Annotated in this window: 184 protein-coding genes and 7 pseudogenes (2 of these 191 cut by a window edge); 94 read left to right on the plus strand and 97 right to left on the minus strand. The window is 64.6% G+C overall.

Annotated features, from left to right (window positions below):
- Positions 1-112: the start of an OXA-1206 family carbapenem-hydrolyzing class D beta-lactamase gene (blaOXA, locus tag K6G35_RS16985; protein ID WP_186426831.1), read on the minus strand. Its footprint begins 713 nt before the window's first position; 112 of the gene's 825 nt are visible here — the first part of the coding sequence; it begins with the start codon at positions 110-112; its stop codon lies off the left edge, out of view.
- A gap of 135 nt (positions 113-247) precedes the next feature.
- Between blaOXA and K6G35_RS16990 the strand changes: the two genes are divergently transcribed.
- The 3 genes from K6G35_RS16990 to K6G35_RS17000 all read left to right on the plus strand — a co-directional run bounded on the left by K6G35_RS16990 (position 248) and on the right by K6G35_RS17000 (position 4,840).
- Entirely contained in the window at positions 248-1,906 is a 1,659-nt protein-coding gene (locus tag K6G35_RS16990) for a hypothetical protein (protein WP_495676776.1), read from the plus strand.
- Positions 1,907-1,972: 66 nt separating this feature from the next.
- Positions 1,973-3,517 (plus strand): metallophosphoesterase family protein, encoded by a 1,545-nt coding sequence (locus tag K6G35_RS16995; protein WP_495676777.1) that lies wholly within the window; start codon positions 1,973-1,975, stop codon positions 3,515-3,517.
- Positions 3,518-3,538: 21 nt separating this feature from the next.
- Entirely contained in the window at positions 3,539-4,840 is a 1,302-nt protein-coding gene (locus K6G35_RS17000; protein ID WP_286882352.1) for a cytochrome-c peroxidase, read from the plus strand.
- Here the strand turns inward: K6G35_RS17000 and K6G35_RS17005 are convergent.
- Positions 4,810-6,438: a methyl-accepting chemotaxis protein gene (locus K6G35_RS17005; protein WP_495676778.1), complete on the minus strand. Its 1,629-nt coding sequence runs from the start codon at positions 6,436-6,438 to the stop codon at positions 4,810-4,812. The genes K6G35_RS17000 and K6G35_RS17005 overlap by 31 nt on opposite strands.
- 315 nt (positions 6,439-6,753) lie before the next feature.
- Between K6G35_RS17005 and K6G35_RS17010 the strand changes: the two genes are divergently transcribed.
- Entirely contained in the window at positions 6,754-7,959 is a 1,206-nt protein-coding gene (locus K6G35_RS17010) for an NnrS family protein (RefSeq protein WP_495676779.1), read from the plus strand.
- Positions 7,960-8,195: 236 nt separating this feature from the next.
- Here K6G35_RS17010 and K6G35_RS17015 read toward each other — a convergent pair whose 3' ends face one another.
- The 3 genes from K6G35_RS17015 to K6G35_RS17025 form a co-directional block, all read right to left on the minus strand.
- A complete protein-coding gene (locus K6G35_RS17015; protein WP_495676780.1) occupies positions 8,196-8,495 on the minus strand; it encodes a TFIIB-type zinc ribbon-containing protein in 300 nt (99 codons plus the stop codon).
- 160 nt (positions 8,496-8,655) lie between these two features.
- On the minus strand, positions 8,656-13,836 hold the full coding sequence (locus K6G35_RS17020; protein ID WP_495676781.1) for a trifunctional serine/threonine-protein kinase/ATP-binding protein/sensor histidine kinase: 5,181 nt from the start codon (positions 13,834-13,836) through the stop codon (positions 8,656-8,658).
- 84 nt (positions 13,837-13,920) lie between these two features.
- Positions 13,921-14,607: a response regulator transcription factor gene (locus K6G35_RS17025; RefSeq protein WP_035881050.1), complete on the minus strand. Its 687-nt coding sequence runs from the start codon at positions 14,605-14,607 to the stop codon at positions 13,921-13,923.
- Between the two features lie 316 nt (positions 14,608-14,923).
- Here K6G35_RS17025 and K6G35_RS17030 point away from each other — a divergent pair, with 316 nt between their 5' ends.
- The 7 genes from K6G35_RS17030 to K6G35_RS17060 all read left to right on the plus strand — a co-directional run bounded on the left by K6G35_RS17030 (position 14,924) and on the right by K6G35_RS17060 (position 21,317).
- Positions 14,924-15,610, plus strand: coding sequence for a hydrolase (locus K6G35_RS17030; protein WP_008651875.1), 687 nt, complete (start codon positions 14,924-14,926; stop codon positions 15,608-15,610).
- 65 nt (positions 15,611-15,675) lie between these two features.
- A complete protein-coding gene (locus K6G35_RS17035) occupies positions 15,676-16,497 on the plus strand; it encodes an alpha/beta fold hydrolase (RefSeq protein WP_008651873.1) in 822 nt (273 codons plus the stop codon).
- 86 nt (positions 16,498-16,583) lie between these two features.
- A complete protein-coding gene (locus K6G35_RS17040) occupies positions 16,584-18,449 on the plus strand; it encodes an amidohydrolase (protein WP_008651871.1) in 1,866 nt (621 codons plus the stop codon).
- A 30-nt stretch (positions 18,450-18,479) separates the two neighbouring features.
- Positions 18,480-18,902, plus strand: a complete 423-nt coding sequence (locus tag K6G35_RS17045) for a DoxX family protein (RefSeq protein ID WP_008651870.1) — start codon at positions 18,480-18,482, stop codon at positions 18,900-18,902.
- An 18-nt stretch (positions 18,903-18,920) separates the two neighbouring features.
- Positions 18,921-20,540 (plus strand): MFS transporter, encoded by a 1,620-nt coding sequence (locus tag K6G35_RS17050; RefSeq protein WP_035881047.1) that lies wholly within the window; start codon positions 18,921-18,923, stop codon positions 20,538-20,540.
- 78 nt (positions 20,541-20,618) lie between these two features.
- The gene (locus tag K6G35_RS17055) at positions 20,619-20,894 is read left to right on the plus strand and encodes a XapX domain-containing protein (RefSeq protein ID WP_008651867.1); all 276 of its coding nucleotides are present in this window, start codon (positions 20,619-20,621) and stop codon (positions 20,892-20,894) included.
- A gap of 33 nt (positions 20,895-20,927) precedes the next feature.
- Positions 20,928-21,317, plus strand: a complete 390-nt coding sequence (locus K6G35_RS17060; RefSeq protein ID WP_008651865.1) for a response regulator transcription factor — start codon at positions 20,928-20,930, stop codon at positions 21,315-21,317.
- An 8-nt stretch (positions 21,318-21,325) separates the two neighbouring features.
- Here K6G35_RS17060 and K6G35_RS17065 read toward each other — a convergent pair whose 3' ends face one another.
- The 3 genes from K6G35_RS17065 to K6G35_RS17075 all read right to left on the minus strand — a co-directional run bounded on the left by K6G35_RS17065 (position 21,326) and on the right by K6G35_RS17075 (position 26,548).
- A complete protein-coding gene (locus K6G35_RS17065; protein WP_008651864.1) occupies positions 21,326-21,982 on the minus strand; it encodes a response regulator transcription factor in 657 nt (218 codons plus the stop codon).
- A 162-nt stretch (positions 21,983-22,144) separates the two neighbouring features.
- On the minus strand, positions 22,145-25,282 hold the full coding sequence (locus K6G35_RS17070) for an efflux RND transporter permease subunit (RefSeq protein ID WP_035881044.1): 3,138 nt from the start codon (positions 25,280-25,282) through the stop codon (positions 22,145-22,147).
- 51 nt (positions 25,283-25,333) lie between these two features.
- Entirely contained in the window at positions 25,334-26,548 is a 1,215-nt protein-coding gene (locus K6G35_RS17075; protein WP_495676782.1) for an efflux RND transporter periplasmic adaptor subunit, read from the minus strand.
- Between the two features lie 169 nt (positions 26,549-26,717).
- On the opposite strand from K6G35_RS17075, the gene K6G35_RS17080 reads away from it, so the two are divergent.
- Entirely contained in the window at positions 26,718-28,274 is a 1,557-nt protein-coding gene (locus K6G35_RS17080) for an efflux transporter outer membrane subunit (RefSeq protein WP_008651858.1), read from the plus strand.
- On the opposite strand, the gene K6G35_RS17085 is transcribed toward K6G35_RS17080, so the two are convergent.
- Positions 28,264-29,895 carry a sensor histidine kinase gene (locus tag K6G35_RS17085; protein ID WP_495676783.1) on the minus strand — a complete coding sequence of 544 codons (1,632 nt, stop codon included), beginning with the start codon at positions 29,893-29,895 and terminating at the stop codon, positions 28,264-28,266. The two genes, K6G35_RS17080 and K6G35_RS17085, sit on opposite strands and share 11 nt — an antisense overlap.
- 73 nt (positions 29,896-29,968) lie before the next feature.
- On the opposite strand from K6G35_RS17085, the gene K6G35_RS17090 reads away from it, so the two are divergent.
- The gene (locus K6G35_RS17090; RefSeq protein ID WP_495676784.1) at positions 29,969-30,589 is read left to right on the plus strand and encodes a response regulator transcription factor; all 621 of its coding nucleotides are present in this window, start codon (positions 29,969-29,971) and stop codon (positions 30,587-30,589) included.
- A 7-nt stretch (positions 30,590-30,596) separates the two neighbouring features.
- Here the strand turns inward: K6G35_RS17090 and K6G35_RS17095 are convergent, their stop codons facing one another.
- On the minus strand, positions 30,597-30,908 hold the full coding sequence (locus K6G35_RS17095; RefSeq protein WP_008651852.1) for a hypothetical protein: 312 nt from the start codon (positions 30,906-30,908) through the stop codon (positions 30,597-30,599).
- Between the two features lie 304 nt (positions 30,909-31,212).
- On the opposite strand from K6G35_RS17095, the gene K6G35_RS17100 reads away from it, so the two are divergent.
- Genes K6G35_RS17100 through K6G35_RS17110 form a run of 3 tightly spaced genes read left to right on the plus strand, consistent with a single transcriptional unit; the run spans position 31,213 to position 34,109 of the window.
- Entirely contained in the window at positions 31,213-31,977 is a 765-nt protein-coding gene (locus K6G35_RS17100) for a COG4705 family protein (protein WP_035881038.1), read from the plus strand.
- A 48-nt stretch (positions 31,978-32,025) separates the two neighbouring features.
- Positions 32,026-32,691, plus strand: a complete 666-nt coding sequence (locus K6G35_RS17105; RefSeq protein WP_008651850.1) for a response regulator transcription factor — start codon at positions 32,026-32,028, stop codon at positions 32,689-32,691.
- Positions 32,667-34,109, plus strand: coding sequence for an ATP-binding protein (locus tag K6G35_RS17110; RefSeq protein WP_495676785.1), 1,443 nt, complete (start codon positions 32,667-32,669; stop codon positions 34,107-34,109). The genes K6G35_RS17105 and K6G35_RS17110 overlap by 25 nt, the downstream gene beginning before the upstream one ends.
- On the opposite strand, the gene K6G35_RS17115 is transcribed toward K6G35_RS17110, so the two are convergent.
- Genes K6G35_RS17115 through zneB form a run of 3 tightly spaced genes read right to left on the minus strand, consistent with a single transcriptional unit; the run spans position 34,094 to position 39,910 of the window.
- Positions 34,094-35,641: an efflux transporter outer membrane subunit gene (locus tag K6G35_RS17115; protein WP_186426821.1), complete on the minus strand. Its 1,548-nt coding sequence runs from the start codon at positions 35,639-35,641 to the stop codon at positions 34,094-34,096. The two genes, K6G35_RS17110 and K6G35_RS17115, sit on opposite strands and share 16 nt — an antisense overlap.
- The gene (locus K6G35_RS17120) at positions 35,641-38,760 is read right to left on the minus strand and encodes an efflux RND transporter permease subunit (protein WP_008651845.1); all 3,120 of its coding nucleotides are present in this window, start codon (positions 38,758-38,760) and stop codon (positions 35,641-35,643) included. The genes K6G35_RS17115 and K6G35_RS17120 overlap by 1 nt, the downstream gene beginning before the upstream one ends.
- The gene (gene zneB / locus K6G35_RS17125) at positions 38,753-39,910 is read right to left on the minus strand and encodes a zinc efflux RND transporter periplasmic adaptor subunit ZneB (RefSeq protein WP_286882367.1); all 1,158 of its coding nucleotides are present in this window, start codon (positions 39,908-39,910) and stop codon (positions 38,753-38,755) included. The genes K6G35_RS17120 and zneB overlap by 8 nt, the downstream gene beginning before the upstream one ends.
- Positions 39,911-40,087: 177 nt before the next feature.
- Between zneB and K6G35_RS17130 the strand changes: the two genes are divergently transcribed.
- The 4 genes from K6G35_RS17130 to K6G35_RS17145 all read left to right on the plus strand — a co-directional run bounded on the left by K6G35_RS17130 (position 40,088) and on the right by K6G35_RS17145 (position 43,499).
- Entirely contained in the window at positions 40,088-40,765 is a 678-nt protein-coding gene (locus K6G35_RS17130; RefSeq protein ID WP_186426820.1) for a response regulator transcription factor, read from the plus strand.
- A 1-nt stretch (position 40,766) separates the two neighbouring features.
- Positions 40,767-42,182 carry a sensor histidine kinase gene (locus tag K6G35_RS17135; protein ID WP_495676786.1) on the plus strand — a complete coding sequence of 472 codons (1,416 nt, stop codon included), beginning with the start codon at positions 40,767-40,769 and terminating at the stop codon, positions 42,180-42,182.
- A gap of 281 nt (positions 42,183-42,463) precedes the next feature.
- Entirely contained in the window at positions 42,464-42,664 is a 201-nt protein-coding gene (locus K6G35_RS17140; RefSeq protein WP_495676787.1) for a hypothetical protein, read from the plus strand.
- A gap of 118 nt (positions 42,665-42,782) precedes the next feature.
- Positions 42,783-43,499, plus strand: coding sequence for an MgtC/SapB family protein (locus K6G35_RS17145; protein ID WP_186426861.1), 717 nt, complete (start codon positions 42,783-42,785; stop codon positions 43,497-43,499).
- 39 nt (positions 43,500-43,538) lie between these two features.
- On the opposite strand, the gene K6G35_RS17150 is transcribed toward K6G35_RS17145, so the two are convergent.
- A complete protein-coding gene (locus tag K6G35_RS17150) occupies positions 43,539-44,588 on the minus strand; it encodes an MBL fold metallo-hydrolase (RefSeq protein ID WP_495676788.1) in 1,050 nt (349 codons plus the stop codon).
- A gap of 191 nt (positions 44,589-44,779) precedes the next feature.
- On the opposite strand from K6G35_RS17150, the gene K6G35_RS17155 reads away from it, so the two are divergent.
- On the plus strand, positions 44,780-45,265 hold the full coding sequence (locus K6G35_RS17155; protein WP_186426816.1) for an adenosine-specific kinase: 486 nt from the start codon (positions 44,780-44,782) through the stop codon (positions 45,263-45,265).
- Positions 45,266-45,393: 128 nt separating this feature from the next.
- Here K6G35_RS17155 and K6G35_RS17160 read toward each other — a convergent pair whose 3' ends face one another.
- The 13 genes and pseudogenes from K6G35_RS17160 to K6G35_RS17220 all read right to left on the minus strand — a co-directional run bounded on the left by K6G35_RS17160 (position 45,394) and on the right by K6G35_RS17220 (position 61,526).
- A complete protein-coding gene (locus K6G35_RS17160; protein ID WP_495676789.1) occupies positions 45,394-46,053 on the minus strand; it encodes a DUF799 domain-containing protein in 660 nt (219 codons plus the stop codon).
- A 119-nt stretch (positions 46,054-46,172) separates the two neighbouring features.
- Positions 46,173-46,514: pseudogene (locus K6G35_RS17165) on the minus strand (DUF4810 domain-containing protein); the annotation flags it as partial.
- A 39-nt stretch (positions 46,515-46,553) separates the two neighbouring features.
- Positions 46,554-47,228 (minus strand): CsgG/HfaB family protein, encoded by a 675-nt coding sequence (locus tag K6G35_RS17170; RefSeq protein WP_186426814.1) that lies wholly within the window; start codon positions 47,226-47,228, stop codon positions 46,554-46,556.
- 58 nt (positions 47,229-47,286) lie between these two features.
- On the minus strand, positions 47,287-49,053 hold the full coding sequence (locus K6G35_RS17175) for a ShlB/FhaC/HecB family hemolysin secretion/activation protein (RefSeq protein ID WP_495676790.1): 1,767 nt from the start codon (positions 49,051-49,053) through the stop codon (positions 47,287-47,289).
- A 3-nt stretch (positions 49,054-49,056) separates the two neighbouring features.
- Positions 49,057-49,248: a hypothetical protein gene (locus K6G35_RS17180; RefSeq protein ID WP_495676791.1), complete on the minus strand. Its 192-nt coding sequence runs from the start codon at positions 49,246-49,248 to the stop codon at positions 49,057-49,059.
- A 119-nt stretch (positions 49,249-49,367) separates the two neighbouring features.
- Positions 49,368-49,640, minus strand: a pseudogene (locus K6G35_RS17185) (hemagglutinin repeat-containing protein); the annotation flags it as partial.
- 21 nt (positions 49,641-49,661) lie between these two features.
- Positions 49,662-49,958: a MafI2 family immunity protein gene (locus K6G35_RS17190; protein ID WP_495676792.1), complete on the minus strand. Its 297-nt coding sequence runs from the start codon at positions 49,956-49,958 to the stop codon at positions 49,662-49,664.
- 2 nt (positions 49,959-49,960) lie between these two features.
- The gene (locus K6G35_RS17195; protein WP_495676793.1) at positions 49,961-50,206 is read right to left on the minus strand and encodes a polymorphic toxin type 50 domain-containing protein; all 246 of its coding nucleotides are present in this window, start codon (positions 50,204-50,206) and stop codon (positions 49,961-49,963) included.
- Complete coding sequence (locus K6G35_RS17200) at positions 50,203-50,577, minus strand: hypothetical protein (RefSeq protein ID WP_495676794.1); 375 nt, start codon at positions 50,575-50,577, stop codon at positions 50,203-50,205. The genes K6G35_RS17195 and K6G35_RS17200 overlap by 4 nt, the downstream gene beginning before the upstream one ends.
- A 575-nt stretch (positions 50,578-51,152) precedes the next feature.
- Positions 51,153-51,272: pseudogene (locus tag K6G35_RS17205) on the minus strand (IS30 family transposase); the annotation flags it as partial.
- Positions 51,256-51,594, minus strand: coding sequence for a hypothetical protein (locus tag K6G35_RS17210; RefSeq protein WP_495676795.1), 339 nt, complete (start codon positions 51,592-51,594; stop codon positions 51,256-51,258). The gene K6G35_RS17210 and the pseudogene K6G35_RS17205, both read right to left, overlap by 17 nt.
- Entirely contained in the window at positions 51,591-60,752 is a 9,162-nt protein-coding gene (locus K6G35_RS17215) for a hemagglutinin repeat-containing protein (protein ID WP_495676796.1), read from the minus strand. Before K6G35_RS17215 ends, K6G35_RS17210 begins: the two co-directional genes overlap by 4 nt.
- Before the next feature lie 426 nt (positions 60,753-61,178).
- Entirely contained in the window at positions 61,179-61,526 is a 348-nt protein-coding gene (locus tag K6G35_RS17220; RefSeq protein ID WP_008647634.1) for a winged helix DNA-binding protein, read from the minus strand.
- 95 nt (positions 61,527-61,621) lie between these two features.
- On the opposite strand from K6G35_RS17220, the gene K6G35_RS17225 reads away from it, so the two are divergent.
- The gene (locus K6G35_RS17225) at positions 61,622-62,215 is read left to right on the plus strand and encodes a hypothetical protein (protein WP_008647635.1); all 594 of its coding nucleotides are present in this window, start codon (positions 61,622-61,624) and stop codon (positions 62,213-62,215) included.
- Here the strand turns inward: K6G35_RS17225 and K6G35_RS17230 are convergent.
- Positions 62,145-62,894: a hypothetical protein gene (locus K6G35_RS17230; protein ID WP_008647636.1), complete on the minus strand. Its 750-nt coding sequence runs from the start codon at positions 62,892-62,894 to the stop codon at positions 62,145-62,147. The two genes, K6G35_RS17225 and K6G35_RS17230, sit on opposite strands and share 71 nt — an antisense overlap.
- 286 nt (positions 62,895-63,180) lie before the next feature.
- On the opposite strand from K6G35_RS17230, the gene K6G35_RS17235 reads away from it, so the two are divergent.
- Positions 63,181-64,092, plus strand: a complete 912-nt coding sequence (locus K6G35_RS17235; protein WP_286881089.1) for a bestrophin family protein — start codon at positions 63,181-63,183, stop codon at positions 64,090-64,092.
- A gap of 39 nt (positions 64,093-64,131) precedes the next feature.
- On the opposite strand, the gene K6G35_RS17240 is transcribed toward K6G35_RS17235, so the two are convergent.
- From K6G35_RS17240 to fisR, 3 genes are all read right to left on the minus strand, one after another.
- Positions 64,132-64,950, minus strand: a complete 819-nt coding sequence (locus tag K6G35_RS17240; protein ID WP_495676797.1) for a c-type cytochrome — start codon at positions 64,948-64,950, stop codon at positions 64,132-64,134.
- 48 nt (positions 64,951-64,998) lie between these two features.
- The gene (locus K6G35_RS17245; RefSeq protein WP_495676798.1) at positions 64,999-65,871 is read right to left on the minus strand and encodes a sulfite exporter TauE/SafE family protein; all 873 of its coding nucleotides are present in this window, start codon (positions 65,869-65,871) and stop codon (positions 64,999-65,001) included.
- Positions 65,872-66,094: 223 nt separating this feature from the next.
- Positions 66,095-67,420, minus strand: a complete 1,326-nt coding sequence (gene fisR, locus K6G35_RS17250) for a sigma 54-dependent transcription regulator FisR (protein WP_035881018.1) — start codon at positions 67,418-67,420, stop codon at positions 66,095-66,097.
- 226 nt (positions 67,421-67,646) lie between these two features.
- Between fisR and K6G35_RS17255 the strand changes: the two genes are divergently transcribed.
- The 7 genes from K6G35_RS17255 to K6G35_RS17285 all read left to right on the plus strand — a co-directional run bounded on the left by K6G35_RS17255 (position 67,647) and on the right by K6G35_RS17285 (position 75,059).
- Complete coding sequence (locus tag K6G35_RS17255; protein WP_035881016.1) at positions 67,647-68,525, plus strand: MBL fold metallo-hydrolase; 879 nt, start codon at positions 67,647-67,649, stop codon at positions 68,523-68,525.
- Positions 68,526-68,556: 31 nt separating this feature from the next.
- Entirely contained in the window at positions 68,557-69,849 is a 1,293-nt protein-coding gene (locus K6G35_RS17260) for an NAD(P)/FAD-dependent oxidoreductase (RefSeq protein ID WP_495676799.1), read from the plus strand.
- 69 nt (positions 69,850-69,918) lie between these two features.
- A complete protein-coding gene (locus K6G35_RS17265) occupies positions 69,919-71,133 on the plus strand; it encodes an MFS transporter (protein ID WP_495676800.1) in 1,215 nt (404 codons plus the stop codon).
- A 156-nt stretch (positions 71,134-71,289) separates the two neighbouring features.
- Complete coding sequence (locus tag K6G35_RS17270) at positions 71,290-71,583, plus strand: hypothetical protein (RefSeq protein WP_011519757.1); 294 nt, start codon at positions 71,290-71,292, stop codon at positions 71,581-71,583.
- A gap of 307 nt (positions 71,584-71,890) precedes the next feature.
- A complete protein-coding gene (locus K6G35_RS17275) occupies positions 71,891-72,544 on the plus strand; it encodes a HugZ family pyridoxamine 5'-phosphate oxidase (protein WP_495676801.1) in 654 nt (217 codons plus the stop codon).
- Positions 72,545-72,806: 262 nt separating this feature from the next.
- Positions 72,807-74,141 carry a DUF3300 domain-containing protein gene (locus tag K6G35_RS17280; protein ID WP_186426805.1) on the plus strand — a complete coding sequence of 445 codons (1,335 nt, stop codon included), beginning with the start codon at positions 72,807-72,809 and terminating at the stop codon, positions 74,139-74,141.
- A gap of 12 nt (positions 74,142-74,153) precedes the next feature.
- The gene (locus tag K6G35_RS17285; protein WP_186426804.1) at positions 74,154-75,059 is read left to right on the plus strand and encodes a DUF2950 domain-containing protein; all 906 of its coding nucleotides are present in this window, start codon (positions 74,154-74,156) and stop codon (positions 75,057-75,059) included.
- Positions 75,060-75,100: 41 nt separating this feature from the next.
- On the opposite strand, the gene K6G35_RS17290 is transcribed toward K6G35_RS17285, so the two are convergent.
- A complete protein-coding gene (locus K6G35_RS17290) occupies positions 75,101-76,066 on the minus strand; it encodes a Bug family tripartite tricarboxylate transporter substrate binding protein (RefSeq protein ID WP_008652104.1) in 966 nt (321 codons plus the stop codon).
- A 249-nt stretch (positions 76,067-76,315) separates the two neighbouring features.
- Here K6G35_RS17290 and K6G35_RS17295 point away from each other — a divergent pair, with 249 nt between their 5' ends.
- Genes K6G35_RS17295 through K6G35_RS17305 form a run of 3 tightly spaced genes read left to right on the plus strand, consistent with a single transcriptional unit; the run spans position 76,316 to position 79,472 of the window.
- On the plus strand, positions 76,316-77,467 hold the full coding sequence (locus K6G35_RS17295; RefSeq protein WP_035881007.1) for an acyl-CoA dehydrogenase family protein: 1,152 nt from the start codon (positions 76,316-76,318) through the stop codon (positions 77,465-77,467).
- The gene (locus K6G35_RS17300) at positions 77,464-78,504 is read left to right on the plus strand and encodes an acyl-CoA dehydrogenase family protein (RefSeq protein WP_495676802.1); all 1,041 of its coding nucleotides are present in this window, start codon (positions 77,464-77,466) and stop codon (positions 78,502-78,504) included. The genes K6G35_RS17295 and K6G35_RS17300 overlap by 4 nt, the downstream gene beginning before the upstream one ends.
- Positions 78,501-79,472 carry a Bug family tripartite tricarboxylate transporter substrate binding protein gene (locus K6G35_RS17305; RefSeq protein WP_035881006.1) on the plus strand — a complete coding sequence of 324 codons (972 nt, stop codon included), beginning with the start codon at positions 78,501-78,503 and terminating at the stop codon, positions 79,470-79,472. Before K6G35_RS17300 ends, K6G35_RS17305 begins: the two co-directional genes overlap by 4 nt.
- A gap of 54 nt (positions 79,473-79,526) precedes the next feature.
- Here K6G35_RS17305 and K6G35_RS17310 read toward each other — a convergent pair whose 3' ends face one another.
- Entirely contained in the window at positions 79,527-80,522 is a 996-nt protein-coding gene (locus K6G35_RS17310; protein WP_008652110.1) for a LysR family transcriptional regulator, read from the minus strand.
- Between the two features lie 103 nt (positions 80,523-80,625).
- Here K6G35_RS17310 and K6G35_RS17315 point away from each other — a divergent pair, with 103 nt between their 5' ends.
- Both K6G35_RS17315 and K6G35_RS17320 read left to right on the plus strand, forming a co-directional pair.
- Positions 80,626-81,447, plus strand: a complete 822-nt coding sequence (locus K6G35_RS17315; protein WP_495676803.1) for an enoyl-CoA hydratase/isomerase family protein — start codon at positions 80,626-80,628, stop codon at positions 81,445-81,447.
- Between the two features lie 6 nt (positions 81,448-81,453).
- On the plus strand, positions 81,454-82,665 hold the full coding sequence (locus K6G35_RS17320; RefSeq protein ID WP_008652112.1) for a CaiB/BaiF CoA transferase family protein: 1,212 nt from the start codon (positions 81,454-81,456) through the stop codon (positions 82,663-82,665).
- A gap of 106 nt (positions 82,666-82,771) precedes the next feature.
- Here K6G35_RS17320 and K6G35_RS17325 read toward each other — a convergent pair whose 3' ends face one another.
- Together K6G35_RS17325 and dkgB are read right to left on the minus strand one after the other, a co-directional pair.
- A complete protein-coding gene (locus K6G35_RS17325; protein ID WP_495676804.1) occupies positions 82,772-83,893 on the minus strand; it encodes an alkene reductase in 1,122 nt (373 codons plus the stop codon).
- A 7-nt stretch (positions 83,894-83,900) separates the two neighbouring features.
- Positions 83,901-84,704: a 2,5-didehydrogluconate reductase DkgB gene (gene dkgB / locus K6G35_RS17330; protein WP_186426801.1), complete on the minus strand. Its 804-nt coding sequence runs from the start codon at positions 84,702-84,704 to the stop codon at positions 83,901-83,903.
- 109 nt (positions 84,705-84,813) lie between these two features.
- Between dkgB and K6G35_RS17335 the strand changes: the two genes are divergently transcribed.
- The 3 genes from K6G35_RS17335 (at position 84,814) to K6G35_RS17345 (ending at position 87,208) form a co-directional block, all read left to right on the plus strand.
- Positions 84,814-85,716, plus strand: coding sequence for a LysR family transcriptional regulator (locus tag K6G35_RS17335; protein WP_008652132.1), 903 nt, complete (start codon positions 84,814-84,816; stop codon positions 85,714-85,716).
- Between the two features lie 134 nt (positions 85,717-85,850).
- Positions 85,851-86,045 (plus strand): hypothetical protein, encoded by a 195-nt coding sequence (locus K6G35_RS17340; protein WP_186426800.1) that lies wholly within the window; start codon positions 85,851-85,853, stop codon positions 86,043-86,045.
- On the plus strand, positions 86,042-87,208 hold the full coding sequence (locus K6G35_RS17345) for an MFS transporter (protein ID WP_495676805.1): 1,167 nt from the start codon (positions 86,042-86,044) through the stop codon (positions 87,206-87,208). The genes K6G35_RS17340 and K6G35_RS17345 overlap by 4 nt, the downstream gene beginning before the upstream one ends.
- A 50-nt stretch (positions 87,209-87,258) precedes the next feature.
- Here K6G35_RS17345 and K6G35_RS17350 read toward each other — a convergent pair whose 3' ends face one another.
- Positions 87,259-89,406, minus strand: a complete 2,148-nt coding sequence (locus tag K6G35_RS17350) for an acetate--CoA ligase family protein (protein WP_008652128.1) — start codon at positions 89,404-89,406, stop codon at positions 87,259-87,261.
- Between the two features lie 35 nt (positions 89,407-89,441).
- Positions 89,442-90,797, minus strand: a complete 1,356-nt coding sequence (locus K6G35_RS17355) for an MmgE/PrpD family protein (RefSeq protein WP_495676806.1) — start codon at positions 90,795-90,797, stop codon at positions 89,442-89,444.
- A gap of 174 nt (positions 90,798-90,971) precedes the next feature.
- On the opposite strand from K6G35_RS17355, the gene K6G35_RS17360 reads away from it, so the two are divergent.
- Complete coding sequence (locus tag K6G35_RS17360; protein WP_008652125.1) at positions 90,972-91,883, plus strand: LysR family transcriptional regulator; 912 nt, start codon at positions 90,972-90,974, stop codon at positions 91,881-91,883.
- Positions 91,884-92,057: 174 nt separating this feature from the next.
- On the plus strand, positions 92,058-93,026 hold the full coding sequence (locus tag K6G35_RS17365; protein ID WP_008652124.1) for a Bug family tripartite tricarboxylate transporter substrate binding protein: 969 nt from the start codon (positions 92,058-92,060) through the stop codon (positions 93,024-93,026).
- Positions 93,027-93,141: 115 nt separating this feature from the next.
- Here K6G35_RS17365 and katG read toward each other — a convergent pair whose 3' ends face one another.
- Entirely contained in the window at positions 93,142-95,322 is a 2,181-nt protein-coding gene (gene katG / locus K6G35_RS17370; protein WP_495676807.1) for a catalase/peroxidase HPI, read from the minus strand.
- Between the two features lie 271 nt (positions 95,323-95,593).
- Between katG and K6G35_RS17375 the strand changes: the two genes are divergently transcribed.
- From K6G35_RS17375 to K6G35_RS17405, 7 genes are all read left to right on the plus strand, one after another.
- Positions 95,594-96,031, plus strand: a complete 438-nt coding sequence (locus K6G35_RS17375; RefSeq protein WP_008652122.1) for an aminoacyl-tRNA deacylase — start codon at positions 95,594-95,596, stop codon at positions 96,029-96,031.
- A gap of 475 nt (positions 96,032-96,506) precedes the next feature.
- The gene (locus tag K6G35_RS17380) at positions 96,507-98,387 is read left to right on the plus strand and encodes a TonB-dependent receptor plug domain-containing protein (RefSeq protein ID WP_234819133.1); all 1,881 of its coding nucleotides are present in this window, start codon (positions 96,507-96,509) and stop codon (positions 98,385-98,387) included.
- A gap of 36 nt (positions 98,388-98,423) precedes the next feature.
- Positions 98,424-99,770 (plus strand): HmuY family protein, encoded by a 1,347-nt coding sequence (locus K6G35_RS17385; protein ID WP_035880988.1) that lies wholly within the window; start codon positions 98,424-98,426, stop codon positions 99,768-99,770.
- Positions 99,771-99,793: 23 nt separating this feature from the next.
- Positions 99,794-100,828: a hemin-degrading factor gene (locus tag K6G35_RS17390; RefSeq protein WP_495676808.1), complete on the plus strand. Its 1,035-nt coding sequence runs from the start codon at positions 99,794-99,796 to the stop codon at positions 100,826-100,828.
- An 18-nt stretch (positions 100,829-100,846) separates the two neighbouring features.
- Complete coding sequence (locus K6G35_RS17395) at positions 100,847-101,698, plus strand: heme/hemin ABC transporter substrate-binding protein (protein ID WP_008652117.1); 852 nt, start codon at positions 100,847-100,849, stop codon at positions 101,696-101,698.
- A 29-nt stretch (positions 101,699-101,727) separates the two neighbouring features.
- A complete protein-coding gene (locus K6G35_RS17400) occupies positions 101,728-102,696 on the plus strand; it encodes a FecCD family ABC transporter permease (protein ID WP_035880982.1) in 969 nt (322 codons plus the stop codon).
- A gap of 28 nt (positions 102,697-102,724) precedes the next feature.
- Positions 102,725-103,510, plus strand: coding sequence for a heme ABC transporter ATP-binding protein (locus K6G35_RS17405; RefSeq protein ID WP_008648320.1), 786 nt, complete (start codon positions 102,725-102,727; stop codon positions 103,508-103,510).
- 48 nt (positions 103,511-103,558) lie between these two features.
- Here the strand turns inward: K6G35_RS17405 and K6G35_RS17410 are convergent, their stop codons facing one another.
- The 4 genes from K6G35_RS17410 to K6G35_RS17425 are packed head-to-tail and all read right to left on the minus strand — an operon-like array spanning position 103,559 to position 107,712.
- On the minus strand, positions 103,559-104,368 hold the full coding sequence (locus K6G35_RS17410; protein WP_008648319.1) for an SDR family NAD(P)-dependent oxidoreductase: 810 nt from the start codon (positions 104,366-104,368) through the stop codon (positions 103,559-103,561).
- The gene (locus tag K6G35_RS17415) at positions 104,365-105,159 is read right to left on the minus strand and encodes a citryl-CoA lyase (RefSeq protein ID WP_495676809.1); all 795 of its coding nucleotides are present in this window, start codon (positions 105,157-105,159) and stop codon (positions 104,365-104,367) included. The genes K6G35_RS17410 and K6G35_RS17415 overlap by 4 nt, the downstream gene beginning before the upstream one ends.
- Positions 105,156-106,697 (minus strand): class I adenylate-forming enzyme family protein, encoded by a 1,542-nt coding sequence (locus K6G35_RS17420; RefSeq protein WP_495676810.1) that lies wholly within the window; start codon positions 106,695-106,697, stop codon positions 105,156-105,158. The genes K6G35_RS17415 and K6G35_RS17420 overlap by 4 nt, the downstream gene beginning before the upstream one ends.
- Positions 106,698-106,716: 19 nt before the next feature.
- Entirely contained in the window at positions 106,717-107,712 is a 996-nt protein-coding gene (locus tag K6G35_RS17425) for a Bug family tripartite tricarboxylate transporter substrate binding protein (protein WP_008648316.1), read from the minus strand.
- Positions 107,713-107,836: 124 nt separating this feature from the next.
- On the opposite strand from K6G35_RS17425, the gene K6G35_RS17430 reads away from it, so the two are divergent.
- The 3 genes from K6G35_RS17430 (at position 107,837) to K6G35_RS17440 (ending at position 109,619) form a co-directional block, all read left to right on the plus strand.
- Entirely contained in the window at positions 107,837-108,643 is an 807-nt protein-coding gene (locus K6G35_RS17430; protein WP_008648315.1) for an IclR family transcriptional regulator, read from the plus strand.
- A gap of 200 nt (positions 108,644-108,843) precedes the next feature.
- Entirely contained in the window at positions 108,844-109,044 is a 201-nt protein-coding gene (locus K6G35_RS17435; protein WP_008648313.1) for a DUF2905 domain-containing protein, read from the plus strand.
- A complete protein-coding gene (locus K6G35_RS17440; RefSeq protein ID WP_495676811.1) occupies positions 109,041-109,619 on the plus strand; it encodes an AAA family ATPase in 579 nt (192 codons plus the stop codon). Before K6G35_RS17435 ends, K6G35_RS17440 begins: the two co-directional genes overlap by 4 nt.
- 58 nt (positions 109,620-109,677) lie before the next feature.
- On the opposite strand, the gene K6G35_RS17445 is transcribed toward K6G35_RS17440, so the two are convergent.
- Positions 109,678-110,232, minus strand: coding sequence for a hypothetical protein (locus tag K6G35_RS17445; protein ID WP_035880967.1), 555 nt, complete (start codon positions 110,230-110,232; stop codon positions 109,678-109,680).
- Between the two features lie 193 nt (positions 110,233-110,425).
- Here K6G35_RS17445 and K6G35_RS17450 point away from each other — a divergent pair, with 193 nt between their 5' ends.
- Positions 110,426-111,757, plus strand: coding sequence for an HdeD family acid-resistance protein (locus K6G35_RS17450; RefSeq protein WP_186426789.1), 1,332 nt, complete (start codon positions 110,426-110,428; stop codon positions 111,755-111,757).
- Between the two features lie 7 nt (positions 111,758-111,764).
- Here K6G35_RS17450 and K6G35_RS17455 read toward each other — a convergent pair whose 3' ends face one another.
- From K6G35_RS17455 to K6G35_RS17470, 4 genes are all read right to left on the minus strand, one after another.
- Entirely contained in the window at positions 111,765-112,754 is a 990-nt protein-coding gene (locus K6G35_RS17455; protein ID WP_035880960.1) for an FAD:protein FMN transferase, read from the minus strand.
- A complete protein-coding gene (locus tag K6G35_RS17460) occupies positions 112,735-114,933 on the minus strand; it encodes a PepSY domain-containing protein (RefSeq protein WP_035880956.1) in 2,199 nt (732 codons plus the stop codon). The genes K6G35_RS17455 and K6G35_RS17460 overlap by 20 nt, the downstream gene beginning before the upstream one ends.
- 48 nt (positions 114,934-114,981) lie before the next feature.
- A complete protein-coding gene (locus tag K6G35_RS17465; protein ID WP_186426787.1) occupies positions 114,982-115,449 on the minus strand; it encodes a DUF2271 domain-containing protein in 468 nt (155 codons plus the stop codon).
- Positions 115,450-115,562: 113 nt separating this feature from the next.
- Complete coding sequence (locus tag K6G35_RS17470) at positions 115,563-115,988, minus strand: PepSY domain-containing protein (RefSeq protein WP_008644221.1); 426 nt, start codon at positions 115,986-115,988, stop codon at positions 115,563-115,565.
- 149 nt (positions 115,989-116,137) lie between these two features.
- Between K6G35_RS17470 and K6G35_RS17475 the strand changes: the two genes are divergently transcribed.
- The 3 genes from K6G35_RS17475 to K6G35_RS17485 all read left to right on the plus strand — a co-directional run bounded on the left by K6G35_RS17475 (position 116,138) and on the right by K6G35_RS17485 (position 118,954).
- On the plus strand, positions 116,138-116,797 hold the full coding sequence (locus K6G35_RS17475; protein WP_008644219.1) for a response regulator: 660 nt from the start codon (positions 116,138-116,140) through the stop codon (positions 116,795-116,797).
- A 2-nt stretch (positions 116,798-116,799) separates the two neighbouring features.
- Complete coding sequence (locus tag K6G35_RS17480) at positions 116,800-118,152, plus strand: sensor histidine kinase (RefSeq protein ID WP_008644217.1); 1,353 nt, start codon at positions 116,800-116,802, stop codon at positions 118,150-118,152.
- Between the two features lie 226 nt (positions 118,153-118,378).
- Entirely contained in the window at positions 118,379-118,954 is a 576-nt protein-coding gene (locus tag K6G35_RS17485; protein WP_495676812.1) for a DUF2478 domain-containing protein, read from the plus strand.
- A gap of 20 nt (positions 118,955-118,974) precedes the next feature.
- On the opposite strand, the gene K6G35_RS17490 is transcribed toward K6G35_RS17485, so the two are convergent.
- From K6G35_RS17490 to K6G35_RS17505, 4 genes are all read right to left on the minus strand, one after another.
- On the minus strand, positions 118,975-120,582 hold the full coding sequence (locus K6G35_RS17490) for an alpha/beta hydrolase (protein ID WP_035880947.1): 1,608 nt from the start codon (positions 120,580-120,582) through the stop codon (positions 118,975-118,977).
- A gap of 36 nt (positions 120,583-120,618) precedes the next feature.
- Entirely contained in the window at positions 120,619-123,381 is a 2,763-nt protein-coding gene (locus K6G35_RS17495; protein WP_286881128.1) for a cation-translocating P-type ATPase, read from the minus strand.
- 91 nt (positions 123,382-123,472) lie between these two features.
- On the minus strand, positions 123,473-124,387 hold the full coding sequence (locus K6G35_RS17500) for a polyphosphate kinase 2 family protein (RefSeq protein ID WP_008644210.1): 915 nt from the start codon (positions 124,385-124,387) through the stop codon (positions 123,473-123,475).
- 372 nt (positions 124,388-124,759) lie between these two features.
- On the minus strand, positions 124,760-124,960 hold the full coding sequence (locus K6G35_RS17505) for a hypothetical protein (protein WP_008644208.1): 201 nt from the start codon (positions 124,958-124,960) through the stop codon (positions 124,760-124,762).
- A 189-nt stretch (positions 124,961-125,149) separates the two neighbouring features.
- Here K6G35_RS17505 and K6G35_RS17510 point away from each other — a divergent pair, with 189 nt between their 5' ends.
- The 5 genes and pseudogenes from K6G35_RS17510 (at position 125,150) to K6G35_RS17530 (ending at position 130,972) form a co-directional block, all read left to right on the plus strand.
- Complete coding sequence (locus tag K6G35_RS17510) at positions 125,150-125,629, plus strand: DUF305 domain-containing protein (RefSeq protein ID WP_286881130.1); 480 nt, start codon at positions 125,150-125,152, stop codon at positions 125,627-125,629.
- A 14-nt stretch (positions 125,630-125,643) separates the two neighbouring features.
- Complete coding sequence (locus tag K6G35_RS17515) at positions 125,644-127,131, plus strand: YncE family protein (protein WP_411860094.1); 1,488 nt, start codon at positions 125,644-125,646, stop codon at positions 127,129-127,131.
- Positions 127,132-127,170: 39 nt separating this feature from the next.
- Positions 127,171-127,704 (plus strand): annotated as a pseudogene (locus K6G35_RS17520) (RNA polymerase sigma factor); the annotation flags it as partial.
- A complete protein-coding gene (locus K6G35_RS17525) occupies positions 127,701-128,516 on the plus strand; it encodes an anti-sigma factor family protein (protein WP_495676813.1) in 816 nt (271 codons plus the stop codon). The pseudogene K6G35_RS17520 and the gene K6G35_RS17525, both read left to right, overlap by 4 nt.
- A gap of 473 nt (positions 128,517-128,989) precedes the next feature.
- A complete protein-coding gene (locus K6G35_RS17530; RefSeq protein WP_035880940.1) occupies positions 128,990-130,972 on the plus strand; it encodes an alkyl/aryl-sulfatase in 1,983 nt (660 codons plus the stop codon).
- 71 nt (positions 130,973-131,043) lie between these two features.
- Here the strand turns inward: K6G35_RS17530 and K6G35_RS17535 are convergent, their stop codons facing one another.
- Entirely contained in the window at positions 131,044-132,456 is a 1,413-nt protein-coding gene (locus tag K6G35_RS17535) for a DUF2252 domain-containing protein (RefSeq protein WP_495676814.1), read from the minus strand.
- Between the two features lie 559 nt (positions 132,457-133,015).
- Here K6G35_RS17535 and K6G35_RS17540 point away from each other — a divergent pair.
- From K6G35_RS17540 to K6G35_RS17575, 8 genes are all read left to right on the plus strand, one after another.
- Positions 133,016-133,549 carry a hypothetical protein gene (locus tag K6G35_RS17540; RefSeq protein WP_495676815.1) on the plus strand — a complete coding sequence of 178 codons (534 nt, stop codon included), beginning with the start codon at positions 133,016-133,018 and terminating at the stop codon, positions 133,547-133,549.
- Between the two features lie 319 nt (positions 133,550-133,868).
- Positions 133,869-134,678 carry a DUF2092 domain-containing protein gene (locus K6G35_RS17545; RefSeq protein ID WP_008644191.1) on the plus strand — a complete coding sequence of 270 codons (810 nt, stop codon included), beginning with the start codon at positions 133,869-133,871 and terminating at the stop codon, positions 134,676-134,678.
- 11 nt (positions 134,679-134,689) lie between these two features.
- On the plus strand, positions 134,690-135,223 hold the full coding sequence (locus K6G35_RS17550) for a hypothetical protein (protein WP_040010956.1): 534 nt from the start codon (positions 134,690-134,692) through the stop codon (positions 135,221-135,223).
- Between the two features lie 722 nt (positions 135,224-135,945).
- On the plus strand, positions 135,946-146,994 hold the full coding sequence (locus K6G35_RS17555) for a cadherin-like domain-containing protein (protein WP_495676816.1): 11,049 nt from the start codon (positions 135,946-135,948) through the stop codon (positions 146,992-146,994).
- Positions 146,981-148,501, plus strand: coding sequence for a TolC family protein (locus K6G35_RS17560; RefSeq protein WP_035880927.1), 1,521 nt, complete (start codon positions 146,981-146,983; stop codon positions 148,499-148,501). Before K6G35_RS17555 ends, K6G35_RS17560 begins: the two co-directional genes overlap by 14 nt.
- Positions 148,498-149,301, plus strand: coding sequence for an efflux RND transporter periplasmic adaptor subunit (locus tag K6G35_RS17565; RefSeq protein WP_495676817.1), 804 nt, complete (start codon positions 148,498-148,500; stop codon positions 149,299-149,301). The genes K6G35_RS17560 and K6G35_RS17565 overlap by 4 nt, the downstream gene beginning before the upstream one ends.
- Positions 149,302-149,306: 5 nt before the next feature.
- Positions 149,307-150,656: an efflux RND transporter periplasmic adaptor subunit gene (locus tag K6G35_RS17570; RefSeq protein ID WP_495676818.1), complete on the plus strand. Its 1,350-nt coding sequence runs from the start codon at positions 149,307-149,309 to the stop codon at positions 150,654-150,656.
- A 1-nt stretch (position 150,657) separates the two neighbouring features.
- Positions 150,658-152,757, plus strand: coding sequence for a site-2 protease family protein (locus K6G35_RS17575; RefSeq protein ID WP_035880920.1), 2,100 nt, complete (start codon positions 150,658-150,660; stop codon positions 152,755-152,757).
- 62 nt (positions 152,758-152,819) lie between these two features.
- Here K6G35_RS17575 and K6G35_RS17580 read toward each other — a convergent pair whose 3' ends face one another.
- Positions 152,820-153,458 carry a TetR/AcrR family transcriptional regulator gene (locus K6G35_RS17580; RefSeq protein ID WP_495676819.1) on the minus strand — a complete coding sequence of 213 codons (639 nt, stop codon included), beginning with the start codon at positions 153,456-153,458 and terminating at the stop codon, positions 152,820-152,822.
- A gap of 159 nt (positions 153,459-153,617) precedes the next feature.
- On the opposite strand from K6G35_RS17580, the gene K6G35_RS17585 reads away from it, so the two are divergent.
- The 7 genes from K6G35_RS17585 to K6G35_RS17615 all read left to right on the plus strand — a co-directional run bounded on the left by K6G35_RS17585 (position 153,618) and on the right by K6G35_RS17615 (position 164,730).
- Positions 153,618-155,096, plus strand: coding sequence for a coniferyl aldehyde dehydrogenase (locus tag K6G35_RS17585; protein WP_495676820.1), 1,479 nt, complete (start codon positions 153,618-153,620; stop codon positions 155,094-155,096).
- Between the two features lie 25 nt (positions 155,097-155,121).
- Positions 155,122-156,726: a GMC family oxidoreductase gene (locus K6G35_RS17590; protein WP_495676821.1), complete on the plus strand. Its 1,605-nt coding sequence runs from the start codon at positions 155,122-155,124 to the stop codon at positions 156,724-156,726.
- A gap of 72 nt (positions 156,727-156,798) precedes the next feature.
- Positions 156,799-158,787, plus strand: coding sequence for an alkyl/aryl-sulfatase (locus K6G35_RS17595; RefSeq protein ID WP_035880911.1), 1,989 nt, complete (start codon positions 156,799-156,801; stop codon positions 158,785-158,787).
- 464 nt (positions 158,788-159,251) lie between these two features.
- Positions 159,252-160,976: an arylsulfatase gene (locus K6G35_RS17600; RefSeq protein ID WP_234706911.1), complete on the plus strand. Its 1,725-nt coding sequence runs from the start codon at positions 159,252-159,254 to the stop codon at positions 160,974-160,976.
- Positions 160,977-161,131: 155 nt separating this feature from the next.
- The gene (locus K6G35_RS17605; protein ID WP_008641330.1) at positions 161,132-162,040 is read left to right on the plus strand and encodes a LysR substrate-binding domain-containing protein; all 909 of its coding nucleotides are present in this window, start codon (positions 161,132-161,134) and stop codon (positions 162,038-162,040) included.
- A 153-nt stretch (positions 162,041-162,193) separates the two neighbouring features.
- The gene (locus tag K6G35_RS17610) at positions 162,194-163,498 is read left to right on the plus strand and encodes an MFS transporter (RefSeq protein ID WP_008641329.1); all 1,305 of its coding nucleotides are present in this window, start codon (positions 162,194-162,196) and stop codon (positions 163,496-163,498) included.
- A gap of 53 nt (positions 163,499-163,551) precedes the next feature.
- Entirely contained in the window at positions 163,552-164,730 is a 1,179-nt protein-coding gene (locus K6G35_RS17615) for a M20 aminoacylase family protein (RefSeq protein WP_051705282.1), read from the plus strand.
- Here the strand turns inward: K6G35_RS17615 and K6G35_RS17620 are convergent.
- Genes K6G35_RS17620 through K6G35_RS17635 form a run of 4 tightly spaced genes read right to left on the minus strand, consistent with a single transcriptional unit; the run spans position 164,723 to position 169,460 of the window.
- Positions 164,723-165,598 (minus strand): YkgJ family cysteine cluster protein, encoded by an 876-nt coding sequence (locus K6G35_RS17620; RefSeq protein WP_495676822.1) that lies wholly within the window; start codon positions 165,596-165,598, stop codon positions 164,723-164,725. The two genes, K6G35_RS17615 and K6G35_RS17620, sit on opposite strands and share 8 nt — an antisense overlap.
- Positions 165,592-166,407, minus strand: a complete 816-nt coding sequence (locus tag K6G35_RS17625) for a MetQ/NlpA family ABC transporter substrate-binding protein (RefSeq protein ID WP_035880902.1) — start codon at positions 166,405-166,407, stop codon at positions 165,592-165,594. Before K6G35_RS17625 ends, K6G35_RS17620 begins: the two co-directional genes overlap by 7 nt.
- Positions 166,400-167,458: a formylglycine-generating enzyme family protein gene (locus tag K6G35_RS17630; RefSeq protein WP_035880900.1), complete on the minus strand. Its 1,059-nt coding sequence runs from the start codon at positions 167,456-167,458 to the stop codon at positions 166,400-166,402. The genes K6G35_RS17625 and K6G35_RS17630 overlap by 8 nt, the downstream gene beginning before the upstream one ends.
- A 19-nt stretch (positions 167,459-167,477) precedes the next feature.
- A complete protein-coding gene (locus tag K6G35_RS17635) occupies positions 167,478-169,460 on the minus strand; it encodes an arylsulfatase (protein WP_495676823.1) in 1,983 nt (660 codons plus the stop codon).
- Positions 169,461-169,835: 375 nt separating this feature from the next.
- On the opposite strand from K6G35_RS17635, the gene K6G35_RS17640 reads away from it, so the two are divergent.
- The gene (locus K6G35_RS17640; RefSeq protein ID WP_008641323.1) at positions 169,836-170,747 is read left to right on the plus strand and encodes a LysR substrate-binding domain-containing protein; all 912 of its coding nucleotides are present in this window, start codon (positions 169,836-169,838) and stop codon (positions 170,745-170,747) included.
- Positions 170,748-170,793: 46 nt separating this feature from the next.
- Here K6G35_RS17640 and K6G35_RS17645 read toward each other — a convergent pair whose 3' ends face one another.
- The 12 genes from K6G35_RS17645 to K6G35_RS17700 form a co-directional block, all read right to left on the minus strand.
- The gene (locus K6G35_RS17645; RefSeq protein WP_080709615.1) at positions 170,794-171,669 is read right to left on the minus strand and encodes an NAD(P)-dependent oxidoreductase; all 876 of its coding nucleotides are present in this window, start codon (positions 171,667-171,669) and stop codon (positions 170,794-170,796) included.
- 11 nt (positions 171,670-171,680) lie between these two features.
- Entirely contained in the window at positions 171,681-173,111 is a 1,431-nt protein-coding gene (locus tag K6G35_RS17650) for an NAD-dependent succinate-semialdehyde dehydrogenase (protein ID WP_008641321.1), read from the minus strand.
- Position 173,112: 1 nt separating this feature from the next.
- Positions 173,113-174,102 carry a Bug family tripartite tricarboxylate transporter substrate binding protein gene (locus K6G35_RS17655; RefSeq protein WP_008641320.1) on the minus strand — a complete coding sequence of 330 codons (990 nt, stop codon included), beginning with the start codon at positions 174,100-174,102 and terminating at the stop codon, positions 173,113-173,115.
- A 30-nt stretch (positions 174,103-174,132) separates the two neighbouring features.
- On the minus strand, positions 174,133-174,924 hold the full coding sequence (locus K6G35_RS17660; protein WP_008641319.1) for an N-acyl homoserine lactonase family protein: 792 nt from the start codon (positions 174,922-174,924) through the stop codon (positions 174,133-174,135).
- Complete coding sequence (locus K6G35_RS17665; protein WP_234706910.1) at positions 174,921-175,865, minus strand: branched-chain amino acid ABC transporter permease; 945 nt, start codon at positions 175,863-175,865, stop codon at positions 174,921-174,923. The genes K6G35_RS17660 and K6G35_RS17665 overlap by 4 nt, the downstream gene beginning before the upstream one ends.
- 3 nt (positions 175,866-175,868) lie before the next feature.
- Positions 175,869-176,750, minus strand: coding sequence for a branched-chain amino acid ABC transporter permease (locus K6G35_RS17670; RefSeq protein WP_008641317.1), 882 nt, complete (start codon positions 176,748-176,750; stop codon positions 175,869-175,871).
- 2 nt (positions 176,751-176,752) lie between these two features.
- Entirely contained in the window at positions 176,753-177,508 is a 756-nt protein-coding gene (locus tag K6G35_RS17675) for an ABC transporter ATP-binding protein (protein ID WP_008641316.1), read from the minus strand.
- 1 nt (position 177,509) lies between these two features.
- Positions 177,510-178,268, minus strand: a complete 759-nt coding sequence (locus K6G35_RS17680; protein WP_008641315.1) for an ABC transporter ATP-binding protein — start codon at positions 178,266-178,268, stop codon at positions 177,510-177,512.
- Between the two features lie 38 nt (positions 178,269-178,306).
- A complete protein-coding gene (locus K6G35_RS17685) occupies positions 178,307-179,536 on the minus strand; it encodes an ABC transporter substrate-binding protein (RefSeq protein WP_008641314.1) in 1,230 nt (409 codons plus the stop codon).
- Positions 179,537-179,702: 166 nt separating this feature from the next.
- Entirely contained in the window at positions 179,703-180,593 is an 891-nt protein-coding gene (locus K6G35_RS17690; protein ID WP_008641313.1) for an NAD(P)-dependent oxidoreductase, read from the minus strand.
- A gap of 10 nt (positions 180,594-180,603) precedes the next feature.
- Positions 180,604-181,452, minus strand: a complete 849-nt coding sequence (locus K6G35_RS17695) for an alpha/beta fold hydrolase (protein WP_008641312.1) — start codon at positions 181,450-181,452, stop codon at positions 180,604-180,606.
- Complete coding sequence (locus tag K6G35_RS17700; RefSeq protein WP_495676824.1) at positions 181,442-181,810, minus strand: hypothetical protein; 369 nt, start codon at positions 181,808-181,810, stop codon at positions 181,442-181,444. Before K6G35_RS17700 ends, K6G35_RS17695 begins: the two co-directional genes overlap by 11 nt.
- Before the next feature lie 349 nt (positions 181,811-182,159).
- Here K6G35_RS17700 and K6G35_RS17705 point away from each other — a divergent pair, with 349 nt between their 5' ends.
- The 3 genes from K6G35_RS17705 to K6G35_RS17715 all read left to right on the plus strand — a co-directional run bounded on the left by K6G35_RS17705 (position 182,160) and on the right by K6G35_RS17715 (position 184,430).
- Positions 182,160-183,314, plus strand: coding sequence for an acyl-CoA dehydrogenase family protein (locus tag K6G35_RS17705; protein ID WP_008641310.1), 1,155 nt, complete (start codon positions 182,160-182,162; stop codon positions 183,312-183,314).
- Between the two features lie 506 nt (positions 183,315-183,820).
- Positions 183,821-184,072 (plus strand): hypothetical protein, encoded by a 252-nt coding sequence (locus K6G35_RS17710; RefSeq protein WP_035880870.1) that lies wholly within the window; start codon positions 183,821-183,823, stop codon positions 184,070-184,072.
- A 103-nt stretch (positions 184,073-184,175) separates the two neighbouring features.
- Positions 184,176-184,430 (plus strand): hypothetical protein, encoded by a 255-nt coding sequence (locus K6G35_RS17715; protein ID WP_008641308.1) that lies wholly within the window; start codon positions 184,176-184,178, stop codon positions 184,428-184,430.
- A gap of 63 nt (positions 184,431-184,493) precedes the next feature.
- On the opposite strand, the gene K6G35_RS17720 is transcribed toward K6G35_RS17715, so the two are convergent.
- Both K6G35_RS17720 and K6G35_RS17725 read right to left on the minus strand, forming a co-directional pair.
- A complete protein-coding gene (locus tag K6G35_RS17720; protein ID WP_008641307.1) occupies positions 184,494-184,868 on the minus strand; it encodes a hypothetical protein in 375 nt (124 codons plus the stop codon).
- 101 nt (positions 184,869-184,969) lie between these two features.
- Complete coding sequence (locus K6G35_RS17725; protein ID WP_008641306.1) at positions 184,970-185,257, minus strand: hypothetical protein; 288 nt, start codon at positions 185,255-185,257, stop codon at positions 184,970-184,972.
- A gap of 294 nt (positions 185,258-185,551) precedes the next feature.
- Between K6G35_RS17725 and K6G35_RS17730 the strand changes: the two genes are divergently transcribed.
- Positions 185,552-186,451, plus strand: coding sequence for a lysophospholipid acyltransferase family protein (locus K6G35_RS17730; protein WP_035880865.1), 900 nt, complete (start codon positions 185,552-185,554; stop codon positions 186,449-186,451).
- A 69-nt stretch (positions 186,452-186,520) separates the two neighbouring features.
- On the opposite strand, the gene K6G35_RS17735 is transcribed toward K6G35_RS17730, so the two are convergent.
- From K6G35_RS17735 to K6G35_RS17765, 7 genes are all read right to left on the minus strand, one after another.
- Positions 186,521-187,336: a crotonase/enoyl-CoA hydratase family protein gene (locus tag K6G35_RS17735; RefSeq protein ID WP_008641304.1), complete on the minus strand. Its 816-nt coding sequence runs from the start codon at positions 187,334-187,336 to the stop codon at positions 186,521-186,523.
- A 165-nt stretch (positions 187,337-187,501) separates the two neighbouring features.
- A complete protein-coding gene (locus K6G35_RS17740) occupies positions 187,502-188,680 on the minus strand; it encodes an acetyl-CoA C-acetyltransferase (protein ID WP_035880863.1) in 1,179 nt (392 codons plus the stop codon).
- Between the two features lie 76 nt (positions 188,681-188,756).
- Positions 188,757-189,539 (minus strand): SDR family NAD(P)-dependent oxidoreductase, encoded by a 783-nt coding sequence (locus K6G35_RS17745; RefSeq protein ID WP_008641302.1) that lies wholly within the window; start codon positions 189,537-189,539, stop codon positions 188,757-188,759.
- Between the two features lie 82 nt (positions 189,540-189,621).
- Complete coding sequence (locus K6G35_RS17750) at positions 189,622-190,593, minus strand: NAD(P)H-dependent flavin oxidoreductase (protein WP_008641294.1); 972 nt, start codon at positions 190,591-190,593, stop codon at positions 189,622-189,624.
- 77 nt (positions 190,594-190,670) lie between these two features.
- On the minus strand, positions 190,671-191,783 hold the full coding sequence (locus K6G35_RS17755; RefSeq protein ID WP_035880860.1) for a CaiB/BaiF CoA transferase family protein: 1,113 nt from the start codon (positions 191,781-191,783) through the stop codon (positions 190,671-190,673).
- Between the two features lie 146 nt (positions 191,784-191,929).
- Complete coding sequence (locus K6G35_RS17760) at positions 191,930-194,614, minus strand: winged helix-turn-helix domain-containing protein (protein ID WP_200876259.1); 2,685 nt, start codon at positions 194,612-194,614, stop codon at positions 191,930-191,932.
- A gap of 133 nt (positions 194,615-194,747) precedes the next feature.
- Positions 194,748-195,911, minus strand: a complete 1,164-nt coding sequence (locus K6G35_RS17765) for an acyl-CoA dehydrogenase family protein (protein ID WP_008641289.1) — start codon at positions 195,909-195,911, stop codon at positions 194,748-194,750.
- A gap of 197 nt (positions 195,912-196,108) precedes the next feature.
- Here K6G35_RS17765 and K6G35_RS17770 point away from each other — a divergent pair, with 197 nt between their 5' ends.
- Entirely contained in the window at positions 196,109-197,656 is a 1,548-nt protein-coding gene (locus K6G35_RS17770; RefSeq protein ID WP_286881155.1) for a long-chain-fatty-acid--CoA ligase, read from the plus strand.
- Between the two features lie 48 nt (positions 197,657-197,704).
- Here the strand turns inward: K6G35_RS17770 and K6G35_RS17775 are convergent, their stop codons facing one another.
- The 8 genes from K6G35_RS17775 to K6G35_RS17810 all read right to left on the minus strand — a co-directional run bounded on the left by K6G35_RS17775 (position 197,705) and on the right by K6G35_RS17810 (position 207,436).
- Positions 197,705-199,342 (minus strand): 3-(methylthio)propionyl-CoA ligase, encoded by a 1,638-nt coding sequence (locus K6G35_RS17775; RefSeq protein ID WP_008641287.1) that lies wholly within the window; start codon positions 199,340-199,342, stop codon positions 197,705-197,707.
- A gap of 206 nt (positions 199,343-199,548) precedes the next feature.
- Positions 199,549-200,046 (minus strand): thioesterase family protein, encoded by a 498-nt coding sequence (locus K6G35_RS17780; RefSeq protein ID WP_008641286.1) that lies wholly within the window; start codon positions 200,044-200,046, stop codon positions 199,549-199,551.
- 251 nt (positions 200,047-200,297) lie between these two features.
- Positions 200,298-200,606, minus strand: coding sequence for a putative quinol monooxygenase (locus tag K6G35_RS17785; RefSeq protein ID WP_008641285.1), 309 nt, complete (start codon positions 200,604-200,606; stop codon positions 200,298-200,300).
- Between the two features lie 4 nt (positions 200,607-200,610).
- Complete coding sequence (locus K6G35_RS17790) at positions 200,611-201,201, minus strand: glycerol-3-phosphate responsive antiterminator (protein WP_008641260.1); 591 nt, start codon at positions 201,199-201,201, stop codon at positions 200,611-200,613.
- Between the two features lie 3 nt (positions 201,202-201,204).
- On the minus strand, positions 201,205-202,758 hold the full coding sequence (locus K6G35_RS17795) for an FAD-binding oxidoreductase (RefSeq protein WP_008641257.1): 1,554 nt from the start codon (positions 202,756-202,758) through the stop codon (positions 201,205-201,207).
- The gene (locus K6G35_RS17800; protein ID WP_035880852.1) at positions 202,755-204,434 is read right to left on the minus strand and encodes a glycerol-3-phosphate dehydrogenase/oxidase; all 1,680 of its coding nucleotides are present in this window, start codon (positions 204,432-204,434) and stop codon (positions 202,755-202,757) included. The genes K6G35_RS17795 and K6G35_RS17800 overlap by 4 nt, the downstream gene beginning before the upstream one ends.
- A gap of 22 nt (positions 204,435-204,456) precedes the next feature.
- Positions 204,457-205,977 carry an FGGY family carbohydrate kinase gene (locus K6G35_RS17805; protein ID WP_495676825.1) on the minus strand — a complete coding sequence of 507 codons (1,521 nt, stop codon included), beginning with the start codon at positions 205,975-205,977 and terminating at the stop codon, positions 204,457-204,459.
- 4 nt (positions 205,978-205,981) lie between these two features.
- A complete protein-coding gene (locus K6G35_RS17810; protein WP_008641247.1) occupies positions 205,982-207,436 on the minus strand; it encodes an MFS transporter in 1,455 nt (484 codons plus the stop codon).
- A gap of 375 nt (positions 207,437-207,811) precedes the next feature.
- Here K6G35_RS17810 and K6G35_RS17815 point away from each other — a divergent pair, with 375 nt between their 5' ends.
- Positions 207,812-209,305 carry a DUF1254 domain-containing protein gene (locus K6G35_RS17815; RefSeq protein ID WP_008641246.1) on the plus strand — a complete coding sequence of 498 codons (1,494 nt, stop codon included), beginning with the start codon at positions 207,812-207,814 and terminating at the stop codon, positions 209,303-209,305.
- Positions 209,306-209,395: 90 nt separating this feature from the next.
- Here K6G35_RS17815 and K6G35_RS17820 read toward each other — a convergent pair whose 3' ends face one another.
- From K6G35_RS17820 to K6G35_RS17845, 6 genes and pseudogenes are all read right to left on the minus strand, one after another.
- Entirely contained in the window at positions 209,396-210,826 is a 1,431-nt protein-coding gene (locus tag K6G35_RS17820; RefSeq protein ID WP_495676826.1) for a DUF1254 domain-containing protein, read from the minus strand.
- A 315-nt stretch (positions 210,827-211,141) separates the two neighbouring features.
- Positions 211,142-212,292: pseudogene (locus tag K6G35_RS17825) on the minus strand (porin).
- 139 nt (positions 212,293-212,431) lie between these two features.
- Positions 212,432-213,739: an MFS transporter gene (locus K6G35_RS17830; RefSeq protein WP_008641243.1), complete on the minus strand. Its 1,308-nt coding sequence runs from the start codon at positions 213,737-213,739 to the stop codon at positions 212,432-212,434.
- A 119-nt stretch (positions 213,740-213,858) separates the two neighbouring features.
- Positions 213,859-215,505 carry a GMC family oxidoreductase gene (locus tag K6G35_RS17835; protein WP_431797521.1) on the minus strand — a complete coding sequence of 549 codons (1,647 nt, stop codon included), beginning with the start codon at positions 215,503-215,505 and terminating at the stop codon, positions 213,859-213,861.
- The gene (locus tag K6G35_RS17840; protein ID WP_008641241.1) at positions 215,502-216,095 is read right to left on the minus strand and encodes a thiamine pyrophosphate-dependent enzyme; all 594 of its coding nucleotides are present in this window, start codon (positions 216,093-216,095) and stop codon (positions 215,502-215,504) included. The genes K6G35_RS17835 and K6G35_RS17840 overlap by 4 nt, the downstream gene beginning before the upstream one ends.
- Positions 216,096-216,105: 10 nt before the next feature.
- Entirely contained in the window at positions 216,106-216,633 is a 528-nt protein-coding gene (locus K6G35_RS17845; RefSeq protein WP_035880839.1) for a thiamine pyrophosphate-binding protein, read from the minus strand.
- Between the two features lie 71 nt (positions 216,634-216,704).
- Between K6G35_RS17845 and K6G35_RS17850 the strand changes: the two genes are divergently transcribed.
- Positions 216,705-217,421, plus strand: coding sequence for a Crp/Fnr family transcriptional regulator (locus K6G35_RS17850; protein ID WP_008641239.1), 717 nt, complete (start codon positions 216,705-216,707; stop codon positions 217,419-217,421).
- Between the two features lie 303 nt (positions 217,422-217,724).
- On the opposite strand, the gene K6G35_RS17855 is transcribed toward K6G35_RS17850, so the two are convergent.
- Complete coding sequence (locus K6G35_RS17855; RefSeq protein WP_035880837.1) at positions 217,725-218,015, minus strand: hypothetical protein; 291 nt, start codon at positions 218,013-218,015, stop codon at positions 217,725-217,727.
- 375 nt (positions 218,016-218,390) lie between these two features.
- On the opposite strand from K6G35_RS17855, the gene K6G35_RS17860 reads away from it, so the two are divergent.
- From K6G35_RS17860 to K6G35_RS17910, 11 genes and pseudogenes are all read left to right on the plus strand, one after another.
- Positions 218,391-218,858, plus strand: a complete 468-nt coding sequence (locus K6G35_RS17860) for an ester cyclase (RefSeq protein ID WP_035880835.1) — start codon at positions 218,391-218,393, stop codon at positions 218,856-218,858.
- Positions 218,859-219,143: 285 nt separating this feature from the next.
- Positions 219,144-219,398, plus strand: coding sequence for a hypothetical protein (locus K6G35_RS17865; RefSeq protein WP_008641236.1), 255 nt, complete (start codon positions 219,144-219,146; stop codon positions 219,396-219,398).
- Positions 219,395-220,087 (plus strand): 2OG-Fe(II) oxygenase, encoded by a 693-nt coding sequence (locus tag K6G35_RS17870; protein ID WP_035880830.1) that lies wholly within the window; start codon positions 219,395-219,397, stop codon positions 220,085-220,087. Before K6G35_RS17865 ends, K6G35_RS17870 begins: the two co-directional genes overlap by 4 nt.
- A gap of 167 nt (positions 220,088-220,254) precedes the next feature.
- Positions 220,255-220,446, plus strand: a complete 192-nt coding sequence (locus K6G35_RS17875) for a hypothetical protein (RefSeq protein ID WP_008641234.1) — start codon at positions 220,255-220,257, stop codon at positions 220,444-220,446.
- A gap of 42 nt (positions 220,447-220,488) precedes the next feature.
- Positions 220,489-221,046, plus strand: a complete 558-nt coding sequence (locus tag K6G35_RS17880; RefSeq protein WP_008641229.1) for a methylated-DNA--[protein]-cysteine S-methyltransferase — start codon at positions 220,489-220,491, stop codon at positions 221,044-221,046.
- A 2-nt stretch (positions 221,047-221,048) separates the two neighbouring features.
- On the plus strand, positions 221,049-221,702 hold the full coding sequence (locus K6G35_RS17885) for a DNA-3-methyladenine glycosylase family protein (RefSeq protein WP_035880823.1): 654 nt from the start codon (positions 221,049-221,051) through the stop codon (positions 221,700-221,702).
- Between the two features lie 83 nt (positions 221,703-221,785).
- Positions 221,786-222,850, plus strand: coding sequence for a bifunctional DNA-binding transcriptional regulator/O6-methylguanine-DNA methyltransferase Ada (gene ada, locus K6G35_RS17890; protein WP_008641227.1), 1,065 nt, complete (start codon positions 221,786-221,788; stop codon positions 222,848-222,850).
- Positions 222,851-222,864: 14 nt separating this feature from the next.
- On the plus strand, positions 222,865-223,569 hold the full coding sequence (locus tag K6G35_RS17895; protein WP_035880821.1) for a 2OG-Fe(II) oxygenase: 705 nt from the start codon (positions 222,865-222,867) through the stop codon (positions 223,567-223,569).
- 19 nt (positions 223,570-223,588) lie between these two features.
- A complete protein-coding gene (locus K6G35_RS17900) occupies positions 223,589-223,897 on the plus strand; it encodes an Ada metal-binding domain-containing protein (RefSeq protein ID WP_035880819.1) in 309 nt (102 codons plus the stop codon).
- Positions 223,898-224,542: 645 nt separating this feature from the next.
- Positions 224,543-224,881, plus strand: a complete 339-nt coding sequence (locus K6G35_RS17905) for a hypothetical protein (protein WP_008641224.1) — start codon at positions 224,543-224,545, stop codon at positions 224,879-224,881.
- A 40-nt stretch (positions 224,882-224,921) separates the two neighbouring features.
- A pseudogene (locus K6G35_RS17910) lies at positions 224,922-225,182 on the plus strand (IS6 family transposase); the annotation flags it as partial.
- A gap of 263 nt (positions 225,183-225,445) precedes the next feature.
- On the opposite strand, the gene K6G35_RS17915 reads toward K6G35_RS17910, so the two are convergent.
- The 4 genes and pseudogenes from K6G35_RS17915 to K6G35_RS17930 form a co-directional block, all read right to left on the minus strand.
- Complete coding sequence (locus K6G35_RS17915; protein ID WP_495676827.1) at positions 225,446-226,540, minus strand: HNH endonuclease; 1,095 nt, start codon at positions 226,538-226,540, stop codon at positions 225,446-225,448.
- A 25-nt stretch (positions 226,541-226,565) separates the two neighbouring features.
- On the minus strand, positions 226,566-227,555 hold the full coding sequence (locus tag K6G35_RS17920; protein WP_035880813.1) for an SIR2 family protein: 990 nt from the start codon (positions 227,553-227,555) through the stop codon (positions 226,566-226,568).
- Between the two features lie 251 nt (positions 227,556-227,806).
- Positions 227,807-228,805, minus strand: a pseudogene (glsA, locus tag K6G35_RS17925) (glutaminase A).
- Positions 228,806-228,895: 90 nt separating this feature from the next.
- Positions 228,896-229,348: a PH domain-containing protein gene (locus K6G35_RS17930; RefSeq protein ID WP_035880809.1), complete on the minus strand. Its 453-nt coding sequence runs from the start codon at positions 229,346-229,348 to the stop codon at positions 228,896-228,898.
- 405 nt (positions 229,349-229,753) lie between these two features.
- Between K6G35_RS17930 and K6G35_RS17935 the strand changes: the two genes are divergently transcribed.
- On the plus strand, positions 229,754-230,686 hold the beginning of the coding sequence (locus K6G35_RS17935; protein ID WP_035880803.1) for a LuxR C-terminal-related transcriptional regulator. Its footprint extends 1,833 nt past the window's final position; the window shows 933 of its 2,766 coding nt (coding positions 1-933); its start codon is at positions 229,754-229,756; its stop codon lies beyond the right edge, outside the window.

Genomic DNA, 230,686 nt, shown 5'->3' on the forward strand with positions numbered 1-230,686 from the left:
CCGCGGCATCAAACAATGATCGGGCGTTGATTGTCGATCCGGTGATGGCATGGGCGGCCAGCGGCAACAGCAGGCAGAGCGCCAGGGTCAGGCGCGCAAGTTTGTCTCGCATATCGACTCGTTATGTGAAGTGATGAGGATTGGTGTTTCGTCATGTCGACGGTTGGCAATCCAGGCCCGGATCGTGTTGCGGAGCATAGTTCGCGATGCATCAGGCGCCAACCGCGCCCGCTGTAACACGCGTAACATGGCGGCCATGCCCGCCCCCGTCATCCGCATCGACCTGTCTCCGCCCTATCGCGTCGCGGGACAATCCGCCCGCCACCAGTCGGTCTGGCTACTGGCGCGCATCTGGCTGGCCGCCACACGAGACCAGGATGACCTGCGCTCGGCCGAGGTACGGGCGCGCTTCGCCGACGCCACTGACGTACGCATGATCGTGTCACGTGCGTTCGCGGATTTCGCGCGCTGGCAGGTGCCCGTGGGCTGGGGTGCGGACAAAGATGTCGATGTCTCCGGCCTGCGCACGGGAGGCCGCAGCAAGGGTCCGTTCTGGATGCCAACGTCAACCGCGCAGCGGCTGCGTTTCATCGTCAACGGCAAGGCACTCGGCGTTGCGGGCGTCGCGCGCTGGCTCGGCAAGTCCGTTTCCGGCGATGCCGCGGCATCGACAACAACGGCGGGCGACGACGACGGATTGCGCTACGTGATGCGCGACATGGACTTCTGGCGCCACCTGACCCAGGCGATGCGAGGCGCGCAGGATGGTTTCGCGGGCACGCTGGAGGCTGGCGTCGCAGAATCGTTTCGCGCGGCGCAGCGTAGTGCGGCCGACGACTTCCAGCACGCGCTGTCGCTGCTCAAGGAAAGCCTCGCATGGCGCCGCAGCGATCGGCTGGACCGCAGTCGCGCGGCATTGCAACGGTTCCAGCGTCTGGTTGCGCGCGGCGGCGTCAACGCCGCGCTGCCGACCTTCGCGGCGATGGTGCACGTGGTGCGCGCCTGGGAACACTACGCGCGCGCCGACCTGTCGTCGGCACTGGCGGAACTCACACGGCTCACCGCGGATGCGGAACTGCGACCCGTGGTGCGCTACAACCCGCGAGTCCGCTTCGAGACGCTGAATCTTGACGCGCTGGTACACAAGAGTCTCGCCCTGCGGCCCGATGCGACCCACACAACCGATAAGCCAACTCGACGGGCCGCCGCCTGTCGTGCGCTCGAGTCCTTTTCCAGCGCGTTGCAGGCCGCGTATGAAGCTGACTCCGTCGATGCCGTACAGCACGCGGCGGCAAACATCGGCTGGTCGCTCTGGCTGTTCTGGCGCCAGGGTCTCGTCGATGAGGCTCGCACGCTGTCGGCTAGCGACGTGCAGCGGCAGGCCATGCGCTGGCTTGGACTATCCGAATGGATCTGTGATCGCTTCGGCGTGGGCGGTGGATCGGCCTGGAACACGGTGTTCCTTTTGCGTATCGCGCGTGGCGACATCGCCGACGAGCCGCCCACTTCATTGCGCGCCTTCCGTGCCCGCCGCCCCCTCAGCGTGGCCGAGGCGATCGACGCGCTGCGGCCCTTTCACGCCCCGTTCGCGCCCGCCAAGGGGTTCGTGCGCTGGTCGTCGGTGGCGGCGTTCGCGCTCGAGGAACACGATGCCGGACACGTCCGCTACAACGCGCTGCAGCTCGCCAATCTGCTGCTGGAGTCCGTCTGGTACCTGGCCCATGAACAGGGCGACTCGATGCAGGCGTACTCGACAATGGAACGGCTGGTTGCCCAGATCGCCGTGCTGGGGCCCGGCGAGCGCGGCTTCTTTCACGCCGAAATCCGCGCGTTCCCGCCCGAATTGCGAACCGCCGCCAGCCACGCCGGGCCCCGGCGCCAGCGGGCGGGCATCACGCCTGCGTGAGCACAGGCCGTCATATTTATTACACACTCGGCCTGTACGGTTGCGCCCCTAACAGGGGAGAAAACCATGCGCACAAAAAAAGCCCTCGGCTGGACAGCCGGGATGGTAGCGCTCGTCGCCGTGGCGGGATTGCACGGTTGCGGGAGCGACGACACCAACACCACCACCAATAGCAGCACCGGCGGCACCACGCCACCTGCGACGACACCGCCCACCACGCCACCTACGGTCGCGCCGGCCGACGCGGCCACCGCGAGCGCCAACATCCAGGCCGCGTGGGTCGAGATCGGCGACGGCAACCAGGCCATCGCACGCGCCGTCACCAGCTATGTCGCGTCAGCCGACGCCGGTACCAATGGTGTCTGCCCGATGCTGACAGTCGATGGCAAGGCAACGCGCATGACGCTGCGCGTGGGCCCCGCCACCGTGCCGCTGCGGACCACCGCGAGCGCGCCGGCCGATTCGAAGCCGTCCGAGTTCCCGGTATCGGTGTGCGAAGCCACCGTGGCTTCCACCGCCACCAGCGCGGCCATCGGCACGCAGACACTGCCGCTGCCCAAGGCATTGCCGCAGCGCATCGTGGTGCTGGCCGACACGGGCTGCCGCCTGAAGAAGGCCGACAACGCATGGCAGGCATGCAGCGACACCGACGCCTGGCCGCTCTCCACGGTGGCCACCACGGCAGCGGGCTTCAATCCCGACCTCGTGCTGCACATCGGCGACTACCACTATCGCGAGAACGCCTGCCCGCCGGACATCGCCGGTTGCCAGGGCAGCCCGTGGGGCTATGGCTGGGATACGTGGCAGGCTGACCTGTTCAAGCCCGCCGCGCCGCTGCTGGCCAAGGCGCCGTGGGTGGTGGTGCGCGGCAACCACGAGGAATGCGCGCGTGCCGGCCAGGGCTGGTCACGCTTCCTCGATCCGCGCCCGTTCGACACCACGCGCTCGTGCGACGATCCCGTCAACGACAGCACCGGCAACTACGCCGACCCTTACGCGGTGTCGCTGGGCGGCGGTTCACAGGTGATCGTGTTCGACTCGGCCAAGGCCGGCAAGGCTGCGTTGCCGACCACCGATCCGCAGTTCATCGCCTACCAGAAGCAGTTCCAGACCGTGGCCACGCTGGCTGCCAAGCCGGGCATGACCACCACGATCTTCACGAACCACCATCCGATCCTCGGGTTCGCGCCGATAGCAGGCGCGAACCCGGCGCCGGGCAACCTGGCGCTGCAGTCGGTGATGTCGAACCTGAATCCGCAGGCGTACTACCCGACTGGCGTTCACGTGGCGCTGCACGGCCACGTGCATGACTTCCAGGCAATCAACTTCGCGTCGGCGCATCCGGCGACGATCGTGACCGGCAACGGCGGCGACAACCTCGACGTCGCGCTGCCCGATCCGTTGCCTGCCGGCAGCGTGCCGGCCCCGGGCACGACGATCGACCGGATCACGCACCATGCCAGCTTCGGCTTCCTGGTGATGGACCGCAAGGCCTCGCCGGCCACCGGGTGGACCTTCAAGGCCTACGCGAAGGACGGCAAGCTGATGGCCACCTGCAACCAGACTGGCAACACGGTGACGTGCGACAAGACCGGCTTTATCGCACCTTGAACGCACCTTGATCGCATCTTGATGACATCAGCAAGACCTGCCGTCGCCGCCCTTGCGCTCTGGGCGGTGACGGGCCACACCGGTGCGGCGGGCACCGTGCTGCTGCCCGGCGCACCGCCCGCGCAAGTGGTGGCGACCATCGGCAATGGCACGCCCAAGGTGACCGCGAAGGTCGATGCCACTACCGGCGTCTTCCGGCCAGATCCGTCGCTGGTGGCGCTCGGCAAGCGCGCGTTCTTCGACCCGCGCCTGTCGATGCCGCGCGGGCAGTCGTGCGCAAGCTGCCATGACCCGGCGCGCGCGTTCTCGCCCACGCTGCCAGACGGTGGAAAGCGCGGGCCCGGCGTGCCGCAAGGCAGTCGCCCGGGACACTTCAGCCTGCGTAATCCACCTTCGTTGCTATACGTGCGCTACGTGCCGCGCCGGCATTTCTATCAGGACGACGATGCCCCTGCGGCATCCCCATTCGGTGGCCTGTTCGCCGACGGCCGCGCCGACACGCTTGCCGAGCAGATACGCGGCCCGCTGCTCGATCCGAACGAGATGAACAACGGCAGCCCGGCCCGGCTGCTGCGCAACGTCAACGACACCGATCTGGCGCCGGCAATGGCCGCGCAATTCGGCCCGGCGGTACGCAAGGACCCACAGGCGATGCTCCGCGCCCTGGGCGCAGCGCTGCAGGCGTACATGCAAAGCGACGAGATGGCGCCGTTCACGTCACGCTTCGACGACTACCTGCGCCGCCGCACACCGCTGGCGCCGCAGGAAATGCGCGGACTGGCACTATTCAAGAACCCTGACAAGGGCAACTGCATGAGTTGCCATACGCTGTCTGATACCGCGAGCCGGCCGGAGCGGTCGCTGTTCACGGACTTCGGCTACGACGCGATCGCCGTGCCGCGCAACCGCGCCCTGCCCGCCAACCGCGATCCCAGGCACTTCGACAACGGGCTCTGCGCCACCGCGCGCACGTTGCGCTGGCCCGATCCCGACCAGTGGTGCGGCTACGTGCGCACCCCCGGCCTGCGCAACGTGGCCGTTCGCCAGCGCTTCATGCACAACGGGGTGTTCACGACGCTGCGCGATGCCGTGGCGTTCTACAACACGCGATCGATCGATCCGGGCAAGTGGTATGCCGGCGGCAAGACGTTCGACGATGTGCCCGTTGCCTATCGCGACAACATCAACGTCAACTCGCCGCCGATGAACCGGCGGCCAGACATGCCGGCCGCGCTGACGGAAGGCGAGATCGACGACATCGTCGCCTTCCTGCGCACGCTTACGGACGCGGCTTACGTGAACGCGATGCCTGCCGTCCGCTGACCCACTACCGGGCGGTGCGCGTCGTGAATGCGCCCGCCGCCCGATGGCAGCTTGAAGAACGCCACAGCATCGTCCAGCGACCGGCTCTGCTCCTCAAGCGCCTTCGACGCTTCCGCGGCCTCGTGCACCAGCGAGGCATTCTGCTGCGTGACCTGATCGATCTGCACGATCGCCTGATTCACTTGCTCAATGCCACGGTTCTGCTCGGCGGACGCGGTGGCAATCTCGTCGACGATATTGGTGACGCGAGCCACGGCCTGCGTGACGTCGGTCATGGTCTTGCCCGCTTCGCTGGCCAACGACGAGCCAGCCTGCACCTGGGCAACCGATGCGTCGATCAACTCCTTGATTTCCTTGGCCGCACTCGACGACCGCTGTGCGAGCCCACGCACCTCGCTGGCCACCACGGCAAACCCGCGCCCCTGCTCGCCGGCACGCGCAGCTTCCACCGCGGCGTTGAGCGCCAGGATATTGGTCTGGAATGCAATGCCTTCGATAATGCCGGTGATCTCCGCGATCTTGGTCGAGCTTGCGCTGATGCCTTCCATCGTATCGACCACGCGGCCCACGGTGCTGCTGCCCTGTTGGGCCACCTCGGTGGCGTTGCGGGCCAGTTCGCTGGCTTGTCGGGCATTCTCGGTGTTGTGGCGGACCGTCGCCGCCAGTTCCTCAATGCTCGCCGCGGTCTCCTCCAGCGACGCCGCCTGCTGCTCGGTACGGCTCGACAGGTCCATGTTGCCCTCGGCGATCTGGCCTGTGGCCACCGCGATGCTCGAACTGCCCTCGCGCACGCGCGCCACTGTTTCGCTCAAGCGCTCGTTCATGTCACGCAATGCGCCGAGCAGCCGGCCGGTCTCGTCGGTGGAATTCACCTCGATGCGCATGCCAAGCTCGCCACGCGCGACGGTGCTGGCCACGCCCACGGCGCGCTCGATCGGCCCGGTGATCGCGCGGGTCAGCAACATGCCGCCGGTCATGGCAAAGGCCACCGCGGCCAGCGACACGATGATCAGCAGATTGCGCTGCGCGACATAGTCGTCCTGCAGCTTCCGGATCATTTCGTCCTGGCGCTCCTTGGTGAAGCTGGCATAGGTGTTGGTCGCCTTGATCAGCTCGGCCAGCAGTGGGCGGCATTCGTTGTTCATTTTCTCGATGGCGGCGTCACGCTTGCCCTCGAGCGCCAGGGCGACGATGGCCGTGGCCACGGGACCGTAACGCGCCTCGATGCGGTCGACCTCGGCCACCAGATTGCGGGCGGTCTCGCTTACGCCCTCGGCCTTGATCATCTCGTTAAGCTTGCCCAGCCGCGCCTTTACGTCGTCGTGCGCCTTGAGCACCGCTTCCTTTTCCAGACTGATGTCTGCCGGCGTGGTGACCAGCACGAGATTGCGCGCGGCGATGGCGCGACGATCGACTGACGTGCGCACCTCGGACGCCATCGCGCCACGGGCGTTGAGCCCGTTGATGTAGGCACTGAACCCATCGGTCGCCTGACTCAGCGCACGCAAGGACAGCCCCGAAACCACCAGCACGATGAGTGCCAGCGCGCCAAACCCCGCAAGGAGCCTGGTCTTGATCGACAGATCGCGGATTTTCACAGCTACCCCCAGTTGCCGATTCCTCGGCGATATGGATGTTGTTGCATCACGGTGTGATGCATTAAGCACTGAAAATCCCCGTATCACGCGTTACAGGTGTCGTCCGCGCCATCACGCCAACGCCCTGTATGTATTGTTTGCTGGCTAACGGCTGTCGGCCCCTCGATTTCGCCCTACTCCGGTAGGGGGTAGCGGTGAAAGCGCCTAGGGATTTGCACTCATGCAACCCGATGCATCGCATCCGAAGTTTTAAATTGCATTTCAGATGCATGTTTCATAGAATCGATTGCGTCACGCGCACCTTCCCCTCCGATCATGTCAGTCCTGCTGCAAATTTCCCCACCTTCCCGCTCCCAGGCCGGCTATCGCGGATTGCCCGTGCTAGCGCTGGGTTTTCGCCCGTTTTATCTGCTGGCGGCCGCATTCGGCGCCCTGGCCGTGGTGGCCTGGGTCGCCATGTACCTTGGCTGGTGGACGCCGGCCAGCCAGCCGTGGGCCGGCACCATGGTCTGGCACGCGCATGAGATGGTGTTTGGTTTCTCGGCCGCGGTAGTGGTCGGCTTCCTGTTCACAGCCGGCAAGAACTGGACCGGACTGCAAACGCCGCAGGGGGCCTGGCTCGGCGCATTGGTCGGCGTGTGGCTGCTGGCCCGTGTGCTGATGTGGAGCGGCCCAGCATGGGCGGCCATCACGGTCGATGTGCTGTTCCTGCCACTGTGCAGCCTGAGCTTCTATCGCATCCTCCGGCGCGCCAAGAGCCAGCGCAACTATGGCCTGGCGATCGCGCTCGGCGTGATGGGGGCCTTCAACATCGGCTTCCACGCCGCCGTCCTGAGCGGCCGGATCGACTGGGCACTGCACGCGTCGGAAGCTGCGATCGGGCTCGTCGCCATCTTCGTCACGGTAATCGGTGGCCGCGTGATTCCAATGTTCACCGCCAATGCGATTCCCGGTATCCGCATTCGCCGCTGGGCGTGGGTCGAACGCTGCGTGATCCCGCTGACGCTGCTGGCGGCGCTGGGCAGCGCAGTGGTGGTACCTGCGATCATCCTGGCGCCGCTGGCGCTCGCCGCTGCCATCGCGCAGGGCGTCCGCCTGGCCGGATGGGATTCGCTACGCACGATACGCAAGCCGATCGTCAGTATCCTGCACGCCGCCTATGCATTCCTGCCGATAGGTTTCCTCTTGATCGCCGCAGCGTCGCTGGGCTGGGTGGACCGTTCCACCGCGCTCCATGCGCTAACCGTCGGCGTGATCGGGGGCGCCATCATCGCGATGGTGACACGCACGGCGCTGGGCCATTCCGGCCGCCGCCTGGAAACGGGCCGCATGGAACACCTGGCTTACCTGTGCATGGCGCTGGCCGCCATTGTGCGAGTGGCCGGTCCGATCGCCCTGCCGGCGCTCAAGCCCGAGGCCGTCGCCGCGTCGGGCATCCTTTGGGCGCTGTCCCTAGTGCTCTACCTTGTCAAATACACGCCTTACCTGACGCGCGCGCGCATCGACGGCAAGGAGGGTTGAGCGGAGGGCTGGGCGTTATCGGGCACCAAGACGCCGTTTCAACATGAAGCTAAGCAGTTCGGGCCAGACGCGGGGCCGCAGACAGTACAAGTAGTACGGCAAGGCCCCGCAACGACGCCGGAATCGTTCTGAAACGGCTTCTACAGTCAAAGGGGGCGATCGACAGTGCTCGATCGCCCCCTTTCTTCCTTCAGCTTCCTGCCGTCGTATCAACTGCTTCGACCACCTTGGTCATCTTAGTCAAAAAGCTCGTTCAGCCACGACTTCCTGCGCTTATTGCTGTGATGGCCATTTCGGCTGCCGTAACCGTCATGACCGCCGCGCCCGTGGTCATCACCGTGGTAGGCAGGCGATGCCGGCCGTTCGCGCGGCGCCGAGGCCTGTGAAACTGGCGCGGCCATTGCGGAGCGCTCCAGGATCTTGTCCAGCTCGCCACGGTCCAGCCATACGCCCCGGCATTGCGGGCAGTAGTCGATCTCCACACCTTGTCGATCCGCCATGACCAGTACCGAGTCGGGGCAGGTTGGGCATTTCATTTGGAGCTCCTTGCAGTGGGGTGCGCGAATGGCGCGTTGCGGCCCATTCTATGGCGCGCCCCTGCCACCAAGCGCTGCATGACAGCAATGTCATCTCGGTGTCATCCGCCGTTTATGCACGGGTGCCTCGCACGGCACCGGCTTCCTCCCTCCGCGCGGATCAAGGGCGCGTCGCGCTCCCCAGAACTGGCAGCCGGAACGTGAACACCGTGCCACCGCCATCGCGCGGTGCCGCATCGAGCTCACCGCCGTGGGCCTCGACGATCGACTTGCAGATGGCAAGCCCCATACCCATGCCGCTCTGCTTGCTGGTGATGAACGGGTCGAACAGCCGCTGGCGCATGGCATCGGGAATGCCGTGGCCGGCGTCCTCGACCCGGATCACGACCTCGGCATTCTCGAGCGCCGAAGCAATCACCAGATCGCGCGCATCCGGCGTCGTCGTCGCCATCGCGTCGATGGCATTGGTGATCAGGTTCAGCATCACCTGCTGCAACTGCACGCGATCTGCCGCCACCAGCGCGCCGCCCGTGGCCAGGTTCGTCGAGACACGCACGCCGTGTCCGGCGATTTCCATGCGCACCATATCGAGCACTTCGCTCAGCACCTCGTCGGGCTGCAGCGGTGTCATCACCGATGGGGTCTGCCTGGCCAGCGCGCGCAAGGCACGAATAATCTCGGCCGCGCGCAGGCCATTCTTGCGGATATGCGCGAGCCCGTCCTGTACCTCGCCGAGATTTGGCGTGGCGCGGTTAAGCCAGCGCAGGCTGGCATCGACCGACGCCACAATTGCCGTCAGCGGCTGGTTCACCTCATGGGCGATGGAGGCCGCCAACGTGCCCATCACCGTCAGATGGGAGGTCCGCGCAAGCTCGGCACGGGCCGAACGCAGGCCCATCTCGGCTGCCAGGCGGCGATCGTTCTCGTCGATCAATTGCTCGTAGAGCCGCGCGGTCTCCAACGCAATCGCCACCTGCGGCGCCAGCACCTCCAGTTCGGCAATCCGCCCGGCACCGAACACGCCCGGCGCCAGGTTATTTTCGAGGTAGTACGCGCCGATCAACGTGCCGCCGCGCACCAGCGGCAGGCACACCAGCGAGCGCAACCGCCGCCCGGACGCGCCGCGCATCCGGATCGACGGCGCATCGGCAGAGGCGTCGGCCAGCGCGAAGGTCTGACGCGTGCGCAGGACGCTGTTGAGGACGGTAAGCGGCAACAGGTCGTCGTTCGGCTCCACGGTACCGAGCGTGGTGGAAACGGCGCCGTCGACGACGCGCGCGGACGCCTCGATCATCGGGCGATCGCCACGCATCAGCAGCAGCAATCCGTACTGCGCACCGGCATGGACCACCACATCGGCCATCAGCGACTCGATCAGCCGATCCATGACGCGCTCGCTGCTCATGGCCTGGGCGGCCCTCATGCCGAGCTCCCAGCCTGCTGCCACCCGCGCCGGCTCGGCTGGCACCTGCTCAGGGCCACCCGCGCCGGCATCACCAAGCTCGGGATACTGGCGGCAGAGCTGGTCCGCCTTGTGGTGGGCGCCCCAGCGGCGATACGCGTCGCGTGCCGAATGCAGATGGTGCAGCCCCGAGTCCGGCAGCCCGTTGGCCAGACACAGCGCACCCGCCAGTTCGCAAGCGAGCGCCTGCTCGTGCACGAACCCCGATGCCGCCGCTACCCGCGCCGATTGCTCGTAACTCGCCAGCGCCCGCATGGCATCGCCTTGCAGACGCAGCATTTCCGCGTCGATCAACAGCAGCTTGTTCCGGAACGTCAGCGGATTCAGCGCGGTCCAGCGCGCAAATCGGTCCCGGTGACCGGCCAGCGCGGCGAGGACTCCGGCACGATCGAGACCCTCGACACTATCGACACCATCGACATCAGCCGGCGCGGCATGTGCCAGCGCCAATGCCAGGTACAAGCGGCAATCGGCCACGCTGATATGCGCCGGCGCCGACCACGCCAGCGCTTCCGCCTGCCGCAGGCTGCCGAGCGCGCGTGCCCATTGGCCACGGTATGCCCACGCCATGCCGTCATGAAGCCAGACCCAGAAGCGCGTCGAAAAGGAGGTCGCGTCATCGGCCCGCTGCGCGACTGTCGATGCCGGGCCGTCGCCACCGTAGCGCAGGCCGCGCAGAAAGAGCCGCTGCGCAGCCAGAATCCGCTCGATATCGGCATAGCGAACCAGCCGTGTCAGCCCCACGCCACGTTCGACCTCTTCATCAACGAGTGCAAGCGGCTCGCCCATCGCCAGCAGATCCGAGACGATGTGATTGCAGGCATAGCAGGCCATGCCGATATCGCCCGACTCCCGCCCCAATGCCACGGCCTCCTGGGCGAGTCCGAGCGCGAACGCCAGCGGGCGGCTCCAGACGCTGACCTGGTCCACCGCCACCAGCGTGGCGATCTGCTCGGCCTGAAACCCATGCCGCTCCACCAGCGCCATCGCCGCCAACCCAAAGGCAAGGCCGTCTTCGTACGCGTCATAAAGGCTGGCGATGAAGACGCCGAACCAGGAAAGGCCATAGGGCGTCTCGGGCGTCGCGCCATGCGCGAGCGATAGCTCTACCATCGTCGCCACATGCAGGAAACTGATCCCATCGCGCACGAACTGCGACGAGATCAGCGTCGAGAGCAGCCCCATGACCGTGTGCATCCGCACGTCGGCCGTGACAGGAAGTTCGCCAAGACTGTCGATGGACCTTTCGCCAAGCAACGCCATGACCGATTCGTAGGCCTCCCGCATTCGCGCGGGCGACGGGTGTCGTTCAAGATGCACGTCCACCAGCGCCAGGCCGGAAAGCGCGGCATTGATCGCCCCTTCGTAGTCCGACCGCACGGTCTGTAGCGTGGCCAGCAGGCGATACACGGCGGCCTTGTCGACCGCCGGCATCTCGCGTTGCAGCAAGATGTTGATCTCCCGCGCGGCGCGGTCGAGATCGGCCTGCGCCAGCAGGCACTCGCAGCGCAACAGATGCGCGTCGCGCGCCAGCGGGTAGTGGGTGTCCCACCAGGTTGCATCCATCAACGTGAACGCCAGATCCACATGGCTGGCCGCGCGTGTCAGCACGGCCGCACGCTTGGCCCGTCTCGCCGAGTCATTGAGCGCCCGCACGAACATCACCCGCTCCGGCTTGGATAGCGCCTGCCCCGCAGTCCGCTCGATCTGGCTCCCGATCTCGAACGCGTGGTCCGCCGCCTGCTCGCCCCAGTGCTCGATCATGACGCGTGCCACGCGTGCGTGCGCGGCCGGGCGCGCTTCCGGTTCCACCAACGAATAGGCGGCTTCCAGCACCCGGTCATGCTGGAACGCAAAGCCCTCCGGCACCTCGACGATCATCCCGGCATCGATGAACGGACGCAGCCCGTGCGCCAGTTCATCAGGCTCGACACCTGCCACGCGGGCCTGCAACGCCGCCTCACCGCGAATGCCCACGCATGCCAGATGCTGTAGCAGCGCCGTGCCCGACTTCGGCAGCCGCGCGAAGCGCCGGAGCATCAGTTCGATCACATTGTCCGAGTAGCGCCGGTGCGCCAGCGCGGCATCGTCCCAGGCCCAGCCGGCTTCGCCACGCGCAAGCACGCCGTCGTCGATCAGCGCCCGCAGCAGTTGCACGCAGAAGAGTGGATTGCCACCGGTTCTGGCGTGGATCGCGCGGGCCAGTGGCGCCACCTGAGCCACCGGCGCATCGAGCGCGGTGGCCACCAGATCGGCCACGGCCCGTCCGGGCAGCGACTGGACCGCGATGCTCGACACTGGCAATCCACCGCTACGACTGCCCTGCTGCAACCACGCCAGGCGCTGCGCCATCTCGTGGCCGGGCTCGCGATAGGCTGCGATCAGCAGGATATTGGGAGGGCGATGCGCCGCGAATGCCTCGAGCAGGCCAAGCGTTGAGGCGTCGGCCCATTGCAGGTCATCGAGGAACAGCACCAGCGGCTCGCTGGGCGCGGCGAACGCAGCAAACGTGCGCAGTACCGCGCTTTCGATCCGCGCCTGAGCCTGCCGGGCCGGCACTTCCGAAAGCGGCACGGTAGCGCCCAGCACGTATTCGACGACGGGCGCCAGTTCGGCGACCGCGCGCCCCTGCCCGGTCAGCCGATCGAGCCAGCGCAGGCGCACCTGCTGCAGCGACGCATCGTCCTGGCCGAGCAACGTCATGGTCAGCGATGTGATGGCCTGCACCACCGGCGCATAGGGAATATCGCGCTGCAACTGATCGCTCTTGCCCGCCGCGAAGCGGGCCCCGGTCTGGTCCGCGTGCCCGCACAGCCATTCGGCCAATGCCGACTTTCCCACACCGGCCGCTCCCGCGAGCAATACCAGCTCCGATACCCCGGTCGCACGGACGCGTGCCAACGCGCCATGCAGCACCTCCATCTCCCTGGCGCGGCCGGACAGCCGCCCCTGAAAGCCCGACCCCGGCAACGGCAGCGTGCCCGGCATATCGAGGCAGAACGGTTCGATACGCCCGCGCTGCAGCCACTCGGCACGGACGCGCAGCAGGTCCGCCAGCAGCGCCGCCGCCGAGGTATAGCGACTGCCGGCATCCTTGGCCATCAGCTTGATGACGATCTGGCCCAGCACGGCCGGCAAATCGGGCCGACGCGATTGCGGCGGGGGCGGCTCGATGGCCATATGCGCGTGCTGCCATCCGGACGGCGAGTCCGCAACGAACGGCAGTTCGCCGGTCAGTAGCTTGTATAGCGTGACGCCGAGCGCGTAGAGATCGGCGCCGACACTCGGACGCGCCCCATCCTGCCGCATCAGTTCCGGTGCCAGATATGGCAAGACGGAATCGGCCGGATGCCGCAGCGCGGCGCAGGGTTCCTCAACAGCCACGGCATATCCGAACCCCGTGAGCCGCATGCGCCCAGCGTCGTCGAGCAGGAAGCTCTCTGGCCGGATCACGCCTTGCAGCAGGCCGCGCCCGTGCATGGCCGCCACGGCCCTGACCGCGCCGATTGCCAGTTCCAGGCGGGCCGCGATCGGGACGTCTTCACGCGCGCTGGCGTTCACCATGCCGAATTGGGTGGAGGCCTCGGCATCGCTGATCAGCACAAGCCGGTCAGGCGTCCAGATCGTGGCCGCTGGAATCGCCGCCCACGATGGCTCCATGCGCGTGGCAAGCCGCGCCGCGTTCCGCAAGCGCTCGCATACGGCCGTGGCCGTCAGCGGCGCGCTTTGGGCAAACCAGTGGGTCCGCGAGATCGGGTCAAACAGTCGGCAGGACTGGACGTGATCTCCCGTCAGCAGCACGGTCGATTCGACCCGCGCAAGCCAGACGGCGTCGAAGGCCGGCACGGGAGCATGTTCGATGCGGGGGAGGGAGGTCATGCTGGTGGCGATGGGCTGGCTCGTGGGGCGCGAGTGCGTCGTCACGCATTCTAGCCGTGCCCTGCAATACGTGTATTGCGCGTGCTATGCGGCGGCGAACTGGCGTGCCCGCCGCGCGGCATCCCTGTAAAGGCCGAGTTCCTGACCCATCAGCACCAGATCCGCAAAGGAGCGTGCGTTCATCTTGCGCATGGCCTGGCCCCGATGAATCTTGACCGTCACTTCGCTGATGCCGATCTCGCCCGCGATCTGCTTGTTCAGCAGGCCGGACACCGCCATGCCCATGACTTCCGCCTCGCGCGGTGTCAGCGTGGCGAAGCCGCGACGAATCGCGTCGGTCCTGCGCATCCCACGCCGGCGCGACCGGTCCCTATCGAGGGCGGCGGACACGGCTGCAATCAGCGACGTCTCCAGAATCGGCTTGGTCAGGAAATCCACCGCACCCGCCTTCATCGCTGCCGCCGTCATCGCCACATCGCCATACCCCGTCATGAAGATGATCGGCATCCCCATGCCGGACTGGCCGAGCCGCGACTGCAGGTCGAGCCCGCTGGCGCCGCCCAGCCTGACGTCGAGCAGCAGGCAGCAAGGCGTATCGGGAAGCGGATAGGCCATCAGCTCGCCTTCCGATGCGAACAGCGCCACATCCATGTCCAGCGAGCGAAAGAGGCCGCCGAGCGCGTCGAGCACCATGGTGTCGTCGTCCAGCACGAGTACCGTGCCAGGCTCTTGCTCGGCACTTGCGGCGGGTTCCAGGCAGGTAGCAGTCACGGCAAGGTCACAGAAAGTTCATGATTCACGGTCCATGCGCCGGCGCGCCAATGCGGTGCATTTCAGCATAGCGCCCGGATCCGTGCCACCCATACCAATGTCGTAGTTGCCAGCCCGCCGCTGCCTCGCCAACCGATGCCGCCCACCTATACGAAAGGTGTATGGCGTAGGCTCCCCGCGGCACCTACGCTGCGCACTGCCTCTTGCGGATGGGGCGGGTGGAGCTGATGGGCGGAACGGCCGATGCGACGGCACGCGGCCAGCACATCCTCCGCCCGCGCCCCTTCGCCAACCCCGCTACCCAAGGAGCGACCTCATGTCCAACCCCAAGCTCGAAGTCCTGACCCCGCAGAACAGCCAGCTCATCATCATCGACCATCAACCGCAGATGGCCTTCGGCGTGCAGTCGATGGATCGCCAGGCGATGAAGAACAACGTGGTGGGTCTGGCCAAGGCGGCAAAGATCTTCAACATCCCGACCACCATCACCACGGTAGAGAGCGAGTCGTTCTCGGGCTTCACCTATCCGGAAGTGCTGGACGTTTTCCCCAACGCGAAGACGCTCGAGCGCACCTCGATGAACTCGTGGGACGACCAGAAGGTACGTGACGCGCTAAAGGCCAACGGCCGCAACAAGGTCGTGGTGGCCGGCCTCTGGACCGAGGTGTGCAACACCACGTTTGCGTTGTGCGCGATGCTCGAAGGCAACTACGAGATCTACATGGTGGGCGATGCGTCGGGCGGCACCAGCAAGGAAGCGCATGACTACGCGATGCAACGCATGGTGCAGGCCGGCGCGGTGCCCGTGACCTGGCAGCAGGTGTTGCTCGAATGGCAGCGCGACTGGGCCCACCGCGACACGTATGACGCCGTGATGAAGCTGGTCAAGGAACACTCGGGCGCGTACGGGATGGGCGTTGACTACGCCTACACGATGGTCCACAAGGCGGCGCAGCGCACCGCCACGACGCACGAGTCCCTGGCGCCGGTCCCGGCCCGCTGATCCGCGCCGCAGAGGGACATCCAGGCTTTCAGGCATTCACCTACCCTTCTCTCCAGGAACAGACCATGAGCTACATCACCGCTGAAGACGGCACACAGATCTTCTACAAGGACTGGGGCTCCGGCCAGCCGGTCGTGTTCTCGCACGGCTGGCCGCTCAATGCCGACGCATGGGATGCCCAGATGCTGTTCCTGGTGCAGAAGGGCTTTCGTGTGATCGCGCATGACCGCCGTGGTCACGGCCGCTCGGACCAGCCCGCGCAGGGCAACGACATGGACACGTATGCCGACGATCTGGCTGCGCTGCTCGTGGCGCTGGACATCAAGGGCGCCACGCTGGTCGGCCACTCCACTGGCGGCGGCGAAGTGGCGCACTACATTGGCCGGCACGGCACGCAGCGCGTGGCCAAGGCCGTGCTGATCGGCGCGGTGCCGCCGATCATGGCCAAGACCGCGTCCAACCCCAACGGATTGCCGATCGACGTGTTCGACGGTATCCGCAAGGGCGTGGCCGACAATCGTTCGCAGTTCTACAAGGACCTGGCCGTGCCGTTCTTCGGCTTCAACCGTCCCGGCGCCAAGGTCTCGCAAGGCACCATCGACACGTTCTGGGCGCAGGGCATGGCAGGCGGCATCGTCGGCCAGTACGCCTGCATCCGCGAGTTCTCGGAAGTGGACTACACCGAGGACCTGAAGAAGATCGACGTGCCCACGCTGGTCCTGCACGGTGACGACGACCAGATCGTGCCGATCGACAACGCGGGCCGCCTCTCCGCCAAGCTGGTGAAGAACGCCACGCTCAAGGTGTACCCTGGCGCGTCGCACGGCATGTGCGTGGTCAATGCCGACGCGGTCAATGCGGATCTGCTGGCCTTCCTGAATACTTAGGCCAACGCCACCCAACCCGCTACCCGCGGGCAACTCATCGCCCCGACCGCCGCCATCGTGCGGCGGCCTCTTTGGAGCTATTCACCATGTCATCGACCCCCGACCTCATCCTCGTCAACGGCAAGTTCACCACGCTCGACAAGTCCAACCCGCAAGCTGACGCGGTAGCCATCCAGGACGGGCGCTTCACCAGCGTGGGGACGCGCGACGACATCATGAAACTCGCGGGCGCGCAGACGACGGTGATCGACCTGAACGGCCGGCGAGCCATCCCCGGGCTGATCGACAGCCACATGCACATCATTCGTGGCGGCCTGAACTACAACATGGAACTGCGCTGGGATGGCGTGCGCTCCCTGGCCGATGCGATGCGGATGCTCAAGGACCAGGTGGACCGCACCCCCGCGCCGCAATGGGTGCGCGTGGTAGGCGGCTTCACCGAGCACCAGTTCGCCGAGAAACGGCTGCCGACCATCGACGAACTGAACGCCGTGGCGCCGGACACCCCTGTGTTTATCCTGCACCTGTACGACCGCGCGATCCTGAACGGCGCGGCGCTGCGCACGGTTGGTTATACGAAGGACACCCCCAATCCGCCGGGCGGCGAGATCGTGCGCGATGCCAGCGGCAACCCCACCGGCCTGCTGCTGGCCAAACCCAACGCCACCATCCTCTACGCCACGCTGGCCAAGGGGCCGAAGCTGCCGCTCGAGTACCAGAAAAACTCGACGCGCCATTTCATGCGCGAGGTGAACCGGCTGGGCGTGACGGGCGTGATCGATGCCGGCGGCGGCTTCCAGAATTACCCCGAGGACTACAGCGTCATCGAGGATCTGCACAAGGAAGGCAACCTGACGGTGCGCCTGGCCTACAACCTGTTCACGCAGAAGCCGAAGGCCGAGCTGAACGACTTCACCACATGGACGTCCACCGTCAAGCCGGGCCAGGGCGATGACCTGTATCGGCACAACGGCGCTGGCGAGATGCTCGTCTACACCGCCGCCGACTTCGAGGACTTTCGCGTCGAGCGGCCCGACATGCCGCCGTCGATGGAGGCCGATCTGGAACCGGTGATCCGTCTGCTGGCCGAGAAGCGCTGGCCGTGGCGCCTGCACGCCACCTACGACGAGACGATCACGCGCGCCCTCGATGTCTACGAGAAGGTGGCACGCGATATTCCGTTTACCGGCCTGAACTGGTTCTTCGATCACGCCGAGACGATCTCCGATCGCAATATCGACCGCATCGCCGCGCTCGGAGGCGGCATCGCAGTGCAGCACCGCATGGCCTACCAGGGCGAGTACTTCGTCGAACGTTATGGCGCGAAAGCCGCCGAGGCCACGCCGCCGATCCGCAAGATGCTCGACAAGGGTGTCAAGGTGGGCGCAGGCACCGATGCGACGCGCGTGGCGTCCTACAACCCGTGGGTGTCGCTGTACTGGCTGACCACGGGCAAGACCGTGGGCGGCATGTCGATGTATCCCCAAGCCAATCTGCTCGATCGCGAAACCGCATTGCGCCTGTGGACCGAGGCCAATACCTGGTTCTCGTCCGAGGAAGGCAAGAAAGGGCAGATCAAGGCCGGCCAGCTCGCCGACCTCGCGGTGCTCTCTGCCGACTATTTCTCGGTGCCCGGCGACGACATCCAGGACATCACGTCCGTGATGACCGTGCTCGGCGGCAAGGTGGTCTACGGCGACAGCGAGTTCGGCAAACATTCGCCGGAGATTCCGCCCGCGATGCCCGACTGGTCGCCAGCCCGCTACGGCAGCCAGTACCAGCCGCGACCAACCGCCAAGGCGAAGACGCTGGCGATGAACACCGCGTGCGGCTGCGCGTCGTCATGCGGCGTGCACGGCCATGCGCACGCGAAGGCCTGGACATCGAACATGCCGACGTCCGACGAGAGCGGATTCTGGGGTGCGCTCGGCTGTTCGTGCTGGGCGTTCTGAGTCACGTGCCAATCTGAACGGAGACCGGTCATGCCTTCCTCGATGCCTTCGCTGTCATCCGCAGGCGATAGCCCTCACCGGCTGCCGCGCTGGCTGCACTGGGTCGCGTTGTTGCTGCTGTGCGCGGCCTACCTGCAGGGCGGACTGGTCAAGCTGTTCGACTTTCCCAGCGCGATGGCCGAGATGCAGCACTTCGGCCTGTCGCCGGCCGGCCCGCTGGCGGCTGGAACCATCGCGCTGGAACTGGGCGCATCGGCCATGATCCTGAGCGGACGCGGCCGTTGGCTCGGCGCGCTGGCGCTGGCCGCCTTCACGCTGGCGGCGACATTCCTGGCCAATAGCTTCTGGAACGCCCCGCCGGATGCCCGTTTTGGCATGGCCAATGCGTTCTTCGAGCACCTGGGTCTGGTCGGCGGCTTCGTGCTGGTGGCCTGGCATGACCTGCGAGCGTAGAGACGATAGACAGTCCACATGACGCAATCCGCCTCGACGGCAAACGCTCCCGCATCCACAGGTACCTTCGCGCCGCTTGCGCAATCGACCTTCGCGGTCCTGTGGGTGGCGACGATCCTCGGCAACGTCGGCAGCTTCATGCGCGACGTGGCCAGCGCATGGCTGGCCACCGACCTGTCGACCTCGCCGGCTGCGGTGGCCACCATCCAGGCCGCGTCGACGCTGCCGGTGTTCCTGCTTGCGATTCCCGCCGGCGTGCTGTCCGACATCCTTGACCGCCGCCGCTTCCTGATCGTGATCCAGCTCTGCCTGGCCCTGGTCAGTGGCTCGCTGATGCTGCTGGCATGGCGGCAATCGCTGACGATCGAACTCCTGATCGCGCTGGCGTTCGCCGGCGGCATCGGATCGGCGATGATGGGGCCGACCTGGCAGTCGATCGTGCCGGAACTGGTTCCAGCCAACACGCTGCGGCAGGCCGTGGCGCTCAACTCCCTTGGCGTGAACATCGCGCGCGCCATCGGGCCGGCCACCGGCGGCCTGCTGCTGGCTGCGTTCGGCGCGGCCGCGACCTATGGCGCGGACCTGCTCAGCTACGTGTTCGTGATCGCCGCATTGATCTGGTGGCATCGGCCCCAGCGACCGGTCGATCCGCTACGCGAGCACTTCTTCAGCGCGGCCCGCGCCGGCCTGCGTTTCACGCGGGCGCACAGCAAGCTCCATGTCGTGCTGGCCCGTACCGCCGTGCATTTCGCGTTCGGCAGCAGTGTGTGGGCACTGTTGCCGCTGGTAGCGCGCAAGCTGCTCCATGGCAGCGCGGGGCTCTACGGCGTGATGCTCGGGGCGGTCGGGGTGGGCGCAATTCTTGGCGCGCTGCTCATGCCGCGTCTGCAGAAGCGGCTCGACGCCGACGGGATGGTGCTGCTGTCCGCCATCGTCACGGCCGTCGTGATGGCCGCGCTCTCCGTCGCTCCACCCGTCTGGCTGGCGCTGGTGTTGTTGTTGCTGCTGGGCGCGGCATGGATCATGGCGCTGACCACGTTTGGCGGCGTGGCGCAGGCCATCCTGCCCAACTGGGTGCGTGGCCGCGCGCTGGCGGTCTACCAGATGGTCTTCAACGGCGCGCTGGCCGGTGGCAGCCTGCTCTGGGGCTTCGTGGCGCAGGCGCTTGGCACGCCCCCCGCGCTGCTGATCGCCGGCACGGGCCTGGTCGTCGCCGCGCTGGCGCTGCACCGGCTGCGTCTGCCGCACGGCGAAGACGACCTTGGCCCGGCCGGCCACTGGCCCGAGCCCGAAATGGCCGACGAGATCGCGCACGATCGCGGGCCGGTGATGATCCTGATCGAGTACCTGATTGCCCCGGCCAACCGGGACGGCTTCCTGCACGCCGTGCACCGGCTCTCCGAAGAGCGGCTGCGCGATGGCGCATTCAGTTGGGGCGTGATGGAAGACCCCACCAATCCCGAATTGATGACCGAGTGGTTTCTGGTCGAGTCATGGGCCGAGCACCTGCGGCAACACCGCCGCGTGCCGAACGCCGATGCCGACCTGCAGCGAGAAGTGACCGCGTTCCATGGTGGCACGACGCCACCGCGTGTGCGGCATCTGCTGGGCGTGGGACTGCCACCTAACAAGCGATGACGCGCCTGCCGTCCCCCCTGTTTCCTATGACCTGTTTCTTTTGACCCGTTTCGTATTGCGACATATCGCGAGGCTCGCATGAAGCTCTATCTGATCTCATTGGGCGCCGGCATCCTGGTCGGCATCATTTACGCACTGATGCAGGTCCGCTCTCCCGCCCCGCCAGCGGTGGCCCTGATCGGCCTGCTCGGCATGCTTATCGGCGAGCAGGTCGTACCGCCAATCAAGCGCATGATCGCGGGAGAGCCCGTCACCGTGGCGTGGTTCCACCAGGAATGCATGCCGAAGATCACGGGCACGCCTGGCCCGACACTGGCCGCGGCCGACACCAAGGAGAGCAAGCCGGAGCAATGAGGCCGCCATTGGGGCCGATGTCCGGAGCACCGTGTGACTGCCCTTCCCGTAATCGCGATCGTTGACGATGACGCCTCCGTCAGGGACGCCATGGGGCAACTGGTGCGTTCGTTCGACCTGGCCGTGGAACTCTACGCCAGCGGGCAGGCACTGCTGCAGTCCGCGTCGATCGGGCATATCCGGTGCGTGGTCAGCGACGTGCGAATGCCGGGCATCGACGGCTTCGCGCTCTGCACGGCGCTGCGCGCGCTCGGGCTCGATGTGCCGGTCATCCTCATGACCGCCTATGCCCAGGACGGTGACGAACAGCGCGCCCTTGACGTGGGCGCCACCGGGTTCCTCGGCAAGCCGTTTCAGGAGAGAGAATTGCTCCGGTGCCTGGCGCGTGCGCTGGCCAGCGGCCAGAGTGGGTCGGGGATCTGACGCGCGGGCTATCCGGCATCGTCCTGCACCAGCCCGAGAGACTGGGCCATGATGACCAGTTCGGCGAACGTGCGGGCCTGCATCTTGCGCATGGCGTGACCGCGATAGATCTTGACCGTGGCTTCGCTGATGCCGAGGTCGTCGGCGATCTGCTTGTTCATCAGGCCACGCGCCGCCAGTTGCATGACTTCCTGCTCCCGGCCGGTCAGGCGGTCGAAAAGATCGCGAAGCTGCCGGCTCTGCGCCTCGGCGTCGCGCTGCGCCCGGTCGCGCTGCAAGGCCTCGTCGACGGCGTCGAGCAGGTCCTGGTCGCGGAATGGCTTGGCGATGAAGTTGACGGCACCGGCCTTCATGGCCGCCACCGTCATCGGGACGTCACCACGGCCGGAGATGAATACGATCGACGCATGGCGGCCCGCCCGGTTGAGCGTGGCCTGCAGGTCGAGGCCGCTCGCGCCATGCAGATGCACGTCGAGCACGATGCAGGTGGGCCGATCCGGAATGCCGTGTGCGAGCAATTCCTCCGCCGAGGCGAACGACTCCGCCGCGAGTCCCGCCGAGCGGAACAGGCTGGATAGCGCCACGCGCACATCCTGATCGTCATCGACGACCAGCACCGCGCTCTCTTCACTTTCATCACCCTCTTCGATCCTGTCACGCGTCATGGCGATCCTGGGGGCATTCGTTCCGGGAAGTGGGATTATCGGCGCTTTGCCCTGAAATGCAAGCGGCCACGCGATCCGCCCCGGGCGTTCTGCCCCGGGACGCATCGACGTGGCCGTTGCGTGTCACCAGCTACCGGCACGAAGCCGGTCTGACGTCTACGGTCAGGTCTCCTTCTTGCCGATGAACACCATGCGTAGCGCCGGCACGATCACCAGCAGCATGATCGGTCCGATCAACATGCCGCCCACCACCACGGTGGCCAGCGGACGCTGCACCTGGCTGCCGATTCCGGTGGAGATGGCCGCCGGCAGCAAGCCGATACAGGCCGAAAGCGCCGTCATCAGCATCGGACGCATCCGCTGCTGGGCCGCCTGCGACATCGCCGCCTCGGACTTCAGCCCCTGTTCACGCAACTGGTTGTAGTAGGTGATCATCAGGATGCCGTCCATGACCGATACCCCGAACAGCGAGACAAAGCCGATGGCCGCCGAGATACTGAAATCCAGACCGGTCACGAACAGCGCGATCACACCCCCGGCGATGGCGAACGGAATGCCCGCGAGCGTCATGACGCTGTCCCGCAGCGAATTGAACAGACCGTACAGCAGCACCATGATCATCACGATGCTGATCGGCACGATCAGCGCCAGTCGCTTCTTTGCCAGCTCCAGTTGCTCGAACTCGCCCGCCCACTGGATGCGGTAGCCCTCGGGCAGCTTGATCTTGCTGGCGATACGCGCCTGCGCTTCCGCCACCGTGCTACCCAGGTCGCGGTCACGCACGCTGAACTTGATCGGGATGTATCGCTGGTTGCGCTCGTGATAGATGTACGACGCCCCGGTATCCAGCGATATGTCCGCCAGCGCGCTCAACGGAATATAGGCATTCGCGCCATCCGCTGTCTGGTACGCCACCTTGATGTTGCGGATCGCGTCGATACTGCCGCGATACTCGGGCGCCATACGCACCGTCAGCGAGAACTGCCGGTCGCCTTCGAGCACGGTCGTCGCCTGCGTGCCACCGAGCGCGGCCTCCACCACCGAGTTGACATCGCCGGTGTTGAGCCCGTAACGCGCCGCCGCCTCGCGGTTGATCTTGATGTTCAGGTTGGGCTGACCCAGCACGCGGAACACGCCAAGGTCCGACACGCCCCGGATCTCCTTCATCTCGTGCAGCACCTGATCGGCCAGCTTCTCCAGCGTGGGCAGGTCGCGGCCGACGATCTTCACCGAGTTCGCGCCCTTCACGCCGGAAAGGCCTTCCTGGACGTTGTCCTGGATGTACTGCGAGAAATTCAGCGAGATCCCTGTGAACTCGTTGGCAAATTCCTTCTGCACCTCCGCGACCAGCTTGTCCTTGGTCATGCCCGCCGGCCATTGATCCATCGGCTTGAGCGGCACGAAGAACTCCGCGTTGAAGAAGCCCGCCGCATCGCTGCCATCGTCCGGACGGCCATGCTGGGACACCACCGTCGCCACTTCAGGATGCGACAGCAGGATCTTGCGCATTCGCGCCACTGACGGCACGCCGGCCTCCAGCGAAACGGTTGGTGGCATGGTGGCGCGGATCCAGAGGTTGCCCTCTTCCAGCGCCGGCAGGAACTCGGTGCCCAGCAGCGGCATCAACGCCCCCGTCACCGCCAGCACGCCGGCGCCAATCGCCACCGACAGCTTCTTGTTGCCGAGCGACCATTTGAGCGCAGGCTCATAGATACGATGCAGCCAGCGCACCAGGATGGTTTCCTTCTCCTCGATGTGCTTGGGCAGCAGATAGGTGCACAGCACCGGCGTCACCGTGAACGTGGCGATCAGCGCGCCCAGCAGTGCATAGCCATAGGTACGCGCCATCGGCCCGAAGATCTGCCCTTCCACACCCTGCATCGTGAACAGCGGGACGAACGCCGCCACCGTGATGGCCGCCGAGAAGAACACCGCCTTGTCCACCTGCAGCGCGCTCACGAAGATCATACGGATGCGGTCCGTGATACCTGCGCCCCTGCCGATCGCCCGCGCGTCCCGACTCATCAGCAGCCGCTGCTGATCCGCCAGCGGCATCTGGAAGTTCCGGAATATGTTCTCCACCAGAATCACCGAGGAGTCCACGATGATCCCGAAGTCGACCGCCCCCACCGACAAGAGGTTCGCGGACTCTCCCAGCATCACCAGGATCATGATGCTGAAGAAGAGCGCGAACGGTATGTTGACGCTGACGATCACCGCGCTGCGCAGATCGCCCAGGAATACCCACTGGATGAAGAACACCAGCAGACAGCCGAACAGCAGGCTGTGCAGCACCGTGTGCGTGGTGACGGAGACCAGCGTCGAGCGGTCGTAGTACGGCTCCATCTTCACGCCGGCAGGCAGCGTGCCGTCGCTGTTGATCTTGTCGATCTCGGCCTTGACGCGCGCCACCACCTCATTGGTCTGCAGCGTCCGGTTCATCACGACGATGGCGGTGACCACGTCGTCCTGGTTGTCGCGCCCGGAGCGTCCCAGGCGTGGCGTGAAGCCGATCTTGACCTTGGCGACGTCCTTGACCTGCACGGGCACGCCATTGTGCTGTGTCAGCACCACCTGCTCGATGTCCTTGGTGTCCTCGATCAGGCCCACGCCACGTATGTTGACCGACTGCTGCCCAAGGTTGATGGTCCGGCCGCCAACGTTGATGTTGGCGTTACCCAGCGCGGAGATCATCTGCTGCAGCGTGATGTTGTACGCGTCGAGCTTGTGCAGGTCGGCCTCGACGTCGTACTCCTTGGTCGTGCCACCCCAGCTCACCACCTGCGCCACGCCCGGCACCGTCTTCAGGCGCCGTTCGAGCACCCAGTCCTGCAGCGTGCGCAGGTTCGTCAGCCCGAAGTGCGCCGGTCCCCTGAGCTGGTAGCGGTAGATTTCACCGACCAGACTCGACGCCTGGATCTGCGGCTGCACGTTGTTCGGCAGGTTGACGTTCTGCTGCAGGTTGAGCGCGGCTTGCGTATAGGCGAAGTAGTAGTCGACGCCGTACTTGAACGTCACCCGCACGAACGACAGGCCGTAGAACGAGGTCGAGCGGATGCTCTCCACGCCCGGCGTGGCGGCCAGCCCCACTTCCATGGGCACCGTGTAGTAGCGCTCCATCTCCTCGGCGGACAGGCCCGGGGCCTGCGCGGTGATCTCGAGAATCACCGGCGCGGGGTTCGGATAGGCTTCGATGTTCAGCTTCGAGTAGGCGAACAAGCCGGCCCCGGCAAATACCAGGAGGAAAAGCAGAATGAGCGGCCGTCGCGTCAGCGACAACCGGAGTACGTTCCTGAGCACGGAGGCCTCGTCTTCGAATTCTTCGGAATGACTGGGAAGCGGTGGATACGCTTACTGGGCGGCCAGTGCCGCGGCGTTGCTCAGGAACAATGCCCCTTCGCTCGCCACAAGCTCGCCCGGCGCGAGGCCGCTGAGAATCTGCACCAGACCGTCCTGGGTCTGTCCGACCGTGACCACGCGGCGCTCAAAGCGGCGCTGATCCTTGGTCGTCCATACGGTCATCGTGCCGTCGCCTTCGCGCACCAGACCATCGGCGGCGACCGCCGCGGAACGATCGGGCTCACCGGTGCGGATCGAGAAGGACGTGATCATCCCCGGCCGCAGTTCGTGCTTCGGGTCCTTGACCTCGGAACGGACCATCAGGCGGTGCGTGGCGGCGTCGATGGACGCGCCCGTTGTCGTGATGGTTCCGGCGAACTCCCGTCCCGGAAAGGCCATCGCATGGACCTTGACCGCCTGCCCCACCTTCAGCAGCGGGCTGTCTGCTTCGGTCACGAATGCCTGCATCCAGACCGTGGAGATATCGGAAACCGTGATCGGTGCCGGGCTGTTGCCGGGCTGGACCAGCAGGCCCGGCTGCGCATTGCGCGCCGTCACGCGGCCCGCGATCGGGCTGACCACGGTCAGGACCGGGTCGGTGCGACGTTGTTCGATGATGCGATCCATTTCGGACGCGCTCTTGCCGAAGATGGCCACGGCGTCGCGCGCTGCCTTGTAGGCGGCTTCCGCGGCCTGCTGATCGGAGATGGCCTGGTCGAGATCCTTCTGCGCGATACCCTGAATCTCAAAGAGCTGATGCGCGCGCTCCAGCGCCTTGGCATTGAGCTTGCGCGCGCCGGCCGCGGAGATCAGCGTCGATTCGGCCTGGACCAGATCCGGGCTCTCGATATCGAACAACGGCGCTCCCTTGGCCACGTCTTCGCCAACCTTCACGAACACGTTGCGAACCTTGCCCTGGTAGGCCGTGAACACCTGGACCGAGCGGTCCTGATTGAAGTCGATATTGCCGACGGCTTCGCGCTGGTTTGCGAACGCATAGTCTTGCACCGACACGACCTTGACTGTACCCATCTGGGTCTGGGTCAACGTGACGGACGAGCCGCGCGGCGCCACCTTAGGCTCCGACGGACCTCCCTGACCGAAGCCTTTTTCCGGGCCGTAGAGCGGGCTGGGCTGCGTCCACGCGTTGAATGCGAACATCAACCCCACCAGGACCACAGCGGTGGCGCCCCCGCCCAGGATGGCGGACTTGGCATCGAAACGCATGGACTAACCCTCTGGATTCTGAAAACTTGGGCAAATGATGAGAGTTCGCCGCGTCACGGTCTACTGTGATTAATGACAGTGGCCTCCCCGGCGCATCGCTCATAGAATCCGCCCAGCGCTACCAATAGCTCTACCAACAGCACCAGCCATCGCTTTGAGGTCACGGCCCATGCTGCCAGATCACCGCAGCCCTTCCATTCGCTCCAGAATCCCATTCGCCGGCACGGCTTGCGCCCTGGCCGTTTGCGGCGTTCTGACGGCCTGCGCCGTCGGCCCCAATTTCCAGACGCCGAAGGCGCCCGACGCCACCGCGTACACGCCCAAGCCGCTGCCCACCGAGACAGCATCCGCACCGGTGCAAGGCGGCGAAGCCCAGCGCTTTGTCGAAGGCATGCAGATCCCCGAACAGTGGTGGAGCATGTTGCACTCGGAGAAGCTCGACCGCTTTATCGCGGCAGCGATGAAGGCCAATCCGACAGTGACGGCCGCGCAAGCCGCGTTGCGGCAGGCTCAGGCGCAAGTGCGCGCGCAGCAGGGCTTCTTCTTCCCGACCGTCTCGGGTTCCTATTCGCCATCGCGGCAGCGCAATGCGGTAGGAACGATCTCGCCGACGCTGACGTCTGGCGATCCGCTCTACAACCTGCACACGGCGGAACTGTCGATCAGCTATGCGCCCGATGTCTTCGGCCTGAACCGCCGGCGGGTGGAGTCGCTGCAGGCGCTCGAGGATGCGCAGCGCTTCGAGGTGGAGGCTACCTACCTGACACTGGCATCGAACATCAGCCTGGCCGCTATCGAGGAAGCCTCGTTGCGCGCTCAGATCGACGCGCAGCAACGTATCGTCGCCATCGAGACCAAGCTGTACAACCTGCTGCAGAAGCAATTCACGCTCGGGTTCGTCAGCGGTCTCGAAGTGGCCGCGGCCCGGGCCCAGCTTGCGCAGGCCGAACAGGCACTGCCAGGGCTGCGCAAGCAACTGGCCCTGCAGCGCGACCTGCTGGCTGCCCTGGCCGGCAAGCTGCCGGCCGATCCGCTCGACGCCGAGTTCACGTTCGACGATTTCAAGTTGCCGGCGGAACTGCCGGTGTCGTTGCCATCTGAACTGGTGCGACAGCGCCCGGACGTGCGCGCGGCCGAAGCGCAGTTGCATTCGGCCACGGCCGAAGTCGGCGTGGCCATCGCCAACATGCTGCCGCAACTCACCATCACTGGCTCGTACGGCGGCACGGCCACCGTGTTCAACCAGATGTTCAGCGCCGGCAACGTCTTCTGGAGCCTGGCCGGCAACGTCGCGCAAACGTTCTTCGCCGGCGGCACGATGCTGGCGCTCAAGCACGGCGCCGATGCCGCGCTCGTGCAGGCCGAGGCCCAGTACCGCAGCACCGTCATCAACGCGTTCCAGAACGTGGCCGATACGCTGCACGCGATCGACGCCGATGCGGAAACGCTGCGTGCGGCCATCACCTCTGAGCAGGCCGCGCGCACGACGCTGGAGATCACCGAGAAGCAACTGTCGAGCGGCTACGTCAATGTGCTGGCAGTGCTCAACGCCGAACAGACGATGCGCACGGCCACACAGGCTACGGCACAGGCGCAGGCTGCGCGCTTCACGGATACCGTGGCGCTCTACCAGTCACTGGGTGGCGGCTGGTGGAACCGCCAGGCCGAAGGCACGCAGGTGGGTGACGCGGGCAAGCCGGCCCGCGCCGAAGTCGCTACGCGCTGAGCGGCGCTGGCGCTGGCGCTGGCGCTTCTGGCAGCCTGAGCAAGAAGCGCGAGCCCGTGCCTTCCGCGCTCCGCACCGACACCGTGCCGCCGTGCAGTTCGGCGGCCAGCCGGACGATATAGAGTCCCACGCCCGCGCCGGCGGTGCCGGTCACGTTGGCGCCGCGCACGTATCGCTCGAACACGTGGCCGAGATCCTTCTCCGGAATGCCGATGCCCTGGTCCGCGACGCAAATCAGGATCGCGCCCGATTCCATTGATACATCCACGCTGACCGGCGTCTTCGGCGGCGAATACTTGACGGCGTTCCCGATCAGGTTGCTCACGGCCTGGAACAGCAAGCGCGCATCGCCATGGAAAATCTCGGGTACGTCTTCGCGCCACTGCTCCACGATCTGCGCATCCGGTGAACTTTCGCGATGCATCTCGCAGACCTCGTGCACCAGCAGGCGTAGCGAGAACTCCGTGCGTTGAAACGCCCCCGGCGTTGCCAGGTCGAGCACCTGCGAAGCCCCGAGCATATCCTCGATCAACGCGGTCATCCGCCGCACCGCCGCGCGGATCTTGCTCGAGCGATCCAGCACCGGCTCGAGCGACAGCGGCGGCTTCATATGGCTCAGGCGCTGCGCGTAGCCGTCGATCACGGTCAGCGGGGTGCGGAATTCGTGCGACACCATCGACACGAAGTTGCGCTGCAATTCCGCCATGCGCCGCTCGTTGGCCAGCGTGATTTCCAGCGTGCGGGCCTGCTCGGCCAGCGTGGCGCGGCTTTGCGCCAGCGCCACCGTGTTGTCGCGGAACCGGACCACGGCGCGAGCGATCTCTCCCACTTCGTCGGGACGCTCGGTCGATGGGATGTCAATCGCGGTTTCGTTGTCGGAGATCCGGTGCATCCGGTCGACCAGTACCGCGATTGGATTGGTCACAGCCGTGACGAAGTAAAGCACGCCGGCAATCATCAGCAACGCCGCCACGATGATCGCGTTCACGATCAGGTCCCTGGCATGCCGGTAGGCTACGGCCTCCGCCTGGGTCGCCTCGTTCGCGCCGGTGACGTTGCGCTCGGTCAGCGTGGCCAGCGTGGCATTGGCCACACTGAAGGCGCGTCGGGACTCCTGATAGTAAAGCGCGATGGCATCGGTCTTGTCATCGCGCTGGGAGAGCACCAGCACCCGGTTGGCCAATTCGCGATAGGCCCGCCACTGCTCGCTGAACTGCTGGTAGAGGTCCAGCTCGATGGGGTCATGCTCGATCGTTTCATAGCGCCGCTTGGCATCCGCAATCTCTTCGTCGAGTACCGCGAGCGAACCTTCCGCGCGCCCCCGATCCTTGCCGCGACGCGCGGTCAGCAGTTCGCCCTCGGTGGCGCGAAAGTCCGAAATGCTGTTATTGAGATCGCCCGCGATGCGGTTGCTCAGCAGCCAGCGGCCACTGATCTCGGCCGCGACGTTGTGAAAGGCGCTGAGCCTGTTGATGCTGAACGCGCCCAGCCCGATCACAAGCAGCAGGAACAAGACGAATACCAGCGGCAGACGCACACGCAATCGATGAAGCTGTGCCAGCGGAGCCGCGGAAAGCCTGCCCACCGCTACCTTTCCCTCTGCGCTAGACAAGTGGCGCATACATTACCCTGAAGTTGCAAGATGCCGTTCGATTGACGGGTTGCGGCCCGCTCCCCTACAGTAGTGCCCCTACATGGTCACATCTGCAGACAATACTCCCCGCCAGATTCTATGCATCGAAGACGATGCAGAGACGGCAACGCTCATCGCGGAAGAACTGACCGAGCGAGGCTTTGTCGTGACCGTCGCCCATGACGGCCAGGAGGGCTTTGCCGCCATTCTGCGCATGCCACCCGATCTTGTCGTGTGCGATGTGGGCATGCCTGTCATGGACGGCTTCGAGGTGCTCGCCAAACTGCGCGCGCTGGCCCCGCGCTTTGCCGGAGTCCCGTTCGTTTTCCTTACTGCGCTGGCCCAGCGCGATGCCGAACTCAAGGGACGCCGCCTGGGTGCGGACGACTACGTCACCAAACCCGTGGATTTTGACATCCTTGAGAGCATTATCGAAGCGCGGCTGTCGCGCGCTGTCAAACCGCAACAACGCACCCCGCAGAACGTCACGCTGAGCGAGCGCGAGATCGAGGCGCTTTCATGGTCCGCGCGCGGCAAGACGTCGGGCGAGATCGCGACGATCCTGGGGCTGTCGAAGCGGACGGTCGATTTCCATATCGACCGCGCGAGGGAAAAACTGGGCGTGGCCACGCGAGTCGAAGCCGTGGTGCGCGCGGCCACCGAGGGGTTCATCAAACCGTAGGCACCGATCAGTCGTCGTCGTGCCAGCGGTGCCATTCACGACGGCGGTACTCGTGCTCGCGCCATTCGTGCTCGCGCCACTCCCGGCCGCGCCAGCCATCGTAGTAGCCCGGCGCCACCACGACCGGCCGCGGTGCCACGTAGACCGGAGGCGGCGGCGCGACATACACCGGAGCCGGTTGGTAATAGACCGGCGCCGCCGGTGCCACGACGACACCGGGGATGCCGATGCCAATTCCTACGTCCACGCGAGCCAGCGCGCTGCCCGATGCCAGTGCCGCCACGCCGGCCACGATGCCGGCAATCATGATTCGTTTCATATGCAGTACCTCCTGCGTGCAAGTCTATGAGCGCCCGGGTTCGTCTTGTCTTTGCGAACTGTTAGCGCGGTTATGACGTGTAACGGAGATATCCATCGAACGTTGACGAATCAGACACATTCTTGGCCGGAAGCTTTGTAAGGGATTGTTGCCGCGCCGCGCACTATGGCTACGCTAAGTTTTGTACGAAAGAATGGCCTCTCGCTTTCGCGGCGTCGCTCCTTAATGAAGACTTAATGCAGCCGCTGTACAACCTCCGCGCACGCGCCGCGGCTTAATCCAGCCTTAAGACAACGAACATGCGATGAACACTTCCACCACACATCACGCACTCAGCAAGGTGCCCGAGATCACGCTGGGCTTCTGGCTCATCAAGATCGCCGCCACCACGCTTGGGGAAACCGGCGGCGATACCTTGTCGATGTCGCTGAATCTCGGCTACCTCGTCAGCACCGCGATATTCGCGGTGGTCTTCCTTGCCGCCGTGTCCGCGCAGATCCGCGCGCGCGCTTTCCGGCCCGCGCTGTACTGGGTGACCATCGTCGCCACGACCACTGTCGGCACCACGCTCGCGGACTTCGCGGACCGCTCGCTCGGCATCGGCTATGCCGGAGGCAGCGCACTGCTGCTGGCGCTGCTCCTGCTGTCGCTGGCCACGTGGTATCGCTCGATGGGAACGGTGTCGGTGGACACGGTCAACTCGCCGAAGGCCGAGCTGTTCTACTGGGTGACGATCATGTTCTCGCAGACACTCGGCACGGCGCTGGGCGACTGGACCGCCGACACCATCGGCCTGGGCTATCTGGGCGGAATGCTCGTCTTCGTCGCACTGCTCGCAGCAATTGCCGCGGCCTACTACTGGACCAGCATCTCGCGCACCCTGCTGTTCTGGGCCGCCTTTATCCTGACCCGTCCGCTCGGTGCCGTGGTCGGCGACTTTCTTGACAAGCCGCTGCAATCGGGTGGGCTGGCGCTGAGCCGCTTCTCGGCGTCGGCCGCGCTGGTCTCGTTCATGGTGATCTGCATCCTGCTGCTGCCCCAGCGGGCGGCGGCCCGCGCAAGCCATTGAGCGGCGCTATGATGCGTGATGTCGGACACCGTTGGCATGGAGAACGCGATGCGGGTGCTGCTGGTCGAGGATGACCGCATGATCGGACAGGTGGTGCAGGACGCCCTGAAGGACGCCTCCTGCGCCGCCGACTGGGTCGAGGATGGACAGGCCGCGCTGGATGCACTGGATCGCCAGCACTATGATGTGGTCTTGCTGGATCTGGGCCTGCCGCGCAAGAGCGGCCATGCGGTGCTGACGTCGCTGCGCGCGCGTGGCAGCGCCGTGCCGGTGCTGATCCTCACGGCGCGGGACGCACTCGAAGACCGCATCGGCGGGCTCGATGCAGGCGCCGACGACTATCTGGTCAAGCCATTCGAGATGGATGAGCTGCTCGCGCGAATGCGGGCTGTGTGGCGCCGGAGAAGTGGCCTGGCGTCATCGGTACTTGGCAACGGCCGCGTCTCGCTGGACCTGTCGACCCGGCAGGCCACCCTGGCGGGCGGCGCGCCCCAACAACTCACGAATCGCGAGTTCGCGCTGCTGCAGGCGTTGCTGGCACGCCCGGGCGCGATCCTGTCGCGTGCCGAGCTTGAAGAGCGCATCTATGGCTGGGGCGATGAAGTGGAAAGCAATGCGGTCGAGTTCCTGATCCATGGCCTGCGCAGGAAGCTCGGCAGCACCATCATCAGAAACGTCAGGGGGGTGGGATGGCAGGTGCCGAAGGAAGGCTGAAATACGCCGGGCCAAAGCATTCGGTCCAGCAACGGCTATCCCTCTGGGTATCGCTGGCGATCCTCGCGGTGGCACTCATCGGCGGCATCTTCTCGTTCGCCTCGGCGTTCCGCGAAGCCAACATCATGCAGGATGACCTGCTGCGGCAGGTGTCGATGCTGTTCGACGCGCAGCATCTGCCCGCGCCCCATCTGGCGGACGCTGGCAGACTGCCGCACAGCGACGAGGAAGCCCGAGTGATCGTGCAGACCCTGTCACCGGGCGGTGACGGCAGCAGGCAGATGCTGGCGTTGCCCGCCAGCGCACCCGATGGTCTCGGCACCTTCGAGGTCGACCACGAGTCCTACCGCGTGCTGATCCGGACGCTGCCGACCGGCCAGCGCATTGCCGTCGCCCAGGAAACCGGCATGCGCGACGAAATCGCGCGCAACAGCGCGCAGGTCACGGTGTTGCCGTTTCTGGTGCTCGTGCCGGTGCTGCTGCTGATCGTGGCCTATCTGGTCCACCAGATGTTCCGCCCCATCTCCACCCTTTCCACGGACATCGACCGGCGCGGCGAGCACGAACTGTATCCATTGCCGGAAGACGAGCTTCCCGCCGAAGTCCGTCCTTTCGTAGTGGCAATCAACCGGCTGCTGGCCCGTATCGCGCAGGCCATGGAGATGCAGCGCCGCTTCGTCGCCGACGCAGCGCACGAACTGCGCTCGCCGATGACCGCGCTATCGCTGCAGGCCGAACGGCTCGAACGCACCGAGATGCCCGAGGCCGCGCGCACCCGGCTGGCCACCCTGCGGCGCGGCATCGAACGCAGCCGCGCCCTGCTGGAACAGTTGCTGAGTCTCGCACGTGCCCAATCGGCAACCGCCGCGCCAGCGCCAGCGGAGAGCATCTCCGTGCGGCACGCCTTCCGGCGCGTGCTGGAAGACCTGATGCCCCTGGCCGATTCGCGTCACATCGACATCGGCGCGGTTGGCGACACCGATGCGCAGGTGCCAATTCAGGAGGTGGAGCTGATCACGCTGCTCAAGAACCTCGTGGACAACGCCATCCGCTATACGCCCGAACACGGTCGTGTCGACCTGTCGGTGGAGACGTCCCCCAATGCGGTGGCAATGATCGTGACCGATTCCGGACCCGGCATCAGCACGGAGGAACGAAGCAGGATCTTCGATCCGTTTTACCGGATTCCGGGCAACGACGCGCCCGGCTCCGGCCTTGGCCTCTCCATCGTCCGGGTCATTGCCGAGCGGGTGGGCGCCACGGTCGAGATCGACTACGCCGACGCGGCCGCGCACCACGGCACGCGCGTGACGGTGCGCGTGCCCTGTGGTGACAACTATGTCGGCAACTACGGCGGCAACGAGAGCGGCGTCCGTCGGCAGCACGCGACTGCCGCCACGGATCAGCCGTTACCCTGAGCCTTGGCGGCGGCCTCCGGCGCTGCGGCCGGCTTGCTGTCCGACTGGTTCTCCGGCGGGTTCTCCAACGTCTTGCCCGGCTCATCCTCCCAACTGCCGCCCAGCGCCTGCATCAGGCCCACGGTATCGGAGTACCGGCTCGCGCGCGCCTGTACCAGCGTGATCGCCGACTGCCGGTACGTCTGCTCGGCCAGCATCACGGCCGGGTAGCCGATCTGTCCGGCCTTCCACTGTGCCTGGGCGATGTTGAAGCTCCGGTACGCGGCACGCTCGGCATCCGACGCCGTGCGCAGTCCCCGCGCATCGGCCTCGATTGCATGCAGCGCGTCTGCCACCCCCTGATAGGCGGTCAGCACCGTGCTGCGGTACTGCGCGGATGCCTGCTTGTAGGCCGCCTCGGCCGCGCGCTGCTGGTGCAGCAGCATCCCGCCCTTGAAGATCGGCTGCATCAGGCCCGCGGAGATTCCCCAGAAGCCGGTGCCGGCCGTGAAGAGATCGCCAATCGCCTGCGACGAGCTACCGAGCGCGGCAGTCAGCGTGATATTGGGCAGGCGGGCCGCCGTGGCCACGCCTATCTGGGCGCTAGCCGCGTGCATCTGCGCTTCCGCCGCGCGAATGTCGGGACGCTGGCCAACCAGCCTCGACGGCAGGCTCAGTGGCAATGTTCCGGGCAGCGTCAGCGATTCGAACTCGAACTGCTGCGGCACGGCATCGCTCGGCAACCGGCCCGTCAATGCCGCCAGCAGGTTGCGCTGCTGGGCGAGTTGCCGGTCCAGCGGCGGCAATGCCGCTTCCGCCTGCGCCAGCGTGGCTTCCTGTGCTGCGACTTCGGCGGCGCCGACCTGTCCCAGGCGCTGCTGCTTGCGCACGGCCTCGAGCTGGCGCGTGGATAGCGCGATGACGTCTTGCGTCGCGCGGATCTGGGCGCGCAGCGAGGCTTCCTGGATCGCCGCATTGACAACGTTCGACGTCAGCGTCAGGTACGCGGCCTGCCACTGGAACCGGGCAACGTCGGCCTGCGCCACGCCTGACTCCACCTGCCGGCGCGTGCCGCCGAAGACGTCGGGCACGTACGAGACACTCAACTGCGCCGTGTGCAGCGTGAACAGATCGCTGTTGTCGGACAGCGGGCTCGCGATGATCTGGGCGATCTTCTGGCGCGACGGCGTGTACGACGCGTCGACGCTCGGGAAGAACGCGCCACGCTGCGCCGCCACGTTCTCCTGGGCCACGCGCAGCGCGGCCTCCATCGCCTGCAGGTCCGGGTTGGCGCGCAATGCGGCATCCACCAGCGCGTTGAGTTCGCTGGAGCCGAACATCGTCCACCACTGCGCCGGCACATCCTGCCCCGGCGCGAAGCGCTGCGCCTGCCCATCCGGCGTGGATGCCGATGCGGTCTCCGCGGGCAATGTCGTCGCCGTGTAGCGATCGGTCTCGGGCGCGGCCGGGCGCTGGAAGTCCGGGCCCACCGCGCAACCCGCGGTGGCCAGCGCCAGCAGCGCCGCCACGCTGATCGAAGTGATTTTAGCCATTACAAGTCCCCTTCACTGGTGGGGCCGAACTGGACCGGAGGCTCCTCGCGCACCTGCTTCGCCGCGCGTGTCTCGATCAGGTAATACAACGCGGGCAACAGCACCAGCGTCAGCGCGGTTGCCGTGATCAGCCCGCCCACCACCACCGTGGCCAGCGGACGCTGCACGTCGCTGCCCAGCCCGTGCGCAAGCGCCGCCGGAATCAGGCCCAGCGCTGCCACGGTCGCGGTCATCAGCACCGGCCGCATCCGCTCGCCCGCGCCACGCACCACCGCTTCCTTCAGGCTCACGCCAGCGGTATCGCGCCACCGGTTCAGGTTGGCGATCATGATGATCGCGTTCAATACCGCCACGCCGAACAGCGCGATGAAGCCAACCGCCGACGACACGTTCAGCGTCATCCCGCGCAGATGCAGCGCCACCAATCCGCCCAGCGTTGCCAGCGGCACCGCCATCAGGATCAGCGCGGGCTGCCGCAGGTTTTTGAACTCGCCGAACAGCAGCACGAACATCAGCGCCAGCACCATCGGCAGGATCACCGCCAGACGTGCCTGGGCGCGCTGCTGGTTCTCGAACTGACCGCCCCATGCCACCTGGATATGGGTACGGTCGTACGGCACTTCCTTGTCGATGCGCGTCCGCGCCTCTTCAAGGAACGACGACAGATCACGGCCGCGCAGATTCAGGCGCACCGTCAGGTGCCGCTTGTTCATCTCGCGCGTGATCGTGGTCTCGCCTTCTGCCAGACGAATATGCGCCACCTGGGCCAGGGCCACATGCGCGCCATTGGCGGCCGTGAGCGTCAGGTTGCCGATTGCCTCGGGGTCGTTGCGCGAGCTGCCAATGAAGCGCGCCACCACGTTGTAGCTGCGGTCCTCGACGAACACCTGCGTGACGGGGCTGCCACCGATGCCAGTCTGGATCAGCGCCATCACGTCGGCCACATTGATGCCCAGCCGCGCGGCAGCGGCACGATCGACGTCGATACGCACCTGCGGCAACGGCGGCTCCTGGTCGATGATCACGTCCTGCGCGCCCGGCACCGTCTTCAGCAGCCGCGTGATCGCCGTGGCCACCTGCCGTGTCTCGGCGAAGTCGTTGCCGTACACCTTGACCACCAGGTCGCTGTGCGCGCCCGCCAGCTTGTCGAGCACACCGTCGATCATCGGCTGGGAGAAGCCCACCTGAGTACCCGGCAGATCGCGGAAGCGCGTGGCCATGGCCTCGATCAGTTGCTGCTTGTCGCGGCCGGTGGTCCAGGTGCTATAGGGGTGCAGCGTCACCGCGGTCTCGATATGTGACGGCGAGAACGGATCGGTACCTTCGTCGTTGCGGCCCACCTGCGTCACCACGTGCTCCACCTCCGGGAACTCCATCGTCGCGGCACGCAGGTTGTCGGCCATCTGGCCAGCCTTTTCGAGCGAGATGCCCGGCGGGAGCGTCACCTGCAGCCATATCGAGCCTTCGTCCAGATACGGCAGGAAGTCCCGCCCGATCGTCGCGCCCAGGATCATCACGCCGACCAGCGTAGCCACCGCGATGCCGATTGCCGTGCGCGTGCTGCCCACCAGCCGGTTCAGCACCGATTCATAGCGCGGCGCAAGCCAGACCAGCGCCGGGTTGTGAAACACCTTGCGCGGCTTGCGATAGGCCCAGTACGCCAGCCCCGGAATCAGCAGCAGCGCCACCAGCAACGCCCCGAACAGCGCGAAACCCACGGCGAAGGCCATTGGCGAGAACAGCTTGTACTCGATGCGCTGGAACGCGAACAACGGCAGGTAGGCCGTGATGATCACGATCATGCCGAAGAAGATCGGGCGCGCCACCTGCAGCACCGACTGCATGATGTCCCGGCCATGCAGTTCTTTCTCCGCGTCCTCCTCGCGCCGGCGCAGGATGTTCTCCATCACCACGATGGCGCCGTCCACGATGATGCCGAAGTCGATCGCGCCGAGCGAAAGCAGGTTCGCCGGGATCTTGAAATGATGCATCAGGATGAACGCCATTAGCAGCGACAGCGGGATCGTGACGGCCACGATGATCGCCGCGCGCGGGCTGCCCAGGAACAGCAGCAACACCAGCGACACCAGGAACATGCCTTCCATCAGCGTCTTGCCCACGGTATGCACCGTGGCATCGACGAGATTGCTCCGGTCGATATACGGCACCACCTTGACGTCCTTGGGCAGGATGTTGTCGTTCAGGTCACGCACGGCGGCATGAACGCCCTCCATCACGACCGACGGGTTCTCGTTCTTGAGCAGCAGCGTGATGCCCTGGATCGTGTCCGGGTTGTGGTCCATGCCCAGGATGCCGTGGCGCTGCGGGTTGCCGAGCACCACGCGGCCAAGATCCTTCACCAGCACCGGCACGCCATTCTTCTGGGTGACGACGATGTTGCCCAGATCGTCCAGATTACGGATCAGGCCCACGCCGCGCACCACGAGCCCCTGCTCGCCACGATTCAGGATGCTGCCGCCGGCGTTGGCATTGTTCTCGGAGATCGCCTGCGTGATCTGGTTCAGCGAGATGTTGTACTTCGACAGCATCACCGGATCGAACTCGAGCATGAACTGCGTGGTCAGGCCGCCGAAGTTGGCCACGTCCACCACGCCCGCCACCTGCTTCAGGCGCGGAATCACCTTCCAGAACTGGAGTTCCGACAACTCGCGCAGATCACGTGTCTTCGACACCAGCGTGTAGCGGTAGATTTCACCGATCGGCGACGTCAGCGGGTCAAGCGACGGCTGCGCACCGTACGGCAGCGAAACGCCGTTGATGCGCTCCTGCAGGCGCTGGCGCGACCAGTAGTCCTCCGCGCCGTCCTTGAACACCACGGTGATCAGGGACAGGCCGAACGTGCTCTTGGAGCGCATCACGTGCATGCCGGGCACGCCCATGATCTCGCGCTCGAGCGGGATCGTGATCTGCTGCTCGACTTCCTCTGCGGCCAGTCCGTTGACCTGCGTGACCACCTGCGAGGTGGTGTCGGCAATGTCCGGATACGCTTCCAGGGGCAGTTGCTTCCACGCGTACCAGCCGTACAGCGCGACCATCGCGAACACCAGCGCGACGATGCCGCGCCGGTTGAAGCACAGGGTTACAAGGCGCTCAATCATTCAGCAGCACCCCTTCCTTCACCACCACGCGGTCTCCCGCGGACAGGCCTGACTTCACTTCCATACGGTCGCCAATCTGCGCGCCGAGCTTGATCACACGGGGTTCGAACTGCCACGGCGCCACTTCGACGAACGCGCGGGTGTAGAAGCCGCTCTGCACGATGGCCGACATCGGCACGACGATGCCTTCATGCGGCTGAGACAGGAAGGTAGCCTGCGCGAACATGCCGGGACGGAGCCGTCCGTCAGGGTTGTCGAACACCATGCGCACCTTGGTCGTGCGGGTGTCCGCATCAAGGATCTGGCCGACATAGCGCACCTTGCCCGGTTGCGGATCGTCATAGGCGTCGAACTTGACGGTGGCCGACTGGCCGACGTACACGTGACCCAGATCCTTTTCCTGCGCGTTGGCCGTGACAAACACGTGCGAGAGATCGGCAACGGTCATCAGGGAGGCCGTGGTGTCGTTCCAGTACGCGCCGGTCGCGGCATTGAGATCGACCACGCGCCCGTTGATCGGTGATCGCACGGTCAGAATGTGGCCGCCGCCCGCCTGCAACGTGCCGCCACCCTTGGCGCCAAGCTGCGCCAGACGCGCATCGGCGCGCTGGGATTCGCTGGCAGCCTGGTCATAGTCGCTCTGGGCCTGCTCGAAGTCGCGCTTTGCGGCGATCTCTGACTTGTCCAGTTCCCGCTGACGATCCAGGTTGCGGCGTGCCATCGTCATGGCCGCGCGGGCCTTGGCGGCGTCGCTGGTGGCCTGCGCGAGATCGGCCGAATCGATCGTGAACAGCACGTCGCCAGCCTTGACCTCGTCGCCAAGCTGCTTGTTCAGGCTGACGATGCGGCCAGCCAGCGGCGGCAGCACTTTCACGAGCTTGGCCGGATCGGCTTCCACCATGGCCGGCAGATTGAACGGCGCGGCCACGGTTTCGCGCGTGGCAGGCGCGACGGCCAAGGTACGGCGCAATGGCGACTCGGCCGGGACTACCAGGCGCTCGCCTTCATGACGCAGGGCGACGGGCGGGTCCGCGCGCTTCTGGTCGGCCTTGGCGCGCATCGTCCAGACACCAGCACCGCCGAGACCCAGTATGACCGCCGCGGCAAGCCAGTAGACAACGCGCCCGGGAAAGGCTGGCTTGTTTTTCATCATTCACTCCGATGCTGATGTTTCAAAAGATATGGAATCGCCACATGCGGGAATTTGCCGCCAATGGTACGCACGCAAGCCCTCGCGCACTCTGAATTCTTCTTCAGGCAGGGCCGTATGCATAACATGCGGAAAAGTCGGCTGATAGAATCAGACCCGACCCGGAAAGGCGAACCCATGAGGATCCTATTGGTAGATGACGACCAGAAGGCAGCGCGACTGCTGGCCCGTGGTCTGCAAGAAGAAGGTTATGACGTGGAGACCGCCCATTCGGTTGACGTGGCAGCGGCTCACAATTGTTACGCGTTCAGTCTGCTGATCCTCGACTGGATGCTTCCAGGCAAAAGTGGCGTCGAGTTCTGCCGGGAATTGCGTGAGCAGGGCGTGCGCACGCCGATCCTGATGCTGACGGCGCGCGATGCGATCAACGACCGCATCACCGGGCTGGACACCGGCGCCGACGACTACCTGACCAAACCCTTCGTCTTCGAGGAACTGCTCGCGCACGTGCGGGCCCTGCTGCGGCGTGTGGAGCTGGCTCAACCCGCCCCGCTCACGCTGGATGACCTCGTCATCGACCCGCAGACCCGCAGCGTCACGCGGGCCGGCGCGCGGCTCGATCTCACGCCGAAGGAGTACGCGATTCTCATCCTGCTGGTGACGCACGCTGGGGAGATCGTCAGCCGGGCACAGCTTGCGGAACACATCTGGCACGCGGACCTGATCGCCATCGACAACCTGATCGACGTGCATATGAAGAACCTGCGCCGCAAACTCGACCCACCGGGCATGACGGCGCTGATCCAGACCGTGCGGGGCCAGGGCTTCCGCATCTCGCCATCGGGGGCCCTCTGACGTGCTGAACTTCCGGCAGCGGCTGGTCCTGACCCACTGGACCGTCATCGTGGTGATCGTGGCCTGCTCGGCGTTGGCCGGGTGGTGGCAGCTATCGCGCCTGGTGCATGGCCAGCTCGATGCGGCGCTGCTGACGCTGGCCGATACCGAGGCCGGCATGCAGGTGGAGAGCCACGGGCAACCGGTCCGCGTGCACGAGCGCCCGCCCGGGTCGGCCCCGCCATCGCTGGTGCGCCTGGACCGGCTGGTGCAGATCGTCAATGCCAAGGGCGAAATCCTGGCCCGCAGCTCAAACCTGGGTGACGCCATGCTGCCCGCCCCGCCCACGCTGCTCGACGAACTCGCGTCCGGCGGGGAGGCGGTCTTTCAGACGCTGCCGAGCTTTGGCGAAGAGCCGCTGCGCATGGTGTCCCTGCCCGCCGTGGCGAACGGCAAGCCCGTGGTAATTCAGGTGGCGGGCTCGCTGGACGACGTGCACAACGTGCTGGAGTCGGCCACGATCCTGTTCGGCATCATGGCCGCCGCACTGCTGGCCGCCGTGGGCGCCGCCGGCAGCGTGCTGACGCGGCGCGCCTTCCGTGGCATCAACGACGTGGTGAAGCAGGCCCGGCTCATCGGCGACGCCAACCTTGGCGAACGCCTGCCGCACCCCGGCACAACGGACGAAATCGGCCAGCTCGTCGATACGCTGAACGCGATGCTGGACCGGCTCGAGCAGGCTTTCGACCAGCAACGGCGCTTCACGGCCGACGCCTCGCACGAACTGCGTTCGCCGCTTTCCCGCTTGCGCACCGAGATCGAAGTGACGTTGCGGCGGCCGCGCGAGAGCCAGGAGTACGTGGACACGTTGCGCTCCTGCCTGGATGAAGTGGGCCGCCTGACCCGGCTGATCGAGGAACTGCTGATGCTGGCCCGCTTCGACGCGGGGCAGGATCGCCAGGCTGGCGAGCCACAGGCACTGGATGCGCTGATCGCGGAAACGCTGTTGCGCGCCAGCCCTGCCGCCCGCGAACGGCACGTCGAACTGGTGGCACGCAGCGAAGCGGCGGGCGGCGCCAAGGTGTCGCACGGATCGGTAGGGCTGGTGCTGGCCAATCTGGTGGACAACGCGCTCAAGTTCTCGCCACGGGGCAGCAAGATCGTGGTGGACTGCGCCGCCGACGCACACCACGCCACATTGCGCGTCACCGACGAAGGCCCCGGCATCCCCCCGGACGAGTTGCCCTTCCTGTTCGACCGCTTCTTCCGTGGCGCGGGCGCGCGCGCGTCCGAGAACGAGGGAGTGGGTCTTGGGCTGGCCCTGTCGCAATCGATCATCCATGCTCAGGGCGGGCATATCGAGGCCGCCAACGGGCCCGACGGCGGCGCGGTGTTCACGGTCAGGATTCCGCTGGCACTGCGCGAAGCCGGTTCCTGAAGAAGAATTCAGTGTACGGAGCAGCACCCCGTCGATACACTCCGTCCCATCAAAGCTCGCCTGGGGAGGACCCTCAAATGGACTGTTGTTCTAGTCGATATCCAACACAAGGTTAAGCAGGCCACCCACATCCATTTTGTCGCTGGCTTGCATCGATCCATCGCAAGTCACGCAGCGGCAATCACGGGCACCCCAGCCCGCCGCGCGCCACTCGCACGCGCCTGCCCCGGCAGGCACCATGCTGTTCCGCCATGGTCGGCAGGACAGCGAAGGAGTCGGAAATGCGCAAGTTCCTCGCATCCACCACCCGGACCTCCGCGCTCACAGAGCGTCTGGTCTCCCCGTTCCTGCGCGCCCAGACGCAGTCGAACGCCTCGACCACGAACTCGAAATCACTTGGCCAGGCCGACCGCACGGACGCCCCGAGATCCAATCGGGAATACGCCGACGCGGCCATCCGGTTCTGCCGCACGCTCTGGTAAGACGCGTCCGCGATCCATACGCCAGTTGTACGCCACGGCACGCACGTGCCGTGTCCTGCCACATGCCAGCCACGGCTGCCATGTGGCATCATGATTTCCACGTCCGTCGAGCATGTCCATCGAAGCCATCCAGAACATCAACCTAGAGTCGCTCCTCGACACCGGCATCAGCCTGGTTACCGCCTTCGTGCTTGGCGGGGTCATCGGCTATGAACGCCAGTACCGCCAGCGCACCGCCGGCCTGCGCACCAACGTGCTGGTTGCCGTGGGCGCGGCCATTTTCGTCGACATGGCCAACCGGCTCGCCGGCCACGACGGCGCGGTGCGCGTGGTGGCCTACGTGGTATCCGGCATCGGCTTTCTTGGTGCGGGCGTGATCATGCGCGAGGAAGGCAATGTGCGCGGCCTGAACACCGCTGCCACGCTGTGGGGCTCCGCTGCGGTCGGCGCCAGCGCGGGGGCGGACCTGATCATCGAGGCCGGCATGGGCTGCATGTTCGTACTGGCCGCCAACACGCTGCTGCGTCCCGTGGTCAATCGCATCAACCAGCAGCCGATCGACACGCCTGCGGTCGAGGTGACCAACACGGTCTACGTGATCGCGCCACGCCATCGCCAGAAAGAGGCATTGCGCCTGCTGTCTGACATGCTGGAAGCGAGCAACCATCCCACGCGCGATCTGGTAGTTCATGCATTCGGCGCGAACGATATCGAGATCGAAGCCGTGCTCATGGCCACTTCGGTCGACGGCGACGAGCTGGATGCCGTGGTGGCGAGGCTTTCGGCATGTGAAGCGGTAACCCAGGCGTTCTGGAGTCCGAGCACCACGGAATAGCGGCGCCCGAAGGCGCCGCCAGAGTGAACCCCGCCCCGTTCAGCGATCGTTGCGGATCGGCCCGTACTCGACGGGCACCCATGTATAGCCGACCTGCTCGCGCCGCACATGTCCGATGCCCGGGAACGGCAGGTGCGCGCCGCCTACCCAGAACTTGTCGCGGGCGGCGTCGGCCAGCACGCGATTACGCGTAATCACGGCCTGATGGCTGTCGGTATCGAACTCGATCGCCACCTGCGGGCTGCGGAACTGCACCGCGTGGCTATGGATGACATCGCCCCACAGCAGCAGTTTTTCCTTGCCGGACGTGAACAGATAGCCGACATGCCCCGGCGTGTGGCCAAATTCGGGCACCGCGCGCACGCCACGCACGAGTTCGTCACCTGCGCCGGCACTGGCACTGAAGGTGCGGAATCGGCCGGCTGCCCGGTACGGCGCCACCGCGTCGCGTGCCATGGCAAACAGACCTTGCGCATCCTTGGGTGCTGCCGCGGCCTTCGACTCGTCGAGCCAGTAGTCCGCGTCGGCCTTGTCGGCATAGACAGTGGCGGCGGGAAACACCGCCGTGCCATTGGCCAGCAGACCACAGGCGTGATCGGCGTGCAGGTGGGTCAGCAGAATGGTGTCCACCTGTTCCGGCTCGTAGCCGGCCGCGTGCAGGTTCTCTCGGATCCGTCCCAGCGTTGGGCCGAAACATGCCGATGCGCCAGTATCGACCAGAATCAGATGGCTGCCGGTATTGACCAGATAGGCATTGACCGCTGTCTGCATGCCGGGTGTCGATTCGACGAACATGCGCGCGAGCAGCCGTTGCACCTCGCGCGCGCTGGTGTACTTGAACAGCTTCGGATCGAGATCGATATAGCCGTCGTACAGCGCGGTGACTTCGAACTGGCCGACCATCATGCGGTAGTAGCCGGGCACCTGCGTCTTCTTTTGCGCGTGCACAGGCGCTTGCGCACACGCATCGGTCGGCATCGCGGGCAGGACCAGTGCCGCGGCCGCGAGCAGCGTGGCGGAAACCAGCGTCTGGAACACGCGCTTGCCGGACCCCATTCCGGCACGAAGCGGAGTTGAATGCAGCTTCATGAGAGATTCCTTCTGAATGTGGATGTCGATGGAAACTGACGATGTCGCTGAACACATGCCGGCGTGCTGCATCTGCGGCGACGCCGGCGCGGCGTAACGGCTATCTTAATCCACCCGGGATGCATCGGCTTGCATTCGAAGACACGCGGCCTACCATTGACTGGATAGGCACCCATGCAGGAGAGCAAGTCATGGAACTCAGCGCGGTGCCGGTATCCAAGCCGGCAGACACCAACTTCATCTTCGGACAGTCACATTTCATCAAGACCGTCGAGGATCTGCACGAGGCACTCGTCGGCACGGTACCCGGCATCCGCTTCGGCGTCGCCTTCTGCGAGGCATCGGGCAAACGGCTCGTGCGCTGGTCTGGCACCGACGAGGCGATGATCGACCTGGCCTGCCAGAACGCCACCGCGATCGCGGCTGGGCATACCTTCCTGATCTTTCTTGGGGATGGGTTTTTTCCCGTCAACGTGCTCGGCGCCGTGCGCGCCGTGCCCGAGGTATGCCGCATTTACTGTGCCACCGCGAACCCGACGGAGGTCATCGTCGCGCAGACGGATCTTGGCCGGGCCGTGCTCGGCGTCGTCGATGGAGAACCGCCGCTGGGCATCGAGACCGCCGCCGATATCGCCGACCGGAAGCAACTGCTGCGGCAGATTGGCTACAAGCTCTGAGTGGGAGGGAGCGATGGCCAGTATCGCGCGTGTCGCGCGTTTCGCTTGTATTGCCCGTATCGTCCATGAGGCACCGCCACAACCCCGGATCACCGAGGTCGTGGCCTGACGATGTCCTCCGACTACCGTTAGTCCGACTGATACTTCGGCGAACGCGGCCCGTACAGAATACCGGTGGGCTGACCCGCCGACAGCAACCGGTCGCTCGCGGCTCCAGCCACGCCGTAGCTGCGATCCACCGTGTGGTTGATCACCTGGGCAACGGCCGCGGCAATCAGCGCGCCCACCAGTCCGCCACCGGCGTTACCGGAGTCGTCGGTGGCCGCTGCGGCCGCACCGCTCCACAGCGCGTCGCCGGTCTTCAGATCCACCAGCTTCGCGCTCGCGGCCACGCGCGTTACGCTGCTGAGCACCTGATACTTCGAACCGTACTCGCTCACGGTCACATATAGCGCGGCGTCGGCGCCGAAGATCTCGCGCAGCTTGGCCACGGGAACGGCGTGGATGTCACCCGGCACGGTCAACCCGTTCTGGCGGAACGTCTCGTCAACCAGCGCCACGGGCAGCACGTAGTAGCCCGACTCGGCCAGCGGCGCGGTGGACTGCGCCAGCATCGCGTAGGTCGCATTGATATCCGGCGACTCGTTCAACGGCGGCAGCACCACGATCGAACGCGGCCGGCTGGCCTTGTACGCCGAATAGTCAATCTGCTTGGTCGGCACGGCACAGCCCGCGAACAGCACCACGGCGCCCAGGCCCGCGATATAGGTCAGGATTCGACGCATCACTTGGCGCTCCCGGTGGTGGCGTCGGACTTCGCTTCCGCCGTGTCAGCCTTGGCCTTGGCCGAGGCGTTGGTTGCGGCATCGGCTGCGGCCCCTGCGCTCACATCCTTGCGCGCATCGGTCTTCACATTACGCATCAGGAAATCCATATAGGGCGTGGCCTCCGGGAACAGCGTCTTCTCGGTCTGGAACTCCTTCACCATCTGGTCGCCCTTGCCCAGATTCAGATACAACATGCCAAGCTGGGCGTGATACCCCGGCGGCGCCGAGCCACCTTTCGCCTTCATCTTGTCCAGCCCGCTTTCCAGCGCCAGCACCTGTTCCTCCTTCGCGCCGTCCTTGAGGTACTGATAGACCTGGGTCTGATACCCCTCCCATTGATAGAGGGGCTTCGGCCCACTCGCACAACCCGCCAGCACGAGGCCGGCCGCCGACAAAAACGCTGCCTTGCGCAGCGTGACCATGCTCTTCATTTTTTCTTCCCGTCGTACAAAGAACAGCGATTACTGCTGCGGCTTCCACGCGCCGGATTCGATGGCGCCCACAAGGTTGTTCACCGCCTCGCGCATGGCCAGATCCATCACCTTGCCATTGAGCGTGGAGTCATAGCTCGCCGTGCCGCCAAAGCCGATCACCTCCCGGTTCGACAACTTGTACTCGCCCGCGCCCTGCGTCGAGTAAACGACCTCGGAGGTGCTGATGTTCACGATGTTCAGATTGACCTTGGCATAGGCCACCTGCTCCTTGCCGCGGCCCAGAATGCCGAACAGCTGCACGTCGCCGACTTCCTTGCGGCCAAATTCGGTGATGTCGCCGGTCACGACATAATCGGCGCCCTTGAGCTTCTGGGCCTGGTTCTTGATCGTCGCCTCGCGCTTCATCTCGTCCAGATTCTCGCGCTCCAGCACATTGAATCGATTGGTCTGCTGGAGGTGGGTCACCAGACTTGTCTTCGCCTGGCCGCTCAGCCGATCGATGCCGTCCGAGAACACACCGCGCATATAGTTCGAGCGGTTATCGAACTTGCCCACGGCGATCGGCGTGCGCACGCCGTTGTAGGGGCGGCTGGCACTTTCCACCTTCTGCACGGGCACCGCCGTGGACGTCTCGGTCGCGCAGCCTGCCAACCCCAGCGCCGCCACGACACCCACCGCGGCATAGGTCTTGAATCGAATCACGTAATTTCTCCTGTTTGACTACGTTGCTGAAAGCGGCGACAGCCGCCGGTATGAAAACTCAGTACTGATACGCCACCTGCATCCCGCCGGTGACGCCAGACGTATGAAAGGCGGCTGGCTTGTACACGGGCAGGCCGACAAAGAAGTCATAGGACAGCCGCCCGAACTTCGAACCAAGGCCACCGCGCAGGCCCAGCACCGCGCCGATCAGTTGCGTGCCAACCAGCCCGACCGTCGACGGCCCGAACACACGTCCGTAGTCCAGCCCCGCATACAGCGCCTGCCCGGTGTTGGCGACGGGTGCCTGCAGTCCGTTGCGCCAGTAGAAGCCACTATCGCCGGCCAACAGCATCTCACCGTCGAAGCCGCGCACCGTATAGCGGCTGCCGATGGTCATCATGTCCAGCGCATACAGGCGATCACCGGTGTACTGGCCACGGAAGGTCGTCACGTAACGCAGCATCTGTTCGCCAAGCCGGAAGGGCGCCGACAGATTGGCATCGGCCACGACCATGCTGTAGCGCCATGTCGGCCCGCCGTTCACAGCCAGCGTATCGGCCTGCGAACCGAATCCGCCGATGCCCTGGCGATACACGAGGCTGCCATCGAACTGCGCCGCGCCGAAGTAATGGCGATCGGTGAAGCCGGCCTCCACAAACGTGTTGTTGCGCCGCTGCTGGGGGATTGCCGTGTCCTCGATGAAGCTCTCGCCAAAGCGGCGCGAGAGCCGAAACTGCAGACCCAGCACGTCGTTCTGGCTGCGGCGAAGCACGCGTTGCAGCTTCATGTCCACCGTCTGCGAATTCCCGCTTGAGACAAAGGTCTGGTTGACGCCCGCAATCTGCTGGTAGTACGTGTTCGAGTACGCGGACAGCGTGCCCGTCCAGTAACCCCACGGCACCGAGTAGAAGCCGTTCCAGCCATGCGTGCCGTGCTTCCGGTTGCCAAGCTCAACGTCCTGCATATAGCCGACGTTGAACAGATCGTTGAGACCCAGTGGGTTATCGATGCCCAGACTCAGATTGCCGAGCCATTTGCCCGTTGCCTCCGTGCCCGAGTTGTCGATCGACGCCACCACGGTCCACGCCTTCGCCCGCTTGACCGCGATGACTACATCGCTCACGCCCGGCACGGCAGTCGGCACGATCTGCATCTCCGCATCCTGACTGGCCACGCGCTTCATCTGCTCCAGCCCCTGCTCCAGATCGCGCAGATTCAGCAGATCGCCCGAACGTGCCGGAAACGCGGACTTCCACGTGCCGCGCGTATCCGGTTCCGCAAAACGCAACTCGCCGATCACGCCGGGGATCAGCGCCAACCGCAATGTGCCGGTGCTGAGATCCTGCTGCGGCAGTAACACTCGCGTGGTGACATAGCCTCGGCTCAGAATGGTCTGAGACACACCCTTGGTCAGCATATCCAGGCCCTGCCTGCCGACACACGCACCCTTATAGTGATCGAGCCATGCACGGGCAAAAGCAAACGGGTCCATCGGCAGCGTAGAGGCACCGTGTACCTGGACGCTATCGGGCAGATCGGCAGGGACGTCGAGCACGAAGCGGTCGATGCGGAAACATGGCGTCTCGGTCGGCAGCGTCGGATAGGCGAGCGGCGTCACATCCTGCGCGCGCACGCCGGGCGCTTCAATGGCCTGGGCGCGCTCGCGGGCTTCCTGTTGCTGGCGGGTGAGTTGTTGTTGATCGGCGGCGGTGGTGGCCGGGCTCCGGCCCGGGCCAGTCGGCTGCGCCTCCGCGCATGTGGAAAGGCCGAGCAGAAGCAGGCTCGCATGAAGTGGGCGAGTCATCGCCATCGACTTGATTCTCATGGGTTAATGCTTCAATTTGACGCCAGTCATCATGCCGCCCGTAGGCATGGCGGCGAGACACGATGCGTCAAGTGGTGCCATGAGATTGCTTGCGGCACCAGTGGCGCCGGTGGTCGTGCCACTGTCGGTACCGCCACCACAGGCCGCAATGGCGGCAGCCATTGCGGGCAGAGAAAATGCGAGCGTCTTCTTCATGCAGTTATCCCCCTCAGTGGAGAGTTGGTTGGGGGGCGTTTGTCGGTCTGGTGCCGCTTTGGTTGGAGTAATTGATGACTACTGGCTCTGAGAACTGGCCGGAATATGGATCAGTGTTGGAGAAGTTTTTTGTCCGGGCTGGCCGTGCTCGTGATCACCGCCCCCTTCAGGTCCGTGTTGCCTTTCACGTCGAGATCGCAGCCGCCCTCTCCTGCTCGGATCGCTGTTTGCTCGTTCACGTTGGCGTACTTGCCGTCGCCCTTGCCCATCGACGCGGTGAACGAGCCCGAGAGGCCAGCGCCCTGGCTCCACCCGATACCGCCGCCCACGCTCTGCTGACGGGCCTCGCTGTCCTCGGTGTCCTGACGGCTCGCCACGTTCAGGTTACCGCCGAAGCATGTCTGCGACTCCGGCTACTCCCGGCGCCAGTAAACATACCAATCCAGTACTCCGTCCCGGAATTGTTGTGGGACATCAACTCTCACACATTCCATTTCGACACTTGCTTCATCGAAGTGGGATGCCACCTCCGAACCAACCTCATCCATCATTTCTCGATCCACATCAGGAATGGCACCATCAAAGATAACCTTCGCCCTTATGTTCCCATCGACAAACCCACAGCTTATAGCTCGCACGTTAGGGCCAACCCTTCCAAGAAGGGCATTTTGCATAGCTAAAAGCAAGCGCACACGCAATGTGCTATTCATCGTTATGGCCTCGCTGGGACAATGTGAACACCATCCTTTCCATAGTGGATGATGCCATTTGTAGTTGGGGTCTTCTCGCCGGTCACGGGATCAATATAGTTGCCAATCGCCGTACCAAAGTTCATGCACTCCCTATACTTGACCAGGTGAGGCCTTCTTTGTCGGCCCGTAAAAGCTAGCGCAAGCCTATCCTGCAAGGATAGTGGTTTGACCGGCGAAAAATTTCCAGACCAACAGAGCAAACTCAAAGCGAGAATGTCACACAGGAATTCTTCGCTGCAGCATCAACAAGAAAGTTGCGAAACGTCATTAGCTCTGACAGCAATAATTCTCTCGGTATGCTTGTGGTCACGGGCTTGTGTTCAAATGTCCAGCGATACACGAATTCAACATCTCGCTCGACCGACTCACCTATGACACACATCCTTTCATTCAGAGATTCAACGACAGCAATGACTACTGCCACATCAGCCACATTTTCTTCATACTGATCGAACATCGTGCCATGTTTCGCATTGATGTTTGACCAGAATCTCGACGAGAACAACCATTCGGACAGTGGGCCCGACAAACGCAGTTGGTTCGCCCCGTCATCAGCCATCACCAGCGATTCTTGCATCCGCATCCTATCGCCCCTTATTTAACTGGATCAGTATTGTTGAAGTGAGTCAGACCATTTCTCACACCTGACGGGACCCCCGTCTGAGTCGTCTTATTCGAACCAACCAGCGGAACGTTGTTGGGAATCACATTGCCTGTCTGATCAAGATACTGGCCAGCCGCGCTCTGCACCCGATAGTAATTCCCGGCATTGTCGTGCACCACGGACATGCCCGTGGTCGGGTTCGTATAGACCTACTTAAACCATTGGCCAAATCGTTTAGGTGAATCACTTAACATTCCTGCTTTACGCAATGGAGTCGACAGAGATCGAATCAAGTAAGCCGCAACGATAATTGCTGACGGCGCGAAAACGAACAACATGCTTCGCCGCTCATCTAATCCGAATAGTTTCTGTGCTAACGCAGCAAATATCATCCCCCAAAATATTGCACCAACAATCACGGCCCCACCAATTACGGCGAAAATTTGCAGAGTTGCCAAGAATCTTCGCCAATTCAATTATTCCATCCTGTCTCTTTGATGCCATTTATGAATGGGTGATTTCAAGTGCAAAGAGCAACACCCCACGAGTTATTGAACGGGAATCCGATCCGAAGGCTTGCCCAGGACCTGAGCGATGACTTGCAATGGGCTATGCCAGTTGAGTGCATTGCGTGTCCGGCCGTTGAGGCCGTCAGCGATAACGCTCATAGCAGCCCGCTAACAACACATATCCAAATCCTATTATTAAACCGATAAATGCTGCCTTCTTTACGCGAGCAATCTCGTCGATAGCGTTGATATGCATCCAAACAGCGCCAGACATGACATGCTCAACGAAAGAGGGCTGACTTCGACTTGCGCAATGTGAAAATATTCCACACCAATTTCGCACTGCTGGCTCCTCCATCAATGTCACAAGTAATGGAGAGGTTACAAAATCGATCAACACCACCAGAACAATCGTCATGATGATGAACATCAGAATGATTGCAAATATTCCATGCAATCTGGCTTCTTTAGGCAGCCTCATTTTTGTATTCCTTGGACAGCATCTTTTATGCGATTTCCAGTTGGCTCTTGAGAAACACTAGACCCCACACCACCAAGCATTCCTGGAAGCGCACTTGGAGCATTCCACTTAGAAACGCCATAACCCAAATTGGTCCAGTCCGGAGTCCACCAGCCTCGTGGATCAATGATCTTCGCTGCAGGAATTTCAAAAGCCTTGCCCACTCCATAGCCCGCTACAGTACCGACGGCAGCTCCGCCAATCCCGCCATTTGGGTTCTCCCCCTTGATCCCAGAGCCAAACAACGAACCTCCAACATTGGTTGCAATTGAAGATCCAAGGCCAGAACCTGTCGTAAGGAAACCGGTCGCAGCCGCAATACTGACATCCAACCAATCTGTTGGCCCCGACTGGAACGCGTAATTCGCTGCAGCGCCAACCCCAGCACCTAGTATTTTTACTCCAATAGCAGTTCCCGCGCCTCCTGTAAGGTGGCCGAGTCCAATCATCCCCGCTCCTGCAAGGGTCGCTCCAACTGGATCCTTCTTGATATTCGAAGTCACGTGCTCATTGTAGGTCTGGCCATTGCCCAATTGCGCCTGCCCTCGGTTGTATGCGCCCTGATTGGCAGCAATGTACTGACTGTTGAAGTTGAAATCGGCAAAGTGCGTATCGGTCGTAGCGCCGTTACAATTTAGGTTCTGACAACCTAGGACGCTGCGGATCTCATAGTCGTGCTTGCCACCGGTGGCATCAGCTGTCCGCTTGTCTGAGTTGCTGAGAATCTCGGCTACGATTCGGCCTTCCGCAACCTCCTCGGAAATGTGGAGTTTGTCGGCGACCGCCCTTGCATATTTTTTCGCCAGCGCATATTCATCCGGATGCAACTGCCGATTAAACCGATCCACATTCGCCGCCGTCGCTGCCCCCGATCCGCCTCCCACCGCCAACCCAATCCCGCCCGCTGCGACGTTCGACACCAGATTGCCAATCGCATCGTTCAGATCGGCGTTGCCGCTTCCCACGCTGCTGGCAATCGTCTGGCTCAGCTCGTTCAGCGTCTTGCCCGCCAGCGAAGCCGCCCCCGCACCTGCGGCACCCGCGACCGCATTGCCGCCGCCCAGCCCCACGATCAGCGCGCCGCCCGCGGCATGGAGTGCCGCGCGATTCGCTCCACCCTCCTCCCATAGCGCCGCCTCATCCCGATACTGCTGCGCCAACTCCTTATTGCCCGCGTCGCTGGCTTCCTTGGCCTTCGCAAGCGCGGCCCGCTCCTTGCTCCCCGCAATATCCCCTACCGTCTTCGCCACCGCCTCCCCAGCCGCCTGCGCCGCCGCCATGATGTCGGCCTGCTTGCCCAGCACGTTGGCCAGATCCGGGTTCTTGCCCACCGTCGTGTTCGTGTTCGACGTCTCGCGGTTCAGCGTCGCCACGTCCTGCTTCTGGTTCGCCTCATCGTTAATGACGATCGTGCCTGCCGCGACACCCGATTGCGCCACGCCTCGCTGGCTGCCGCTCTCGTGCTGCGGAATCATCGGGCTCACGCCGCCGGTGTTCCTGCCCGACGTCGGACCCGAGTTCTTGTCCTCCACCTTCGGCCCGAAGGTGAAGCCACCACTCACACCCAACGACGTGGCGCTGTAGTCCGACTGGTTCTCCATGTCGCTCCAGGACAGCGTGCCCGTGGACAGCCGGTTCTTGTCCGGGCTGGCCGTGCTCGCGATCACCGCCCCCTTCAGGTCCGTGTTGCCCTTCACATCGAGATCGAAGCCGCCTTCGCCCGCCCGGATCCCCGTTTGCTCGCTCACGTTGGCGTACTTGCCGTCACCCTTGCCCATCGACGCGGTGAACGATCCCGAAAGGCCAGCACCCTGGCTCCACCCGATACCGCCACCCACGCTCTGCTGACGGGCCTCGCTGTCCTCGGTGTCCTGACGGCTCGCGAGGTTCAGGTTGCCGCCGACATCGGCTGATACCTTGCCGCCGCTAACGACACCACCCAGAAGGTTGGTGTCCTTGCCCGATACGATCGACACGGACTCGCTGCCGCTCACGTGGCTGTTGACCTGCGTCGTGCCCGTGCCATCGGCATGGCCCTTGCTGGTCGAGGCCGATGCCGAGACCCCGAAGCCCGCCGCGCTGACCGACACCCCGATGCTCCCGCTGCTCGACTTGTTCGTGCTGCGGCTCTCGTACGTGTCAGTGGCCGACACGATGTTCACATCGCCCCTGGCGTCGAGCCCGACCTTGTTGGCCCCGATGTCCGAGCCAACGATGTCCAGATTGCCAGCCGTCTTGTTTCCCGCAGCATCCACGCCCGTGGCGATGAACGTGGCCGTGCCGCCTGCCTGTATGTTCGATCCTGTGTGCGTGGTGCTGTCCTGCGTCAGCGTCTGCTTGCTCTGGCTGGTGCCGAACGACAGCGTCAGCGCCGTGCCCGCTGGCCCCTTCCCATCGGCCAGGCTCTTGACGGCATCCCCCGCGCCCATCGCCGCGTCGTAGGCATCCCGCCCTGCCGCGATCCCCCAGAGCGCCGACGCGCGGCCGTCCTGGCTCTTCGTCGCGGCTCCCACCTTCTGCCCCGCGTTAATGGCCGAACCGATCGCGCCGCCGCCCACGCCCAGCGTGAAGCCGGTCTGCTTCACTTCGTGGGTTTCGTCGTGGTGTGCCATGCCCCTGGCCGCTTCGATCACGACATCGGCACCCACCCCGCTCAGATCCTTCGCAGCGATCACCTGACTACCCGTCACGCGCAGCGTATTGCCGGCCTGCAGGCTGACATTGCCTTCTGTGCTGCCGACCAGGCTGCCGGTGTGCGTCACGGCGTTGTCGTTGACAGTGTCCTTGGTTTCGCGCTTGCCGTAGGAGATGCCTGCGCCGGCAGCGCCGAAGCCCGTGGATGTCGTGCGCTCGAAGCTGTGGCTTGAACTCGTGCTTTCCGCCGTCGTAATCGTGAGATCGCGACCGGCGTCAAGGGTCAGGTCTTTCGTGGCAGCCACGGTAGAGCCACTGACAGTCAGGTCTCGCCCCGCGCTGCCCGCCACGCTGTCAGCCGAGACCACTGACCCCACCGCTACCGCCTGCTGCTGACTCGATTGCGTCGTGGTCTGCGTCTTCGACAGGAACCCCGAGCGGCGGCTTTCCATCCAGAACTGGCCGTCGTGCGCTTCCGTGACCGTTCCCACCGTGACGTCGCCCGTGGCGATCAATTGGGCCGCGCCACCCCCGCTGGTTCCGCCGGTTCCGCTAGTCCCATTGCCCGTCGAAACCCCCGACCCCAGCACCGCCAGGTTTCCCTTGCCGCCTGCGCCATCCGCCGCCGGCTCGATACCCCGCAACTGCAGCAGCGCGCTCGCGGCGCTGCTCTGACCCGCCGCGAGCGTGACGTTCTCCCCGGCCTGTACCTGGCTGCCACGCGCGGTTTCGTCGTAGGACGACTGCCGGTACTCCGTCAGGCTGCCGCCCATCGACCCCTCGCGATGACTATGGGTGTCGATCGCCGCCGTCACCGTCACATCCCGGCCCGCGACGACCGTCGCATTGCCACCTGTCTGCAGGGTCGAGCCCGTGAGCGTCGCATCGCGCCCCGCCACGGCCATGGCGTTCTCGCCCACCTGGATCAGGCTGCCAGCGTGCGTGGTGGTCCTGTCGTGGCTGTAGCTCTGCCCGCCACGCGACTCGGCATCCTGCGTCGTGCCCAGCGCCACCGTGCCAACGTTCAGGTCACGCCCGGCGGCCAGCAACGCGCGCTTGCCCGCCTCGATCGCGCCCCCGTCCAGGCTGATGTCACGTCCGGCAAGCACCGCCACGTCTGCCTTGCCGGAGATGCTCGCCACGGCGCCGATGCCCGTCGCCCCGGCGCGATAACCATTCTCCAGCGTCGTGGCATTCGAGATGGTCTGCGTCTGGTTGATCACGTCGCGCCCGGCCGATACGAACGTGTCGGTGCCGGTAATCTGGCCACCCAGATTCCTGACGTCCTGCACGGCCTGCACCACCGTCGTACCCGTGCCGCCCACCACGCCCCGATTGACGATGTTCGCGCCAATCACCTGTGTCGCCAGATTGCCCACGATCCTGCCGCTGTTGGACAGGCCGCCCGTGGCGTTCATGCTCACCGTGTTGCCGCTGACCAGCGCGCCAGTGTCCTGCAGGTTCACCGTGCTTGCCTGCGCGAGATAGACCTTGGGCACCAGCACTGTCTGGCGCGTGCCATCGGGCAGCGTCACATCCTGGCTGACCAGCCACACCATGTCGGTCGTAAGCTGCGCCATTTGCACGTCGGACAGGCCAATGCCAGGTGTCAGGCTGAAGGATTTGGCGTACTGAACGCCGTTGTCCATCAGCATCTGGTACTCGTCGAGGTTATTGCTGAAGCCAGCCAGATATGTACGGCCCGTCAGTTGCGTGACCTGGTCCCGGATCAGCTTCTCTTCATAGAGGCCATCACCGAGACGCTTTTGCGTCATCAGCGGATCCAGCCCGAGTTGACCGAGCATGTAGTCGCTGGAGATAAACCTGGCGTACTGCGTGAAGCGCGGATCGGTGGCAATCAGGTAGGTGGATCCTGGAGCGGGCTGGTATCGGTAGAGGCCGTTGGTCGGCAGCGTGAGGTTCGGGATACCGCCCTGCGCGGTGCCCAGGGTCTGCGTCGGCTTGCCCTGGTTACCCGACGCGCCACCGGCCTGCGTGCCCGTTGCGCCGCCACCCGTTATGCCGCTGCCCGTGACGGTCTCGCCAAGGCGGTTCACGGTGGCAACATCGATGGTTTGCGCAGTGGTCTGTACGGCCTTGTTTGCCGAAGTAATGGCCGGCAGCGCCTCGACCGTCGTCGGGGCCTGCGGGGTGACGGGATACGGCACCACCTGGATATCGCTCGTGTATGCCGTCTTCTGGTGCCAGAGGAACGTCGAGGTCTCCTGGGTGTCCACCTTCTGCTGCAGCACCGTGCCCGTGTCCAGAATGGCGCCGCCCACTGCGCTGCGTGTCAGGTCACCGCCAGCCGCTATCGTCGAGGACTGGTTCAGGATGCTGCCGCCGTCGCTGTTGATGCGGACGTTCTTCTCCGCCTGGATCAGCGCGGCAGGCGTGGCGCTCACCAGTTTGTCGGTCGCCGTCGTGGTGACCGTCGTACGGGAGATCTCGTTGTAGTCGTGCGAGTCTGTACCGAGGTCATAACGAATGCGCACCTGATCGGGACGGAGATGGACCGCCGGATCAAAGTCCGGCCAGAACGTGATCCGGTAGGACGTGGCGGTCTCTTCCAGCCCTTCGTAGTGCTGGACCGGATTGCGCACGATCTGCCGGTCGGCCACCGCGTAGTCGCAAACATCGTTTGCCGTGCAGGTCCATGCGCCCCTGGTCTGATCGACCGGCGCCTTGACGAACGAAAGCGTCTTCGTGGCGCTGTTCACATCCTTGACGTCGGCCTTGGGCACCTCCACGGTGATCGGCTGGCGCAGCGCATTGACCATGTCCGCACTGATCGCCGCATGGTCGCCATTCCAGCGCCACTGCGGGAACCGGGTGCTCGCGTAGTTCTTCTGGCCTTCCGGGAATCCAGCCATCCACAGCACCAGCGTCTGCCTGGCCGACTCCACTGGCATCCCCTTCTCTGTCTCGATGCGCGTACGCTTGTTCACCACCTGTCTGGCCGCGATGTCGATGTCGTCCTCGGCCTGGATCGTCGCCGAGCTGTTGATCAGCGTGTCCACCTGATTGACCAGCATGCCCGAGACCGGATCGCGCGTGCCGTCCCGCGCGATCTGCAGGTTGCCCGCGCTGTACAGGTTCGCGCCATCGAGGTTGCGCACCGAGTTCGTCGCGTAGAGGTTCAGTTGCCCGACCGCCGCCATCAGCGCCGATGCGCCTTCGTTCACGATGTCCTGGCCTTGCACCGTCACGGTGCTGCCGATGATGGTGCCGGTGTTGGTTGTCGTCGTGGCGTCGGTGTTGACCGTGTTGCCCTCGATGCGGCCGGCGTTGGTGAGCGTATTGGCGGCCTCCACGCGCGTGGTCGCGCTGTTCATGCCCGCGCCGGCGGCATTGACGACGTCGGCGCCCTTGATCGTTAGCCCGCCTGCGGCTGCCAGCTTGCCGGTATTGGTGAGCGTGCCCGTCGCCGAGACAAGCATGTCGCCATCGGCACGCAGGTTGTTGGCGGCATCATTGGTGTAGTCGCCGGTCACCTTGACCGACAGGTTGCGCCCGGCCTGCACCGTGCCGCTGCCAGAGAGGGCGCCGGCCACGGCGATGTCCTGGTTGGCCTTGACCGCGCCACCTGCGTTGGTCATGGACGCCATCGTCAGCATGACGTCCGTGCCGCCGAGCACCTGCCCGCCGTCGTTGTTCAGGGTCGCGCCAGCCTGATCGAGCGTCAGGCCCTTGTTGCCGGACAAGGTGCCGCCGCGATTGTCGACCTGACCCGACACCTTCAGATCGAGCGCGCCGCCTGCCGCTGTGGCTGCCCCCACAGCATCGTCGCCATCGTCGGCATTGTTCGCGAATGTCGCCGCGCGCAAGCTCACGTCGCCGTTGCCGCCGAGCTTGCCCGCCGTGTTGATCAGCGATGTCGTGGCCGTGATGGCCGTCACGCCATCGCCTGCGTTGACCATCTTGCCGCGCGTGTTGTCCACGCTGGCCGCCGCTATCGTGGCTTTCTCATGGGCGCCGTTAGCCGCCACCGTGCCGCCCGTATTGGTCAGCGCCCCGGTGGCGGTGATCAACAGATCGCCAGCGGTTTGCGCCGAGCCCGCGGTGTTGTCCAGATGGCCGCCGCTGGTCAGCGTCAAGCCTGTCTGGCCATAGATGCTGCCCTGGCGGTTGACGAGATCGCCCGTGCTCGCAAGAGTCGTGGCACGTTGTGCCGAGAGCATGCCTTGCGTGTTATCCAGCGACGCCGCCTGCACGCGCAGGTCGCCGTTGGTCTGGATCGCACCCTTGGCATTGCGAAGTGCGTCATCCAGACCAACAGCGGCCTGCACCGTCAGAAGGCCCGCGCCAGCGTGCGAGATCTTGCCGTTGTCATTGATGAGCGTCCCGCCCTGAACGGTCAGGTTCTGGCCATTGGCTGCGATCGAACCGCCGGTGTTGTCCAGCTTGCCACCCGCGGCGATCGTCGTATCAGTCTGCCCGAACTGATTGATTTTGCCGCCAAGGTTGAGCAGATTCGCGCTCGTCCGCATCGCGAGCTGGTTGCCTTCAATCAGGCCCGCGCTATTGTCCAGCGACTGGGCGGCAAGGCTCGTTTGCGCGCCGGAGATCGTTCCCTGTCGGTTGTTCAGGCTGCCTGCGATAGTTGCGTCGAGCGCGCCGCCCGCCGTGAGGCTGCCACTGCTGTTGTCGAGCGCGGCGGCCTGAATCGATGCATCCCCTTGCGCGCTGATCTGGCCATGATTGACGAGGTCGCCGGCAACGACGCGCACGTTGCCATTCCCGCCGATCACGCCACCCTGCGCGCCGTTGGCGGTCGTGCCTGCCACGTTGGTCAGCGTCCCGGTGACGCCAACCGACAGGCCATCAGCGTTCAGCGATGCGATACGCCCGCCCGTATTGTCGAGCGATGCCGCCGAGGCGTTGAGTGCCCCATCTGCCTGCACCGTGCCCTGGTCATTGTTGACTGCCCCCGCCGACTGAAGCGTCATCGCCCCCTGCGAAACGAGCTGGCCGCCTGCATTCGATACGCTGCCCGCCGTCAGGGTGGTCGCACCCCGACTCGACATCTGACCACGGTCGTTCACGACGGCGCCCGACGCATTAGCCGTCAATCCGGCGCCCGCCGTAGTCGTAGCGCCCGTCAGGTCGAGATCGCCCGTTGAGGCCGTCAGATCCAGGTTGCCGCCCGCAGACGTCTGACTGCCGGCCAAGGTCACGCTCCCCCCTCGAAGCGTGGCATTGCCGCTGGCCTGATTGCGCCCCGTGGCGGTCAACGTGCCGGTGGCCGACACCACCAGGTCCGCCGGCGCGGCCACCGTGCCATCCTGATTCACGCCTGCCGCCAGCGTGCCCGTCGAGTTCACACTGCCGCCCTTGACATCGAGCTGCTGCTGCGCCGCGAGCGTGCCGGTGTGACTCAACACACCATCGGTATCGAGCGAGACGGCTTGCGTGGCGTAGGTGGTACCGGAATTGTCGATACCATCGCGCGCGTGGGCGGTGAGGTTGCCACTCGCGTTGGTCTGACCGGCCAGCACCAGTTTGCCTTGCGTCGTCAATGTCAGATCGCCCGCTTGCGCGGCGGCGATGCCGCGCAGCGACACGCCTACGCCCTGCTCCGTCGAGGCCAGCAGGATCTTGTTGGCGTACATCCCACCCAGTTGCGCCACGTCGATGCCCTGCGCTGGTGCGGGGCCCGCGCCAGCGATCGGATTGATACCCAGCGTGTCGTGGTCCACCTGGTTCGCACCGGCGATCACGTTGAGCCGGTTGGCATACAGCGAGGCATTGGCCTGCACGGCACGTGCGATCAGATCCACCTGATCGACATTGGCGGCGTTCATGCCCGCGCCCTGCACCAGGATCTGGCCGCCCGTCACCCTGAAGGCGTCGAGGCTGCCGCTGCCGCCGAATACCGGCGTGCCCGTCGTCAACGTCGCGCGGCTGGTATTGATGAAGCCGAGGCCATTGACCATCAAGCCATTCGGGTTGGCGATCACGACTTCCGATCTGGCGCCGGCAACCTCGACATAACCCTGCAATTGACTCGGCATCGTGCCGGTCACCTGGTTCACGATAATGCGTGCACCCTGACCCGGCAACAGATTCGGATTGCCGTTGATATAGCCGGCTTGTTGTGTCGCGACGATCGCCGGCGAATTGTTGAGAATGACGCCGGGCTTGTTGACGTCGAATTGCGAATAGTGATTAAGAGAGACCCCTGCCGCGGAGGGACGCGTGATATCGACCTGCGGCAAGCCATTGGCGGTCTGTCCGACCGTCGGACGATGGGCGCCCGCATTCGGATCGGCTACGATCTGCGCCACGGCCTTTACCGGCACCCCCATTGCCATCCACACGCCGAGCGTGATCGCCGGCAATGCAAAGCGCACGGTGGCAGCGCGCGCCGCCGGCATTCCACGGCCGGCGTGACGGCCCTTGCCTCGATTGGCCGCACTTTCCTGCACAGCCACTAGCATTCCTTGCGCCGCGTTGAACACGAGGCGGTACAGATTGGTATTCATAACCCTGCGATTCCCGACGAAACGACAAACGGGGACGTTTGATCCCCAAACCAGCCTCCGTGCTTTGCGGAGGCATGTAGTCGACAGGCATGCCAGCCAATGGCACAGCCAGACCTGCGCGGTTTGAAGGCCAGCATATGAGTCGCGTCTATCCGCCGAAGGTTAAATTCGACGGATATTTGCGTTCACGCAATTTGCGGCCGGAGGGGGCGGGGAAACCAGAACGTGGAGCGTAGCTCGTGCGCGACGATTTTTTAATAGTAAGAATTTGAAAAACGCGCAAAGCACGCATCACGCATTGATGCCGTAATGCTTCAGAGAAGTGGAAATACTACGAGGAAAGCAGGCGAAAGAAAGGGACTGGCAAATGGACCTGAACGCAAAGCACACTCAATGCACGGCGCAAGAATTTTCTTAAATCGATGCTCAGCGATTCTTTGTCGCTTTGACCAAGCATTCAGACAATTTATCGAAGTGACGCAGCGCCGCCTGTGTCAGGTCGACCTGCTTGCGACGCGCGTCTTCGGTGTCCGCGAGTTCGATCCAACCCTTCTCGCGCATCGACTTCAGCCGCGCGTGCAGCGTCGCGGGCGAGCCAAATTCGGCGTGGCCGATCATGTCGCGCACACACAGCGACTGGCCAGCCTGACCGGCGCGTGCCACGAACTCCAGAATGCGCTGCTCCAGCGGGTCCAGCGCCGGGAGCGTGGGCAGGCCACGCACGGCGTCGGCAAGTTGCAGGAAGCGCAGGTAGATATCAGCGGGTCTGGTCATACGAACAACCTCGGCCGGGGCGCGGAACATTGACGGAGAACGGATGCGTTATCATCCGCCGGTCCCCAATTTGGTACCGGCCGGATTCTACGTCAATGCCTCACCTCCGTCTGCAACTCGCCATGGTCCTGGCGACGATCGTCATGTTCGCGCTGACGCTGGCGGCCAACGGATGGCTGTTCCCGCAACTGGAACTGATTCCCGGCATCAACTGGATCTACCTGCCTGCGGGCGTGCGGCTGGTCGCGACACTGCTGTTCGGCGGAGCCGGCGCGGTGGGCCTGCTGATCGTTTCCTGGCTCGTCTGCTTTCTGTACCTGTTTCCGGATGACTTCAGCCGCGCGTTCATGGGCGGCATCCTGGCGACGGTCGCGCCCTATCTCGTGTACAAGCTGGCGCAGCACTGGTTTGGCCTGCGGGCGTCGCTGGCCAACCTGACGCCGAAACGCCTGCTGGCCTGCATCGTGGCGTACTCGGTGGCCAGCCCGCTGCTGCATCACATCTGGTTCTATCTGCACGGCGGTGCCGACCACGTCGTGCAGAGCTTCTTCGTCATGTTTATCGGTGACCTGTCTGGCACGCTGATCGTGATCTACACGATCAAGGGCTTGCTCGCGCTCATGCCGCGCCGGCCGACAACAGACGCCCGATGTACCTTCCCAGAGCAATCTGCAGGACATCGGAATTGATGCCGTCCGTACCGCCGAGCAGCGGCACGATCACCAGTTTCGTCCCGTCCTTCGTGAAGACGCGCAGCCGCTTGGGCAGATCGGCCGGCTGCAGGATCACTTCCTCTCCCACAACGCCAGCGAAACCGAACGCGCTTCGATAGTCATCGGCATGCTGATGGCCAAAGCAAACGATGATCTTCGGCGTCATGTGACGCGCAAGCCTCGTGACAAACTCGAATCGTCCGCGTTCCCGACATAGCGCCGCATAGCGCGGGAGCGTGCGTGGCACGCCGAACGTATCGTGCGGTGTGCGCCCGGATGCCGAATCTTCGGCGCGGGCGAATGCCGGATAGAGACTCAGCCAGAATTCGTTACCCGCCGGCCCGTACAGCCGCTCCTGGAAATACTCCTTCCAGTCCGGCACACCAGGCCCAGTGGCAGGCGTGTGCACCGCGGCCAGAATCCGTGCGATTTTCTGATGACTCTGCCATTTCGGCATCTCGTCCCGATTGCGCTGACGAAAATCCGCATTCCAGACGACGGGCATCGGCAACGGCTCTGGCGATGCGGCGATTGGCGAGCCCGCCAGACGTGAGGTTGCCTCGCACAGCCAGACTGGCGATTCAGGATTGCCCTGCATTCCGGCATATGAAGCCAGAAAAGCGTCCAGACCCGGCTTGCGATCGCAGGCGGACACACCCGCCCCATCCGTTTGCGCCGCCGGGGTTGCGCCTATGAACGCGGGATACCCGCCCCAACTCGAACAGCCTTCCACTGCATGACCCCCAGACTCTCTGCCGTACCCGTTTTAATCGTTATAAAAAGTATAACAATCAGATCTGCACGGCGTCTTATGAAGTTGGTACTTCATACAGAATGTCGGTCGCCTGCAACAGGTGGGCTGTCATCAAGGTGTATTCTCTCGGCCATGCCGGCGCCCGAAGAAAACAGAAGATCCTGACCCAGCCCCCGCACGAACACCCATGATCACACGGCCTCAACTGCACTGGTTCCGGATGCTGTTCGTCCTGCGCGGGTCCGTGCTGCCGGCAATCGCGCCGCAACTGCTCGGCGTCACGCTGTTCTCCGCGCTCATCACCGCGTTTCACGGGCGGATCTGGGACTGGAAGGTATCGCTGAATTTCGTCCCGTTCTCGCTGATCGGGCTAACACTGGCCATCTTTCTGGGCTTTCGCAACAGCACCAGCTATGCGCGCTACTGGGAAGGACGGACGCTCTGGGGCAGCGTGCTGATCGAGTCGCGGTCGCTTGTGCGGCAGGCGCTGACGCTGACGTCGGACCCCGATGCAGCCCGGCAACTCGCCCACCGGCTCTGCGTCTTCGTGCACACGTTGCGCCATCAACTGCGCGGCACGGATCCGGCGGCCGATATCGCGCCGTTCGTCGATACCGCCACCAGCCAGCGCATGCGCGACGCCCGGTTCAAACCCGCCATCGCCTTGCTGATCGCCGGCGAATGGCTGGGCGAGCAGCTACGCCTGGGAAAGCTGTCGCCGTCGCTGGCGTTGCCGATGGAAAACGCGCTGAGCCATCTGGGCAGCGCGCTGGGCGGATGCGAGCGCCTTGCCAGCACGCCGATTCCGTTCACCTACTCCGTCATCATCCACCGCTGCATCTATCTCTACTGCGTGCTGCTGCCGTTCGGGCTGCTCGACACGATCGGCCTGATGACGCCGGTGATCGTCTGCTTCATCGCCTATACGTTCTTCGCGCTGGAAGCGCTCAGCGCGGAGATCGAGGAGCCCTTCGGCGAAGAGCCCAACGACCTGGCGCTGGCCACCATGTCCTACATGATCGAATCGACCGTGCTGGAGATGGTGGGCGAGCAGCCGCTTAGCCCCCGGCCGGTCAGCGACGGCTATATCCAGACCTAGGCCGGGGAATCACCTCGTATCAACACGTCTCGCAGCACATCAGCGCGCGTCCTTCGGCTTGTCTCCCTTGGGCCAGTCGTTCGCACGCGCGGCGTAGTCCGGGCGCGGCTGCGCCGTGAAATATGCCGCCACGTCGAGCGCATCCTGCGCCGACAGCGTGCCACCCTGGCCTAGCGGCATGTTGTGCTTGACGAAGGCCGCGGCCGTGTACATCCGCGCCATGCCCGCGCCGATATTGAACGAGTCCTTGCCCCAGACCGGCGGGAACACGTAGCCGCCCTGAGGATTCTTCATGCCCTGGCCGTCGGCGCCGTGGCACGACGCGCACTGCGCCGCGTAGACGGCCTTGCCGTGCTCGCGGTTCGGCACGAGCGCGGTGTCGATCTTCTCGAAGCCACGGCCGGTAACGTTGGCGCCGACCGGTACGCCGGAGGAGAGCCACTTCATATAGGCCATGATCGCGTTCATCTCGGCGGAGTCGAACGCCAGGGGCTTGCCGTTCATCGAACGCTGGAAGCAGTCGTTGACGCGCTCCTGCAGCGAGATCAGTTTGCCGCTGCGCGAGCGGTATTCGGGGAACGCGCCCGACAGCCCCACCCAAGGCGAGGCATAGGCCGTCGTGCCGCCGTTCAGGTGGCAGTTCGTGCAGTTCAGCCCGTTGCCGACGTTCTTTGGCAACTGCTTATGGGTATCGGTGAGCAACTGCTTGCCACGGCGGACAGCATCGCCGACCGGCCCGGTTGGAATCGATGCCTCGTCGGGAACGACCAGGGGCACGGTCTTCTCCGCATGCGATACGAACGGCGCGCATGCCGCCATGGCGACAAACGCCAGAACACCCAGTTTTGTCCGGTTCACTTTGTTCTCCTCGGTTTATATGTGAACGATTTGTTGGCTTGCCTACCCTCAGACTGCAAGCACGACCTTGACCACCATGCCGATGGCGATCAGTCCTGCGACCACAGCGAAGCCCTGCTGCAGCCGCTGACCGCTCAGGCGGCTGGCGAAGAGCCTGCCGACGAGCATCCCGAGCATCGCGCCGGCCGCGAACGGCGCGGCGACATGCCAGTTCATATTGCCGGCCAGCGCGGTGGACACCACGCCCGAAGCCGACACCAGCGTGATCACGGCCAGCGATGTGGCCACGATCGTCTTGACCGGCGCGTTGGTCGCGCGGCGCAGCGCGGGAACGATCACGAAACCGCCACCTACGCCCAGCAGACCGGAGAGAAAGCCCGCGCCGATACCCGACGCCGCCAGCGCGCGCGTGCAGGATGCCGTCCAGACGAAGCGACCCGTCGCGTCATCGAGTTGGCAAGGTGGTAGCGGTCCCTGCGGCAGCATGGCGGTTGAGGCCGTTGAGGCCGTTGAGGCCGCTGAGGCCACTGAGGCCGCCGAGGCCACTGGTTGCGGCGCGCGGCTCTGCCTGAACATGCGCACGGCCACCCAGCCCAGCACGATCGCGAACAACACGGTCAGCGGGCCGTTCGGCACCCGGTGCGCGAGCCATAGCCCGACGGGCGAGGCCAGCACGCCGCTTGCCGCCATCATGGCGGCGGCCCGATAGCGCACGATACCCGCGCGGAGCCCGATCAACGCACCAACCGCAGCCGACACGCCAACCGCCAGCAGCGCGATCGGGCCGGCTTCAGCCATGCGCAGATGCAAACCGAATACCAGCAGTGGCACGGCAAGAATGGCGCCACCAGCGCCGGTCAGCGCCAGGATCAGGCCCACGATGGCGCCCAGAGAGGCGCCCACGGCATAGATCGATTCCATCAGGACAAACGCTGGGGGGGCGAGCGTAAGAATTTTTGTAAGGCGCCAATCATTACAAATTCCGTGCCACCTACGCGCGCGGCCGGGAACCCCCATGGAACAAGGGCTCGACGCGGAATGCGCGGATTGCGAAAGCGGCATCGGCGCTGCCAGCGCGCGGCAGTGCTGCCACGATGGCAGCACGTGGCAGCCGATTGGCAGTGGGGGGAACCCCGAACGACACCTATTCGATGCCCAGGGCCTTGAGCCGGCGATAGAGGGTGCGTTCGCTCATGCCGAGCGATTGGGCAAGCGCGCGGCGCGTGCCAGTGAAGTGGCTTGCGTGGAAACGCAGCGCCTCGTCGTCATCCTGCCGTGGCGCCTGCGTGCGATACGCGGACGGCGGCACGAAGCGGACCGAAGACACACGGGCCTCGCCCATTCCCGGCGGCAGATCCTTCACGCGGATCACACCGTCGTCAGCATAGAGACGGGCGCGCTCCAGCACGTTGCGCAGTTCGCGAATATTGCCCGGCCAGTGGTGGGCGCGCATGCGCGCGAGCGCCTCGGGACTCAGCCGCAGCGGGTCCTTGCTCCGATTGCCGCGCGCCAGAATCGACTCCGCCAGCAGCGCGATATCGTCCAGGCGCTCTCGCAGCGATGGCAGGTGGATCGGGAATGCCGCGATCCGGAAGTACAGATCCTGGCGAAACAGCCCCTGCGCCACCATCTGCTCGAGCGGCTTGTGCGTGGCGGCAACCAGCCGGAAGTTCGACTGCAGCGTCTCGACGCCACCCACGCGCCGGTAAGTACCCGACTCGATCAGGCGCAGCAGCTTGACCTGCATCGCCAGCGGCACATCGCCCATTTCATCGAGGAATAGCGTGCCGCCCTCGGCCGTCTCGACCAGCCCCGGCTTGCGCGCCTGCGCCCCGGTGAACGCGCCCTTCTCGTAGCCGAACAGTTCACTCTCGAACAGGGTCTCCGTCAGGCCCGAGCAATCGACCACGACGAACGGCCCGCTGGCGCGGTCGCTGGCCTCGTGTACGGCGCGCGCGAACATCTCCTTGCCAGTGCCCGATTCACCGAGCAGCAGCACCGGTAACGACGACGGCGCTACGCGCTGCACGGCCTCCAGTGCGTGATTGAAGGCCTCCGAGCGCCCCACCAGCCCTTCCGCGCTCGGCCGCGCCGATGCGCTTCGCACGGTGTTCAGGCGCTCGACGTAAGCCACCACCTGGTGGTTGTCGTCGAGGATCGGGCGCAGCTCCACGTTCACATGCTCGGGGCCACGCGGGGTGTGATGGATGTGAAGGACACGATCCGGCCCACGGGTCTCGAACGCCTTGCGCATCGGACAGTGTTCGCCTGCCTGATCGCAGGGCACGTCATAGCCGTGCGAGACGCGGTAGCAGGGTTGGCCCAGATAGGGGCGTTCCACCGCGCCAAACTGGCGGCGGTAGGCCGTATTGGCAGCGAGGATGCGGTAGTCGGTGTCCAGCACGATCGTCGGCTGGCTTTCCTGTTCCAGGTAGGACAACAGTCCCTGGAGTGTGGTGGGGCGATCCATAGGGGCGGGGGGCGGGGGCGGGGGCGGGGGCGGGTAAAACAAGGGCGCCATTCTGCCAAGTTCTGCCAACACTGCCAAGTTGGCAGTGACCCGAGGTGCCTGACAGTCCACGCTCCGCACGCGCAGGAAGCGAAATCCCTTGGAAATCATCGCCTTGTGACCCACAGGCAGCATGGCACGGCTTTTGAGTCATTGCCCCGATCAAAAAACGGAAACGCCAACACACATGACAACACAGATGGTCATCGAAGCCTTCTTCGACCCCGATACGTGGACACTGAGCTACCTCGTGCTCGACCGCGAGAGCCAGCAGTGCGCGCTGATCGACAGCGTGCTCGACTACGACCCGAAATCCGGCCGTACCCGAACCGCCAGCGCCGACCGCATGATCGACCGCGTGCAGACGCTCGGTGCCAGCGTGCAGTGGATTCTGGAAACCCACGTGCATGCCGACCATCTGTCCGCCGCGCCCTACCTCAAGGCCAGGCTCGGCGGCCAGATCGCCATCGGCAGCCATATCACCACGGTGCAGAAGGTGTTCGGCACGCTGTTCAACAGCGGTCCGGAATTCGCGCATGACGGCAGCCAGTTCGACCGTCTGCTGCAGGACGGCGACACGCTCTCGATCGGCAGTCTGCAGGTGCGCGCCATGCACACCCCCGGCCACACACCGGCCTGCATGACATACGTGATCAGCAACGGCAAGGACACCGCGGCATTCGTTGGCGACACGCTGTTCATGCCCGACTACGGCACCGCCCGCTGCGATTTCCCCGGTGGCGATGCGCGCACGCTCTACCGCTCCATCAACAAGGTGCTGAGCCTGCCCGCCGATACGCGCCTGTACATGTGCCACGACTACCAGCCCGGCGGACGCGAGCTGCTGTTCATGTCAACGGTCGCGGACGAGCGCGCCAGCAACATCCATGTGCGCGATGGCGTGAGCGAGGACGAGTTCGTCGCGATGCGCCAGGCCCGCGACGCCACGCTGTCCATGCCCACGCTGATCCTGCCGTCGGTGCAGGTCAACATGCGCGCCGGCGAAATGCCGCCGCCGGAAGCCAACGGCACGCGCTATCTGAAGATCCCGATCAACGCGCTTTGAGTCTTCGCCCCAGATTCGACAAGGAAAAAACATGCAATCGCGCCCCCTGCCCCTCGCCCCCAAAACACCCCTCGCGCAGGCCGATGCCAGCCACGCCGTCGTCATCATCGGCGGCGGCGCCGCGGGCATTGCCGTGGCATCCAGCCTGCTGGCACGCAAGCCCGGCCTCGACATCGCCATCATCGACCCGGCCGACATCCACTATTACCAGCCGGGCTGGACACTGGTTGGCGGCGGCGTGTTCGAACCCGCGCATACCGCGCGCACGATGGCTTCGGTCCTGCCGCGCGGTGTGTCGTGGATCAAGGCCACTGTCATGGGATTTGAACCGGAGGCCAACGCGGTGATGCTGGAAGGCAACCGCGTGGTCAAGTACGAGCATCTGGTGGTTTGCCCCGGCCTGAAACTGGACTGGGACGCTATCGAAGGCCTGCCGCAGGCGCTCGGCCGCAACGGCGTCACGTCCAACTATCGCTACGACCTGGCGCCATATACCTGGAAGCTCGTGCAGGAACTCGTGCGCAAGCAGGGCGGCAAGGCACTGTTCTCGCAACCCCCGATGCCGATCAAGTGCGCGGGCGCGCCGCAAAAGGCCATGTACCTCTCGGCCGATGCGTGGCGCCGTGCCGGCGTGCTCGATCGCGTGGACATCCAGTTCTGCAACGCGGGCAATGTGCTGTTCGGCGTGGCGGACTACGTGCCTGCGCTGATGGAGTACGTCGAACGCTATGCCATTGACCTGAACTTCGGCGAAACGCTGGTTGCCGTCGACGGCCCGGCACGTTGCGCCACATTCCGCCGCGCCAACGCCGATGGCACGACGGCACTGGTGACGCGCGAGTTCGACATGCTGCACGCCGTACCGCCGCAGAAGGCGCCCGACTTCATCCGTTCGAGCCCGCTGGCCGACGCCGCCGGCTGGATCGACGTGGACCCCGCCACGCTGCGTCATACGCGCTTCGCCAACATCTTCGGTCTCGGCGACGCCGGCAACACGACCAATGCGAAGACGGCTGCCGCCGCCCGCAAGCAGGCGCCGGTGGTGGCGCACAACCTGCTGGCCGAGCGCGGCGCGGCGCGGGGCGAAGCGCGCTATGACGGCTACGGCTCGTGTCCGCTCACTGTCGAACGCGGCAAGATCGTGCTGGCCGAGTTCACGTACGGCGGCAAGGTCGCGCCGACATTCCCGAGCTGGTTCATCGAAGGCAAACGGCCCTCGCGCATGGCATGGTGGCTCAAGGAGCGGATTCTGCCGCCGCTTTACTGGCGCGGGATGCTCAAGGGCCGCGAATGGCTCGCGAATCCCGAACTTCAGGGCCGCTAAGCCAGCCACGGCCATCCTGTAGTAAAAAGGCGGGATCGTGCGCGAACGCGCACGCCATCGACCAATGCCATGGCAACGCGCGCTCCCGCCAGCACCCTGCGACAGATCCCGTCCGGCATCTGGATGCTTGGATGCGTCAGCCTGCTGATGGATATCTCCTCGGAGATCATCCACAGCCTGCTGCCCGTCTTCATGGTCACCACGCTCGGCGCCAGTGCGCTGGCCGTGGGGCTGATCGAAGGCGCGGCCGAAGCCACCGCCCTGATCGTCAAGGTCTTCTCGGGCGTCCTCAGTGATTACCTCGGCAAGCGGAAGACGCTGGCCGTGCTCGGTTATGGGCTCGGCGCGCTGTCCAAGCCGCTCTTCGCGGTGGCGCCCGGCGTCGGCACGATACTGGCGGCACGCCTGTCCGACCGCATCGGCAAGGGCATTCGCGGCGCGCCGCGCGATGCGCTGGTGGCCGATATCGCGCCCCCTCATCTGCGCGGCGCGGCGTTCGGGCTGCGGCAGGCACTCGACACGGTTGGCGCATTCCTCGGCCCCTTGATCGCGATCGGGCTGATGATGCTCTGGGCGAACGACTTCCGCGCCATCTTCTGGGTGGCGGTGGTTCCCGGCGTGCTGTCCGTTGCCTTGCTCGCATTCGGCGTGAAGGAACCGCAAACCCAGACCGGGGACAAGCGTGTGAATCCGATCCGGCGCGCCAACCTCGCGCGGCTCGGCCCGGCCTACTGGGGCGTGGTTGCCGTGGGCACCGCCTTCGCGCTGGCCCGATTCAGCGAGGCATTCCTGATCCTGCGCGTCCAGCAGGAAGGGCTGCCGCTGTTCATGGCGCCGCTGGTGCTGGTAACGATGAACGCAGTCTTCGCGGTCACGGCCTATCCGTTCGGCAAGCTCGCGGACAACTGCAGCCATGACAAGCTCCTGGTGGCTGGCCTGGCCGTACTGATCGCCGCGGATACGGTGCTCGCACTCGGCTCGCACTGGAGCATCGCACTGGCCGGTGTCGCGCTGTGGGGCCTGCATATGGGCATGACCCAGGGATTGCTGGCCACGATGGTCGCCGATGCAGCACCTGCGGATCTGCGTGGCACTGCATTCGGCGTTTTCAATCTGGCCAGCGGGCTGGCGTTGCTGGTAGCCAGTGTCATGGCCGGCTGGCTGTGGGACCGGCACGGCGCCGCCGCCACGTTCCACGCCGGCGCGGGCTTCTGCGTGCTGACCATCGCACTGCTGATCCACCGGTTTCGCAACCGCCCCGCCTCCGGGGCGGCCACCCGCTGAGATTCAGCTGAGCGCCTTGCGAAGGCAACCTTCCTGTTCGTGTTGCACAACTTACGGATTGTCACGACTCCGGCGTCAACGGCGACCGCTCGCGTGCCGTTTTTTCCGGTAAGCACGACGCATTGTCGAGCTAACAATCTCCCAGGAGTTGACATCATGAAGAAGCTGTTCGCTGCTCTCGCATCCGTCGCTTTCGTCGGTACCGTTTTCGCGCAGACCGGCGCACCGGCTGCCGCCTCGGCCACCCCGTCGAAGTCGGAACCGGCGCAGGCTCAGGCCAGCGCCCACAAGGACAAGGCCGACGTTCATACCGGCGCGCACAAGTCCACCGCCAAGGGCACGCATCACAAGGCCAAGGCCACGACCGACATGGCGAAGTCCACTGACACCACCGGCGCGACGGCCGGCGCTGCCAAGACCGCTGCTCCGGACAACTCCAAGAAGCAGTAAGCCCCGGCGTCGAGTTATCGGGGGGTTCACCGCCACGGTCAAGGCGAATGCCGTGGCGGCGACGCTCGAACCACGGGCTCTTGCGGAGAGCGCAAGCGAGAGGAAGGTCTCCGCGCTTGCCTCTCCGCTTTGTCATCCGATCATCTGTGCGACCATGACGGCATGTCTCCACGACTTGGAAGCCATTTCAAAATGAAGCGAAGCGGTTCTGGCTAGACGCGGGGCCGCAGACAGTACAAGTAGTACGGCAAGGCCCCGCAACGACGCCAGAATCTTTTTGAAATGACTTCTTAGCCCCGGGATCAGCATGCTCACCGTACACGCCATCCATCTGCTGCACGAAGCCGCCTTCGGCACGCTTGCCACGCAATCGTCCGTCCTGGCCGGCTATCCCTACGCCACCGTGGTGCCCTACGTCACGGACCACGCGCATCAACCGGTCATCTGCATCAGCGCCCTGGCCGAACACACGAAGAATCTGCTCGCGGATACACGAATGAGCCTGTCGGTGCTGCAACCGGAAGTCACGGATGTGCAGGCCGCCAGCCGGCTGACGATCGTTGGAGACGCGGAACGCTTCGAGCCTGCCACTGCCCTGCGCGACCGCTACCTGCGCTATGAGCCCGGCGCCGAACGTCTGCTGGCGCTCGATTTCGCGTTCTTCCGGCTGAAGCCGCTCAAGGTACGGTTCATCGCCGGCGTCGGCAGGATGGGTTGGGTGGAACAAGCCGATCTGGACGCTGTGCCCACGCTCCCCGCGCAAGAAGAAGCCGATCTCGTGAGCAGAATGTCCCGCCTGGTTCCCGAAAGCGTGCGCGTGCTCGGCATCGATCCGCTCGGCGTCGACGTCGAGATCAATGGGCGCCGCCACCGACATCGTCTTGCCGGCACGGCGCCGATCGACGAAGCCATCCAGGCCGCCACTCACGCGATCACGGCGATCACGGCGGCGCGGCAATGATGGCTTGACCGGCCGGCACTGCCCGCGCAAACGTGCTGAAGCGCTGACGCGCGATATGCAGCAGCACGCACCCGCCGGTCGCTGGCTTGGACTTTTCGCGTGCGGTGCCCTATCACATACCAGTGATGGGGACCGAAGCGACCATCGTGCAGAGCAGCATTCCCCGCGCGGCGCACCCGACCTTACCCTTTGGGGAAATTGCAGGCATCCGGATCTCATCCCATAGTCGTACAGGTACGCTGACAACTACTGCGGCCAGACCATGATCCACCATTGGATGCAACGCTTGGCGCCCACCATCGGCGCCGCCCTGCTCGCCGGCATGGCCCTCGTGGCAACCAGCGTCATGGCCCAGGAAAAGCCCGCTCCTGCCCCCGCGCCGTTCAAGGCCGAGGAGATCGAGGCACTGGTCGCGCCGATCGCGCTCTATCCCGATACCGTGCTGTCGCAGGTGCTGATGGCGTCGACCTATCCGCTGGAGATCGTCTATGCCGCCCGCTGGGTGAAGTCGCACCCTGGCGAGAAAGGCGATGCCGCGGTCAAGGCCGTGCAGAACGAATCGTGGGACGTCAGCGTCAAGTCGCTGGTGGCATTCCCGCAGATCCTCGAACCGATGTACGACAAGCTCGACTGGACCCAGAAGCTCGGTGACGCATTCCTGGCCCAGGAGAAGGATGTGCTCGCAGCGGTACAGCGACTGCGCGCGCGTGCCCGCGATGCCGGCAATCTGCAATCGAACGAGCAGCAACGCGTGATCGTCGAGCCGGCGACCACGCCGGGCGCGGTGTCGCAGACTATCGTGCGGATCGAGCCGGCCAACCCGGAGGTGATCTACGTGCCCGCCTATGACCCGGCGGTGGTCTATGGCGGCTGGGCCTATCCCGCCTACCCCTATTACTACTGGCCACCCTACCCGGCGTACTACCCGGGCTACGCGTTCGGCAGCGGCCTGGCATTCGGGTTCGGTCTCGCCGCCGCGGCAGCCATCTTCGGTGACTGCAACTGGGGCGGGGGCGACGTCTACGTCGACCACCACAAGGCCACCAACATCGACCGCAATTTCGATCGCAATGGTGGGCAAGGTGGCCAGGGCAGCAGTCGATGGGAGCACAGCGTCGATCATCGCAAGGGCGTTGCCTATCGCGATAACGCCACGCGCGAACGCTTCGGCCGCGAGCAGGCTGGCGCCGCCGACCGGCGCGCCAACTACCGTGGCCGCGATCCGGGCGCCGGCAATCGCGCCGGGGTTTCCGACCGCATGGCCGGCGGCAACCCATCAGCCTCGGACCGCATGAACGGCGGCAACCGCGCGGGCACGTCCGACCGACCCGCGACGGCGGATCGCGCGGCGGCAGGCAACCGGGCCGGCACCGCCGACCGCGCACAAGCCGCCGACCGCTACAGCGCGGGATTCGGCGGGCGGGACAACGGCTTCCAGGGCGTCGGCAATGGCGCCGGCACGCAGAACAACACCAATCGCGGCAGTTCCAGCATGCAGTCCTCGGGCTTCAATCGCGGCGGCGGCGGATATTCGGGCGGCGCGCGCGGCGGTGGCGGCGGTTTCGGTGGCGGCCGCGGCGGCGGTGGACGTCGATAAGCGGAGGCAACCATGACACTGACGACGCCAATCCGCGCAACACTTCGCCGCACCCTGTGCACGCTGCTGCTGGGTGCAGCCGCGAGCCTGACACCCGCGGCGCACGCCAACGAGGTCTTTGCCACGCCCGAGGCCGCGATGACCACCTTCGGCAACGCCGTCATCAACGACGACGAGCCGACGCTGCAGAAACTGTTCGGCGGCAAGTTCCGCGACATCATTCCGCCGGTGGGCGCCGAGGTCCGCAGCCAGTTCCTGACAGCCTGGGGCAAGTCCCACGCCGTCGACCAGAAAGAGAGTCGCGCCTATATCGACGTGGGAGACGACGGCTGGACCTTCCCCATTCCGCTGGTGAAGGGCAGCAAGGGCTGGCAGTTCGACACGCTGGCCGGCGTGGAGGAAATGCGGGTGCGCAGGGTGGGCCGCAACGAACTGGCTGTCATCCAGACCATGCTGGCGATCACCGACGCACAGGCCGAATACGCGCTGACGCTGCACGACGGCAGCAAGACGCTGGTGTACGCATCGAAGCTGTCGAGCACGCCCGGCAAGCAGGACGGCCTCTACTGGGCCTCCGCGCCCGGCGAGCCACAGAGCCCGCTAGGCGCTGCGTTTCGCGGCGCGGGAACGAACCATGCCGGCAAGGATGGCTACTACGGATATCACTACAAGCTGCTGGACGCGCAAGGCCCCAACGCCCCGGGCGGGGCCTACAGCTATGTGGTCAATGGCAAGCTGTTCGGCGGTTTTGCCGTGCTGGCATGGCCGGCGCGCTATCAGGACACCGGCGTCATGAGCTTCATGGTCAGCCATGACGGTCAGGTCTACGAGCGGGACCTTGGCGCCGATAGCGCGGTCAAGGCCAAGGAGATCCGGACCTTCGATCCGGGGGCGGGATGGCGGAAGGTGGCCCCGTAGCAGGGTCGTAGGGTCGCACCGTCACCTTCCGCGTCTCCGAATCACTCCTTCGGAATACCCGCCATCTCCGCGGCCTTCGTCCAGCGCTCGATTTCATCGAGCTGGTATTTCCGCAGCGCCTCCGAACCACCCGCGATGATCTGGCCGCTGGTGCGGCCCACGAACTCCGCCGCTTCCTTGCTGCTGATGATCTCGACCGTGGCGTCGCTGAGTTTCTTGACGATCGCGGGCGGCGTCTTCGCCGGCGCGAACAGCGCCACCCAATTCACCATGTAGTAGTCCTTGTATCCAAGTTCCTGCAGCGTCGGCACATTGGGCTCCAGCGGCAGCCGCTTGTCGCCGCCCACGGCGATGATGCGCGTCTTGCCGGCCTGCGACAGCGCGGAAGCGGCAAGGTAGTCCGACATCGCAAAGTCCACCTGGCCACCGGCGAGATCCGCGACAGCCGGGGCAGCGCCCTTGTACGGAATCGCCACGGCAGTGATACCGGCCTGCTTCATGAACAGCTCGGTGGCGATCTGATACGACGCGGAACCCGAGCCATAGCTGAGCTTGCCTGGCTTCGCCTTGGCGGCGGCCACCAGATCTGCCACGGTCTTGTAGGGCGAATCGGCGCGTACCGACAGGATCATCGCCCCGTAGTAGAGCCGCGCCACGGGCGCGAAATCGCGTACCGGGTCATAGGGCAACGTCTTGAACTGGACCACGTTGGTCGCCATCGGCGAATTGCTCGCCACAAACAACGTGTAGCCATCCGGGTCCGCCTTCGCCACCGCCTGCGCGGCGATGAAGCTGTTGGCACCCGGGCGATTTTCCACCACGAAAGGCTGGCCGAAACGCGCCTCGAGTTTCTGGGCCAGGAACCGCGCGCTGCTGTCCGAGCCCGTGCCAGGCGGGAACGACACCACGATCTTGACGGGCTTTCTGGGGTAATTATTCGCGTTGGCGTGTGCCAGCCCGGAGACCCCGAGCGTGGCAATCAGACAGGCGAGAAGCAAACGCCGCATATCTACAGTCTCCTTCTTCGGGTGATACGTGCCACCCGCTTTCATCATGAAAGAAGAAGCGTAAGGGAAGCGTGCTGCATGTCGCAATGCACACGGAGGCATATTCGTTATGCGCACGTCGGCATGGCACACCGTTACGCTGCACTGCCGCATGCGCGGTGAATTTCCGTTATCTCACGGCTGCGATAGGCGCGTCTAGAAGGCCACTGCTAACCTCGGCTCACTCTCAAAAATCGCAAGGAGACAGAGTTGGAGATAGCCAGCAAGGTCGTGATACGGCCAGCCGATCCCGACGCCTCACTGACGCCGCTGCGCCAGGAAGTCCGCGCATTCCTGGCGGAGACCCTCGGCAACCGCCCCCCCCAACTGCGCGCCAAGAGCTGGTCTGGCTACGATCCCGAATTCAGCCGCGCGCTGGGTGCGCGTGGCTGGATCGGCATGACGTGGCCCAAGTCTTACGGTGGCGGTGAACGCTCGATGCTAGAGCGCTACGTGGTGCTCGAGGAACTGCTCGCGGCAGGCGCGCCCGTTGGCGGCCACTGGGTTGCCGAGCGCCAGAGCGGCCCGTTGCTGATGCGTTACGCGGACAAGAGCGTGGCGGCGGACATCGTGCCGCGCATCACGCGCGGCGAGGTGCGCTTCTGCATCGGCATGAGCGAGCCCGACTCCGGTTCCGACCTGGCGTCGATCCGCACACGTGGCGATCGCGTGGATGGCGGATGGGTCATCAATGGCACCAAGCTCTGGACCTCCAACGCGCATCACTCGCAATACATGATCGCGCTGGTGCGCACCGATCGTGGCGCGGACGACAAGCACAAGGGCCTGTCGCAGTTCCTGGTCGACATGAAGTCGAGCGGCCTGCAGGTGCGCCCGATCAAGAATCTCGCGGGTCACGAGGGCTTCAACGAGGTTGTGTTCGACAACGTCTTCGTGCCGGACCAGATGCTGATCGGCACCGAGGGCGATGGCTGGGCCCAGGTCACCGCGGAACTCACGTTCGAGCGCAGTGGCCCCGAACGCTATCTGAGCAGCTACGCGCTGCTGGCCGAGATGGTGGATGCGGCGGACGCGACCGACTCGCGCCAGGCGGTGGAAATCGGCTACCTCGTCGCGGAACTGAGCAATCTGCGCCAGATGTCTCGCGGCATCGCGGCCATGCTCAATCGTGGCGAGAATCCGCAACTGGCCGCTGCCAACGTCAAGGACATGGGCGCGCTGTTCGAACAGCGCATCCCTGAGGTGGCCCACGCGCTGTTCGGCAATGAACTGCGCCGCACCGGCTCCCCGTTCGTCGCGACGCAAGCCTACCTGACCCAGAGTGTGCCCTCGTTCTCCCTGCGGGGCGGCACGCGTGAAATTCTGCGGGGAATCATTGCGCGAGGGCTGGGAATCCGATGAACGAACTCGAACAAATGCTGACCGACAGCGCGGAGCGCCTGTTCGGCAACGAGGTCACGCTCGAACAGTCCGAAGCGATGGAGCGCGGCGAGTTTCCACAATCACTCTGGAATGCGGTGGACAAGAGCGGTCTGGTGCACGTGCTTGCCAGCGAGGAAGCCGGTGGCGCCAACGCGAGCTGGACGGAAGCGCTGCCGGTGATGCTGGCCGCCGGCCGCACGGTCACGCCGCTGCCGTTTGTCGATGCCGCCACCGCCACGTGGCTGCTGAGCCGTCTTGGCATCGAGGCGCCGCAGGGCCTGCTGGCCCTTGCCGATCTGTCCACGGCCCCGACCGCGAGCCAGGATGGCGATACCTGGCGGCTGAGCGCGGAAGTGGAAGTCCCCTGGGGCCGGCACGCGCAACACGTGCTGGTGCGCGCCGCCAACGCCTGGCTGTTGCTGTCGACCAAGCACGCTTCAGTACGCGAGGATGCCAACATCGCTGGCGAACCGCGTGACAGGCTCACGTTCGTCGACGCCGTGGCAACAGCCGCGTCGACGCAGCAGCCGCTGGAGGGATGCGACGATCCGGCGGCGCTCGGCGCATTGATGCGCGCCATCCAGATCACCGGCGTGCTCGAACGCGTGCTGAACCAGACCGTGCAATACGCCACCGAACGCATCCAGTTTGGCCGGCCCATCGGCAAGTTCCAGGCGATCCAGCAACAGCTTGCGGTACTGGCCAACGAAGTGGTCGCCTCGCGCATGGCCGTGGCCAGCGCCTGCGCGGCGTTGTCGGGCAAGGACTGGGCACAGCAGGCCATGATCGCCAAGATCATCTGTGGTCTGGCCGCCAGCCGCGCACCCGCGATCGCGCACCAGGTGCATGGCGCCATCGGCTTCACGCGCGAGCACTCGCTGCACTACGCCACGCGGCGCCTGTGGTCCTGGCGCGCCGAGTACGGCAGCGAGGCGCAATGGGCCGCAAAGCTCGGCAAGATGGCAATCGAACACGGCGGCGACACGCTGTGGGAAAGACTGACGGAGGCCGCATGAGTACGCGTCGAGTCCTTCTCGCGATGATTGGCCTGCTGACGCTGTCGGCATCGGTCCATGCGGAAACGGCCAAGGAATTCCCGACGCGGCCGATTCGCGTGATCGTGCCATTCACGTCTGGCAGCGGCTCCGATACGTCGGCACGCTACTACGGCGAGCAGATGGGTCGCACGCTGGGGCAGCCCGTGGTCGTCGAGAATCGGCCCGGCGCTAACGGCCTGATCGGCATCCAGGCGCTCAAGAACGCGCCAGCGGATGGCTACACGGTGCTGCTGGCCAGCAACTCGCCAATGTCGGTCAATCCGATCGTGATGAAGAACCTGCCCTATGACCCGCTGAAGGATCTCAAGCCGGTGTCGGGACTGAGCCGGAACATGAACGTGTTCCTGGTGCCGGAGAAGTCGCCGATCAAGACCGTGGCCGACCTGGTTGCCCACGCGAAAGACCGTGGCAAGCCGCTGGCAGTCGGCACGTACTCGGCGGGCTACCAGTTGGCGGCGGCGTGGTTCGCCAACCTTGCCGGCGTCCAGTTCGTCAACGTGCCGTACAAGGGGCAGGCCCAGATCATGACCGATGTCATCGGCGGGCAGCTCGACATGGCCGTGGTCGACCTGGGCGGCGCCATGACGCTACTCAAGGAAGGCAAGATCCGCGCGGTGGCGGTAACCGGCGAGACGCGGCATCGCGACTTCCCGAACGTGCCGACGATCAAGGAAAGCGGCTATCCGGACTACGCGCAGTACAGCTGGGTGTCGTTCTACGTCCGCGCGGGAACGCCCGACGACATCACCGACAAGCTGGCCACCGCCGTGCAGACAGCCCTCAAGTCACCGGAGTCCGACGCATTCCTGGCCACCAAGGGCGGCGATCCCATGCCTTACCCGCCGAAGGAAATGCGCCAGTTCCAGGAACGCGAGATGGCCCGGTTCCGCAAGGTTGCCGCGGCAGCCGGCATCAAGCCCGAGTAATGGGCCAGCGGATGCGTAAATGATGCGTGAGCGATGCGTGAACCCGACGACTGCCTAGGCGGCAACGTGACGCGCGGCGGATGCCAGCAGCGACCGCAGCACCGTGACGAACGGGTGCGAGTGGACGTTGTTGTGCCAGCACAGATGAATCGGCACGGCCATGCCCTCGTCCTCCATCGGCGAGAAGCGCATACCGGGATGCCGGCACAGCGGTCTGGCGAGGTAGTCCGGAATCATCGCGTAGATCTCGGTGTCGTGAATCGCGTCGGCCACGGCCAGGTAGCTGGTCAGTGTGCCGACGATCCGCCGATGCAGGCCATGCGACTGGAAGTAGCGGTCGAGCAACCGCGTGATCAGGCCGAACTGCGAGATGTCGAGGCAGTCGAGCGATGCCAGTTCACGCGCCGAGGTGATCTCGCCGATATGCGGGTTGGATCTGGCCGACAGGCAGCCGAAGCGCGTCGTCAGCAGCAGCTCGGAGCGCAGCGATTCCATATCCACCGGATAGAACGCCACCATCAGGTCGATCGCCCCGCTGGTCATCGCGGAAATGCCGCCCTGCTGTGGCACGGGCTGCATCCGGACCCGCGCGCGCGGCGCCACCTGGCGCAGGCTGGCCAGGAACGCCGGGGCAATCAACGCCTGCAGGGAATCGTTGATACCGATCACGTACGTGCCGGTCTCCATCGCCGGGTTGTAGTCGCTGCCCTGCTGGTAGACGCCTTCGATGGCACGCAACACGTCATCGAGCGCGCCGCGGATGTCCTGAGCGCGGCGCGTCGGCAGCATCTTGTGCGCGCTCTTGATCAGCAGCGGATCGCCGAGATCGTCGCGCAGCCGGTCGAGCATCCGGCTCATCGAGGGCTGGGTGCTGTCCAGCCGCCTGGCGGCCTCGCTGACGCTGTTGCTCTCGAGCATGGCGGCCAGCACCACCAGCAGGTTCAGGTCCTTCTTGCGCAGTTCGGCAAGTGCCGGTCGTCTGCTGTCGCGGCCTTCCGGCGTCTCCGCGCCGTCCGTGCCTGGGGTGTCGCTAAAACGAGATTCGTTCATCGCTATTGCGCTTCAAATCCATATTGAATAAGGCATAACGCAGTATGCAGCATTTCAACCCCGCCCGGCGGGGAAACCTATCCACAGAACCGAGCCCATCGACATGACGCCCCCTAACGCTTCGTCTACCGCTTCCTCTGCCGTCTCCTCTACCAGCGGCCAGGATTCCCTTCAGGTCACGCGCGACGGCCATGTCGTCCAGGTCCTGATTCGCAGGCCGCCCCATAACCACCTCGACCCGGCATTCGTCGGCCTGCTGGCGGACACGCTCGAACAACTCGATGGCGACGACGAATGCCGCGCCATCGTGCTGGCGGCCGAAGGCAAGTCCTTCTGCGCCGGCGCGGACTTCTCCGGCCAGCAAGCATCGTCATCGGTCAGCCGCGACCCGAGCCCGTTCTACAAGCAGGCCATGCGGCTCTTCCGCACGCGCAAGCCGATCGTCGCCGCGGTACACGGCGCGGCCGTGGGCGCCGGCGTAGGGTTGTCGCTCGTGGCGGACTTCCGCGTCACCTGCCCCGAAGCACGGTTCAGCGTCAACTTCAACCGGCTTGGTTTTCACCCCGGCTTCGGCCTGAGCCTGACCCTGCCCCGCCTGATCGGAGTCCAGCAGGCTTCGCTGCTGCTATACACGGGACGCCGCATTGATGGCGAGACCGCCACGCGCATCGGACTGGCCGACGAACTCGTGCCGGCCGACCAGGTTCTGGCCCGCGCCCATGCGCTGGCCACCGAGATCGCAATCTCGGCCCCGCTCGCCGTGGAAAGCACGCGCGCCGCGCTGCGCGAGGGGCTGGCAGATGCGATCTACGCCGCCAACCAGAAGGAGCTGGCCATCCAGCTCACCCAATTCCCGACCGAGGATTTTCGCGAAGGCGTGGCAGCCATGGCCGAACGCCGTCCGCCGAACTTCCGTCGTCGCTGATACTCAATGGAGCGAATCTACGTGACCGTTTCAACCAAAACAGATGCCGGACCACTGTCCGGCGTGCGCGTGCTCGATCTGTCCGCCGTGGTGCTGGGCCCGATGGGCACCCAGGTGCTGGCCGACATGGGTGCGGACGTCATCAAGATCGAATCGCCCGAAGGCGACCTGATGCGCGCCAACGGCGTGGTCGAGGTGCCGGGCATGAGCTCGATCTTCCTGGCGTTGAACCGCAACAAGCGTTCGGTCGTGCTGGACCTGAAGACCGAGGCCGGTCGCGCCGCATTGCGCCGCCTGATTCCAACCGTCGACGTGCTGGTGCATAACATGCGCGTCTCGGCGATCGAGCGGCTGGGTTTCGGCTATGACGCTGTGCGCGCACTGAATCCCGAGATCGTCTACTGCGCCGCCACCGGCTTCGGCCAGGATGGCCCGGATCGCGAGAAGCCCGCGTTCGACGACATCATCCAGGCCGCCTGCGGATTCGTCGGCGCCGCGTCGATCAACACCGACGAGCCCGACTATCTGCCGAGCCTGATCGCCGACAAGACCACAGGTCTGGCTGTGGCCAACGCGGTGCTGGGCGCGCTGTTCCATCGCGAGCGGCATGGCCGTGGCCAGTACGTCGAGGTGCCGATGCTGGAAACGATGGCCGCGTTCGTGCTCACCGAGCATATGGGTGGCCTGACCTATCCGGGCTCCAAGACCAAGGCCGGCTACGCGCGCCTGCTCGAAGGCGGCCGCAAGCCCGTGCGCACCAAGGATGGGTGGATGAGCCTGCTGCCATACACGGACAAGCACTGGAAGGCCTTCTTCCACGAGGTGGACCGCGACGATCTGGGCGAACGCTACAACATCGCCAGCCGCGCCGACCGCAATGCGCACATCAAGACGTTGTACAGCCACCTGCGGGAGTTGGCGCCACTTCGCACGACGGCGCAGTGGATGAAGCTCTGCGAGCAACTCGACATCCCCGCCACGCCGATCTACTCGCTCGAAGCGCTGCCCGAGCATCCGCACCTGAAGGCCGTCGGCCTGTTCCAGGAATCGAAGCATCCCGTCGTCGGCACCATCCGGGAAATCCGGCCGACAGCGCGCTTCGCGGGCACGCCGACCTCGATCCGCCGCCCCGCCCCGACGCTGGGGCGTGACACTGCCGAGGTACTGCGTGAAGCCGGGTTCGAGGAAAGCGAAATCAAGGCGCTTGGCGGAAGCTGAGCGGTGGGTGCCGCGCGTCGTCGACCTCCCTTCAGGTCAACGACGGCAGCATCGCGGCCAGCACGATCCTTGCCAGCGCCTTCATCTTCCATCTCCTGACCGACGCTCAGGCCGCCTTGGCAACAAGTGGCGGATAGTCGGTCAGGCCACGCGCGTCGCCGCCGAACAGCGTGTCGCGATCGTGGACGGTGAGGGTGGCGCCGGTGCGCAGGCGCTCCGGCAGATCGGGGTTGGCCACGAACGGGCGGCCAAACGCGATCAGGTCGGCCCATCCTTCGTTCAATGCGGTCTGGGCGCGCGCCGCGGTGTACTTGCCGGCGTAGATCAGCGTGCCCGGATAGACCTTGCGCAGTTGCTGCTTGAAGGCCGTCGGCATATGCGGGGCATCCTCCCAGTCGGCTTCCGCGATATGGATGTAGCCCACGCCGATCTCGCCGAGCAACCTGGCCGCAGCGGTATAGGTGGTCTCGGGATCGGCATCGACGCAACCATTCAGCGTGGTCAGCGGCGCCAGACGGATGCCGACGCGGTCTTTGCCACCCGTGCCTTCGATCAGCGCCTGTGCCACCTCGCCCAGGAAACGCAGCCGGTTTTCCAGCGAACCGCCGTATTCATCGGTGCGATCGTTGGCGCCGGAGTCGATGAACTGGTTGACCAGATAGCCATTGGCTGCGTGCAGCTCCACACCGTCGAAGCCCGCCGCCATGGCATTGCGCGCGGCCTGGCGAAAGTCGTCGACGATGGCGTGGATTTCCGCCACCGACAGCGCGCGTGGCTGCGACGCCTGGGCGAAGCCGGGCTTGCCATCGCTTTGCGCGACGAACACGTTCACGCCCTGCGCCTGGATGGCTGACGACGATACCGGCGCATGGCCATCGAGCAGGCTGATATGGCTCAGGCGGCCAACGTGCCAAAGCTGCGCGAAGATGCGCCCGCCGGCCTGATGGACGGCAGTGGTGACCTTGCGCCAGCCGGCCACCTGCTCCGGCGTGTGAATGCCGGGGGTCCACGCATACCCCTTGCCGAGCGGCGAGATCCACGTGCCTTCGCTGACGATCAAGCCGGCGCTGGCGCGTTGCGCGTAATACTCGGCCATCAGCGCATTGGGTACATCACCGGGCTGGCTGGCGCGCGAGCGCGTCATCGGTGGCATCACGATGCGGTTGGGCAGCGTGAGCGAGCCGAGCGAATACGGCTGGAACAGCGGATTGCTGGTGTGGGTCATCATGATCTCCTTAATCCCAAACCGGAGCCAGGCCCTCAGGGCTGACTTCACGGCCGTTGCGTTCCAGCGAGGCGATCAGGGCCATGTCGGCGGCGTCGAGCTTCAGGTCGCGCGCCAGCAGGTTGCTGGCCAGGTTCTCGCGCCTGGTCGACGACGGAATCACCGCGTAGCCGAGTTGCAGCGCCCATGCCAACGCCACCTGCGCCACGGTGGCGTGGTGCTTCGCGGCAATCTGCGCCAGCACCGGGTCCTTCAGCACCTTGCCGTAGGCCAGCGTCATGTACGACGTGACGGCGATACCCTGTTCCTTCAGGAACGCGGTGAGCTTGCGGCTCTGCAGATAGGGGCTCAGTTCGATCTGGTTGGTGGCGATCTCGCCCTTGCCAACGGCCTCGATCGCCTGGCGGGTCAGTTCGATATTGAAGTTGGACACACCGATCTGGCGCGTCAGCCCGAGCGCCTTGGCTTGGGCAAGCGCGGCCATGTACTCCGACAGCGCCACGCCGTTGCCCGGCGCCGGCCAGTGAATCAGCGTCAGGTCGACGTAGTCAGTGCGCAGCTTGTCCAGGCTTTCGCGCAGGCTCGGCACCAGCTTGTCGGCGGCGTAGTTCGCCGTCCAGATCTTGGTGGTCACGAACAGTTCATCGCGCTTCACACCGCTATCCGCAATGGCCTGGCCGACATCGGCCTCGTTGCCGTAGATCTGCGCGGTGTCGATGGCGCGGTAGCCAACGTCCAGCGCATTGCGCACCGAGTCCACAACGACCTGGCCAGTCAGGCGGAAGGTACCAACGCCAAACGAAGGAATGCTCATGGTGTAACTCCTGTGAAGGTTCATGCAATCTCGATGGACGAAGTTTGCCGCCCTTATCTTTGCGGATAAAGCCGTGTATAAATGAAATTCATTTGAATTTTGATCAACAATGAAAACCACCATCGACGAATTGCTGGCCTTTGCCGCGGTAGTGGACACCGGCTCGATCACGGCGGCGGCTGAACAACTGGGGCTGACGATCTCGGCCACCAGCCGGACCTTGAGCCGTCTGGAGGAGAAGCTGAAGACCACGCTGCTGCGACGAACCACGCGGCGGCTGGAACTGACCGAGGAAGGCGCCGCCTTCCTGGAGCACGCGCGCGCGATCCTGGCGATGGTCGACGAAGCGGAAGAACAGATGGCCGCACGGCAGATGCGACCCGTCGGGCGCTTGCGGGTGGACGCGGCCACGCCGTTCATGCTGCACGTGATCGTGCCGCTGGTGGCGGGATTCCGCGCCAGCTACCCCGAGGTGGAACTGGAACTGAACTCGAACGAAGGCTTCATCGACCTGATCGAGAAACGAACCGACGTGGCGTTCCGCATCGGCCAGTTGAAGGACTCGACGCTGCATGCGCGACCGATCGGTATCAGTCAGATCCGCGTGCTGGCCAGCCCGGAGTATCTGAAACGCCACGGCACGCCCACCAAGCCGGCGCAACTCGCGCAACATGCGCTGCTGGGCTTTACCCAGCCTGAATCACTGAACGACTGGCCGCTGCGCGACGACGCCGGTGGCGTCGTGCACATCAAGCCGACGATTGCATCGTCGAGCGGCGAAACGCTCAGGAGCCTGGCGCTGGCGGGCCAGGGAATCGTCTGCCTGTCGGACTTCATGACGCTCGAGGACCGGCAGAGCGGGCGGCTGGTGCAGCTGTTTGCGAAGCAAACCCTGGACGCGCGCCAGCCGATCAACGCGGTCTACTATCGCAACACCGCGCTGGCGTCACGGATCACCTGCTTTCTCGACCATGTGGTCAAAACACTGGGCAAGCAGCCGTTCGAACGGTAGGCGAATCCGTCCCGTGTGGGCACGCTCCATACTTGATGCAGAATCAAAAGTATTTGACCAATACCGGTCTTAATCTGCAAAGATAAACTGGGCAGACTGCGATCCATCGAAAATCCATCGTGGATCGCAGCCAAATGTCCCAACTGTCCAAGCCCTTCGCCATGGGCGAGCGCACGCTCTCCAGCCGCATCGCCGTGGCGCCGCTGACGCGCCCCCATGCCGAGCCGTTTGTCGCCAACCAAGATCTGGTAGCCCACCTGGCGCACAACTCGCCGCGCAGCGTTGCACCGCGCGCCTTCCACGACGTTCTGAGGGGCCTGCCGCGATGAAATCGAACACCGCACTGCTCGCCCTCGCCATCGGCGCATTCGGCATCGGCACCACCGAGTTCACGCCGATGGGCTTGCTCCCGGTCATTGCCGAAGGCGTCAACGTCAGCATTCCCACCGCGGGGATGCTGATCACCGCCTACGCCATTGGCGTGATGGTCGGCGCGCCCGTGATGACGCTGCTGTTCAGCCGATTCGGCAAGCGCACCGCGCTGATGGCGCTGATGGCGATATTCACCATCGGCAACCTGCTGTCGGCATTGGCACCGGGATACGGCACGCTGCTCGCGTCCCGCCTGGTGACCAGCCTCAACCACGGCGCATTCTTCGGCCTGGGCTCGGTCGTGGCCGCAAGCGTGGTGCCGAAGGAGAAGCAGGCCAGCGCCGTGGCAACGATGTTCATGGGCCTGACCATCGCCAATATCGGCGGTGTGCCGGCCGCCACGTGGATCGGTCAGCAGGTTGGCTGGCGCCTGGCGTTCGCGGGCACGGCCGCGCTCGGACTGGTTGCGATCGCCGCGCTCTGGCTCGCGCTACCCAAGGGCGAGCGCGGTACGCGGCCGAACGTGCGACGCGAACTGACCGTGCTCACCCACCCGACCGTGCTGCTGGCCATGGCGACGACCGTGCTCGGCGCGGGCGCGATGTTCACGCTCTACACCTATGTGGCGCCGATGCTCGCCAGGCTGACTGGCGCATCCGACAACTTCGTTGCATTGGGTCTGGTACTGATCGGCGTGGGCTTCACGATCGGCAATCACCTTGGCGGCAAGCTTGCCGACCGCTCGCTGGACGGCGCGACGACGACCTTCCTTGCCGCACTCGCCGTCATCATGCTGGTACTGCCGTTCGCGCTGCAAAGCCATGTCGGCGCGGCCATCGGTCTGCTGGTCTGGGGCGCGGCAGCCTTCGCCGTGGTGCCGCCGCTGCAGATGCGCGTGATGGAAGCCGCTGCGGAAGCGCCCGGACTCGCGTCGTCGATCAACGTCGGCGCCTTCAATCTCGGCAATGCGGTGGGCGCCGCGCTCGGCGGCGGTGTCATCAGCCTCGGACTCGGCTACGCCGTCGTACCGGTAGCAGGTGGCCTGCTGGCGGCATCGGGCGTGCTGCTCGTGTGGCTCGGCCGTGCCAGCAAGCGCGCCGCGCAGCCTGTGAAGGCATAACGCGCCGCTGGCACGAGCTTGGACAGCGCCACAGGCTACAGTTGTCCGCGCTATGCGCCTGCCGTGTCCGTGGCAGGCGCGAGCCGCAGCACGCAGTCGACGCCGACCACGCCATTGGCGCGCACGAACAACGGGTTGATTTCAGCCTCGGCAACCGTGACGCCCTGCACAGCGGCCAGACGCGAGAATCGGACGATCGCGTCAGCCAGCGCATCTACGTCGCCCCGGGGCAACCCACGGAAGCCGCGAATCAGGCGCGTCGTGCGGACCTCCTCGATCATCTGCATGGCCTCTGCCGGCGTCACCGGCGCGGGGCGCAGACTGACATCCCGGTGAAGTTCGGCAGTGATACCGCCGGCGCTGAGCATGACCATCGGCCCCACCAGCGGGTCGTCGCGGAAGCCCAGCATCAACTCCAGCAAACGATCTTCCATGCGCTGGACCAGAATGCCGTCGATGCGCGCGGCGGGCGCGCCGCGGCGCGCATTGTCCATCAGGCGTTCGGCGGCGGCGGCCAGTTCCGCGTTGTCGCGCACGCCAACTTGCACACCACCGATCTCGGTCTTGTGCAGGATGTCGCGCGAGCAGATCTTGGCCACTACCGGGTACGGCACGGCGTGCTGCAGCGCCCCTTCGGTCACCAGTTCCGCCGTCGCGATCGGCACGCCCAGCGCACCAAACACCGTCGCTGCCTCAAGCTCAGAGAGATCGCCCCGCGTCGGCAAGCCAGCCGGCCACTGCACGGGCAGACAGGATTCGGACGCGTCTTCGCCTACATGCGCGCCTCGGAACAGGCACGCCAGCGCATCGGCACAGCTCTCCGGCGTGCGGAATGCCGGCACCCCCGCCGCCTGCAGCAATTGCAGGGACTCCGGTGCTTCCGGAGCCAGGAACGACAGCAGCGGTTTGCTGCCGACGCCTGCAGCCTCGACGATCGGCTTGACCGCAAGCTGAGGATGAAACTGCGCTGACGAGCCCACCACGCACAGCACGGCGTCACACCAGTCACTCAGCCGCATCTGCTCGACCAGATCCCGGTACTGGGCGCTTGTAGCCGCCAGCGTCAGGTCAATGATCGGTGTCTGGCGAATCTTCACGCCGCGCTCGGCCATATGCGCGACGAACGATGCGGGCGGTGGCACCGCTTCCACGTCGGCCAGGCCCAGCCGGTCCACCACGGTAGCCGCGCCACCGCCCGTGGTGGTCACCACAGCCACGCGCGGCGCACGGGTCAGCGCCGGCACATGGCTTGCGTAGCGCAACGCCAGCGGTGCGGCTTCGAACAGCGTTTCAAGCAATTCCACGCGCATCGCGCCATGCTTGCGCAGGAAGGCATCGACCGCTGCATCGTTGCCAGCCAGTGCCCCCGTGTGCGATTGCGCAAGCGCCTCACCCTGCTCGGAGCGACCTAGCTTGTAGACCAGCACCGGCTTGCCGGCAGCACGCGCGCGGCGGAGTGCGGGGCCCAGCACCGCCGCATCGCGAATCGTTTCGAGGAACAGCAGGATGACTTCGGTAGCCGCGTCGTCGACGAGCAGGTCCACCAGCTCACCCACGCCGATGTCGCTTTCGTTGCCGACCGAAACCAGCTTGGCAAACCCGAGCCCACGCGCCGCGCCGCGCGACAACAGCGCGCCCAGCATGGAGCCGCTTTGGGAGATCACGCTGACAGGACCGCGATGGAGCGTGTCCATCTCCAGCACGGCGTTGACGGAAAGCACGGCGCCGCTGTGCACGTCGACCACGCCGATGCTGTTCGGCCCCAGCAGCCGCACGCCCAGTTCACGTGCCCGCGCCGCCAGCGCCTGCTGGGCGGCCATGCCAGCCTCGCCCACCTCGGCGAAGCCGTCCGAGAAGACCGTCACCACACGCGCGCCACGCGCGGCGGATTGTTCAAGTGCCTCGGCCACCTGCGCGCCCGGCACCATCACAAACGCGTGGTCGATCGCGGCTGGCAGCGCCGCGACGCTGGGATACGCCTGAAGGCCCATCACCTCGCTACGCCCGGCGTTGACGGGGAACACGCGCCCCTGGAAGCCGTGCTTGCGCATGAAGCGCAGTGGTCGCGCCGTATTCTTCTTTTCGTCGGCCGAGGCGCCTACGAGCGCGACAGCATCGGGGGTGAACAGTGCCCGGGCCAGTTGTTCGCGCGTGATCCGTTCGGTGGATCGCTTCGTGTCGTGATCGACGCTAGTCATGGTGTTTCGTGGAGAAGATTGGAATTCGGGGAAAGTCAGCCCACCTGGAGCTTGTCCAGGGCCAGCGAGCGCAAGGGCCGGTCGTCCAGGCGCCAGAGCGCGTCGAGCAAACGGGCGGCGTGCACGGAGCCGAGCGCGGGGGCGCTCAGTTCCATGAACTTGTCGCCAAGCGTCGCGTCGTCAAGCGGGGCTTCCGGGTCACCAAGGCGATATGGCGCGAAGTGCGCGTGACGGCTGCCATCGGTCATCTCGATTTCCACCCGCGCCGCGCGCTGCTTCGGGAAGGCGGCAGTCAGTTCGGGATCGGCCGTCAGCCGGATCTTGCTCATCAATGCGCGGATGGATGTGTCAGCCAGCCTGGCCGGTTCAAACGCGTCAAGCCGAACCGCGCCATGCAGAATGCCGTGCGCCACCACATAGGGCAGGCTGAAGCGGGCTTCGAACGGCGTTTTCGGGTCGAAGTTGCCCGTCACATCCAGTGCCACCTGATAGGTGCGCACGTTGACCGCCGCGATACGCGCTGGCGCCAGCACGTTGTCTCGCATGATGCGCATGGCGGCATCAATCGATGCGAACGTATGGCCGCAGCAGCCATGGTTCTTCTGCGTGATGCGTGTGATGTTGAAGTCGGTGCCCAGGCCGCTGGTGACGCCGCGCCAATCCGGGCTACCGCACATCGCTGCCCCGAAGCCGGCATCGCCTTCGAGAATGTCGTGCACGCCCGTCACGCCATGCGCGGCGCCCTGCGCCGCCTGAACGCCAACCTGTGCCGCATGTCCGGCATGCAACGCCTTGGTCATCGCGTCGGACCGGAATGCCTGTTGCAGGCCAGATGCGAATGTCGTGGCCGTGGCCATGGCATCGGCGGCGGCACGTGCATTGCCGGGCGCCGTCAGAACACTGCCAGCGGCCGCGGCGCCGATGCAGCCCACGGTGCCGGTCGTGTGGAAGTAGCGATAGTGCGCCGGCTGGATGGCCGCCCCGATGCGTGTGCTGACCTCGTAGCCGGCAATCACCGCACGCAGGAAGTCGGTGCCGCTCGCGTCCCGATGCTCCGCCAGCGCAAGCGCGGCGGCAATCGTCGGACACCCCGGGTGATAAATGGCATCGCGGAAGATGTCGTCGAATTCGGCCGCGTGCGAGGCGCTACCGTTGATCCACGCCGCCAACCCCGGAAACGCCGTGGTGGCGTGCCCGACCAGCGTGCTGAGCCCGACGCCGGTCTCCGTCTGGTGCGCCGCAACAAGCTGGCGGCCGGGCGCCATCGGCACGCCGGCCATCAGGGCGGCAAACCAGTCGATCACAGCGCGTCGCGCGTGGTGCATGACGTCGTCCGCCAGCGTCGCGCGGGCCTGGTCGCCGACGTACTCGGCAAAATCGTCGATCAGCATTCCATGTGTCTCCTGAGCAGGAATGCCTCCCATGGTACGAACGGCAGCCGCCCCAGCTTTGACGATTCGAGAAAGCTCCCGCGCCAGAACGTGTATGCGGCGCGCAAGCGGCTGGTGCATACTCCGGCTGGCACGACCATCGCGCCAGCTTTTCCAAATCGAGCACGCACACCCATGGACATCGCCTCGCTTGCCATCCTGATCGCCGCTATCGAGGAGAAGAGTCTTTCACGCGCGGCCGAGCGAGAGAATCTCGTCACCTCCGCGGCCAGCAAGCGGATTGCCGAACTGGAACGCCGCGCGGGCACGGCGCTGCTGCGTCGCCATGGACGGGGCGTGGAGCCGACACCGGCGGGCGCCATGCTGTATCAGCGTGCCAAGGCCATCGTGCGCAGCGTGCAACTGGCGCAGGACGCACTGGCCTCCTACTCGATGGACGGCATCGCCAAGATTCGCCTGGCATCGAACCGGTCGACGATCCTGCAATTCCTGCCGACCGATATCAGCGGCTTTCTCAAGCACGACCCCGATGCCCGCATCGACCTGATCGAGGCGTTCAGCTTCGACATTCCGCGCATGGTGGCCAACGGCGATGCGGACATCGGCATCTATCACGCGCGCAGCCCGAGCCCGGGCGTGTACTCCCTGCCCTACCGCAAGGACCGTGTCGGACTGGTCGTGCCGCGCGGCCACCCGCTGGAGGCGAAAGGGTCGCTGCGGCTCGAGGAAGCACTGGACTACGACTTCCTTGGCTACTTTCCGCGCCATACGTTCGACGCCTTCCTCACCCTAGTGTCAGGCACGATCTCGCGCCCGCTGACCGTGAAGACACAGGTCTCGAACTTCGAGGCCCGCTGCCGCATGGTGCGCGAAGGCCTGGGCCTTGCCGTGGTGCCGGAGGGCATCGCCAGGAACTACCTGCAGATGATGGGGCTGTCACTGCTGACTCTGCGCGACGCATGGGCCGAGCGAGAGTTCTACGTCTGCGTGCGCGACAAGGAAAGCCTGCCGTCCGGCGTGGCGCGGCTGCTCGAATACCTGAGCCGCTGCGAGGCGATGGAGCAGCATTTCCTGAAGCCGCGCTGAGACCGCACTGCCGCCACGAGTCCCCATGATGCCGCGATCGCGCATGACAGCCGCAATGAAGTCTGCGTTTCCATATCGTCAAAGCTCGGGTACGTCAGCTCTCTAAGATGAAAAACAGCCACCCACCCTGCCTTGAAAGGGGGGCGCTGATTACAAGATTCATCGGAGACAGCAATGAAGAATTTCCTGCGGCACGCCGCCGTCGGGCTGATGCTCGCCTGCGCCGCGACCGGCCACGCCCAGCAGCCGTATCCCTCCAAGCCGATCCGCGTCGTCGTGGCGTTCACCGCCGGCGGCACCACAGACATCCTCGCGCGTGAAGTCGCGCAGCAGATGAGCAAGGCGCTTGGACAGAGCGTGGTGGTGGAGAACCGTCCCGGCGCGGGCGGCAACATCGGCACGGACTTCGTCGGCCGCAGCGACGCGGACGGCTACACGCTGCTGGCCACGTCGGTGGGCCCTGTGGCCATCAACCCGACGCTGTATCGCAAGCTCAAGGTCAATCCGCAAACCGACCTGCAAGCGGTGGCCCCGATCGCCGATGTGCCGAACGTGCTGGTGGTGTACCCCGGCCTGCCGGTGAAGTCCGTGCAGGATCTCGTCGCCTATGCGAAGGCGCACCCGAACGGCCTCAACTTCGGCTCCACCGGCGTGGGCACCGCCGCGCATCTGTCGGGCGTGCTGTTCAACGAGCGTACCGGCGCCAAGACCACACACGTGCCATACAAGGGCGCCGATGCGCTGAACGACCTGCTGGCCGGACGTGTGCAGTTCATGTTCGCGACGATTCCGTCGGTGATTTCCCATATCCGTGGCGGTCAGCTTCGCGCCATCGCCGTCACCTCACGCAAGCGTTCGTCGGCGCTGCCCGATGTGCCCACCATGGCGGAAGCCGGTGTGCCGAACCTTGTCACAGGCGCATGGTTCGGGCTGTTCGCACCCAAGGGCACGCCGCCGGAAATCGTCGCCAGGTTGAACAAGATCGTGACCGATGCGCTGGGCCAACCCGACATGCGCGGCAAGTTCGCGCAACAGGGCGCGGAATCGATGAACATGACGGCCGATGCCTTCGGCAAGTTCGTGGCGGCCGAGTACCTGACGTGGAAGCCGGTGGTAATCAGTTCTGGCGCCCGCATCGACTGAGTCGACCGTTCGCGCGCGGCACCCTTCCTGCAAGAAAAAGGGCCGGTCTCATCGACCGGCCCTGCTGTTTCCGCAACCTTGCGGCTAGCCTGCTGCACCTACCCCACGGCGACTGTCACTTGAGATCGAAGCGGTCCAGGTTCATCACCTTGCTCCACGCCGCCACGAAGTCCTGCACGAATTTCTCCTGCGCGTCCGCGGCACCATAGACTTCGGCAATCGCCCGCAGCTCGGAGTTCGAGCCGAAGACCAGATCGACGCGCGTGCCGGTCCATCTTGGCGTGCCCGTCGCCCGGTCGCTGCCCTCAAACACCTCCCTTTCCTCCGACGTGGGCTTCCACTCCGTGCCCATGTCGAGCAGGTTCACGAAGAAGTCGTTGGTCAGCGTGCCAGGTCGTTTCGTGAAGACGCCGTGCTGCGAGTTGCCGTAGTTGGTGCCCAGCACCCGCAGTCCACCGACAAGCGCCGTCATCTCCGGCACGGTCAGCTTCAGCAGTTGCGCCTTGTCCACCAGCAAAGCCTCGGCCCGGACCGAGAACTTGCCCTGCAGGTAGTTGCGGAAGCCATCTGCGATGGGTTCCAGCACCACCATCGCATCCAGGTCCGTTTTCTCCTGCGTGGTGTCCATGCGTCCCGGCGAGAACGGCACTGTCACATCCTGCCCGGCGCTCTTTGCCGCCTGCTCGACGCCCGCGCATCCGGCCAGCACGATCAGGTCAGCCATCGAGACCTTCTTGCCACCGCTCTGCGATTTGTTGAATTCGCTCTGGATGCTCTCCAGCTTGGCCAGCACCTTCGCCAGTTCGGCAGGCTGATTGACGTCCCAGTCCTTCTGCGGGGCCAGGCGGATGCGCGCGCCGTTGGCGCCACCACGCTTGTCCGAGCCACGGAACGTCGAAGCCGACGCCCACGCCGTCGAAACCAGTTGCGGTACCGTCAGCCCCGAGGCCTGCACCTTGGCCTTGAGCGCGGCGACATCCTTTGCGTCGATCAGCGGATGATCGACCGGCGGGATGGGGTCTTGCCACAGGAGCTCCTCCTTCGGAACTTCCGGGCCAAGGTAGCGCGCGCGCGGCCCCATGTCGCGATGGGTCAGCTTGAACCACGCCCGTGCGAATGCGTCGGCCAGTTCATCGGGATGATCGTAGTACCGGCGCGAAATCTTGCCGTAGATCGGATCGAAGCGCAGCGACAGATCGGTCGTCAGCATTGAGGGCGAACGGCGCTTCGACGGGTCGGCAGGGTCGGGCACGGTGCCGGCGCCGGCATCGCCCTTGGGCTTCCATTGATGCGCGCCCGCGGGGCTCTTCGTCAGTTCCCATTCGTACTCGAACAGGTGCTTGAAGAAGTCGTTGCTCCACTTCGTCGGCGTAGTGGTCCAGATGACCTCCAGGCCGCTGCCGATGGCATCACCGCCCTTGCCGGTGCCAAAGCTGCTGCGCCAGCCAAGGCCCTGTTCCTCGAGGCCCGCGGCTTCGGGCTCTGGCCCCACGTGCGACGCCGGGCCGGCGCCATGGGTCTTGCCGAAGGCATGACCGCCCGCGATCAGTGCGACGGTTTCCTCGTCGTTCATGGCCATGCGGCGGAACGTCTCGCGGATGTCGATGGCTGCGGCAACCGGGTCCGGGTTGCCATTGGGGCCTTCCGGATTTACATAGATCAGGCCCATCTGCACCGCGGCCAGCGGATTCTCGAGGTTCCGCTTACCGCTGTAACGCTTGTCCGCCAGCCACTCGGCTTCATTGCCCCAGTAGACGGACTCGTCCGGCTCATAGACATCCTCGCGTCCGCCGCCGAATCCGAAGGTCTTGAACCCCATCGACTCCAAGGCCACATTGCCGGTCAGAACGATCAGGTCGGCCCACGAGATCTTGCGGCCGTACTTCTGCTTGATCGGCCAGATAAGCCTGCGTGCCTTGTCCAGACTGACGTTGTCCGGCCAGCTGTTGGTGGGCGCGAAACGCTGCTGGCCAGCGCCGGCACCGCCACGCCCATCGCCGATGCGGTAGGTACCTGCCGCGTGCCAGGCCATCCGGACGAACAACGGGCCGTAGTGCCCGAAATCCGCCGGCCACCAGGACTGCGAATCGGTCATCAGCGCTTCCAGATCCTTCTTGACCGCCGCGAGGTCGAGACTGTTGAACGCCTTCGCATAATCGAAGGCCTCTCCCATCGGATCGGACAACGGAGCGTTCTGGCGCAGGATATGCAGATTCAGGCGCTCGGGCCACCATTCCTGGAGCGCCCGGCCGGCGCCGGCGGGATGTAGAAATGGGCACTTTGCTTCAGTTGTCATGCGAGTCTCCTTTGATCGACCGTACTCAACGTAACACCATGCCTCAGCCACTCGCCCGCATCCGGAGCCCCCTGAAGGACCGCCACGGATACCGGGCTGTATCGGACATCACAGCTGCCCTACCATCCTAGAACGCGATGCCAGCGTACCGAAGAAATTAAAACAATCCAGGCGTACCGGCGGCGGGCGGATGTCCCTGCCTGGCAGCAGGACTTCTATAGTGGGGAGTACCAGAACAACAGTCGCGATAGGCGCGTCGGAGGATGCAATCATGGCCATGGCTAGCACGCTGGCTAGGTGCCTTCACAACCGGCAGAGCCGGTTCGACACCGTGGATCGCCCCTGTAGCACCGGGGATCGGCTGGCCAAGACGGTCCTGCTGGAAGATCAGCGCGGCTACGTCGCGGCAGTGATTCCCTCGACGCACCACCTGAAACTGTCGGAGATCCGCGCGCAGACCGGCCGCCAACTATCGCTTGCCCGCGATTGCGGCGTGCGCGAGGTGTTCAGGGACTGCAGCCGTGGCGCGATTCCGCCTGTCGCGATGGCCTATGGCACGCAGACCTGGCTGGACGACAGCCTGCTCTCGCATCCGGATGTCTACTTCGAAGCGGGCGACCACCGGGCATTGGTGCACATGAGTACCGACCAGTTCGTCGACCTCATGGCTGACGCGCAACGCGGGCACTTCTCGCACCGGGATATGTAGGGCAGGCCCGAAGCGCGGACGAATTGCCTGCAATCCCCCGGTGCCATCGGCATAAATTGCCGGTACCACCGGGTGGCGACCCTTTGCCCGCCTGCCTGCGAAACCCCACGCGCCTGAGGACCGGGCGCCGCAAATCCCCTGACGCTGGTGTGCCTGCTGGCGCATTCCCAGCCTTCACGATGCGACCTTCACGCATCCGTATCTCTCCCCAAATCGTCTGACCGCGAGCTATACGGAACGCATCAGTCACTTTTTGCTGCGTCCGTGTCTACCTGACACAACATGTAAGTAAATTTACAATTTAAATACGAATCGTTATCATTCGTACTTCTATTTGTATTTGATCTGGCAGTGAGCCGCCCCCTCCGATATGCGTTTGAAATGCCTCGCCGTCGTCGCCGGCACCCTGCTCTCGTCCACGCCCCACCTCCGGGCGCAAACGGTTGGCACAGCGGACCCACTGCCTACAGTCGTCGTGACAGGCACCCGTTCCGAGAAAACACTCGATGAAACGCCGATCCGCACGGAGGTCGTCGACCGTCAGGAGATCGAACGCACGCACGCACGCACGCTGAAGGACGCGCTGGAGAACGTGCCCGGCCTGCAGCTGCGCGAGATCCACGGCAAGTCCGGCTATGAGGTGACCCTGCAAGGGATGACCAGCGACCAGGTGCTGATCCTGATCGACGGCCTGCCGATCACGGCCAGCACCGGGTCGACCGTTGACGTTTCCCAGTACCTGCTGGCCGAAGTCGACCACGTCGAGGTGGTCAAGGGCGCCAGTTCCGCGCAGTACGGCAGCTCGGCCATGGGCGGGGTGATCAACGTCATCACGCGGCCCATCTCGCGCGGATTCTCGGCTGCCGCAACGGCCGATGCAGGCACCTATGGCAGCCAGAACGCCGACGGCTCGCCCGGTTCCCTGCATGGCAACATCCGGCTCGAAGGCGGCAACGAACAGTTCCGCGCACGCGTCACCGCCGACGCGCTCGACAACAAGGGCTATGCCGTGGAGCCCGACGGCTGGACACGGCACGGCGACAAGATTCGCCGCGAGCAGTATGCCGGCCGCCTCGAATGGCTGCCCAGCACCGCCGGCAGCTTCTGGTTCGATGCCAGCGCCTATCGCGAGACCGACGAACAACGCTACCAGTACTACGCGCCGCCCAACTACGTCCCGCAGCGCAAGACCGAGGACATCGATCGCAACCGCTACACATATGGCGGCCAATGGCGCTTCGACAATGGCGTGCGCGCCCGCCTGGCCGGGGTGCACGAGACCTACGACAGCACCTCGCGCGAGTATTCGAACGGCTTCCAGACCGCGACGCGCAATGCCGCGCAGCAGACCGACCATGTCTCCGCGCAGTTCGACATGCCAGCCTGGTATCGACAGCTCTGGCAGTTCGGCGGCGACTTCCATCGCGAAACGCTCGACCAGAACGTCAACGGCACGTCCGAACTGGCCGGCAAGGGCAGCGCCGAACGGCAGGCCGGCGAGCTCTACCTGCAGAACGACATCCTTTTCAACGAGACGTGGGAAATGGTTGTCGGCCTGCGCGGCCAGCATGACTCGGACTTCGGCGCGCACTTCGCGCCCAAGGTGGGCGTACGCGCGAACCTGCTGTCCAACGACACCTGGAAGGGCGTGCTGCGCGCCAACTACGGGCAGGGCTACCGCGTGCCGAACCTGAAGGAGCGGCACTACCTGTTCGATCACAGCTCGCTTGGCTACATCGTCCTGGGCAACCCGAACCTCAAGCCGGAATCGTCGAACAGCTTCCAGCTCGGTGGACAACTCACGTGGCGAGACCGCGTCACGCTCGATGCCAACCTGTTCTACAACCACGTGACGGACCTGATCCAGACCGACATGACCAACTTCACGATGGTCAACGGCATCGCGGTCTACACCTACCGCAACGTGGCGCGCGCCCGCACCCAGGGCGCTGAGACGGCGCTGCGCTGGCGCGCGACCAACCAGTTGAACCTGACAGCCGCCTACACCTACACGTCGACCGAGGATCTGAACACAGGCAGCGAACTGACCCGCCGGCCGCGGCATATGGGCCGCGTCGGCGCGGACTGGCGCGTACTGCCCGCCACCGAGCTATCCGCGCGGGCGCGCTTCCAGAGCAGCGAGCTGACCGACTCGGCCACCGGCGCGCGCTCGCCCGGCTGGGGCACGCTGGATCTGGTGCTGAACCAGAAGCTCGGCCGCAACGTGACCGCTTTCGTCGGCGTGAACAACCTGTTCAACCGCCAACGCGATTTCGCAAATGCCAGTGACTTCGGGCCCGTGGCGGGCCGCTTCATCTATCTGGGCGCACGCTTCAACGTGGACGTCGCCCGCTAATCAGAAACAAACCAGAGACAAACGGGGAAATCAACAATGAAAGCCAGACTCGCATCGCATCACACCACGCTGCGCCTGCTCGGCGCTGCCGCGCTGACGATGGCCCTGGCCGCCTGCGGCGGCGGTGGCGATGACAGCAGCACATCCACCGGCGGCTCCACGGGTGGATCGACAGGCGGCACTACCGGCGGCACCGGAGGCACGACCACGCCGCCGGCCACCACGTCAGCCTTCACCCAAACCGCGGAATGGACGTTCAAGCTGCCGGCCGCCAACGCATCGGTCTGCTACGACTTCAACGCCAAGGCACAAGTCGACTGCACGGGCACTGCGTGGGACCTGAAGGTCAAGAGCAGCACGAACGGCATGAGCGCCTCGCTCTGGACCAACAGCGGCACCAGCGGCACCGGCAACGGTGGCGCGTTCGGCGGCCCGTTCGACCATACCTGGACCGCGTTGTCCGCATGGAAGAACGCCACCACCGACCCTGTAAGCGGCGCGCTGCCTGCCACCGTCTTCCTGAAGGACTCCGCCAGCGGCGTGTTCTCCGGCACCAACGACATCGCCTCCGCGGTGTTCGAGTACGGCGTGACCGGCGCCGCAACCGACCACTCGCTCTACCCCACCTTCCGCACATTCCTGATCACAGCCAACAGCGCGTCGGCCGATACCACTGGCACGGTAGCGTCGCCGGTGTTCGCGCTGCAGGTCACGGGCTACTACGGCGGCGCCGGTGGCACGACCTCGGGCTATCCGTCGATCCGCTACATCGACCGCAGCGCCCCCGGCAACGTGCGGACGGCCACGATCAATGCGTCGGGCAATGACTGGGTCTACTACGACCTCGCGGCGAACGCAGTCAGCACCGCCAGTGGCACATGGCATATCGCCTTCAACCGCTACAGCATCAAGCTCAATGGCGGAGAGTCGGGCACCGGCACCGTGGCGGGCTTCCTGGCCAAGACGCCGGCCGGTTTCTATGACACGTCGAACAAGCCGGTGGCGTCGATGTTCACGAACACCGGCAACGCCGCCAGCACCCTGGCCGATCTGACGGCTGCCGACCTCGCGCTGCCGGCCTCGGCCAGCGCGTGGAAGAAGGACGCCACCGCATCGGTGCTGAACCCCGCCTATACCGGTAGCTATCCGAATCCGATGAGCTTCGGCTGGTACACGTACTACCCCACTGCCGCTGCTGCCGCCGCCAACGGCTTGCCTTCCGTCGCCCACCTGATCAGCGCCAACAGCGATGCCGGCGGCCTGATCCGTGGTGGCGAGGGCACCACGTACGCGCGCTTCCACCTGACGAAGATCGCCTACGCGGACCCGAACGTGAACAGCAGCACCCAGACCTGGACGATCAATTTCGACGTCCAGCCCTGATCAGCCCTTCCGAAGACACGAACATGGAACAGCAAAACATCGACAGCCTGCGCCAACGCCACGGCGCCCTGGTCGAAGAACATCCAAAGCTGCGGATCCGCGAACGCGCGCAGCGCCTCGGCGTGACCGAAGCAGAACTGGTGGCGGCAGGCTGTGGCGTCGCATCACGTCAACTGGGCGGAACCGCGCAGGCGCTGTTCCGCGATCTCGGCACGCTGGGGTCGGTCATGGCGCTCTCGCGCAACGACCATGCCGTGCACGAGCGTCACGGCCAATATCAGAGCATCGAGGCGAATGGCCCGGTCGGCATCGTGCTGGGGCCGGACATCGACCTGCGCATGTTCTTCGGTGGCTGGAAGCACTTCTACGCCGTAACCGAAAACGGCCGCGACAGCATCCAGTTCTTCGACAAGGCGGGCGAGGCGGTACACAAGATCTACCGCACCGACCAGACCGATGCCACCGCGTGGTCGGCCTACATCGACCGCCACGCCGCGCAGGAGACCGCGCCGGTGCGGGTCGAGGGCTTTGACCGGATCGACGAAGCGGACGCTCCCGCCGACGGCGAGGCCCTGCGCGCGCACTGGTGCGCGCTCAAGGACACGCACGACTTCTTTGCGATGCTTCGCCAGTTCAAGGTATCGCGGCTGGGCGCGCTGCGCGCGGTCGGCCCGGATCTGGCGCAACGGGTGGACAAGCACGCCGTGGAGACCATTCTGGAACATTCCGCCGCCACGGGCCTGTCGATCATGTGCTTCGTCGCCAATCGCGGCATCGTGCAGATCCACACCGGCGCCGTGAAGAAGCTGCTGCGGACGGGGCCATGGTTCAACGTGCTCGATAACACCTTCAACCTGCACCTGAACACCGAGGCAGTGGCGTCGAGCTGGGTGGTCAACAAACCCACGGTGGACGGCTGGGTGACGTCGCTCGAACTGTACGGTGAGGATGGCGGGATGATTGTCCAGTTCTTCGGCGAGCGCAAACCCGGGCAGCCTGAACTGCCGGAATGGCGCCATCTGCTCGAGTCGCTGTGCCCGCAGGCACTCGCGGCCTGATTGTCCAGGAGGCTTGGCATGAAAATCCTGCAGTCCGCACTCATTACTGCGCTGATGCCGCTGCTTTGCGCGGCCGGCATTGCCCACGCCGCGCCGCCAGCCCGCGTGATCGGGCTCGGCGGCCCGGCCACCGAGATCGTCTACGCGCTCGATGCCGGCAAGAGCATGGTCGGCGTCGATTCCTCAAGCATCTATCCACCCGCCGCGCTGAAGCTGCCGAAGGTTGGCTACTATCGCGCGTTCTCTGTGGAAGGCGTGGTCAGCCTGAAGCCGGATCTGGTGCTGGCGCTGGACCATGCCGGCCCACCGCAGGCGCTGGAGCAATTGCGCAAGCTGGGCAGCAAGGTAGTGGTGGTGCCGTCCGAGCCGACGCTGGCCGCGCTGGACCAGCGCATCCTCGGCGTGGCGGCGGCGCTCGATGTACCCAAGCAAGGTCAGGCGCTGGTCGACAAACTGCACACCGAACTCCGTGACATCAAGCCGTCTGCGGAAGGGCTGCGGGTGCTGATGGTCAGCAGCCACACTGGCCGGATGCAGGCCGTGGGTGAGAACACCGCCGGCGACGCCATGCTGAAGCTCCTGGGCGCGACCAACGTGCTGGCCGGCCAGCGTGGCTTCAAGCCGTTCTCGGCGGAGGCGGCGGCGGCGCTCAGGCCGGACGTTATCGTCACGACATCGATGTCGATCGACGCTGTCGGCAGCGTCGACGCGTTCCTGGCGCAGCCGGGCCTGAGTGCCACGCCAGCGGCCCGCGACAAGCGCATCGTCGTGATGGACGATCTGCTGATGCTCAGTATCGGTCCGCGCCTTCCCGAGGCGCTGCGCCTGCTGCGCAACGGTCTTGCCAGTCGGCAGGTGGCGGCACGATGATGCGTGGCCAATGTGGCCGAAGGCCGGGCATGTTGGCCGCCCTGTGCGTCATGCTCGTGATCACCGCGCTCTGGGCAGCCGCCAGCGGGGCATTGTCGATTCCGCACGGCAAGCTCGTGCCCTTGCTCTGGTCACCTGCCGCCGAAGGAGACGATGCCATCTGGCGCAATGTGCTGATCGAGGTGCGGCTGCCGCGCATCGTGCTGGCCATCACCGCCGGCGCGGCGCTGGCGCTGTCCGGCGCGGTGATGCAGGCGCTCTTCCGCAATCCGCTGGCCGAGCCAGGACTGATCGGGATCTCGCTGGGCGGTGCCGCGGGTGCCGTGGCCGCGATCGTGCTGGGCGCCGAAGGGCTCGGCAGCGTCGCGCCCGCCGCATTCGCAGGCAGCCTGATTGCCACCGCCTTCGCCTACGTGCTTGGCACACGGCGCCCGGGCGCGGCCAACCTGCTGCTCGCCGGCGTGGCCATCAATGCGATCTGCGCGGCCGTCGTTGGGTTCTTCACCTATCAGGCCAGCGACGTGCAACTGCGCAACCTGACGTTCTGGAACATGGGCAGCCTTGCTGGCGCGACGTGGTCAATCCTGGCGTGGCTGGTGCCGCTGGTAGCCGTGCTCTGCGCGCTGCTCATGCGTGACTGGCGCGCGATGAACGCGCTGCTGCTCGGCGAACGGGAAGCCCAGCACATCGGTTTCGACCTGAAGCAGCTCCGCCGCCGGCTGATCGTGCTTACCGCGCTGCTGGTAGGGCCCATCGTGGCCGTCACGGGGACGATTTCCTTCGTGGGACTGGTCGTGCCGCATCTGATCCGTCTGGCATTGGGCGCCGACCATCGCTGGCTGCTGCCGAACACACTGGCGGGCGGCGCCATCGCCTTGACGCTGGGTGACTGGATGGCACGCACGGTGGTGGTTCCGGCGGAACTGCCGATCGGCATCGTCACGAGCCTGGTGGGCGGGCCTTTCCTGCTCTGGATGCTGACACGCAAGAGAACCTGACGAGCTTAATGAACCTGACGAACCTGACATGCTGATTGCCCGCAATCTTTCATGCAGCCGCGGACGGCGGCAGATCCTGTCCGGTATCGACCTGAACCTGCCGGCCGGCGAGATGGTCGGCGTGCTCGGGGCCAACGGCGCCGGCAAGAGCACGCTGCTCGGCACGCTGGCAGGTGAACTGCCCGGCGACGACGCGGCGGTGTCGCTCGGCAACCGGGCATTGACGGACTGGCCCGTGGACGAACTGGCCCGTAGCCGTGCGGTGCTGCCGCAATCGCCCGGTCTGGGCTTCGACCTGGGCGTGACGGAGGTGGTGGCGATGGGCGGCTATCCGTTTCCAGAGATGGGCAAGCACGCGCTCGATACCCTGCTGGACCGCGCGCTGACGCTGGCCGATGTCGGGCATCTGGCCACGCGTTCGTACCAGAGCCTATCCGGCGGCGAACAGCAGCGCGTGCAGTTCGCCCGCGCGCTGGTGCAGGTGCTGGCCTGCCGCACGGCCGACAGCTACCGCGCGCTACTGCTCGATGAACCGATTTCGAGTCTCGACCCCCGGCACCAGTTGCTGCTGCTCGGCACGGCGCGCAACCTGTGCCGTACCGACGCCCTGGCGGTGCTGGTCGTGCTCCACGACGTCAATCTGGCCGCCCGCTGGTGCGACAGGCTCGTGCTGCTGGCCGACGGCCGTACCGTGGCCAGCGGCACCCCCGCCGACGTGCTGACCCCGCCGAACCTCGCCACGGTGTACGGCATTCCGGCCACCGTCATGGAATCGCCAGTTCACCGGGGCGTGCCGATGGTGGTGTTTGGCTGATTCGACTGATTCGGCTGAGCGGCTGAGCGGCGCCCATGGGGGAGGCACCTATGCGTACTTCCCGGTTATCCCTCCATCGACCACCAGCTCGGTGCCGGTAATGTAGGCCGCCGCATCCGATGCCAGGAACGCACAGGCGTGTGCCACGTCCCACGCGGTGCCCATCCGCTGCATCGGCACCTGTCTTGCACGCGCCGCGCGGGCGTCGTCGAGACTGTCCGCCGAGAACTGCTTCGCCACGGTATGGGCGATGCGCGGCGTGTCGATCAAACCCGGCACCACGCAATTCGCACGGATGCCGCTGCCCGCGTACTGCTGCGCGATCATCCGCGTGAACTGGATCAGCGCGGCCTTGCTGACGCTATACGACAGGTGCGGATAGCCGATATAGCGCAACCCCGCCACCGAGGAAACCGTGACGACGGCACCCCGGCCCCGCTCGACCATCGACGGCAGCACCTGCTGCGACGCCAGCAGCAGGCTTCGCACGTTCACGTTGTGGGCCGCATCGAAATCCCGCACATCGGTGTCCAGAACCCCGCCGGTCTTGCCGATGCCAACGTTGTGATGCAGCACATCGATGGGGCCGAAGTGTTCGCGCGCCTCCGCGAACAGGCGCGCGATCTCCGCCTCTTCCGCCACGTCGCCGACGAAAGTCTCCGCCGCGCCACCCTCGGCCCGAATCAGCGCCGTCGTCTCCGCGGCCGAGGCGGCGTCGCGGTCCACCACGCAGACGCGGGCGCCAAGCCGGGCATAGGTCACGCTGGCGGCGCGCCCGATGCTCCAGCCGGGGCCCGCCGATCCACCGCCCGCCACAAACACGGTGCAATCCGCCAGACTGAGCGGCAGCGCGTTCATGCGTGGTCTCCGTGCGGCGCGTTGCCGACATTGCCGACGTAGGGGATGGCCTCCTCGACCACGTCCCAGATATAGCGTCCCGACGGGCTCTGCTGCTCCTCGACGATATGGGCCACGAGCCCAGCCGCGCGAGAGATCACCGCGAACCCCCGCATCACCGCCGTCGGCACGCCAATCTCGCCGAGCAACGCGGCCACCGACCCCGTGGCATTGATCGTGATCGGGCGCCCCGCCACTTCATCAACCGCCGCCGACAGGCGTCTCAGGGCACCGATATGCGCGCCGGCCAGATCCGGCTCCGCATCGCCGAGTTCCAGCAGCTTGTACGCGCGCGGGTCCACCGGCTTGTGCAGGTGATGGCCGAAGCCCGGCACAGCCGCCCGCATTTCCTTGTAGTGGCGCGCGATGGCCAGTGCTTCGGCATCGGGGTCCTGTGCCGCCAGAATGCGGTCCAGCAACGTCGAGCAGTTCTCCATCGTGCCGACGAACGAACTGCCAACCGCCAGCAGGCCCGCCGACACGGCGCCTTGCAGGTTCTCCGGCGCGCTCATGTAGATCAGGCGCGTGGCGATGGCGCTTGGCGTCAGGCCGTGCTCCATCAGCACCACGAGCACCATGTCGGCGATACGCATGTCCACCGGGCGCGGGGTGCGGCCGAGGATCTGCATCAGCATGACTTCGGTGAAGGTCTTCTTGCCCAGCAGGTCGTCCACGAGATTGGCGTCGCGATAGTGCAGGCTGGTCAGCGTGTGGGTGCACAGCCGGGTCACCGGCTTGTCTTGTTGGCTCATGCTTGGTCTCCGGTTTGCAATGCCGTCAGCGCCTGGTCGCGCACGGTGTTCTTGAGTACCTTGCCGACGGTGGAGCGCGGCAGGCTGGTGTGGAAATGAATCTGCTTTGGCGTCTGCACCGGACCCAGCCGCTCGCGCACGAACGCGATCAGCTCGGTGGCCTGCACCGCGCATCCTTCGCGCAATTGCACGGCCGCATGGACCGCTTCGCCCCATTTGTCGTCGGGCACGCCGAACACCGCGCATTCATGCACGGCCGGGTGCTGGCCCAGCGCGTTCTCCACGTCGATCGGGTAGACGTTGAAGCCGCCGGTGATCACCACTTCGCGCAGGCGGTCCTTCAGGTACAGGAAACCCTGCGCGTCCAACATGCCGCGATCCCCGGTATGCAACCAGCCGTCGACAATGGTCGCGGCGGTCAGGTCCGGGCGGTTCCAGTAGCCGGTCATGACCAGATCGCCACGCGCCACCACTTCGCCCACCTCGCCACGGGGCAGCAGACGCCCGTCCGGGGACATGATCGCCACCTCGCTGAACCACGTGGCGCGCCCCACCGATGCCATGCGGCGCTCGTCAGCCAGATCGTCGGGGCCGATCACCGTCAGCAGTTGCGGCGCCTCGGTCTGGCCATATGTGGTGGCCACCACCGACCCGAAGAATTCGCGCGCCTGCTGGATCTTCTGCGGCGGCATCGGCGCGCCGCCGTAAATCAGGCGACGCAGTGCCGGGTAGTCGGCGCGCGATGTGCCGGGCAGCGCCATCAGCATGTAGATCAGCGTGGGCGGCATGAAGCAGACCGTGCCGGCGCGGTCACGGAACGTGGCGCGCACCGCTTCTGCCCCGCTGCCTTCCATGATCACGTGACAACCGCCCTGCGCCAGGATCGGCATGACGTAGGTGGACGTGCCGTGCGTGATCGGCGCGGCCATCACATAGCGATCCGCCTCGGTGAAACCCCAGGCGTGGATCTGGTTGACGATATTGGTCATCCAGGCGCGATACGGCTGCATGACGCCCTTGGGCGCGCCCGTGGTCCCGCCTGTGAACTTGATGGCCTGCGTGGCGTCCCGGTGCAGATCGAGCACCGGGCGAATGGCATCGGGATACCGGAGAACAACGGCGCTCAGCACGTCTGCGCCGCCTGACGCATGGTCCGCATAGTCCGCATAGTCCGTGTAGAGCCGCGTGCCCGGTGCGTCGCCCAGCAGCGCTTCGCAGGCGGCATCGAGTACCACGATGCTCGGCGTCGTGGCGTCGATGATGCGGCGCAACTCGGGCTGGGTGCTCTTCGGGTTCAGCGGTACCCAGATCTTGCCGCTGGCCAGCACCGCCAGCAGCACCACGATGTGCTCGGCCGAGTTGCCGGCGCAGATACCCACGCGACTCTGCGGCGCGGGATCGAGCGTCATGAAATGCGTGGCCAGCGCCGCCACCTGGCCGGCCAGTTCGCGATAGCGCAGGCTGCCGCCGGGGGCGTCAATGGCGACGTTGTCGGGCCAGCGGTCGGCGGCCCGCCAGAACAGTTCGATCGGAAGCATGGGGGGTCCTTGGGAATCCTCAGTTGACACGCGCGCCTGATTGCTTGACCACGTCGTGCCAGCGCTTGATCTCGGACATCGTGAAGGTACGGAGTTGCTCGGGGGTACCCGGCTCGGGCGTGGCTGCCAGGTCGCGCATACGCTCGCGTACCTCGGATGCGTTGAGCGCCTTGTTCAGTGCCGTGTTGAGCTTGTCGATCACCGGCTTGGGCGTCCCCGTCGGCGCGGCGATGGCGAACCAGGACTGCACATCGAAGCCCGGGAGTCCGGATTCCGCCACCGTGGGCACGTCAGGCAGTTGCGGCATGCGCTGGGCGCTGGTGACCGCGATGGCGCGCAACTTGCCGGACTTCACGTGCGGCAGCGCGGACGGCGCGTTGTCGAACATCGACTGCACCTGCCCGCCCAGCAGATCGGTAACGGCCGGCGCGCTCCCCTTGTAAGGCACGTGCAGCATGTTGGCGCCACTGCGGCTGCGGAACATCTCTCCGGACAGGTGAATGGACGATCCGCTGCCCGACGACGCGAACGTCATACCGTCGGGCGACTCCTTGGCCAACCGCACATAGTCGGCAACGGTCTTGACCGGCAACTTCGGGTTGACCACCAGCACGTTCGGGATCTTGGCAATCATGCCGACGGGCTCGAAGTCGCGTACGGGGTCGTAGCCGAGCTTGTCGTAGAGCGTGGCATTGATCGTGTTCGCGATCGTGAAGACGTAGAGCGTGTAGCCGTCCGGCGTCGCCTTGGCCACGACTTCGGCGCCCACGTTGCTATTGGCGCCGGCGCGGTTTTCCACCACGATCGGCTGGCCCAGCGCCTCGCCCATCTTCTGCGCTACCAGGCGGGCCAGCACGTCGGTGGCGCCTCCGGCGGCATAGCCCACCACGAGCCGCACGGGGCGCGTGGGAAAGCTGGAATCGGCCGCCTGGGCGGCGGGAACGCCGCACGCAAGCGCGGCACTGATCAGGGCGTGGCTCAACAGGCGCCTGCGCGCCGCGTTCCAGAAAGTCATGAGTGCTGTCTCCTTGTTGGATGGTCGTGCCCGGAACGCGCCCGTCTGCTCGATTTGCCCACCGCACCTTGCGGCGCGGCTGCGGCATACTGCGGACTGCTTTCCGGCCCGCAAATTCTTTCCCATGACATCTCGCACTGCGAATCGAAACGTCCGGCAGGCGGACGTTTCATCTTCGACCTCCGAGGAAGGCACCCGTGCCTTACGACGCGGCCTGACGCTGCTCGACGCCATCCTGGCAGCCGGCAAGGATGGTCTCCGGGTGATCGACATGTGCCGCGCGGCCGGCCTGGAGCGGCCCACGGTCTACCGCTTGCTGGCGACGCTGATCGACTGCGGATATGTGGTCCAGCACGGACGATTTCGCTATGTGCGCGGTCCGCGTCTGGCGGCAATGCCGCAGCGTGGGGAATCGACGGACCTTTCTGGAAAGCTGGGCCCGGTGCTCACGCGGGTGAGCCAGGCGTGCGGCGATGCCGCCTTCGGCGTGGTTCGCGATGGCGCGTTGTCGCGCTGCATCGCGCGGCACGTGGGCACCCATCCCGTGCAGGTGCTGGTCATCCAGGTGGGCACCCGGCAACCGCTGGGCGTTGGCGCCGCGGGGCTGGCGTTGCTGGCAGCGCTGCCCGATGCCACCGTCGACGAGGTGATCGCCGCCAATGCTGGTGTGCTGGACCAGTACGGCGGCATGACGCCCGACCGGATGCGCATCCTGATCCGCGCTACGCGCGAACGCGGCTACTCGGTGATCGGCAATCACGCCACGCGCGGCGCACTGGCCGTGGGCATGGCCGTGCACGATCGCGATGGCGAACCCGTGGCTGGCATCAGCGTGGCCACCACGCTAGCGCGAATGCCGCGCGAGCGGCAGCAGTTGCTGGCCCGGGTGATGCGCGAAGCGGTGGCGGCGTTGCTGCCGCGTGGCCTGTAGCCGGTCCGTAGCGACTCACCTGGCGGAACGCCAGGTCGACACTCCGTCGCTTTACGGGCATGATCATTGGCCTGCCCGTTCCATCCGGGAATCCTCTTCCACGCAGCCGGTCGAACCAGGGAAACGCCGCCCGCCGGCAATCCCGCCAGGCTGCATTCCCTCCCCCACCGCTTTCGGCCCCGCGCCCAATCGCTTCCGTCATGCAACGTCTGCTTCTGATTCTTGGCTGCCTGTTCCTCGTCGCGGCAATCGCGTGGCCCTGGCTGTCGCGGCTGCCGCTCGGGCGGCTGCCCGGTGACATCCGGATCGTCCGCGACGGTTTCAGTTTCTACTTCCCCATCACCACCTGCATCCTGATCTCGCTGCTGGTGTCGTTGGTGCTCTGGCTACTACGGCGATGACGGTGATGAGCCAGTGCGTCGTGATCTCAGGGTGTTCGGGGGGCGGGAAATCGTCGCTGCTGAGCGAACTCGGGGCGCGTGGCTATCCCGTGGTGGAAGAACCAGGGCGGCGCGTCGTCGTGGAAGAAACGGCCCGCCATGGCAATGCGCTGCCATGGGTCGACATGCCTGCCTTTCTGCGCCGCGTGATCGCCATGGCGCGCGCCGACCTGCTCGCGCTGGAACAGTCGGTAGGCCGGGTTGGGCTCAGTGAGCCGGGTGAGCCAGGGAAATGGATCTTCTTCGATCGGGGGCTGGTCGACGCGTTCGTCGCGCTTCAGCACGTCAGTGGCAAGCCACAACTCGCGCCGCTCGTGCATCAGATCCGGCCGTACCATCGGGTCGTATTCCTGACGCCACCCTGGCCGGAGATCTACGTTCAGGACGCCGAGCGCCGCCATGACCTCGACGCCGCCACCGCGGAGTACACGCGGCTGCTCGAAGCCTATCCAGCGCTTGGGTATGACGTTCGCATCATCCCCAGGGCCAGCATTGCCGAGCGCGCCGATTTCGTCCTGAATACCCTCCAGGGCTAGACGCCACCCTCCGCGCGAAGCGGAAGGGAGCGTGCCCCGGACGGCTTGCTTCGATGGCTTACTTGCCGGACAGCTTCGGGAACTGCGGGTTCGTCACGACTTGCTTGAGCAGTTCCTGCACGGCCGGGCCGAAAGCATCCGCCACGTTCTTGCACGCGCCCATGGCCGTGAAGCTCGTGTCGAACGGGTACTTGACCGAGACCTTGTAGCCCTTGTCCGCCGGCGATTGCACGGCCATCGTGATCTGCCAGTACGCCGGGGACACCGAGCTGAAGCTCAGTTCCTCGATACGGCCCTGAATCGGGGCACCCTTCACATCGTAGGCTTGCGCCATCAGGAGTTCTTCCTGGAAGGCGTCCTTGATGTACTGCGACAGCGTCTTGCCCGGCGCCACCTTGACCGGACCCATCAGACGGCACAGCGGGCTCTCGTCGACGCCCTGCGCCATGCCGACATCGCTGACGCTGACTTTATTCGACTGCAGGCTCTGCTGGATGGCGATAACGTTCGAGGCGGATGCCTTGTACGGGATCGAGTTCGTGGTCTCGCATCCGGTCAAAAGAACGCCCGCCGCGCAGATGGCGGCAACGAGGGCAAACTTGCTTTGCTTCATGATTCTCTTCCAGTGGGTTGTATGGGCTCTGCTGATATCCGTGCCCTCAACGGACTACGGAAGAATTCCGCAAGAACCAAATCCCACCTTGGGGGGGGTGACAGCGCCGGCCACCCTGCCGTCACGCTGGTTCGGGCATTGAAAGAGACGGTAGAATCCGCGAACAATTCGTACCACCGCGCCGGAGACGCCAATGGTTCGCCTGCTGATGCTGCTGTTGGGAGTGGATTACCTGCGTACACGCTGGAAAGCGCTGGCCTGGGCCGGCGCCCTCAGCATCGCGGTCGGTGCCGTGCTGTTCATCGATGCGCTCGACGGCAAGCTTGATTTCCCGATCCAGCCGTTCGCCTGGCTGCTGCTTCTCGAAGGGCTGGCCACGCTGGCCGTGGCCTCGACCGGCATTGGTGGCCAGCGTACGCTGCGCTACGCCAAGGGCATCGCCTTCAGCGTGGCTGCCATCCTCGTGCTGGCCGAGCGCCACCATGGCCACATGATCCTGTCGGTCATCTTCGGCGCGCTGTTTCTGGCCGATGGCCTGCTGCAGGTAGCCTCCGCGCATGTGGTGCGCTTTCGCACGTGGCGGCTGGCAATGGCGGGGGGTGTGATCGAGATCGCCCTGGCCATCTTCTTCATCCAGCCCTACCCGACGCACTATGTCGGCACCGTGCCGTACTGCGTGGCGCTCGGGTTGATCTTCGGCGGCTGGAACATGTTGCTGCTGGCATCGCGCGCGCGCCGGCTTGCCGGCAACCCCGGCCTGCGCAAGGATCCGGAGTCCGCCAGCGCCGAATCGAACAAGCGGCGCCTGACGACGTGGAGCGGACCGCCCGCGTCGGACGAACGCGCGTTGACCGTCCACGTCTGGACGCCCGTAGGTTCCGCGAAGTCCAAGGCACAGCATCAGCCGATCATCGACCGCTACATCGCCGCCGTCGACCGCGACGGCGTCATCTCGACGGGGCACGCCGCGCTGGAATCCCCCGAAGGCATCTACATCAGCCTCTACCCGGCCGTCGAGATCGACCGTTCGCCAGACGATTTCACGCGGCTGCTGCGGGCCACGCAGGAGAACAACGTACCTGGACGGTTCCAGCCTGACTACCCGACAGAATCCAAGGCATGGTGCCCGTCGACCGTTCAGGTTCGCATTCGCAACTACGATGCCGAGCGCCTGCGGAACTTCTGGCACGACTATCGGCAGAACACGACTTACAACCTGACGCACCGGAACTGTTCGAGCACGGTGGCACGCGCGCTCGATGCCGCGCTGGAGGGCGCCGCCACACGCGCCTGGACGCGGCTCGGCGGCTGGTGGCCACTGTTCCGGCTATTGCTGACACCGGAGCTGTGGGTAGCCGCCCATCTGCGCAAGCGTGCCGCCACCATGGCGTGGACGCCGGGCCTGACGCTCGACTACGCGCGTGCCATGAGCATGTTGGCCGACCCGCGCCCCTTTGCGTGGGCGACCGTGTGGAGCGGGCTGGCGGTGCGGCGCTCGGGGCGCTCGGGGCGCGAATCGCGCTAGTGCTGCGTCAGCTTGACGGCGCCTCGTCGGAAAAGCATCCAGTTCCGATCGGGCGCAGCGCCCCGCCATCGCGCACGATAAAGAGGGCGTCGAGGCCGCGCCGCCGCGCGTAGTCCGGCCCGGCCTGCGCGCCGAGCACCATCAGCGCCGTCGCATAGGCATCGGCATCCGCGCAGGTCTTCGCCACCACCGTGACCGATGCCATCCCACCCGCCAGCGGCGCACCGGTACGTGGGTCCATCGTGTGCGAAATGCGCGCGCCGTCGACATCGGCCCAGCGCCGGTAATCGCCGGACGTGGCAATGGCGGCATCTGCCAGTTCGATCACGCCCATCGCCGCGCGGCGCTCATAGTCCGGGGCCTCGAGGGCGATCGCCCACGGCGTGCCTTCTGGCTTGTTCCCACGCGCGCGCATCTCGCCGTCGATGCCGACCAGCCAGGATTCGATGCCGTGCTCGCTCAGCACACGCCCGAGTTCATCGACGCCAAACCCCTTGGCGATGCCACACAGATCGAGCGCGACCGGGCCGAGCTTGCGCACGCGGCACAGCCGCACATCCACCTCGAGCAGTTCTCCTGCTGGCTGGCGGGGACTTGCGCCGGCCGCCTCACCGAGATCCGGGTGCGAAGCGTGTGGCATCCCGGACGGTCCGAACCCCCAACGGTCGACCAGATCGCCGACGCCGATGTTGAACGCGTTGTGCGTATCACTGCCGATCTTCAGCGCCCGCGCAAGCAGGGTCGCGAGGTTCCTGGAGACCGGCACCCAACCGCCCCGCGCAGCACGGTTCAGTCGGGACAGATCCGAGTCTGCCTTCCAGTTCGACATCTGCGCATCCACGGCGCCAACCGCCACGGCGAGTCGTTCCGCCAGCACCGCTTCATCCATGCCCGGCGGCGCGTAGTATGCCGCCGTGTAGCGGGTGCCCATGGTCGCGCCGCTGACGCGACAGAGCTCGAGCGCCGTGTCTGACCGATTAGTAGACGTCCTCGACATAGCGTCCCTCCGCTTTGAGTTGCGCGACGGTCAAGCCGGTGTCCGTCAGGATTCGCTCCCACGCCTGTGCCACACCCTCGGCCATCTTGCGACCGCCGCACACCATGATCTGCGCACCGTGGGCCATCAGCCCGCGCAGGCTCTGCGCATCGGCGACCAGTCTTTCCTGCACATAGGTCCGGTTGCCCGAACGTGAGAACGCGGTCGTGAGCGCGTGCAGCCGCAGGTCGGCCACCAGGCCCTTCAGCTCGTCGCGATACAGGTAGCTGTCCTCGGCATTGCGCGCCCCGAAGTACAGGTGCATGGGCCGGCGTGCCGCGTTGTGCCGGATAAAGCCAATCAACGGGCCGATCCCGGTGCCGGCCCCGATCATGATCACGGGTGTATTCCCTGGTTCGGGCCGGAAGCGCGTGTGCGGCCGGATAAATGCGTCGATGGTGTCGCCGGGGCGCAGGTCCGTGAGGTACGTCGAACACACGCCTTCAGGCAGCCGCCGCACACAGATCTCCACCACACCATCCGCCGCGCCACTCGCAAGCGAGTAGTACCGGGGCGACGTAGCGCCGGGCGGCACGATGCCGAGCAGATCCCCGGTCTCGAACGTGGGCAGCCCTGGCCGGAACAGCGTGGCACGCTGCTCCGGGACGAAGCGCAGGACCGAGGTCATCGCCTCAGCGCCGACGCCGTAGTCCTCACGCGAGAGAAGCTTGAGCGGCACGCTGGGTGGCAGCATCGGCGTGTAGCGAATATCAAGCGACACCCCGAGCGTCGTGGCCAGGCAGTCGCACCATTGCCGGAATTCCGGCTCCGACTGCCGGTCCACCGTGCCCGGATCGGCAAGGGCCCGCAGTCCCTTGCCCAGCAGCGCATCGTGCACCGCGCTCGCATAGCCGCAGAACGCCGGGAACTGGCGATCACCGAATCCCAGCACCGCAAAGTCGGTATCGGCTGGGACCGTCAGGCGATTGAGCTTCGACAGGAAATGACTTGCGCTCGCGGGTGCATCGCCATCGCCATACGTGGCGGTCAGGACCAGCAGCCGCTTTTTCCCACGATAGCTGTCCGCCAGCTCATTCATCGGCGCGGTATGCACGCGCAGGCCTGCCTCGGTCAACGCGGCATGCAGCGCGGAAGCAAAGCCCCATGTGGTGTTGCCCTCGGAGCCCACCAGCAGCACCGTATCCGCGTCGCGTGCCGGCACATTGCCGGCCAAGGTCGGCACGGTTCCCCGGCGACGCAGCCAGAGCAGCAGGCCCGTCACTGCCAGCACCGGCACCGACAGCGACGACGCACCAAGCATCAACCCGAGCCACCACATCCCCTGGCCCGTATGCAACATGCGGACAGCCGCCTGCGCGCGCTGCCAGCCGTCGGTGGGCTGGAAGGCGAGCATCTTCCCCGTCACCGGATCGATATACCCGGCGCCGTCGGTCGTATCCAGTTCGATGACGTCGCCCTGGGCATCGGCATGGGCGAATGTCAGTTGGTGCAGGTCTGCGCTGTCGATACCCAGCGCGGGCATCCGCTCCAGCGGCATTGCCGGGGCCGCCGCCGCATGCACACTGAGCACAGGGTCCTGGCCGCCGCCTTCCGGTATCAGCCCGAATGTCGTCATCGACATGACAAGCCCGGTCACCGCCGACAGCGTCAGCCCTAGCAGCGCCACGCGCGCGGTCTCGTTGTGCACGCGCTGGAGTCCGTTGCCGCGGATCGGGCCGAGCAGGTGCTTCCACCCGCCCATGCGCCGCGCGAGCAACGCCAGCCCGGAAATCGTGACGAGGAGCATGAATGCGGCCGTCACGCCGACCGCAATCCGCCCTGCGTCGCCGAGAAACAGCTTGCGATGCAGGTTCTTCATCCATCGCCAAACCGGCGAGGTGACATAGTCTCCCGTCGCCTTGCCGCTGGCAGGGTCGATGATCGAGGCGCGCTGCTGACCGTCGACCTCGTGATACGCGATGAACGTCCCTGACGGCCGCCGCGCAAGCGCTTCGACGCCCGGGATTTCCGTCTGTACGCGGCTCGCGAGCGTGGCCACGCTAACCGAAGCCTGGCCCGCGCGAACGGCATCCACACGTTCAAACGCCGGATTCACCGACAACACCGCGCCCGATAGTGCGAGGATCGTCATCAGCAACGCGGCGACGAGTCCTGGAACCAGATGGAGCTTGCGTAGCATCGGTGGACCTCCTTTTTTCTTTATCGCGTGTTGTTGTGGCTGCCCTGCTTACAAGGCATAGCGGAACGACTTCACGTAGCCATTGCCGTTCACCGGCTTGTTCGCGCCGGATGTGGTCAGCGGCACGACGACCTCAGACGGGTACGCCTTCATATCCTCCACAGCGGTATCGATATGCACCTGATATCCGGCATCGATCAGCGTGTCCGCCAGATCCAGCGTCACGCGCAACGTCTTCCCGGCGCCAACACTGGCGCCGGAGATGCCATCCACTTTCGCGGCGCCCCCTGCGGCGCGATACCAGTCACGCAGGTTCTTGTGATACTTGGCCTTGGGCCCGGCCACCCACAACGTGCGCTGATAGCGTCCGGCGTTGTCGGTCAAATAGAGAGCGACGTAGGCACCGTCTCCGCCATAGTTGGACATCTGCGTCTCGAACGAGACCTGACGCCCGGAAGCGAGTGACGGCACGGCGAGCGCGCCCACAAGCATGGCGACAGGAAGTGCGGCTTTCATCTGAATGCTCCTGATTTGTGCAAAGCGGGGTCGTCGTTCCTGGCCAGTCGGCACACACGCTGCGTGAGCGGTGCCGCTGGCGAGGAGTACGCGGTGTGGATCCGCAGTTGGCTTCAGCGGATCTCGACCTGGGGCTTGGTAGCCGGCGTCGACGAACTGTCGGTGGCCGCATTCGCGGGCGCTGTATTCACCACTGCATTCGCCGGTGTCCTGCCCGCGCCGCGATCGCCGTGATCCCCTTCCCGCTTCATGCGCACGACGTCGAGCGTGACGGGATCAATCTTGGCCTTGAAGCGCTGACCGTCCTTATCGCGGCCCTTGATTTCATAGCAACCGTCGTCGATCTTGAGCTTGTCGACCTGCCAGCCTTTCTGTTGCGCCATGGCCCGGACCGCATCGCGCGGCTTCCAGTCGTTGATCGGCGCCTCGCAGTCATCGCGGTCGTGCGCCTGCACCGTGTGAATACCCACCGTGGCACCACCGAGCGCAAGCATCGCGAGCACGACGGTCTTTCCCATACCAATCCGAAGGCGTTTCATTGCGGCATCTCCTTGTTACGTGTGGCTTCCTTGGACGCCACAATGCGCCGCGAACCTGAAGCGAACCTTGCGATGGCAGAGAATTTTCTTCATGTTCGCGACAGGTTCGCGTGGCAATATCATGTGATACATGCTTCAGGGAAGCCGTAATGAGAGTTCTTCTCATCGAGGATGAACCGTGGCTTGGGCAGGCCGTCCGCGACCAGATCGAAAAGGACGGGCATCCGACCGACTTCGTGGCCAATCTCGCCGATGCGCGCCGACATCTTTCGGCCGCAACCTACGACCTGATCCTGCTAGACCTGCTGCTGCCCGATGGCCGCGGCCTTGATTTCCTGCGTGAACTGCGCGCGAGCGGATCGAACGTGCCCGTCATCATCCTGACCGCGCTCGATCAAGTGTCGAATCGCATTGCCGGTCTGAATGCCGGCGCGGATGACTACCTGGTCAAGCCCTTCGATCTGTCCGAACTGTCCGCGCGCGTCAGCGCGGTGGCGCGTCGGTACGCGGGTAATCCGAATCCATTGGTGAATCTTGGCGACCTGCGCATCGACACGGCCGGGCATAGCGTGATGCGCGGCGAAACCCGCGTCGACCTGACGGCCAGCGAATGGGCGCTGCTTGAGGCACTGATCCAGCATCCGGGCATGATCGTGTCGCGGGCAAGGCTCGAGGAACGGCTTTACTCCTTCAACGAGGAAGTCGGCAGCAACACCATCGAGGTCCATATGAGCCGGCTGCGCAAGAAACTTGGCGCGGATGTCATCGAGACCTTGCGCGGGCTCGGCTATCGACTCAGGCGGGACTGACGATGCTGCGCAGCCTGCAGGGCAGACTCTCGGCGGCGCTGGTGGCGGGGCTGGTCGTGCTGGCGTGCGCGGCGGCGGCAGCATCGATCCACGTGCTGCGCCAGGAAGTCGATCGTATGTCGGACAGCGCGTTGCAGGAAGCCGCGCAGCGCCTGCTGCCACTGGCGCTCACCGACATCATGCGTCGCGAGGCCGATGACGATGAGGACGACAGCAGCCGCGTCACCGCCGTGCGGCCCCACGACGAATTGCTGACCTACGTGGTCCGCGACGACAAGGGCAGTCTGCTGCTGCAGTCGCATGACGCCGATCTCAGTGTCTTTCCGGCCGGCCTGAAGCCGGGATTCTCGTCCACCCTTTCACATCGGATCTACACCGAACCCGGATTGCAGGGAACGGTTGCCCTGACGATCGCCGAACCACTTGCCGCCCGGCGGCAGGCAAAAGTCGCGGCCGCACTCTCGGTCGTCAGGGTTCTGATCCTGTTTCTTCCCGTCGGCCTGATCGGCATCTGGCTGATCGTCCGGACGGGACTTCAGCCCATCCGCCGGTTCTGCGGCAGCATCGCCGCGCGCGGCCAGAGCGATCTGACATCGCTTGAAAAGAGCGGACTGCCCACGGAGATCGCGCCGGTGGCTGATGCGGTCAACGGCCTGATGGCGCGCCTCGATCGCGCGCTGGCTGCCGAGCGCAGCTTCACCGCAAATAGCGCGCACGAACTGCGCACGCCGATTGCGGCGGCGCTCGCGCAGACGCAGCGTCTCAAGGCCGACATGCCGACCGACGACATGCGGGAGCGCGTGCAGAACGTCGAACAGTCATTGCGCACGCTGGCGCGGCTCAGCGAAAGCCTGATGCAGCTCGCGAAGGCCGAGAACGGGCGTGTGCTCGGTGACGCGCCGCAGGATTTGCGTCCGGTGATTGAACTCGTGATCGAGGACTTCCGGCGCATCGCGCATACGCCAAACCCGATCACGCTCGACCTGCCCGATCAGCCGGTCGAATCCTGGATCGATCCCGACGCCTTCGCGATCGTGGTGCGCAATCTGGTCGACAACGCGCAGAAGCACGGCGCACGTGGAGAACCCGTGCGGGTGTCGCTGTCGGAGGCGGGGGCATTCACCGTGGCAAATCGCGGGCCTGTGTTGGCCGAGAACGACCTGGCACGCCTGATGAAGCCATTCGAGCGTGGCGCGACAACAGCCAGGGGCAGCGGTCTCGGGCTGGCCATCGTCGAGGCAATTGCTCGCGGGGCTGGCGCCACGCTTACCGCGCGTTCACCGGCACCGGGGTGGCCGGATGGTTTATGGATCACGATCGACGGCTTGCCGCTTGCCTCGATGACGCCTCGGTGATCCCTCCAACCACGGGAATCCGTGGCGTCTGGCAGCAAATCCGCAGCCGGCGAATCTCATTCCGTTTAACCACTATCAACTGCTCGCCAGCTTCTGCATGATAGCGTCATATAGCTCACTATATTGCGATTGACAAAGCGCGTCCGTTGCGTGGCGGGATTCACTCCCCCGACCGGCCGCAACGACCATTTTCGCTATCCGTTCTGAACGCCATAGGAAACGACAAATGTCACAAGATTCCCATAGCGGATCCAAGCCAGGACACGCTGGCGATAGCGCGGCACACGTCTTGCCGATTGCTGCAATCGTTCATGCGGACCACGCCGGCACGGACCGCCTGCTCGCCAGATTCGTCGACGGCCTGCGCCATGCCGGACTGCGGATTCACGGGCTAGTGCAGGAACGCGCGGAGAATGCCGAGAAGACATCCACGATGCTTGTGGACCAGCACAGTGGCCAACGCTACCCCCTGTTCCAGAACCTCGGCTCGGGCTCGACATCGTGTTGCGTCGATGCAGGCAGCATTGCCGCGGCGAGCGTCGCCATGCGCCGCGCCGTCGAGGCGCGACCTGACCTTTGCGTGGCCAACCGGTTCGGTGGGCTCGAAGCCCAGGGCGGTGGACTCGCTGCCGAGATGCTGAATGTGGCCGCCGCCGGCATTCCGCTGCTGACCATCGTCTCGAACGACTATCTTCGGGCCTGGCGCGCCTTCACGGGCGATTCGGGCACGGAGCTGCAGCCGTCGATCGAGGCCATGTACCTGTGGTTCGCGGGCCTTCGCGCGCGCCATGCACGTTCATGAAGCAGGCGATCGGCCCGTCGCTACGGCATCACCACCGAATCGAGCTCCACGTCCTGCGCCTTGCGCAGCATCTCGTCAAACTCGGGGTCGGTATCCGGAAAACTCGCTTGCGCCGCAGGCCCCGCGCGGCGAGCACCAGCGGGCCGGGCACCCGACGCGCGGGCGGGTTCGGCGATCACCTCGTCGATGCGCGCAAGCAGGTACGGGAAGAACGGATTGGAAGAGATCCGGAACATCGAATCGAGGCTGACCATCAACGCGCCGCGCTCACCACGCGGTGCGATCGCGCCGAGCGAAACGCCGAAGCGCGGATTGCCTGCATCCATCGGTTGTATCCCGTATAGCTCGTCGTCCATCGGGAACGGGATCGCTACGTGCGACAGCGAAAATACCTGCGCCGGGTAAGTCATCGCGACCGGCCGCTTCGTCTCCTCCGTGGCGCCTGCGTCCACCACGCGCGCTGTCACGCCGTCCGCCCCCTCCGCTTCATTGCCGATCATCGTCAGCCTGTAGCTCACCGGCAGCGCGGGCAAGAGCCGGGCAAGCGCCTGCGTTGACGCCGGATCAATCAGAGGCCCAAGCTTGGCACGCCGGTTGACGTCGAACAGCACCAGTTCACTGCCGTTGTCCGGCAGGCTCGCGTAGAGCCGTCGGACGATTGCCGGGGTGCTCACTGTGAAGTCGATCACCGACTGAAAAGTCAGCACGGGAGGCAGGTCCTGCAGCCCGCGCTCGCGCGCGACGCGCGCAATCTGGTCTTGCAACGCGACGGTCAGCCGATGGGATTGCCGCGCCCCATTGACGGGAAACGAGTTGTACTTGAATGGATTGAACTCGGGCACGATTCCGAGCCACGCAGCCTTCTCGAAGGGCGGCAGCAATGCTGGCAGCGCGGCCAGCCCGGCGAACCGCGCATAGCGGGTCACGCCGATCATCGGCGAGATCAGGATAATCCGGGCCGGTCGCTCCAGCCTGGGGTCTTCAAGGCTATCGAGCGCGTACTTCATCGCCAGCGCGCCGCCATTGGAGAAGCCAACCAGATGGATCGGACGATCCGCACCGGCCTGAAGCCGCGCCTCGCGCACGGCAAGCCGCGTCGCCGCCATCCAGCGCTCCCATTCAACATCAGAGAGCCCGGCCGGTACCGTGCCATGGCCGGGAAGGCGAATGCCGATCGCAACGAAGCCGTCCTCCACATACCGTTGGGCGATATGCCGCAGGCTGTACGGCGAATCGGTCAGGCCATGCAGCAGGACGACCGCGCCCACGGGCTTTCCGGCCGGACGCATCTCGTACGAACGGTTCCAGTCGTGCTCGAAGCGCTCCGGGTAGATCGGGCTGCCCTCGAAATAGCGGTTCGAAGGGATTCGCGCCGCGGGCGGCAGACGGTCACTGACGTGCCGTCTGACCTGCTCGAACAGGGCGTCTTCCTGCCTCAGATAGCGGCTCCAGTCGGACCGGTCGATCTGCTCGGCACCGAGTTCGTCGGGCACATAGGTGTGCCAGAGCTGCAGCTCCGGCCCCCGTGTCGCGTCATAGGCGCGCAGCGCCAGTAGCGCCACGCCAAGCACGACCAGCACGATCGCGGCGATGCGCACCTTGCTGGTCAGACGGGATCGCGCTTTCATCTGTGGAACAGGGCCCATGCTGATTGCGACATGCGTTCAGGCCTTGCGCCTGGCCGCGCCGGCCCGCTGCGATGTCACCAATGCGGTGAGTGGCGGGGAGGATCGAATGACGAGCTTCTCGAACTCCACCACGAAGAACAGCACCACGCCTCCGGCGATCAGCCATAGCCAGTGCTCCACAGTCAGTGCCTGGGTATCGAAGATCAGCTGGAACGGGTACCAGTACGTGAACAACAACTGCAGCACCACAACGCCACCGATGCCATACCAGAGATACGGATTGCTCGAGTGGGCGCGCACGGATAGCGAGGATTCAAGCAGATGCCGGCTGTTGATCAGGTAGAAGATCTGGCCTAGCGAGATGGCGTTGACGGCCGCCGTTCGCGCCATTTCATCCGTCGCACCATGCGCCTTCATCACGAAGAACGCCGCGAGTGTGTAGATGACGAGCGCCACGCCAACGAAGCAAATTCGCCATACCCCGAAACCGGTAACGATCGACCGGTCGATCGAGCGTGGTGGCCGGCCCATGACGTCCGCTTCGTGGGGCTCGAACGACATGGCCAGGCCCAGCGCGACGGAGGAAACCGTGTTCACCCACAGGATCTGCGGCGCGGTGATTGGCAGCGTGAACCCGATCAGGATCGCGATGGCGATCACGGCGCCTTGCGCGATGTTCGTCGGCAGCATGAACAGCATCGCCTTCTCGATGTTGTTGTAGACCGTGCGACCTTCCTTCACGGCCGCCGAGATCGACGCGAAGTTGTCGTCGACGAGGATCATCCCTGCGGCCTCCTTCGTCACCTCTGTGCCCTTGATGCCCATCGCGACGCCGATATCGGCCTTCTTGAGCGCGGGTGCATCGTTGACGCCGTCGCCGGTCATTGCCACCACCTGCCGGTTGGCCTGCATCGCCTTCACGAGTCTGAGCTTGTGCTCGGGGCTGGCGCGGGCGAAGACATCGACCTCTCGCACGCATTCGCGCAGGGCCGCATCGTTCATCGCCTCGATCTCAGTACCCGCCACGGCCGTGCGGCCATCGCCGATCCCGAGCATTCCCGCCACGGCGGCCGCCGTGACCTTGTGGTCGCCGGTAATCATCGTCACCCGGATGCCACCTTCATGGCATTCCCGCACGGCGTCGATCGCCTCCTTGCGCGGCGGGTCCATCAGGCCGACGAGGCCGAGGAACACGAGCGTGTTCGGCAAGTCCTTCGGTTCGAGGCCGCCCTGGGGCAGGCCCGGATCTGGCAGCCAGGCAAGTCCCAGCACCCGCTCGCCCTGCGCAGCCATGCGATCTCCCTCCCTCGCGAAGTACGCGCGGTCGAGCGGCACCGCGCCATTCGCGGTTTGCTGGTGATCGCAATGTTCGAGAATCACCTCCGGCGCCCCCTTTACCAGCAGCATCTCGCCGTCGGCCGAGCGGTTCAGCGTCGCCATGAACTTGTGCTCGGACTCGAATGGAATGGCGTCGATCCGTGGCGCGGCCACCCCCTCGGCGGTGCGGTCCATGCCGAGCTTGGTGGCGAGCGGATAGAGCGCGCCTTCGGTGGGGTCGCCCTCCACTTTCCATCGACCGTCGTCCTCGAAGAGTTCGGCGTCGTTGCACAGCATCGACACGCGACCGATCAGCGCCAGCGGCAACGGCACGGCGTCCAGCGGCTTGCCCTCCGTGCTGAGCGCGCCTTCCGGTGCGTAGCCGTGGCCCGTCACTGCATACGATGCATCGGCCGTCACGACCGATGTCACCATCATCTCCATCATCGTCAGCGTGCCCGTCTTGTCCGAGCAGATGCGCGAGACGGAGCCCAGCGTCTCCACCGCCGGCAAACGACGGATGATGGCATTGCGTTGGGCCATCCGCTTCACGCCAATCGCGAGCGTGATGGTGATCAGCGCGGGCAGGCCTTCCGGGATGATCGACACCGCGATGCCGACGATCGCCTGGAACAGCTCCACGAAAGTCATCTTGCCGAGCCAGTGCCCCCAGGAAAACAGCACGACACTGAGAACACCGATGGCCGCCGTGATGACGTAACCGAACTTCGTGATCTGCCGCAGCAGCGGCGTCTCCAACGGATTGACCTGCCCAAGCATCTCGTTGATGCGGCCGAGTTCCGTCTGACTTCCCGTTGCCACAACCACGCCGGTGGCCCGGCCGGAGACCACCATCGTGCCGGAGAACGCCATGTTCTCGCGGTCTCCCACGGTGGACTTGGCGGGCATCGGTACCGTCGTCTTGTCGGCGGGCACGGACTCGCCGGTGAGCGCCGCTTCCTCTGTGCGCAGGTTCCTGGCTTCCACCAGGCGCAGATCGGCGGGGACCTTGTCACCCGACTCCAGCAGCACGACATCGCCCGGCACCAGTTCCTCGGCATCAAGCAGGCGCGCCGCGCCGCCGCGCAACACGCGTGCCTCGGTGGACAGCATGTTGCGGATCGAATCCAGCGCCTCTTCGGCCTTTCCCTCCTGCAGGAAGCCCAGCAACGAGTTGAGGATGACGACGGCGAAGATGATCGATGCGTCGAGCCACAGGCTCAGCATCAGCTTGGTGAAGGCCGACGCGATCAGCACATAGATCAGGATGTTGTTGAACTGGGAGACAAAGCGCGCGATGGCGCCGCGCTTCTTGCCCTGGGGCAGCCGGTTGGGTCCGTAGGTACCCAGCCGCGCGGCGGCATCGTCGGCCTCCAGGCCCTGCGAGGGATCGACACTGAAACGCCGCTCGACCTCATCGGCGGTCATGGCGTGCCAGGGTGTTTCCTCCACGCCTGATACCACGGTATCCGCTTCACTCATCTTGCATCCTCCAGGTTGCGGCGCCCGTCATGCGGCGCCATTCGCCGTCGCACTGCTTTACCTGATGTCCCGCCTGCTTTCGCTTCCTTGCCTACTTCGCCGCCTTCTTCTCCCCTTCGAGTTCCTCACGCGCCTTCGCCAGCGCCTTCGCCTGGTCAGACGATATCTCGGGGTACTGGAGGTTCAACTTCTCCACGGCCTCGACAACGGCCGCCGCGACGACAAGCCGCGTGAACCATTTTTTGTCGGCGGGCACGACATACCACGGGGCCGCCTCGGTGGAAGTCGCGCGGATCGCCGCCTCGTAGGCCTGCATGTACTCGTCCCAGTGCCGGCGCTCGCGCACGTCGGAGGGTGAGAACTTCCAACTCTTGTTAGGTTTATCAAGGCGCTTCAGGAATCGCCGTTTCTGTTCCTCGTACGACAGGTTCAGATAGAACTTGAGAATGATCACGCCCTGCCGCGTGAGGTAGTCCTCGAAGCGGGCGATGTCAGCGAGCCGTTCGTCCCAGATCTTGTCGGTAATGAGTGCCGGCGGGATCTTCTGCGCCTCCAGCAGGTGCCGGTGCACCCGCACCACGAGCACGTCCTCGTAGTAGGACCGATTGAAGATGCCGATGCGTCCGCGCTGGGGCACCTTCGCAAGGTATCGCCAGAGAAAATCGTGCGAGAGTTCTTCATGGGACGGCTGCTTGAACGAGAAGACATCGCACCCCTGCGGATTGATGCCAGACATGACGTGCTTGATCGTCCCGTCCTTGCCGGCCGCGTCCATGGCCTGGAACACCAGCAGCACCGACCAGGAGTCCTGCGCGTAGAGCACGTCCTGCTCTATCGCCAGCCATTCCGATCCGTGGCGAAGCAGGTCCGCCGCCTCGCCTTTCTTCATCTCGAAGCCCAGCGTATCGGCAGGATCGAAGTCCGCCAGACGGAACCCCTCGCCCTGCGTGATGCGGAACGGATTGATATAGCTCCCCAGGGTGCCCAGTATCTCTTTGCGAGGCATTGCCAACTCCTCCCCAGCTTCGGCCGTCGGCAACGCACTGCCAACGAACAAAAAAGCCCTGACGTGGCTCCAGGGCTCGATAGCCGCGACAAGCGAAGTGCTATGCGCTCGCTCCCGTCCCGACTCTAAATTGACTGTAGCAGGTCACACGGAAACCGGAAGCCCTATCTGTCACTTTTTGCCAGGGACGGCATTGTCAAGAGCAGCGGCTCGGTGCCAAGCAAGGCGCAGCACGATATCGCGCTGGAGACGATTTGCAGCGTGGATGGGGTTCGCTCGATTCACGACAGCTTGAAGGTGGCCTCACGCTGAGGATGGGCGAAAGCGAGCGGCGGTAAAACAGTCAGGCTCCGCAGACGAGCCTGCGTGCGGCTAGCACTGGCCCTTCTTGGCCTTGCCGGGCGGGCAGAAGGACTCGTTCCCGTACTGGTCGACACGACAATTGCCCTTCTTCGCCTGTCCCGGCGGGCAGCCCGGACCAGCGGCAGAATCATCATAGGGGTACGGGCCGACGGCGCACCCCGTCAGCAATGCGGCACATGAGACGATCGTCAGCAGCAGAGCCTTCATCATTCCTTCCCTCCTGAAAATCGAAAAAAGGATACTACGGCACTCCGCGCGGGGAAACGTGAAGCTGGTAATCGCGTGTAACGATGCCAGAGCCGCCGAAAAATAAATCCGCCCTAGGTGGAATAAGCACCCCCCTCCCCGCGTCTACCCAACAACGGCCCGCTCCGGGCCCATGGAACGACGCGAGGAATCATGGTCTCCTTCTATCGACTGCCCACACCTCCAGCCATTGGTGCGGTGCTGTTCCTGCTGACGGCGCTGACCGCTGCCGCACCCGCAACCGCTCTTGCCGCCACCGCCACTGGCTCGGACGCCGAGCGGTTCGCGGCGGAGAACGAAGTGGCGATGACAAGAATGATGGACGGCATGTCGGTCCACCCTAGTGGCAATGTCGACGAAGACTTCGCGGCGATGATGATCCCGCACCACCAAGGCGCCATCGACATGGCCATGGCGGAACTCCGCTACGGCAAGAACGAGCAGCTCAGGCGCATCGCGCAGGAAATCATCGTCGATCAGATGCAGGAGATCGCCGCGATGCGGCTGGCGCTTGGACAGCCGCTTCCGCCGTCCGCGCCAGCACCAACCCAGCTAGCACCAACCCAGCCGGTGGCCTCCACACCGTCGCCGTCGCAGCCCGCCAACCACGACCACTCCGCCCACGCGCACTGATGCAAGGCCCGATCATGAAACCCAGCCCCCTTGGACACGCCATTTCGCTTTCCCTCGCGTTGATGATCGGTGCCGCCGGCATCGCCAGCGTCGCCCTTGCCGGCCAGGCCCCTGGCCCATTGAATGCGCCGGACGTGCCCATCAGCCACCGGGACCGTGTCTACGCGGCCGAACAGTTCTCGAACACCGTCTCCGTCACCGATCCGGCCGACAACCGGTTGCTCGGTGTTATCCGGCTGGGCGACCCCGCGCCCGGCAATCTGAGTCCGTTGTACCGCGGCCAGCTGCTGGTTCACGGCATGGGCTTCTCGCCGGACCATCGCACGCTCGCGATCGTCTCCATCGGGTCGAACTCAGTGTCGTTCATCGATACGGCCACCAATGCGGTCAAGCATGTCACCTACGTGGGACGCTCGCCGCATGAGGCGTTCTACACGCCGAATGGCAAGGAAGTGTGGATCACCGTGCGCGGCGAAAACTACATCGCAGTTCTCGACGCCGCGACGTTCGCGGAGACCGCCCGCATCAAGGTTGCCGACGGCCCAGGCATGCAGATCTTCTCGCCAGACGGCAAGTACGGCTACATCTGCTCGTCGTTCAACCCCGAAACGGCGGTCGTGAGCGTGGCCGACCACAAGATCGTGGGCCGCGTGAAGCAGGAAAGTCCGTTCTGCCCGAACATCGCGGCCACACCGGATGGCAAACAGGTCTGGTTCACGCTGAAAGACGTCGGCAAGACGCAGGTGTTCGAGGCACAGCCTCCGTTCCGCCCGATCAGGACAATCGAGACGGGCCCGATCACCAATCACGTCAACTTCGCGCACACGGCGGCGGGCACGCTTGCCTATGTCACGATCGGCGGCCTGAACCAGGTCAAGGTATTCCGCACCGACGACTTCTCCCCGGTGGCCACCATTCCCGTGGGTAGCCTTCCTCACGGTGTCTGGCCGTCGGGCGACGGGAGCCGGATCTACGTCGGACTGGAGAATGCCGACAAGCTGGCCGTCATCGATACCGCCACGAACCAGGTCGTCGCCAACGTGCCGGTGGGTCAGGCGCCGCAGGCGATTGCCTACGTGCCGAATGCGGTACCCGATGGCGATGGCACACAAGGACTGCAGCCGCCAGGCCTGGCTGGCCAGAGCACGCAATTGAAGTTGCTGCGTGTCGAGAACGGCAAGCCGGTGGCCACGGACAACGCCCCCACCAGCGTGACGCTGTTCGACCAGGGCCTGCTTCAGGTTCTGCAGGCCTCGGCAACGGGGCTGCAACCGAAGCACGCGTACGTACTGGCGCTGGCCCGCCATGCGGACGGCACCGGATCGCTGGAGCCGCTCGCCTCGTTCATGACGAACCCCGCCGGCTCGGCTATTGTCAATGCAATCGGCCCCATCCGGCAGATCGTGCAGGACAACGCCACCGTGGAGGGACGACGCTTTCTCGTCATCGCCCCGTCGGAAAACGGCAAACCCGCCGCACCTGTTCAGGTGCAGGCGCTCTAGCCCAAGGACGATCATGCTGTCCCCCCTGAAGGAGACACCGCTGCCGTGAAGGACTTGCTGCAACAGGTCGAGCCGATGATTCCGGCGTTGCGCCGCTATGCCCGCGCGCTATTGCGCGAGCAGGCGGCCGCGGACGATCTCGTGCAGGACTGCCTGGAAAAGGTCATCACGTACTGGGACAGCCGCCGCAGCCGCGCGGACACCCGTAGCTGGGTATTCGCCATCCTGCATAACCTGGCGATGACGGCCCTGCGCCGCCATGCCAGCGCGCAAGGGCTGCACGTGGCTATCGACGACGTGGCGGAGTCCCTCATGACCGTGCCGCCGGCCCAGGAAGACGCACTGCGTTATCGGGACCTGCTGAGCGCAGTCGATACTCTTCCCGCCGAACAGCGGAGCGTGCTCCTGCTGGTCTCGGTGGAGGAGATGTCGTACGCCGAGACCGCACGCATTCTTGAGATTCCCGTCGGCACCGTGATGTCGCGCCTGTCTCGCGCGCGGGAAAAACTACTGAGGCAGATGGAACCCGGCCTGAAGGCGGCCCCGGCATCCGGACTGCGGAGGGTCAAATGAACGAGCATCGACCGATACAGGAAGAGGAACTGCTGGCCTATGTCGACCACGCGCTCGACCCCACGCGCCTGCGCGAGATCGAGGCATACCTGCAGCAGCATCCCGACGTCGCGACCCGCATCGAGGGCTACATGGCCCAGCGCGAGCAGCTGCGCGCCGCGCTCGCCCCAATCGCAGACGAACCGGTTCCGCCAGAACTGAACCTGCGGCACATGCTGACGGCACGACGCGCCCGCGCCAGCCATCCGTGGCGGCTGGCGGCTTCCGTCTTCGTCGCCATGTGCCTTGGTGGCATCGGCGGCTGGATGGGACGCGGCGCGACCGAGCCGCCCACCGGCGGCATCGCCGCACTGGCGCGCGAAGCCACGGCCAGCTTCCAGGTATTTGCCGCCGACCCGATACGTCCCGTGGAAATGGGCGCCGCCGACAGCAACGACCTGGTGAACTGGGTCTCCTCGCGGCTGCGTCGCCAGATTGCCGTGCCGGACCTCGGCAAGGCAGGCTATCGCTGCATCGGCGGGCGCCTCGTCGCCACCGAGCATGGACCCGCCGGCCTCTTCATGTACGAGGACGGTCACGGCACACGCCTGGCGATGCTGGTACGCCCGATGGCCATCGAAGGCGACACACCAATGAAGGCACACGTACAAGCCGGCGTGGCGGGGTACTCATGGGCCAATCAGGGCCTTGGATACAGCCTGGTGGCATCGGCGTCCACCAGCGGCCTCCATCCCCTTGCCGACGAGATGCGCCGGCAGATCAATGGACGGGATGGATCGGTAGGCCCCAGCAGCAAACATCCTTCGCTGTAGGGGCGGCCCGTCGGCTTCCGCTTGCACCCAAGGGCACTGCCTCTGCCCTTCACCTCAATGGCGTACCGTCGATGCGCCATCAGTACTGCTCACCTGTTCACCGTGGCACCGGGTTGCGAGGATCAAGAACTGCGAACGGATCCACGCAGTCCGGCAGCACCACCGGTTGCGAACGTCACGGACAAGACTCTGCCGAACGATCCGCTTGTCACGTAACACCCGAAATCTGCAACGACAGGAACGGCATTCTCAGATACGTATTCCATCGAAAACCGCAGGGCAAATCTAAAGCAAATATTTCATGTCGAGGCGCATCCTGCACCCAAAAAACTAACTTCTGACACTCAGGAAGTTCGCTCAGAATTCTGTGCAGTCAGGCTCGTACTTGTCGGGATACACGGGTCTGCACACCTGGCCAACGCCCCCAAAACCAGGCCGGCACAAATTCGATTGGGACAATCAAAGAGGAAAACATGAAGAACAGCCGATTTCGCGCGAGCGTCGTGACGCTCGTCTCCGCCGCGGTGCTCTCCCAGTTCGGCGCGGCCTATGCCCAGGACGCGCGGAAGGACGCCACCGGCGCGACCAAGGCCGCCAACCAGAAACTCCTCAGCGAATTGCCTTTCTCGGATCGCTCCGATTTCGATGACGCACACCGCGGCTTTGTCGCGCCACTGCCGAACGCGCTGATCAAGGGGCCGTCGGGCAACCCCATCTGGAACCCGAACCAGTACGCCTTTATCAAGGAAGGCTCCCAGGCGCCTGGCACGGTCAACCCGAGCCTCTGGCGTCAGGCTCAGCTGATCAACATCAGCGGCCTGTTCCAGGTGACCGATGGCATCTATCAGGTTCGGAATCAGGACCTGTCGAACATGACCATCATCGAGGGCAAGGAAGGCATCACGGTCGTTGACCCCCTCGTCTCGGAAGAAACGGCCAAGGTCGCCATCGATCTCTACTATGCCAATCGCGGCCGCAAGCCCGTGAAGGCGGTGATCTACACGCACAGCCACGTTGACCACTATGGCGGCGTACGTGGCGTGATCAGCCAGGACGACGTCTCCTCCGGTAAGGTCAAGATCTACGCGCCGGAGGGCTTCCTGGAAGCCGCGGTGGCGGAGAACGTCATGGCCGGCAACGCCATGAGCCGCCGCGCCAGCTACATGTACGGCAATCTGCTGCCCGCCGATGAAAAGGGCCAGGTCGGCGCCGGTCTCGGCACCACGACCTCGGCCGGCACCGTCACGCTGTTGTCTCCGACGGACACGATCACCAAGACCGGTGAAAAGCGCGTCATCGACGGCCTGACCTACGAGTTCCTGATGGCTCCTGGCTCGGAAGCTCCGGCCGAGATGCTGTGGTACATCGAGGAAAAGCGCGCGATCTCCGCAGCCGAGGATTGCACACACACGCTGCACAACACGTATTCGCTGCGTGGCGCCAAGATCCGCGAGCCGCTGCCCTGGTCGAAGTACCTGAACCAGGCCCTGACCATGTGGGGCGCCAAGGCGGATGTCATGTTCGCCCAGCACCACTGGCCGAGCTTCGGCCAGAAGAACGTGGTACACCTGCTGCGCCAGCAGCGCGACCTGTATCGCTACATCAACGACGAGACGCTGCGCCTGGCCAATCAGGGCGAGACGATGGTCGAGATCGCGGACAAGTTCAAGCTGCCGCCCGACCTCGCCAACATGTGGGCCAACCGTGGCTACTACGGCTCCGTCAGCCACGACGTGAAGGCGACCTACGTCCTTTACCTCGGCTGGTTCAATGGCAACCCCGCCACGCTGGACGAATTGACGCCGGTGGAAGCCAGCAAGCGCTACGTCGAGTTCATGGGCGGGGCCAGTGCCGTGCTGTCGAAGGCCAAGCAGGCGTACGACAAGGGTGAGTATCGCTGGGTGGCCCAGGTGGTCAACCACGTGGTGTTTGCCGATCCGTCGAACAAGGCCGCCAAGAACCTCCAGGCCGACGCGCTCGAGCAACTGGGCTATCAGGCCGAATCCGGCCCGTGGCGCAACTTCTACCTGACCGGTGCCAAGGAATTGCGCGAAGGCGTGAAGAAGCTGCCCACGCCGAACACCGCCAGCGGCGATACGGTGAAGGCCATGACGCCGGAGATGTTCTTCGACTATCTCAGCGTTCGCGTGAACCGCGCCAAGGCGGCCAATGCGAAGATCGCGCTGAACGTCGACTTCGGCAAGGAAGGCGGCAAGTATCTGCTGGAACTTGAGAACGGCGTGCTCAACCACACGGCAGGCGTCGAATCCGCCAACGCGGATGCCTCCGTGGCGATGTCGCGCGACACGCTGAACGGCATCATCCTGCAACAGACGAAGCTGGCCGACGCGATCAAGAATGGATCGGCGAAGGTCACTGGCAATCAGGCGAAGCTCGACGAACTGGTGAGCTACCTCGACCACTTCGAGTTCTGGTTCAACATCGTCACGCCGTAAGGTAAAAAAAGGCCCCGGCGCTTGCCTCAAGCACCGGGGCCTTTTGCCGCTCGTTAGTCTGAACGCGGTGGCTACATGCGGAAGTCCGCCGCCATGTCCTCGTCACTGCGGGCTTCGATCTTGCCCGTCCGACACGCGAGCTTGAACGCCTCGTAATCCTTCAGATTCTGAGTGGCGCAAGCGAACGAGTAATCGGTGATCGCATCGGCGAACCGCTCCCCGCTGCCCAGGTAGGCCGCGATCTCCACTGCCTTCCCGCTCGCCTTCGCGTGCGCGCGTGCCAACGCCCAACCGCAGAAGCGCGCATATCCCTGCAGTACCCCGTTGCTCATGCTTTCGACGTCGGCCGATACCTTCATATCGCGCAACTGACGGAAGTAGAACTGTCGATTTGCCGGGCCAGACGTCCAGCCAAGGAACGCATCGCTGGCCGCCTGCAGCAGGCGCTGACCCGAAACGACACGCTGACCCTGATGCGCCGGGCCTTCAGCGTCATAGTGAAGCGCGATTACCGAGTCCCTGGCTTCCTTAACCTGCAGGAACAGCGGTTGCTCGTGGCTGTCCACCATCAGCAGCACCAGACAGAAGGTACCCACACTGCCGACCCCTACCACTTTGAAGGCAACGTCCTGCAGGGAAAAGTGGTCGATCAGCGCGCGTCGCTCCGAGGGAAGCGTTTTCAGATACCCGTCGAAAGCGCGGGCCAGCTTGCCTCGCCACGCCTCGGTGTTGGACCATTGGTCGTGCTCGCCAAGCAGCGAAGTGGGGCCGCTGGGATGAAAGATCGCCGGCGGCGCGTCCTGAATCCACCATTGCCCGTCACGCTGCGCGGCCATCTTGTTCAACATGCTTTCGTTGGTCCGCCCTGCGGCCTTTTCCTTCGCCTTGAGAATCGTTCGGCGGCCCTCGTCGCTCGTCGCGGCTTCGAGCATGCGTTCGAACGAGACAATCTCGTTCCAGAGATCCAGCGCGCTGTACCCGGCGTACTCCTCCATGCGGTCGCGGTATTCGTGCACAGCCGTCGCCACGATGTCGCTGACCGTGTCCCGGGCGATACCCATATGCTCGCCGGCGATGGCCAGGCTTCCGGCAAGGCGCTTGACGTCCCACTCCCAGGGGCCCACGGCCACTTCGTCGAAATCGTTCAGATCGAAGACAAGCTGCCGCTCCGGTGTGGCAAAGCCCCCGAAATTCATCAGGTGTGCGTCGCCGCAGATTGGGAATGCGATGCCTGCATTTGCCGTGGCGGCAAGATCGTGCGCCTGGAGAATCGCGCTGCCACGAAAGAACGTGAATGGCGACACCGACATGCGCCCATAGCGCAGCGGCACCAGCGCCTCCACGCGCCCCGCGCTGTTCTGCTCCAGCAACGCCACCGGATCACGGTCGATGTTGCCGATCTCGGCATTTGACGATCGCTTTGCGCGGCTGCGTGCTTCACGTCCAATCGCCTGCCGTTCTGCCAGGGTGCGGATGTCTGCCATTTTCGGGCCTCCTGTAGGTGGGATGCGGTGACATGCGGAGCGCTGCCGCGTGAATGGATCGGCTGCCTGCCTTCCGAACGCAAGGTCGGGCATACGGAGGAAATCTAGTGTATGGCAACTGCCGTTCGTACTGTGTGCGCATCGCCACCCAATGTATCCCGCTTTCCACTTGCGAGACACCGGAAATCATGGCGTACCGGACACTGCCCCGAAGGGCAATTGATTACCCCGACTACCTATGGCTTCAGGCGCGGCCTGGGACCACCGAGGCAGCAGTGCTATCGCAGCTTCTGACACGTCCGTCATTGCCACGCCATCTGTCCCAACACGCTTGAAGCAACCCATGACCATCGACTGAATCCTTTTCATACGCGCAAGAGAAGATTCACTTCATAAGGAAACCGGCTTCAGCGATAGTTTGATGCCGGCTGCCGGCAACATCGCACTTCTCACGCATACGCCATCTGGCCTATAACGTTGAGGGCGCACTTGCGCCGCCAGCCGTGTTTCATTCGCCACTCAGCCAACGCTGCGGGCGCCACTGAATCAGGGGATTGAAATGAGCAAGCTGATCGGGACGATCAAGCACGAATTCATGGAGATGCTGCCGCCGACGATCTACTTCTTCGTCATCCTTCATATCGTCGCGATCATCCGGGCACTCATGGTCAGGGGAACTGGCATCGAGCTGGAGACCACCGCGTCGGTGGCATTGGCTGCCCTGATCCTCGGCAAGGCAGTGTTGCTGGCCGACATGCTCCCGTTCATCAACCGGTTCCCGGAAAAGCCGTTGATCTGGAATGTTGGATGGAAGACGGTGATGTACAGCCTGGTGGCCCTGTTCATTCATTATCTGGAGCGCCTTTACGATTTCTGGAAGGAGGCGCCCGGCTTTGCCGCAGCCAACAAGCTGCTGGTCTCCGAGATCAATTGGCCGCGGTTCTGGGCAATACAGATTCTGCTGCTGACGCTTGTGCTCATGTACTGCACCCTCGCCGAACTGGCGCGTGCGATTGGTCGCGAAAAATTCAAGCGGGCGTTCTTCGGGCCGCTCCCGGACAACATGGCCCGTCGGTCCGTCAACGAAGGCTGATCAACACGCTCACCGCGTTTCCGCGCTGATCCCACTTCGTCCCATACATCGCGATCGTGTTAGCTGCCGCCCCCGCCTCGCACGTGCACCGCAATCATCACGCGCCAACGCCGCAGCGTGGATTCGGCATGCCTGCGCAGTTGAACCGTTACGGGATTCCATGCGGCCGGCGACTTCGTCCGATCTGGTGGCCCGGACGATCCATGAATACTGCAGTCAGCCAAACCCGTTCTTCCACGGTCGCCAATGGCGGCCGTCTCAGCAGGCCATGCCCACCACCGGAATCCGGCGAAGGCATCCATATCCAAGGGGGTTCGCTATGAATCGTGCATTGTGTATTGCCGCGCTGGCCATTTCGCTGGGCGCGTGCAGCAGTCCGGCCCCGCAGGCCACCTCTTCACCCGCGCCAGACACCCAGACGGCTGCCACGGCGCCGCCGCCAGAAAGCAAGCCTGACGCCAACGCCGTGAACCCCGATGCCATCCAGGCCTTGAAGGACATGGGTGGATACCTGCAGACGCTGAAGCAGTTCTCCGTCAAGATCGACCTCGATGGCGAACGCGTACTCGAAGACGGACAGAAGCTGCAGCATTCGGCCAGCGCCCGCGTCGATGCCGATCGACCCGACAAGATGCGTGTGCAGATGCGAAGTGCACGGGCACAGCGTGACCTGTACTACGACGGGCATAAGGTTGCGCTCTATTACCCGGAAAGCAACTACTACAGCACGGTCGACTCGAGCGACAACCTGAGCAACCTCGTGGTCAAACTGCGGGAGCGCTTCGGCATCGAGGTACCGGTTGACGACCTGTTCCTGTGGGGCACGCCGAATGCACCAACGAACGGCATCACATCCGCCATGGTCGCGGGACAGGACTTGATCGACGGCCAGTTGTGCGACCAGTACGCATTCCGTCAGGGCATGATCGACTGGCAGATCTGGATCGCCTCCGGTAACCAGCCACTGCCGCGAAAGATCGTGGTCACAAACCGGAGCGATGAAGCACGGCCGCAATCCGTGACGTGGCTGACCTGGAACCTGAAGCCGAAGTTCACAGCTTCCACCTTCCATTTCACGCCGCCCAAGGGAGCGAAAGTCGCCGAGTTCGTCCCCCTCAAGAATCAATGAAGGAGCCACCAATGAAACACTCTCTCAATCAGGCGATCGTAGCGCTGCTGGGTGCAGTCATCGTGGTGGCAAGTGGATGGGCACCCGTTGCCGAAGCACGCGGCGGTGGCGGTGGTGGTGGATTTCACGGAGGCGGAGGCGGAGGTGGGGGCGGTGGTGGACGGGGTGGTGGTGGCGCGGCAGTGAACGCGCAGGCACACAGGCCGGCTGACGCACGCGCCAACAACGTCCGCAGCACCAGCGTGAACAGTGTCAACACCAATCGGAACGTCAACGTCAACACCAACCGGAACGTCAACGTCAACGTTGAAAACCACGGCGGTTGCTGCGGCGGCGGCTGGGACAATGACTATCACCCGGTGGCAACCGCGGCGGCGGTCACGGCGACCGTGGCGGTGACCTCTGCCGTCATCGGCTCCGTCGTACGGTCCGTTCCGCCAAGCTGTGCGCCAGTCAATTACGGCGGCATGGTCTACCAGCAGTGTGGCACCACGTGGTATCAACCGCAGGGATCACAGTACGTGGTGGTGAACGCGCCGTACTGATGGCAACCTGAGCGGTTGCTCCGCCGCATCGCATTCGCAGGCCGATGACGTTGCGGCGGGGGCTGCCAGCAAAGGCAGCCCCATTTCCCCGCAACCCAAATTGCGGCTCGGTCCAAAGCGGAAACTGACGTCCGCATGAGCCGGTGCATGGCGCGGATGCCGCGACATGCACCGCAGGAAGTTCATTCGAGGCGCTCGCCCCGGATGGTATGGATCTTCACGGTGACCCTGTGCAGTAACGGGTAGCCCTTCCGGGACCCGGTCCGGGAATCTGCCTTCCGGGATCGGCCCTTCTTTTCCCCACACCACACGCGAATGCACACGCGCCAGATCGCTGACAGCGTCAAAAATTGACGACTCGAATTGCCCCGCAATATCGAAGGTTCTAAAGCGGCGTTCTCAAAGAATTCAACCCGAACTGAGGACGCAACTCTTATATTGAATTACTCCCGTTCCACTTGCAGGCTGGGCAACGCATGACCGCTTCTGCCTGCGATGCATGAGAAAGCACGCCTCGCGATGAAACCGGAAGCCGCCCTCAAATTCCAGCCATCGAGCCGCACCCTGGCACTGGAGCCTCGCCTGCTGTACGACGCCGCCGCTGGTGCCGCTGTCGAGCAGCAGCACTCGCAACACTGGCCCAGCCAGACGCAGTCAGGACTGCCCCGACCGACGCACACGCCCCGGCGCCCGATGGTCATGCGGCAACCCAGCAGTTGCTGGTGATCGATGCCCGCATCAATGGCGCCAACGAACTCGCGCAAAGCGCCACGCCGGGAACGCGTGTCGTCGTGGTGGCTGCAGGCCAGGACGGCGTGGCGGCGATCCAGGCCGCGCTGGACCAGCTCGGACAAGTCAGTTCGATCCAGATCCTCGGCCATGGCAATCCCGGCGAGATCACGCTGGGCACCAGCCAGCTCACCGCCGCATCCGCTGACATCAACCGCGCCGCCGAATGGGCGAGCCACCTGAGCACGGGCGCCGACATTCTGCTTTACGGTTGCCGCAGTGGTGCGGGCGACAGCGGCGAAGCGCTGATTCAGCGCCTTGCCGCCGTAACGGGCGCTGACGTGGCCGCCTCGACCAATGACACAGGTTCGGCTGCCGCCGGCGGTGACTGGACGCTTGAAAAGAGCACCGGCCCGATCGAGAGCCACCTCGACATCAATGCCGACGAACTGGCCCACTACAACGGGCTGCTGGCCAATGCCAGCCCCACCACGACGCTCGGCAGCAGTGGCGAGACCATCTTGCTCGGAGGCACCGCCACTTTCGAGGTGACCTTTACCAACCCGTCCAGCCAGCCGGGCTATGCGCCCTATATCGACGTATTGTTGCCGGCCACGGGCTATGACGGCGATGACGGCGCGACGTTCGTCTCGGCCACCTACCAGGGCATCGCGCTCAACGCGCAGATCATCACGTTCGGGGCGGACGGTACCGCCGTTCATCCGATCGCCAAGGACGCCAGCGGCAACCCGCTGATTCTCCGCGCCGCCGATTACGGCTACCGCGCCGGCGACCAGCTCGTCGTCCTGGAGTTGCCGTACGCCAGCTTCGGCAACGGCCAGCCCTCCGCCACGGTCGACATCACGGTCAAGCTAAGCGAACTGGCCGATGCCAACCAGCCCCACGTGATCAGTGTGCGAGGCGGCTTCCAGTACGGCAACGACGCGCTCGACAATCCGACCCAGGACCCGACGCTGATCGAGGCGTCATGGGACAAGTACACCCTGGAATCGACACCGCTGGAGATCACCCAGACGGTGGACATGGTCGAAGGCGAGACCGTGACCGGGCAGAACTTCCCCCACTCGCTCACGGTCACCACCACGCCGGCTCCCGGTCAGACACTGCACAACGTCCAGGTCACGCAGGACCTGCCCGACACGATTCGCGTGGAGAGCATCACGCCGGGCGCGGGCGGACTCGTGTTATCGATCACGCTGGCGGACGGCACCGTCGTCACTGGCCAGACAGCAATTGCCAACGCCCTGGCGGGTGGCGCGTACCTGCGCTCGTACACGGTCGTCTACCCGACGCTGACGCAGGCAACAAACACGGTCGTGGGCTTCTACGTGGGCGATACGGACAGCACCGGCGCGCCGATCCTGGACCCGATCAGCGGCGCCAGCAAGACCATCACCGTGGGAGCGCCCCATGTATCGGCCGACTGGCAGCCGCTCGATCCGCGCGATGTGCCGCCCCAGCCGCCTCCCTTTCTGGTCGTGACTGACGACGGCGATCCCGTCACCTTCACGGCCAAGTCGATTACGTTGCACAAGTCGGCCGCATTGGCCAACGACACTGGCGTGGCCGGCGTCTCGCCCGGAGACACGCTGCAGTTTCGCTATGACATTGCCGTATCCGACTACTTTTCTTTCGGTCAGACCCTGCTGCACAACGGCCAGCTAACCGTCACCGACCAACTCGGCGACGGCATGACCTTCAGTGGCACGCCAACGATCACCTTCCGCCAGGACGGCGTCTCCTATACCGTGCCGCTGGTCTACACCATCGGCGCCAAGGGTCCCGCTGGAACGACCATCACCTTCGACCTTGCCACGTCGATCCGCAACGCGGGGTTTCCACTGGCCGTGCTGGCCGGGGATATCTCCAGCAATGGCACGCTGCAGTCAGGCACCATTGCCACGGTCACCTACAACGCGGTGGTCGACGAGGCCTACCAGACCACCTATCCGCAGAGCGAGATCAACGAGGGCGACAGCCTTGGCAACAACGCGCTGATCACCGGCACGGTGGTGATCGGGCCGTTCAACCTCGGCGGCACCGACACCGACGACTCGCAAACCACGGTCACCATTCCCACCAGCCAGGTCGACGTTGCCGTCACGCAGATCAACGGCACCACGCCGCCGGCCAGCTACGAGCTGCATCCGGGCGATACCGTGACGTTCCGGCTCAGCTATGACCTCGTGACTGGCGACTACGAGAACTTCAAGCTTTCGGCATTCCTGCCGCTGCCGCTGTTCGACGCCGCCATCGCCTGGAGCAACGGCACCGGCATCAATCAGTGGAGCTACGGCAGCGGCGACACCCACCCGGGTAGCGTGCTGAGCGTAAGCGGTGGCGCAGGCAATTCCGTCGTTTTCAACTTCGGCAACTTCATCCTGAGTGGCAGCGCGGCCGGGCAGAACCGCATCGAGCTGGTGTTCACCATGCGCGTGAGCGACCAGCCGTTTGCCGACCAGCGTTCGATCAGCGTGGTGGGGCAATCGAGCCAGACCACCACGATCAACCAGCAGGTGCTGGTCAGTACGGATGTCGAGGAAGTGCATTCGGTGGCCGAACCAGTACTCAGCATCAAGCACGGCGTCGTGTCGAGTACGCATGGCACCGTTACGGGCACCACCGGTACCTGGGCAGCCGCTGGCAGCGCTGGCGCGGCCTTCACACAACCCGTGACCGATATCAACGCAGTGGAAGGCACCGTCACCGGCATTGACGCCGGCGACGTGGTCCGTCTGGCCACGGCGATAGAGAACACTGGCGGTGGTGGCGCCTACGACGTCGTCACCACGCTGACGCTGCCGCCCAACCTGACATTCCTGAACGGCAGCCTCGCGGCAGCAAACCTGCGCATCAGCCGCGGCGACGGCACGCTGCTGCAGGCTGGCGTCGATTACTCGGTATCGGGCAACACCATCACCTTCCTCGATGCCGGCAACCAGGCCACGTTCCTGGCGGGCCGCCCCGGCAGCGCCAATGACGTCGCCGGCACGAACATGGTGATCATCACCTATGACACCGTGGTGGCCCAGTCGGTGCTGGCCGGACAAAATCTGCAGACGGTAGCCGCGTTGACCAACTACGCGAGCATCAATGGCGGGACCGATTTCACCCCTACCGATCTGACCGACACCGCGGACGAACTGGCCGCATTGCCGGTGGTTACGAAGGTTTTCGCTGGTGGCGGCAGCACACCGGCGGAAAGCGATTCCAGCGCCAGCCACACCACCGGCGCCAATCTGGTGATCGGCGAAAGCATGCTGTACGACATCGTGGTGACGCTGCCGGAGGGCTCGACGCAGAACCTGCGCCTGACCGATATCGTGCCCGACGGCCTGACGCTCGACACCAGTTTCGGCAACGGCGGCTATCAGCTCATCGTCACGCGGGCCGGCAGTGGCGCGCTCGCCGCCGACTTTGCCGGATCGGTCAACGTGGCGAGCATCAGCCCCGCAGGTGGGGCGGCCGGCGCGGACGGCACCGACATGCAACTGACGTTCAGCGCCAGCTCGGCCGATGGCGACAATAACACTGCCAACAACAGCTTCGTCATCCGCGTGCGGCTGGTGGCCAGCAACGTGATCAGCAACCAGGCCGGACGGCAGCTCGCCAATAACGCCGCCATCACGTTCACCGATCCGGACGGCGACGTGCCCAATGGCACCACTGGCGTGGATCGCGGAATCGCGCTCACCGGCACGCAGCCCACGGTAACGATTGTCGAGCCGACGCTGACTGTCAGGCAGGACGTCACTTCCACTGGCACGATCGCCGGTGTGGACCGCGGCGACCAGATGACCTACACCATCACGTTGAGGAACGGCACATCGTCCAGCGACGTCAACGCCTACGACGTGTGGTTCGTCGATAACCTGCCCGAAGAACTCATCAATGTGCAGATCACCGGGGTCACGCTGTCGGGCGGCGCGACGACCTCCGGGCCCGGCGACTTCGTGATCGTCAATGGCGTGCTGCAAAGCGCGCCAGGCACCAAGCTCGACATTCCGCGCGGCGGCGCCGTCGCCATCCAGTTCACCGGCACGCTGAGCATTCTCACGGGCCTGTCCGGTACGGTGGACAACCAGGTCAATGTCACGTGGACCAGCCTGGACGGCGCCAACACCGGCGAGCGCACCGGCACCGATGGCGTGCTCAACAGCGGCGTCCTCAACGACTATCAGATCAACAACGTCAATGCCACGCGCGTGGCAGCCGGCTCGTCCATCAGCCACGTCGGTGGCGACCCCGATACCCCGCTCGGCCCGACCGTGGTCGATCAGGAAGACGTGGCCGTGGGAGAGATCATTCACTACCGGGTGGCGTTCGTGGTACCGGAAGGCGTCGTGCTGGACGGCTCGGTACAGATCTACCTGCCCGAAGGGCTGACCTTTCTCAACGACGGTTCCGCCGCCATCAGCTTTATCTCCGACCCGAACAGCAGCGGCACGCCCGGCCTGACGACAACGCTGGGCAATCTGGCCGTCGGCGGCACCCTCTATCTCAATGGCGGCGTCACCAGCTCGGGCCAGACCTTGCTGCAGGCGGATCTCGGTGGCCAGCTACGGGCCCAGGGCATCGTCAACACGTCGCTGATCGACACCTCGAACGGGCGTGTAATCGTCCTGCCAGTGGGTTCGCTCGTGAACCTGAACCAGGACCCCGACTTCGAGGGCTTCTACTTCGAATTCAACGTACGCGTGGATAACACCGCGAACGTGACCGCCGGCGCGCTGCTTCCTGTGCACGCAGACTTCCTGAGTGAAGGCCAACTGCGCACCAGCACCGCCCAAGTGGTCGAGCGCGTGGTTGAGCCGCGTATCGTCGATCTGGACAAGTCCGTCGTGGCGTTCGATCCCGGCGTTGGCAGCGCATTCGGCCAGGCCACCTACAGCGTCAGTTTCAGCAACTCCGGCACGACTGCCGCGCACGACGTGGTACTGACCGACAGCCTGCCGCCCGGCGGCCAGACGCTCACGGTGCAGAGCGTCGTCGTGAATGGTGTGACATACAGTCCCGGCGGCCTGCCTCCAGGATTCACGCTGACCAACACCGGCACCCAGGTCACGCTGAACATCGACTACATGCCTCAGGGTGGCAAGGTTTCGCTGATCTACTCGGCGAGCCTGCCGAACAACACACTTCTGGCCGATACGGCGGCTACCGTCACCTATACCAGCCTGTCGAACGCCTTCACCACGTTCGGCGGCTCGAACGTCGGGCCGGCAGGCAGCGCCACCGGAGAGCGCACCGGCAGTCTGGTGGGCCCCAACAACTACCAGGACAGCGATGCAGCCGGCGTGAGCTATGTATCGGGCACGCTCTGGAACGATACGGATTCCGCCACGGGCAGCTCGGTGCCAGACGGCCCGTCCATTGCGGGGCAAACCGTCACGCTCACCTGGGGCGGCGCGGACAACAACCTCGACACCACGGCCGACAACCAGACCTGGACCACGACCACCGACGCCAACGGCTTCTACAGTTTCGGCGTGCTGGGGCGCGGTGTATTCCGGATCGACGCGCCACCGACCATCGTGCTGGCGACGCCCACCGGCACCGTGAATGCCCGCATCGACAGCGATCCCTCCAGCCCGCTCGCGCGCGTGCAGTTCTCGGGCGGCGACAGTGGCGCGGCGGTGGCCGGCAACGTCGGTTACGTGGAGCGCAACGACCCGCCGGTCAACATCCTGCCCACTTCGCCGTCGACCCTCGAAGATAACGCGCTGCCTATCGTGGGCCTTGCGGTCAGCGACCCCGACGCCGGCAACGGCATCATCCGGGTCACCCTGAGCGTGCTGCACGGCACACTGACGCTCACCCCCGGGGCCACAACGGTCGTCGCTGGCGCGCTGGGCACGGCCACGTTCACGCTGGAGGGCAGCCAGACCGATATCAGCGCGGCACTCGCCACGCTGCTCTACACGCCCTCGCTGAACTACAACGGCAACGAAACGCTGACCATCCGCACCGACGACCTTGGGCAGCGCGGCGATGCCAATGGAGACGGCATCCCGTTCGATCCGGTGCTGGACAACCTCACCGCCATCAATACCCTGACCATTACGGTCATTCCGGTGAATGACCCACCGGAGGCCAAGCCAGATGTCGCATTTGCCACCGAGGCCGGCGGCACCGCCAACGGCACGCCAGGCGTCAACCCGTCCGGCAACGTGCTCACCAACGACATCGACGTGGACATTGCCACGAATGGCGATGTGCTGAAGGTCGAGCGCATCGCCTTCGGCGCAAACAGTTCGGCGGTAACGAGTACGGCATCGACCGTGATTGCCGGTCTCTTCGGCACGCTGCGCATCGGCGCGAACGGCGCTTTCCAGTACGTGGTGGACAACAACAACGCCACGGTGCAGGCGCTGCGGCTGCCGACCGACACGCTGACCGAGGTCTTCACCTACACCATCAGCGACCTTGCCGGTGTCCAGAGCTCCACTACGCTGACCGTGACCATCCGTGGCGCCAATGATGCGCCGGTGGCCGGCGACGATACCGGCGACGCCACCGAGGCCGGTGGCGCGGCCAATGGCACGCCCGGTTCCGACGCCACGGGCAACGTGTTGATCAACGATGGCGATATCGATACCGGAGACAGCCTCACGGTCACCCGGGTGCGCACCGGCACCGAAGCGGCGGGCGGCCCGGCTTCCGTAGTTCCCCCGGGCACCACGTCCGCGAACGGCGGGCTGCCCATCGCCGGCCTGTACGGCACCCTGGTGATTGGCGCCGATGGCAGCTACGTCTATCGCATCGACAACAACAACGCCGCGGTGCAGGCGCTGAATGTGGGCGACACGCTGCAAGAAGTGTTCACATACGCGGTGACCGATGCGGGCGGCCTGAACGACACCGCCGCACTGACCATCACGATCCACGGCGCTAACGACAATCCCGTGGCGGTCGACAACGAGGCCCAGGGCTACACCGCGCGCCAGCCGACGGCCAGCAACCCGGCGGGCGGCACACCGATCAACCCGGCTGGCAATGTCATCACCGACGAGCACGACCCCGCATCCATTGGTCAGGTGGATAGCGACGTCGACGATCCCGTCTCCAGCCTGGTGGTAAGCCAGATCCGCCCGGCTGGCGGCAGCGACACCCCGGTGAGCGCCGGTGGCATAACACTGCTCGCCACTTACGGCACGCTGGTGATCCACGCCGACGGCAGCTACACGTACCTGATCGACAACACCAATCCCGCGCTGATCGCCCTCGGCCCCAACGACACGGTGACCGACAGCTTCGTCTACACACTGCTGGACCCGCACGGGGGAACGTCGACCGCCAACCTGAACATCACCATTCACGGTGTCAACGACGCGCCGGTGGCACAGGACGTCACGGCCACTGCGAAGGAAGCCGGTGGTGTCAACAACACCACGCCCGGCACCAAGGCAACCGGCGACGCCACGCTCAACGACATCGATCCGGATGGCGACGCGATCTCGGTAATCAAGATCGCATTCGGCAGCACTACGCTGGATATTCCCGTCGGTGGTTCGATCGACATCGCCGGCGCCTACGGCACGCTGAACATCAACGACCATGGCGTTTTCACCTACACGGTCAATGACAGCCTGACCGCTGTCCAGGCACTGCGGCGCAGCACCGATGTGCTGATCGACACGTTCACGTACACGGACAGCGACGGCACCCTGACCGCCCAGGCCCAGATCCGGATTCGCATCACCGGGCAGAACGACAATCCGATCGGCGTCGACGATACCGCGGTCGCACGCGAAGCGGGTGGTATCGACAACAACACACCCGGCGTCAATCCCTCCGACAACGTGCTGACCAACGACACCGACGTTGATCAGTATGGCGAAACCAAGACCGTGGCCGGCGCGCGCGCCGGTGACAAGAGCGCAGGTGCCGTGGCCGATAGCGGCACGAACTTCATGCTGGTGACAGGTCAGTACGGCACCCTGCTGATACGCGCCGACGGCACCTACGTCTACCTGGTGGATAACAGCAATCCAACCGTCGACGCATTGAACGCCGGCCAGTCGATCCAGGATGTCTTTACCTACAAGGTGCGGGATGCCGCTGGCGCGACCGATCTGGCGCAGCTCACCATCACCATCAACGGCGCCAACGACGCACCCGTTGCGGCCAGCCAGCGCGCCGATGCCATCGAGGCCGGTGGCACGCTGAACGGTACGCCGGGCGTGGACCCCGGCGGCAACCTGCTGCTGGGCCTGTACGATCCCGATACCGGCGACACCGCCGCAGTCACCGCGTTCCGCACTGGCGCCGTCAACGACAACGGCGGCACGGTGGGCACGCTCGGCACCTACCTGCAAGGGCGTTATGGCGTCTTGCTGGTGAATGCCGACGGCACCTACCAGTACGTGGTGGACAACAACAACCCGGTCGTGGAACGGCTGCGCACCAACTTCGATACGCTGACCGACGTCTTCACCTTCACGGTCACGGATGCCGGTGGTCTGAGCAACGCCGCCGAGTTGCACGTCACCATCCACGGGCGCGATGACGCGCCGGTCGCCAAGCCCGACACGGGTGAGGCGATCGAAGCAGGCGGCACGTTCAACGGCACGCCCGGCAAGCCAGCCACGGGCAACGTGCTGATCAACGACACCGATGTGGACGCGGGCGACACCAAGGCCGTCAGCGCCTTCCAGACTGCGGCAGGTGCCGGGGGTACCGTGGGCGCCAGCCTGACCGGGCTGTATGGCTCGCTCACGCTGTCGGCCAATGGCGACTATGTCTACAACATCAACGATGCGCTGACCGCCGTGCAGGCCCTGAAACCGGGCGACACGCTGACCGAAACGTTCACCTACACCGTACGCGATACCGCCGGGCTGACCAGTACCGCCACGCTGACGATCACCATCCTGGGGCGATACGACGCACCCGTTGCCGTTGACGATGCCGCGGACGCCACCCCTGCCACCTCCGATACCCCACCGGTGGACGCCACGGGCAACGTGGTGACCAACGACAAGGATGTGGACGCCAACGATACCCGGACCGTCACCGGCATCCGGTCAGGCGCCGAAAGCACCGGCGCGACGCTGCAGGACATGTCGGGCAAGGTGCGCATCAACGGTCTCTACGGCTGGCTCGACATTGATCCGACCGGGCAGTTCCAGTACCACGCCGACGAAACCAACACCATCGTGGCGGCACTGGCGCCGGGACAAACGCTGGTGGAGCGATTTACCTACCGCCTGGCGGACGGCGGCGGCCTGACCGACACCGCCGAACTGGCCATCACGATCCACGGCATCAATGACCGGCCGGTCGCCTCCGACGTGATCACGCTGGCGCGCGAGGCAGGCGGCGTGGCCAATGGCACGGTGGGACGCGACCCGAGCGGCGTCGCCACCTTCAACGACGTCGACCCGGAAGGCGGTCCCCTGACCATCGTCGCCCTGCGTACCGGGGCCGAGAACGGCACCGGGACCAGTGGCATCGTGGGCGTCCCGCTGCGCGGGCAGTACGGCACCCTGGTGATGGGTGCGGACGGCCGCTTTACCTATACCGTCGACAACAACCTGCCCGAAGTCCAGGCACTGCGCATGTTGCTCGACGGGCTGGTGGACACCTTCACCTATACGGTCAGCGACGACCACGGCGCCACGGATCAGGCCACGCTGCGTGTATTGATCCTTGGCCAGAACGACAACCCGGTGGCGCATGACGATGCCGGCAACGCCATCGAAGCCGGTGGCCGGCACAACGCCACCCCGGGCACGGATGCCACGGGCAATGTGCTCGACAACGACACCGATGTCGACCAGTATGGCGAGACCAAGGCCGTCACCGCCATCAATGGCCCGCTTGGCGCCGGCGCGGTGGCGGGTACTACGGCGGGCCGCTACGGCACGCTGACGGTACAGGCCGATGGCAGCTACCGGTACGTGATCGATAACGACAACGCCGCGGTGCAGGCGTTGCGCACATCGGACGAAACGCTGACGGAGACCTTCGTCTACGTGGTGGCCGACCGCGCGGGCGCCACGGCCACGGCAACGCTGACCATCACGATTCACGGCCAGAACGACGCGCCTGTGGCGCGCGACGACAGCAACAACGTCGACAATATCCACGGGCAGCCAATCACCAGTGGCAACGTGCTGCCGAACGATTCCGACGTCGACGCCGGCGACCAACTCACCGTGGTTGGCATCCGACCCGGCGCGAAGGACGCGGGCGGTGCATCGACGTCGCCCGGCACGCGCATTGCCGGCAGCTACGGCTACCTGCAGCTCAACGCCGACGGCAGTTATACCTACGAGATCGACCTGACCAATCCGGCCGTGCAGGCCGCGGCCGGGCGCGGCAGCATCCTCAAGGACATCTTCACCTACACGATCGCCGACCGCGCGGGCGCGATAGATTCTGCGCAACTGGTCATCTCGCTCAATATCGACGCGCCGTACGTGCCGCCGCCAGGCCCCGGCGACCACGAGTACTTCCTGCACGACGAATGGCACCGGGACCGTTTCGGCACCACCCTCGGCGTCGATCCAGTGGTGTACGTCACGCCCGAGGTGCAGAGCATCTTCCCCGTTCATCAGCGCAACGACAGCCTGCTGCGCGGCGAGAACCTGGACATGGTGACGCCGCCGCATATCCAGTCGCCCTCGCTGGCGGCAGGTCTCGGAATGACGTCGGGAGAGTTCCTGCGGCCCGCGTTGCTGCAACTCGAAGCCATTGTGCAGTTCGAAGCGGAACGCACCGCCGGGCGGCACGGCATCGTGTCGCTGTCCGCCGACGGGCTGCTGCGCGACCCGTCGGTCTTCGCGCTCAAGGGCATCGAGGCCCGCCCCGAGAAGGCGGCCCCGTCGGACGGCAAGCATGACAAGCGCGGCAAGTCCGCGAAGCCGCACCCGGGCCGCCATGCCTCGCCACACACGGAACCTGCGCGCCCCGCAGCCTCCTTCACCGATCAAATCCGCCAACTGGCGTCGCGGCCCAGCACGGTGGCCGCCCTGTCCCACGCCAACAACAGCACCAACGAAGATGCGAAAAAGTAGCCCGCCCCTAGCCATCGCACTTGCTGCCACGCTGCTGACCACCGCGTGCTCCACGGCGCCGAGCGTGCCTCAGCCCTACTCGAAAGAGGAAGTGCGCCAGCGCGTGGAGGAAGACCGGCGCGGTATGTACAGCGACCAGGAACCTGTCACCCGCCCGATCACCTTCTACGAGGCCGCCGCGCGCGCGCTCAAGTACAACCTCGACTACCGCCTCAAGCTGATGGAAAGCACGTTGTCGCGGCAGCTTGTGGACGTGACCAAGCACGACATGCTGCCCAAGCTGGTGGCATCCGCTGGCTACACGCATCGGTCGAACGACTCTGGCGGCGTCTCGGTGGGGATCCAGGATGGCCAGATCAGCCTGCGGCCTTCCACCTCAGAACAGCGCTACCACCGCCTGGCCGATCTCGACCTGACGTGGAGCACGCTGGATTTCCTGGTGGCCTACGAACGCACCCAGCAAAAGGCCGATCAGGTGCTGATGGCCGAGGAGCGCCGTCGCAAGGTCGTGCAGAACGTGCTGCAGGATGTCCGTAATGCCTACTGGCGCGCGCTTGGCGCGCAACGCCTGATCGGCCAGGTCGACGCATTGCTGAACAAGGTCCGCCAGGGTCTGAAGGCCGCGCAGGAAGCGGACGAAAAGGGCCTGCTGCCGCGCCAACAGGCCCTGGCCTATCAGCGCGCGCTGCTCGATGCCGTCAGCCTGCTGTCGGCACGGCGCCAGGACCTGGAACTGGCGCGTGCGGAACTGGCCGCGCTGATGTCGCTGCCGCCAGATCAGCCTTTCACGCTTGCCGACGAGGCCGAGCAGCGCATGCCGAACGATCGGTTCGACGTCGCCGGGTTGGAACAGATGGCGCTCGAAAGCCGGCCGGAGATCATGGAAGAGTGGTACCGCAAGCGCGTCACCGACAACGACATCAAGATCGCCAAGGCCGAACTTTGGCCCAGCCTGTCCGTCGACCTGGGCGGCCACTACGACTCCAACGCCTACCTCTACAACAACGCGTGGTCCGCTATCGGCCTGCGCCTGTCGTACAACATCTTCAACCTGCTCAAGATCCCCGTGCTTAACGAGGCGCAGGACAGCCAGAACAAGGTGGGCGACCTGCGCCGCATGTCGCTGTCCATGGCCGTGCTCACGCAGGTGCGCGTGGCGCTGCAACGCTATCACCTGGCACTCGAGCAGCTTGATTTCGCCGAAGAAAGCCTGCAGGTTGACAGCCGCCTGCGCAGATTCGCCGAGGCAAGCGCCCAGGTATCGGCCGACTCGAAACTCGAGTTCATCCGCGCCGATGCGCGCATGCTGCTGGCGCAGTACCAGCGCTACGCCGCCTACTCGGAGGCGCAGGCCGCCTGGGGACGTCTCTACAACTCGGTTGGCCTCGACGTCATGCCGGACGCGATTGCCAGCCATGACGTCCCGACCCTCGCATCGGAGATCGAACAGACCATGCAGGGCTGGCAACAGAAGCTCTATCCAAGCGCCGTCGACAGCAAATCATGAGCAACGCATCATCTCGCTTTTCGTTCCGTCTTTCCGGCCTTGCTGGTCTCGCCAGTCTCGCCGTTGTCTCGGCCGCCCTGTTGCCCGGCGTGGCAGTCGGCGCCAACGATCCATCACCGCCCAGCCGGGCCGTCGACCCCGGCGCCATTCGGGTGTTGCTCAGCGCGGACCCCGAAACGACGATGGCCGCCACGATGAGCGGCACGGTCCAGAGCCTGGGCGTCACGCTCGGTCAGACCATTGCCAAAGGACGGCCGCTGGTGCAGATGGACTGCGCCGAGCCGCGCGCGCGGCTGGGCATGGCCGATGCCGAACTGGCCGGCGCGCGCGAAACGCTCACGGCCAAGTCCGCGCTGCGCAAGCTCGACGCGGTGGGCGACATGGAGCTCAACCTCGCCAAGTCAGCCGCCGACCGGGCCACCGCCGCTGTAGCACTGGCGCGCACACAGGTGGCCTACTGCACGGTGGCCGCGCCGTTCTCGGGCCGGGTGGCCCGTGTCTATGTGCGTCCGCATGAAAGCGTCAATGCCGGCGCGCCGCTGCTCGACCTGGTCAGCGATGGACCGCTCAAGTTGCGCCTGAACGTGCCATCGCGGATGCTGCGCGACCTGCGCATTGGCAGCCAGTTCAACGTCAACGTCACCGAGACGGGCAAAAGCTACACGGCCAAGGTGTCGGCCATCAACGCCAGGGTGGATGCGGTGGCCCAGTCGATCGAGATTGAAGGTCGCCTGACGGCGCCAGCGTCGGAGCTGCTGCCTGGCATGAGCGGCGTGGCCCAGTTCCAGCAGACGAAGTAACGCCCATGCAGATGCCGACGCAAAGCGATGTCGTGCTGTTGCTGCAGCTTGCCGAGCTGGAAAGCCTGGCACGCCAGGCGGACAGCGTGCAACAGCTCAGCTTCCACATTGCCAACGACGCCCATCCGCTGCTGCGCTATCGCCAGGCGTTGGTATTCGATGCCAGGCCGCCTGCGTGGCACCTGCTCAATATCTCGGGGCTCGTGTCGATCGACGAGCAGTCCCCTTACGTGGTGTGGCTCGGGCATGCGCGCAAGTGGCTACGCGAGCGGCTGGAGGCCGGCGAGCCGCAGTGGATCACGCAGGCGGATGCCGTTCTGGCCAGCGATGTCGTACGTTGCGGCTGGGAGGAATGGTGGCCGAATGGCGCATGGGCGCTGCCACTGCGCAGCCGCGCGGGACAGGTGCAGGGCTGGGTGCTGTTCCTGCTCGACGAAGTTCCCGGCGCGGGCGCTGGCATCGCCATGTCGCGGCTCACGCAGGCCTGGGGCTATCACTGGGAGATGCTGGCTCGCCGCGAGCGCGATGTCTCCTGGCTGTGGGGCAGCCGGACGCGTCGTATTGCAATCGCGGCCGCGGTGCTGATTCTGCTGATGCCGGTGCGGCAAAGCGCGCTGGCACCAGCCGAAGTGACGTCGCTGGACCTGCAGATGGTGAGCGCGCCCATCGAAGGCGTGGTCAAGGAAGTGCATGTGCGGCCCAACCAGACGGTCAAGGCCGGCCAGCCGCTCTTTTCGCTCGACGACACCACGCTCAGCCATCGCCTGGAGGTGGCCTCGCAGGCCGTGGCGGTGGCCGACGCAGAACTGCTGGCAGCGCGTCAGAACGCTTTCCGCAGCGACGACAGCAAGGCGCAGCTGACCACCTTGCAAAGCCGTGCCGAAGAACGCCGGGCCGAGCTGGAATCGATCCGTTCGCAGTTGCAGCGCCAGACCGTCGTGGCGCCGCGCGACGGTGTCGCGGTGTTCGCCGATATCAACGACTGGCTCGGCAAGCCGGTGGTGACCGGCGAGCGCATCATGCAACTGGCCAATCCGGATCGGCCGGCCATGCTGATCCACCTGCCGGTGGCCGATGCGCTCACGCTCGACGTGGGCGCGCCGGTCAGCCTGTTCCTCACGGTGCGCCCGCTGCAACCGCTCTCCGGCAAGCTGATCGAAACCAGTTACCAGGCAGCGCTCACGCCCGACGGCGTGCCGAGCTATCGGCTGCGTGCCGATATCGAGAACGGCGATCCGCAACACGCCCGCATCGGCCTGAAGGGAACCGCGCGCATCAAGGGCGGTTGGTCGGTACTGGCTTACGAGATCCTGCGCCGGCCGCTGGCAACCTTGCGCGCGTGGACGGGCATCTGACATGCAGGCCAGCCCCGACGAACTGCCGCTGCCGCTGCTGCGTGAGGACTTGCGCCTGTTCCCCGGCGCCCCGCATACCGACGGCAGCCCGGCGTGGATTATCGAAGACCCCGTACGCAACCGCCATTTCCGGATCGGCTGGCTCGAGTTCGAATGTCTGCAGCGCTGGCACATGACGCCGCGCGTCATCGCGGAGCAGGTGCGCGCCAGCACGCCGCTCGAAGCGCAAAGCGAGCAGGTACTCGGCTTTGCCGCATTCCTCCAGGGCAATGCGCTGCTGCGGCCGTCGCCCGGACGCAGCCAGGAGATGGCCACCACCCGCCAGCCACGCGAATGGCTGCACTGGCGCTGGTGGCTGCACCACTACCTGTTTTTCCGCATCCCGCTGTTGCGGCCGACCTACCGCATCCAGTCGCTGTACCGGCATCTGCAGTGGCTGTTCCAGCCGGCCACGGCATGGATCGTACTGGGGCTCACATTGCTGGGGGTCGTGCTGACCTTGCGGCAATGGGACACCTTCCGGCATACGCTGTTCGAATCGATCTCGCTGGAAGGCGCGGTGGGCTTCGCGTGCGCCGTGGTCGTTGCCAAGACACTGCATGAACTCGGTCATGCGCTGGTCGCGACCCACTTCGGTGTCAGAGTGGGACACATGGGCGTGGCGTTTCTCGTGATGTGGCCCATGCTCTATACGGACACCAGCGAGTCCTGGCGGCTGACCAACGCGCGGCAGCGGCTGGCCATCGCCAGCGCTGGCATCGTCACCGAACTGATCATCGGCGGTCTGGCCACGCTGGGCTGGGCGCTGCTGGCGCCCGGTCCATTGCGCCAGGCGTGCTTCTACCTGGCCACCACCAGCTGGGTGCTGTCACTGGCACTCAATGCCAGCCCGTTCATGCGTTTCGATGGCTATTTCATCCTGTCCGATCTACTCGACCTGCCGAACCTGCACGAGCGGGCGGGCGCGCTGGCGCGCACGGCGCTGCGGCGTCTGCTGCTGGGCTGGCCAGACCCGTGGCCAGAGCCGCTGCCCGCGACGCTTCGCAACCGGCTGATCGCCTTTGCCTGGGTCACGTGGTGCTACCGGCTGACCGTATTCCTCGGCATCGCACTGGTGGTCTATCACCTCTTCTTCAAGGCGTTGGGCGTTGCACTCTTTCTGGTCGAAATCGTGTTCTTTATCGCGCTGCCGTGCTGGCGGGAGCTCCGCGTGTGGTTCCGGCGGCGGGCGGAGACCACGCGCCCGCGCCGCCGGCTGCTATGGGGCGCGCTGGCCGCGCTGCTGATCGTGCTGGCGATTCCCTGGCCGACCGGCGTGCGGGCGCCGGCGCTCGCGCACAGCACGCGCCAATGGACCGCATACGCACCGGCGCCAGCGCAGCTGGTATCCACGACGCCCCCGGGCCACGTGCGCGCCGGCAGTGCCTTGATCCAATTGCGCCAGCCGGAACTCGTGAGCGAGGCAATGGCGGCGCAGGCCAGCATCAATGGCAACGATGCGCGGCTGACGGGCCTGCTCGAATTGCGCCGCGGTATCGAGCAACAAGCCGCGACGCTCGAAGAACTGCAGCAGAGTCTGGCGCGCGCACGTGCCGTCCACGCGGAAGAACGCCGACTGCTGCTTGCGGCGCCGTTCGATGGCGCATGGGTGGATGTACCGGATGACATTCGCGCCGATACCTGGGTGGGCTCCAAGCAGGTACTTGGCCGACTGATCGACCCCGCGCACTGGATGGTGGATGCCTTCGTCGACGAAAGCGATGTGCAGTATCTGCGCACCGGGGCCCGCGCCTGCTTCTTCCCCGATGCGCGTCCGGCTCGCCACTGCGGCGTGATACGGGCCATCGCGCCGTCGCGCAGCGCGCAGATTCCGGCGGCGCAACTCACCACGCCCCACGGCGGGCCCATTGCCGCCGTCGACAAGCAAGGCGCGCTGATTCCGGATGCCGCCCTCTATCTCGTCCAGATCGACCTGGCCGCGCCGCCGCCATCACTGGTCGAGCTGCGCGGCAACGTCCATCTGGCCGGCGAGCCTCGCAGCCGACTGGCGGACTGGATGCGCAACATCTACAGCGTCGTAATTCGGGAGAGTGGGTTCTAGGCGCCGGGGACCGGGCCGATGTCGAGGGTCGCGAAGGTGGCGAGCACGACGCGACGTCCCGCTCAACGCGGCGACGGGTTCTCCGCCGAGATCCAGTTCAGGAACAGGTCGCGTGCCGGGTGCAGGTAGTCGCCAATCGGCTGCGTGCGACCGTTGGCGTACCAGTGACAGTACGCGCCGTGGAAGATGGCCACCAGCAGGCGGGCGATGTCGGGAGAAAGCGGGCGCTCCGGCGTGCCCAACGCCTCCACCAGCACGCGGACATGGCCGTTCCACCCTTCGCGGATATGTTCGCGCACGGACTGCGGGGTGTTGGCGGAGAACAGCAGCGCCATCACCACCCCCTTGGTTTCCGGATTGCGCGTGAAATAGTCGGCCACCCGGTCAAAGATCTCGTCCACGCGCTCGGCCAGCGGCCTTCCTTCCAGATCGTCGGGACGCAGCGCAAGCTCGATTTCCTGGAACAGACTGATCGCCGCCTCGGCAAGCAGCATTTCCTTGCTGCCGAAATGCCAAAGCAGGCTGCTCTTGGCCACGCCGACCTGGGCAGAGATCTGATCGAGCGTCACTTCGCTATAGCCATGCTCGGAAATCAATGACTTCGTGAGCGCAATGACGCGATTGCGGGTCTCGAGGCCCCGGCGGTACTTCGTTGTCCCATTCGGAATGGCGACAACGTCGCCCGTCTCGTTTGCACTCATCGACTTCACCCATTCAGCTTGCCGCAAATTGTAGCAGCGGCGTCATATCGGTCCTCCGGACTTGCCCTAGGTTTCCCCTTCCTGGCTTGACACCGATCTGCCCCAACTCCGACACTTTAAATTGTACTGACTGTTCAGTTTATTTTTAAGGGGTTTCTAGTGCCCGATACTCCACAAACAGCAAGAGAATTCGCGCGTGAAGGGATGGAGCGTCTGTTCCAGGCGCAGCGGTCAGCCTTTGCCGCCGCGCCCTACCCAGCGCTGGCCGACAGAAAGCAGGGCCTGCGGCGCTTGCGCGATGCAGTTCGCAAGCACGCCGGCAGCCTGGCGCACGCGGCGGACCGCGACTTCGGCGGACGCGCCCATGCCGAGACGATGATGGTCGACGTGCTGCCGTCCGTGCTGCACATCAACCACCTGCTCGGCGGGCTTGGCCGGTGGATGCGACCGTCGCGCAGGAGTGTCGAACTGCTGTTCCTCGGGAACAGCGCCAAGGTGGTGTATCAGCCGAAGGGCGTGGTTGGCATCGTGGTGCCCTGGAACTTCCCCGTCTATCTGGCGCTCGGGCCACTGGCCACCGCGCTGGCGGCAGGCAACCGATGCCTGATCAAGACCTCGGAGTTCGCGCCCCGGACCTCTGCCGCGCTACGCGCCTTGCTTGCCGAGGCATTCACCGAGGACGAAGTCGCCATCGTCGAGGGCGACGCCGACGTGGCACGCCAGTTCACCGGCCTGCCGTTCGATCATCTGGTGTTCACGGGCTCCCCCGAGGTCGGCCGCCACGTAATGCGTGCCGCCGCCGAACACCTGACGCCCGTCACGCTCGAACTCGGTGGCAAATCGCCTGCCATCGTGTCGTCCAGCGCGAACCTGGCAACCGCTGCACGGCGCATCGCCCACGGCAAGACGGTCAACGCCGGTCAGATCTGCGTGGCGCCGGACTACGCCCTGGTGCCAGAGGCGCTCGCCGGCCGTTTTGCCACGGAAGTGCTGAACGCATCCGCGGCGCTGTTCCCCACGGATCGCGACGACTACGCAAGCATCATTCATGACCGCGCCCGCCAGCGCATGAACGATCTGCTCGACGACGCGCGTGCCCACGGCGCGCAGGTCATGCGCGCGGCCATGCCCGAGGATGGACGCCGCCTGCCGCTTCACGTGGTACTCGGCGTAACGCCCCGGATGCGCATCGCACGCGAGGAAATCTTCGGCCCGATTCTGCCGGTCTTCACCTATCGCGAATTCGAGGACGTCGTGACGCACGTACGCGGCGGCACGCGACCGCTCGCCATGTACTACTTCGGCGACGACAAGGCCGAATCCACCACGCTGCTGCAACGCACGCACGCGGGCGGCGTCACGCTGAACGACTGGGGCTGGCACGTGCTGAATCACGATCTGCCGTTCGGTGGCACCGGCACGTCCGGCATGGGCAACTATCACGGCGCCGAGGGCTTCCGCGAGCTATCGCACGCCAAGGCCGTGTTCTCCGAGCGGAAGTGGTTCCCGATCGAATTGTTTCATCCGCCCTACGGCACGTTCATCCAGCGTCTGACGCTGCGGATGTTCCTGGGCCGGCCCTCTGCAGCGCCTCCCGTGCAAACCGAAGCCTCGCCAGTGACGGCATCCCAAGACTAATTCCCAAGCTCCCAAGAACAACATCATGGATTTCGACTACGTCATCATTGGCGCGGGTTCGGCTGGCTGCGTGCTGGCCAACCGTCTGAGCGCCGACCCTTCCGTGCGCGTCTGCCTGGTCGAAGCCGGCCCCGTCGATCGCTCTCCGCTGATCCATACGCCGGCTGGCATCATCGGCATCCTGCCGACCCGACACGTCAACTGGGCATTCGAGACAGTTCCGCAGCCAGGACTGAAGGGCCGTCTCGGCTACCAGCCGCGCGGCAAGACGCTTGGCGGCAGCAGCGCCATCAACGCGATGATCTACATCCGCGGCCACCGCACCGATTACGACGACTGGGCGGCGCTGGGCAATCCCGGCTGGTCCTACGACGATGTGCTGCCCTGGTTCCGGCGCTCCGAGGATTACTTCGGCGGCGCCGACACCTATCACGGCGCCGGCGGCGAGCTGACCGTGAGCGCGCTCGACGCCCATCCGGCCACGCACGCGTTCATCGAAGCCGGCCGCAAGAGTGGGCACGCCGTCAATGCGGATTTCAACGGCGCCGAGCAGGAAGGCGTTGGCCACTATCACGTGACCATTCGCAACGGCCGGCGCTGCAGCGCATCGGTGGCGTTCCTGCATCCCCTGCGCGACAAGCGCACGAATCTCACCGTGCTGACGGGCGGCCATGCCACCCGGCTGATCCTGCGCGGCAACACGGCGGAAGGCGTCACGGTCCGCGTGAAAGGCCGTGATGTGGAACTGCGCGCGCGCCGCGAGACCATCGTGGCGGCCGGCGCGTTCGGCACGCCCCAACTGCTCCAGCTTTCAGGCATCGGCGACGAAGCAGACCTGCGTCCCCACGGCATCGCCGTCCAGCACGCGCTGCCCGGCGTCGGCAAGGGGCTGATCGACCATCCTGACTACATCCTGCCCTTCAAGAGCCCCGACAAGTCGCTGATGGGCATGTCGCTGCACGGCGTGGCGGCCATGACGAAAGCGTTCTTCGAGTACCGCAAGTCGCACACGGGTCTGCTGGCCAGCAACTTCGGCGAGGCCGGCGCGTTCCTGCGCACCGATCCGACGCTGTCGCGGCCCGACGTGCAATTGCACTGGGTCACCGGCATCGTGGACAACCACAACCGCACACGCCACGCGGGCCACGGCATGAGCTGCCACGTCTGCGTGCTGCGTCCGAAGAGCCGCGGCACGGTCGGCCTGAACTCGGCCAATCCGCTGGAGCCGCCGCGTATTGACCCGAACTTCCTCAGCAACGACGACGACGTGACGACGCTGCTCAAGGGCTACAAGCTCTCGCGCGAGATCATGCATGCGCAGCCGCTGGCCCGCTACGCCGGGCGCGAGCTGTACGTGAAGGGGGTGAGCAGCGACGACCAGCTCGTCGACCTGCTGCGCCGCCGTACCGACACCATCTACCACCCAGTGGGCAGCTGCCGCATGGGTAGCGACGACATGGCCGTGGTCGACCAGCGCCTGCGCGTGCGCGGCATGGAACGACTGCGCGTGGTCGACGCCTCGATCATGCCGACGCTGATCGGCGGCAACACGAATGCCCCCTCGATCATGATCGGCGAGAAGGGTGCCGCGATGATCGCGGAAGACTGGCAGGGCCGCGCGGCCGCCTGACTGCGCTTCGCAACGCCGCATCACAAAGCCAAATAGCAAACCCGCAAAACAAGAGCCCGAGAAGGAGACTCCATGCAACGCAAGACCGCCGTGATTCATGCGGCCATTTCCCTGCTGGTGGGCAGCCTGTTCCCGATGACCGCCATGGCCGCGCCCATCGAGACCACGGCAACCAACGACGCAACGGCCGCCACGCGCGATGCCAATGCGGACGTACTGAAGCGCCTGCCTTTCGCCAACCGGCAGGACTTCGAGGATGCCCAACGCGGCTGGGTCGGATCGCTCGACAGTGGCGAGATCCGCAGTGCCGATGGTCGCGTGGTCTGGAACCTCGACGCCTATGCCTTCCTGCGTGACGACGCCTCGCCCGCCTCGGTCAATCCGAGCCTCTGGCGCCAGGCGCAGCTCAACCTGAAGCACGGCCTGTTCAAGGTCACCGACCGCATCTATCAGGTGCGTGGCTTCGACCTCTCGAACATGACCATCGTCGAGGGCGACAGCGGCCTTATCGTGATCGATCCGCTTCTGACCGCCGAAACCGCCCGCGCGGCAATCGACGTCTACTACAAGTACCGCCCGAAGAAGCCCATCGTCGCGGTGATCTACTCGCACAGCCACGTGGACCACTTCGGCGGCGTGAAGGGCGTGGTCAGCCAAGACGACGTCAAGGCGGGCAAGGTGAAGATCTACGCGCCCGAAGGCTTCATGGAAGAAGCCATCAGCGAGAACATCTTCGCCGGCAATGCCATGAGCCGCCGCGCGCAGTACATGTACGGCGCCCTGCTGCCGAAGGGCCCGCAGGGGCAGGTGGACGCCGGCCTCGGCAAGACCGTTTCGCTCGGCACGATCACGCTGATCCCGCCCACCGACCTGATCGGCAAGACCGGCGAAACCCGGACGATCGACGGCGTGCGGATCGAATTCCAAATGGCTCCCGGCTCCGAGGCGCCAGCCGAGATGCTGATGTACTTCCCGCAGTGGCGGGCACTGTGCGCAGCGGAGGACGCCACGCATAACCTGCACAACCTCTACACCATCCGCGGCGCGCAGGTGCGCGACGCCAACCAGTGGTGGCGCGCGCTTGACGAAACCATCGACCGCTACGGCAACCGCACCGACGTCATCTTCGCGCAGCACCACTGGCCAAAGTGGGGCCAGCAGAACATTACCGGCTTCCTCTCGCGGCAGCGCGACGCCTACAAGTTCATCCACGACCAGACACTGCGCCTGGCCAACCAGGGCTACACGATGACCGAGGTAGGCGAGCGCGTGAAGCTGCCGCCGTCTCTGGCCAGCCAGTGGGACCTGCGCGACTACTACGGCACGGTGAACCACAACGCCAAGGCCGTCTACCAGCGGTACCTCGGCTGGTACAGCGGTGACCCGGCCGACCTGCACCCGCTGCCACCGGAGGAATCCGCGCAACGCTACGTGCAGTACATGGGCGGCGCCGACAAGATCCTGGCGCAGGCCAGCAAGTCGTACGCCCAGGGCGATTACCGCTGGGTGGCGCAGGTGGTCAAGCATGTGGTCTACGCCGATCCGTCAAACCAGGCGGCCCGCAAGCTCGAGGCCGATGCGCTTGAACAGCTCGGCTACCAGACCGAGGCCGCAAGCTGGCGCAGTGCCTATCTGGTGGGCGCCTACGAGTTGCGCAATGGGGTGCCCAAGCTGCAGGGCACCCAGACTGCCAGCCCGGACATGATCGGGGCCATGACCGACACGATGTTCCTGGACTTCCTGGCCGTGCGTCTCAATGGCGAGCGTGCCGCCGGCCACGACCTGAAGTTCAACTGGGTGCAACCAGATACTGGCAAGCGCTATGCGCTGTCGGTGGAAAACGGTGTCTTCCTTTACAAGCCGGAACGCCAGTTCGACGACGCCGGTGCCACGTTGACGATGTCGCGCAGCGCGCTGATCGGCTCGCTGCTCGGCCAGACCACGCTGCCCGCGGAACTCTCGGCCGGGCGCGCCAAGGTGGACGGCGATCCGGCCGTGCTGAAGTCATGGATGGGAATGCTGGACAAGTTCGACCCGCAGTTCAATATCGTGACGCCTTGATGCCGTCTGGCACCGCCATCCACTGAACCGCTAAACCGGCACCCGGCCCTCTTCCAGGAGCCGGGTGGCGGCCCCCGCGCACGGCACCCGCGCAGGTCGATTGGCGCCTGCTGTCATCACGGCGCGTGCAGAACCGCCATCCAGTCAATTTGGCAAATTGCGCTATTTATCTTTGACTTAATCAAATACTGCATTGAAAGTGACTGGCGCGCGGACCGTTTGCGCTCTCGCGTTTTCCCACAGGCAGAACCCGTGCGACGGCTATCCCCGGGGGGAAATCGACCTGCCATACCGCCCGCTTCGGACATCCCTGTCTGCGAAATCAGTATCCGAGCGTTTCATAAACAATTCACTTCACACCTTCAATAAACTGAATTCCGTTGATCTCACTCAGCAGCGATACTTCACGAGACTTATGCGCCATTGCAATTTGCACCGGAGGCACTTTCATGAGGCGATCTGAAATGAGAAAGACAAGAATCGGGGGACTGGCAACGCTTGCCATTGCCGCTGCCGTACTAACATTGGCGGGTTGCGGCAAGCAGGAAGAGCCCAAGACACCGGCAGCGCAAGCACCGGCCGCGCAATCTTCCGCCGAAGCGCCCGCTGCGCCGCCGGCCGCCCGCGAGAATCCCCCTGTCGCCGCGAATGCGCCGGAGTCGGCAGCTTCCGCGCCGGCACTGCCGCCGGTGGCCAATTCCGGCAAGAAGCCGAACATCCTGGTGATCTTCGGTGACGACATTGGCCAGACCAACATCAGCGCCTACAGCCATGGCGTGGTTGGCTACCGCACCCCGAACATCGATCGCATCGCCCGCGAGGGCATGATGATGACCGACTACTACGGCGAGAACAGCTGTACCGCTGGCCGTTCTACCTTCATCACTGGTGAAGTCGGCTTGCGTACCGGCCTGCTGAAGGTTGGCATCCCCGGCGCGACCGTGGGCCTGCAGGCGCAGAACGCGACCATTGCCGAAGCGCTGAAGCCGCTTGGCTATGCCACCGGCCAGTTCGGCAAGAACCACCTCGGCGATCGCAACGAATACCTGCCGACCGCGCACGGCTTCGACGAGTTCTACGGCAACCTGTATCACCTGAACGCCGAAGAGGAACCGGAGCGTCCGTACTATCCGAAGAACGATGCGGCCTTCGTGAAGGCGAATTCCCCGCGTGGCGTGATCCACTCGTTCTCCGACGGCAAGGTGGAAGACACCGGCCCGCTGACGCGCAAGCGCATGGAGACCATCGACGACGAGACCACGGCAGCAGCCATCGGCTTCATGGAGAAGCAGGTCAAGGCGGACAAGCCGTTCTTCGTGTGGATGAACACCACCCGCATGCACTTGTTCACCCATGTACGCGAGTCGATGCGCGGCCAAAGTGGTATGCCGGGCAACGAGTACGCGGACGGCATGCTCGAACATGACGCCGACGTGGGCAAGCTGCTCAAGACGCTCGACGACCTGAAGATCGCCGACAACACCATCGTGGTCTACACGACGGACAACGGCCCGAACCAGTTCAGCTGGCCGGATGCGGCAACCACGCCGTTCCGCAGCGAGAAGGACACCAACTGGGAAGGCGCGTTCCGCGTGCCGGCGCTGGTGAAGTGGCCAGGCCGCATCAAACCGGGCACGGTCTCCACAACGATGATGTCCGGCCTTGACTGGTTCCCCACGCTGCTTGCGGCCGCGGGCGATACCGACATCAAGGAACGACTGCTCAAGGGCACCAGCCTTGGTGGCAAATCGTTCAAGGTGCACCTGGACGGCTATAACTTCCTGCCGTACCTGACCGGGCAGACCAATACCGGCCCGCGCCAGGACTTCTACTACTTCAACGATGACGGGCAACTGGTCGCCTATCGCTACAACGACTGGAAAATCGTCTTCTGTGAGCAGCGGCAGCCCGGCGGCTTCCAGGTGTGGTCCAACCCGTTCACCTGCTTGCGCGCGCCCAAGGCGTTCAACCTGCGCATGGACCCATACGAGCGCGCCGATACGGTATCCGATCAGTACTATGACTGGGCCACGAAGAACGCCTACCTGATGCAGTACGGCGTCTATCGCGTGATTCCGTTCCTTCAGACGTTCAAGGACTATCCGCCGAGCCAGCGTCCCGCGAGCTTCAGTATCGACCAGGCGGTCGAGCAACTGATGAAGACGCTGGACAAGACGCCAGCCAAGTAACACGGGATAGCGTCTGACACCACCGGCCGGCTTCCGCCTCGCGGAACGCCGGCCGGTGGCATTCTGGGCAGGCAGAAAACACGCAGGAAGTCTCGTCGCGCCTAGAATGGCGGCTTTCCGCAAGCGGATTGCGGGTCGTTCCGGGGAGACCCCTCATGAAGCTCCATCAATTGCGCGCGTTGGCCGCCGTCTCCGAGACGGGCAGCATGCAGGAGGCATCCCGCCTGCTCCACGTCACCCAGCCAGCGCTGAGCAAGGCCATCAAGGAACTGGAAGCCAGCGTGGGCGCCGCGCTGTTCGTGCGCACGAACAAGGGTGTGCAACTCACACCATACGGGCAACGACTGGTCGGCCATGCCCGCCTGATCAGCGAGAACGTCAGACGCGCGCGCCAGGATCTCGAGGACATGAAAGGCACGGTGGTCAGCGAGATCACCGTCGCCGTCACGCCGGTCACCGCCCTGCTGCGCCCGGCGGGCGCCTGCATCACGGCATTCCGGCGCGATTTCCCGAGCGCGCAGTTACGCGTGCAGGAAATGCGGCCGGCGCAAATGCTTGAGCACCTGCGCGAAGGCACCATCGACTTCGCGCTGACGTCCCAGTCCCTGGCCAACGCGCATGGCCTCGACTGCGCCCAGGCTTGCCACGTGCCGACGTTGATTGCCGGCCGCAAGGATCATCCGTTGCGCAACACGCGCTCGCTCGGCGCCTTGCTGGAGGCGGAGTGGCTCGTACTCGATCCGCTCTCAGATACCGGCACGCCGTTTCATCAGCTCTTTGCCATCAACGGCATGACGCTGCCGTCGCGCGTTGTCGAATGCACGTCGATGACCCTGGCGCTGGAGATGTGCCGGCAGAGCGACCTGCTGGTGCTGCTCTCCGAGGAATCCCGCCGCAGTCGCTATCTCGTCGAAACCATGGACTTCATCGACGTCGACGAGACCATGCCGGACCGCACCATCGCGCTGGTATCGCGTGACCGCCACACCCTCACCTGGGCGGCGGCGCGGCTGCACGATGCCCTGCTGGACGCCTTGCGCCAGGAGTTTCCCACGGCGGACTAACGCCACCCCGTGATTACCAACGCTCATACCCATGAAAAAAAGCTGCGTGCGCCATGGGTGCCAGGCCCCTAAGATCGTCCGGTCGAACAGAAACCCATAAGAACACGGGCAGCCATTCAGCGACTGCCCGGACGGACCACCACGAGGAGCCTCATGAACGAAGCCACCGTTTCGCTGGGCAGCGATGCCGCAGCCAGCGTTGTCGCGCCCGCTTCACGCACGCAGGGCCGCCGCGCCGTCATCGCGGCCGCCATCGGCAATGGCCTGGAGATCTACGACTTCACGGTCTACAGCTTCTTCGCCGCCACCATCGGCCGGCTGTTCTTTCCCGCCAGCAGTCCGCTCGCCTCGTTGCTGCTTTCCTTTGCGACGTTCGGTGCCGGCTTCGTGATGCGCCCACTCGGCGCCGTGCTCATCGGCAACATGGCCGACCGGCGGGGCCGCAAGGCCGCACTGACGCTGACGATCGGCCTGATGACCGCCGGCACGGCGCTGCTGGCCTTCACGCCGGCCTACGCCAGCATCGGCGTGACCGCCACTGCGCTGGTGGTGGTGGGCCGTCTGCTGCAGGGCCTGTCCGCCGGCGGCGAGGTTGGCGCCGCGTCGGCGCTGCTGATGGAGTCGACTGGCAAGCACCGGCGCTGCTTCGCGGTGAGCTGGCAAGGCGCGAGCCAGGGTGCTGCGGCATTGCTGGGCGCGCTGACCGGCGCTGCGGTCTCGGCGCTGCTGAGCCCCGAAGCGCTCCAGTCATGGGGCTGGCGCGTGCCCTTCATGCTCGGCCTGCTGATCGCCCCGGTCGGCATCTACATCCGCCGGCATCTGGAAGAGACCCAGACCGAGAACACCGCCCACGCCGGCCTCATGACGGTGGTGCGCGAGCATCGCCGCACGCTGATTCTCGGCGTGCTGCTGATGACGAGCAGCACGTCGTCGATGTACATCATGGTGTTCTACATGCCGACCTATCTGGTCAACACCGTGCACATGCCGCCCGTCACCGCGTTCCTGGGCGCCTGCGTGGCAGGTCTGACGATGCTGGTCATGTCACCGCTGTTCGGCTTGCTCGCGGACCGCTTGCCGCGCCGCAAGCCGCTGCTGATCGCCAACAGCATTGTCGCCATCAGCGTGATGGTGCCCAACTTCGCGCTGCTGTCTTCTGGCCCGGGGCTGCCGTTGACGCTGGCCTGCATCGCGTTGTCGGTCACGTTGAGTTCCGTAGGCGGCGGCGCGGGATCGGCGCTGATGATGGAATCGCTGCCACGCCATCACCGCGCCACCGGTATGTCGATCATGTACAGCGTGGGCGTGACCGTTTTTGGCGGCTTCGCGCCGCTGGTGGTCACGTGGCTGATTGCCACCACGGGTAGCCGCATGGCGCCGGTCGGATACATGCTGTGCGCGTCGCTGATCAGCTTTACTGCGCTTCTGCTGTTCCCCAGCCATCCGGGCCGCGATTGAGCACCGCCTCGAAGATGCCCACGATTGCCCCACAACGCTCAGCCCCATTCATCATGACGACCACACCCATTCCCGCCGCCATCTCGTCCGCAGCCAGCCGCTTTGCCGAGCTGCGCCATCGTATCCACGCGCACCCGGAGCTCGGGGCCGACGTGCCGCGCACCGCCGCCATGGTGGCCGGTCTGCTGCGCGAGTGGGGCTACGACGTTCATGCCGGGATTGGCGGCCACGGCATCGTGGCCCAGCTCAAGGTTGGCAACGGCCCGCGCCGCATCGGCATCCGGGCCGACATGGATGCGCTCCCGCTGCAGGAACGCACCGGCTTGCCCTATGCCAGCGAAGTACCCGGCCGTATGCACGCCTGCGGGCATGACGGGCACACGGCCACGCTGCTGGCCGCTGCCGAGTATCTCGCGGCCACGCGCAACTTCGATGGCACGCTGAACCTGATCTTCCAGCCGGACGAGGAAGGCATGACCGGCGCCCTGTCGATGATGGAGGATGGTCTCTTCGAGCGCTTTCCGTGCGACGCGATCTACGCATTCCACAATGCGCCGGGCCTGCCGGTCGGCATGGCCGTGGTCCAGCCTGGCGCGCAGGGCGGATCGTCGGACCGCGTGACCGTGACCTTCCGCGGCAAGGGCGGGCATGGCGCGATTCCGAATCGTGCTGCCGACCCCACGCTGGCGTTGGCGCACACCGTGGTGGCCCTGCAAGGCATCATCGCGCGCAACGTGGCGCCGGTGGATGCGGGCGTGATCAGCGTGGGCCAGATCGCGGCGGGCACGACCTACAACATCATCCCGGAGACCGCCACGCTCAAGCTAAGTGTGCGTGCCACGTTGCCCGAGGTCCGCAAGCTGCTGGAGGAACGCATCCGTGCCGTGGTCACGCATCAGGCCGCGTCGGCCGGCGTCGAAGCCGAGATCGACTACCAGCATCTGGTGCCGGCCATCCGGAACACGCCGGCAGAAGCGGCGATCGCGCGCGAAGCCGTGGCCAGCGTGCTCGGTAATGACAAGGTCATCCAGGTCCCGCCCTCGACGCAGATGGGCAGCGAGGACTTTGCCTGGATGCTCGAGAAGGTACCCGGCTGCTATTTTGTGCTTGGCAACGGCACGGGCGAGTGGGTAGGTTGCTCGGTGCACAACGACGGCTACGACTTCAACGATGCCCTAATTCCGCTAGGCGCCGCCTGCTGGGTGGCATTGGCAGAGGGCTATCTCAAGTAGCCATCGTCACGGCCTGCCCGTCTCGCAACCTGGCCGCGAGACTCAGCAACGCTGCCTCGAAGCCGCGCAACATCGCGGTGACGGTGCGGTCGGCAGGCTGTTTCCGTGCGATGGCTGCCGCGACGTGGCGGCGAATCAGCGCGGCCTGCGCGTCGATGAACGCCAGGCAGCGCAGACGATCCGGCTCGGAGCCCGCCGCGATCACGGCTAACACCGGTGCCAACGCCAGCGTGCGATATCCCTCCACGGGCAGGGCGGCGATGCCGCCGGGCGCGGCCAGCAGTTCCGGCAACAGGAGCCGGAACACTGCATTGCCCCACTCCGCCTTCTCCGCGGCTTCGGCGGCGCGCCGTTGCGCCAGCGCTGCCGCGTAGGCCGACGACGTGATGCGCCCATCCCGCACCAGTTCCTGATAGCCATCGCGCATGCCTTCCGATATACAGTCCGCGCCGATATAGGCCGCACCGTTTCTCCGGCTGGCCAGCACAGCCGACTGCAGCGCATCGGGTGTCCACGCATCGAGCGGCACCACGGCGCAAGTGGTTGGCCGCGTGGCGTGGATGGTGCAGAGATTGTCATTGCCAAGTGCCGGACAGGAGGCCAGCGATGGATAGTCGACACCCTGAATCGCCAGCATGAGACTGTCACCGCCGGGCAAGACATGCCCAAGCATGGCCGCCAGATCACGGGCGTCCGGGTGCGACGGGCGCACCCGCCGCAACGACAGGCAGCCGATAAAACGGTCCTGATGACGGAATAACTCGGCCATCGTCAAGAGCGGCGACGAGTTGCAGCATTTGCCGCACGCGCTGCAATGGAATGAAAACGTCCGTTCGTGCGTCACGGCGATATCGGCCAGCTTCACCACGGACGACGCACCGAATCGTTGAAGCGCGCCAGGATGAACGTCTTGACGGGCTCGGAATGCAGGCCGCGCACAGTCGGCGCCAACCACGGCGCATCGCGATCACGCGCGCGGATGGCGAGCACATTGGCAAAGGGCACACGCGCGTCCTCCATGCCGAGCGCGTCGCGCGCGGGCGCGAGACCGGCTGCCGATGCCGTGGCAAACGGAAGCGCCACAAGCGCGGCGTTGTCGAGCGCGGCGGCAAGCTTCGCCTCCGCAACGGCACGCCAGCGCAGCCCGCGCCGGTTCTCCACGATATCGGTAGTGCGCGGGCTCAGTCCCGCATCGGACGATATCCGGATCAGGCCGTAGCCTTGCAACAGAAGCAGGGCACGCCCCTGCGCGGACGGCTCGACAGGTAACGCGACAACGGATCGCGGCGGCAATCCGCGCAGATCGGATAGCGTGCGCGAGTACAGCCCCATCGGATAGGTGACGGTATGGGCCACGGGCAGCAGGCCGCTGCCGGCCCGAGCCAGCGACGGCCCATCCTGTGCGATGTTTGCTTCGATCCGGCCCGCGGTCACCGCCGCATTGGCCTGCGCCACACTGGCAAAACGCACGGTCTCCAGCCGCACGCCTTCGCGCAACGCCGCATCGCTGGCCGCGCCAACCAACTCGCTGTCTGGTTCCGCGACCACGCCGATACGCACCGTGTAGCACGGCTGGACAGAACCGGATGCCGCCGTGGCAGATCCTGGCGATGGCAATCCCATCGCCAGCAGAGCCGTCAGTACGCCGCGCCGGTGGATGTGAATCTTCTCAGCCATCGCGCAGCACCGTCCGGAAGCCGATATGCGACGTCGGCAGGTCGCTTTCGGCAGACTCCCGCGCCGAAGCACGGTAGCGCACGCAAAAGTCCGGCGCGCACAGGAACGATCCGCCCTTGATCACACTGGTCGCGGCCGGCTTGCGCGGCCGTGACGCTGCCGCCACCACTGCCGTATCGCCATTGGCGTGCGACTGGCGCGGGCCAGTGTAGGCGTCGCCAGTCCACTCCCAGGCGTTGGCGATCATGTCGAACAAGCCGAGCGCATTGGCCGTGTAGCACCCCACCGGCGCGAGCCCCGCAAACCCATCGCGCGAGGTATTGAGCACCGGAAACACGCCCTGCCAGTAGTTGGCGGTGGGCGTTCCATCGGCCGTTTGCGGTGCCGTCTCCAGTCCGGCATCGCTACGTCCCGCCTTGGCCGCGAACTCCCATTCGTCCTCCGTGGGCAGGTCATGGCCGAGCCAGTTCGCATAGGCCCTGGCGTCGGCCTGCGTGACGAGCGTCACCGGCTGGTTGTCACGTCGGTGATCGTAGCCATGCGGATTGGCAGCGTCCGGCCCTTCCGGATGCCGCCAGTTGGCGCCCGTCACCATCGTCCACCACGCGTAGGGCCGTTGACCCAGTTCTGCGTCGGTCGGCTTGTGGAAGACCACCGCCGCGCCCTGGCGCTCGGCATCGGTGACGTAGCCAGTGGCCTGCACGAACGCCGCGAACTGGGCCACCGTCACCTCGGTACGGTCGATCCAGAAACTGCCGACGCGCGCTTTTCCTGCTGGCCGCTCGTCCGGATAGCCAAGCGTGGTGCCGGGCACGAACTCACCACCCGTCACCCGGGCCATGCCAGCCGTCCGCGACTTGCCCCAGCCGGCTGGCAAACCCGAGTAGGCGGCGCATCGCTGCACCGTGCCGAGCGTGGCGCCGCCAAGTATGGCGCCCCCCGGCACCGCATGCACGCCCAGCGACGCGATAGCACCTACCGCGAATGCCAGCCCAGCTACCGCCAGCGGCGCTCGCCAGCGTCCCCTGTTTCGCAACACGTTCACGACCATGTCCACGGGTTCCGCGATGTCAGTAGATCATGCCCGGTACCTTGGGCAGCACCGCGCCCACGCGCGCGGCGTAGTCGTTCCACTTGGACTTCAGGTCGCCCAGCACATCCGGGCGCTGCGCTGCGAGGTTGTTCGTCTCGCCGCGATCGGCGCGAATGTCGTAGAGCGTCCATTCGCCGTCTGCCGGGCCGAACGGTGGCTCGATCCATACGGCCTTCCAGTTGTCGCTATAGACATAGGTGCGACCGTACAACTCCTCGGAAAACGTGGTGCGCGACGGGCCGGTTGCCTTGCCCTGCAGCGTCGGCAGCAACGACAGGCCGGTGATCGGATAGACATTGCGGCCGTCGTACACGACCTTGCCCGCATTGCGGTCGATCCCCTTGCTGTCGTAGAGCGGCGTGGCCGGATTGGTCGGCGCGCTGACACCGGCGAGGTCCAGGAACGTCGGCGCCAGGTCCACCACATGGGTGAAGCCCGTCACCCTGCTCTGCGGCTGCGCGGGTGCCTTGCCCGCCAGCTTGACGATGGTCGGCACGGAATGTCCGCCCTCTGACGGGAACGACTTCCACAGCTTGAATGGCGTGGCACTGACTTCCGCCCAGCGCTGGCCGTAGTCGATCGTGGCCGTGCCCTTGTAGGCCGGCGTGCCGAGCGTGGGGAACACGGCCGGGTCGGCGTTCTTCGTGTCGTAGTCCTGGTCGTACTTGCCGCTGAACTCGTAGTAGCTGGCTTCGGGGCCATTGTCGGACTGGAACACGATGACGGTGTTCTCGTACTCGCCGATGTCCTTGAGGTGCTGCACCAGCCGGCCAACGTTGTCGTCCAGGTTCTCGACCATGGCCGCGAAGATTTCCATGTAGCGGGCCTGCGCCTTCTTCTGGTCAGCGGTCAGGCTGTCCCACTTCTTGTTCGCGTTCATCACGCGGGTATCCACACCGCCTTGCGCAACGCTGCGCGTGGCGCTGACGTACGACGCCTGAGGCGTGCCCCAGTTCGCCGTGGCCGGCGTGACGGCGACTGTTTCATCACGACCCGGATTTGGCGTGAAGTCGGCCGGGATCAGGCCGAGCGCTTTTTGCCGGGTCAGCCGCGCGACGCGTATCGGCTCGTAGCCCGCGTCATAGACACCCTTGTAGCGGTCGATATAGCCTGCCGGCGCCTGCAGCGGCGAGTGTGGCGCCTGGTAGGTCAGGTAGGCGAAGAACGGTTTGCCATCGGCGTTCTTGCCCGTGCTCGAGTCGATGTACTTGATGATCGTCGAGGTATAGAAATCCGACGAGAAGAAATTGGTTGTGTTGGGCGTGACGTAGTGATCGTCCTCCACGTAGGCGGTCGCGCCGTTACGGCCGAAGTGATCCCCTCCGCCGCCGAGCAGCGCGTAGCTCTTTTCGAAACCCCACGAGACCGGCGTCTGCCCCGGTGCCGATGTGCCAACCGCCGCGCCCTGGTTCGTCGCGTTGGGCAAGCCACTGCCAAGGTGCCACTTGCCGGCCATGTAGGTGTGATAGCCACCGTCCTTCAACAGTTGCGCGATCGAGAGCGCGCGATCGTTCAGGTAGCCCTCGTAGCCGGGAATGGGTTTGCCGTTCTCGTCCACGTAATTGGGGTCGCTGTTCGCCATCGTGCCCTGCCCGACCAGATGATGGTCCGTGCCGGAGATGATCATCGAACGCGTCACGGCGCACACGGCGGCGGTATGGTGATTGGTCAGGATGCGGCCATCGCGCACCAGCGCGTCAATGTTGGGCGTGCGGATCTCGCTGCCGAACGCGCCCAGGTCCGAGTACCCGAGGTCATCGGCCATGATGAACAGAATATTGGGCTTCTTCGCCACGACCTGCGGTGGGGTGGTGACCGGCGTGCCACTGTCCACGGCCAGCGTGCCGCTATCGGTGCCATCGCTCCCGCAACCTGCCGCCAGCGCCACCGCGCCCAGGCAAAGGGTGGCCAGCGCGCGTCGCACCGGTTGTGGGAAGGCAGCCGCTTTCGTTCTTTTCATATGCGTCTCTCGCTTCAACGTCGGGGTTGAGAAAGAGAGCCATGCTATGAATCACACCGGCTTCACAGAACGAATGGTTTCGCATATGCATTGTCGAAGCGCGCCAATACACGGCCGGAAGCGGGCCCGACGGCCGTATCAGCGGGGCTTGATAGCGTTTATGCGTGATCGTGGATCCGGTGTGGCGAAGGGGTGGCCATCGTTGGCTGACGCGTCGATTCCCCGCTTGACCACCATGCTAAGATCTCCCCGTTCAGCCTCCACGGCTCGTCCCGCAGGACCGATCACAGCGCCCCTGAAACGTCCAGACGCACCTACAGCCGGACCATGCGTCGTCCGGCAAGCACACGAGAGACTGGGAAGACCAGCGACGTGATGAAGATTCCTCCGCTCAACCCATTGAAGGTCTTCGAGGTCGTGGCCAGGGCCAAGAACCTCACGACCGCCGCCAACGAACTCCGGGTCAGTCAATCGGCAGTGAGCCGTCAGATCGCTGTGCTGGAGGAATACCTGGGCGTCCAGCTCTTCACCCGCGAACGCATCGGCGTAAAGCTGACCGAGGTTGGTGAAGCCTACGCGCGGCGCATCGGCCCGGCGTTCGAGCAAATCTCGGAGGCCACCAAGTTCGTCACCCAGAAGTACTCCGACAACGTCATTCGCCTGCGCACCTACACCACGCTGACAGCGCGATGGCTGATTCCCAGGTTGCCGCATTTCAAGCTGCAGTACCCCGACGTCGAAGTGCTGATTACCAACAGCAACGCGCCGCTCGATTTCGGCACCGAGCAATGCGACCTGGCGATCGTTCTCGGTGATGGCAACTGGCCAGACGCCGAGGCAACGCTGCTGCTCGAGGATGTCATCGAACCCGTCTGCTCGCCCGCGTTCCTGGAATCCTTCCATGGCAACACGGAGCAGTTGCTGGAATCGCTGCAAAGCAAGCGTCTGCTGGTTTCCAAGTACCGCAAGGATGACTGGCCGACGTGGCTCGCGCACGTCGGCATGGGTCACGTGTTCGACAAGGCCGAGAAGATGGTCTTCAGCAGTTCCATCCTCACGTGGCAGGCGGCCACGGACAACCTTGGCATCGCGATCGGCCAGCAGCACATGCTGGACCCCGACCTCAAGGCTGGACGGCTGATCTGCCCGTTTGCAAAGCCGCTGCGTACCGGGCGGGGCCACTATATCGTGACACCGTCGGTGCAGCGCTACTCGGGCAAGATCGAGGCCTTCAAGGAATGGCTGGTGCATGAGGCCCGGGAAAACAGGCCCATGGCACCAGGCTGATGCTTTATGGCGCCAAGGCCGGCTGATTCGGCCCCTTGTCGGCCCCTTACCCGCGCCGAATCATTCGATACACGACCGGGTAGTAGTTCTGGGCATAGCCACTGGCGGTAGCCTGATCCAGCAACGCGGCAGTCGCTTCGGCCACAGCGGGCCGGATCTCCGATGCATGAGCGAGGCTGAGCGCTAGGCGCATGTCCTTCAGCGCATAGGCCGCCGGGAACATCTTCTCCGGAAACTCGTCACGGGCGAGGTATTTTTCGCCGGTCAGCCGCAACGCGAAAGAATCGGCCGAGCCAAGCTTCAGCACGTTGGCCAGCATGGTCTTGTCCACCTGTGCCGCTTCGGCGATGGCCATGGCTTCGGCCAGCGCATTAACCGTGGAGAGGAGGACCATGTTGTTCATGATCTTCACGACCTGCCCAGCGCCAATCTCGCCACACCGTATGACGTCCGAGCCCATGCATCGCAGCCAGGGCAAGACCGCATCGAACAGGTCATCGGGGCCACCAACGGTGATCAGCAGCGTGCCATTGTTGGCCGCTTCGCGGCTGCGTGCCACCGGTGCGTCGAGAAATCGCACGCCGTGGCCAGCCAGCCGCTCCGCAAGCGCCCGCGTGCGCGCGACGTCGCTGGTGCTCATGTCCACGACGGTACGCACCGAGCCCCCCGCCACGATCAGCGGCTCCGGGCCAAAGCAGACGTCCTCCACCTGATCAATCGACGGCAGCGAAAGGAATACCGTGTCGGCAACCTGGCGCAGCCGCGCAATGTCCGAGGCCACCGCCCCAATCGCCGCGAGCCGCGCGACGTTATCCGCGTTGATGTCCGCCACATGCACGGAAGCGCCGGACTTCTGCACCAGATTCCGGCACATGCCCTCGCCCATCACACCAACGCCTACGAACCCCAAGACCGGAGACACAGTAGTCGTACTCACGATGCCACCCCCTGTCGAACACACTTGATGCGGAGAAACTCCTGGATGCCTTCGATACCGCCTTCGGAACCAAGGCCGCTGTCCTTGTGTCCGCCGAATGGCGTCTCCGGCAACGAGGCCTGCCACTCGTTGATACAGACCACGCCGCTGTCGATCTCCTGCGACAGCCGATGGGCACGCTGCAGGCTGTTGGTATAGGCGTAAGCGGCAAGTCCGAACGGCAACCGGTTGGCCTCAGCAATGGCGTCGTCCAGTTGATCGAAGGAACTGACCATCGCGATCGGGCCGAATGGCTCGATCGTCGCCGCGTCGCTATCGACGGACGGCTGGAGAATGACCGTTGGCTTGTAGAAAAAGCCCTCCGTCCCGGCACGTTCGCCCCCCGTGGCGACGACCAGACCACGTCCACGCGCATCCTGCACCATTCGATCAATCGCCTCGAGTCGGCGCGCGTTCTTCAGCGGCCCCATCTGCGTGGCGCTATCGAACGGGTCGCCCACCTTCAGCGCCTCTGCCGCCCGGACGAACTTCTCGCAGAACGTCTGGAAGATCGGCGCCTGGATCAGGAAGCGTGTGGGCGAGGTGCAGACCTGACCGCTGTTCCGGTACTTGGTGGCGACGGCCATGCGGACTACGCGATCGACGTCGACGTCATCGCAGACCACCACGGGTGCATGCCCGCCAAGTTCGAGCGTCGCGCGTTTCATGGTCTCGGCAGCCTTGGCGCCGACGACTTTGCCCACCGATGTCGCGCCGGTGAACGTTACCATCGCGATGCGGGGCGACCTGCACAGGATATCGGCGACCTCGCCCGGATCGCCAAACACCATGTTCACCACCCCGTCGGGAATGCCGGCGTCCTGCACCACGCGAGCGATCAGCAGCGCAACCCCGGCGGTTTCCTCGGATGGCTTGATGACGATAGTGCAGCCAGCCGCCAACGCGCCGCTGATCTTGCGCGAAGGGGTGATCGCTGGCGCGTTCCAGCCGGCAAACGCGGCCACGGGGCCCATCGGTTCCCAAACGACTGTTTGCGTGATGCCCTCCGAACGCGCCGGAATCGTGCGCCCATAGATGCGGCGCGCCTCCTCGCTGGCCCATTCGAACATCTCCGCGGCCGTCACCACTTCCTTCTGGGCTTCACCATACGGCTTGCCGAGTTCCCGGGCGATCTGCTCGGCGATGGTATTGCCGCGCTCACGCATCAGCGTGGCCGCGCGGCGCAACAACGCGGAACGCTCCATGGCCGAGGTCTTGCGCCATGTCCGGAACGCCTCGGTGGCGGCCGCAACGGCCTCTTCCACGTCGGCCCTGGAGGCATACGCGTAATCGCCCAGCGACTGCCCGTTGGCGGGATTGATGACCGAATAGCGCGTTTGCGCCGTGCCTTCGCGGAATTCTCCGGCGATGAATTGGGAGTATTTCATGTCAGTCGATCTTGATGTTGGAAGCCTTGATGACCGATGCCCAACGCTCGGTCTGCGACTTGATGTGGTTCGTGAACTGCTGCGGTGTGCCCGTCATCGGGTACTGCTCCAGACTGGCCAGACGCTCGACAACATCCTTGCGGGCCATGATCTCGACAACTGCGGCATTGAGCTTGGTGACAATCGGTTGCGGCAGTCCTGCCGGTGCCATCAGGCCATTCCACGGCTCCGCGGCAAATCCCTTGAAGCGGTCACCGAGCGTCGGCACGCCCTCGCCGCCCAGGCCGGAGCGCGCGCTGGCGGAGGCAAGAATGCGGAGCTTCCCTGCCTTCACCTGCGGCAGTGCGACGGCACCGGCAAGAAAAGCAAAGTCGATGCGCCCGGCCACCAGGTCCGTCACCGCTGCCGAATCGCCTTTGTAAGGCACATGCACCGCATTGATCCCTGCATCGCGCTTGAACCACTCGCCTGCCAGATGATTGACTGCCCCGCTGCCAGCCGAGGCGTAGCTCAGCTGGGCCGACGGCTTGCGGCCCTGTGCAAGCAATTCATCCAGTGACTTCATCGGCGATGCGGCTGGCACGACCAGGAAGTAGGGATAGCTGGCGACGAGACTGATCGGCGTGAAATCGTGGATCGAGTCATAAGGCGTCTTCTGCAGCAGAGGAATGATCGACAGCGTGCTGCTGCTGCCGAACATCAGCGTATAGCCGTCTGGCGCAGCCCGCTTGACCAGCGTGGCGGCCACCCCGCCCGATGCGCCGGCACGGTTGTCCACCAGGAAGCTCTGCTTGAATTTCTCGGTCAACCGCTCCGCGAGGATGCGGGCGACGACGTCGGTAGGACCGCCGGCGCTGAAGCCCACGACAATGGTGACCGGCTTCGACGGCCAGTCATCCGCTGCGGTGGCCGGCGCGGTCCAGCCGGTGGCGATCATGACGCCGAGCGCCATGACTCCGGAAAGTAGTGTGCGTTTGTTCTGCAAAATCACGTGCGGTCTCCTCATGTATGAAATTGGGGGTCAGGCAATACGGAAGGCAAAGCCTTCGTCGCCTTCTCCAACTGCTGCGGCTGGGTAGCGGATGCAGACCTGCGGGTCATGGCCTGGGACGATGTGCTGCTCGCTGTCAGCCAGCGCCAGGATTCGCTCGTAGCCCGTGAGCATGTCTTCCAGACTGTAGATGGCGGGGAACGGATTCCTTCTGGCCAGGTTCTCGTAGTAATGCAAGGCATCCGACGCGAGCACGACCCAGCCTTTGGCGGTACGCACCCGTACTACCTGCAGCCCATCGGTATGTCCGCCTATCCGATGCATCTCGATGCCATCACGCAGCGCATGAAAGCCGTCCACAAGTCGTACGTTGCCGCGATAGAGACGGCGGATCAGGATGGCGATGTCGTCGGTCGAGAAGAAGTGGTTCTGCTTCGGATCGCACATGCAGTCGCCCGTGGCATAACGCACTTCGCGGTCCTGCACCCAGATATTGGCCGCCGGGAACTGGTCGATGTTGCCCGCGTGGTCATAGTGCAGATGGCTGACGACAACATCGCCGATGATCTCTGGTGGGTAGCCAAGACGGCGGATGGCCTCCATCGGTGTCAGGAGATATTGCCGATTCCTGGCGAGTGCGGAGGTGGCGCTGAAACCCGTATCCACCAGCACCGTTGCGTCGTGCCCCACCACCAGCCAGACAAAGAAGTCGAGCGCCATCGGCGCAGCGGGATCGCCATCGACCGGATGAAGGAAGTTGCTCTGACGCGCGCGATCGGCGGTGGCGTACTTCAGCGCGAACACCTGGTATGTCGTGCTCATGCGAACCGCCTTGCCAGCCGTTGCACCAGCGTCTGAAGCTGCAGAACGACGCCACCGCGGAATGCCAACACGCAAACCACGAAGATGACACCCATGATCACGGGCACGAGCGCATCCAGCTCACCCGCCAGCGCGTGCTGCACCAGCACCATGATGGTGGCGCCGAACACCGGCCCGATAATGGAGCCGATACCGCCGAGGATCATCATGATGACGCCGTCGGTGGACAGGTGCCACGACACATCCGGCAAACTGGCCAGGCCGAAGATAACGGTCTTCAGGCTGCCCGCGACGGCGGCAACCCCGGCCGACAGCGTGAACGCAAGCACCTTGTAGCGGTTCACGTTGTAGCCGAGGGAGACGACGCGTTGCTCGTTGTCCTTGATCGCCCTGAGCACCTCACCGTAGGGCGACTCGATGACGCGGTACACGCCCCACCATACCAGCACCACCACGGCCAGCACGTAGTAGTACAGGACATGGTTATCGGCCAGATCGACGACACCGAGGAACGCACCGCGCGGCACGCCCTGATAGCCGTCCTCATTGTTGCTGAACGGCGCCGCCACGAGAATGAAATACACCAGCTGGGACAGCGCGAGCGTGATCATCGAGAAGTAGATCCCCTTGCGGCGGATGGCGAGCGAGCCCGACAGGAATGCCACCCCCATCACCAGCAGCACGGACGCGATCAGCGCGATCTCGGGCGTGAGGCTCCATTCCTTCATCATGTAGCCGGTGGCGTAAGCCGCGATGCCGAAGAATGCCGCGTGTCCGAAGGACAGCAGCCCGGCATAGCCGAACAGCAGATTCAGCGAACATGCGAACAACGCCATACAGGCCAGCTGGGCCAGCAGCACCGGGTACAGCCACGCTGGCAGCACGATGGCGAGCGCCAGCACCATCATGACGATCCACTTCTCACTCGAACTCGCTTTCACTGCTCACTCCTTCCCAAACAGACCCGAAGGCCGCAGGATCAGAACCAGAATCATCACGATGAAGATGACCACTGCCGACGCCTCCGGCCAGTACGCCCTTGTGACGCCTTCCACCAGACCCAGCAGCAGGCCCGTCAGGATCGACCCGAGGATCGAACCCATGCCACCGATGACGACAACCGCGAAGACGACGATGATCAGGCTGCTGCCCATGATCGGGCTCACCTGGTAGATGGGTGCTGCAAGCACGCCGGCAAATCCGGCCAGCGCGACGCCAAGGCCATAGGTCAGCGTCACCAGCACCGACACATTGATGCCGAAGGTACGGGCGATGGCGGGGTTCTCCGTCGCAGCCCGCAGGTAAGACCCCAGCCGGGTCCTCTCGATCAGCGCCCAGGTTGACAGGCAAACCGCCAGCGATATGACGATCACCCACACGCGGTACTTCGGCAAGCGCATGAAGCCCATGTCAAACGTGCCGGCGAACTGGGGCGGCGCAGAAAACGCCATGCCGGCAGCGCCGAACCAGTAGCGCGCCAACCCTTCGATGATGTAGGCAAGCCCCAGCGTGAGCAGGATGCCGAACACGTGATCGATCCTGTAAAGCCTGCGCAGCATCGTACGTTCGAGTGCGCAACCGACCGCGCCGATCAGCAATGGGACAATGATCAGCGAGTACCAGTAGCTCACGCCGAGCTTGTCCAGCAGCAGCCATGCCAGCAGCGCACCCAGCATGTAAATCGCGCCGTGCACGAAGTTCACGATGTTGAGCATGCCGAAGATCACGGCAAGCCCGAGACTGAGCACGGCGTAGAAGCAACCGTTGACCAGCCCCACGACAATCTGCCCCATCAGGACAGGAAACGGCAATCCGAAGATCTCCACGGTCAGACCCCTAGCAACTCTTTGAGTGTTTCCTGCCGCGAAGCGATCTCCTCCGCCGGAATATGCGCGACGACTTCGCCATGCTCGATCACATAGAGCCGGTCCGCGAGATCCGAGGCAAACTCGAAGTCCTGCTCGACCAGCACGATGGTGTAGCCACGCGTCTTCAGTGTCTCGATCACCTCGCCAAGCTTCTCCACGATGACCGGTGCCAGGCCCTCCGAGATCTCGTCGAGGAACAGGATGTCGGCGCCCGTGCGAAGGATGCGCGCCATGGCCAGCATCTGCTGCTCGCCACCGGAAAGGCGCGTACCCTGACTCTTGCGTCGCTCCGCCAGGTTCGGGAAGAGCGCATAGATCTCGTCAAGTGACATGCCACCGGGTTTCAGAACCGGCGGCAGCATCAGGTTCTCCTCACAGCTCAACGACGAGTAGATGGCCCGCTCTTCCGGGCAGTAGCCGACACCGAGGCGGGCAATCTGGTGGGTCTGCAGGGGCATGACATCCCGCCCCTGGATCCTGACTTCGCCTGCGCGACGGGACGTGAGGCCAAGAATGGCGCGCAAGGTGGAAGTACGCCCCGCGCCATTGCGGCCCAGCAGTGACACGCATTCGCCCTTGTGGACTTCGATGTCGATGCCGTGCAGCACATGGGATTCGCCATACCATGCCTGGAGACCTTTCGCCTCCAGCGCTAGGGTGTTCGTCAATGGACACTCCTGTTGATTCTTGTTGGGCGCGTGCACATCGGCCTGCATATCAGCGCCGCTTCTTGCGCCCCATGTACGCTTCGATGACGTGCTCATTCGCGGATACTTCGGCATAGGTGCCGCTGGCCAGCTCCTTGCCACGTGCCAGCACCGTGATGCGGTCGCTGATGCCGGCCACTACTTTCATGTTGTGCTCGACCATGACAACGGTGCGTCCCGTCGCGAATGACTTGACCAGTCGCATGATGTGTTCGACGTCCTCATGCCCCATGCCCTGCGTCGGCTCGTCCAGCAGGATGACGCGCGGGTCCAGTGCGATCGTGGTCGCCAGCTCCAGCGCGCGCTTCTGCCCATAGGCGATCTCGACGGCCAGCCGGTCCGCCAAAGCGTCCAGGCGAACCATCCGCAGGATCTCCATGGCACGGCCGTTGTACCGGTCGAGAGACCGGCGGGCACGCCAGAAGTTAGGGTTACCGCCGTCGCGCTTCTGCAGCGCGATGCGTACGTTCTGCAGCACGGTGAGATGACCAAACACCGCCGAGATCTGGAAGGACCGCACCATGCCAAGATTGGCGATCTGTGCGGAGGACTTGCCCGTGATCTCCTTGCCATCCAGGAAAACCTGCCCGCGTGACGGCGTGATGAAACTGGTCAGCAGGTTGAAGAAGGTCGTCTTCCCAGCGCCATTGGGGCCGATGATCGCGTGGATGTCTCCCCTGCGAACTGACAGGGAAACGTCGTCGACGGCCGTGAACCCGTTGAAGTCCCTGCCCAACGCGCGGGCTTCGAGAATGATGTCGTTCTGCATGTCGGAGCTGATGCCGGTAACCCCGGCATCCGAGAGAGTCACTTTCTGACCAGCGGGCACTTGCTTTCGGAGAGCGGCTGGAACGCCTTGTCACCAGGCACGGTTTCGAGCACGGTGTAGTAGTCCCACGGCGCCTTGGACTCCTGCGGCTTCTTCACCTGGACGAGATACATGTCGTGCACCATCTTGCCGTCCTCACGCACCTTGCCGTTCTTTGCGAAGGCGTCCTGGATTGGCATGGTCTTGAGCTGCTTCATCACATCGCTGACGTCATCCGACTTCGCTTTCTCGATCGCGCGGAGATAGTTCAGGGTCGCCGAGTATTGCCCGGCCTGCAGCGCAGTCGGCATACGCTTGGTTTTCTCGAAGAACTTGCGTGCGAACTTGCGTGACGCCTCGTCGAGATCCCAGTAGAACGACTCCGCAAACATCATTCCACCCGCATCCTTGAGGCCGATGCTGTTGACGTCCACGATGCTCATCAGCATGGCGACCGCCTGCTGGCCACCTTCCACGAGACCGAACTCCCTGCCTTGCTTGATCGCGTTCTGGAGGTCGAGGCCCGCGGTAGCGATGGCCACAGCGTTCGCCTTGCTGGCTTGCGCCTTCAGGATGTAGGAAGAGAAATCGCTACCGGGAAACGGGTAACGCGACGAGCCCAGCACCTTGCCACCGGCAGCCTCGATGAACTGCTTGCCATCGTTCTCCAGGGAATGGCCGAACGCATAGTCCGCAGTCAGGTAGTACCAGTTCTTCGCCCCCTTGCGGACGATGGACTGGGTGCCCACCTTGGCCAGCGCGTATGTGTCGTAGACCCACTGCAGGTTGGTCGGCGTGCAGTCTTCACTGGAGATGCGGACCGCGCCGGCACCGGTCACGATCGACATGCGGTGCTTCGTCTCGGCGATCTTCATCGCAGCAAGCGCCACCGCGCTATTGCCAAGCTCGGTGACGACATCCACCTTGTCACGATCGAACCACTCGCGTACCCGCGCCGAACCGACATCGGCCTTGTTCTGGTGATCGGCGCTCACCATCTGCACCGGATATCCGAGCACCTTGCCACCGAACTCCTCGATCGCGATCTCGGTTGCGACGATGGAGCCACGGCCCACGTTATCCATGAACGGGCCATTGACGTCGGTGAGCACGCCGATCTTGACCACGCCATCGGAAATACGCGCACCGGCGCCTTGCGCGCCAGCTTGCAAGGAAATGGCGGCAAGCGCGGCGGCGAGCCCCACCTTTGCGTATGGGAACCGTTTCATGGAGTCTCCTCTTTTCTTCTGGTTGGCTGTTTGGTGGCTGTCCTGGTGGACGTAGAAGCTGTTTCACAATGAAGCGAAGCGGTTCTGGCTAGGCGTGGGGCCGCAGACAGCACAAGTAGTACGGCAAGGCCCCACAACGACGCCAGAATCGTTCTGAAACGGCTTCTTAGAGCCGGATCGGGTCAATGCCGTTGGACTCGGCCCAGTAGTCAGTCATGCAGGAGGTGTCCTGGCCGTCCTTGCCCGCATGGCGCGCAAGCTGGAACATGCTGCGTGCGAGGTTGCCCATCGGCAGCGAGATCCCGGCGGACTGGGCGGCCTGGCAGGCCAGCGTCAAGTCCTTGAAACCGAGCGCGATGTCGAATCCCGGTGTCAGATCGTTGCCCAGCACCTTGACCGGCCACTTCTCCTTGAGCTGACCGTTCGACGCCGTCGTGCCCGTCAGCACGTCAAACGTCTTGCGCGTTTCCAGGCCCAGCGCGTTGGCCAGCACCAGCGCTTCCGAGTTGAGCTGGCAGTAGCAAAGCACCATGAGGTTGTTGATCAGCTTCATGCGCGTGCCCGCACCTGGCGCACCGCAGTGCAGGACCGTGGTGCCCATCTTGAGCAGTACCGGCTCAAGTTCGGCCAGGTCGGCCTGCTCGGCCCCGAGCATGAACAGGGACTCTCCGCGGTCGGCATGCGCTGCCAGGCGGCCAACCGGTGCATCGGCAAAGCGCACGCCCTTCTCGTTCGCGGCACGGCGCAGGTCATCGACCGTATCGGTGTCGATGGTGCTCAGTTCGACCAGAAAGGCGCCTTTGCGCAGCCCCGCGAGCACACCGGCTTCACCAAGGATCACCTCGCGCGCCTGCTTGGGGCCGGGCAGCATCGTGAACACGATGTCGACGGCGGCCGCCAATGCCCGCGCATCGGTCGCCCGTGTCGCCCCCTGCGCGACCAGTTTTTCCATGGGTGCCGGCTGGATGTCCAGCACTGTCAGGTCCGCGCCATTGCGCAGCAAATGAGAGGCCAAGGCAAAGCCCATGCGGCCAAGCCCGATGAATCCGACTTTCACGTTGTGTTCCTCAAAGAGATTGAATGCGTTGCAACACGGGAAGCAGATGGCTCATGAAGGCCTGCGGCGCTTCGCTCATCGGGAAGTGGCCGAGCCCCGGCATGATCGCCAGCTCGGCGCCGGGAATCAGACGTGCCAATTCCTGGCTGTCTTCGGGTGTGCAGGAGTAGTCGTACTCGCCGGTGAGCAGAAACAGGGGACACTTCGCGGTGTCGATCTTCTGGACTTTCCCGCGCAGATCGCCCTCCCCCTTGTAGAAGTACAGGTCGCCCTTGAAGATGCCCGGGCCGCCTTGCATGTAGTGCCACAGGGTTTCCCAGCGGTCACGGCTGTCCGCGCCCGGGCCGATCAGTCCCGAAACGATGCCGGCGCATACCTCCCCACCGTGCACATCGGGCCGATGCAACCAGTCCTGCTCGTAGTAGGGGTCGACGTGCGCGCCGGACTGCAGTCCGATCAGCGCCTTGAAACGTTCGGGGCACGCCAGCGCCAGATGCAACACCACGCGCCCGCCGATGGAACAGCCCATGACGATCGGCTGATGGATTTCCATCGCATCCATGAACGCCACGATGGTCTCGACGTACAGCTCGCTTGTCAGACGATATTCATGAGTCTCCCATCCGGCCGGTGGCGACGACTTGCCGTGGTACGGCAGGTCAAAGCAGATCACCTGATGGTGCTCGGTCAATGCCGGCGAATTGAGCAACTCGCGGTACTGGCGCGTGTCGCTGCCCGCGGTATGAAGGCAGAGCAGAGGCTGCCCCGAGCCCGCGGTCTCGTAGTAGACGCGGCACATGCGGCCGGCGATTTCAAGATTGATGTAGCCGCCGACGACGGCTTCCCGCTTAGCGCGCATGGAGCTGACTCCCGAGTTGACTGATCAGGTCCTTGAAATAGAGAAGGTTGCTCATGAAGATGGCCTGATCGCCTTCGATCCTGAGCGTCTTGAACCTGACCATGGCCATGAGGTCATGGAAGCGCGGCTGCGGTGTTGGCGCCCAGAACCGGTTCCAGTCGTCGTCGCCGGCCACGAGCGCGAAGGTCCAACGCGGCATGACATGCGGGCCCGGCCTGATCTGTGTCACGCGGCCATCGCGAATCGTGACGACGTAATCGGTCTCGCCCCTTCTGAGCAGAAAGCTCATGTTGACGTACCGCCCCCTGTACGCCAGCCAGTCGCTGGCACTCATGGTTGTCTGATGGGTATCGTTCATTGGTTTTGTCTCCTGCCCCGGATTCTCCACAGACCGAAAAGAAGGAACAACCGACAATTTGTCCGGAAGGGATGACCTTTGCTCATGTCTGCGATGCACAAAGTGCAGGACCGACAGGCGCGGCAGCGATCCCGCACGATGGAGCCCGCGCATCACACGACGGCCGTCAATCGGATTGAATTCGTCGGATGACGGCATGGTGCGTCATGCACGCCGCGCGGAGACCTTCCCGGATGTGGGGCTGGTATGAGTATTTGTTCGGGCTGCTGACGAAAGTCGAAGTTCTCAGGCTTCGGGGCCGCGGGCACCATTCCGACGTCACACATCCCGAACAGACGCAGGAACACACATGGATTTCAAGCTCAGCGAGGAACATCAGGCTTTCGCGGACTCGGTTGCCCGTTTTGCGCAGGACAAACTCAAGGATGGCGCGCTGGCCCGGGCGCATTCGCCCCACTACCCGTGGGACACGGCGGCGCTGCTCGCCGAGCAGGGGCTGCTGGGCATCGCCTTCTCCGAAGACGATGGCGGCCAGGGCGGCACGCTGATGCACGCGGTGCTGGCGATCGAGCAAATCGCGCTGGTTTGCCCCAGGAGCGCCGACATCGTCCAGGCTGGCAACTTCGGCCCGATCCGGACGTTCGTGGAATACGCATCGCCCGAACAGAAGGCGCGATACCTGCCGGATCTTCTGGCTGGCCGCAAGGTGGTCTCGCTGGGCATGAGTGAACCCGATGCCGGGTCCGCCGTAACCGAGTTGAAAACCAGCGCGCGCCTCGACGGCGACAGCTACGTCATCAACGGCAGCAAGGTTTTCTCCACGCACAGCCCCGACGCCGAGCTGTTCCTGATCTATGTTCGCTTCGGCCCGGGCGTCGGTGGCATCGGCTCCGTGCTGGTCGAGCGCGGCACGCCCGGCTTCCAGGTCGGCGAGCCATCATCGTTCATGAACGGCGAGCAGTGGTCGCAACTCTACTTCGATGATTGCCGTATCCCGGTGGAAAACGTGCTGCTCGGACCGGGCGGGTTCAAGAAGCAGATTTCGGGGTTCAACGTTGAGCGTCTGGGCAACTCGTCACGCGCGCTGGCGCTGGGACGCCACGCGTTCAACGTGGCCCGGGAACATGCGATGACCCGCAAGCAGTTCGGCCGAGAGCTCTGCGAATTCCAGGGTATTCAATGGAAGTTCGCGGATATGGCCATGAAGCTGGAGCAGGCGCAGATGATGCTGTACCGCGCCGCACTCGAAGGCGAGCACGGACTGCCGAGCGCGCAGAGCACGGCCATGGCCAAGCTGGCCTGCAACATGGCTGGCTGGGAGGTCTCTAACGAAGCGCTGCAGGTGATGGGCGGCATGGGCTTCAGCCAGGAATCTCTCGTGGAGTACTGCGTGCGGCGGACGCGCGGCTGGATGATCGCCGGCGGCTCCATCGAAATCCTGAAGAACCGCATCGCGGAAGGCGTCTTCGGCAGGACGTTCTCGCAGCGCCCGACCAACGGCTGACACTCGGCTGACACTCGGCGCTTGGCAAGCGGGGCCGGGGTGAATCCCGGCCTCCGTCATCCCCCTTCGTGCGTGCGCTCTCCGCCACGCACGTGATCCGTGGCACGCGCAACTGGCGCGCCCACCGGCAGTCGACCACCATTGGTGGTATCATCGGCGCTCCCTGCCATACGCCGGCATCGCCCGGCGTCAAGGCTGCGGCCGCAAGACATCACATTCATAGAAGAACACGAGCGGCCTGTCGGGCGTACACCCGATTCATTCTGGGTGACAGACATCGCCCGCAAACTACCTGACCGGCGGCACGTCCGCTCCGCGACTGTCGCGCCTGTACTGGCGCCTCAGTCCGCGTAAGCACGGTCTACCTCACGCCAGTTTTCCGCCTGCGCCTATGCGCGAAGCGGCACTGATTTATCCAATGGCTGTCGACAGCCGGCAAGCGCGCGCACATGTGAAGTGGCGACAGAAGAAGCTTGCCGGGCCGAGCGCCACTGAACAGGACCAATTTGAGTACGAGCACCACCCCATTTACCGTTTCCGTGTACCCGATCCAGCAAGAGCCGGGCGTATGGTTTGCCAACTACATGATCTCGGAGTACAGGAACGGCGCCGAGCGTGTCGTCGCCAACGTCTCCATGCGGCACGCCACGCATTGCTCGGAAGCCAAGGCCAAGCAGGCCGCCCGACAGGCGGGCAAGAGCGCCGCAGCCCGGCTGCAACGTTCCGCGCAACGACGCGCGCCATCGGGTCAGGCGTGACGCAAGGCCCACTCCGGGCACCCTCTCAACGGCGCGATGCCTGCCTTACGCAGGTGCCCGTGCTGCCCACCATCCAATCCGCATACAGGAGAGCAAGCAAGACATGCCAAACAACGAAGAATGGGAAGAACTCCACCTGACCCCGGCCGGATGGATTGCCGGCAGTTACCGGCACACGCCGTGGCAGCCGGTTGCCGTGACGCCACCGGATGCTGCCGTATTGACGGTACGCCGCCACGTGACCGCTACCTATGGCGGCCCATCGCGCGCCATCGAGGATCGCACGCCGCAAACGCAGGACATGGCACTGATCGAGTCATTGCTGACGCGTTACGGCAGCCCGGAATTCGGCATCTAAGCCAGCTGCGCCACAGGCGGTGCGACAATCCGCCGCCTGCGAATCACACACTCAAACTCACACTCAGCCCAGCGGACGATGCCGTAGCCCGCCCGTGGGCGCGCCCGCCCCAACGGGCCTGAGTTCGCCGTCCCAAGGCTCGGCGTCCAGATCCAGCGCGGTGTCGCCTTCCTTGGTTTTCTCGTAGAGGTGGTCCCGGACGGCCTGCCCGATCGCCAGGCGGCATAGTGCCTCCGAGTTCGCTGCAATCTCGCCCTGAAGCGATCCCGCTCCGGTCACCACACCGAACGAACGCCTGCCATCACCGACAAAGCTGGTGAATCTGACGCCCGTGGGCTGGGCCGCATCCGCAAAGCTAACGGCCACGTGATAGGCAATTCCCTTGCCCTGGCCGGGTAACGTGCACAGAAAACTGGATGGCGCGGCGGTGTTCGTCATGCCTGAGATGTCCTCATGAGCTACGTTATCGTTCGTCTGAATACGACGGGAAGCTAGGACTATACCCGGGTCAGTTGACAATGCCAGTGACAGTGAGGCAGTTACAGGGTAACAACGGACTGACCGGTCACTTCTCCGTTGATGATTTCCTCGGCATAGCGCAGCACGGCGCGCCGGGCGGCACCTACGTTGTCCCAGGGCGTTGTGTCCAGGTGAAACGTGCGGGCCTGCGTGCTATCGGGATGTGCGCCCTCGCGGCAGATCACCACCGCCGCGTTGAAGGACCGATCCGGCCTGGGCTCCCCCCAGGCACGCGCCCCGTCGGTATGTCTGTAGACTAGAGGGTAAATGTCATACCCTTTGTAAGTGGCAGTCGGGTAAGCATCCATAGCGTACTCCTAAGCTTTTGCGGTATCTATTGCTCACTCTACTCTTCTTGCGAGGCCAGGCGTGACCTAATTTCACCCTGCGCGGCATTTCGAAGCTGCTGACTTGACTTGCGTCGGCCAGGTCCGATCGAGTCGCCCCCCGGGATCCGTCCGTACGTCTTCACGGAGGGCGGCCCCTAACAATCCGGACAAGTATCTGCCCGAGTCTTCGTGTAGAAGAAATTTGTCCCGCGACACCCAATACTCAACCCCCGAGGAGTGACCATGCACCGAGATCAACCTCCGCCGCGGAGGGTGCTGTCCACTCTCATCCGGCTGATTGCCGCCGTGCCGCTACCGATTGCGCACGCTACAGGCCGCGCTCTGGGGCGGCTTGTCTATGCCCTCCCGGGACGGTACCGACAGCACGTTCAGCAGAATACCGCCCAGGCTGGCTTTTCCGACCCGGCATTTGCCCGCCAGGCCGCAGGCGAAACCGGCGCCATGATGATCGAACTGGCACGCGTGTGGTATCGCGGCCCGGCCTGTCGCGATCAGGTGATTTGCGATGACTGGACAGTGATCGAGCAGACCCTGGCGGAAGGTCGCGGACTCATCATGCTGACACCGCACCTTGGATGCTTTGAACTGGCAGCCCGTTATGCCGCGGAGCGCATCTCGCTGACAGTCATGTTCCGGCCACACCGCAAGCCGATATTGCGGGACCTGCTTGAATCGGTACGTGCCACCTCGAGCCTGAAGACGGTACCCGCGACTTCCCAAGGCGTGCGCGCCTTCGTCCGCGCGCTGCGTCAGGGCGAAGCGGTTGGGCTATTGCCCGATCAGGCGCCCAAGGGTGAAGGCGTGTGGGTACCGTTCTTTGGCCGCAAGGCCTATACGATAACGCTGCCAGGAAAGCTCGCAGCGCAAACAGGAGCGCCGCTGATCGTTGCCGCAGGCGAGCGCCTGCCCGGTGGGCGTGGCTGGCGCATGCACGTGAAGCGCCTGTCGGGACCATTGCCGCAGACCGCCGAAGCGCAGGCAGCATGGATCAACGCCGAATTGGAAGAGATGATCAGGCGCTTTCCGCTGCAGTACCTGTGGGGGTACAACCGCTTCAAGGTCCCGTCCGGCGCTCCGGCACCCGATTCAGCCGTTGTCCCGGAACACGACGCCTCCGTTATCCAGGGTCCGCCAGCACCTCTCGCCCCTTGATGTACCCGGAGGGCGTCCGCGCGCGGCCTGCCACAGCGGTAACGCGCCCCCAAGACAAGACTCAAGCCATCACGGCAGGAAACGTGGCGCCCGCTTCTCCATGTTGGCGCGTACCGCCTCCGTCTGGTTGGGCGCGCCGATCAGCGCGTCCTGCTCGACGGACTCGGCCTGGAGAATTGCCAGCGCGTCGCCATCCTCGGTGACGCGCATCAGGCGTTTGCCCGCACGGATCGCGTCCGGGCTCTTCATGGCGATCTCGCGTGCGACGGCCATTGCCGCGGCCCTTGGATCTTCACACACGCGCGTGGCCAGCCCCAGTTCCACGGCCTCGGTACCGCTGATGATGCGTCCTGTGTAGATCAGTTCGTTCAGCACATCTGGCCGCACGAGCCCGCGCGTCAGCAACATGCCGCCCATGTCCGGCACCAGGCCCCACTTGATCTCCATGATCGAAAGCTTGGCATCGGCCGTCACATAGCGCAGGTCCGCGCCCAGCGCCACCTGGAGCCCACCGCCAAAGGCAGCGCCATGCACCGCGGCGATCACCGGCACGGGCAGTTCGCGCCAGACCGTGCAGGCGTATTGCGGGTGATTCGACATGCCATGCGTGCGCGGCGTCAGCCGGCCACGCTTGAGCGAGGGGTCGGTCCCTTCGCCCAGACTAGCCATGCGGCCCATGTCCAGTCCCGCGCAGAACGCCTTGCCTTCACCGGAAATCACGACAGCGCGCAGACCCGGCATCTCGGCCAGTTGCCGGCCCGTGTCGACCAATGCGTCGAACATCGCCTGGTCCAGCGCGTTCATCTTGTCGGGACGATTCAGGCGGACTTCGGCCACGCCTTCCTCGATGGTTACAACGATACGTTGGGAGTTGTCAGCAGTCATTCCAAGGGCTTCTCATTGATACAGCATGTTGCAGCGGTCGCATCCCGGATTTCGGTGACTGGCTTCCAGGGCGCGCCGGACATGGCACCGCGGACCAAAAAAATCCCGTCGGACACGCTCCACGCGTGCACTCCGACGGGGCTTTGGAAAACGTGTGCCGCGCGGTCAGAGCCTTTCGACGATCGTGACGTTGGCCATGCCACCGCCCTCGCACATGGTCTGCAAGCCATAGCGCTTGCCGCGCTGATGCAGCGCATGGACCAGCGTCGTCATCAGCTTGGTTCCCGAGCCACCCAGCGGATGGCCCAGTGCGATCGCGCCGCCGTTGACGTTCAGGCGCTCCGCGTCGGCGCCCAGCGCCTGCAGCCAGGCCAGGGGGACCGGCGCGAACGCCTCGTTGACCTCGTAGAGATCGATATCGTCGATCCGCATGCCGGCCCGCTTCAGCGCGCGCTCGGTAGCGGGCAGCGGGGCCTCCAGCATGACCACCGGATCATGTCCGAGCACGCTCATATGGTGGATGCGTGCCAGCGGCTTGACGCCCAGCATCTTCAACCCGCGTTCGTTGACAACCATGACGCCGCTCGCACCGTCGCAGATCTGGCTGGCAGTGGCCGCCGTGACGCTACCGCCTTCGGCGATCAGCTTTACCGAGGCGATGCCATCCAGCGTCGCGTCGAAACGAATGCCTTCGTCGATGGTGTGGAACTCGCCGAGATCGCTGCCGTCATTCATGCGCGCGGCCAGCGGCAGGATCTCCTGCTCGAAGCGCCCTGCCTTCGTGGCCGCGGCGGCGAGCTGATGGCTGCGCAGCGCATAGGCATCGAGCGCGGCCTTGTCGAGCTTGTACTTCTTCGCGATCATCTCCGCGCCGGTGAACTGGCTGAACTCCACGCCCGGATAGCGCGCCTGCATTTGCGGGCTGACATAGTGGCCCAGGCCGTTCTTTCGCGGCAGCGTGCTCGGGGTGCCCATCGGCACGCGGGACATGCTTTCCACGCCGGCGGCGATCACCACGTCCATGGTGCCCGACATCACGGCCTGCGCCGCGAAATGCAGCGCCTGCTGCGAAGATCCGCACTGGCGGTCGACCGAGGTAGCCGGCACCGATTCCGGCAGCTTCGAAGCCAAGACCGCGCCACGCGCGATGTTCGAGGACTGCTCGCCCGCCTGGCCGACGCAGCCCATGATGACGTCCTCCACCATGCTCGGGTCGGCCCCGCTGCGCTCGACAAGCGCGTTGAGCACCTGCCCCGCGAGGTCCGCGGGATGCCAGCCGGACAGGCGGCCATTGCGACGGCCGCCGGCGGTGCGGACGGCGGAAACGATATAGGCTTCGGACATGGTGTCTCCAGTGATGAGATGACAGGCTGGCGCCCGATCTACCGTCGGGCCGCCTCCCTGAAAGCAGGAATGCCGGTTAGCGCGCCGCCATGCGAATCGCGCCGTCCAGACGCACGGATTCGCCGTTGAAGTAGCGGTTGACGATCATGGTCTCGGCCAGTTGCGCATATTCGTCCGGATCGCCGAGCCGCTTCGGGAACGGCACCGACGCGGCCAGCGCGGACTTCACGTTGTCGGGCAGGCCCTGCATCAACGGCGTGTTGAACAGGCCAGGCATGATCGTGTTCACGCGGATGCCTTCGCTCATCAGGTCGCGTGCGATCGGCAGCGTCATGCCAGTGATCGCCGCCTTGGACGCACTGTAGGCCGCCTGGCCCATCTGCCCGTCCTCCGCCGCCACCGACGCCGTATTGATGATGGTGCCGCGTTCGCCGTCATCGAGCGGGTCCAGCGTCAGCATTCCGGCGGCGGACTTGGCAATGCAACTGAAGGTGCCCACCAGGTTGATCTGGATGATCCGGTTGAAGTTGGCCACAGGGAAGTGGCGGATTTCTCCCGTCGATTTGTCCCGGCCCGCCGTCTTGGCGGAGAAACCGGTGCCGGCACAGTTCACGAGCACGCGCTCCTGTCCATGTGCCGCGCGCGCCTTGGCAAATGCGGCGTCGACCTGCTCCTCGTTGGTCACGTCGACCTTGCAGAACACGCCACCAAGCTCGCGCGCCAGCGCTTCCCCCAGCTCCGCATTCAGATCGAACAGCGCCACCTTGACGCCGGCGCCGGCCAGGCGTCGCGCGGTGGCGGCACCCAGGCCGGAAGCGCCACCGGTGATGACCGCGGCAATGCTGGAATCGAGTTTCATTGCATATCCTTGCGTGAATGGAAGACTGCCGTCGCATCTGGCCAGCCGGCGACACATGCCACCGGCATCGGCCATGCGGGGTTCAGACGAAATACTTGCGCGTCGCTTCGATGCGGTTCTGACAATCGCTGACCATGCGCGAGATCAGTTCCGCGCAGGTCGGAATATCGTCGATCAGGCCAATGCACTGGCCGGCGCTGACCACGCCGTTGTCGACCTCGCCCGATTGCAGCGCCGCGCGGCCACGGGTACCGGTCACCAACGGACGGATGTCGTCGAACACGCAACCGCCGGGGCGCCGTTCCATGGACACCACTTCCTCGGCGATGGCGTTGCGGAAGACGCGCGCCGTGTTCTTCAGCGTGCGGAAGATCAGAGCGGTGTCACGCTCGGAACCATTGACCAGCGCCTGCTTGATGTTGTCGTGAATCGGCGCTTCCTTCGTCACGCAGAATCGCGTGCCCATGTTCACGCCCTCGGCGCCCAGCGCCAGCGCGGCGGCCATGCCACGTCCGTCCGCGATGCCGCCGGATGCGATCACCGGAATCTCCAGCGCCCGCGCGGCGGCGGGGATCAGCACCAGCCCGCCCACGTCATCTTCGCCGGGATGGCCGGCGCATTCGAGGCCGTCGATCGAAACAATGTCCACGCCATTGCGTTCGGCGGAGAGCGCATGTCGCACGGTAGTGCACTTGTGCACGATGGTCACGCCTGCCGCCTTGAAACGGGCGATGAAGTCCTTCGGGCTGTTACCTGCGGTCTCCACGATGCGCACGCCGCCATCGATGATCGCGTCCACGTACTCGGCATACGGCGGCGGATTGATCGACGGCAGGATGGTCAGGTTCACGCCGAAAGGACGATCGGTCATCTCGCGTGTGCGTGCGATTTCGTTGCGCAGGGCATCCGGCGTGGGTTGCGTCAGCGCGGTCAGGATGCCAAGGCCACCTGCATTGGAAACGGCCGAGGCCAGTTCGGCCAGACCTACCCACTGCATGCCGCCCTGGATGATCGGATAGTCGATGCCAAGCAAACGCGTGACGCGGGTTCGCATGGGATTGCTCACGATAGTGACTCCTTGAATCAAGTTAGGACTGGTGTTGCCTCCACCAGTCTGCAAAAGCGTGTTGCTCAGCCTGCGCTTGCCGGCTGCAGCGCGCCCCAATGCGCTAGCGCGGCATCGAGGGCGACCCTTCTTTCGGATTGCGGCGCGGCCGCAGGGGTGCGCGAGAAACGCGGCGCTGCGGCAGGCTGAACCACGCCCTGCAGCGTGACGAAGGCCTCGCGTTCGCGGTTGTGCGGGTGCTCGGGCGCCTCGTCCCAATCCAGCACCGGGGCGAAGCACGCATCGGAACCCTCCAGGAGCGCGCACCACTCGGCGCGCGTCCGGGTACGGAAGATGTCCGCCAGTCGCAGCTTGAGCAGCGGCCAGCGCGCGGTTTCCATCTGGCCGTCGAACAGCGGGTCCTCGATGCCGCAACGCTCGCGCAGCGCGGCGTAGAACTGCGGCTCAATCGCACCGACCGCAACATACTTGCCATCGGCGCAGGCATACGTGTCGTAGAACGGCGCGCCGCCGTCGAGCAGATTCTCGCCACGTTGATTGTTCCAGCGACCGCCGGCCTTCATGCCGTACTGCATAGCGGAAAGCAACGCCGATCCATCCGTCATCGCGGCATCGATCACCTGGCCACGTCCGGACTGGCGCGCCTCGTACAGCGCAGCCATCAGGCCGAACGCGAGCATCATGCCGCCACCGCCGAAATCGCCAACCAGGTTCAATGGCGGCACCGGCGCTTCGCCGGCCCGGCCAATCGCGTGCAGCGCGCCGCTGATGGCGATGTAGTTGATATCGTGGCCGGCGGCCTGCGCCAGGGGACCGTACTGGCCCCAGCCGGTCATGCGGCCGTAGACAACCCGGGGATTGCGCGCGAGGCAGACATCCGGCCCCAGTCCGAGCCGTTCCATGACGCCAGGCCGGAAGCCTTCCACCACAACATCCGCGCGGGCGATCAGTTCCAGCGCGGCATCTCTTCCAGAAGCCTCACGCAGGTCCAGCGGTATCGTGCGCCGGCCCCGTGCCAGCACATCCGCAGGATTCACCTTTGCCTCGACGCCCGGCGCCGTGGGGCGCGTGATCCGGAGCACATCGGCACCGTGATCCGCCAGCAACATGCAGCAGAACGGCGCGGGCCCCAGCCCGGCGAACTCGACAACCTTCAAACCTTCCAGCGAACCTGCCATACCTGCCCCTATCGCGCCAGTGGCGCTCACATCACGGTCAACGCCGCTATGGTGCGTCAAACAGGGGGGTAACGAATCGTCGGAAGCGACGAAATCCATGCGCGAGCGTTGCCTGGCGGAACGCTCCTGAGCGTCCCGCCGCGGATTCAGGCAATCACACCGAGTCGGCGCGCGATAGCAACGGCCTGCGTGCGGCTGTGGGCGCAGATCTTGTTGTTGATGTTGCGCAGATGCGTGCGCACGGTGCTGTCGGAGACGAACAGTTTCTCCGCGATGGCGCTGTTGGAATAGCCCTCGGCAAGCAGCTGTAGCACGCGGATTTCCTTCGGCGTCAGCGGATCCAGCAGTTGCGGCCGGTCTCCCGCGATTGGCTCCGGAGACTCCTCGATCGGCCCACATGCCTGCACCAGCCGCAGCACGAATTCGGCCAGAACGGGATCGCGCTGGGCGCCGCCGCTCGACTCCAGCGTCCGCGAGAACTGCGCCAGCAGCGGCCCGACGCGATTGCCGCCTTCGTCGAGCAGCAATCGCGCGAAGCCTTCCGCGCAGGCGGCCTTCAGCATCGGTGCCAATATCGCCTGCGCCGCCGCAGGTTCGCCGGCGCGCTGATACGCCAGCGCGCACAGCAACCGGAGCTTCATGGCCCGTCGATGACGTCCATCGTGATCGGCAAACTCGGCGGCTGCCCGCAGGCGGGCCACCGCGGCCATCGCGGCCTGTGCGTCGCCGGCCAGCGCCTCCCAGCGCAGTTGCGCGAGTTCCAGGTAATCCAGATCGTTGGCGATCAGATGCAGACGGCTTACACGTTCCCACAGGGCCGGGTCGTCGGCACGCGCCAGTTCGTCCTTCGCGGCCCGGGTATGCCCCTGCATCAGCAGGATGCGGGCACGTTCGAGCTTGGCGCCGGCCGCCACGCGCGCCTGGCGTCTGACGTGGCCCAGATACTCGAGCTGCGTCAGCGTCTCGAACGCCTCGTCCACATCGCCTCTGGCAAACGCGATGCGCGACAGCATGACGTGCCCGAGCGTGACGTGATCACCCAGCAGCACATCGCGCGCGAGCGGCACATAGACCCGCAACAGATGCGCGGCCTGGGCCAGATCGTTCGCCTCATAGACCGTGGCCGCATACATCACGCCGGCCCAGGCATTACCGCCCGTGTAGCCGTAGTGTTGGGTGCTACCGCTGCCAACAGCGATCCGCAGACGCGCCGTGGCCTCGCGCAGGCGCCCGCCCTGCAGGTCGAAAATGGCCTCGACGGTTTCGGAGTACATCATGTTGAAAGCGCTGCTGTCGGCGCCCTGCGTGCGGCGCGCGGTTTCCAGCAGACGCCGCGATTCGGCATGCTGCCCCGACACGGCGAACACGTTCGCCATCGCATTGGCAAGCACCATGTCCGCGAAGGCCACGCCGGTGGGCCAGTGCTTCAGGCATTCGCGCCCGACTTCCAGCGCGCGTTCGAGCTGGTCCATCATCGACAGCAGCGTCGGCCGCAGCGCGAGAACATGCGGACGCACCGCCGGATCGTCGGAGTCCCGCAACCCGCTGCGTTCCAGCAGGTCCATCGCCTCCAGGGGGCCGCGCGTGAACGTCAGCGCCCAGATCCGGATGGCCTGCAGCGGCAGGTGATCGCGCAGGACGTCCTCGGGCAGCGCGTCGAACCAGCGTGTGAGCAGCCGCATACGCCCCTGCCCGAGCAGCGCCGGCGCGTGCGCGATCAGCAGCGTCACGGCATACGCGTAATCGCCGCCTTCGATCGCATGGTCGATGGCGGGCACGGGACGATCCTGTGACTGGAACCATCCGGCGGCGGCATGGTGCAGGCGCGGCACCTCGGCAGGCGCTTCGCGCTGCAATTGCGCCTTCAGAAATTCGGCGATCAGGCTGTGGTAACGCCACGCCCGGTCTTCACTCTCGATCGGCGCGATCAAGCTGGAAGCTTCGAGTTGCCGCAGGATCGCCTCGCAATCCACATCGGGCAGCAACACGTGACACAGCTGCGGGTTCAGATAGCGCAGGATGCTGGTGCGCAGCAGGAACTGGCGTACCGGCTCGGGCTGCCGGGCCACCACGTCTTCGGCCAGATAGTCGGCCACCGACCGGCTGGTGCCCGAGAAACGGTCGATGAACTCGGTATGCGCTTCGCTGCGCTCCAGCGAAGCCGATGCGAGCGACAACGCGGCCGCCCAGCCCTCCGTCTTGCGATACAGGCGCTGCAGATCATCCGCCGCAAGCGGCATCGGCCGCACCGTGCGGAAGAACTGCTCGGTTTCCTCGATCGAGAAACGCAGCGCCGTGGCGTCGATTTCCAGCAACTGGCCTCGGGCGCGCAGGCGGCCCAGCCTCACATCGGGCGTGCTGCGCGAGCCGATGATGAGCTGGCCGTTATGCGGCAGATGGTCGATGATCTCGCGCACCCAGGCGATCACCCCGGGCTCCTGAAGCACTTCGAAATCGTCGAGGAAGAATGCGAACGGCTCCGGGTAGCCTGCCAGGCAGTCCATGCTCTGCAGCGCGGCTTCGCCGGTGGTGCGTGGCGCGGGTCGGCCGATATCCGCGATGGCGTCGTCCCCGACGATGGCCGCCAGCGCCGCTTCGAAGCCGGACAGGAAGCGTACCGGGTCGTTGTCGGCGCTATCGAGCGTGAGCCATGCGGTTGCCACCGATGCCGCCTCCAGCCGCGCGCGGTACTGCAGCATGGCGGTCGTCTTGCCGAACCCCGCAGGCGCCCGGACGATCACGAGCCTGGCCGACGACGCGGCGCGCAGCATGTCGCCAACGCCTTGCCGGATCACCTGGGATGCGGGGGCAACTGGCGGCCTGAGCTTCATGCTCGGCACATGCCGTGTCATGCTCGGCGGCGAAGTCATCTGCTGGAAGAGTGGGCTGGACGCGAACTGGGCAGTTTAGCAAAGCGTCCCCCCTATGTCGCCGCCTGATCCATCTCTGGCCCATCCGCGGGCTTTAGTCCATCTTCTCCGTCAGACCCAGCGAGCGGCTGATGATCTCGAGCATGATCTCGGACGCGCCGGCAAAGATCCGCGATACGCGTGCGTCGCGATACATGCGGCTGATCCGGTATTCGTCCATATAGCCCGAGCCGCCGTGCAGTTGCAGGCAGTCGTCGATCACGCGGTTCTCCAGCTCCGTGCTCAGCAGCTTGGCAGACGCCGCCGTGACGGCATCCAGCCGGCCCGCGTTGTGCTCCATGACAAGCGCATCGAGCCAGATCTGCATGGCGTCGAGCTCGGCGCGGCGGCGGGCCAGCACGAAGCGTGTGTTTTGCAGGGCACCGATCGGGCGACCGAATGCGCGGCGCTCCTTAACGTAGGGCAGCGTCAGATCGAACGCGGATTGCGCGTGCGCGATCGACTGGCACGCGCACAACAGACGCTCCTCTTCAAGGCCTTCCGCCAGATAGGCAAAACCGCGCGCCGGATTGCCCAGCACGTTCTCGTCCGGGACGAAGACATCGTTGAAGAACAGTTCCGCCGTGTCTTGCGCATCCAGTCCAAGCTTTTTCAGTCGACGGCCCCGCTCGAATCCCGCCATGCCGCGCTCGACGACGAACAGGCCGAAGGCACGGCGCTCGTCGGGGTTGGTACGCGCGACCACGATGACGGCATCCGCGTTGAGCCCGTTCGAGATGAACGTCTTGGCGCCATTGATGACCCAGCCGCCGTCACGCCGCTCGGCACGTGCGCCGATCCCGGCCAGATCGGAGCCCGCGCCCGGCTCCGTCATGGCAATCGCCAGGATCGTCTTGCCGCTCGCCGCGCCGGTCAGCCACCGGCGCTTCTGTGCCTCCGTGCCCAGCCGGCCAATATATGGCGCGACCAGCCGCGAATGGAGCGTCAGATACACACCGACATCGCCGTGGCGAATCAGCTCTTCGAAGAGGATCTGTTCGTAGCGGAAATCGGTCACGCCCGCGCCGCCATAGGCTTCATCAGCCCACATCAGCAACAAGCCCTGCTCGCCGGCTTTCTCGAAGATGGCACGGTCGCAGCAGCCCTGCTCGCGCCACTGGTCGACATACGGGGTGATTTCGTTCTGCACGAATCGCGCGACCGAAGCACGGAACTGCTCGTGATCGGCATCGAAGATCAGGCGGCGGGTCTGGGACATGGCGATGGAAGGAAGGGATGCGACCGATGGCCGATCTTAGGACCGGTGCCACTGCCGTGCCTCGTCGAATCCGACGAATCTCCCCTAGGGAAAATCCGGAGCCGCAAGATCATCCATTCCGACGACGCGCCAGCCGTATCGCCGCCTGACAATGCTCCGCAGGCAGTGCTCCGACAACCGATAACGGGAGACAGTTCGTGTATCTGACACAGGCTCTGCACAAGGCATTCCGCGAAAACCCGTCTGGCGTCGCGACGATTTTTGCGCAACGCAGCACGACGTTCTCCCAGCTCATCGACCGGGTTGCAAGACTGGCCGGCGCCTTGCGTGGCCAGGGCGTTGCTGCGGGCGACCGGGTTGCCATGCTGGCGCTCAACTCCGACCGCTACGTCGAGTACATCTTCGGCACGCTCTGGGCCGGCGCGGCGCTGAACCCCGTCAACACCAGGTGGAGCGTCGCGGAAATCGCCTACTCGATGGAGGATTGCGGCACCGGCGTGCTGCTCGTGGACGACAACTTCCTGGAACTGATCGGGCCACTACGCGAGCGTTGCCCCTGCATCCAGACCGTCATCTATTGCGGCGATGCCGAGACCCCCGCAGGCATGGTCGACTACGAGCAACTGGTGCGGTCCAGCGCGCCGATTGACGACAGCCTGCGCAGTGGCCACGATCTTGCCGCAGTGCTCTACACGGGCGGCACCACCGGCGCGCCCAAGGGCGTCATGCTGTCGCACGCCAATATCGCCAGCAACGTGCTGTCGTCACTGGCAGCCGCATCGCGCCCGCCTGTGACATCGATCCTGCAGATGGCGCCGATGTTCCATATCGCGGCGCTCAGCTTCGTCTTTCAGGCCGTGACGCGCCTCGCCACGCAGGTGATCCTGCCCGGGTTCGACCCCAAGGCCGCGATTCGCGACCTCAGCCGCTACCGCATCAACGAGGTTTTCACCGTCCCGACGATGCTGAAGATGATGCTCGACGATCCCACGTTCGCCGACCATGACCTGAGCAGTCTCAGGAACATCATCTACGGCGCTGCCCCGATTGACGGCGCACTGCTGCAGCGCGCCATGGCGCAGATTCCGTCCAGCCAGTTCCTGCAGGCCTATGGGATGACGGAGACCTCGCCTGTCTCGGCGATACTGGCGGCCGATTGTCACGTCGTCGGCAGTCCGAGGCTGAAGGCGGCCGGCCGCCCGGCGCCCGCGTGCGAAGTGCGCATCGTCGATCCGGCAACGGACGAAGACTGCCCGACGGGCGCGGTGGGCGAGGTCGCGGTGCGCGGCCCGGGCGTGATGCTTGGCTACTGGAACAAGCCGGAAGAAACCGCCCGCGCGTTGCGCAATGGCTGGATGCACACCGGCGATGCCGGATACCTGGATGCGGACGGCTTTCTATACGTCACCGATCGCATCAAGGACATGATCATCAGCGGCGGCGAGAACGTCTATTCGACCGAAGTCGAGAATGCGATCCTCACGCACCCCGCGGTGCAGCTGTGCGCGGTGATCGGCATCCCTGACGAGAAATGGGGGGAAGCCGTGCATGCGGTCATCGTGGTCCGACCCGGCCACGAACTGTCTGTCGATGCGGTGCACGCGCATTGCCGCGAGCGGATCGCCAGCTATAAATGCCCCCGCAGTGTCGAGTTCCGCGCCGACATGCCGCTCTCGGCGGCAGGCAAGCTCCTCAAGTACAAGCTGCGGGAAGTCTACTGGCAGTCGCACGACCGGCGAATCTGAGCGGTAGCAAGGCAGACGAGGCGCGGGCGATGCCCGCGCCTGCCCGATTCATGCCGTCGGCAATCGATAGTTGCGGTAGTCCTCACGCAACTTCGTCTTGAGCAGCTTGCCAGTCGCGGTATGCGGCAGCTGATCGACGAACACAACATCATCCGGCACCCACCATTTCACGACGCGCTCGCTCAGGTACTGCAGCAACTCTTCGCGCGTGACATCCTTGCCGGGACGCTTCACCGCCAGCAGCAGTGGGCGCTCCTGCCACTTCGGATGCGCGACGGCGATGATCGCCGCCTCGTGCACGGCAGGGTGACCGATCGCCGTGTTTTCCAGGTCGATCGAGGAAATCCATTCCCCACCCGACTTGATGACATCCTTGGCACGGTCCACCAGTTGCACGTACCCGTCCGGGTCGATGGTGCCGATATCGCCGGTGGGAAACCAGCCGTCCTTGTCCAGCACCTCGCCACCCGTGTGCTTGAAGTAACCGCTTGCAATCCACGGCCCGCGCACATGCAGGTGGCCGAAGGCGCGTCCGTCGTGCGGCAATTCCTGACCGTCGTCGCCGATGATCTTCAGGCCCACGCCCCATACCGCGCGTCCGGCCTTCATCTTGATCGTGGTCTGCTCGTCCTTGGGCAGGGCGGCATGCTTTGGCAGCAGGCGGCCGGTGGTACCGATCGGGCTGGTTTCCGTCATGCCCCATGCCTGCAGGTACTCGACGCCGAAATCGCGCTCGCAGCGCTCGATCATGCTGCGCGGCGATGCGGCGCCGCCCGAGCCGATGATCTTCAGGCCAAGCGCCTTCATGTCGATCTCTGGGTGCTCGTCCAGGAACTGGAAGAGCATGAGCCAGATGGTCGGCACCGCCTGGGAGACAGTCACGCCTTCGTCGCGCATCAGTTCATAGAGCGATTGCCCATTGAGGTGCGGCCCCGGCATCACCATCTTGGCCCCGACCATGGCCGCCGCATACGGCATTCCCCAGGCGTTGGCATGGAACATCGGGACCGCCAGCAGCACAGACGTTGACGCGCCCACGGCAAACGCATCCGCCGCGCACGCCACGAGCGAATGCAGCACGGTAGACCGATGCGAGTACAGCACGCCCTTCGGATTCCCGGTGGTGCCCGACGTGTAGCACAGCGACGACGCCGCGCGCTCGTCCAGTTCCGGCCAGTCATACGTATCGCTATGCTCCGCGAGCAGGTCCTCGTAGCAAAGCAGGTTGGGCACGTCAATCGCGGGCATGTTCGCCCGATCCGTCATGGCGACGTAGTGCTGGACGGATTTCAAGGCCGGCGCCAGCTTCTCGACCAGCGGCGCGAAGCCAATATCGAAGAACAGGACCTTGTCCTCCGCGTGGTTGACGATGTACTCGATCTGCTCGGGGAACAGACGTGGATTGACCGTGTGCAGGATCGCCCCCGAACCGGATACGCCGAAATACAGTTCGAAATGTCGATGCGTGTTCCAGGCAAGCGTGCCGACGCGATCCGCCACCCCGACACCGAGACTCGCCAGTGCGTTGGCAACGCGCTTGGCACGCCGATGGATCTCGGCATAGTTGGTACGGTGGATCGGGCCCTCTACCGTTCTCGCGACGATCTCCCGCGTTGGATGGTACGTGGCCGCGTGCTCGATCAGCGATGAAATCAACAGCGGTCGGTCCTGCATCAGTCCCAGCATCGTGTCTCCTCCACTCTATGTATCGGTGTGCTTGTCGGTGTGCTTGTCGGTGTGCTTGTCGGTGTGCTTGTCGGTGTGCTGCCAGGATGCGGTGGGGCCCGGGCCTGGCTTTTCGTGGTTGGCCTGCCCGCCAGCAGTGTCGGTCGCGCTGGCCTGGCGAGTAATCGTCGAAAGCGACGAATTTCGGCGCTGGAAGGTGTTCGCGCTCAGCGCTTCAGGGACAGCAGGGTGCGGCAGCCGGCCGGCAGCGGATGCGCGGCGTGGGCCTTGACGGCGAGCGCCAGCTGCTCGGCAAGCGCCCCGGGGAACGGCGCCGCCCGGCGCGTTTCCAGGTTCACGTGTACCGAGAGCTGTTCCATGGTGGCCGCCACGTATCCCTCGGTGGCATGGGAGAGTTCCATCAGGCAAAGCAGACGCTTGTCGTCGGACTGCAATGCGCGCACGCGCAGCACAACCGGAGATCCGACCAGCAGTTCGCGGTAGTAGGCCACATGGATGTCGACGGTGTAGATCCCGCAGCGGGTGGCCTCGGTGTAGCCGAGCCCCACGCCGAGTTGCTCAAGCAGCTTGAAGCCCTCGCGGTCGAACACCTCCACATACCGGGCAGCGTTCATATGACCGTACTCGTCGATCCAGCCTTTTTCCACTTCGAATGTCGAACTGGGAAGTTCAGAGCTTTCAGAGCTTTCGGACCATGCGGACATGCTGTCTCCTGATCTGCGCAGCCTTACACATCGGCTGCCGATGTTGTTGTCCGCAAATGGTACGCCAATGCCTTAGTATTCGGCTGCCCCGCAGATCCCCCGCGTATACCCCAACATTTCCGCATATCGCGGACTCATTTGAAATTTCTCTTGTTGACGCCCGCGCAATAGGGAGTCCGCCCTTACCGGCGGAACGCAAGTTTGCAGTGCAGCAAAGGGGCGCAATGGAGGTCGCATTGCATGGCTCGCAACTACGCCGCCTGTGCCTCCACCCAGTGGCTTTCCACCATACGCCGATCCAGCAGGGGGATGATGGTCCCAAAGCCCAGGTGCTGAAAGTGCGCCGACTCGCGATGAGCTGTCAGTCCGTCGGCATCGCGATACTTCTCCAGGATCACGAAGTGGTTGGGATCGGCTGGCGAGCGGAAGTACTCGTAGTAGAGATTCGCGGACTCGGTGCGCGTGGCCTCGGCCAGCTCGGCCAGCAGCCGCGACACCTGATCGCCGTTGCCCGGCTTCGCGTGGTAGTGCGCGATGACCTGCAGATAGGAGGTGGACAAGGGGTTATTTCCTGATTGTCTTGGCTTGCGGATCAAAGGCCCACAAGCGCTGATCGCTGGTCGATACCGCAAGCGCATCATGGGCGATGGCACTGCGGATATCGTCCTGGGTGCTGACAAAGCCGGACGCCACAATGGGCGGCAGCCCTTTTCGAACGGACCCGGACAGGTGCTGCAGCATTGGCGCCGGCATCAACTGAACCAGGTTCGCATCGCTCTGTTCCAGCGCCTTGACGCTGCGTGGCCACGTGGACCGGTCGGTCACGAAGACTTTCTGCATGGTCATCATCCCGGCGCGATTGGCACGCTGGATGGTAGCCACGCGCGTCGACACGAGACTGGTGACGCCGATGTCGGCCAGGTACTCGACGCCGCCCTTGTCCTGCGACAACCCTTCGCAACTATCAATATTGACGATCACGTACTTGCCGGCCTTCGTCAGCGTGGCAATCACGGGTTGCAGCCGCCGCAGTTCCACGTTGGCGACAATCGAGACTTCCGCCTCGCTGTCGATAAAGGCATCGATCTGGTCCGCGCCGTATAGCGTGGCGATTACAGGGTGTCGTGTCAGGCGGGCGCCGAGAGACCTGTCCATGGCTTACTTCTTCACTTCGTGGGTCAGCACGTCCGAAAGGCCGAGCTTGCCCGGATTGAGGATATTTTGCGGATCAAGTGCCCGCTTCACTGCCACCAGCACCGGGAACGCCGTGTCGAGCGACGGCGCCATGTAGGGCGCGCGCAGCAGACCGATGCCGTGATGGTGGCTCAGCGCGGCATTGTATTGGATGAGCACCGCGTTCGCCGCATCCCATGCCGCGCGATACCACTTCTGGCGATCCTCCACGGCCACGTCACCGCGCAACGAAAAATACAGGCACGCGCCATCCACATAGGCATGCGACTGGTGCGCGGAACCCGCCAGCGTGCCGGGCACCGCGTTGATCGCCGCCACCACGTCGGTGTAGATCGCGGCCAGATCGCTCCAAGGGCCAGCCATCTCTAGCGTGTCGGCCACGAAGCCGGGGCTGCGCTTGAAGCCTTCGGCACTCTTGCCAGTCAGGTAACGCGTGTCGAGCCAGCGCTCGAAGATCGCGTCACCATCGAGCCTGTCACCAAGTTCGGCGCAGACACGCTCGCTGATTGCCATCACGGCGTCGACCATTTCCTTTGCGCCTTCATCGGCCACCAGCAGCACGTTGGTGTCGGGCAGGCCGAACTGCACGCCGCTTTCGAGTTCGTCGTAGAGACGCAGCGCGGCGGGATTCGCGCCACGTTGCATGATCTCGCGGCACGCATCGAGGCCGATCGCGAAGGTCTTGAAGCCGTAGGCAATGGCGCGGCCATAGTCGGGCAGACGATGCAGCTTCAGGCGCACGCGCACGATTACCCCGAGCGTGCCTTCCGATCCAATGAACATCTGCATCAGGTCCGGGCCCAGCGCAGCGCGGGGATAGCCTCCCACGGTCACCAGGCTGCCGTCGGCCAGCACCACGTCCATGCCGACCACCATGTCCTCGATCTTGCCGTAGCGCGTGGAAAGCTGGCCTGCGCCGCGGCATGCCACCCAGCCGCCGACCGTGCTGATCGCATACGACGACGGCCAGTGGCCCATCGTCATGCCGTACTCCTGCTGAATCGTCTGCTCGAAGATATCGCCGAACATGCCTGACTCCACTTCGACGATCTGGCTCTCGCGGTCGAAGCCCAGCAGCCTGTTCACATCACACACATCGAGCACGATGCCGCCGCGCACGGGCAGCGCCGCGCCAGTCACGTTGCTGCGGCCAGCCGATACGGTCACGGGAATGGCTTTGGCGTGCGCAATGCGCATCACCGCCTGAATCTGTTCGATCGTGGAGACACGCACGATCACGCCACGCGGTGTGGCAGGCTTGCCGCCCGTCTCGGTCATCATCGAGCCAGCCCACCAGTCGCGCGTCCACTCAACCACGTCACTGGTGGCGGTCAGAACGTGATCGGCGGCCTTGCGCAACGCGTCGAGCGCGTCGTTGTCGACCGCGACGGCATCCCGCTGCAGGCCCGGCGCGTCCGGCGTCGCCGTGATGCTCCCGGCAAAGTGAGGTGGCGTGTGCTTGCCGACGACGTAGTTGCCACGGTTGTAGCCGCGCTTGATGGCTTCCTTGCTGATCATGTTGCTTCTCCCATTAGGACGGATTTTTCGAGGGCGACAGCGGCCAGGTAGTCACTGACCTGCTGCGCGACGGCCTGCCCGGAGAGTCCGAGCTCGGCCTGGAGGATCTGGGCCACGCGTGGCGCGGCCTGCGCCGATGCGTCACGGGCCATCAGCCGCGCGCGAATGCGGCGCGACAGCACGTCGTCAACGGTGCCGGCCAGTTCGTGACGCACGGCATAGACGATTTCGGCTTCGGAATGCGGTAACCCTTCGACAATGGGCCGCGCGAGCGACGGGTCGGCCTGGAGGATGTCACTGACGAAGCGCGCCTCGGTGCCATAGCGCTCGCCCAAGTGCGCGGACATGCCACCCGACGCAACGATGGCTTGCGGATCGTATCCGGCAGCGCCAAGCAGAAAGGCCGACTTCGTGCGGCATTTCGCACGCTTGCCAAGAACCTTCTGCGCCGCGTCGACGGTCTGCTCCGCCATATGGCGCGAAGTGGTGAGCTTGCCGCCGACGATCGTCACCAGCCCGTCGCCAGCAACATGGATGTGATGGTCGCGTCGGACTTCCAGCGTCTTGCCGCCGGGTGGCGCCACCAGTGGACGACAGCCGGCGATGCTGCCGACCACGTCTTCTGGCGCGATATCGGTCTTCAACGCCGAACGCGCGCCCTCCAGCAGGAAATCAAGCTCCTGCCGCGTGCACATGACATTGTCGAGATCGCCTTCGTAGTCTTCGTCCGTGGTGCCCAGGTACGAGACGTTGCCCCAGCGCGTGATCGTGGCGCGACGACTGCGGCCCGGCACGGGGATCGTCACCGTGCAGTCATTGCGGATCTTGAGCCACGGAATGGCGACGTGAACACCCTTGGCGGGCCGGATATTCAGGGTCTTCTGTTCGCCCTTTCTGCCGCCGGTCCAGTCGCGCAGCCACACGCCGGTGGCCATGATGACCACGCCGGCACGCACGCGGATCTCGCGGCCATCGGCTTGAATGATCGCGCCGTCCACCTTGCCGCTGGCATGACGCGTGATTTCCGTGACCAGTGCGTGGTTCGTCACCACCGCACCGTGAAACGCGGCGGTGCGCGCGATATTCAGCGTCAGCCGCGCATCATCGACGCGCGCATCGAAGTACAGGAAGCCGCCTTTCAGATGTTCATCGTTGAACGTCGGGCAATGCGACAGCACTTCCGCCTTCGTCAGCTTCTGGTGCAGGATGCCTTCGCGCCAGCCGCCGGCCAGATCGTAGGTCCACAACAGACCTTCGAAGGCCTTGGCCAGGCGCTTGTCGAACACACCGTCACGCTCCATCACCGGAAACAGGAACGGCAGGCGCTGTACCAGGTGCCGCGCATTGCGGCGCAACCGCTGACGCTCTAGCAGCGAATGGCGGACAAGACCGAGGTTGCCTTGCTCGATATAGCGCAGACCACCGTGCACCATCTTCGATGACTTGGAGGATGTGCCCGATGCGAAGTCGTTTTTCTCGACCAGAGCCACGCGATAACCACGCAGGCTGGCGTCCAGCGCCGCGTAAGCGCCGGTGACACCGCCACCGACGATGAGGATGTCGAACGCTTCCGATTCCAGCCGGTCGATCTGTTCACTGCGCACCAGCCGAAGCGGCTCGACGCGGGTCATGGCGGCGCGCTCGCGGTTTGCGCTGCGGGATGGAAAACCCATCATGTTGCTTGCTTCTCCTGATCGGTCAGTGCGCGGCAAATGCCTGCACGTGGGAAAGCTCGGAAGCGACGCGCGCGTGCCAGAGCGCGCGCCGTTCCTCCCGTTCGTCGTCGCCGATGCGCGGCATGAACACCGCATCCGGCAAGGTGGTGGTGCGGGCTTGCTGCAGCGAATCCCACATCAGCCCCGATGCGCCAGCCAGATACGCGATGCCACGCAGGCTGGCCCGGTCTGTCTCCTGCATCCGATGAATCGGCAGGCCCGTAAGGTCAGCCTGCATCTGCAGCAACGCATCGCTGCCTGACAATCCCCCGCCGACGACGAGATCACGCACGGGCACGCCGGCGATATCGCGATTGGCATCAATGCAGGACGCCACGGAATGCGCGATGCCTTCCAGGATTGCGTAGGCGATCTCCGCCTGCGTGGTGGCCATCGACACCCCGTTCAACGCAGCGCGCGCCTCGGGCCGCATCTGGGGCACACGCAAGCCCGTCAGCGCGGGAATGAACGTCACGCCGCGCGATGACGGCACCGTCGCAGCCAATGCACTGATCTGCTTCGCGCTTTCGAACCAGTGCAGCTTCTCGCAGACCCAGTTCAGCGCCGAGCCAGTGGTGGCCACGAACGTCTCCACCGAAAAGTGCGAAACCCCCTCGAAGCGACGTGCCGTCATCGTCAGCGTGCTGTCCGACTGCCCGCTGCGCTCGGGCAGGTCCGGCCCGATGACGAGATCAACAAAGCTACCGGTGCCGTGCAGGCACATCGACTGGCCAGCGTCGAGACAACCGAGGCCGACAGCGCCCGCCAGTTGGTCGCCCGCGCAGGCGAGGATCGGCACGTCGACGCCAAGCAGGTCGCGGCGCGTGCGGCCGAAGTCGTCGGCATCCTGGCGCAACTCTGGCAGCAACTCTTGCGGGAATCCGAGCGCCTCGATCCACTCCGTCAGGTAGCGGTGTTCACCCAGAACATAGGCGCTGCACGATGTGGCATTCGTCGGCGTTGTCACACATGCCCGCTCGGTGGACAGGTGCCACAGCAGCCAGCTATCAACGGTGCCGAACGCAAGCCGGCGATCGCGCCACGCATCGGCGACGGCGCGTGTCTCCCGCAGATGTCGCGCGGCCCACAGGTACGCCGAGCGCACGCCGGCCGGACGACCCACGGTGGTGCGCAAGCGCGGGTCCCACGTGGATGCCATCTGGTCGAGGTCCGCCGCGTACCGCGTGTCCTGCCAGACCATTGCGGGCACCAGCGCACGCCCCGTTACGGTGTCCCACAGCACGCCGGTGGAGCGCTGCGTGGCAATGGCCAGCGCGACGACGCACAGGTCGTTGCGCTCGGCTTCGGCCAGCGTGGCGCGGCAGACTTCCAGTGTCTTTTCCAGCAGCACGTTGGCGTCCTGCTCCACCACGCCCGGACGCGGTGAATCCACCTCCAGCGTGGTGTACTGCTGACACGAGACGTGGCCGTCGCTGGCAACCACCGCGGCACGCGTACCAGACGTGCCCTCGTCGATCGCCAGGATGACGTTCCTGTTTTTCATGGTGTTACTTCTCTGTAGCGGGATGCATGAAGCCGGCGCCGTCACGCGCATCGCTGCGGAACTGCGGCGCATCGGCTTCGTTATCGGGATGAATGGCCGTGCGCGTGGGGTCCCAGCGAATGAGGAAGCAGATGATGCTGGCCACCAGCGGTACGACGGAGAGAATCAGGAAAGTGGTTTCGAGCCCATAGCGCGCGCGAAACAGCGGGAATACCAGCAGGCCCAGCGCGGCGCCGATGGCACCCAGCGCGCCGATAACGCCGTTGGCGCCCGCGCGCAGTTCGCTGCGGAACGACAGCGACGACAGGCTCTTGCCATTGGCGCCAGGGCCGCCCGAGTGGAACAGAATGAACAGCGACGGCACGATCACGGCCACCCATGTCGGCATCTTTCCGTTGAACAGGCCAAGAATCAGCAGCATCACGAACACCGCCGCGAAGCCGTACGCGGAAGCACGGCGCAGGCCGAGCTTGCGGCCGATCACCGGTGACAGGAAGCCACCGAAGATGCCGCACACATTGAACACCAGCGCGCCGATCGTGGCATAGACAAAGTCCTTGCCGAACAGCGCCGCGCTGATCAGCGGCAGATACCAGCCAATGCCGAAGTACTGGATCGACTGGCCGATCTGCACGGTGGCCGCCAGGATCGTGCGGGGCAGATAGATGCCACGGAAGATCAGCAGCACGTTGGCAAGACCGCGGCGTGCCATGTTGGTCACCGGTACGCGTTCGGCCAGTGGCGCAGCTTCGAACGGACGACCGTAGATGCGTGTCATGGCCTGCGCGGCGGCTTCGAGGCGCTCTTTGCGCGCAAGCCACGTCGGGCTTTCCACCAGGAACAGTACTTGCAGGATCAGGATGCCGACGCCAAACACGGCCGTGGCCGCCACCGAGTAACGCCAGATCGCGTCACCAACTTGCCACGAGTAGAACAACAACGCGAGCAGCAGGTTCAGGCAGACAGCCGTGTACCACATGCCCTGCCAGGTATTGAGACGGCTCTTGAGCTTCACGGGCGTGAACTCCGCCAATACCGCCATGGCAATGGCGAAGTCGATACCGTACGCGGCGCCGACGAAGAAACGTCCCACGAGAATCGCGTTGAAATCGGGCGCGAATACCACCAGCAAGGCACCCGCGACGGCAAAGACCTTGGCCAGGATCAGCGGTTTGACGCGGCCCCAGCGGTCGGCCATCCAGCCACCCAACGGATTGAACGCAATGGCCACCCACGAGGCGAACGACGTCAGCAATGCCACCTGCGCTGGTTCCAGCTTCAGGTCGCGCGTCATGGGCCCAAGGCCCGCGCTCAGTGCGGAATTGGAGAATGCGTCGAGGAACAGTCCGCCCAGTGCCAGCCACCAGATGATGCCGGCGCGGCCGCGAATGCCTGGACAGGAATCTATGAAGGCGATGACATCATCGATGCCACGTATCTTGATGGCAGAGGTTTGCACGGCGGTCTCCTTGTCGTTGTTCTGTAAGAGGCCGCAGCAAACTGCACGCGCTAAGAGACCATCTTACAGATGGTCTCTTATCTGAATCTGCCACGCGAATGTATGCGCTCCGCCACGTGGTGTCAACCGGGAAAACCCGGTTGTGCCGGGACGGCTCGCGAGAGAAATGGATTACCGGGGGCGCAGGAGGATCTCCCTTGCGCCAGCCCCCACACGAAATCCTGCGACAAGTAATCTTTCAGATCGCGTGTAAAAAGATTGAATTCGCGGGCCGCGTATGGCGTTGCACCATAAGGCATCCCGTGGCGTCGACGGTCCCGTTACCAAATGCGCGTCGCCCACGACTTTCAGTTCCCCGCACGGAAAGAGCCAACCATGGATCGACGCGAATTTCTCATCTCCTCGGCAGCCGGAGCCCTGTCAGCCACCGCTGCCACAGCGGCCGAAGCGCAGCCTGCAGCCCCATCCCATGCACGTGGCGCGCGGGAGCCGCTGGGCGGTCAGCCACCTCAGGGGGCGACCCCCTCTGTCAAGGACTTCGACTACCAGATCAAATACCACCGCGCTTTTGAGGCTGTGCTTTGGAACATGCCCGCGATCGCAATCTATTCGTTCCGTCGGGCGGCATTCACGGATCTCGGCCTCAAAGACAATGACATCATTGCTTACTCAGCGGCGGCAACGCCGAAGCTGGAGGCATTGACCGCCAACAGCTCGACACCCTACATCGCCGCCTATACGGACCTGCGCAAGGGGCCCGCTGTACTGGAAGTGCCAGAGGCCAGTGCAGATGGCAGCCTGTACGGCCAGGTCGTCGACGCGTGGCAATTCACGATTGCGGATGTCGGACCGTCCGGGCTCGACAAGGGCAAGGGCGGCAAGTATCTCTTCACACCACCCGGCTACAAGGGTGCCATCCCGAAGGGCTACATCCACGTTGCCTCACCCAACTACCGAATTGCCCTGGCCTTCCGGTCCGTACGCGCTCCCGGGAAGTCAGTCGAAGATGCCTATCACTACGCGCAGAAGCTGCGCTTGTACTACTACTCCGAGGCCGCGAACCCTCCTCGGCAGCGCTTCGTCGATCCTGCTGACCAGCGCTATGCCACGCTCCCTTTCTACGATGAGCGGCATTTCGAGGACATGCACGAAATTATGAGCGTGGAGCCGGTGAAGGAGCAGGACAAGGTGATGATGGGCATGCTGACGTCCCTGGGCATTGAGAAAGGCAAGCCCTTCACGCCAGACGCTACTGCCAAGCGAGCGATGCGCCAGGCCGCTATCGACGCCTGGTTCTTCCTGCAGCATTGGTTCGACACCGAGATGGTAAAGCGTGTCTACTGGCCAGACCGTCACTATGTTTCTTTGCTACAGAGCGATGCCAACCGAAAGTTCACCTTCACCTATGATGACCGCATCGACCTGATCGAACGCGCCGCCGAGTACTTCTGGTGCACCTATATGCCAAAGGTGCTCACCGATGCACCGGCGACGCAGTATCTGATTGCGCTCTCGGACAAGGACGGCAAGATGCTCGAAGCGGGCAAGCTCTACAAGCTGAACGTCCCGCCAGACATGCCCGTCAAGCAGTTCTGGGCGCTGACCGTCTACGATCGCGCCACTTTCTCGTTCATCTACAGCGACACCAATCGTACAACGCTGTCTTCGTACGATCTCGACAAGATGAAGCGAAACTCCGATGGCGGCGTGACCCTCTACGTGGGACCGAAGCCGCCGGCAGGACTGGAATCGAACTGGATACCGACCGAGGGCAAACGGCCCATGCCCACGATGCGCTTCTATGGTGCGACGGAGGCCCTGAACAAGAAGACCTTCAAGCTGCCGGACTTTGAAGTCGTCAACAGCTAGGTGCCTCAGCCCGATGTCGCCGCACGAGGAACGGGCCGCAGTTGAACTGCGGCCCGTTCACATTCAATCAGCGGCCGGCATTGAACGCCGTTACTTCCCCACGCGATCCATCTGCGGCAATTTCCACGCGCCGGAAATGACCTCCTCCTTCGGTTGATAGATGCGCAGGATCGCGTAGAAGGGGCCGCTCGGCGACGGCAACCAGTTGGTGCCCTCCGCCGGCTTGCGCGGCGACACGGTAACCGAGAAGCTGCCGTCGCCGTTCTTGCGGATGCCCGGCGTATCACTGCCGAACTTGTAGCGGTTCAGCGGATTCTCGATCAGCATCTTGGTCTTGGCGTCGTAGATCGTCAGCGACCAGAAGGCGTTGTTGGGCGGCTCGCCCGAGAACTTGACAACATAGTCATTGGCGCCATCGAGCGGTTTGCTGTCGCTATCCGTATAGCGGATCGGATAGACGGCCTCTTTCTCGCCCTGCCCTCCAAGGTACGGGCCAGCCACGACCGCCCGCAGTGGGTAGTCATACCCGAAGCTGTCCATCCCTCGCACATAGTTCCACCCCTGCCGGACTTGCGAAGCCTGGGACACCGCGGAGACCGGAATGAAGGGGCCATCATTGATGGCGCGAAGCAGGCCCTTGCGCTGATTCTCGGTGAGCTTGCCTGGATCGAATCCCTTGGCCGTCAGGCCGATCCGCGCAAACTGCTCGGCAAGCGCCTTGTCTTCCGTGCGGACGGGGTTGTCCTTCAGGGCTGCGGCCAGCTGACGATAGAAACCAAGCGGATCGCTGCCAATGTCGGGCAGCGGTGCCAGCGTTGCGCTGGGGGCCTGCCAGTTTTTCTGACCCAGCGCCGATAGCGGCCGAAGATCAAAAGCATCCTGGAGCGCGTGGATCTTCTTCATGTCCTCGCCAGCCGATACGCGCATGCGGCCCCAGAGCCAGACCTTGTTCGTCGCCACGTCCAGCCGCTTGACGCCTGCCGGCAGCGTTCCCTTCCATCCGGGTGGCACCAGCGCGTATCGCGCAGCCTTCGTTCCGGTGGAACGGCGGCCAATGTAGTGCTGCAGTTCCTGCCACATATTGAAGACATCCACGACGTAGTAGCGGTTGCCCACCTCCGGGACGGACAGGATGTAAGGCCCGCTGGACAGGTCGACCACCGCGCTCAGGTACGTGGTGTCATTGTTCGCCGTGGGCATGTCCAACGCGGACGGCGTCGCCAGTTCGCGCGCCCAGCCGATGCGGTTCAACGGGGCGCGATAGCTCGTAGCCGGCTTTGGATTGGGTACATCGGTATATTCACGCGCCACGCGTTCCATCCGGACGAGCGGATAGCCCCAGACGTAGGCCGACAGGCCAAGCTGGTAGGCGTCGTATTCCTCACCCTTTGCAACGTTCTCCGGCGTGCCTGCGGTTTCCAGCAGTGGGTCCGGCCAGTCCTTTGCGACGGCCGCCGGCGCGGATGCGCTCGCCACGACGCCTATCACAAGACTCGCCAGAATATTTCGCGCAACGGTCATCGCGTTCTCCATGATTTGGACTTTGCATGAGTGGGGCCAGGTGCGTATCCGCGTCCGCCCGATTCAAGAGGCGCCAATGGACTGGAGCCGGCGCGCGGTGCACTGACATGACGCCGGATATCGTGCAGCAATCCGTTCGGCCGGTGACTACCCGATCAAAGAATTCATATCGGTTCCTGAAACATCTAAAAAGACACAGGAACAGGCGCCGTCCTCACCATGAAAATGGACCACGAGGCCAACAGCCCCCGTGGTCCCGGAAACTCCCCGCCAGCGCCAGCAACGCCCTTGGGGAAGCGGAGAAATCGTTCCCCGTCAGAACTTGTGCCGCACGCCCATGGCCACGCCAAGCATCGAGTTCTGGCCGTTGGCCAACGCGTAGCTTGTCCCCAGCGACAGCGAGGTGGCGTAGACGTTGGCCACCGAATCGAGCGTCAGGCCGGCATTCTTCGCATAGGCCGCCGTCAGGTACACGTCGGTCCGCTTGGAGAATGCGTAGTCGGAAATCAGTGCGATCTGCCACGGATTGGCCAACTGGGTATTGCCGTACAGGTTCTTGAGGTTGTCGTAGTTGTATTCGACCGACAGTGAAATGGCCTGGGTGGCCTGATAGGTCGCGCCCGCCCAGTAGTAGTCGTCGCGCTGGATCAGGTTACCGGCCTGGCCCTTGTTCTGGCCCCAACGGTATCCGCCCATGATCTTGAGTGTCGGGCCGAATGCATAGCTGCCGGCGACCGACGCCTTCTTGACCGTACCGATACCCGAGGCGATCGTGGGATTGAACTGGTCATAGCCCGCCGTCACGGCGAACGGCCCCGTGCCATAGACCAGTGCCGCACCATACGCCGAGTCACGCCGGAACTGCCCAGGCACCTCACCATTGCCGCCGATAGGTGTGGCCACGCCCACCGTCGCCGGCAGGGCCAGGCCGGTGCCGAACGACCAGTGCGCCAGCGCGGTCACCGGGCCGAACTGGCCCGTGTACTTCACCGTGTTGTCCTCACGGAAATTGGCCCCCGCCATAAAGGCGACGGGCTCGTATTGCGTGGCATAGGCCATCGGCACGAAGTTGGCGAGCGCCTCGAACATGGAGGTGTACTGCCGGCCCAACGTCACCTGGCCATATGGCGACGCCAAGCCAACGAAAGCCTGCCGTCCGAACAGACGGCCACCCTGCTGCATCGTGCCCGTATCAAGGTTGAAGCCGCTCTCCAGCACAAACAAGGCGGACGTCCCACCGCCCAGCGCTTCCGTACCGCGTATCCCCAGCGCGATCCGGCATAGCCGCCGGAGTCCATGCGAACCACGTCATGCGACGGCCCCGGATTGAAGCCATTGCCCGCCGTCGGCACGACGCCGACATGGTTGGCATACTCGACGTTCACATCCGCCACGCCATATAGCGTCACGCTCGACTGTGCGTGCGCGCCTCCCGTACCGGCCAGCATCGCTGCCAGCGCAATCATTGACTTCCTCACTCCTGTCTCCCCATTTTTGGGTTGTTGATCGCCGCCGCCCGTTACATCAGACGTGACGGCATTGACGGGCATCTGAATGCCCGGGTGCTACAACTCTTGCCTGACGAGTTGGTTTGATCGGTCCACGTCAGCCTGCGGCCGATCGTGCGCCACGCCCCGAGGTACGGGTTGCCGTTTCCCGTCCGCGCAGCACGCGTAGCGATTTCTCCGGGTTGATCGCCAGGGCGCCCAGGATGCCGCCCACCACCATCAGCGCGCCGCAGAAAGCAAAGCCGGCCTGATAGCCTGCGGCGCCAGCAATGCCCTCGATGAAGAACGCCGATACCAGCGGTGCCAGCACGCCCGCAACGGAAGCGATGGAGTTGTCGATGGCGAGGATGGCGCCACGCTGCGCCCCGGGCGTTACTTCCGCGAGCATGGCGGGGCCCAATGAATAGATCGTCGGGGAAACGCCGACGGCCACGCCGATCAGCGCCACGCGCCAGATCGGCGCAAGGTCCGTCGCCCACAGGGCGATAAACGCGCCCCCTGCCAGCAACAGCGTGGCGGCGGAGAAGAAGCCGCGGGCGGCGCGCGATGTCACACCGCGCTTGAGCATCCGCTGGGCGAGCCAGCAACAGCCGATGACTGTCGGCATGCTGATCGCGACGATCACCGCATACAGGCGCCCCGCCTGGATGCCCGAGTAGCCGAGCCCTCGCTCCAGATAGGCTGGCAGCCATGTCAGCGTCAACGCGAGACCCCAGTAGGCAACGAAATGCAGCAGGAAGCAGGCGATCACGGTGGGATCCGAGAGCAGCCGTGCATAGGGCAAACGGTCTTCAGCTCCCGCGGAAGTCCCGTTGGAGTGCCTTGTATCGATGCGTCCCTCGCGGCCAAGCGCCAGCCACAGCAATGCCCAGATCAGGCCGACAGCAGACAGCACGTAGAAATTCGCCCGCCAGCCCCAATGCAGCGTGATCTGCGGAATCGCAATACCGGCAATCAGCAGCCCAACACTGCCGCCTTGCGAGAAGAACGCCACCGGCACGTTGCGCCGATCGTCGGGAAACCATTTGTAGGCCGCATGCACGGCCACGGGGAACGCCGGACCTTCTGCAATGCCCAGCAGTACGCGCGACAGGATCAGCACGGCCAGGCTCGTCGACATCGCCAGCGGAATCTGGAACACCGACCATGCCAGCGCCATGACCAGCAGCATCGTCGTCGTGGCGACGCGATTGGCCATGAAGCCGCCCGCGATGCCTGCGACGGCAAACACCCAGAAGAAGCTGCTGGCCACAAGCCCGAATTGCGAAGGCGTCAGCTGCAGCGACTCCATCATGGGCACGGCCAGCAGACCGATAACGATCTTGTCCAGGAAGTTCACCACCATGAACAGGAACAGCAGGACCGCCGTTCGCCACGCTCGCGCGGGCTCGTAGATAGGGCTCATGTTGTCTCCGAGATATTAGGTTGGGATGCAGTGGCCGTCTTGACGCGGCCTGTTATCGCTGAATGCGCCCCGATCGCGTGGCACGGATGCCGGGATTGCTGCCGTTTTTTCGGTCCGGATTAGCTACGGGCGGCGTCAAGAATCATGTCGGCCGCCTTCTCGCCGATCATGATTGACGCCGCATTGGTGTTCGACGAGCACATGGTCGGCATGATGGAAGAATCCACAACGCGCAAGCCAGCCACGCCGTGCACGCGGAGCTGACTGTCCACCACGGACATCGGATCGTTGCCCATCTTGCAGGTGCCGATCGGATGCCAGGACGTTTGCCCCGAAGCCTTGATGTAGTCCAGCAGACCCGTGTCATCGCGCACATCGGCCCCGGGCCGGGTCTCGCGCGCCACGTAGCCAGAAAGCCCCTGCTGCTGCGATACCTTGCGCGATAGCCGCAGCGCGTCCAGCATCGCCTGCCTGTCGCCTTCGGTATCGAGATAGCGCGGCTCGATCACGGGCGCCTCATGCGGATCGGTGCTTCGGATATGGAGATGACCGCGCGACTCTGGCCGCAACTGGAAGAAGCCCACCGCGAAACCGGGGAACGGATCGAGTCCGAAGCCCCTTCCGGCGTAGCGGTCGGCGCCGGTCAGGTGGTGAAGCTGGATCTTGACCGCCGGCCGGTCGGGCAAGCCCGGCGTGCGCGCCAGCGCGTGGACTGTCGCCGACGGCGTGGCCATGATGCCGCGCCGGGTCATCAGATAGCGCATGCCCATCCAGCCCTGCCGCAGCGGGCTTCGCACGATCTCGTTGAGCGTGATCGGCTTTGTGCATTCGAATGTGATGCGTGCCTGCAGGTGGTCGATCAGGTTCTCCCCAACACCGGGCAAATGATGGCGTACCGGGATGCCCAGCGCCTGCAGACGCGCCGCGTCACCGATGCCAGAGAGTTCAAGCAGTTGCGGCGACTTGATCGGGCCCGCACTGAGAATGACTTCACACGTCGCCATGGCGCGGCGCTGAATGCCACCTTGCTCGTACTCCACGCCGACGGCACGCTGTCCATCGAAGAGCACGCGCGTCCCGAGCGCCTCCGTCGCGAGCACAAGATTGGCCTGCGGCCTGCCGCGCAGGTAGCCGACGGCCGTGCTGCAACGCCGGCCGCCACCAGTCGACAGTTGCAGGTAGCTCACGCCCTCATAGACCCCACCGTTGTAGTCGCTGGCCGCCGGAATGCCAGCTTGCTGGCACGCCTGCACGAAGGCATCGCTGAGCGGGTTCGGATGGACCTTCGACACCGACGACACGCTGATCGGCCCGCTACGGCCGCGTGACTCGTCCTGGCCGCACGCTGTGTTCTCCAGGCGCTTGAAGTACGGCAGCAGCGACGCGTAATCCCAGCCCTGGTTGCCTAGCGCGGCCCAATGGTCGAACTCGGCGGGTTCACCGCGCACGAAAATCATGCCGTTCACCGAACTCGAGCCACCGGGCAGCCGGCCGCGCGGCCAGTAGATTTTCTGTCCGGCAAGCTGCGGCTGGGCCTCTGTCTGGAAAGGCCAGACGTAGTCAGGGTTGAGCAACAGCTTGGCAACACCGAGCGGCACCGTCACCCAGAAATCCTTGTCGCGCGGTGCACCGGCTTCGAGCAGCAGCACCTTGCCCCGGCCACGCTCGGCAAGGCGGGAGGCCAGCGTCGCGCCGGACGAGCCGGCACCGACCACGATGTAATCGTACGTATCTGCAACCTGGGAAGTCACGTCATCCCCCTTCAATGCGCGGCGTACCAGACGCCGAGTTGCTCCGCCTCGGCGCCCATGCGCTGGAACTGCCGATCCGGCAACTCCGGCTGCGGCTTCTCGGGGCCGAACTGCGGGGCCTCGGGCTCGGTCTTCAACACGACGAATACGGGCCCCTTGGCGTCGAGCAACGCGGGCATCGCCTGACCAAGCGCTTCCGCGTCGCCAAAACTGTGCGCACTCGCGTAGCCGGCGGCGAGCGCCATGGCGCGGAAATCCACGTCATGACCGCCCGGCACGGGAAGGTTGGAGGCACCGGCGAACTGGGCGCCGTTCTGCACCACAAAGTGGATCAGGTTGGTGGCTCCGGCATCGGCGACGGTGACCAGTCCGCCGAGTTGCATCAGCAGGCTGGCGTCGCCATCGACCACGATCACGCCGTGGCCTGGCCGCGCGAGCGCCAGCCCCAGACCGAGACTCGCGGCGCCGCCCATCAGCGGCACCGAACTCAGGCGGCGTTCGGTCACGCCGAGCATGTCGAAGGCGAACATCGCCCCCATCGTCGCCACGATCACGCGCTCGCCGCGCGCCTGTGCGATTGCCTTGCAGGCTTCCACGATTCGCATGTGCTCTCCTTCAATGCCACGCCACGGGGCGTCCGACGATCAGCGCCGCGGCGCCCCGACGGCTCTGCGCCGCGTCATAGGCGGCCGCCACGGCCTCCAGGTCGGAGAGCTGTTCGAGTTGCCAATACGGCACATCAATGGCGTCCAGCAGCGGTTCCAGCAGGTTGACGACGCGCCGGCGCGACTGCGTGCTCGGCTGGCCGAAGTTGTCTGTCTCCCGGCCGAACTGGCCAATCAGGAAGACGGTAGGAATGCGTGCATCGAGCGCCACGGCGCGGATGGTGTTGACGCATGCGTAGAGACCCTGGTTCTGGATCACCACAAGCGGCCGCTTTCCGGCAATCGTCAGGCCGGCCGCCACGCAGACGGCCTGGTCCTCGTTGCACGTACGGACCAGCTCCATCCCGCCTTCGCCGCGCTCCACGGCCTGATGCAGTGCAAGCTGGACGAAATCCGGCACTGTGACAAAATGGCTGACGCCCGCCCCCCGCAATGCGGCAAGATAAGCGGATGCGCCGATGCCAAGATCCTCGGCCATTGCTGTCTCCTGGATATTTATGAATGTGCCGGCGATTCTAGGAACGCGCCCCTCCGAAATCTGTAAAAAACATGACAGAATCCGTTCGGCCCTCGCACCGCGCCCTCGCCTCCGCCGTACTGAATCGCACAGGCTGGTTCAGCACCTGCAGGCCGGAAACACTAGAAACGCTGCTGGAGGAAGGACAGGTCCAAGTGCTGAAGCGCGGTGAGGTCCTGACCCGCCGGGGAGAGCCGGTGGGGCACCTCTGCCTGATCGTCGATGGCGTGCTGGAAGTCAGCGCCACCACACAGACCGGCAAGCGGCATGTGGCGCGCTATCTGGAGCCGGGCCAGTTGATGAACCTGATCCCGGTGCTGGATGAGCAAGGTGCCATCCATGACGCCGTGGCTCACGAAGAGACCGTTGTCCTGCTGCTCGGCAAGACGTTGGTCCAGCGCACCCTGGCCAGCGAGCCCGGGCTGGCGCTGGCGCTCATGCGACTGCTTTGCCTGCGCTCCCGCCTCACATACCTGAATCTTGCCGAGAGTTCGCTAGCCACGCTGCGCGCGCGCTGTGCGCGTACGTTGCTCCATATGGTTGACCCGTACGGCATGCCACGGACAGACGGGGTGTCGATTTCCCTGAAGCTGTCCCAGGATGAATTTGCCGACATGGTGGGCCGCTCGCGGCCCATCGTGAACAAGGAACTCAAGCAACTCGAACGCGACGGCATCATCCGCATCACCTATTCGCATTTCCTGATTCTCGACTTGGCGGCGTTGAGCGCGATCGCTACAGAAATGTGAGAGCGGCTTCCAGCGATAGCGATGGATCGCGAGTGACTGAATTCAGCGGCGGAACCGCCATTCCGTGACCTGCTTGCGAACGGCGGCGACGGGTTGCGGAGCGCGGGCTCGACAGGCGCTTTCCGGCCAGCCCCTGTCGCTCAAGACAGCCCATTCCACGGACCGAAATCGGCTCTACTTCAGCCTTCCATCTGTCGCCATGCGTAGTCGAGCCGGGCCGGTGAATAAGAAAGAACTCGCTGGGAATGGCGAGCCTTGTCTGCGCTACCAGTGCTCGAGTCCAGAAGCGATCTCACGTGACACTCAATGTGCGACGGTGGCTGCTGCATGACCATCCAGTCGCGAGCAATGTTCGATAGCTTCAATCGTCGCTCGCCGAAGGCGGTCGCCCGTAGAGATCTTCGACGCGGCGGGCGCTGCTGCCGCACTTGCCTCTCTGGCAATACGTGCCGATCTTGCCAGCAGCGCATCGGCGTCGAACCGGTGGTGCCTCCCGAACTGCGCATGCTTTTGCGTGAGGCGGGCCAACTGGTCACGCATCCAAACGTCGCCGCGATCGGCGAATGCACCTGGCTGGATCAAACGAATGGACATGACGGACTCCCCTTGCGTCCAGCCAAAGGCCGGTGACGCGCCTGACTCGTGGAAGCGAGACGTTGTATGTCTCGCCTGGAACGAAGAGTAGTGATCCGCCTTCGATGGCGCTCTCTGTTTCTTGCGCTAGAAAATGCTCAACCCCTTGCGGTGCCATTTTTAACTTCAGCAGGAACACCAAAGTCAGATCAAGGCGGTAGTCGCCACGCGCACTGCACTACAAAAAAATCCTCGAGTTGCGCGGCGCGTGTCGTAGAACCCCTCCGAACTTCGTCGCAAGAACCGGAGTTTTGAATCGCGACACGTTGTCTACGCTTTCGCTCAGATCATCGAGCGGTTTCGTTGATCTTCCGAAACTATCTATGAGGATTCCAAATGAGCAAAGAAGACGACAACAAGGCCGTCGTCGGCCGGTGGTTCACAGAATTCTGGGGGAAGACTCCCAATCTTGCGGTCATCGACGAAATCGCCGCTCCCGACATGCTGCTTCACTATTCGCTGCATGAGCCCCGTCGCGGCCGCGCGGACATCAGGGCGTTCATGACCGACTTCCGCAAGGCGTTCCCCGACCTCAACTTCTGGGGCACTGCCGACCTGATCGCGGAAGGCGACTACGTGATTGGCCAATGGGAAGGTGGTGGCACGCACACCGGCCCGGCGCACGATGACTTCCTGATCGGTGGCCTGCCTGCTGCAACTGGACGCAAGATGCACTTCACCGGCACCACGGTACTGAAGGTGATCGACGGCAAGATCGTGGAGGAGCGCGGACTGGACGATGGCGTTACCGCGCTGACGCAACTCGGTCTCATCAAGGCCACCACAAAGAACGGCGACGCTTGATGAGCACTCAATGAGGCATGTCGTTCCGCGCCTGTCTGGTGCGGAACGACACTCCCAATCGGCACAAGTAGGCCCGCAATGCTTGCGGGCCTACTTCATTTGCGAGCACGTATTCTATTTGCGCGATCTTCCGAATTACACCGCAGGAAACGGAGCGTAGTGAATCAAGTTCGGCAGTACATTTGGATTACCTTCGCTTTGTGAGGCGGGCGGCATTCCATCAACACCAGCCTCTCATGGCTGGCGCTCTTGTTTGCTTTACCCCTACTTCGATGGATCTGCACCATGACTAAGACTGCAAGCCCCGACCCTGTTGCGCAATCACTGCTGGCTTGGGTGACGGCGGTGAAGCAGGGCTTACCGCCGCAGGATGTCTCCACGTCGCGCCTTGATGGAATGCGACTTGAAGACTTCGTGTTGCGTCTTCTCGATTTGGACATCGAGCAGGCCGCGAGATTGGATGTCCTGGCGGATTCCGGCTCACCATTCGAGCGAAGCCCGATACGCTTCTACGAAACGTTGCAGCAGGCTATTCCATGACACCCGAGGCCTACGACTGGATAAGCATCGGGAGTTCGCTCGATGCTTATGGAAACGCCGTGCTGCCTGGCCTTCTTACGGTGGAGCAATGCGATGCACTCGCGGCACTCTACCCCAATGAGAAAGGCTACCGCACACGGATCGTCATGGCTCGTCATGGATTCGGGCGCGGCGAGTACAAGTACTTCGCTTATCCGTTACCGCCGCTGCTCGAACAGCTACGCCACGCGCTGTACCGCCGGCTAGCGCCGATTGCCAATCGCTGGAATCTGCAGTTGGGCATCGACGTGCAATACCCGGATGATCTGGCCGCCTTCCTGCAGCGGTGCCACCAGGCGGGCCAGACCCGGCCGACACCGCTGATCCTTCAGTACGGTGAGGGCGACTACAACTGTCTTCACCAGGACCTATACGGCGAGCACGTTTTCCCGCTGCAGGTGGCCATCCTGCTGTCGGAGCCCGGCAAGGATTTCGCTGGCGGCGAGTTCGTCATGACAGAGCGTTCCACAAAAGGCCAGCGCGCGGATGTGGTTTTGCTGCGTAAGGGTGACGCGGTGGCATTCACCGTGAATCAACGGCCTGCGATGGGACGGGGTGGCGCTCGCAAAGTCTCCATGCGGCATGGCGTCAGCCGCATTCTCAGGGGCAAGCGTCACACTGTGGGGCTGATCTTTCACGATGCGAGGTGAGCATGGAAACGCTCGAACTCTTTGAGGGAACAGCGGAGCACCACCGCCTCGGTCCTGCCGCAGTGGTGCTACGCGGCTTCGCGCTGCCTTATGTGCCAGATCTGACGACAGCGTTTCCTCCCGCCGTGGCTTCACTAGAGGGGTGGTAGCAGCAGCCGAGGTTTCCTATGAACATAAGTTCCGCAGAACTGCCGAGCCAGTTGGCTGACGCGCGCAGCCAAGTCGAAGCCTATTGTCAGTCGTTGGTTGATACCGGCGAAGCGCGATGGCGGATCAACAATGACGGTGATACCGAGCTGCATCTGGAAGGTGGCGAGGCTTACCTCTTTGGCAAGTTCGGCGTGACGCGGCTGAAGTGATCCACGAACGAGCCATTCGACTCATTCAACAAGGAGCGCATCATGAAGATGCTTCTCAGCCAACTGGATTCGCCGCTGGGCGTCATGCTGCTCGTGACCGATGCGCAGCAGGTCGTGCGTGCGCTCGACTTTGCCGACCACAAGGCACGGCTGCATCGCGGTCTGCGCGAGCACTATGGCGAGGTGGAACTGACTGAGATCCCTGCCCCGGCCGAGATTGCCGATGCACTCGCCCGCTACTTCCATGGCGAGCTGGAGGCGATGAAGGTGTTGCGGACTGCGACGTCTGGTTCGGAATTGCAGCGCCGGGTCTGGGCCGCGCTGCGCCGCATCCCTGTGGGCACGACCACGACCTACGGCAAGCTAGCCAAGGAACTGGGTTTCGACGACCCGCGCGCGGCCATCGAGATCGGCGCGGCCAATGGCGCCAATCCGATCGCCATCATCGTGCCGTGCCACCGCGTCATTGCGAGCAATGGCGACCTCAAGGGCTATGCCTGGGGCCTGCACCGCAAGCGCTGGCTGCTGGAGCATGAGAACGCGATGGTGGCAAAGAAGATGCAGCCCCAGGCGCAGACCGCCATGCTGCCGGGGTTTTGATCTTGAGCGAAATTCATGCGAAGACTATTGCCGCCGACCTGTCACCGCGTGCCTACCACCGGGCCGCCAAGTTCCTGTCCGAGTTGGACGACTGGGCTCTCCACATTGCCGCCATCGGACCATGTCGCCATGAGGCCAAGCCTGCACGCGAGCCCTATGAGGCGCTGGTGCGCGCAATTGCCTATCAGCAACTGCACGCCAGGGCGGGAGATGCCATCCTGGGCCGCCTGCTGGCGCTCTACCCGGGCGTGTCTTTTCCGGCGCCTGAGCAGTTGCTGGCCAGCGACCCGGAATTGCAGCGCGCCTGCGGCTTCTCGGCAGAAAAGCTGGCCACCATTCGGCGGATTGCCCAGGCTACAGTCGATGGCGTTGTGCCGAACCTCGAAGAGGCCCGGCGTCTGCCTGATACTGTGCTGATCGAACGCCTGACGTCCCTGCGAGGCGTAGGGCGTTGGACGGTCGAGATGTTCCTGATCTATTCGCTGGAGCGCTCCGACGTCCTGCCCGTGGACGACTTCGGCGTGCGGGAGGGCTATGGGCGCCTGAAGGGCCTGGAGAAGGCCCCCACGCCGCGCCAGATGCGCGAGATCGGAGAGGCTTGGAGCCCTTTCCGGACGGTGGCCGCGTGGTATCTGTGGCACCTGCCCCGTCGATAGATATCGGCCGCAAGAATCGGAGTGCTTGCGATGGAAAGCCCGCGTATTCTGGCTGCGTGATTGATGATGACGAGACTTCTGCCATGAAGACGACCATTGCCTACGAAACGGAAGACGATCGCTGGACGGCCGTACAGGCGCGCGATGCAGGCGCCGACGGCCATTTCGTCTACGCCGTGCGCACCACGGGCGTGTACTGTCAGCCAAGTTCGTCGGCACGGCTGCCCAAGCGCGAGAACGTGGAATTCTTCGACTCGGCCGAAATCGCCGAGGCTGCGGGCTACCGCAGCAGCCGCCGTGCTCATGCTGACCAGACCAGTGCGGCAGCCGAGCGCGCTGCATTGGTGGCCCGTGCCTGCCGCATGATTGAAGCATCGGAGACGCCCCCTCAGCTTGATGATCTGGCGACTGCAATCGGCATGAGTCCGTTTCACTTCCATCGGCTCTTCAAGGCTGAAACTGGCTTGACGCCCAAGGCCTACAGCTCGGCCTATCGCGCCCGCAAGCTGCGCGAAGAACTGAGCAGCCCGGATGCGTCCATCACGAACGCTATCTACGACAGCGGGTTCAATTCAAACAGCCGGTTCTACGAAGCCTCCGACCAGTTGCTGGGCATGCGCGCGCGGGATTATCGCTCCGGTGGTGTCGGTGCCGTCATCCGTTTCGCCGTGGGCCAGTGTTCCCTGGGCGCCATTCTGGTTGCGCAGAGCCAGCGCGGCATCTGTGCAATCCTGCTGGGCGACGATCCCGACCGACTGGTGCGCGACCTCCAAGACCAATTCCGCAAGGCCGAGATCGTCGGCTGCGACGGTGAATTCGAGCAGTTGATTGCCCAGGTGGTGGGCTTTATCGAAGCGCCTGCGATGGGACTGCACCTGCCGTTGGACGTGCAGGGCACCGCCTTCCAGGAGCGCGTCTGGCGCGCGCTGCGCGAGATCCCGCCGGGTACGACCGTGAGCTATGCCGAGATCGCCGAGCGCATCGGCTCACCCAAGGCGGTACGCGCCGTGGCCCAGGCGTGTGCCACGAATCACATCGCCGTGGCTATTCCCTGCCACCGCGTCGTGCGGCGTGATGGCGATCTGGCCGGCTACCGCTGGGGCGTGGATCGCAAGCGCGAACTGCTGCGCCGCGAAACCCAGGTTTGATGGAAAGGTGTCCCATGACTGCGTTCGACGCAACCCTCGATCGCCTGAATTGGGTGGACATCGGCCTGCAACTCGATGCCGAAGGCTATGCCGTGCTGCCCGGCCTGTTAGACGCCAACGCGGCGTGCGATCTGGCGCGGCTGACCTCTGCGTCTGGTGCCGAACGTGTGGCGTTGGCATCCAGCGGCCTCGGGCGCGGTGAATTGCTGGTCTTCGGCTCGGACCTGCCGGCGCCTCTGGAGCAGTGGCGCACCGCCCTCTATCGTCGTCTGGTTATCGTTGCCAACCGTTGGAACGAGACCCTGGGCGTCGATCATCGCTATCCGGCCGAACTGGAAGACTTCTCGCGGCGCAATCGGAAGACAGGCCAGACGCGGGGGCAATCCCACCTCAGTCGGCTCGGCGTCGACGATCATGTATTGCTGCATCAGCGCAATGAAGGCGAGCAGGTGTTTCCCATGCAGGTCGTCGCCGTGCTGTCCGAGCCGGGCGTCGATTTCCAGGGGGGCGAGTTCGTGATGACTGAGCAGCGCCCACGCATGCAGTCGCGCCCGGCAGTGTTGCCGCTCAGGATCGGCGATGCGGCTGTCATCGCCACGGCGGAACGCCCCTTCAAGGGTACCAAGGGCTACTATCGCGTCAATCTCAAGCACGCCATCAGCCGCGTCCGCAAAGGCGAGCGCATTGGACTGGAACTGTCGTTCCACGATGCACCGTGATGCAGAAGGGACACCGCACATGCCGACACCGGACAAGACATTCATGCTGATGGGGCCAGATGGCAAGCCGTGCTCCAGCGCCATGCCCGGCATCTTCGGAGGCCATCGAGGCCGAAAGTTATACGGGCGCATGGACTGCCGTGCCGCGCTGCAGGCGATTGCCCTTGGCGCGTATGTGAAGCACCGCGTTTTCTTTGCCGACGAGGCCACGGCCATCGCCGCCGGCTACAGACCGTGCGCCGTTTGCATGCCCCAGGAATACGCGGCCTGGAAGAAGAACCAGCCTACCAGGCCCTCGGGCAGCACCCGAAAGGAGGCACGCTCATGAGCGCGCCACTCCCCAGCTTTGCAAGTGCGGACAACCTCATGCCGCACGACCTACCCGAAGCCCGGATTGCCGCATCAGACTGTACTGAGACAACGAGAAGCGTGCTCCCTGGCACGCAAGGCACTTTGCATGCTCTCGCCCCATCGGCAGATGGAAAGAGCACCGTCGGACGTGTTGCTGCAGTGGCGTGCGCGTAAGGGCACCACGCCTTCGCTCCGTGGTCTCAAGACACTCGACGAGCACTATGTCACCCCGGCCTCCCTCGCCAAGAGCACAAGGCATCGACACGCCATTTTGATGAATCCGGCATTGCCTTCTCATCTCAATAGCGAGATGGCGCACGAAACTCGCGAAGGGCCAATCCCACAGGAGGGCGTTGTCACGTTGGCGCACTTGGGCCGTAATGAGGTGAGGAGTGAACCACCGCTTCATGCGGCAGACGGAACTTGGGTGACTTCGATAGGCCAACGTGACAGTGCCGAACGATGCGCTTCGCGCCTACGCCAAGTCGAAGCCGATGCTGCCTCGATAAAATTTTTCCGCACATGTGTCGCCACAGATAGTTGGCAACATCTGCGCCCTACAAATTCCTGACGCATCTTGTACCCTGAAAGGGCTGCACTCCCGCAGTCGGAGGTACATGTGATGAAGAACAATCGAATGCTAGCAGTGGCATGCGGCACATTCATTGTGGCGCTGAGTGCCGCGCATGCGCAGCCTACGCAAGCCCCGGATTCGGGGGCGAATCCGTCTTACTCAAATAGCCAAGGGAAGTTCGATCCGTATACCCAAGGCGCAAATGCTGATAGCACCAAGTCCAACCTCAGTCCTTCGGCCACGCCTAGCAGCCCGATGGATCCCTCGATGCCAATGCAAGGCACGAGCCAGGTGAACCCATATCCCCAGGGCGTACAACAGGATCCGCAGTTCAACCCAGGCGGCCATGTGTACGACGTTCGTAATCCGTACTTCATGGGCGGCTAGACGGCACTGTCACGTTGGCGAGGTCGCGTAAGATGGGGCGATGAAGAAGACATCGCTCTATCACGGCCACCGCTTTCCGGCAGTGGTCATCAGTTGCGCGGTACGCTGAACCTTCCGCTTCCACCTGAGCCTGCGCGACATCGATGAATTGCTGTTCGAGCATGGCGTGGTCGTGAGCTACGAGACGACCCGCCGCTGGTGCGACAAGTTCGGCGGCAACTTTCCCCATCGAGTCACGGCAGTGCGGCGCCAGCCTGGCAACACGTGGCACCTCGATGAACGCCCTCAAAAGACACGAGGTTTCGATACACCGGCAGAACGACTCCATCAAACCGTTGCGTTGACCGGTTGAATCCGCAGTCGGTCGGAGACGGTCGCAGCTCAGTGGCGGACGTCCGGCAGAGTTCGGCCAGGAACCGTCGTTCGCCCGCACCGTCGCTCGGACGTACAGAGGTCAGCTCCGTCCGGGCAAACGGTCATTCAGCCCTGGATGATGAGACATTGGTCTGTCGGCCTTTTCCGAAATTTACGCGCCCGCGCACCCTGTGGCTGCCCCGTCGTTGGTCAGACTTTCTTGCTCTTCGCGCTTAGAATCCTATGGACCAATCTGTGGCAGTTGGCGCAGAGGCATTGGAGGTCGTCAAGGGTGGTTTTGTGGCCTTCTGTCATTTCGCTCACGTGAGTGGCGAAATGATGAACTTCGATACATGCCTCGGCCTCTTCGGCTCCGTAATGCGCTACTGGATCGAGGCCGCAACGTTCACAGCAAAGCCGACCGTGTGTTCGACGAGATTGCGCTTTCTTAGCCTTTGCGAGGCCAGGGGCTCGTTCACGCTTCAGGTGAGATTTCAGCTTTGCGCCGCCCTCACGCCATTCTCGGTCGATGTAAGTTTCGCTGTCGGGTGATTCGTATGCCTCGCCTTTCGGCACGATCTGATAACCGGCCTCTTGCAGCAGGTTGAAACATAATCCCCCGGCAGTAAAGTGTCTCGGGCCGATCGGAGCGCCATCTAGCGCCATCGAAAGTGCGAGTCCAAAGACGGCTTTGGGCCGAAGTCGACGGCCATTGTCAGCGATCAGGTCATAGTCAGTCGACGGGCCAAATGGATCGTCCGTTACATTGCCATCGATGAATTGCTGAACCGCTCGCCAGATATACTCGGGTGTTGCTTGACGCAGCACGTCGGCGCGTAGCCTTTCCATGCTTCGGAGGTCTTCTTCCGCAGCTACACCTCCGAGCCGGTTAGCCAGATCCTCGCTGGATCCGCTGAAACCGGTCGCGATTCGAATGCGCTTTGTTGAGTTGCCTCCCTTCGCACTTGAATTTGGATCGCTGCGAATATTTTTCATGCGACTGCTCAACAGGCTGCAGATTTGCTCCGGCGACAGACTTCCTTCGGATTTACTCAGAATGGATCGCGTGCTGAGAGGTAGTGACTGGACGGTTGTGCTATCGACCCATGCACCAAGTATGGGTATAGCGGCTTGAGAAAGCCTGCTAGTCAGCAGGAGCAGAGCTTTAGCATAGTCCGCATTTACCGTTCCACGCTGGCCCTTTGCCCCGCCTCGGCTGTGCAGGATGATGTCTGCTTGGTCCACGGAGAAGCGAGCATCCAGCCGGGAGCCGTCTCCGTCAATCGCTTGGAATATTCTTGGCAATTTAACTTTCCCTGTACAAGCCTTTTCAGGTTTCGAAGAATCGCATCAGCTTCGCGCGTTCGAGTTCGTCGTTCGTGAAGGTCGTGCGAAGCTGCCGAGTCGAGCCGCCGATGTAGCGAACGTCCTCGATCGCTCGGCGCGGCTGTGCAATCGCTCCATTGTCATTGCGCGGCCGGAGTACCCTTCGCCCGCTCGGATCGACCACGAACAAACCGAAAGCGTCGTCGGCTTCTGCAGCCGCGACGATCTCCTGATTGATGTGCTCGTCGCCGAAGCCGTAGCCGATGGTCATAAGGCGCGTGCCCCGTTCACGCAGACGCGCACGGAACTCATCGGCGTATCGAGTCAGCAGCACCGATCCTGCAATCGCATCCACCTTGCGAGCGCCCATCACGAGCAGATCGTTACCGTCCTCGCTGCGCCAGTTGACTGAGCCGTGTAGTTTGAAGATCGGCTGGCAGTTGTCTTCGACGTGGTAGTTGGCACCCAGTGCGGGTCGCAGTTCGGTCGCCAGTATCTCTTCCGGTCGAAGCTGCCAATAATTCGGCGGAAGCTGTATCCCGGGATATTGTGGACGATCAGCCATCTGCTCTCGACCACGCTGCCGGAGCGGCAGATGTCTGTAATGCAATTCAAGTTGCAGATCCTGATTGAGCGTAAAGATTGCGTCGAAACCCGCGAGAAAGGGCACAAGACCTCTATCGGCAAAGTTTGCGCCGTTCCCCTGACCATCCAGTCCGCCACTATCAACGAGCATCCGATTCATGTCGTTAAACGATGATCTGATGGCGTGATCCATCGCATCGAGCCGCTCGCGGTGCGCGGGCTGCTGATGCTGCCGCCACTCACGTTGCAGGTCTCCGAGAACCTCTTCGAAGTTCGGATTGTCGATGAGCCGCTTGCAGAGATCCCAATTATCCGCAAGGCGGCTGATCAGGTCGTCGGCGAGTTCGCCCGCGAGCCAGCCGCCCCAGTTACGGGTGAAGCCTGCGCCGAGCAAAAGGAGGTGCGCCATTCGGTTTCCCCTGACGATTCAGCCTGCTTATTCTACCCGTCAAGCTGAACGTGATTGCCGGCGAACGACCATTCTGGAATTGGCAAGCTATCGCACCGGACGACTGTTTGGCACCTGAAACCAGCCATTGCCCGAGCGATGTACCGTAGGACCGCTTCGGGTCGGAAGCGGTCCCCCACAAATCCCCCATGGCCGAGTCCGCCCATCCGTGGGCATTTGCTTGCATGCCATTCGAGGCCGTGTCGGCGGCGCTACAGGTGCGCGGCTGGCGCAGAGATGAACAGGTTCAGCCCCAATCGTTCCGACAGGAAGCGCATGACAAGCTGCCCGCGCACGCTGTTGCCGGCGGCATCCAGTGGCGGCGAAAAGGTCGCGACCGCGCCCTTGCCGGGGGCGATCGTTAGTATGCCGCCGCTCACGCCGCTCTTTCCGGGCAGGCCCACATCATAGAGCCAGCTCCCTGATCGCTCGTAAAGCCCTGCCGTCGCCATGACCGCCAGTACTCGCTGGCAAGTCGCGGCGCTCACAACCTGCTCGCCTGTGAGCGGATGGACACCACCGCCGGCCAAGGTTGCGCCCATGAGTGCGAGGTCCCGCGCACTGACCAGCAATGCGCATTGGCGAGTGTAGACCTCGACGGCCTCATCCGGATCACAGTAGAGACGCCCGTGCCCGCGCAGGAGGTGCGCCTATCCGGCGTTGCGCTGGTTGTTGGCCGCCTCGGACGCGTAGACGTGCTCATCGCACTCCAGCTCGCGGCCGGCGAAGCGAGACAGGCCCTGGCGAACGTGGTGCCAGCGGTCTTCTGCACCAGAGCCGGGTATCAGGCTAGTGGCAGCGATGGCGCCGGCATTGACCAAAGGATTGCTGGTGCCGTCGGCACGCAGTTCCATCGCCATGATGGAGTTGAAAGGCAGCCCTGTAGCGTCTACACCGAGCCGCGCTGCAGCCTCGGCCGCACCGAGGGCCTCGCATACCAGCGCAAACACGAAGGGCTTGGACACGCTCTGGATCGAGAAGGTCTCAGCCGCCTCGCCGACCATGAACGCGTCGCCGCGAGTATTGGCGACACAAATGCCAAAGGCTGACGGGTCCGCCTCGGCCAGGGCCGGAATGTAGTCAGCCAGTTTCCCGCCCGCCTCCTCCCGAAAGTTCTCATAGGCCGCTTCGACCAGCGAGCGGATCTCGTCCGGCCCCGGCAGAGTGCCAGTGGAGACGAAGCGTGCTGTTGGGGCGGATGACGAGTTCATGCCTTGGCCAACGGATATGAGATGAAGCGGGTGGGTTGAATAAGTCCCGGTTTGATCATGTCTCGTCCCCCTTTTCAACACTGCCTTTTGTCAGGCGTGCGCCACCATGTGGCTGCTCTCGGAATCGCGAAGGCCCTTGGAATCCCTACGACTCTCGACGCAACGGCGAATTTTTTCACGCAACGCGTAGGCGTTCGGGATGCCATACAAGTGGATGACTGGCGAAGCGCCATTCGAACTCACAATCACTATGTTGGCCAGTTTAAGCAGCCACAGGAGCAACGGCTGCGTCAGTTGAATGTCCCGCACAAGGGACAACTCCACTTCATCGAGTTTCATCGACATGATGCCACTACGTACCGTCACGCGCTTAGTGGTTACCTCTATCCTGGTCGTCTGAACTTTCAGGTAACTAAGCGCTGCAAGGATGACGGCCGCAGGTATGAGAAACGGTATGAAGCACATTGCGACGCAAAGCACAAAGACAGGAAGGTTTGCGGCCTGCGACGGGCGTCCAGACCACAAGAGCGATTCGTTGGACATTTGAACTCCGTAATTTCAGAAGGGGGCTGCGGCGCGCGAAGCTTCAGCGCCCGCAGAACTCACTCTGAAAGTAGGCGTAACGCGGGCGCACGACTTTTCCTGAGCCGCCCCCGACTTTGCATTCGGCGCCATTTGGCGACGAGTGTGCCCTGGCATCCACACTACCGATACCGCGCAGCCGCGAGGGGTGAAGCCATCAGCACGTTGGTCGCAAGTGCCACTAAGCTCCACCACCTCGAAGAAGAGAACGACGATCCCATCCAACAAGACCTGGAAACAGCCCCCCACCCGAAACGGGTTGCGCTACCCGCGATCCGTGCCGAGTGGGTGTCCTCTTTCTATAATCTGCCGAGCCCTCACCGGGACACACGTTTCTTGTCGGTGCCACCTGGAGAATCTGCCGTCATGCCATCCGCAACGGGCGTGCCGCACAAGCAGCCGTACACGCCGCCCCTCTCGCCAGGCAAGCTTGCCCCGCCCCGCAGCGCTCGCCCGCTGATGCCGCGCGACACACTTACCGCGCGTTTGACCGCAGCGCGCGGCCTGCGATGCGTGGCCATCGAGGGGCCAGCCGGCAGCGCCAAGACCAGCAGTCTTGTCGCCTGGCGTCAGTCACTGCTGGCATTGGACTATGACGTCGCGTGGCTGTCGCTGGCGGCGGATGACGATGATCCCGCCAGCTTCTTCGAAGCATTGCTCGCAAGCCTTTCCACAATCGACCCAGCCCTTGCCGGCAACGCCCAGCTACTGACGGGGCGTGACGCGACGCCCAGCGCTGCCGAGCACTTTGTTATCGCGGTCGTTCGTGCCATCGCCGCGCACGGTCGCCAACTCGTGCTGATGCTCGACGATACCCACCTGCTGCAGGATGCACGCGTGCTGGCGGCCTTGCGCTGGTTGATCGACTATGCGCCGCCGCATTTCCACATCGCCCTGACGTCGCGACATCCGGTGCCGGAGCCCGTCTCGCTGTCGCTTTCCAGGCTGGAGGCCCGTGGGATGGCGGCCAGATTCGATCTGCGCGATCTACGCTTCACGCCCGACGAATCGACCAATTTTCTGCGCGATCAGCTTGGAGCCGTCGAGCCGCAAGATGCAAGCCGGATCCACGAGTTGACCGACGGCTGGCCCGCTGGCCTGCAACTGTTCGCCGTGGACCTTCGCGCCAAACAGGGCGGTGCGTACATACCCGTTCATGTGCGGGACGCCGAAACCTTCGCCAGCTATTTCGAGCGCGAGATACTGGTGCGGCTGGCGCCTCCGGATCTGCAACTCCTCACTTGCCTGTCTGCCTGCGACCGGTTCTGCGGCGCCCTCGGCGCGACGCTGCTCGGCACT

It is taken from the genome of Cupriavidus sp. HY129 (assembly GCF_059492215.1).

Coding starts and splice junctions, on each gene's coding strand:
- K6G35_RS17035 (WP_008651873.1), top strand. CDS start 15,676: ATGAGCTACATCACCGCTGAAGACGGCACACAGATCTTCTACAAGGAC.
- K6G35_RS17705 (WP_008641310.1), top strand. CDS start 182,160: ATGGATTTCAAGCTCAGCGAGGAACATCAGGCTTTCGCGGACTCGGTT.
- K6G35_RS17840 (WP_008641241.1), bottom strand. CDS start 216,095: ATGCGAATCGTGGAAGCCTGCAAGGCAATCGCACAGGCGCGCGGCGAG.
- K6G35_RS17360 (WP_008652125.1), top strand. CDS start 90,972: ATGGACATCGCCTCGCTTGCCATCCTGATCGCCGCTATCGAGGAGAAG.
- K6G35_RS17760 (WP_200876259.1), bottom strand. CDS start 194,614: ATGAAGCTCAGGCCGCCAGTTGCCCCCGCATCCCAGGTGATCCGGCAA.
- K6G35_RS17305 (WP_035881006.1), top strand. CDS start 78,501: ATGAGTACGCGTCGAGTCCTTCTCGCGATGATTGGCCTGCTGACGCTG.
- K6G35_RS17765 (WP_008641289.1), bottom strand. CDS start 195,911: ATGTCCCAGACCCGCCGCCTGATCTTCGATGCCGATCACGAGCAGTTC.
- K6G35_RS17155 (WP_186426816.1), top strand. CDS start 44,780: ATGGAACTCAGCGCGGTGCCGGTATCCAAGCCGGCAGACACCAACTTC.
- K6G35_RS17390 (WP_495676808.1), top strand. CDS start 99,794: ATGGAACAGCAAAACATCGACAGCCTGCGCCAACGCCACGGCGCCCTG.
- K6G35_RS17460 (WP_035880956.1), bottom strand. CDS start 114,933: ATGCTACGCAAGCTCCATCTGGTTCCAGGACTCGTCGCCGCGTTGCTG.
- K6G35_RS17635 (WP_495676823.1), bottom strand. CDS start 169,460: ATGAAAAGAACGAAAGCGGCTGCCTTCCCACAACCGGTGCGACGCGCG.
- K6G35_RS17780 (WP_008641286.1), bottom strand. CDS start 200,046: ATGTCCGCATGGTCCGAAAGCTCTGAAAGCTCTGAACTTCCCAGTTCG.
- K6G35_RS17435 (WP_008648313.1), top strand. CDS start 108,844: ATGCAACGTCTGCTTCTGATTCTTGGCTGCCTGTTCCTCGTCGCGGCA.
- K6G35_RS17270 (WP_011519757.1), top strand. CDS start 71,290: ATGAAGAAGCTGTTCGCTGCTCTCGCATCCGTCGCTTTCGTCGGTACC.
- K6G35_RS17880 (WP_008641229.1), top strand. CDS start 220,489: ATGAAGATGCTTCTCAGCCAACTGGATTCGCCGCTGGGCGTCATGCTG.
- K6G35_RS17440 (WP_495676811.1), top strand. CDS start 109,041: ATGACGGTGATGAGCCAGTGCGTCGTGATCTCAGGGTGTTCGGGGGGC.
- K6G35_RS17055 (WP_008651867.1), top strand. CDS start 20,619: ATGAAGCTCTATCTGATCTCATTGGGCGCCGGCATCCTGGTCGGCATC.
- K6G35_RS17000 (WP_286882352.1), top strand. CDS start 3,539: ATGACATCAGCAAGACCTGCCGTCGCCGCCCTTGCGCTCTGGGCGGTG.
- K6G35_RS17210 (WP_495676795.1), bottom strand. CDS start 51,594: ATGAGGCTGCCTAAAGAAGCCAGATTGCATGGAATATTTGCAATCATT.
- K6G35_RS17150 (WP_495676788.1), bottom strand. CDS start 44,588: ATGAAGCTGCATTCAACTCCGCTTCGTGCCGGAATGGGGTCCGGCAAG.
- K6G35_RS17120 (WP_008651845.1), bottom strand. CDS start 38,760: ATGATTGAGCGCCTTGTAACCCTGTGCTTCAACCGGCGCGGCATCGTC.
- K6G35_RS17625 (WP_035880902.1), bottom strand. CDS start 166,407: ATGGCTGAGAAGATTCACATCCACCGGCGCGGCGTACTGACGGCTCTG.
- K6G35_RS17115 (WP_186426821.1), bottom strand. CDS start 35,641: ATGGCTAAAATCACTTCGATCAGCGTGGCGGCGCTGCTGGCGCTGGCC.
- K6G35_RS17480 (WP_008644217.1), top strand. CDS start 116,800: ATGCTGCGCAGCCTGCAGGGCAGACTCTCGGCGGCGCTGGTGGCGGGG.
- K6G35_RS17590 (WP_495676821.1), top strand. CDS start 155,122: ATGGATTTCGACTACGTCATCATTGGCGCGGGTTCGGCTGGCTGCGTG.
- K6G35_RS17510 (WP_286881130.1), top strand. CDS start 125,150: ATGGTCTCCTTCTATCGACTGCCCACACCTCCAGCCATTGGTGCGGTG.
- K6G35_RS17865 (WP_008641236.1), top strand. CDS start 219,144: ATGACTAAGACTGCAAGCCCCGACCCTGTTGCGCAATCACTGCTGGCT.
- K6G35_RS17525 (WP_495676813.1), top strand. CDS start 127,701: ATGAACGAGCATCGACCGATACAGGAAGAGGAACTGCTGGCCTATGTC.
- K6G35_RS17080 (WP_008651858.1), top strand. CDS start 26,718: ATGCTGCCAGATCACCGCAGCCCTTCCATTCGCTCCAGAATCCCATTC.
- K6G35_RS17300 (WP_495676802.1), top strand. CDS start 77,464: ATGAACGAACTCGAACAAATGCTGACCGACAGCGCGGAGCGCCTGTTC.
- K6G35_RS17105 (WP_008651850.1), top strand. CDS start 32,026: ATGCGGGTGCTGCTGGTCGAGGATGACCGCATGATCGGACAGGTGGTG.
- K6G35_RS17500 (WP_008644210.1), bottom strand. CDS start 124,387: ATGCCTCGCAAAGAGATACTGGGCACCCTGGGGAGCTATATCAATCCG.
- K6G35_RS17805 (WP_495676825.1), bottom strand. CDS start 205,977: ATGAAAAACAGGAACGTCATCCTGGCGATCGACGAGGGCACGTCTGGT.
- K6G35_RS17140 (WP_495676787.1), top strand. CDS start 42,464: ATGCGCAAGTTCCTCGCATCCACCACCCGGACCTCCGCGCTCACAGAG.
- K6G35_RS17575 (WP_035880920.1), top strand. CDS start 150,658: ATGCAGGCCAGCCCCGACGAACTGCCGCTGCCGCTGCTGCGTGAGGAC.
- ada (WP_008641227.1), top strand. CDS start 221,786: ATGAAGACGACCATTGCCTACGAAACGGAAGACGATCGCTGGACGGCC.
- K6G35_RS17420 (WP_495676810.1), bottom strand. CDS start 106,697: ATGCTTCCGATCGAACTGTTCTGGCGGGCCGCCGACCGCTGGCCCGAC.
- K6G35_RS17750 (WP_008641294.1), bottom strand. CDS start 190,593: ATGCGAACCCGCGTCACGCGTTTGCTTGGCATCGACTATCCGATCATC.
- K6G35_RS17345 (WP_495676805.1), top strand. CDS start 86,042: ATGAAATCGAACACCGCACTGCTCGCCCTCGCCATCGGCGCATTCGGC.
- K6G35_RS17815 (WP_008641246.1), top strand. CDS start 207,812: ATGGATCGACGCGAATTTCTCATCTCCTCGGCAGCCGGAGCCCTGTCA.
- K6G35_RS17220 (WP_008647634.1), bottom strand. CDS start 61,526: ATGACCAGACCCGCTGATATCTACCTGCGCTTCCTGCAACTTGCCGAC.
- K6G35_RS17545 (WP_008644191.1), top strand. CDS start 133,869: ATGAATCGTGCATTGTGTATTGCCGCGCTGGCCATTTCGCTGGGCGCG.
- zneB (WP_286882367.1), bottom strand. CDS start 39,910: ATGAAAAACAAGCCAGCCTTTCCCGGGCGCGTTGTCTACTGGCTTGCC.
- K6G35_RS17595 (WP_035880911.1), top strand. CDS start 156,799: ATGCAACGCAAGACCGCCGTGATTCATGCGGCCATTTCCCTGCTGGTG.
- K6G35_RS17315 (WP_495676803.1), top strand. CDS start 80,626: ATGACGCCCCCTAACGCTTCGTCTACCGCTTCCTCTGCCGTCTCCTCT.
- K6G35_RS17265 (WP_495676800.1), top strand. CDS start 69,919: ATGGCAACGCGCGCTCCCGCCAGCACCCTGCGACAGATCCCGTCCGGC.
- K6G35_RS17505 (WP_008644208.1), bottom strand. CDS start 124,960: ATGATGAAGGCTCTGCTGCTGACGATCGTCTCATGTGCCGCATTGCTG.
- K6G35_RS17235 (WP_286881089.1), top strand. CDS start 63,181: ATGATCACACGGCCTCAACTGCACTGGTTCCGGATGCTGTTCGTCCTG.
- K6G35_RS17875 (WP_008641234.1), top strand. CDS start 220,255: ATGAACATAAGTTCCGCAGAACTGCCGAGCCAGTTGGCTGACGCGCGC.
- K6G35_RS17255 (WP_035881016.1), top strand. CDS start 67,647: ATGACAACACAGATGGTCATCGAAGCCTTCTTCGACCCCGATACGTGG.
- K6G35_RS17355 (WP_495676806.1), bottom strand. CDS start 90,797: ATGCTGATCGACGATTTTGCCGAGTACGTCGGCGACCAGGCCCGCGCG.
- katG (WP_495676807.1), bottom strand. CDS start 95,322: ATGACAACTGAAGCAAAGTGCCCATTTCTACATCCCGCCGGCGCCGGC.
- K6G35_RS17485 (WP_495676812.1), top strand. CDS start 118,379: ATGTCACAAGATTCCCATAGCGGATCCAAGCCAGGACACGCTGGCGAT.
- K6G35_RS17175 (WP_495676790.1), bottom strand. CDS start 49,053: ATGAGAATCAAGTCGATGGCGATGACTCGCCCACTTCATGCGAGCCTG.
- K6G35_RS17245 (WP_495676798.1), bottom strand. CDS start 65,871: ATGGAATCGATCTATGCCGTGGGCGCCTCTCTGGGCGCCATCGTGGGC.
- K6G35_RS17190 (WP_495676792.1), bottom strand. CDS start 49,958: ATGAATAGCACATTGCGTGTGCGCTTGCTTTTAGCTATGCAAAATGCC.
- K6G35_RS17465 (WP_186426787.1), bottom strand. CDS start 115,449: ATGAAAGCCGCACTTCCTGTCGCCATGCTTGTGGGCGCGCTCGCCGTG.
- K6G35_RS17850 (WP_008641239.1), top strand. CDS start 216,705: ATGACAGAATCCGTTCGGCCCTCGCACCGCGCCCTCGCCTCCGCCGTA.
- K6G35_RS17685 (WP_008641314.1), bottom strand. CDS start 179,536: ATGAAACGGTTCCCATACGCAAAGGTGGGGCTCGCCGCCGCGCTTGCC.
- K6G35_RS17180 (WP_495676791.1), bottom strand. CDS start 49,248: ATGAAGAAGACGCTCGCATTTTCTCTGCCCGCAATGGCTGCCGCCATT.
- K6G35_RS17285 (WP_186426804.1), top strand. CDS start 74,154: ATGACACTGACGACGCCAATCCGCGCAACACTTCGCCGCACCCTGTGC.
- K6G35_RS17515 (WP_411860094.1), top strand. CDS start 125,644: ATGAAACCCAGCCCCCTTGGACACGCCATTTCGCTTTCCCTCGCGTTG.
- K6G35_RS17395 (WP_008652117.1), top strand. CDS start 100,847: ATGAAAATCCTGCAGTCCGCACTCATTACTGCGCTGATGCCGCTGCTT.
- K6G35_RS17475 (WP_008644219.1), top strand. CDS start 116,138: ATGAGAGTTCTTCTCATCGAGGATGAACCGTGGCTTGGGCAGGCCGTC.
- K6G35_RS17215 (WP_495676796.1), bottom strand. CDS start 60,752: ATGAATACCAATCTGTACCGCCTCGTGTTCAACGCGGCGCAAGGAATG.
- K6G35_RS17015 (WP_495676780.1), bottom strand. CDS start 8,495: ATGAAATGCCCAACCTGCCCCGACTCGGTACTGGTCATGGCGGATCGA.
- K6G35_RS17085 (WP_495676783.1), bottom strand. CDS start 29,895: ATGCGCCACTTGTCTAGCGCAGAGGGAAAGGTAGCGGTGGGCAGGCTT.
- K6G35_RS17800 (WP_035880852.1), bottom strand. CDS start 204,434: ATGATGGGTTTTCCATCCCGCAGCGCAAACCGCGAGCGCGCCGCCATG.
- K6G35_RS17470 (WP_008644221.1), bottom strand. CDS start 115,988: ATGAAACGCCTTCGGATTGGTATGGGAAAGACCGTCGTGCTCGCGATG.
- K6G35_RS17560 (WP_035880927.1), top strand. CDS start 146,981: ATGCGAAAAAGTAGCCCGCCCCTAGCCATCGCACTTGCTGCCACGCTG.
- K6G35_RS17600 (WP_234706911.1), top strand. CDS start 159,252: ATGAGAAAGACAAGAATCGGGGGACTGGCAACGCTTGCCATTGCCGCT.
- K6G35_RS17110 (WP_495676785.1), top strand. CDS start 32,667: ATGGCAGGTGCCGAAGGAAGGCTGAAATACGCCGGGCCAAAGCATTCG.
- K6G35_RS17680 (WP_008641315.1), bottom strand. CDS start 178,268: ATGCAGAACGACATCATTCTCGAAGCCCGCGCGTTGGGCAGGGACTTC.
- K6G35_RS17405 (WP_008648320.1), top strand. CDS start 102,725: ATGCTGATTGCCCGCAATCTTTCATGCAGCCGCGGACGGCGGCAGATC.
- K6G35_RS17745 (WP_008641302.1), bottom strand. CDS start 189,539: ATGAAACTCGATTCCAGCATTGCCGCGGTCATCACCGGTGGCGCTTCC.
- K6G35_RS17740 (WP_035880863.1), bottom strand. CDS start 188,680: ATGTCCGAAGCCTATATCGTTTCCGCCGTCCGCACCGCCGGCGGCCGT.
- fisR (WP_035881018.1), bottom strand. CDS start 67,420: ATGGATCGCCCCACCACACTCCAGGGACTGTTGTCCTACCTGGAACAG.
- K6G35_RS17930 (WP_035880809.1), bottom strand. CDS start 229,348: ATGTCCAACGAATCGCTCTTGTGGTCTGGACGCCCGTCGCAGGCCGCA.
- K6G35_RS17385 (WP_035880988.1), top strand. CDS start 98,424: ATGAAAGCCAGACTCGCATCGCATCACACCACGCTGCGCCTGCTCGGC.
- K6G35_RS17050 (WP_035881047.1), top strand. CDS start 18,921: ATGACGCAATCCGCCTCGACGGCAAACGCTCCCGCATCCACAGGTACC.
- K6G35_RS17570 (WP_495676818.1), top strand. CDS start 149,307: ATGCAGATGCCGACGCAAAGCGATGTCGTGCTGTTGCTGCAGCTTGCC.
- K6G35_RS17365 (WP_008652124.1), top strand. CDS start 92,058: ATGAAGAATTTCCTGCGGCACGCCGCCGTCGGGCTGATGCTCGCCTGC.
- K6G35_RS17755 (WP_035880860.1), bottom strand. CDS start 191,783: ATGGCAGGTTCGCTGGAAGGTTTGAAGGTTGTCGAGTTCGCCGGGCTG.
- K6G35_RS17920 (WP_035880813.1), bottom strand. CDS start 227,555: ATGGCGCACCTCCTTTTGCTCGGCGCAGGCTTCACCCGTAACTGGGGC.
- K6G35_RS17830 (WP_008641243.1), bottom strand. CDS start 213,739: ATGAGCCCTATCTACGAGCCCGCGCGAGCGTGGCGAACGGCGGTCCTG.
- K6G35_RS17320 (WP_008652112.1), top strand. CDS start 81,454: ATGGAGCGAATCTACGTGACCGTTTCAACCAAAACAGATGCCGGACCA.
- K6G35_RS17280 (WP_186426805.1), top strand. CDS start 72,807: ATGATCCACCATTGGATGCAACGCTTGGCGCCCACCATCGGCGCCGCC.
- K6G35_RS17675 (WP_008641316.1), bottom strand. CDS start 177,508: ATGCAGGCCGATGTGCACGCGCCCAACAAGAATCAACAGGAGTGTCCA.
- K6G35_RS17630 (WP_035880900.1), bottom strand. CDS start 167,458: ATGGTCGTGAACGTGTTGCGAAACAGGGGACGCTGGCGAGCGCCGCTG.
- K6G35_RS17030 (WP_008651875.1), top strand. CDS start 14,924: ATGTCCAACCCCAAGCTCGAAGTCCTGACCCCGCAGAACAGCCAGCTC.
- K6G35_RS17695 (WP_008641312.1), bottom strand. CDS start 181,452: ATGCGCGCTAAGCGGGAAGCCGTCGTCGGCGGCTACATCAATCTTGAA.
- K6G35_RS16995 (WP_495676777.1), top strand. CDS start 1,973: ATGCGCACAAAAAAAGCCCTCGGCTGGACAGCCGGGATGGTAGCGCTC.
- K6G35_RS17610 (WP_008641329.1), top strand. CDS start 162,194: ATGAACGAAGCCACCGTTTCGCTGGGCAGCGATGCCGCAGCCAGCGTT.
- K6G35_RS17075 (WP_495676782.1), bottom strand. CDS start 26,548: ATGCGTTTCGATGCCAAGTCCGCCATCCTGGGCGGGGGCGCCACCGCT.
- K6G35_RS17225 (WP_008647635.1), top strand. CDS start 61,622: ATGCCTCACCTCCGTCTGCAACTCGCCATGGTCCTGGCGACGATCGTC.
- K6G35_RS17100 (WP_035881038.1), top strand. CDS start 31,213: ATGAACACTTCCACCACACATCACGCACTCAGCAAGGTGCCCGAGATC.
- K6G35_RS17640 (WP_008641323.1), top strand. CDS start 169,836: ATGAAGATTCCTCCGCTCAACCCATTGAAGGTCTTCGAGGTCGTGGCC.
- K6G35_RS17095 (WP_008651852.1), bottom strand. CDS start 30,908: ATGAAACGAATCATGATTGCCGGCATCGTGGCCGGCGTGGCGGCACTG.
- K6G35_RS17535 (WP_495676814.1), bottom strand. CDS start 132,456: ATGGCAGACATCCGCACCCTGGCAGAACGGCAGGCGATTGGACGTGAA.
- K6G35_RS17290 (WP_008652104.1), bottom strand. CDS start 76,066: ATGCGGCGTTTGCTTCTCGCCTGTCTGATTGCCACGCTCGGGGTCTCC.
- K6G35_RS17325 (WP_495676804.1), bottom strand. CDS start 83,893: ATGATGACCCACACCAGCAATCCGCTGTTCCAGCCGTATTCGCTCGGC.
- K6G35_RS17860 (WP_035880835.1), top strand. CDS start 218,391: ATGAGCAAAGAAGACGACAACAAGGCCGTCGTCGGCCGGTGGTTCACA.
- K6G35_RS17130 (WP_186426820.1), top strand. CDS start 40,088: ATGAGGATCCTATTGGTAGATGACGACCAGAAGGCAGCGCGACTGCTG.
- K6G35_RS17720 (WP_008641307.1), bottom strand. CDS start 184,868: ATGACGAACACCGCCGCGCCATCCAGTTTTCTGTGCACGTTACCCGGC.
- K6G35_RS17900 (WP_035880819.1), top strand. CDS start 223,589: ATGCCGACACCGGACAAGACATTCATGCTGATGGGGCCAGATGGCAAG.
- K6G35_RS17605 (WP_008641330.1), top strand. CDS start 161,132: ATGAAGCTCCATCAATTGCGCGCGTTGGCCGCCGTCTCCGAGACGGGC.
- K6G35_RS17065 (WP_008651864.1), bottom strand. CDS start 21,982: ATGACGCGTGACAGGATCGAAGAGGGTGATGAAAGTGAAGAGAGCGCG.
- K6G35_RS17445 (WP_035880967.1), bottom strand. CDS start 110,232: ATGAAGCAAAGCAAGTTTGCCCTCGTTGCCGCCATCTGCGCGGCGGGC.
- K6G35_RS17400 (WP_035880982.1), top strand. CDS start 101,728: ATGTTGGCCGCCCTGTGCGTCATGCTCGTGATCACCGCGCTCTGGGCA.
- K6G35_RS17415 (WP_495676809.1), bottom strand. CDS start 105,159: ATGAGCCAACAAGACAAGCCGGTGACCCGGCTGTGCACCCACACGCTG.
- K6G35_RS17725 (WP_008641306.1), bottom strand. CDS start 185,257: ATGGATGCTTACCCGACTGCCACTTACAAAGGGTATGACATTTACCCT.
- K6G35_RS17335 (WP_008652132.1), top strand. CDS start 84,814: ATGAAAACCACCATCGACGAATTGCTGGCCTTTGCCGCGGTAGTGGAC.
- K6G35_RS17490 (WP_035880947.1), bottom strand. CDS start 120,582: ATGAAAGCGCGATCCCGTCTGACCAGCAAGGTGCGCATCGCCGCGATC.
- K6G35_RS17795 (WP_008641257.1), bottom strand. CDS start 202,758: ATGATCAGCAAGGAAGCCATCAAGCGCGGCTACAACCGTGGCAACTAC.
- K6G35_RS17580 (WP_495676819.1), bottom strand. CDS start 153,458: ATGAGTGCAAACGAGACGGGCGACGTTGTCGCCATTCCGAATGGGACA.
- K6G35_RS17340 (WP_186426800.1), top strand. CDS start 85,851: ATGTCCCAACTGTCCAAGCCCTTCGCCATGGGCGAGCGCACGCTCTCC.
- K6G35_RS17450 (WP_186426789.1), top strand. CDS start 110,426: ATGGTTCGCCTGCTGATGCTGCTGTTGGGAGTGGATTACCTGCGTACA.
- K6G35_RS17540 (WP_495676815.1), top strand. CDS start 133,016: ATGAGCAAGCTGATCGGGACGATCAAGCACGAATTCATGGAGATGCTG.
- K6G35_RS17565 (WP_495676817.1), top strand. CDS start 148,498: ATGAGCAACGCATCATCTCGCTTTTCGTTCCGTCTTTCCGGCCTTGCT.
- K6G35_RS17870 (WP_035880830.1), top strand. CDS start 219,395: ATGACACCCGAGGCCTACGACTGGATAAGCATCGGGAGTTCGCTCGAT.
- K6G35_RS17020 (WP_495676781.1), bottom strand. CDS start 13,836: ATGACCTCCCTCCCCCGCATCGAACATGCTCCCGTGCCGGCCTTCGAC.
- K6G35_RS17775 (WP_008641287.1), bottom strand. CDS start 199,342: ATGCTGGGACTGATGCAGGACCGACCGCTGTTGATTTCATCGCTGATC.
- K6G35_RS17790 (WP_008641260.1), bottom strand. CDS start 201,201: ATGGACAGGTCTCTCGGCGCCCGCCTGACACGACACCCTGTAATCGCC.
- K6G35_RS17090 (WP_495676784.1), top strand. CDS start 29,969: ATGGTCACATCTGCAGACAATACTCCCCGCCAGATTCTATGCATCGAA.
- K6G35_RS17375 (WP_008652122.1), top strand. CDS start 95,594: ATGGCCATGGCTAGCACGCTGGCTAGGTGCCTTCACAACCGGCAGAGC.
- K6G35_RS17010 (WP_495676779.1), top strand. CDS start 6,754: ATGTCAGTCCTGCTGCAAATTTCCCCACCTTCCCGCTCCCAGGCCGGC.
- K6G35_RS17045 (WP_008651870.1), top strand. CDS start 18,480: ATGCCTTCCTCGATGCCTTCGCTGTCATCCGCAGGCGATAGCCCTCAC.
- K6G35_RS17310 (WP_008652110.1), bottom strand. CDS start 80,522: ATGAACGAATCTCGTTTTAGCGACACCCCAGGCACGGACGGCGCGGAG.
- K6G35_RS17615 (WP_051705282.1), top strand. CDS start 163,552: ATGACGACCACACCCATTCCCGCCGCCATCTCGTCCGCAGCCAGCCGC.
- K6G35_RS17715 (WP_008641308.1), top strand. CDS start 184,176: ATGCCAAACAACGAAGAATGGGAAGAACTCCACCTGACCCCGGCCGGA.
- K6G35_RS17905 (WP_008641224.1), top strand. CDS start 224,543: ATGAAGAACAATCGAATGCTAGCAGTGGCATGCGGCACATTCATTGTG.
- K6G35_RS17495 (WP_286881128.1), bottom strand. CDS start 123,381: ATGAGTGAAGCGGATACCGTGGTATCAGGCGTGGAGGAAACACCCTGG.
- K6G35_RS17040 (WP_008651871.1), top strand. CDS start 16,584: ATGTCATCGACCCCCGACCTCATCCTCGTCAACGGCAAGTTCACCACG.
- K6G35_RS17350 (WP_008652128.1), bottom strand. CDS start 89,406: ATGACTAGCGTCGATCACGACACGAAGCGATCCACCGAACGGATCACG.
- K6G35_RS17530 (WP_035880940.1), top strand. CDS start 128,990: ATGAAGAACAGCCGATTTCGCGCGAGCGTCGTGACGCTCGTCTCCGCC.
- K6G35_RS17820 (WP_495676826.1), bottom strand. CDS start 210,826: ATGACCGTTGCGCGAAATATTCTGGCGAGTCTTGTGATAGGCGTCGTG.
- K6G35_RS16990 (WP_495676776.1), top strand. CDS start 248: ATGGCGGCCATGCCCGCCCCCGTCATCCGCATCGACCTGTCTCCGCCC.
- K6G35_RS17425 (WP_008648316.1), bottom strand. CDS start 107,712: ATGACTTTCTGGAACGCGGCGCGCAGGCGCCTGTTGAGCCACGCCCTG.
- K6G35_RS17650 (WP_008641321.1), bottom strand. CDS start 173,111: ATGAAATACTCCCAATTCATCGCCGGAGAATTCCGCGAAGGCACGGCG.
- K6G35_RS17895 (WP_035880821.1), top strand. CDS start 222,865: ATGACTGCGTTCGACGCAACCCTCGATCGCCTGAATTGGGTGGACATC.
- K6G35_RS17410 (WP_008648319.1), bottom strand. CDS start 104,368: ATGAACGCGCTGCCGCTCAGTCTGGCGGATTGCACCGTGTTTGTGGCG.
- K6G35_RS17550 (WP_040010956.1), top strand. CDS start 134,690: ATGAAACACTCTCTCAATCAGGCGATCGTAGCGCTGCTGGGTGCAGTC.
- K6G35_RS17275 (WP_495676801.1), top strand. CDS start 71,891: ATGCTCACCGTACACGCCATCCATCTGCTGCACGAAGCCGCCTTCGGC.
- K6G35_RS17200 (WP_495676794.1), bottom strand. CDS start 50,577: ATGCAAGAATCGCTGGTGATGGCTGATGACGGGGCGAACCAACTGCGT.
- K6G35_RS17855 (WP_035880837.1), bottom strand. CDS start 218,015: ATGTCCATTCGTTTGATCCAGCCAGGTGCATTCGCCGATCGCGGCGAC.
- dkgB (WP_186426801.1), bottom strand. CDS start 84,704: ATGAGCATTCCTTCGTTTGGCGTTGGTACCTTCCGCCTGACTGGCCAG.
- K6G35_RS17660 (WP_008641319.1), bottom strand. CDS start 174,924: ATGAGCACGACATACCAGGTGTTCGCGCTGAAGTACGCCACCGCCGAT.
- K6G35_RS17430 (WP_008648315.1), top strand. CDS start 107,837: ATGACATCTCGCACTGCGAATCGAAACGTCCGGCAGGCGGACGTTTCA.
- K6G35_RS17735 (WP_008641304.1), bottom strand. CDS start 187,336: ATGACTGCTGACAACTCCCAACGTATCGTTGTAACCATCGAGGAAGGC.
- K6G35_RS17455 (WP_035880960.1), bottom strand. CDS start 112,754: ATGTCGAGGACGTCTACTAATCGGTCAGACACGGCGCTCGAGCTCTGT.
- K6G35_RS17260 (WP_495676799.1), top strand. CDS start 68,557: ATGCAATCGCGCCCCCTGCCCCTCGCCCCCAAAACACCCCTCGCGCAG.
- K6G35_RS17845 (WP_035880839.1), bottom strand. CDS start 216,633: ATGGCCGAGGATCTTGGCATCGGCGCATCCGCTTATCTTGCCGCATTG.
- K6G35_RS17700 (WP_495676824.1), bottom strand. CDS start 181,810: ATGAACGATACCCATCAGACAACCATGAGTGCCAGCGACTGGCTGGCG.